This window comes from Streptomyces albicerus (genome assembly GCF_008905045.1).
Lineage (GTDB): Bacteria > Actinomycetota > Actinomycetes > Streptomycetales > Streptomycetaceae > Streptomyces > Streptomyces albicerus.
On the sequence record NZ_VWMY01000005.1, the window covers coordinates 1 to 226,354 of the forward strand.

Consider the following 226,354-nt stretch of genomic DNA (forward strand, 5'->3'; position numbering starts at 1 on the left):
GTGACGGTGCCGTGGAAAATGAAGGCGCGTTTGTCGAACCTCGTGACCACGGCCCGGAAGTTCTTGAGGGTGTTGATCGTTCGCTGGCAGGTAGCGGCAGTTGCGACGCAAGGAGTACGCCCTGTCACCGCCGAGATGGTCCGGCCGGGTGCGGGGCTGTCCACCACTGAGGCGGCCGACGCGGATGCGTTCCAGGACGAGGATGAGCTGTGGGGCGTCGCACGCCCTCTCCAGCGAGATGGATCTTGCAGGTGAGACCGCCCCGGGAGCGACCGAGCCTCTCGTCGGGGCGGTGCTGATGAGGCGTTGCTCTTTTCCCGGCGCCCGCAGAGGCCTCATCCGCCCTCAGGCGCCGTGCTGGTGGGCCCGGCATCTCTCCCACGTGCCGTCCGCCGACCATCGTCCGTGCCACTCGTACGCGCTCTTCCACTTGCCGAAACGCGCAGACAAATCCCGCCACGGCACCCCCGTGCGGTGCCGGAAGGGAATCCCCTTGGCATGCGTCAAGTCTCCTCGTCCCATGGCCATGCCAACGAGCTGAACCCGAGAGGGTCCGGTGACTTCGGTGGGCCGTCCAAGCCGTCGAGCCATCAACCCATCGGCGGAATGTCCAAAGATCGTACGAGATGGGCGATTCCTCCCGAAGGGGCTGGCTGACCTCCCGCCCGGTGGAGGCGTTCACCGCCGAGCGGGTCGTAGCGTGTGAGAGGCGGTGAACGTCCGCAAGGGCCCCCGTCACACTGACCGTTTCACGGAGATGCCTGACACCGCGAGCGCGGTGCAGACGGCCGCCACCGCGGCCGTCGCCGCGCAGGCGCTCAGTGCCGTGGCTCCGCCGGGTGAGGTCGCCCAGAGTGCGGCTCCCAGGGCGGAGCCCGCTGCGGCGCCCAGTTGGCGGACGAGGCTGGTCGTGCCGGAGATCATGCCCAGGCGGTCCTGCGGAGCGTTCGACATCACCCGGGCCTGATTCTGCGCGTTGAAGAGTCCGAATCCCACGCCGATCAGGAGGAGCCGCGAGGCCACGTCGGGCGCGCCCCAGGTCATGCTCGCCGGGACCAGGGATGCCGTACCGGCGAACAGGAGTACCGCGCCGGACAGTGCCACCCGCTGTGGTCCCACCCGGTCGGCCAGGCGCCCGCCCAGCACACTCCCGCACCCGGTTCCCAGGGCGAGTCCCCCCATGACCCAGCCGTTGGTGCCCGGCGGGACCCCGAGGGAGAGCTGGAGGAAGAAGGGGGCCACGAACAGCACGCCGAACACCGCGAAGTAGGCGCATCCGATGGCCAGATGGGGGCCCAGTAATCCTGGCGCCGTCACCAGTGACCACAGCGACCGGGCCGATGTGCTTCTGCCCCACACGAGCAGCAGCGGCACCGCGGCCAGCGCGAGCAGCCCCCACTCCACGCCAGAGTCCATCGCGAATGACAGCGCGAACAGCACCGCCACCGCCGCCCCGCCGAAGGTCACCGCCTCCGTGGCCCAGGCGGCCTTGGGCCACGGCAGCCGCGGTCCGAGCGGGAGTTGCCGGGTGACGACGGCCAGTACCACGGCGACGACGGGCACGTTGACGTAGAAGACGGCCGGCCATCCGTACGCCTCGACGAGCAGTCCACCGGCCGGGGGGCCGGTGACCCCGCCGAGCGTGCCGAGCAGCAGCACCGTGCCGAAGGCCCGGCCGCGCACCTCGGGGCGTACCGCGATGGTGGGCAGTACGGGCGCCGGCGCCAGCATGACCACTGCGAAGCAGCCCTGGACCACCCGCGCGCCGATCAGCCAGCCCACGCCGGGCGCGAGCCCGCAGGCCACGCTCGCCACCGCGAAGCCGGTGCATCCCAGGACCATCACCCGGCGCGGATCGGCGGTGTCCGCCCAGCGGCCGGTGCCGAGTGCCAGGGCGATCAGCGGCATGAGGTAGCCGAGGCCCACCCACTGCACGACCGTCGTACTCGTGTGCAGGTCGGCCTCGATGCGCGGCAGCGCCACACCGACGATCGACGCGTCCAACTGGGCGATGAAGATGGCGAGTCCGGCGGCGACGATCAGCCACCACCGGTCGCGCACCGGGGCGTGGTCGCCCCGGCTCTCAGCGGTGTCCGTTCCCAAGGAAGGCCTCCCCCACTCCCGGTTCAGGCAAGCGGAGAGCTCTCCGCTTGCCAGCACCGGAAGCCTAAGCGGAAAACTCTCCGCTTAACAAGGAAATAACCGGAGAGCGCTCCGCTACGCTGCGCCCATGACCGAACGTGCCGACGCCGCCCGCAACCGCCGCCGGATCCTCGACGCAGCCGTCCGGGTGCTGCGGACGCAGGGAGCGTCGGCGCTCACCGCGGACACGGTGGCGAAGGAGGCCGGAGTCGGCGTCGGCACGGTCTACCGCCGGTTCGAGAACCGGGCACGGCTCGTCTACGAACTGATCGAGGAAAACGAGACCCGCTTCCAGGAGGAGCTCGCCGGGCACGCGAGCGAACCGCCGCGGGAGCGGCTGCGCGCCTTTCTGCACGGCATGGCAGACCTACTCGAGGAACAGCGGGCACTGTTGCTGATCGCGGAGGCCAGCGCCCCGGCTGCCCGCTACCTCAGCCGCCCCTACCGCACGCACCATGAACAACTCACCTCCCTGGTAGCGGAGTTGACCCCCACCGTCGACGCGGCCTATCTCGCGGACCTGCTGCTGATGGCGTACACCCCGGGCCTCTTCGACCACCAGCGCGGCGAACGCGACTGGCCGCTGGAGCGCATCAAGAGCGGGCTGGACACACTGGTCGACGGCATCGCACGCACCACTGAGCGGCCGTCATAGTCGGTCGTCGTAGCGGGCAGGGGTGATCGAATGTTCAGCCATCTTGAGGTGAGGGTATTGCCGTCGGGGTCCCCCACGAGATGATCGTCCTGTGGCAGATGTGATCTTCTTCGACCTGGACGGCACCCTGGTCGATCACCGAAGCGCGGTCTTGGAAACGATCGGCCAGATCGTCCAGGCCGCGCCGAACGCGACGGCTCCACCGGAGGAGCTGGTGACGTTGTGGTGGACGCTGGAGGCGCGACACATGCGGGAATACCTGGCCGGTCAGTGCTCCTTCGCCGAGCACCACCGACGCAGGCTCCGCGCCTTCCTGCCGAGGCTCGGCGAGCCGGTTCCCGAGAGCCCCGGCCTTCTGGACGCCTGGATCGCCGAGCGCTACCTCACCGTGTTCGAGGAGTCCTGGCGGTGCTATCCCGATGTCCAGCCATGTCTGGACACCCTGAAACGGCTTCCCCGAGGGCCGCGTCTGGCTGTTCTCACCAACGGCGACCCCGAGCAGCAGCGCGCCAAGCTCGCCCGCTTCGGCCTCCTCGAATACTTCGAAGCCGTCCTGACCCCGACCGAGCTCGGCGCGGCCAAGCCCGTCGCCTACGCCACCGCCTGCCGCCGGATGCGGACGGACCCCGCGCAGGCGGTCAACGTGGGCGACATGCTGGAAAGTGACGTGAACGCAGCCGCCCTCGCCGGGCTCACCGGCATCTGGCTGGACCGCGGCATCGACTTCGTCACCGGTGGGCCATCGCCGACGGCAGACGAGACGGTGCTCCGCATCGAACGGCTCACCGACCTCCCCGATCACCTATCACGCACGAGCGCGTGACCGGCTCTCTCGGGACCGTCGTAAGTGAGTGGCCAACTGAAGCACTCAATGGCCAACTGCAGGGTTGTGACCGCGCTTCCGTGAATGGTCGCCCCGATGATGTACAGCCTGACAGGCATTGGTCGTAGTCGTCACGGAAGCGCGGTCACAACCAACTAAGCTGCTCAGTCACATGGGCCTGATCAAGAGCATGTTGGGCGTGTGGACGCACATGAAGTGAACCGTATGCGGGCGACGTTGGCGTTATACGTGGCGGATGTGTTCGCCTCGGTGCCGCGCAAGGACCAGCGGGCCAAGGGCGACTGCTACCTGCGGGGACTGATGCTGGACGGCCGCCGCAAGTCCATCCAGGCGATCGCGGAGCGGCTGCCGGACGGCAACGAGCAGAACCTGCAGCAGTTCGTGAACGAGTCGACGTGGGATCCGGTGCCGGTGCAGCGGCGGATCGCCCAGCGGATGGTGCCGCTGATCGGCCCGGATGCCTGGGCGGTCGACGACGTGTCGTTCCCCAAGGACGGCCGGATGTCGGTCGCCGTCGCGCACCAGTACTGCTGCGCGTTGGGCAAGCAGGCCAACTGCCAGGTCGCCGTGAGCGTGCACGCGGTCACCGACGCCGCCTCCGTCCCGCTGCACTGGCGGCTGTTCCTGCCCCAGGAGTGGGCGGACGATGCAGAACGCCGGCGCCGGTGCGGGGTGCCCGATGAGGTCGGGCACCGGGAGAAGTGGCGCCTGGCCCTGGATCAGCTGGCCAGGTGGGGTCTGGTGCCGCCGGTGGTGGTGGCCGACGCCGGTTACGGGCAGAACGCCGACTTCCGCCACGCGCTGGCCGGCCGGGGTGTCCCATACGTGGCCGGCATCCAGGCCGATCTGAGCGTGCGGCCGCACGACGCGGCCCCCGCGGCGCCCTGGTCCGGCCACGGCCGCCCGCCCATGCCCCGCTACCGGCAGCAGCCGGTATCGGTCGCACAACTGGCCCTGGCAGCCGGACGCCAGGCGTTCAGCGAGGTGACCTGGCGGGAAGGCTCCCGCGGCCCGATGCGCTCGCACTTTTGGGCGGTGCGGGTGAGCCCGGCCGGGGTGCGCGCCCGCCGCCTGGCCCAGGCCGCCGCGGTGGCCGAGCATGGCCGGTGGGACGGTGTCCTTCCCGACGTGTGGCTGCTGGCCGAGTGGTTGGACGGTGACAGCAAGCCGTCCCGGTTCTGGCTGTCCGACCTGCCCGACGTGTTGGCCTGGCTGGTCGGCTGGTGCAGCGGCGGGCGGCAGCCCCAGCCGCAGGTGCACCAGCGTGACGCGGAGCCGGTCGACGAAGACCAGGCGTTGCTTGGGCCCGGCACCAACAGCCCGCCAGCGGTCCCCGCCCCGCCGCTCACGCAAGGCCGACTCACGGGCGGCCTGTCACTTGGGGGACGAGTCCTTCGAGCAACTCGCCGAAATGTGCGCAGGGGACCCCGGATAGGGGCAGGGTGGGAACAGACCGCACGAGCCCTACTTGCTGTCACAACTTGCCCAACCCGTGCGGACCCTCGCCTGCAACGGCCAGGGCGCCTGCCATGATCGTCATCATGGGGATACACATCGCACCGGCCACGGTGGCCGACTTCCACCAGGTCCTGACTGATCACCCCCGTTACTGGGGCGAACGCGACCTTCGGTCGCTGCACCTTCTCGCCCTGGTGCAGGAGTTCGGTTCCACCTGCTTGGTTGCCCGGGCCCAGGACGGAATCCGCGGGTACGTCTTCGGGTTCGTCACCCCAGACGGCACCGGGTACGTGCATCTGATCGCCACGCGGGACGACACCCGCGGCACCGGCCTCGGGCGTCGTCTGTACACGGCGTTCGCCGAAGCAGCGCAACGCCACGGCGCACAGCAGTTGAAGGCGATCACGTCAGTCGAGAACACCGGCTCCATCGCCTTCCACCGCAGCCTCGGCTTCGACACGAAGATCGTCGACGACTACAACGGCCCCGGCAGGGCCATGGCCGTCTTCCACCGAGATCTGCCGCTCAACGTCTCGTCGCCCTGACCAACCAACCGTCACCGGCAGTCGCTCCCCAGGCCGTTAGCGCGTGTCTCTTTGATGGGTTGGTCAGTTGATCGGATGTGTCCGTCCGATTAGTGATCACTGATGCGATGTGGCGCCGGATCGAACCGCTGATGCCGGCCGATCCGGTCCGCGGCAGGCGGTGGGCCGATCACCGCCGCACCCTTGAGGCCATCGCGTGGAAGTACCGCACCAACTCGCCCTGGCGGGACCTGCCCCGATGAGCTCGGCCCGTTCCAGACCGCTCACAAGCGGCTGATCAGGTGGGCACTCGACGGCACCTGGGAGATGATCCTCGCCTCTGTCCTGGCAGCGGCCGACGACGACATCGACTGGACGGTGTCGGTGGATTCCACGGTCGTTCGGGCCCACCAGCACGCCGCCGGAGCACGCAAAAAGGGGCGGCCCCGGAAGGCCACGCACCCGGCCCATCGCCGTGCTGGCCGACCGGGCTTACTCCTCCCCGCGCCATCCGCAGCTACCTGCGGCGCCGGGGAATCCGAGCGGTCATCCCGCAGCCGTCGGACAACTCCCCAGCGGGTGTGGTCAGTTCGAAGACCCCGCTCGGCGACCGCCGCAGACCGGTGACGGACACTCCCTCCACCAGCGGGAGCCGGAAGAAGGCGACGTACTCCTCCAGGTACCGGACGATCTCGTCGCGGACCATGAAGTCGTCGGGATCGTCCCCACGATAGGGGTAACCGGGCAGCCTGCACTGCCAGTTGGGGGTCACCAGGCAGAAGGTGTCCCAGCGGCGCGTACGCCACTCGTGCCCCATGCGGTGGGCCTCGATCACGACATGCTCGATGCCTCGCTCGCGAAGGCAGTAACTTACGGACAGGCCCGCCTGGCCGCCGCCGACGACCGCGACCGGGTAATGGGCATACAGCTCAGGCATGAAGTCCTCCATGCGAGAGGCCGAGGTTGACACCTTGCCGCTGCTTGTGAGGACCACTTCAGCCACGGGGAATTTCCGAACGAAGTCATCCGGCACAAAGAGGAGTTATGGAGTTCTCGCTGAGGGTGACGAATCGGTCCTGAAGTCCGACGCCTCGCCACCGCTCCCACGTGGGGGCGGCGGTCAGCCGACTTCGGTCACGGCGGCGTCGAGGAGGGGGCCGAGTTCCCGGGACACGGTCGTCAGGGCGCGCACGTCGCGCTCGGCCCGGGCGACGAGGATCGCTCCCTCCAGGGTGCTGATCATGAGCGTGGCGAGCGCTTCGGCCCGCCCCTTCGGCACGCCCATGTCCACCAGAGCCCGGGCAACCGAGCCGTTCCAGGTGGAGAAAGCGGCGGACGCGGCCTCCCGTGTGGAGGCGGTCGACTCCGCGCAGTCGACCGTGGCGGCGGCGACCGGGCAGCCGCCCGCGAAGCCGGCAGCCTCGTACTCGTCGCTCCACTGGCGCACCATCTCGGCGAACAAGCCGCTGGGCGTCGGCTCGGGCAGCGCGGCGAGGAAGCGGGCGACACGCTTGCCCGCGTACCGGCCCGCCCAGCCCACCGCCTCGTTGACGAGCTGCTCCTTGCCGTCGGGGAAGTAGTGCTGGAGCGATCCGCGCGGCGCCTCGGCGTGGGCGGCGACCTCGCGCATCCCCGTGGAGGCGACCCCGTCGCGCCGGATGAGCTGAGCCGCGCTGAAGACCATCCGCTCGCGTGGCCCCCGTTCGGACACCGCCATGCTCGACCTCCCACCACTGTTCTGCGAGTCTTCCGACTCCTCCCACCCTATGACCGTCGTCATAGCGCCGACTACTATGACCGCTGTCATAGTCACAGTGACGGCGACGGCCCGACCTCGGAATGGGCCGGAAACGGCGGTGCATCGTGTACGTGGGTTTCGTCGGCCTCGGACTCATGGGTCAGCCCATGGCGCTCAACCTCGCCCGAGCGGGGACGCCTCTCGTCGTCTGGAACCGCACCCCGGCCAGGTGCGCGCCTCTGCGCGCGGCCGGAGCCGAGGTCGCGGCGAGCCCCGCCGAGGTCTTCGACCGGGCCGACGCCGTGATCCTCATGCTGGCCGACGAGACGGCGATCGACGTGGTCCTCAGCCGCGGCACCCCGGACTTCGCCGCACGCGTCGCCGGACACACCGTTGTCCACATGGGCACGACCTCGCCGGAGTACTCGGGCAGTTTGGAGGCCGACATCCGTGCCGCGGGCGGGCGGTACGCCGAGGCTCCGGTCTCCGGCTCCCGGGTCCCGGCGGAACAGGGGCAGTTGGTGGCAATGCTGGCGGGTGACGACCACGCCGTGGAGACCGTGCGGCCCCTGCTCGCCCCCATGTGCGCGGAGACGTTCGACTGCGGCCCCGTCCCGAACGCCCTGTTGATGAAGCTCTCGGTGAACCTGTTCCTGATCACCCTGGTGACCGGGCTGACCGAGGCGTTCCACTTCGCCGACCGGTACGGGCTCGACCAACGCCTGCTCCAGAACGTCCTGGACGCGGGCCCGATGGCCAGCTCGGTCTCCCGTATGAAGGCGCCCAAGCTGCTGGCCCGTGACTTCGCCGCACAGGCGGCCGCCGAGGACGTCCTGAAGAACAACCGGCTGATCGCGGAAGCCGCCCGGAAGGCCGACCTGGCCTCGCCCCTCCTGGATGTCTGCCACGCACTCTTCGGCGAGACCGTGGCGCAGGGCCACGGCGGCGAGGACATGGTGGCCGTGCTGCGCGCTCTGGAGGCCCGGACCGACGGCACACGCCGATCGAGTGCCCCGTCGTGCTGACCGGCACCGGCCCGCGGTCCGCGTACGGACCGCGCGGCCGCGCCTGCCGAAGGACTAACCGGTGGGGCAGGTGTTCCGGTACTCGCTGATCTGGGTGTTCGGTGTGGGTGCCGGGCACAGGAACTGCTCGTAGCGCACGTCCTCGTCGACGAACCGCTTGAGCCAGGCGATGCTGTACTTGGCGATCGTCGTGTTGGAGCCGAGGGCCACGTTGTGGTCGGCGCCCCGGAGCTCCAGGTACGCCTTCTCCGGCGCGGCGCTGAGGCTTCCGTAGAAGACCTCCGCGTGCGAGGCCGGTGAGGCGATGGCGTCGTTCTCGGCGCCGATGATCATCGTGGGCACCCGGTCGGTCTCCCACGTCTTGTCGTTGTTCCACGGCATGAGCGGTACCGCGGCCTTGAGCGAGGGGCGCAGCTCGGATGCCTTGAGCGAGCCGCCGCCGCCCATCGAATGACCCATCACCGCAAGGCGGCCCGGGTCGATGCGGTTTCTCACCGAGCTGGACTGGACGAGGAAGTCGAGCGCGTTCAGCATCTGCGTTGCCCGGTCGTCGGGCTGGTCGAAGCCCGAGTTGGTGTCCAGCGTCAGGACGACGAAGCCTTGGGACGCGAGGCGGGGGCCGTACCAGCTGATCAGCGCCTCCGGAGTGATGAAGCCGGGGCTGACGACGACGGCTCCGAAGGTGCCCTGGCTGGTGTCGGTGGGGTAGTAGGCGGTGCCCCTGTTGAAGGTGGGCCCGTCGACCGTGGTCTGGGCCGTGGCGAAGGGGCCGCGCTCGGCGGTGATGGACTGCTCGGTCGGATCGGGGCCTCGTTGGAAGTCCCCGGGCCCGGCCTGAGCCTCCTGGGGAAGAAGGCTCGCGCCGACCGCCAGAGCGGCCGCGGCGGAGAGGAGTCCGACTCGTTTCGCGGTGCGGGTGCTCGCATGTCTCATGCGGCCAGAGCATGCTGACGAAAAGTCAGCGGCGCTTCTGGCTCAACTGCTGAATTCCGTACGGAAGTTTGTCAGGGCAGCAAGGAGCGCCGCACTGACCTGCTGCGCAGCGCCAGTTGCGCGTCGAACCGGAAGGCCGGGTCGTCGAGCCGTTCGCCGTACAGGGCCGCGAGTTGGCGCAGTCGGTTGCGGGCGGTCTGCGGATGGATGCCCAGCGCGGCGGCGACCTCGGGGGCCGTGCGTCCGCCGGAGGCGAGCAGCGCTTCGAGTGTGTCCGTGAGCCGCTCCGCCTTGCCCGGCGGCAGGGCGCGCAACGGCTCGAGTACCTGGTCGGTGAGGAGAGCTCCGATCGGCGATCCGTGCAGGAGATGCAGCTCCGAGAGATGGTCCTCGGGCCTGAGCCGGCCGAGCCGCCGCCCCAGCCGGGCGCAGTGCAGCGAGACCCACGCCTCGTGGAGCAGGACGCTCGGGCCCACCGCCGCTCCGGTCCCTTCGAAGACGGTCAGCAGCCTCTCGTCGGGCACCACCAGGTGCAGCTCACCGCCCCGGCTCACCCGCAGCACGTCCTCGTCGACCGCGCTCACGTCGGCGGAGGCGGGCAGGACCGCGCACCGGACCCGTTCCGGCAGCGGCCAGGCGGCCCTGCGGGCGAGGTCGGGGAGCGGTTCCGCGAGCGGATCCCCGTGGCGTTCCAGCAGCCGTGCGGCAAGCAGCCGGCGGGTACGCAGCACCTCGTCGGCCGCCCCGGCCCGCGCCTCCTCGAAGCCCGCCACCGACTCCTCGGCCAGCGCGTGGATGTGCGTGAGCACGGCCTCGCTCAGCGGGACGGCTATCTCACCGGAGAACCGGGCGTCCCGCGCCACGTCCGTATATCGGCGGCAGGCCACCCTGGCGCCGATCCGGTACGCGGCCTGCAGCCCGTCCATGCCGCGCCCGTTCAGATACTCCAGTCTGCCCAGCCGTTTGAAGCGCGGCACGTAGTGCTGCTGCGGCCCGTCCGGCTCCTCGACCAGCTCGGTGAACTGCGTGGCCGCGAGCCGGACCGCCTCGGCGAGGTCACGCGCCACGGCGGAGCCCATGGGCTGCCGGTAGCCGCGTATCTCTCTGCGGATGGCCTGCACCATCTCCGTGGTGAGCTCCGGAAGCCGGGCCCGGAGCAGCGGGCCGAGCGCCGGAGGCAGGTCATGCCACGGGCGCCTGGATAAGAGCGGATCGACACCTGACACGTCCAACTCCCTTGCTCTGCAGGTCCGGCGAAGTCCGGTGCGGTTCGCCAGCGCCCGGAAGGGGCGCGGGGCTGTGACATTTGCGGCTCCGCCGCGGGGCGCGACAAGCCACGACGGACCCGCGGATGAAGCACCGCACTTCCAGCGGAGCGCTTAGCACCCGACGGTGAGTCGTCGTGGGCTGGAGTGTAAGCCGGGTGACACTTTCGCCGCCGGTGTGCGCGAGGAATCTGGCGTACGTCACAGGGGTCCCGCAGGCTTGCCCCGCCCCACGGGAATCCACGGGAGGCACCTTGACCCCCACGCACACGCACATGCAGGCCATGCACATGCAGGCGATGCACACCCAGGACGCCGCGCCGCTTCCTGGTGAGATGCGCCGGATGCTGCTGCGGCACATGCCGGCCGCCATCGACGAGATGGAGGAGGCCGTCCGCACCGGCCTGCCGCACTACACGCACATCGTCGACGGCACGTACGGCTACTCGGTGCGCCAGATCATCGACCGCACGGTCAGCTGCTTCGTCTCGATCCACGACGCCACCCGGCCCAGCCTGGCCGCCACCGCCGAGATCATCGCCCTGTACGAACGCATCGGCGCCCGGCACGGCCGCCTGGGCTGCCCGCTCGACGTACTGCGGGACGCCCTCGACCTGGCGGGGCGGGTGGCATGCCGCCGGCTCATCAAGGACGCGTACCGTCTGCACTGGCCTGCGCCCCTGCTGGCGACGCTCACCGAGGACACCTTCACGCTGATCGGGACGGCCATCGCGGCCGCGTCGCGCGGCTACGCCGAGGAGTGCCACCGCGCCCCGCTCGACGTACAACGCGACCGGCTGCGTGACGCCCTGATCGCCGAGCCCGACGACAGGCCCCGGCCGCTCACCGAGCTGGCCGAGGCAGCCGACTGGCGACTGCCCGGCACGATCGCCGTGCTCGCCCTGCCGCCGGGCGACCATCCGCAGACCCGTGTCCTGCCGCCCGAGGTACTCGCCGACCGGAGCCCCGCCGCGCCCTACCTCATCCTGCCCAACCCCCGTACACCAGGCCCGCGTTGGCTTCCGAAGACCAGGGGTGCCGCACTTGGGCCCGTGGTGCCCGCCGACCGGGGAGCGGTGTCGCTGCGCTGGGCGCGACGCTGCCTCGACCTGGTCGAGCACGGCATGCTGCCCGCGGGCACGCCCGTGCGCTGCGTCGACCACGTGGCCGTCCTCACCGCGTTCCAGTCGGGTGACCTCCTCGATGCCGCCGCGGCCGAACTCCTCGGGCCGCTCCTCGAACTTCCGCCGCGCCGCCGCGAACCCCTCCTCGAAACCCTGCTGGTCTACCTCCGCTGCGGCGACAACGCCGTGCTCACCGCGGACCGCCTGCACGTCCACGAACAGACGGTCCGCTACCGCCTCCGCCAGATCACCCAGCTCACCGACGGCACCTGCCCGGACCCCGAACGTCACCTGGAGACGATGCTCGTACTGACGTGGCTGCTGTCCCCGGGCGCCCCGGACGCGGGCACGGCCAGATGGCGGACGAGGGCGAGCGCGGCGAGCGACGCGACCAGCGCGCACACGCCGGGCCAGCCGAAGCAGGCATAGGCGCGGGCGCCGAGCCAGGAACCCAGACCGCCGCCGAGGTACGCGCAGGTCATATAGGCGGTGTTGAGCCGGCTGCGAACCTCGGCGCGCAACGCGTAGATCCGCACCTGGTTGGCGATCATGCCGGACTGCATGCCGACGTCGAGCAGCAGCGTGCCCAGCACCAAAGCCGTCAGCCCCGGCGCACCGCCGAGGCCCCCGAACGCGAGGACGACGGCCGACACCATGACCCCGAGCAGGCAGACGAGGTTGACCGCGTCGGGTCCACGGCGGTCCACCTGGCGTCCCGCGGCCGGCGCGCAGACCATGGTCCCCGCGTTGACCAGGGCCAGCACCCCGACCGCTTGGGCACTCATGCCGTACGTCGAACTCGTCAGCAGGAGTGCGACGTTGGCCCAGACGGCCGAGAAACCGGCGAACACCGCGGCCTGGCAGAAGCAGGAGCGGCGCAGCTCGGGCTCGGTGCGCAACAGACGTAGCGACTCGGCGAGAAGTGCCGGATAACGCTGCGGCGAGGGCGAGGGCGAGGGCGAGGGCGAGGACGGGGACGAGGTCGAGGTCGGGGGCGTCCTCGGAAGCGCGCGGGCGAGGAGCACCGCGACGATCAGGGAGAGCACCCCGGCCAGCAGGTACGGGGCCCGCCAGCCGAGCCACTCGCCGACGGTTCCGCCCAGGGCCCGGGACAGCAGCATGCCCGCGATGGCCCCGCTCAGCAGCGTGCCGCCGACCACCCCTCGGCGGTCGGCGGCCACCAGCCCGGCCGCCATCGGGCCGGCGAGGGGAGCGACCACGGTCGCCATGCCGACGAACGCGCTCGCGCCGACGAGGGGCACAAGCGTCGGCGCGGCGCTCGCGGCGAGCAGGCCCACTCCGGTCAGGCCGAGCAGCGTGACGATCAGCGGGCGATATGCGAACCGGTCGCCGAGCGGCACCAGCAGGAAGATCCCAGCCGCATAACCGAATTGGGCAGCGGTCACGACCGAGGCGGCCGAGTCCGGCGACACGTGCAGGCCGTCGGCGATCAACGGGCCGACCGCCTGCGGGAAGTAGACGTTGCCCACGGCCACCCCGCAGGCGAGGGCGAGCAGCGGGATCACCCGGGAGCCCGCCTTCGCCTGCGTCGGGCATTTCCGGGCCACGTCACCCCACCGGTCCGCCGGCCACGTAGACGACCTGGCCGGAGACGAACCCCGCGTCGGGGCTCACCAGGAACGACGCGGTGTGGGCGATGTCCTCGGGGCGACCGACCCGGCCGACCGGAATGGACCCCGCCGCGTTCCGCTGGAACTCGTCGAAGCCGAGGCCGAGCCGCCGGGCGGACGCCCTGGTCATGTCGCTCACCACGAAGCCCGGCGCGATGGCGTTGACCGTGACGCCACGCGGCCCCAGTTCGAGGGCGAGCGTCTTGGTGAAGCCGAGCAGACCGGCCTTCGCGCTGGCATAGCCGACGCGACCGGCGTCACCGACCGCGGAGATGCTGGAGACGTTGACGATGCGCCCCCACCCGGCGTCGGTCATGTGCCGGGCGACGGCCCTGGTGGCGAAGAACGCCCCGTACAGATTGACGCCCAGGACCGCGTCCCACTGCTCCGTCGTCATGTCGACAATATCGGCACTGCGGGCGAACCCGGCGTTGTTGACCAGGACCGTCGGCGGCCCCAGCTCGGTGGCGATCCGGGCGACGGCGGCAGTCGTGGCCGCCTCGTCGGCGACGTCGGCGGCCACCGCCAGCGCCGACCCGCCGCCCGCCGTGATGGCGTCCACGGTGCCGACGCAGTCCGCCTCGCTCAGGTCGATGACTCCGACGGCGAGACCGTCCCGGGCCAGCCGCTTGGCCACCGCGGCGCCGATACCCCGTGCCGCACCCGTGACGATCGCAGTACGCTGCCGATCGATGTGAATCTCCGTACGCTGCCCACCGATGTCGTCTGTCATGTGCCGAAGTCCACGGCATACGGGCGCCGTTGCCAAAGGATGTAGCCCCCCGCTTAATGATCAGCTTCCTGCTCGATGTCGAGGACCTCGCCGACACCCGGTTCGCGATCTCTCCGCTGCGCGAGATCATGGGCAGCCTGCGGGCCCTGCGCGACCCCGGCCTCTACCCGCTGCACATCCCGTGGCGCAGATCCGTACTGGGCAGGCTCGACCCTGCCGACACCCGGCTGCTGATGTCCCTGGTGGGGGAGAGCCGTGCCCTTCCCGACTTCCTGACACCACGGCCGACGACCTTCGCGCCCACCCTCGACGAGCAGTTGGCCGCCGTGCGCACCACCCCGCCCGACCTCGTGCGCCGCGACCTGCTGGCGACCCACGCGCCGGGTCCGCTGCCCGACGTCCTGCACGCGGCCGTCGTTCCCGCCGACAAGCCCGTCCTGCGGTTTCTGGACACGCTGTGCGAACTCCTGCGCCGTTACTGGGAGGTGGCCCTGAGCCCGGCCTGGCCGCAGATGCGGCTCGTGCTGGAAGCCGACATCACCTACCGCGCACGGCAGTTGGCCACAGGGGGCGCGCGCCTGCTGTTCTCCGACATGCACCCGAACCTGCGCTGGCGGGACGGGGAGCTGCGCATCGACAAGATGATCGGCAGGCACACCGTCGCCGCGTCCGGCCAGGGACTGAGACTGGTGCCGTCCCTGTTCGCGTACAAGCCCGCGCCTCCGCTCAGCGCGGCGGAACCGCCGATGCTGGCCTATCCCAGCCGGGGCACCGCGACCCTGTGGACCCAGACTCCGACGCCCGAGGCCTCGGCGCTCACCTCGCTGCTCGGCGCGCCCCGGGCGACCCTGCTCCACCTGCTCGCCGAGCCGCTGCCGACGGTCGAGATCGCCCGCCGCCTCGACGTCACCCCGAGCGCCGTGTCGCAGCATCTGCGCGTGCTGCACGGCACGGGCCTGGTCACCCGGGCCCGCGACGGACGGCATGTGCTGTACCGCCGCAGCCCGCTCGGCGACCGACTCGTCGACCAGCCACCGTCGTGACCGGTCACGGCAGTTCGGCGCGGCTCTTCGCCCCGCGTTCCCGCAGCCACCGCACCACTCCGTCCGCGTCGGCGGTCCTGGCGATGTCGAGCGGGGTCTTGTCGTCGTAGCCGATCCAGTCGAGATCGGCGCCGTGTGCCAGGAGGTAGTCGGCGGTGGCCAGTTGGCCCCCGTGGCAGGCACCCCAGAACGCCCGGGTGACGGCGTCGTGGTCCGGCGGTTCGGGTCTCTCGACGAAGTCCTTCACCCGGTCCAGCAGGCCGAGTGTCGCCGCGTCCGGCAGCGTCGTACGCGCGCCCAGCTCGACCAGGCGGTACGCCGCCCGCCACTGGCCGAAGGCGCGGGCGTCGGCGAGCGGTGTGCCGCCGCCGATCACGGCACCGGGCGCCTCGATGTCGGCGCCCGCCTCGACGAGAGCGTCCAGCACGGGGACGTCGTTGCTGCTGGCCGCCCAGTGCAGCGGTGTCTCCGCGTGTGAGCCCTCGAAGCGGGCGTTGGGGTCGGCGCCTGCCGCCACGAGCGTGGCGACGACCGCGGGACCGTTGGGGAAGTGGCCCGGCCAGTCGGCGGCGATGTGCAGCAGGCTGCGCGTGCCGGCTCCGGGGCCCCGCCGCACGATCCGTGCGTCGGCCAGGCCGGGGTGTTCGGCGAGGCACTGCCGGAGCGCCGGCAGGTCACCGCCGCGGATCGCCTCGGTCGCCGCGACCGCGAGGGCATCCTGTGAGTCGAGCGTCTCCATCTCACGCCTCCTGCTCGGCATCGGAACGAACGATGCGCCTGGGGTGAGCCTGCCAGAGATCGAGGTCCGGGGGCGCCGGGCTCCCGGAAGAGCCCGGCGCCACCGCGTCAGGAGCCGTCGACGCCGTTGGTGCAGGCAGCGCCCGGCTCAGGCGTCTGCGCGCCCTGCACATACTTCGTGAGGAACTGCTGGACCCGCGGATCGGACGCCTTCTCCACGGTCAGCTGCTTGCCCCAGGCCGACAGCATGATGGCCCCGGCCTGGTCCTCGACCGGGCTCATCAGGGTGTAGGGGGTCTTGGAGACCTTGCCGGCGAGGGTCTTCACATCGGCGTCCGCCGCCTTGTCGTTGTACGTCACCCAGACCGCGCCGTGCTCCAGCGAGTGCACCGCGTTCTCGTTCGGTATCGCCTTCGTGTAGACCGAGCCGTCGCAGGTCATCCACGCTTGGCTGTGGTCGCCGCCGACCGGCGGGTTCATCGGGTACGACACGGCCTTCGTGACATGGTTCTGGGTCAGCTTCTTCGCGTTCCAGGACTTCTCGCCCTTGACGGGCTTCTTCGCGGCCGCCTGCTGCTGCTCGTCCTTGTCGTTGGCGCTGTCCAGGTAGTACGCGCCGAAGCCGACCAGTCCGGCGACGATGACGGTGCTGATCGTGATGGTCAGGATGCGGATTCTGCGCTCGCGGGCCCGCTCGGCGCGGCGCATCTCCTCGATGCGTGCCTTGCGCGCCGTGGAGGCCGCCTTCTTGCTGGTCTTGCTCATGGGAATGCGTTCCTTGTCCCCGCCGCGCCGGATCGTTCGGGCGGCGGTGAGTGCGGGGTCGGACGGACGTCTCGTACGGACGCCGGCCTAGATCCGCTGCACCTGGAGGACATGGAGATCGGGAGCGCCACGGGCGGGCGGCAGGACGCGGATGTGCGCATACGCGACAGGCCGCGCCGCGGCCGGCATACGCGGCAGCACCGCGGGCAGCGGCTGCGCACCCACGGGCAGTACGGCCCGCGCCTCGCGGGTGGGCATGCCGCAGCAATGGTCGTGTTCGGCGGGGGAGCCCAGCCGCTCCTGGGCGACGGAGACGGTGACCACGGGAGCGGCGGACCGCTCTCCTCGGTCGGGCGGCGCCAGGTACCCCAGACACATCACCAGCGTCGCGAACAGCACGGCCAGGGCAGGGCACAGCGTCGCGCCCCGTCCCCATGGGGCGCGACGCCCGTGCTGCTGCGTCCGGCTGCTCATCACCGGTGATGTTATGCGGTGCCTGTGACAGCGCTTCGAGGACCCCGGGGATCAACGAGAGGCGCAGGCCCATGCATTGGTAGACACTGTCTACTCGCCACTGGTAGACAGTGTCTATGAGTGAACAGGAGGCGGGACTCCGATCCCGTCTGGTGGCCGTCGGCGTGGACCTGGTGACCCAGGAGGGGGCGCAGGCACTGTCGTTGCGGGAGATCGCCCGCAGGGCCGGCGTCTCGCACGGCGCCCCGCGCCGATACTTCCCGACCCACCTGGAGTTGCTGTCGGCGATCGCGCGGGAGGGCTTCGCCGAGCTGGGTGCCGAGGTCGCCGAGGAACTGAGCGGCGGCGAGGAGAGCCCACGCGCCCGACTCGCGGCGCTGGCACGGATCTACGTCGGCTTCGCACTGTCCCACCGCGGTATGTACCAGCTGATGTTCCGTCACGACCTGCTGGAGAGCAACAGCCTGGGCCTGCGCGAGACCAGCCTCCCGCTCTTCAACTCCCTTGTGGAGCTGGTGAGTCGGGTACGCCCGGACGTGCGGGCACCCGAAGTCGCGGGCGCGCTCTGGGCGAACCTGCACGGCATCGCACAGCTGTGGGGCTGGGGCAGCCTCCAGCTCGCCACAGGAGTCGACGGCGTCGAACCCCTCGTGCAGGCCGCCCTGGACGCGCACCTCGGGCCGGAACCCCGGTGAACCCGACACGCCACCAGCGCCTCACCCTCGCCGCCGGCGTCACGGGGGCCGCGGTCGTCGCCCTCGACGGGACCGTGCTGACCGTCGCGCAGCCCACGCTTCAGCGCGACCTCGACGCCTCGTTCGGCCAGGTCCAGTGGACCAGCACGGGCTATCTCATCGCCGTCGCGAGCCTGCTCGTCTTCGCCGGCCGCCTCGGTGACCGATACGGGCACCGGCGGGTCTTCGCCGTGGGAGTGCTCGGCTTCGCCGTCACCTCGGCGGCCATCGGCCTGGCCTCCGGGATCGGCTGGGTCATCGGTCTGCGTGTCGCGCAGGGCGTCTTCGGCGCGTTGCTGCAACCGGCCACCCTGGGGATGCTGCGCGCCGCGTATCCGCCCGACCGGCTCGGCATGCCGATCGCCTTGCGCACCAGTGCCATTGGCGCGGCCGCCGCGCTCGGCCCGCTCATCGGCGGTGCGCTGGTCGCCCACTTCGGCTGGCGGTCGGTGTTCTTCCTGAGCGTGGGCCCGGCGCTCGTGGCGGGCGCGCTGGCTCTCGTCGTACGCGTACCGGTCGCCGGCGTATCGGCGAGCGGTACGGCCGTACGCCTCGGCCTGCCCGGCGCCGGTCTCCTGGCCGTGACCCTGATGTGCCTGGTCCACACCCTCGTCGGACTGCCGGAATCCGGCTGGACGACTGCCACCGGGCTCGGATTCCTGGGCACGGCGGTCGTTTGCGCCGCCTTCGTCCGTAACGAGCGGCGTACGACAGGGCCGCTGATCCCGCCCGACGTGTTCCGCTCGACCGCGGTCACCTCGGCGCTCGGTGTGCTGGTGACGGTGTCGGCGGCGATGTTCGGCGCGCTGTTCCTCGGCACGTACTACCTCCAGGACGTCCTCGCCCTGGACCCGCTACGGAGCAGTCTGCACGCGCTGCCGCTCGCCGTGATGATGGTGGCCGGTGCACCGGTCTCCGCCGTACTGCTCCGGAGGTACGGCCCCCGGCGAACGACCGTGACGGGCATGCTCCTTGTCGCCCTCGCCACCCTTCTGATGTCCCGCCTCGACCGGGCGTCGGGCTCCCTGGTGATCGGCGGCTGCTTCGTGCTGCTGGGCGCCGGGTTCGTCTCCGTGATGGTCACCGCGACGGCGGTCGTCGTGCGCGAGGCGTCCGTGGCGTCGGCGGGCGTCTCCGGCGGACTCCAGCAGACCGCGATGAACGTCGGTCCGGCCCTCGGAGTGGCCGTGGCCGCGACGGTCGTCGAGACCGCCGCGGCCTTCAGCTCCGCGATGGGCTTCGCGCTGGTCGTGCTTGCGGCCGTGGCCGCGCTCGGCGCGGTGCTGGGCGCCGGGCTGCCGACCCGCGCATGCGCTACTCCTACGCGTAGAACGGCCCCGGCGTGCTCCAGGTGGTCGTCCCGAAGACATTCGCGTCATCGATGCTGATGTTGACGTTGGTGACCTTGAGCCCGTACTGGGTCGCGGTCATGCCGGCCGGGCAATTCACTTCCACGGGAGGGAAGTTGACGTAGAAGTGCGGCCCGTACTCGCCGCCGTAGTTCCGGTGCGCGGACAGGATGTAGTTGCTGTCCGGCTCGTAGTACGTCGAGCCCAGGCGCTGCTGCTGGGTGCGCACGACGAAGCTCGTGCCATGGTCGAAACTGCCGTCAGGGCGAAGGCATCCGAAGGTGCGCGCGGTGTCGGCGTGGGCCTGGAAGTAGCCGCCGGTGCTGTTGAGACCGGCCAGATATCCGGGCTGGTTGCGGACGTTGTGCAGGATGACGCCGAGTTTGAAGCCCCCGCAGCCCGCCGTCGGGTCGTAGTCGTGGTAGATGAGCTGGCACTTGCGGTCGCCGAAGTAAGCGGTCGGATCCGGGTTGTAGGGCTGCGGCACCACAGCCCCGTAGAACTTCACGGTCGCCGAGATGCCGCCCTCGGCGGCCGCCGGGATCTCCACGGTGGTCGTGGCGTGGGCGGCGCCCGGGCCGGTCAGGACGAGGACGAACCCGGCGAGTAACGCGCCGATCAGCCGCGCCGGATGTCTCAGCACACGCATGCTCCCCATACGAAACTTCCCCCCTGTGCATGTCATGCACATTCACGTGAACGGTGACCAGCGCACGCTATCGGCACCAGCGCCTCACGAGGGGACAAACGGCCCAGTCCTCACAACCGGAACGGTCAGACCCTGGCCTGGATCAGGGCATGCGTCCCGCTCGTACGCCAGGTCTCCGCGCCCGCGTCCAGCTCCTCCACGGTCCTCGGTGCCAGTCCCGTCACGACGTCCGACTTGAGCGTCCGCAGGGCCGCCACCGGGCCCGGGAAGTACGCGACGACCTCGGCGAAGGGCGTGGTGGCCGGCCAGTGGCGGTCGCCCACCAGGCGGCGGTAGTTGAGGTCGCCCTTCATGACGGTGAGCGTGGCCGACGCGAAGTCCTCCCGCAGATCGGCCGGCATCAGCGCGTAGGGGTGCGGAGCGCAGGAGAACGGGTGGGTACGCAGGATCAGCCGGCCGGCGCTGACGGCCTGCCGCAGCCGCTCGCCGGTCTCCGCCGCGCGTCCGGACGCCCCGGTCATGCGGTCGAGACAGGCGAGGACGTCCGTGGTGGTGGCGTCGGAGACGTAGTACGGATACGGCTTGAGGTGCAGGACGACGGAGGCCGCCCGGCGCGTCGTGAGCAGGTGATCCGCGAGGACGAGGTCGGGGAGCAGTTCGGGGCCGGCGTTGTCCGCGACGAGGCAGACCTTGCCTGGGTCATGGGCGTCGAGAGTCTCCCAGAGCGCGGGGGAGTCGTCGACGACGAGTCCTGTCACACGTTCGCCCAACCCCTCGGCGCCCGCGGACAGTTGGAAGCCCAGATCGGCCCGGTTGCCCCAGAGCGAGGAGAGCAGGAGGGTGAGGTCCTGCTCCACCACCGGGAGTTCGGGCAGGCGGTCGAGCGCCGACAGCTCCTCGTCGACCTTGGAGTTCGTGAGCTCCGCGCTCTTGAAGGGCGCGAACGGGTCGATGCCCTGCCAAGGGCCCGGCGTGAAGTGGCGCAGGGCGGCCAGCAGTTTGCGGTAGAAGAAGCTCTCCGCCCACAGGAACGGCACGTCCGTCCAGCGCTGCCCGTAGTAGGGCTCGTCCTGCCATCGGCCGGCACCCGGTTCGCCGTCGTCCAGCCGCTCGATGGCTCCTTTGGTGATCTCCTCAACGAGGGCGTCCAGCGCACGCTGCTGCTCGGGGGGATACGGCGTGGCCCGTCGCACGCGCTCGATGAGGGCGGGATGCCGCTCGTCCAGCACGCTCCGGGCGAAGGAGCCGGGGGTGCTGACGATGACGGGGGCACGGTCGTGGGCTTCGGAGGTCTCACCGGGGCTGGGGCTGGGGCACATCATTCCCCCAGTAAACCGTCCCAGGTCCCTCAGCAGCCGCGCGACCGTATGGAACGCACACGATCGAACCGTAGTTCGCGGCAGTAGGCGTCAGCCGTCAGCCCCAGCTCTGCGAGTACTCGTTGCGGTAGCGCCTGCGCCCTCGCTCCGAGCGGATCTTGAGGGCCACCAGGGCGACCAGGCTGCCCGCGATGAGGAACAGGCCGGGGCCGACGTTCCGGATGTCCGCGACCCGCTCCAGCGCGGAGGCCACGCTGCCGGTCTGACCCTCGGGCACGGAGTCCACCGGTCCCGAGGCACCCGGCAGGACCGCTCCACCGGGGGCGGTCGAGGATGTGCCGGGAGGTACCGCCGCGCCCGCGCCGTTGTCGGTGTTTCCGTTGCTTCCGGTGTTCCCGGAAGAGGGCGTCGCCTGACCGGCCGACCCGGGATCGCTCGCCAGCTTCACCCCGAGCGAGTCCAGCGCCTTGGTGACCGGCTGGAAGAACGTCGTACCGCCGCTGTCGCAGTCCCCGTTGCCGCCCGAGGTGACGCCCAGGGCCAGGCCGTCGGCGAACATCGGGCCGCCGCTGTCGCCCGGTTCGGCGCACACCGTGGTCTCGATGAGCCCGGTGACCGTGCCCTGCGGGTAGTTCACCGTGGCGTTCATTCCGGTCACCTCGCCGGACTGGAGCCCGGTCGTGCTGCCGCTGCGGAAGACCTTCTGCCCGACGGACGGATCGGCCGCCCCCGTGATCCGTACGCCCTGGCCGTCGCCGACGGCCACGATGTCGGCTCCGCTGAGCAGGGTGCCGGGGCTGTACTGCACGAGCGAGAAGTCACCGCCGGGGAACGATCCGTTGACGGTCGACCCGACCAGCTGGTTTCCCTGCTGGTCCGAGAACCATGTCGTGCCCGTCGGGCCGCAGTGTCCGGCCGTCAGAATGAAGTTAGCCTGCCCGTTGGTCACGTTGAAGCCCGCCGAACACCGGCCGCTGCCGCCGAAGAGCGGGGCGGCGCCGTTCAGCCGCGGGGTGAACGTTCCCTCGGTCCGCTCCATGCGCACGGACTTGCCGATGCTCTCGGCGACCTCGGTCAGTCGGTCCCACTCGGCGGCGGAGACGGTGCTGTCGGCGCGCACCACCACCTGGTTGGACGCGTAGTCCATCGCCCAGGAGGTACCGGCCACCTTCGGCGCGTCCTTCAAGGCGTCGGTGGCCGAGCGGAGATCCCGCATGGTGTAGCGCACGGACTTCGGGACGGCACCCGCGCTGCGTACGTCGGCGGCCGCCTTCTCGTCGGTGACCGCGACGACCGGGCGCCCCTCGGCGTCGATCCAGCTGCCCGCCGTACGCGACGTGCCCAGTTCGGAGACCAGCTCCCGCCCCGTCTCGGCGGCCCGGGTCTCGGCGTTCGGGGCCTTCGGTTCGCCCGACGTCTCGCTCGCCACGGCATGCGAGACCATCAGCCCTCCGCACACCAGCCCGCCGATGGCGGCGAATCGTGCGATCCGCTGAACGTTCCGTCGTGCATGCCTCATCCACGGCTCCCGTGCGACTGTCCTGACACAGCGTCACTTCTGCGAGCGCTCACGCGAGGTGAGCGCCCTCCTTCAGTACGTGCCGCCGCTCGGTCCGGTTCACCGGACCCGCACGCTCTTCCGAGTCGGCCAGAACCTGCCTGTAATCCGGACCGCCCCGCCGGACATAGGGAGGCGCGACGGGCAGTCGGCAAGACTGCGGGGGATGAAGGGAGACGGGTGTGCCGGGAGACGGAGACCCATCCGAGGAGACGAACGAAGCGAGGCTCAGAGCCTTGTTCGAGGCGCACTACCGGCAGGTGCTGAGGTTCGCCGAACGACGGGCGGACGACGGGGAGATGGCCAAGGACGTCGCGGCCGAGACCTTCGTCGTCGCCTGGCGGCGCCTGGACAAGGTCCCGAGCGGGCCGGAGGAGTCGCTGCCCTGGCTGTACGGCGTGGCGCGCAACGTCCTGGCCAACGAGCAGCGCGGCAGGCGGCGCGGCGGCAGGCTGAGCGCCCGCCTCCGGCGTACGACATCGGTGGCGCCGACCGCTCCCGACCATGCCGAGGGAGTGGTCACCGGAATCCACCTGCGCGAGGCCCTCGCCACCCTGTCGGCCCGCGACCGGGAGACGCTGCAACTCATCGGCTGGGACGGCCTCGACGCACAGCAGGCGGCACGCGTCGTCGGCTGCTCGACTCGGGCCTTCGCCGTACGGCTGCACCGGGCGCGCCGCCGGCTGGAGAGCGCGCTGGCACACACGGAGAACGAGGAGCAGCACGGGACGCTCGGCGAACTGGAGCGTGAGCTGGGGGAGTTGGGCGCCGGAGTACGGCTGAAGGGGAGGCGGACATGAGGGCGCGTGAGGATACGACGGAGACGGAGGCCCGGGTGCGTCAACTGATGGGCCCCGCCGACCCGTTGGACGACCGGGTCGAAGAGGGCGAGGCGGACCGGGACGTCCTGGCGCGGGTTCTCGCCACGGATCCGCGCCCGCGGAAGGGGCGCAAGCCCGCGTACCGGCCGCGCCGTCGTCGCGGCTGGGTGGTCGCTGTCACCGCTCTCACGGCCCTGACGGGGGCGGGACTCGCCGCGGAGGCGACGGGGATCATCCCCGACGATGTCATCTGGGGGCTGAACCGCGCCGGCCATGGCCTCGGCGCCGAGGGCCTGGAGGCCGACACCGACAACGCCCGCAAACTGTTCGAGGGCAAGGCACCGAACGGTGACCGGCTCGAGTACTGGCAGGCCCCCAACCCGTCCGGCGGCGAGTGCACGTACCTGCGCGTCATTGAAAGCGAGGGAGGCAAAGCCAACAGCGAGTCGAGCTGCGGCCGGGGCGGTGAATACGCCGATACGCCCGAGGTCTGGGCCGAGACCAACATGAACGCCTTGGACGACTGGACCGCGCTCTACGGCAAGGTGCCCGACTCGGCGGTCAGCGTCCGGGTGACCTTCGAGGACGGCGGGGTCGAGGGGCCGATCAAAGCCGACGCGCACCACTACTTCCTGACCTTCCTGCCCCTCCACGACCGGAGCAACTGGGACTGGGCGGCGTACAAGGTGGAGGCACTGGATGCGAACGGCCGGGTCGTCGCGGTCGAGCACGCCTACCGCTGACCTCTGAGGGGGCACGCCTGGCCTCTGAGGGGGCGCGCCCACGGGCGTGCCCCCTCAGCGAGCTGTTGCCGAAACAGCAACTTCGCTCGATACCACCGCGGACGCGTCGCGATGATCGGGTTTAGTGGAAGCCCCGCCCAAGGAGGACATATGACGCAGCCCGCCAGTCCGTTCACACCGGCGGACGCCCGGCATCGAATGGTCGACGTTCCCGATGGCCGTATCCACCTGGTGGAGCAGGGCACCGGGCCTCTTGTCCTGCTGGTCCACGGCTTTCCCGAACTCTGGTACTCGTGGCGCCACCAGCTTCCCGCGCTCGCCGCGGCCGGCTACCGCGCGGTCGCCGTCGACGTTCGCGGGTACGGACGTTCCTCGACACCCCACGCCGTGGACGCGTACCGCATGCGGACGCATGTCGAGGACAACGTCGCGGTCGTGCGCGCCCTCGGCGAGGAGACCGCCGTGATCGTCGGCCACGACTGGGGCTCGACCATCGCCGCCGACTCCGCCCTGCTCGAGCCCGACGTCTTCTCCGCCGTGGGGCTGCTCGGCGTGCCGTACTCGCCGCGGGGCGGCATCCGGCCGACCGACGCCTTCGCCATGATCGGCGGGGACGAGGAGTTCTATGTCCGCCACTTCCAGGAGCCGGGCCGGGCGGAGGCGGAGATCGAGCGGGATGTACGGGGATGGCTGACGGGGTTCTACGCCACGCTGTCGGGCGACACGATGCCGCCGTCGGGAGAGAGCAGCGTCTTCTTCGTTCCGGCGGGCGGCAGGCTCTCCGACCGGTTCGTGAAGGACAGGCCGTCCTGGCTCACGGACCAGGAACTCGACTTCTACGTCGGCGAGTTCGAGCGCACGGGACTCACGGGAGCACTCAACCGCTACCGCAATGTCGACCGCGACTGGGAGGACCTCGCCGAGTGGGACGGAGCCCCGATCACCCAGCCGTCACTCTTCGTCGCGGGCGAACTCGACGCGTCCATCGCCTGGTTGGCGGACGCGATCAAGGCGTTCCCCACCACACTCCCGGGCCTGGTCTCCTCGCACCTGATCGCGGACTGCGGCCACTGGGTACAGCAGGAACGCCCCGACGAGGTCAACCGGCTGCTGACCACCTGGCTGGAAACCCTCAACGAGCCGACGCCACAAGGCCGGTCTTCGCGGCGGCGACGCTGATGGACAGCCGCGCGACGACCTCGTCGGGGGTCAGTAGTCGAGGCTCGGGTACCAGTCGCCGCGGCCCTGCGGGGTCAGGTCGAGGAGGTGCCAGACGGGGGCCAGGAGGTCGATGCCGCGCTCATCGATGTCATCGGCCATGCGTGGGTGGGCGGAGTAGGCATGGCGGATCGTGCCGGCGCCGTCGCGGGTGAAGACGGAGACGGTGGAGTCCTGTTCGCCTTCCTTGTCCTCGCTGCCCAGGTCGTACTTGAACGTGCTGTCGCCGCAGCTCAGGAGCCGTAGCCGGTGCCAGCCGCGGTTGCGGGCGTGCTGCCGCAGGGTGGGTGTGTCGGCGGCCGCGGCGATGGCGAAGTCGGCGTTGCGTGCAATGTGGTGGGCGATGCCGTTGAAACCGTCGATCCAAAGGGTGCACATCGGGCAGGGGTCGGTCTGCAGCTTGCCGTACATGAAGTGATAGACGATCAGCGGGCGGTCCGGGGCGGTGAACAGCTCACTCAAAGCGACCTCGTGGACCGGTGCGTCGCCGGCGTCGAGGTCGGCGGGGCCCTCGATGAAGACGTAGTCGTCAACGGGTGGTCCCTGAGGGAGCGCCCGTCGCTGGGCCGCGACCTTCTCGCGGTGGCGCATGAGGTCGATCTCGGCCAGGCGCAGCTCTTCGCGAGCATCGAGATAGTCCGCCGACTCGCCGGCCAGTCTGGTCTGCCGCACCATCGCGTCCTCCTGGGGTGGCCGTCCTCCGGTCCCCGGTCCGGTTCACGAGCTCCCCGCTCCTGCGTTCCCGAACCGGTCCTTCGAGTCTATGGCGACTCCGCGGTCACCGACAGTTGAGCCGAAGTCCGGCTCTGTGCTGAGCCTCGAGTGGGCTGAGGAAGGTCGAGTGGGCCGAGGAAGGTACGGAATGTTGCCGTCGTCCCGCCCGCTGGGCTGCGACGGGTGAGCGCTGCACCGGCGCCGACCGTGAGCGGGGCGAGGGTCGTCAGGCGTCGTATTCGTCGGGGAGGCGCAGGGCGGGGCCGCCGACCTGCAGGCCGAGGGGAACCGCTCGGCCCTTCGGCTCCTCCCACGCCTCCTGGCGGCCGAGCGCGGTGAGGTCGAGGTGCGGGTAGCCGTTGTGGAACTCCTCGATGCCACGGCCGAACGTGGAGTAGGTGTGGAACACCTCGTCCCCGACGCGCAGGAACGCGCTGATGCCCGGCCAGTCGCCGCGCATGCTCTCCGACCACGGCATCCCGGCCTCGGCCAGCTCGGCCTCGGTGCGGTGGAAGATCTGCACCGGCGCGATCCGGTCGTCGACGGTCGCGTGGAAGTCGTAGTTGAAGTCGCTTCCGTACGAGGAGTACCAGGGGAAGGTCCAGCCCATCCGCTCGCGGAACCCGGCGAGCTTCTCGTACGGCGCCCGGGTCACCGCGACCAGAGTCGTGTTGCGGACATGCAGCTGCCGCAGGTTGCCGATCTGGTCGGCTGCGGAGGAGCAGCTGGAGCAGCCCGTGTCGCAGGGGTGCTCGACGCCGTCGGCATCGATGTCGAAGATCCACATGAAGTGGTGCATGACCAGCTGGGGCCGCCCCTCGAACAGGTCGAGCAGGCCCACCGTCCCGTTCGGGCCGTCGAAGGTGTACGGCTTGTCGACGCGCACCATCGGCAGCCGCCGCCGCTCGGCGTTGACCCGGTCGCGCGCCCGGGTGAGCTCCTTCTCCTTGGCCAGCAGCTCCTTGCGGGCGGCGAGCCACTCCTCGCGCGACACCACCTCGGGCAGGTTCGCCATCATCGTCATCTCGATCCTCCCAGCTGTTCTCGTCTTGGCGTCAGACGAAGCAGACCACCACTCCAGCTTGCCCCGGCTCAGGCCCTTTTGTGTGGACGCACTCAGGTGGAACGTAGGCTGTGCCGCCACGGTCCGGGGCTTTGGGTGAGCAAGGAGTGGGGAACGTGAACGGGACACGGAACGTGGTCAAGGCCGGTGTGGCGGTCGCCGTGTGCGTGCTCTTGGTTCTCGCCGCCGTGGCGTTACGCCCCGTGATCGGGTACGACTCTCCCTACTCCTCGCCGGCCCCTGCGCCCCCACCTCCGATGGACCTGGACCCGGTGACCACACCGTCGGCGTCCGCCCCCGTGCCGCGCGGCAGCGGCAGCCGGGCCACCGACGACGTGAACGGGGACGATTACCCGGACCTGGTCTTCGCGGCGCCTGCCATCGGGGCGCCGAGTACCGACCCGGACGGCAAGCAGCCCGTCTACCTCGGCGTGGTCTACGGCTCCGCGCGGGGACTCGACCCGACCACCCGCACCGTCATCAAGCCCGACGACACCCGACTTCCCCCGCACCTGACCCCGGGAGGAGTCCCCACCGCCGACCTCGACGGCGACGGCTACGCGGACATCCTGGCCGGCGGGCACGTCGTCTGGGGCGGCCCCGCCGGTCCACGCGACGGGGTGCCTGCCGCCGAACTGGGAGGCGTGCCGGGCGACTTCGACGGGGACGGTCGGCAGGATCTCGCCGTGACCGAGGCCGTAGGAAAGGAATTCGCCGAGACTTATCAACTCCGTGTGCTGTATGGGCCATTCACCCGCGAGGGGAAGCCGCGCCGCATGGGTGCGGCCCGCCCGAGCCCCGTAGCCGAGGCCGGGCTCGGCTATGAGGACGCCGACTTCTCCCTTACCGTGGGTGACGCGGACGGCGACCGTGCCACCGATCTCGTCGCCTCCGCTCACGGGGACGACGAGCAGGAACCGGCCGTGCTGCTGCACGGTGGGGACGGGCCGGGTGGATTCGCGGCGCGGGCACCTTATCTGCGGGCCGGTAGCGCAGTGGCGTTCGGTGACTTCGACGGCGACGGCAAGGGCGACCTCGCCATCGGCGACAACGGCACCCGCAACGGGGAGCCGGGAGCCGACGCCCAGGACCCCACGGTCCACGACACCGTCACCGTCTACTACGGCGGCAACCGCCCGGACAAGCGCCTCAAGCCCGGCGCGACGGGCGAATACGCCACGGAAGACCTCGACAGCGACGGTCGCGACGAGCTGCTGATCTCCTTCGGGGGCGGCGTAAAGATCCTGCGCGGGAACGCCGACGGGCTGACGACGGACGGGTCCGCCACCCTGCGCCGCGCCGGCGCCGGCAAGGAGGTGCCCGCCTCCGAACGACCGGCCCACTTCACGGCTGTGCGGGACTTCGACCGGGACGGGCGCGCCGAGGTCGTGTTCAGCTGGTCCCCTTACGGCGATCGGGGAGGCAGCACGGGACCGTCACGGTGGTGGGTACTCGAAGGCGGCACCGACAAGGTCGCGGCCTTCACGGACGCGAAGTTCTTCGACTGAGACGACAGCCGCTTCGGCGCCACATCTGGCGCTCCGGAGACGTTGCCGCGGCCAGGTCACAGCGCACCCGCTGACTCGCGTTCGCCCTGCGGGGCGGGTGGCGGGGCTGTGGTTCCTCGTGGGATCAGGTGGGTGGGCAGGACGACATGCCGACCGGGGTCCGCCTCGGAGTCGTTGATGAGTTCCAGGGCCAGTTCGGCGGCGATGCGGCCCATGTCGGAGGGGGACTGGGCCACGGTGGACAGGTCGAGCCATTCGGCCATCAGCTGGTCGTCGAAGCCGAGGACGGAGATCCGTTCGGGCACGTCGATCTGTACGGTGCGCAGGGTCGCGATGATGGAGGCGGCGAGTTCGTCCTGCTCGGCGAAGATCGCTGTGGGTGGTTCGCGCAGGCTCAGCAGGTTGCCGACCGCCTGCGTGGTGCCGCGCTTGTCGCGGGGCGGCGTGGTGACGACCAGGTCGTCGTCCAGGGGGATGCCCGCATCGGTGAGCGCCTGTCGGTAGCCGAGGAGGCGATCGCGTGAGCTGAAGCTGAAACCGCGGGCGTTGACAGTGTGCGCGAAGGCGATCCGGCGGTGTCCGAGGTTGATCAGGTGGCGGGTGGCCCTGCAGGCACCGGCGACGTCGTCGACGTAGACGCTGGGGCGGCCCTCGACGTGCTGGCTGATGTAGATGACCGGCATGCCCAGCTCGTCGAGGCGGGCGGTCTCTTCCTTGTTGAGGTCGAAGCAGAACACCAGCAGCGCGTCCGCGTTGCGCCGGGCGGGGAGTCGCTCGAAGAACGCGGCCCGCTCGGCCAGATCCGGCACCACGTAGACGGTCATCTCCATGCCCGCGCCACGCAGCAGCGGGCCCAGGCTGGACAGCGCCGCTCCCATGAACCACGAGTCGAGCGTGGGCACGAGCACCGCCATGACGCCGGTCCTGCCGGTGACCAGGCTCGACGCCTGCCGCGAGATCGCGAAGTTCAGCTCACGGGCAGCTTGCTCGACCCGGGCACGGACCTCGGGTGAGACCGATGACAGGCCGCGCATGGTGCGCGAGACAGTGGACGGGGAGACGCCCGCCCGTTCGGCGACGTCGGCCAACGTGGGGTGCCGCTGAGCTGGTGACATGAGCGGAAGTTAACACAGATTGAGCCCTCAGTGGGACCGGTCGTGACAGCGCTGTCACGACCAACTGTGAGGACTGAATGCCTGTTACATCCCTTATCGGGATGGCGCCCATCGCCTAAATCATCAGTGCTACCGGGAAGTTACGCATTGACTTCCGCTGAGTGCACTCTTACGGTGCAAGCGTTGTCTCAGTGGAGTCGAAGCCGTCGCCGTGAAGCCATCCTTCATGGCTTTGACCTGCTCTTTGGATCTTCAGAGCGCCATGACAGCACAGTCTCGTACCAGAGTCATCCCAGAGTCATCTCGGTAGCTGCTCCCTACAGGGCGACCACGCCGAGACTTCGGTTCCTCCGCACGTCCAGGAGAGACAGTGAACGCCAGAATCCCCAGAGCCCTTCCGTGCTCGGCCGTGCTCGTCGCCGCCGGGCTCGTCCTGACCGCCTGCGGTTCCTCCGATGACAGCAGTTCGTCGGGGGAGTCGAAGAGCCCGTCGTTCTCGGGCCGCGGCCCGATCACGTATGCGGCCGCCAAGGACAGCTCCGGCGTCGTCCAGAAGGTGATCGACAGCTGGAACAAGCAGCATCCCAAGGAGAAGGTCACCTTCGTCCAGCTGCCGGCTGACGTGAACCAGCAGCGCCAGCAGATGATCCAGAACGCCGAGACGAAGTCCGACGCCTACACGGTGCTTTCCCTGGACGTCGTGTGGACCTCGGAGTTCGCCGCCCACCAGTGGATCGACCAACTGCCCGCCGCGCAGTTCCCGCTGGACAAGATGCTCAAGCCGACCGTGGAGACGGGCAAGTACCGCGACAATCTGTACGCGGTCCCGCAGGCCTCCGACGGCGGCGTCCTGTACTACCGCTCCGACCTGCTGAAGAAGGCCGGCGTCAGCGCCGCGCCGACGACGTGGGCGCAGATGCAGGCCGCCTGTACCAAGGTGAAGAAGCTGCCCGAGGCCAAGGACATGGACTGTTATGCCGGCCAGTTCCAGAAGTACGAGGGCCTCACGGTCAACTTCGCCGAGGCCGTGAACTCCGCCGGCGGCGTCATCACCAACGCCGACGGCAAACCGAACGTCGACACACCCGAGGCGAAAAAGGGCCTGGACTTCCTCGTCGACTCCTTCAAGGACGGCACCATCCCCAAGGAAGCCATCACCTACCAGGAGGAGGAAGGCCGTCAGGCGTTCCAGTCCGGCAAGCTGGTCTTCCTGCGCAACTGGCCGTACGTGTACTCGCTGGCAGAGAAGAGCAAGGTGGCGGGCAAGTTCGCGGCCGCGCCGCTGCCCGGTCTGACCGGGGCCGGCTCCTCCAGCCTGGGCGGCCACAACGTGGCCCTGTCCTCCTTCGCCAAGAACAAGGCCACGGCGCTGGACTTCATGAAGTTCTTCACCAACGAGGCCAGCGCGACCACGTTCCTCAAGGACGCCTCGCTCGCCCCGCCGTACGAGGCCCTCTATGACGACCAGGCGCTGGTCAAGCAGTACCCGTACCTGCCGGTGCTGAAGAAGTCGATCCTGAACGCCGTGCCCCGCCCCCGGGTGGTCCAGTACGGCGACGCGTCCTCCGCGATCCAGCAGGAGGCGTACGCGGCCCTGAACGGTGACAAGAGCAGCGCGCAGGCGCTGAAGGACCTGCAGAGCGAGCTGCAGAAGTCCGCCGCACAGTGAGGAGGAAAGCCGTGGTCGACACCAAGATCCCACCCGGTACCGCCGCGGACGGCCCCACCGGCACGGCGGGCGGCGGCGGAGCGGCCCCCGCACCGGTGAAGGCAAGCAAGCGGGCCTGGGCGACCGCGGCTTCGGGGCGGACGGCGGCACTGCTCGTGTCGCCGACGCTCCTGGTCCTCACCGTCGTCGTCCTCTACCCGACGATCATGGCGTTCAAGGAGTCGCTGTACGGGGCCAAGGGGCTGGATCCGGAGACCGGTTTCATCAGCGATACAGAGCCGTTCGTCGGGCTGCAGAACTACGCCGACATCTTCGGCGAGGCCGGCGACCGGTTCTGGAACGCCTTTTGGAACACCACCTTCTTCACCGTCACCACGGTGGGCCTGGAGACCCTGATCGGCGTGGCCATGGCGCTGATCATGCACAGGGCGTTCAGCGGCCGGGCCCTGATCCGCGCCAGCATCCTCATCCCCTGGGCCGTGCCCACGGCCATCTCCGGCCTGCTGTGGCGGTGGATCTTCAACAGCGACGGCATCGCCAACGCCCTGATCGGCAACCAGGTCCTGTGGACCACCGAGGGTTTCCACGCCAAGGTCGCCGTCATCATCGCCGAGGTGTGGAAGACGTCCCCCTTCATCGGACTGCTGGTCCTGGCCGGCCTCCAGGTCATCCCGAAGGAGGTCTACGAGGCGGCCCGGCTCGACGGGGCCGGCCCGCTCGCCCAGTTCTGGCGGATCACCCTGCCGCTGGTGAAACCCGCCCTGCTGGTCGCGGTGCTCTTCCGCTGCCTCGACGCGCTGCGGATGTTCGACCTGCCCTACCTCCTCATCGGCGCACAGAAGAACTCGGTGGAAACCCTGTCCATGCTCGCGCAGAACGAGGCGTCCAACGTCCGCTTCGGACCGGCCGCCGCCTACGCGGTGCTCCTCTTCCTCTACGTCTTCCTCATCGCGCTGGGCTTCGTCCGGCTGCTGGGCGCAGACCTCGTCGGTGACGTGGGCGGCCCGGCCAGGCCCAAGGGCAAGAGCAGGCTCCGGCGCGGCTCGATTCGGAACAGTGCGGAGGTGTCGGCATGACCGCGTCCGTGAAATGGCGAACATGGCTGCTCTACTTGGGCGTTGCCGCGGTGGTGGCCTACTGCCTGGCCCCCTTCTACTGGATGCTGGTCTCCAGCCTGCGCCGCAGCTCCGACATCTTCGACACCTCTCTGCTGCCCACCTCGGTGTCGTTCGAGAACTACCGGGCGGTCTTCAGCCCCTCCCAGGGATTCGGCCGTGCCCTGCTCAACAGCCTGATCGTCTCCGGCACCACGACCGTCCTGGCACTGCTGCTGGCCACGTTCACCGCCTACGCCATGGCCCGACTGCAGTTCCGGTTCAAGCGGCTGATCCTCACCCTGATCATCGCCACCTCGATGTTCCCGGTGGTCTCGATCGTGGTGCCGCTGCTGAAGCTGTTCACCGACATCGGCTGGATCAACACCTACCAGGCGATGATCGTGCCGAGCATGTCGTTCGTGCTGCCGCTGGCGGTGTGGAACCTGACCACGTTCTTCAAGCAGATGCCCGACGAGCTCGAAGAGGCCGCGATGATCGACGGCTGCACTCGGGGCCAGGCGTTCCGCAAGGTCATCATTCCGCTCGCCGCGCCGGGCATCTTCACCACGGCGATCATCTGCTTCATCGCCGCCTGGAACGAGTTCCTCATCGCCCTGTCGATGACGAACCGGCCCAGCATCCAGACCGCGCCGGTCGCCATCTCCAAGTTCGCCGGGGCCACCCAGTTCGACGTCCCGTTCGGCAGCCAGATGGCAGCGGGCGTCCTGGTCACCGTCCCCCTGGTGATCATGGTGCTCCTCTTCCAGCGCCGCATCGTCGCCGGACTCACCGCGGGCGCGGCCAAGTAGCCGTCCCTTCTTGCGGCCGGTTCCCCCACAGTCCCCTTCTCAAAGGATCCTTCAGCACCATGTCCCCCACCACGCCCTGGTGGCGCAGCGCCGTCATCTACCAGGTCTACATCCGAAGCTTCGCCGACGGGAACGGCGACGGCGTCGGCGACATCGCCGGCATCCGCTCCCGCCTGCCCTACCTCAAGTCGCTCGGCGTGGACGCCCTGTGGATCAACCCCTGGTACAAGTCCCCGATGGCGGACGGCGGCTACGACGTGGCCGACTTCCGCGCCATTGACCCGCTGTTCGGCACGGTCGCCGACGCCGAGCAGCTCATCGAGGAAGCACACGAGCACGGGATCCGCGTCATCCCCGACATCGTGCCCAATCACACCTCGGACCAGCACGCCTGGTTCCAGGCGGCGCTGGCCGCAGGGCCCGGCAGCCCGGAACGCGAGCGGTACGTCTTCCGTCCCGGCCGCGGCCCCGACGGCGCCGAGCCGCCCAACAACTGGGTCTCCTGCTTCGGCGGCCCGGCCTGGACGCGCCTGCCCGACGGCGAGTGGTACCTCCACCTGTACGCCCCCGAACAGCCCGACCTCAACTGGCAACACCCCGACGTCCACGCCGAGTTCGAGTCCATCCTGCGGTTCTGGTTCAGCCGCGGCGTCGACGGCTTCCGCATCGACGTGGCGCACGGCCTCGTCAAGGACCCCGAACTGCCCGACCTGACGCCCGAGTCGGCGGGCGAGAAGGCCCGGGAGTATGTCGAGCACCCGCACTGGGACCGCGACGAGGTCCACGACATCTACCGCGCCTGGCGCAAGGTCGCCGACGAGTTCGACGGCGACCGGGCCTTCGTCGCCGAAGCCTGGGCCGACACCCCCGAACGCCTCGCCGCCTACGTCCGTCCCGGCGGCCTGCACACCGCGTTCAACTTCGACTTCCTCATGGCCAGCTGGGACGCCAAGGACCTCCGCACGGTCATCGACGACTCCCTCGCCATGCTCAGCGGCGTGGGCGCACCGGCCACCTGGGTGCTGTCGAACCACGACGTCATGCGCCACACCAGCCGCTACGCCCGCCAGACCGTCGCACGGTGGGTGCCCAACGAGCGTTACCAGCCCGAAGGCCCCGTCGACCTGGAACTCGGCACCCGCCGTGCACGCGCCGCGGCCCTGCTGATGCTCGCTCTCCCCGGCGGCGCCTACATCTACCAGGGCGACGAACTCGGCCTGCCCGAAGTGGAGGACCTGCCCGAGTCCGTCCTCCAGGATCCCATCTGGGACCGCTCAGGCCACACCGACCGAGGCCGCGACGGCTGCCGCGTCCCGATCCCCTGGTCCGGACAGACCGCACCCTTCGGCTTCAGCACCGACGATGAGGCTGCCGCCCCCTGGCTGCCACAGCCCGCCAACTGGAGCGAGCGCAGTGTGGAGGCACAGACCGGCGACGAGACCTCGATGCTGGAGCTGTACCGCACGGCCCTGCGCCTACGCCGCGACGACCCCGCCCTCGGCGACGGCAGCATGACCTGGCTCGATGCCCCCGCAGGAGTCCTCGCCTTCCTCCGCGACCCAGGCTTCGCCTGCGTCGTCAACCTCTCCACCCAGGCACAGCGGCTGCCCGAGCACACCTCGATCCTGCTGGCCAGCGGTTCCATGGAGAACGGACTGCTGGCACCCGATCAGGCGGTCTGGCTCAAGGTATAGCGGCTCGCTCCAGGGTGTAACGGCCCCTCAAACAGCCAGGGTCTGTCCGGTGTCACTCCCCGCTGGCCGGACAGGCCCTGGCCATCGTTGGCGAGGCCGACGGACCGGTCGCTCAAGGATGGTTGGCAGACGCGGCGTCGATGCGTGAGGCGAGGTCGCGCGCGCATTCCTCGCCGCCGACCAGCTCCGCCGCGCGCCTGCCCGCCGGACCACCTCAAGGTCGCCGACGACGGCTTTGAAGCAGCTGCGACTGCCGTAGCCGCAGGACGTTCGGACGCTCTTCGGCGAGTTGCGCGCAGAACGGTGTGTCGACGGCTTCGACTGAAGGGACCACGCTCAGCGGTTGGGCCCGGGATCGCGAGCCCAACCGCGTCGCTCAGCAAGAACCCGCTTCGACTTCGACTTCGGCTTCGACATCGGCAGAGGACCGCACACCATGACATCCGACTCACCCGCCTACGCCCCCGCCGACTCCGACCGCGTCACCCGGCGTCCGAACGTCCTCGTCTTCTTCACCGATCAACAGCGCTGGGACACCACCGGGCTGCACGGAAACCCGCTCGGGCTGACCCCCGTCCTGGACGGCCTCGCCGAGGACGGGGTGATCGTCGACCGCTCCTTCACCTGCCAGCCTGTCTGCGCGCCCTCGCGCGCCAGTCTGCAGACAGGGCAGTACCCCACGACCACCGGGGTGTTCCGCAACGGCCTCTCCCTGCCCCGGGAGGCCCCCACAATGGCTCGCACCTTCCGGGACGCCGGGAACGCCACCGGTTACATCGGCAAGTGGCATCTCGCCGGCGACCACACGGCGGGCCCGGTGCCGGAGAAGGACCGGGCCGGGTACGAGTACTGGCTCGCCGCCAACCTGCTGGAGTTCACCTCGGACGCGTACGAGACCACGCTGTACGACAATGACGGCGCCCCGCACCGCTTCGGCGGTTACCGGGCCGATGCGCTCGGCGCCGCCGCGATCGACTTCATCGGCCGTGACCGGGGCGAGGAACTGGACCAGGAGCGCCCCTTCTTCCTCTTCCTGTCGTTCCTGGAGCCGCACCACCAGAACTCCCGCGACGACTACCCCGCGCCGACCGGTTACAGCGAGCGGTACGCGGACCCCTGGGTGCCCTCGGACCTCTCCGCGCTCGGCGGCGGCAACTGGGCGGAGCATCTGCCGGGCTATTACGGCATGGTGCGCCGCCTGGACGAGGTACTCGGCCGGATCGTCAACGTCCTTGGAGAAAGAGGGGAGTTGGACAACACGATCATCCTCTTCACGTCCGACCACGGCTGTCACTTCAAGACCCGCAACGACGAGTACAAACGCAGCGTCCACGACGCTTCCCTCCGGGTTCCCACCGTGTTGCGAGGAGCTGGGCTGCGCGGCGGCGTACGGGTGCCGGAGCCGGTGAGCCATGTCGACCTGCCACCCACGTTGCTGGACGCCGCGGGCATCGAGGTGCCGGACTTCATGCAGGGCCGCTCCCTGCTGCCGCTGCTGCGCGGCGAGGACGCCCACTGGCCGCAGGACGTACTCGTCCAGATCAGCGAGTCGGAAGTGGGTCGGGCGCTGCGCACCGACCGCTGGAAGTACGGCGTCACGGCGCCCGGCGCGGACGCCTGGAACGACGCGCGCGCCGAGACGTACGAGGACGCCTACCTCTACGACCTGGAATCCGACCCCGACGAACTGACCAACCTCGTCGACGACCCCGCTCACGCGAGCCTTCGTCAGGAGCTGCGGGAGCGGCTCACCCAGCGCATCGTCGCCTCCGGCGAACCGCAGCCCACGATCACGGCCAAGAAGCCGGCCGCTGCGGAACAGTCGTGAGCGGCGCGTCCGCGTCCGCTTCCGGGGCTCGCCGCAGAGATCAACCGACCCAGGTTCGGACGGGCCAGGCAAACGCCGGGCCCGGGAGGGGCGAGGGCGAAGAGTTATTACCGTTACCACGACGTCTTAAGGGTCCTCAGCCGGTGACGCGGTGGAAGGTCCATCGCTGGTTGGAGCTGCCGACGTCGCGGTACTGGATCAGCGCGACACCGTCGGCCGTGCTGCCTCCGCTGACGTCGAGCACCTTGCCGCTGTTGCGGTTGACCAGGAGGAACACGCCCCCGGTCTGCGGGCGCAGCTGCCACTGCTGGCTCGTCCGGCCGTCGGCGGTCGCCTGCACGACCCGCGCGCCGTCCGCTGTCGAGGACCCCGCCACGTCGAGCACCTTGCCGCTGCCGACGCATGTGATGGTGTGGTAGCCGTCCCCGGTGGACTGGAAGGCCCAGTGCTGGTTCGGTTTGCCGTTGTCGGGCCACTGGATCACGGCGGCGCCGTCCGCGTTCGACGCATCGGAGACGTCGGCGACCTTGCCGCTGCGCGCGCTGACGCACTTATAGGCCCTGGTGGGTGCGATGGTGTACTGCACCGAGTCCACGTCGACGTGGCCGGTGCCGTTCGGGTTGTAGGTGTAGATGCCGACCCGGTCACCGCGGTAGCCGCCCCAGGTGAGCTGGTAGGTGCCGCCGAACGCGGTGAACGTGCTCCCGTCGAGGCTGTAGGAGAACCGGCTGACTCCGTTGACGTCCCATGCGGTGCGCAGCCACACGGAGTTCTGGGTGATCACCGGACCGTTGGTCAGGCTGCCGCCGACGTTGTGCGCGATCGTGGTGGTGGTGCCGGAGCGCCGGACACCCAGCCCTGCGTAGGTTGCCGCGTAGTGGCACAGCCCGGCGTGCTGGCCGTCGGCGAGGCCGGCCAGTTCGAGGCGGACTGTCACCGTCGCGCCGCCCGCCGTGCGCAGCACCCGTTGGGTGAGGGTGTTCCCGGCCTTGGTCAGGTTGTCGCCCGCCAGCGGTGCGAATGCCTTCAGCCGCAGGAAGCCGGGGCGTTCGGTCAACGACCACCGGTCCGCGCGCGGTTGGTAGTGCCACTCCCACTGCGGCTTGAGGCGGGTGTCGGTGAACAAGTCGCTGGTCACCACGGGGGGCAGCGCGTCGACCGGCAGACCGGGCGTGCCGCCGGCGGGCACCTGGCCCGTCCACACCAAGTTGCCGATGCCGTCCGCGCCCACCGAGCCCAGGACCGGCCAGCCGTCCACCCAGGTCACCGGCAGCAGGGACAGCACGCGCCCCTCTCAGCGGCCCTGGCCGTGGTGGGTCACGAAGTGCCATGCGCCGTTCGGAGCCTGCACCAGCCCGCCCTGGTTGGGCTCTCGGTCCACCGAACCGTTGACGTGCTGCAGCTGCCGGGTCTCGAACGGGCCGGTCAGGCTGGTGCCGCGGTTCATCATGAGCACCCGGCCCTCCGGCTTCACCTCACTGAAGAGGTGGTAGTAGGTACCGTCGATCTTGTACAGCTTGTTGGCCTCGCTGCCCCGTGACTGGTGGATGACCGTGGACGGGCCGACCAGCGACTTCCCGTCCGTGGACAGCTTGTACAGGTGCACCTTGTAGGCGTCCGCGTAGTGCGTGGTGACCAGGTAGCCCTGGCCGTCGTCGTCCCAGAACGGGCACACGTCGTTCCAGCCGGAGGTCCTCCACAGCGCGTGCAACGGCTCCCAGGGCCCGGTCGGCGACGGGGCCGACGTCATGAAGAAGCCTTCGTCGGGCGTGTTGAAGTACACCCAGAACCGGCCCGCGTGGTGGCGGATGGACCCGGCCCACACGCCACGGCCGTAGCGGTTCATCCGGTCCCAGTTCAGCTCCGGTCCGATGCGGGTGACATCGTCGACCGCGCCGCCGAGCGTCCGCCAGTTGACCAGGTCCTTCGAGTGCAGCACGGCCATGCCGGGCGAGTACCCGAACGTGCTGGTGATGCCGTAGTAGTCGGCGCCGACCCGGATGCAGTCCCAGTCACTGAGGTCGGCCGGGATGATCGGGTTGACTTAGGTGCCGTCGCCCTGGTCACCCCACGTGCCGGCCGGAGGAGTGGCTGCCGCCGCCCTGCTCGGCGGCAGCAGGCCCGGCAGCAGGAGGGCCCCGGTGCCGACCGCGGCGAACCGGCCGAGCTGTCTTCTGGTGATGTCCACGATTCCGTCCTTGGGACTGGGGTGGTTGGGGTTGGTGACGGGCCGCCGACAGGCAACCGTCGAAAGTGACGTCTGGTCGTCTACGGCCTTCGTGGGCTGGACAGCCTCAGGCCCGGACACGTTCTCAGCAGTCATCGATCGAACGTGTTCCACGAGGCCCAGCCCATCGGTGCCGGGGGCACCGCGATCTGGTTGGACTTCACCGCGACCGGTTCCGCCCGGTCCGGTTCGGTGGCCTGCTGGTGCTGGAGGCCGACCAGGGCACCGGCGGCCATCGCGAGCACCGCGGTACGACCCGCGTCCGTCGCGTCAGCTCGGCTCGAGGATGATCGCCTGGCCGCCGGCGGGAGCCATCGCCACGTTCAACGTGGTGGCCGAGGTGACCGACCGGGTGCTGACCACGACCGGCGTCTGGTACGGGCTGGTGCCCGGGGTGCCGTCGGCGTAGACGGTCGCCGTGTATGTTCCGCCGCCCAGGAACGTCAGCGGGAGCGACAGGGTCCGGGACGTCTCGTTGGTCATCGCCCCGACGTACCAGGTGTCCCTGTGGCGGCGGGCGACGGCGACGTACTGGCCGATCGATCCGGCGAGGGTGCGGCTCTGGTCCCAGGTGGTGGGGATGGCGTCGAACCATGGCAGCCCCGGCCAGTTGGCCGTGTTGGCGTACTTGGACGGCGAGTCGTACCAGTACAGGAAGTTCAGCGGCTGGTAGAAGACCGCCGCCATGGCCATCTGGTGGACGTTGGTGGTCCGGTCCCGCGACTGGCCGTAGCAGATGGTGTAGTCCATCGGCCCGCCGATGTTGCGGGCGAACGGCAGGGTCACGTTGTGGCTCGCGGTCGGGAAGCGCTCGTTGCCGCGCACGCCCTCCATGGTGACCCAGTTCGGGTACGTCCGTTCGTAGCCGAACGGCCGCACGTTGTCGTGCATGTCCATCAGCAGGTTGTACTTGGCTGCCGTCCTGACCCAGTTCGTGATCTGGTTCGTCATCGCCTGGGTGCCGTCGTTGATGAATCCGAGCTTGACCCCTTTGACGCCCCAGCTCTTGTAGAGGCTGAACAGGCTGTCGGGGGTGTGGGCCGCTACGCGGTCGACGTAGAGGATGACGCCGATGCCCTTGCTCGTGGCGTAGGAGATCACCGAGGGCAGGTCGATCTCCGCTATCGCCTTTGTCGCGTCGGTGCCTCTTACGTCGCCGTACCAGCCACCGTCGTACTCGATGAACTGCAGGCCGCGAGCCACGGCGAAGTCGACGCCCGCCATCCCGGCGGCGGTGGTCAGCTGTACACGGAAGGCCTTGCCGGGCTTGATCCACGAGGTGTCGGCCAACGTGCTCGCGGGAGCCAGGTTGAGCACCAGCTCGGCGTTGTCGACCAGTTCGGCGTGGGTGGAGCCGGTCACCACCGCCCGCCAGGGCGTGGCGAACGGCGTGGTGACCGTCGAGGTCGTCTGGACCCTGTCCGAACCGCGGCCGGTGCGCTCCATCAGGTGGGCGGCGAGGGTGCCCGGCTGCCCGGACACGGAGCTGAGCATCAGCCGCGGGAAGTTGAGGCGGGAGGATTCGCAGATGCAGGCGATCAGGCCGCCGCCGGCGTAGGTGGCGGTCAGCGGCAGGTCGGTCAGCGGGCCGGTGTCCGTGGTCGAGGTGCCCGTGGAGGGGATCGAGCCGGGCGCGACCGGGTTGTAGGGGTCCTCGTCACGCGCGCTGTAGACCAGGGTGCTGTCGGGGAGGACGAACGTGGTCAGCTCGTCGGCGATGGTGGCGGTTCCCTTGCCGAGCAGCACGTACCGGAAGGCGACGCCAGTCGGGTAGGCGCGGATCTGGACGCTGAAGTTGATCAGCGAGGCGGTGTCCTGGAGGTTCCAGCGCATCTCCTGGTACCGGTCGCGGACCGTCGCGTTGCGGCCGTACACCGGAGTCCAGGTCTTGTCGATGGTCCAGTGCTGGTAGTTGGTGATCACCGTGCCGGCGGCGCCGAGCACCGTCCCGTCGCTCAGCTCGAGGCCGAGAGCCGAAGTGTCGACCACCGTCACGCCTCTTCGCTTTGCCGACCAGCTGAGCGCGCCCGAAGTCAGCGACATCGTGATGGTGTTGCTGCCGTCGGGGGCCGTCGCGGTGACCGAGGCGTCGGCCGCCGCGGCCGTCCCGGCCGCGCCGGCACCGAGCGCCGCGGTTCCCACGGTGACGGCGGCGCCCTTGAGGAGCCCACGTCGCGAGAGCCCTCCCGGGGCGTCGGCCGACGGCTGTTCAGGTATGGCGTGGCTCGCTGAATCTGCCATGACTCGTGCACCTCTCCGTTGCATGCATTTCGATTTGGGCACAAACAAACAAGGCCAAAGTTCCTGATTTCAGGCGCAGTTGGGCGCGCCCGGGAGTTCCGTCCTCAAGCTGGAGCCGCTCACAGCAGGAGTGTCAGGACAGGAACCCTTCGAGGACGAGGGTCGCCGCGCCGAGGCTGACCGGGTTGCGGTCGATGGGGCAGAGGCTGATCTCGGTGCCTTCCCAGGGTTCGGCGAGTGCGTAGCGGGCGGCGGTGGCGCGCACATGCGGCAGGACGGCGCTTCCCAGACTGTCGGCGACCCAGCCGGTGAGCACGATGATCTGCGGGTTGCACAGGTTGATCAGGTTGGCGATGGCGATGCCGAGGTAGCGGCCGGTCGTGGCGATCACCTGCTGTGCGGCGGGGTCGCCGGCCGCGTGTGCGGTGGCCAGGGCGTTGATGGTCGCCATCTGGTCGTCGGGGTGCAGGAGTGGGCTGTGCGGGTCGGTTTCCGCGAGGTGCTGCATGATGCCGGGTGCGCCCACGTAGGTCTCCACGCACCCGACGCATCCGCGGCGGCAGTTGCGGCCGTCGATGACCAGGTTGGTGTGGCCCCATTCGCCGGCCGTGTTCGTGGCTCCGCGGTAGAGCGCCCCCTGGATGACCAAGCCCGCGCCGACGCCGGTTCCCAGGGTGAGTACGGCGACGTTGTCGCGGCCGCGGGCGGCACCGAACCACAGTTCGGCGATGGTGCTCGCACGCAGCGGATTGTCGAGGATGACCGGCACATCGGGGAGCCGGTCGGTGAGCAGGGCCAGCAGTGGCACGTCGCTCCAGTTCCAGTTCGGGGCGAAGACGGAGGCTGTGCCGTCCGGCCGTACCTGGCCGGGAATGCTGACGCCGACCCCGAGAATCCTGCCGCGCTCCACCTGGGCCTGCGCGATCGCGTCGTCGATGCCGCGGACGATTCGGTCCACGACGTAGTCCGGCGAGTTGGTGTGCGGGTGCAGTTCGTACTCGGCTCTGGCCAGAACCCGCAGAGCGGGATCGAAGACCTCGACGTGGACGTAGGTCTCGGCGATGTCGACGCCGATGAGCCGGGGACCCTCGAGGGCGGGCGCGAGGAGGTTCCGTGGGCGTCCACCCCCCGAAGCCTGCTGTCCGATCTCGGCCAGAAGCCCCAGCTCGTGCAACTCGTTGACGATGTCGGAGGCGGTGGCCACCGACAGGCCCGTGGCTGCGGCGATGTCGCGCCTGACGACGGGCGCCGAGGCGATGAGATGCCGCATCACCGCGAAACGATTGGTCCGGCGAATGTCCTGGTACGTCCGCTTCAACGAGGTTGTCCTGTGCTCGATGGGGCTGGGGCGCCTGATCGTATCCACGGGGAGCGCGTCGTCGGAACTGCCGTGCACAGACTTTTTCTGGCTTGTTGACGAAGGGGTGTAGCGCGCATAACCTGCGTCTCGATCTGCTCGCTGCAACCCCCGTCAGCGGCAGGGATTCCCTCTCCGATTGCGTGCCCCCACCCCGCGGGCTTCGCGTCGCGCTCCTGCCGGCCGCACTCCGCGGCCGTCCACAGCGTCATCACCCGCCGTCGCGGCCTCGTCCCCAAGGCCCGGTCCCACACCCGTACTTCACAGCAGAGGTAGCCATGTCCCCTGAGCAGAACCCCAGCAGATCGTTCGGCCGCAGATCCTTCCTGCGCGCCTCCGGCACCGTGGCGGCGGCGGGATTCCTCGCCGCGTGCGGCGGGAACACGGGTCGCGGCGGCGGCTCCGGTGGTAAGGCGGCGATCAGCCAGTGGTACCACCAGTACGGCGAGGCGGGCACCCAGCAGGCGGCGCTGCGGTACGCGAAGGCGTACACCAAGGCCGACGTGTCGGTGCAGTGGATCCCCGGTGACTACGCCTCCAAGCTCTCCAGCGGCCTGGTCTCCAGCAACGGTCCCGACGTCTTCGAGTTCCACCCCGATGTGCAGATGGCCAAGTCCGGGCAGATCGTGCCCCTCGACGACATCATCGCGGACGTCAAGTCGGACTTCACGGACAAGGACCTGGCCGCCAACTCGGTGGACGGCAAGGTCTACGGCATCCGCATGATCGACGACCCGCAGTTCCTGTACTACCGCAAGAGCCTGCTGGAGAAGGCGGGCGTCCAGCCCCCGACCACCTTCGACGAGTTGATAGACGTCTCCCGCAAGCTCGACAAGGGCGGGGTCAAGGGCCTGTACCTAGGCCTGAAGGGCGGCAGCGACATCCTGGCCAGTCCACTGGTCTGGGCCACCGGCAGTGAACTGCTGACCGCCGACCACAAGGTCGCCTTCGACACCCCGGCGACAGTCGAGGGCCTGAAGAAGATGCGCGAGCTGTACACGAGCAAGACGCTGCTGCTCGGCGCGCCCACCGACTGGTTCGACCCGTCGGCGTTCACCCAGGGCCTGACGGCGATGCAGTGGTGCGGCATGTGGGCGATGCCCGGCATCCAGAAGGCACTGGGCGACGACTTCGGCATCGTCCCCCTGCCCGGCATCGGCAGCGCCGGCCGCCCGGTGGTCTACAACGGCGGCTGGTCCACCTACGTAAGCGCCAAGGCCAAGGACGTCGACGCGGCCAAGGCGTTCGTGAAGTGGCTGTGGATCGAACAGACGAAGCTCCAGGAGGACTGGTGCACCTCCTACGGCTTCCACATCCCCCCGCGCAAGAGCCTGGCGGCGAAGGCCACCAAGCTGCAGAGCGGCACCGCCGCCGAGGCGGTGAAGCTCTTCGACACCAACGGCCACTACGACGACCCGTACTGGACCCAGGGCATGATCACGATTTCCCAGGACATGGTGAACAACGTCGTGGTCAGCGGAAAGAACCCCGAGTCCGAGGTGGCCAAGGCCCGCACCCGGGTCGAGGCCGAACTCAAGAAGATCGTCTGAGGGGCCCCGACAGGCATGGCAACCACCACCACAGGTGGCGCCCGTCCGGGCGCCGCCGCGCCACCCGGCCCCGCGGTGAAGGCGAGACGTGACAGGCACGGGGTGCGAGGCAGCACCCGCACCTTCTGGCTCTTCGCGGGTCCCTTCCTGGCCGGTCTCCTGCTGTTCGTCTACGTGCCGGTCGGCTGGAGCTTCTACCTGAGCCTCTTCCAGGCCCAGAACACCGTCACCCCGACGAAGTTCGTCGGCCTGGACAACTACGCGGACATCCTCAGCGAAGGGCCGTTCACCGACAGCCTGTGGACCTTCACCCTCTTCGCGCTGATCGTCGTCCCTCTCACCTACGTCCTGGCTCTGGCGCTCGCGCTGCTCGTCCACCGCATCCGCGTCGCCCGTGCCTTCTTCCGTTCGGTGTTCTTCATACCCACCGCGTGTTCCTACGTCGTGGCCTCGATGGTGTGGAAGCTGTCTATCTTCAACGGGGTGCGCTTCGGTCTCGCCAACACCGTCCTGGGCTGGTTCGGGATCGAACCCATCGCCTGGATCGGCACCGCCTCCCCGCCCTGGTACTGGCTGGTGCTGGTCACCCTACGGCTCTGGCTCCAGCTGGGCTTCTACATGATCCTCTTCCTGGCCGCCCTCCAGCAGATCCCCAAGGAACTGTACGAAGCGGCCTGGACGGACGGCGCCCGGCCAGGCTGGCAGACCTTCCGGCACATCACCCTGCCGCAGCTGCGCACCACCTCGGTCGCCGTGGTGCTCCTCATGCTGATCGCGGCCTACCAGGCGTTCGACGAGTTCTACAACCTGCTGCCCAACACCCCTTACGCACGGCCGCCGTTGGTCTACCTCTACTACACGGCCCTCGGGCAGGGTCAGGACTTCGGCCACGGCAGCGCCGGGGCGCTGGTGCTGTCGGCACTCATCACGATGGTGACGCTGCTGCAGGGCAGGATCTTCGGCTTCGGAAAGGCGGACAGCTGATGGCCACCTCCTCCACCACCCATGTCCGCAGCCGTCCACGCGCAGGGAGCGGACGGGCCGGCAGCGTCGCCGTCTACACCGTCGCCGTCGTCGCGGCGCTGCTGTTCCTGGTCCCGTTCTATCTGCTGATCCGCAACAGCCTGGCCACCGACGCCGACATCACCGGGGCGAACTGGAAGTTCTTCCCGACCGAGCTGCACTGGGAGAACATCCCCGAGCTGTTCAACGACCCCGCGGTTCCCATGGCGCGCAGCATGTGGAACTCCCTCGTCGTCGGAGTGCTCGGCACCGCCGGGCAGCTGCTGGTCTGCTCCCTGGCCGGCTACGCGCTGGCCCGCGTCCCGTACCGCCACGCCAACAAGATCTTCTACGCGGTGCTGGCCACTCTCATGATCCCCAGCGCGGTCACCTTCGTGCCCAGCTTCGTCCTGGTGTCATCACTGGGCTGGGTCTCCAGCCTGCAAGGTCTGATCGTGCCCGGCCTGTTCAGCGGCTTCACCGCCTTCCTCTTCCGGCAGTACTTCCTCGGCTTCCCCAAGGAGCTGGAGGAGGCCGCCCGGATCGACGGTCTCGGCAGCTGGGGCACGTACTGGCGGATCGTCGTCCCCAACTCCCGTGGCTTCTTCTCGGCGATCGCGGTGATCACCTTCATCACCAACTGGAACGCCTTCCTGTGGCCGCTGGTCATCGGCCAGGACCAGTCCAGCTGGACGGTGCAGGTGGCCCTGTCGACCTTCACCACCGCGCAGACCGTCAACATCCACGAGCTGTTCCTCGCCGCCACCGTGTCGATCCTGCCGCTGGTGCTCGTCTTCCTCTTCCTGCAGCGATACCTGGTCGAAGGCGTCGCGCACACCGGCATCAAGGGTTGACCGCAGAGCCAGCCCGGCAACCGCACAGAACGCCACTCTTCGCACCGATCCATCCCGATCCATCTCGGAGTGACCCATGCCCAACCCCGCCGGCCGCCCGCCGCTCGCAGGGGCCATACATCTGGACCCCAACTTCACCGTCGGCGAGGTGAATCCGCGGCTGTTCGGATCCTTCGTCGAGCACCTCGGCCGCTGCGTCTACACCGGCGTCTTCGAACCGGACCACCCGAGCGCCGACGAGGACGGACTGCGCACCGATGTCCTGGCCCTGATCCGGGAACTGGGTGTCACCATGGTCCGCTATCCCGGGGGCAACTTCGTCTCCGGCTACCGCTGGGAAGACGGAGTCGGCCCGGTGGAGCAGCGGCCCCGCCGGCTCGACGGCGCCTGGCGGACCGTCGAGACGAACCGGTTCGGGCTGAACGAGTTCATGCGCTTCGCCGCCAAGGCCGACGTCGAGCCGATGCAGGCCGTCAACCTCGGCACCCGCGGCCTGCAGGAGGCACTCGACCTCCTGGAGTACACCAACCACCCCGTCGGCACGGCCTTCTCCGAGCTGCGCCGCTCGCACGGCGTGGACAAGCCGCACGGCATCCGGCTGTGGTGCCTGGGCAACGAGATGGACGGCCCTTGGCAGCTCGGTCACAAGAGCGCCGACGAGTACGGCCGCCTCGCCGCCGTCACCGCCAAGGCCATGCGCGACGTCGACCCCGGCTTGGAACTGGTCGCCTGCGGAAGCTCCAACCGCTCCATGCCGACCTTCGGCAGCTGGGAGGCGACGGTCCTGGAGCACACGTACGACCTCGTCGACTTCATCTCCTGCCACGCCTACTACGAGGAAAGCGACGGCGACGTCGACAGCTTCCTCGCCTCGGCCGCCGACATGGAGGCCTTCATCGACGGGGTGGTCGCCACCGCCGACCACATCGGGGCCAAGCGGCACTCCGGCAAGCGGATCAACCTCTCCTTCGACGAGTGGAACGTCTGGTACCAGAGCCGACCGGTCAACAACACCGACACCCCGGACTGGAGCGTGGCCCCGCGCCAGCTCGAGGACGTCTACACCGTCACCGACGCCGTCGTGGTCGGCAGCCTGCTGATCACCCTGCTGCGCCACTGCGACCGTGTCACGGCGGCCTGCCTCGCCCAGCTGGTGAACGTCATCGCCCCCATCATGACCGAGCCCGGCGGCCCGGCCTGGCGGCAGACCATCTTCCACCCCTTCGCCGACGCGGCCCGCCACGGCCACGGCCAAGTACTCCGGCTCGCCCTGGACAGCCCCGTCCACGACACCGCCCGCTACGGCGAGGTGCCCCTGCTGCACGCGACCGCCGTCCAGCAGGAGGACGGGATGCTCACCGTCTTCGCCGTCAACCGGGACACCACGAGGCCGCTCGAACTCACCGCCGACCTGCGGGCGTTCAAGCCGGTGGCCGGGGAGGTGACGCATACCGTCCTGGCCGACCCCGACCGCCACGCGGCCAACACGCTCCAGCATCAGGACCGCGTGACGCCGAAGCCGGTGACCGGCACCGTCACGGACGGCGGACGGCTGAGCGCCCTGCTGCCGCCGATGTCCTGGAACACCATCACCATCCCGCTCGCCCCCTGAGCGGCCCCAGGATCCCACCGCTCGACCCGCACTTCCCCTGCACTTCCCCAGCACTATCCCCGGACCTCAACGGAGAGGTGACACCATGCCCGACACCACATCACACCGCACACCGCCACCGCGCGCCCGATGGCGGACCACCATGGCCGCCTTCCTGACCCTGCTGGGCAGCCTCGCCGCCCTGCTCGTGCCCGCCACGCAGGCACACGCGGACACGGTGACCTTCACGACGGGCGCCGCACGAACCGACCAGAACGGCAACACACTGCAGTTGCACGGGCTCGGCATCGTCAAGGTCGGCGACACCTGGTTCGGCTTCGGCGAGGACAAGACCGGCAAGACGTCGGCGGACACGTCGTTCCAGAACATCACCTGCTACTCCTCGACCGACCTGGCGAACTGGACCTACGAGCGTCAGGCCCTGAGCCGGCAGGCCGGCGGTGACCTGGGCCCCAGCCGCATCGTGGAGCGGCCGAAGGTCATCTACAACAAGTCGACCAGCACGTACGTGATGTACATGCACATCGACAGCACCAACTACGCCGAGGCCAAGGTCGGTGTGGCCACGAGCAGCACGCCGTGCGGCCCGTACACCTACCGGGGCAGCTTCCGGCCGATGGGCAACCTCAGCCGGGACATCGGCCTGTTCCAGGAAACCGACGGCACCGCCTACCTGATGAGCGAGGACCGCAACAACGGCCTGCGCATCTACAAGCTCTCCGCCGACTACCTCTCAGTCGACAGCGCGGTGGCGGTCCTGGGCAGCGGCGGCAGCAGCGGCAGCGTCGAGTCGCCCGCCATGGTGAAGACCGGCGGGATGTACTACGTCTTCGGCTCCCGCCTGACGGGCTGGAGCCTGAACGACAACGTCTACGCCACCGCCACGTCACTGAGCGGCCCCTGGTCGGCGTTCCGGAACTTCGCCGCCCCCGGCACCAAGACCTACGGCAGCCAGACGGCGAACGTCATCACGGTCCAGGGCACCTCCGGCACCACGTACATCTACGCCGGTGACCGCTGGGACACCGCCAACCTGGGCGCTTCGAAGCTGATCTGGCTGCCACTGACCATCCGGGGCACGACGGTGAACCTCGGTCAGTACCCGACCTGGTCCCTCGACGTGGACGCGGGCACGTGGACGGCCGACAGCGGGATCCCGGCGGAGGGGGTCCACACGCTGAAGAACCTCAGCAGCTCGATGCTGATGGACGTCTCCAGCGGCTCCACCGCGACCGGCGCCAAGATCATCCAGTGGCCGTCCACCGGCGGTACGAACCAGCAGTGGACCCTCAAGCGGGTGGCGGACAACATCTTCACGCTCAAGAGCGTCAAGAGCGGCCTGTGCCTGGACGTCCCCGACAAGTCGACCACCGCCGGCGTCCAGTTGCACCAGTGGACCTGCAACGGCGGGACGAACCAGCAGTGGGCCCTCGACCTGACCGGCAGTTACACCGGCAGCAACTACATGCTGGTGGGCATCGGCAGCGGTCTGCACATCGGCGTCGCGGGCTCGACCACCCAGGGAGCGGCGGTGGACCAGGAGCTCGGCGGTAGCGCGAGCCCCAACAGCGAGACCTGGACTCTCTCCTGACCGCGTGCCCCGGCGGCCCCGCCATCGAGTTGGCCGCCGGGGCACGTCCCATACGGGGGATCACCTCACGGGCCGGTGCGGACCGGGACGTTGTCCGCTCGTCTGCCGATGACTTCCCACACATCCCAACTCCCGCATTCCGCACAGCCCTCAAGCAGACAAAGGAGTTTGCGTGATGGACCACTCCATGGATCGCATCCCGCCCCGGCGTCCTGGAGATCCTGCCGGCCCTGCCCGACCAACTGGCGAAGGGCTCCATCACCGGCGTACGGGCACGCGGCCGCATCCGTGTCCACACCTTCAGCTGGGACTTGTCCGCCCGCACCGCCACCCTGTCCGTCACCTCCGCCGTCAACCAGGACGTCACCCTCATCAGCCGCCGCGGCATGACATCGGTGACCACGTCGGCGACCGTGGCCTCCTCTCCCCTGGGCACCCACGCGCGCAAGGTCACGCTGGCCGCCGGGCAGCGCACGGACATCACCGTCTCCCTGCTCAGCGGTTCGTTCCGGCTGGTCAACCGGCGCAGCGGCAAGGCCCTGGACGTCTCCGGCGCCGGCACTGCCGACGGCGGGAAGATCATCCAGTACACCTCGTCGGGCGCCACCAGCCAGCAGTGGCGGTTCCTGCCCAACGCCGACGGCTCCTTCCGCCTCGCCGCCCGGCACAGCGGCAAGGTCCTCGACAGCCCCGGCGGCTCCGCCCAGGGCACCCAGCTCGTCCAGTGGCAGGACACGGGCGGCGACAACCAGCGGTGGAAGCTCGTCGACACGGGCGGCGCCTACTACCGGCTCGTCAACGTCCGCAACGGCTGGTGCGCGGACGTCGCAAACGGCTCCACGACCGACAACGCCCGCGTCATCCAGTGGCCCGCCGGTACCGGCACCAACCAGCAGTGGCAGCTCGTCGCTGTGTGACGGAACGGTGCGGTGCGGCATTCCCCGCCCGCACCGAGGCCCATCGCACGTACCTGAGCCGCATGACCGTCCGTGCCGTTCTGTGAACAGTCAGGAGAGAACCTTGTCCGAACCGATCAGTCGCCGCAGAGTGCTGTCCGGCATGGCTGCCATGACGGTTGCCGCCGCGGTCTCACCGACGCTGGCGACACCCGCACACGCCGCCACCTCCCCCCAGCCGCTGCCCCTTCTCCCGCTGCGGATCCCCAAGTCGGAGCTGGGCATCGAGCAGCAGTCCGACGAGAAGCTCCAGTGGCTGCAGGACGCCAAGCTGGGCATGTTCATCCACTGGGGTGTGTACTCGGGCCCGGCCAAGGGCGAGTGGTACATGGAGAACTCCGCCGTCACGCCGGAGAACTACAAGAAGTACTTCACCGACGCGACCAGCGAGCAGTTCACGGCGAGCGCCTACAAGCCTGCCGACTGGGCCCAGTTGGCCAAAGACATGGGCGCGAAGTACACCGTTCTGACGACCCGTCACCACGACGGCTTCGCCCTGTGGCCGTCCACCCACCCGAACGCCTTCCATGCCGGACAGGCCCCGATGCAGCGGGACCTGGTCGGCGAGTACGTCACCGCCGTACGCGACGCCGGGCTCAGGGTGGGCCTGTACTTCTCCCCGATGAGCTGGCGTTACCCCGGCTACTACGACGTCACCGGCACCAACTGCCTGCCGAACAAGTGGGGTTACACCACCGATCCCGCGCACAAGGAGAACGCGCGGGTCATGAAGAACGAGGTGTACCAGCAGGTCAAGGAGCTGATGACCAAGTACGGCAAGATCGACGACATCTACTTCGACGGCGGCTGGCTGGGCCAGCAAGGCAGGGACGCGGACGCTGCCTTCTTCTGGGAGCCCGGAAAGGTCCGCGACAGCGCCAATCAGTGGCCGGTGGACGCCGCCTACAGCGATACCGACTCCGCCACCGGCAGCCCCCTCGGTGTGATGGGCCTGGTGCGCAAGCACCAACCCGACGTCGTGGTCAACCCGCGCTCCGGCTGGATGGGCGACTACCTCAGCGAGGAAGGCAGTTCGATCCCCTCCGGCGCCATGCGCACCGGGCATCTGGCGGAGAAGAACTTCACCATCTGCGGTACCTGGGGCTACAAGGCCGGCGCACCCGTGATGAGCTTCGGCACCATCATGGCCATCCTGGTCAACTCCTGGGTGCGCAACATGGTCTGCCTGCTCAACGTCGGTCCCGACCGGACCGGGGCGATCCCCGCCGACCAGGCCGCAGTGGTGCGCCGGGTCGGTTCCTTCCTGACCTCCTGCGGCCAGGCCGTCTACGGCACCCGCGGCGGACCCTGGCAACCGGTGGACGGCAAGTACGGCTTCACGTCCAAGGGCAACACCTTCTACATCCACCTGCTGTCCGGCTACAGCGGAACCTCCTTCACCACCCCGTCGATCGGGGACGCCCAGGTCACCCGTGTCTTCGACGTCGCCGCGGGCACCGACCTCCCGTACACCGTCGGCACGGACGGCGGGGTGACGATCACCGGCATCAACCGCACCCGCATCCCCGAGGACAGCGTCGTCGGGGTCGCACTGGACCGCTCCGTGCAGCCGGCCGACATCGCCGCCGGCAAGACCGCGACCGCCGACAGCGAGCAGACGTCCAAGGGCAACACCGCGGCCAAGGCGGTCGACGGAGCCACCGCCACCCGCTGGTGCGCGAACGACGGCAACGCCGGCCACTGGCTCAAGGTCGACCTCGGCTCGACCCGCTCGCTGACCGGCACCCGGATCGCCTGGGAACTGGACAAGACCAACTACCGGTACAAGATCGAGGGCTCCACCGACAACAGCACGTGGACCACGCTCGTCGACAACACCGCCACCACCGGCACGCGCCAAATCCAGACGGCCGTGTTCCAGGCCCAGGCACGGTACGTCCGCGTCACCGTCACCGGGCTGCCCGCCGGGGTGTACGCATCGATCCGCAACCTGGAGGTCCACGACCGTCCCTTCACCGCGGACCTGGGCACCTACAAGGTGATCAACCGCAAGAGCGGCAAGGCGCTGGACGTCTCCAACGCCTCGACCGCCGACGGCGCCACGCTCATCCAGTGGCCCTACGGCGGCGGGACCAACCAGCAGTGGAGCCTCCTGCCGAACATTGACGGATCGTTCCGGCTGGTCAACGCCAAGAGCAGCAAGCTCCTGCAGAGCCCCAACAGCACCCAGGGCGCCACCCTGACCCAGTTGTCCGACAACGGCGACGACAACCAGTGGTGGAAGCTGGTCCCCTCGGCCACCAGCGGCTACTACCGGCTCGTCAACGTCCGCACCGGCTGGTGCGCCGACGTCGCCAACGCCTCCACCGCCGACGGCGCCAACGTCATCCAGTGGCCCTCCACCGGCGGGTCCAACCAGGACTGGCAGGTCGTCGCACTGTGACGGCGCATGGCAGGGGCGCGCCGCTGGACGGCGCGCCCCTGCCATGCCCCCTCTCCCTGAAACGCAACTGGAGTCAGCACCATGGGCTGTCCGACCAGTTCTTACCCACGTGTCCCGTGCAGGGCACCGCGAGCGACGTCGACGAAGTTCACGACCGACTCCCAGAACGGGCGGTAGCAGTCGTCGAAGCGCTGGGCGGCGTCCGCCTCGCCGGCGATCATCGCCCCCAGCGCGCGATAGTTTTCGCTGGTCGAGCGGCGCAGCCGGTCCGCGGCCGCGGCGACCTGCGGTGGGCCCTCCAGGTCCGCCACCCAGACCCGCTGGCGCAGTACGGCGTACTCGCCGCGGAGCCGTACCCGCAGATCCTTCAGCGTGGCGAGGCGCTCGTCGGCATCGCTGATCTCATGCGCGTCGGTGACCTTCCAGTAGAGGTCGCCCATGCGCTGAGCCTGCTCGATGACGTCGACGTACGCCGAGCGCCGGGCCGCCCGGAGCCGGTCCGCCTGCACGGTCGTGGCGGCCGCGTCCGCCTGGATGCGTGCGGCCCGGGCAGTGCCGCGGCTGGTCACCCAACTCGCGAGCACCGCGGTCCCCGCCGTCAGCGCGGCCACCCACAGAGTGCTGTCACCCATACCGGAGAAGTCCCCAACCGTCAGGCGAGCCGGGCGAGTTCATCGTCCGACAGCCGGATCGCGCCCGCTGCCACGTTCTCCACGAGATGATCCGGATCGCCGGTACCCGGGATCGCCAGGATGTGCGGGCCGCGGTGCAGCGTCCAGGCCAGCCGGATCTGCGCGGACGTCACGCCGTGGGCGCGGGCGATGGCGAGGATCTCGGCATCGTCGGCGTCGGCCGCGCCCCTCGCACCGCCTTCGCCGGCGATCGCGAAGAACGGCACGAAGGCGATGCCCTGGTCACCGCAGATCCGCAGGACGTCGTCGCCGTCATCGGTACGCGTGTCGAGGGAGTACCGGTTCTGGACGCAGACCACCGGCGCGATGGCCTGCGCCTCCGCGAGCTGCTCGGGGTCGACGTCCGAAACACCGAGGTGGCGGACGAGCCCGGCCTCACGCAGTTCGGCCAGTGCGCCGAAGTGCTCGGCGATCGAATGACGGCCGTGCGTCCGCAGGTTGACCACGTCGAGGTGGTCCCGGCCGAGCTGGCGCAGATTCTCCTCCACCTGGCCGCGCAGCTGCTCGGGCCTGGCCCAGGGCAGCCATGCGCCCGACGGATCGCGGCCAGGACCGACCTTGGTGACGATGACCAGGTCGTCCGGATACGGGGCCAGCGCCGAGTTGATCAGTTCGTTGGCGGAGCGCAGGGACGAGAAGTAGAAGGCGGCGGTGTCCACGTGGTTGACGCCCAGTTCCAGCGCGCGCCGGAGCACACCGATCGACCGCTCGCGGTCGCTCGGTGTGCCCAGGTCGAAGGGGCGGCTTCCGGTCAGCCGCATGGCGCCGAATCCGAGCCGGTTGACCGTGAGGTCCCCGAGCCGCCAGGTCCCCGCTGCCGCCGCGTTGATCGTCTCTGAGGTCACCGTCGGAGTCTGGCACGGCGGCTCGGACCGTGGGGGCGTACAACGAAAAGTGATCTTCGTCGGACCTGGGACCCGGGGCTTCGATCCGGGTGACCTAGGCGTGGCGAGCCGGCTCCCGCGTCTGCGTCAGATGCGCGAAGACGACGACGTTGCTCCGGTAGCCGGTCTTCCGGTCGTACACCCCGCCGCAGGTGATCAGCCGCAGCTCCGGGCGCTTTCTGGCGCCGTACACCTCCTGACTGGGGAAGCGCGCCTTGTCGTACGTGCGGACGGCGTCCACGGTGTAGACCGCGGTGCGGCCGTCGGCGCGCCGGGCCTCGACGTGCCGGCCGGGGCGCAGGTCGCCCAGGCCGGCGAAGACGGCGGGCCCGGTGGCGGTGTCCAGGTGGCCGACCACCACGGCGGTGCCCGCCTCTCCGGGTGAGGGGCCGGCCTCGTACCAGCCGACCAGTTCGGGGTTGTCCACCGGCGGGGTGGTGAGCTGCCGCTTGCGGTCCAGGCGCAGTCCCATGACCGGGGCCTCCAGGCCGAGATACGGGATGCTCAGGACCGTGGCCCTGGACCGCGGGAGCGGCCGGGGCAGCGGGCTGGGGCGGGGGACTGGAGGCCGTGCGCGGACGGGAGGCTGTACGTGGACTGGAGGCCGTACGCGTACGGGACTGCGCAGGGGCTTCGGTGTCGCGGCGGCGGGGGGACCCGGGGACGCTTTCGCGTCCCCGGGCTCCGACATCGGGGCGGCGGTCGGTTCTGCCGGCCGGCCGTCGTCCTCGGCCCACCAGATGCCGCCCAACACCAGGGAGAAGGCCAGCACGGCCGTTCTCGTCAGGCGGTAGGCGCGCGTCCGGTACCAGGGCCTGGGCGCACGTCTACGCGGCGCCATCGGGCCGGCGGCGCAGCATCCGGAAGTAGACGAAGCCCGAGACACCGACCAGGCCCACCGCGGCCGCGGCGCCGGCCGCCGACACGCTCGGCGTCTCGGCGAGACCGCCGCCACCGGCCGGCACTGCGCCGTTGGGTCCGGCCACGGGCGGCGCCTGCTTGCAGTCGACCTGGAACACCTTGTGCTTGCCCGCCCCCAGGCCACCCGTGATCTTCCAGGTGAGCTTGTACTGACCGTCGGGCAGTGCCAGCGTGTCGGTGCGGCCCATGCCGGTCGGGAGCGTGAGGGCGCCGTTGAGTGTGGCGCTTCCTCGGGTCGCGGGCTGCGGCTCGATGAGCCAGGTGATCCCCTCTACGTCGTCGAAGTTGAAGGCGGCCAGGTAGAACTTGCAGACCTTCGGCTCGTTGCGCGGGTCGGTGGGAGACGTTGTCTCCGCGTGGATCTTGACGTCGCCGTTGTCGCCGGGGGCGGCGAAGGCGGCCGGTGCCCCGAGGAGGGCGGTTCCGGCGAGCGTGAGCGCGGTGAGGGCGGCGGCTCCGGTGCGGGCACGGGCCGTGCGGGGGAGTGGTGACGCGGGCATGCAGATTCCTCCGAGCGGAATGATTGTCGTATAAATCGGTCCTGCGTCTGACTCCCTTTCACATCCCGGATCCGAATGCCCGGAGCATCGCTGATGAACCGTCAGAGATCGCTCGTCCGGCCCACACCCCCTGGGCCCCTTGTGCCGCTTAGACTCCCGGCGTGGACAAGACAGCGCTGGAGCGGCTCGGGGCCGGCAAGTACCTGCTGGTCACCAGCTATCGGAAGAACGGCACACCCGTCTCGACCCCGGTGTGGGTGGTCCGCGACGGTGACACGCTCGGTGTCTGGACCGTCGCGGACTCCTGGAAGGTGAAGCGGATCCGCAACCGCGCCGATGTCCTCGTCGGCCCGTGCGACGCCCGCGGCAACCCGACCGGCGAGCAGTTCCCCGCCACCGCCGAGATCTGCGACCAGGACGTCACCGAGCACTACCGCGAGCTCCTGGCACGCAAATACGGCGTCATCGGCCGGCTCAGTCTGCTCGGCAGCCGGTTGCGCCGCGGGAAGAAGGGGACGGTCGGCATCCGCGTGTCGCTGGAGCCGTAGGGGCAGGTCCGGACGTCAGCGCGGCGGTAGGCCGCCGTGATGGCGCCCCGGCCCGACCGGTGGAGCGCCCGTCTCATCGCCGACGCCTGAGGTCCGCCTTCCTGAGGTGACCGAATCAGCTGACCGAATCCACCCTGCCGATTCCTCGCCCGGGACGTCAGGATGCGCCCCGGGACGAATCGATCGAGACGGGAGAGCATGGCGATGAGATGGATGACCAGAGCGCGCCGAGCTGTTGTGGGCATGGTGGTGTTGTGCGGGGGATTACTGCTCACGGGCGTGCACCCGGTGGCCGCCGCCGAGCCCGCCCCGGACCTGAGTGTGGAGCGGACAAGGGAACTCGACGACGGCGCCATCGTCACCTTCCGCATCAGCGGCGGCCCGCCGAGGCAGTACGTGTGGGTCAAGCAGTGCGGCCCCTCACCCTCCGCCGAGACCTGCGACGACGCCACACGGCGGCAGTTCCGGGTACTGCCCGACGGCACGTACCGCCTGTCTCCGAAGAAGCTGTACGCGCTGCTGGAGCCCGACTCGGGCCAGGTCGACTGCCGCACCGCCACGTGCTCGCTGGCGCTGACCGACAACTCGGGTGCGCTGCTCACCACGGTGCCCCTGCACTTCCGCCCGGACGGGCCGCTGGAGGCCCCGCCCACTTTCCGTGCCACCCCTGACCGGGATCTGCTCGACGGCCAGACGGTCCGGGTGACGGGTGAGGGTTACGAGGTTCAGTACCACGTCTCCGTACTCCTGTGTGCCACGGGTTCGGCCAACACGCTCGGCTGCCGCCCGGGAACCCGCCCGCCCGCGACGAACGATTCGGGCCTGATGGACCGTCAGGTCACGCTGTCGGCCGCCTTCACGTCCATCGGCGGCGACACCGTCGACTGCCGTCCCGAGGGCAGCTGCGAGCTCGTCGCCTTCGGCTCGCGGGTCCGCGGGCCGAAGACCGTACGGACCTCACTGCACTTCGATCCCGCTCAACCCGTGCCGTAGCCAGACGTAGTCGACGGGCTGTACGGCGTTCCAGGCCTCCGCCAGCTCGGGACCGACCGGGACGAACCCGACTCCCCGATAGCAGCGCAGGGCTCGGTCGTTGTCCGGATGGACCCGCATGAACACGTCCGAGTGCCCCGCCCGCAACGCCTCGGCGAGCAATCCCTCGACGAGCACGCGCCCGAGGCCCCGTCCGCGGGCCTCGGGCGCCACGATGATCCGTGCCAGTTCGACCTCGTCCTCCTCGGCGTCGAACCACAACTCGCCGTATCCGACGAGCCGTTCACCGTCGACGAGCACGCGAGCGGCCACGTCCGCGTCCTGCTGCCACGCCTCGACGGTCTGTCCGGCCACGGGGAACTCCCGCCGTCCGCACCACATCGCGACCTCCGCGGCGGAGACGGGCCAGTTCGCCACGGTGGTCGACTGGGTGGTGCTGAAGGGGAGCAGGTTCATGGTGTGAGTCCATCCGTGCCGGTCGGTGTCGTCAGGGTCAGTTCCATGGCCCGCCGTCGTCGACGAGCACGGCCGCGCCGTCGAAGCGGCCCGCCTTGAGGTCCTGGAGGGCTTGCGGGGCCTGGGCCATCGGGTAGGGGTGGGTGGTGGCGTGGACATGGTGGCGGGCCGCGAGGGTCAGGAAGTCGCGGCCGTCCTCCCGGGTGTTCGAGGTGACACTGCGTACCTCCTTCTCGTAGAAGAGTTCGCGCTCGTAGGTGAGCGGCGGGATCTCGCTGAGGTGGATGCCCGCGATCGAGAGGATGCCACTGCGGTCGAGGGCCCTCAGGGCGACCGGCACGAGGTCGCCGATCGGGGCGAACAGGATGGCGCTGTCCAGCGGTTCCGGGGGCGGGTCGTACACGCCTGCCGCCGAGGCCGCCCCGAGGTCCAGGGCGAGACGCCGCGCGGCCGGGTCGCGGGTCAGTACGTGGACGGTCGCGCCCTGGGCGAGCGCCACCTGGGCGCAGAGGTGGGCGCTGCCGCCGAAGCCGTACAGGCCGAGGCGCCCGCCAGGGGGCAGGGCGGCGCGGCGCAGCGCGCGGTAGCCGATGATGCCCGCGCACAGCAGCGGGGCCAGCGAGACGTCGTCGAGGTCGCCGGGCAGCGGGTAGGCGAAGGCCGCCGGCACGGTCGTGTAGTGCGCGTAGCCGCCGTCGGCGTCCCAGCCGGTGTAGCGCGAGGCCGGGCAGAGGTTCTCCGATCCGCGCACGCAGTACGCGCACGTGCCGTCGGTACGGCGCAGCCAGGCCACGCCGACCCGGTCCCCGACGGTGTATCCAGTCGCTGCCGCCCCCATTCCCGCCACCCGCCCGACGACCTCGTGGCCGGGTGTCACCCGCGGCCGGTGCACGGGCAGATCACCCTCGCTGACGTGCAGGTCGGTGCGGCAGACGCCGCAGGCGGTCACCCGGACGAGGAGCTCGTCGGGCCCGGGCGTGGGGACCGGTTTCTCGACGAGCCGCAAGGGCCCCTGATCGATCGGTCCCGGCTCGGCCACTTCCCAGGCGTACATCGTCGTCATGTCGTCTCCGTCCCTCCGCGCCGCTTCTTGAGCCGCCGTCAGCCGTCGCCGTCTCCGACGCCGGGCGGAAATCCCCGACTTTGTATTTGATTTGAACGAACCGCATACACGCATCAAATGCGGGGCGGTGCACGAGCGGTTCGCGCAGTGTGGCGCATTTCCACCTTGGGGGCGGATCCGCCGCGCATTAGCTTCACCTCCTGCGTGCAGAGCATTTCAGTCCACGAGGAGGATATATGAAGGCGAGACAATTGAATTCGAGAATTCGGGCCGTGGTCGTGGGGGTGGCCGTGGCCGCCGCAACCGCCCTGGCCGCTCCGACCGGTGCTCAGGCCAGTGAGGCCGCACCGCCCGTGAGCGAGGCCGACCTCACCCGCGCGGCGGTGAGCTGCCCCAGCGAGTACGTATGCTTCTGGACCGGTGCGAACTTCACCGGCTCCAAATGCCAGTGGGACGTCGCCGACCCCGACTGGCAGGGCGGATCCATCCGCTGTTCCTGGTCGGCGACCCACAACGTCAAGTCGGTGTTCAACGCCGGGACCTCCAGTGCCACCGGAGTGGCCTATTACGGCGGCGCCGACTACGTGAACCGCAGGGGCTGCACCCGCCAGCAGCACGGCGGCAACCTCGCCGGTACCTACAAAGTCCGTTCCCACCGCTGGATTTCCGGGTCCTGCGGCTGAGTATCGCGTCCGGGAGCGTCGGGGCCCCGTGACAGCGGACCCGACGCTCCCACCACGCCGGCGCCGACCGCCGTAAGAGTTCCGTCATCTTCTGGCCGGGCCGATACCGCCGCCGATTGAGTTGAATGTGTGCCGACGGAGTTCGAGCGAGCAGGGGATGGGCGCGTGCGCAAGGTGTTGAGCAGGCCGGTGGTCGTGGGGTTCTTGGCGGTGGCTGTCGTCGCCGTCGGCGCGGGACTGTACTGGTTCCAGCCGTGGAAGCTGTGGCAGGACGAGACCGTGCAGGAGGCTCTGCCCGCGGTGACGGGTACGCCGACGGTGACGGGTACACCGACCCCCACGGCCGCACCCTCGGAAGCCGCCGCCGCGTCACCCGAACCGGCCGGACCGAAGACGCTCGCGCGCGGTGACCTGATCAGTCACGAGCACGCGACCTCGGGCGCGGTGAGCCTGCTTCGGCTGGCGGACGGCTCGCACGTCCTGCGGCTGGAGGACCTCGACACCAGCAATGGCCCCGACCTGCGCGTCTGGTTGACCGACGCGCCGGTGAAGGAGGGCCAGGCCGGCTGGGGCGTCTTCGACGACGGGAAGTACGTCAGCCTCGGCAAGCTGAAGGGGAACAAGGGCGACCAGAACTACGTCCTGCCCGCCGACGTCGACCCGGCCGCCTACACGAGCGTGAGCATCTGGTGCGACCGCTTCGACGTCTCGTTCGGCGCGGCGGAACTGGCGCAGCGAGCGTGAGCGCTCAGCTGTGCGAGCGGGTTTGAACCTGCGGGCCGGTGGGGGCTGGTCGCGCAGTTCCCCGCGCCCCTACGGGGCGCTGTACGGCGGGATGTTGTGGTTGAAGCGGAACATGTTCCCCGGGTCGTAGGCGGACTTGAGCGCGACGAGCCGTGCGTACGTCTCCGCCGTGAACGCCTGCCGCACGTCCTCCGGGTCAGTGTGGGCGACGCCGGCCATGAAGTTGAGGGCGCGCATGCCGCTGTTCCACGGGCTGAGGGTGTCGACCACCAGGTCGTGACCGGCGTGGACGGCCTCGTCGTCGCCGATGCCGAGGACGCCCGCCGAGTACAGCTGGAACCGGGCGGTGGGGCGCGCGACCGCGTTCGGCACCCGCGGCGGGCGGGCGAGCGCGCCGCCGAGATGGCGGATCTCGATACCGACCGCACCGTCCGCCTCCGGCCCCGCCAGCTTGAGGATGGCCTCCACCGCGTCATGGTCGAGGTGGGTGAGCTGGAAGTTGTTGATGTGGTACGAGCCCGGGATGGGCGGATCGTTGTGGATGGTGCCGACCTCGGTGTACGGGATGTCGGTGACCGTGTCGAGCAGCGGGGTGGCGATCTCCCGCAGGGGCCTGATGAGCCGGGCGCCCTCGTCCGGCGGGCCGAGGTAGCACAACCGCACGTGCAGGGCGAAGCGGCCGCGTAGTTCCTCGGGCACCCCGGGGGCGTCGGGCCACGGCATCATGAAGAACGAGGAGCTGAGTTCGTCGGGCACCTCGGTGACCCAGGTGCGGTAGCGGTGCAGCACCTCGCGGATGGACTCGGCGGGGAAGAACAGGCCGCCGCCGTAGAGCCTGGAGACCTCGAAGAGGTCCGCCTCCAGCGCCGTCACGACTCCGAAGTTGCCCTTGCCGCCGCGCAGCGCCCAGAAGAGGTCGGGGTTCTCCTCCTCGGTGGCGGTGCGCGGTTCGCCGTCGGCGGTGACGACCTCGATGCGGCGGACATGGTCGGCGGCGTAGCCGTGGCGGCGGCTCATGACGCCGATGCCACCGCCGAGGGTGTACGAGACGGCGCCTATGAACGGCGCCGAGCCGTTCAGCGGGGCGAGGCCGTGGCGGGCGGCTGTCGGGATCACATCCTGCCAAAGGGCGCCCGCTTCCAGCCGCACGGTGCGCCGCTCGGGGTCGACGCTGTGTCCGTTCATCCTCCGCGTCGAGACGAGCAGCGCGGTGTCGTCGGCCGGGAGCGCCACGCCGTGGCCGGTGGCCTGAACAGCGACGCCCAGGCCGTGGTCGCGGGCGAAGCGCACGGCCGTCACCACGTCGGTGGCGTTCGCGGCGCCGACGATCAGCGCGGGCCGGTGCCGCACGGACCGGTCGAAGGCCTCCGCCTCCTCGGCGTAGCCGGGATCTCCGGGGACGAAGACAGGCCCGGCGAGCCTCTCGCCCAGGCGCCTGACGGATCCCGGCGACACGGCGGCGTCGTACTCGGTCATTGCGTACTGAGTCACTGGAGTTCCTTTCTCGCCTCGTTCAGGTCGTGGGCGCCGAGTCCGCGGTGAACTCGAAGGTCGGGGCGCGCCGGGCGCCCACCCGCTCCAGGGCCTCGGCCAGCAGACGCACCTGGTCCAGGGAACTGCTTGCCGGATACAGCACCAGGTCGTCGACTCCCGCCCGGGACAAGGCGGTCAACTCGTCGCGCAGGCGCTCGTCCGAGTCGAGGCAGTCGGCGCGGACGGGCCCGTAGTACGGCGATTCCTTTGAGCCGTAGTAGTGCGCCACGTACTCCGAGGTGACGTCCTTCGCGTCCGGGCCGCAGCAGAAGTAGCGCGCGGTGAGAATCTGCGGCCGGCCGGGGCGATCGGCCCTGGCCCACTCCTCGCTGACGGCCTTCACCCCGTTCGCCAGGAGATCCCGGCCCAGCACCGGAGCCACCCAGCCCTCGCCGAAGCGGGCCGCCCGGGCGAAGCCGGCCTGGGCGAGGCCGCCGATGAGCAGCCGGGGCCGGCCCGCGCCGGGCAGCGGGGTGGGCCCGGAGTCGCCCTTGACCTCGCCGTTCCAGACCCGGCGCAGCTCGGTGAGGGTGTCGTCGAAGATCTTGCCGTGCCCCTTCGCCGGCGCACCGCTGGCCGTGAAGTCGTCGGGCCAGCCGCCGATGCCGAGGCCCGCGGTCAGCCGCCCGCCGGAGATCAGGTCGACCGTGGCCAGCTGCTTGGCGAACAGCACCGGATTGCCCCGCCAGCCGACGTTCAGCACGCTCGTGAACAGCTGGACACGCTCGGTCACCGCGGCCGCGACACCCAGGGAGACCAGCGGATCGAGGATGTCGTAGACCAGGCGGTCGATCGACCCCAGGGAATGGAAGCCGAGGCGCTCACTGTCCTGTGCCCACTGCCCCACCTCCCGGGGAGGACGTCCGGGAACGGCGATCGGCAGACCGATTCCGATCTTCATGCTGCCTCCGTCTCGACCTGGGCGGCGAAGACCCGCCCGTTTCCGTTTGCGCGTCCTGGGGGCGCGCTGACATCACGTTCATCACGCTATTCAGGGAGCGGCGCCACGGTCTTGAACGGATCGGACGCCTTCCCGGCGGTGCGCGGGAGGCGGAGCGGGCACGGGGCGAGCAGGCGGGTTGCGAGCAGACGGTTGCGAGCGCGCGCGTGGCACCCGGGGCAGCCCTCCCGCGACGGCCGTGACGGAATTCGTCCGCGGTGAATCCCTGAATCCCCAGTGAATTGCCGAAACGAATTCCGTCGTATTTCTGCGGGACAACGGAAAGGATCGTTGACGCGGCGAGAGCGTGGTGCCAACGTGCTCGCACCAGTCCTCCCGGCCGGCCGGGACCCGGGGTGGCGTCGACCCGACGCCACCCGCTGAACGGCGCATTGAGGCGAACGGAGGACTTGTCGCCATGTCAACAGCCAGTGGAGACCCGACAACGGGGACTGCCGACTTCTCGGCGGCGCCCTTGGCCGACGCATCCGCCCCCGACGAGTGGGAGCACGGCCAGGACGCGATCTCGGGTCAGAGCACCACCGAAGTGAGCGGTACCGAGCAACAGTCGACGGCCTGGGAAACGGCGGAGCACGCCGAGCCGGGCGCCGCCGTCCCCGCCTACCGCCCCACCCGCGGCCGCTACCGCGGCAGCAGCGGAGGCTACGAACTGGATCTGCGCGTGGACGTCGACAGCGTGCCCGGCGGCCCGAAGGTCTTGAGGAAGGTCAGCGGAGACTTCTTCAGCACGGGTGGCGGCACGAAGGCGTACTTCGGCTCGTTCATCGTGGACGCGCCGACCGTCTCCTGGACCGCGACCAAGGTCGTCATCAGGGGAGTCGCCGAGTACACCTGGAAGACCGCCTACGAGCTCGTGCGGGTCACCATCCCGCGCAGCAGGGCGAACCAGCGTCCCGGAGCGGCGACCGTGGAGTTCCTCCGCCCGCCGGGCCAGCTGGGCGCCACCTACGTCTGCCCGTTCGTCTCCCCGTATTTCCGCACCGTCGAGTGGGAGCAGGACTCCGTGACCGGGGCCGTGCCCTTCCTCTCGTACGACACCGGTTCGCTCCCGCAGCCCGCCAACAGCCCGGCCCGGATCCTCACCGTGCCCCGGGCCTACGCCGAGGCCGGCATCGAACTCCTCGTCTCCGGCACCGCGAACGTTATCGCGAACAGCCAGAACGGCTGGACCAACACCGAACTGCACGCCGCGATGGAGACCAACTTCAGCCTGTGGCGCAACGCCCCGCAGTGGAAACTGTGGCTGCTGGTGGCCAGCAGCTATGAAGGCATGGCAGGCGTGCGCGGCATCATGTTCGACGCCGCCGACGCCTTCCAGCGGCAGGGCTGCGCGGTCTTCTACGACATGGTCCAGGGCAACGACCCCGAGTCACAGCGCGCCATGCTGCGTACGTACGTCCATGAACTCGGCCACTCCTTCAACCTGTTGCACTCCTGGCAGAAGAACCTGGCCCAGCCCCCGGCTCCGCTCGGTGGCAACAACGGCTTCGCCGACCTGTCCTGGATGAACTACGCGCAGAACTACCAGCCGTTGAACGGGAACGGCGGGGCGGCCGCCTACTGGGGTGCCTTCCCCTTCCAGTTCACCGACAACGAGCAGATCCATCTGCGGCACGGTTTCTACCGGAACGTCATCATGGGCGCCAACGCCTTCGCCACCGGCGCCGCCGACATCGAACCCGAACTCTTCGACGAGCCGCTCACCGACGAGTCCGGGCTCCGGCTGGATCTGCGCGCGGACAAGAACGGCTTCTCCTTCGGTGAACCCGTCGTCGTGGAGCTGAAGCTGGAGACGACCGACCTGCGCGGCCGCTCGACGCACAACCACCTCCACCCGGACGACGAACTCGTCAACATCGCCATCCGGCAGCCCTCCGGCCACACGGTCCTCTACCGGCCGCTGCTGCGCCGCTGCGTCGACCAGGACCAGACCGTCCGGCTGGACGCCGGCAGGCCCGCGATCTACAGCAGTGCCTACATCGGCTACGGCCGCGACGGGCACTACTTCCAGCAGCCGGGCACCTACCAGCTGCGCGCCGCCTATCTGGCCTCCGACGGTTCCCGGATCGTCTCGCCGGTGCTGCGGCTGGGCGTCAGGCACCCCGTCAGCCAGACCGACACCCAGCTCGCCGAGCTGATGATGGGGGAGGAGCAGGGGAAGATCCTCGCCCTGCGCGGCTCCGACTCGCCGTCTCTGCGATCCGGCAACGACGCGCTCCAGGAGATCATCGAACGGCACGGCACGCACCCGTTCGCCGTGTACGCCCGGCTGGCCAAGGGGCTCAACTTCGAGCATGAGTTCAAGAGCCTGAGCCCGGACAAGACCGAGCTGACCGTACGGCCCCCGGACCCCAAGTCCGGGATCGAACAGCTCGCCCAGGTCGTCAAGGTCTCCGAACAGGGCAAGGGCGTCGACAACCTGACGCTCAACCTGGCCACGCGCCGCCTCGCCCGCGCCTACGCACGCCAGGGCGACCTCGAAGAGGCCAACTCCACGCTCGACCGGCTGATGCGGCACTTCGACACACCCGCGTTCAAGCCGTACGTCGTGGACGCCGTACGCAACCAGGTCGACACCACGAAGGCGCGACTCACCGCCGAATTCGGCGGCTGACCGCGCGGAGGAGGGCACTCACGGGGGACCCCTCCGCCCGTGAGCGCCCTCCCTGTGACTGTGTGCCGGTGCCGGTGCCGGTGCCTGTTCCTGTGAGCCTGTGACTTGCCGGGCGGCTGTGGCAGCATCGTCAGGCCCCGGACAAGGGGAAACAGGAAGGCGCCTGGAGGGAGCCGCCGCATGCTCGACCTCGTCCTGTACGGGCCGAGCGGTACCCAGCCCCTCGGGCGCCCGGCTCCCGTCCGGGTGGAGATCCGCAATACGAGCGGTCGCGAAATCTGGATCGCGGGCGTCCTCGACGGCTCCGAGAGCGGACTGCGCTTCCCGCGCTACCTGCCCGCCGTGACGCGTACCGAGGACGGCGTCGTCGTCGCGCGCCCCGCTCCGGCCGAGGACCCTCTCGTGGGCCCGCTCCGACGGGGCGACCTGCGCCGACTGGCGCCGGGCGAGTCATTCGACCCGACCACCGGCCCCGGCTGCCTCCCGCTCATGACCTTCGCCCACTTCGTCCCCGAGCGCTCCGGCCGCTGCCGCTACACCCTCACGCTCAACACCGAAGCCGCCCGGCCAGAGGACTGGCTGGGCGGCTTCGGCCTGCCGAACGGCATCGAGCGGGAGGAGCTTCTGGCGCTCGTCGCGCGGGTGCCCCGTACGACGGTCACGGCCGCTCCACTGGACGTGGACTTCCGCTGAGGAACGGTCATACCAGGAAGAGCAGTTCTACGGCGACCAGTACGTCCACGACTCCGCACCACTCGGCGAACGACCGGGCGACAACCTTGTCGAGCTTCAGATGGACGAAGTCCCAGACGCCGTGGAAGAACCAGCCGGCCGCCACGAGGTAGCGGCCCAGGTCCGGATCGACCGCGAGCCCCACCAGTGCGAGCGCACCGAAGACGACCGCCCCGGCCGCCTGGACCCCGAAGGTGGCCGGTCCGTGCGGTGTCCCGCGTACGGCTCCCCAGACCAGGAGAACCAGGGCGAGGGCGACGAAGACGGTGGACGGGGCGACCGCGTCCTGCATACGGAGGGCGACCATGACCGCCAGCCCCGCCCCGAGCACGGGCCAGGTCGCCCGAGGCCTTCCTGTCTGATTGACGATCAGGTACAGCAGGGGCAGCAGGGGCAGGGCTTCCCCGAATCCGCCGACTGTGTCGGCCAGGTCCTCCGAGCCGCCTCCGATCATGCCGGGGACCGAGAGCGCGATCGCCAGCGCCGTCGGCCAGCGTTGCTTGAGCACCTCGCCAAGGGATCGCCCTTCCGGCGTCGTATGCGGTGTCGGTGTCGGGACAGTCATGACATTCCTCCGGATCTCCGTCTCGTGAGGTCGTACGGGATGGTCGCGAGGTCGTACAGGGCGTACGGGGGTACGGGGCGTTCGGGGCGTACGGGAAAGGGGCGCGGATTCAGCCCCCGTACTCGGCGCGTCGGCGGAGCATGACGAGGAGCATCAGCGGAAGCATCACCAGGTGTTCGAGGGTGATCATCGAGTCGGGGGCGATGACGTCCAGCCAGAGCAGCGGGAACAGCGCGAGCGCGGGCACGAACATCGCACCGCACATCTCGAGGGTGCTCGCCCAGCCGTGGCCGCGCCGGCGCATCCACACGGCCATGCCGACGGACATGTCGAACGCCATCTCCAGGGAGGCCAGTTCGGGATGCCGGGTCGCGGAGAGCTCCGTACCGGCGAGCGCCAGGATGCCCCGTGTCGCCGCGCCGAGGACCAGCATCCCGACGACCATCGCGACCAGCATCTCCAGGTAGTGGCGGGCGAAGTGCCACCTGCTGCCGTGCCGCTCGCCCGGCGCCCGCCCGGAGCGGGCCGGTGCGACGTCCTGAGTCTGCTGAATGTGCCGTGTCTGCATGACGGGCTCTCTTTCGATACCGGGGTGGGGTATTTCCGATGCGTTCAGACTGCGCCGTGGCCGGGACCGCGAGTAGTGCCGAACCCGCATGCGGGCGCGTGGAGTTGTCACGTCCGCGCATGACATCTGTCATGCCGGGACGGACCGCACGGCACACCGCCCGATCGGTCGGCTTCGGAGACAATGGCCGGATGCGGGACGGGGTGAACGATCGCGGGACGGGGCTCACGGGCTTCCGGCGCTACACGTGGTGGGCCGTGCCGGGCACGGCCGCGTGCTTGCTGCTCCTCTTCGTCGGCGCATGGGTCCTCGACGAGGACGTCGAGATCTGGGCCCGCGGTCCGGCCGCCGCCGCTCTGGCGGTCGAGGTGGCGGCGAGCGTGGTGCTGCTCAGCAGGCGGCTGGCGCTGCTGCCGGTGGCCGACGCGCGCCCTGCCGGGCCGCCCGCGGGCTGGCTGACCGCCGCATGCGCGGCCGGGGTCGTGCTCGCGGTCTTCCCGTTGGCCGTGCGCGACTACGGGCTCTGGGCGGTCGCACCCGCCATGGTCGTGGCGATCGTCGCGACGTACCTCCCACCGCGCCGCAGGCGACTGCTGATCGTCTGCGCCGTGGTTCTCGCCCTGGTGCCCGGCGGCGTCGTCAGCCTGGTCGAGGGTGACGGGGAACTGCTGTACGCCGCACTGTTCCCGGCCGGTCTTGTCGCGTTCACCGTCTGGGTGATGCTCGGCCCCTTGTGGGCCTGGGACACCGCGCGGCGGCTGAACGAGGCGCGGCGGCTCGAGGCGGAGGTGGCGGTCAAGGACGAGCGCCTGCGGTTCGCCGCCGACCTGCACGACATCCAGGGCCACCACCTCCAAGTCATCGCGCTGAAGAGCGAGTTGGCGGCCAGGCTCGTCGAGGTGGACCCGGCGCGCGCCGCCGCGGAGATGAAGGAGGTGCGGCGGCTGGCCGCCGACGCACTCAGCGACACCCGTGCCGTGGTGCAGGGCTACCGCCGGACGACTCTGGACGACGAGATCGCCAACGCGACCCGGGTGCTGGCAGCGGCCGAGATCGACGCCAGGATGACCGTCGAACCCGCGACGGCCACCACCGACCTCGCCGAGTCCGCCCGCCACCTACTGGGCCTTGTGATGCGGGAGGCCACCACCAACGTGCTCCGGCACAGCAGGGCACGGCACGCCGAGGTCGACTACCGCGTCGCCGGCGGCTTCGCCCGGCTGCGGGTGAGCAACGACGGCGCCGACGAGCACCCGGCCGCCACCAATGGCACCGGACTGAGCGCGCTCAGGGAGCGACTGCGGGTGGTCGGCGGCGAGTTGACCTGGGACCACGGCGGAGCTCGCTTCGTGGTCGAGGCCGCGCTGCCGGCGAACCCGGCCACCCTGGCCGGCCCCGTTCACCCGGCCGGCCCCGCCAACCCCCTCGACCCGGCCGGCCCGGCGAACTCTGGGAACGGAGCGGCGCGTTGATCCGACTGCTGATCGCCGACGACGAGGACCTTCTCAGAAGCGCGCTGGCCGCCCTGCTCGGGCTGGAGCAGGACCTCACCGTGGTCGCGGAGGCGTCCACCTCGACCGACGCGGTACGGCTGGCCCGCGAACACCGCCCCGACATCGCCGTCCTCGACCTGGAGATGCCGCCCACCGACGGACTGCGCGCCGCCGAGGAGATCCGGGCCGAGCTCCCGACCCAGATCGTCCTGGTCACCCGGCACGCCCGGCCCGCGGTGCTGCGCCGCGCCCTCGCCGCCGGAGTCCGCGGCTTCGTCCCCAAGACCACCGCCGCGGCCAGACTGGCGGAGATCATCCGCGACATCGCCGCCGGCCGCCGCTATGTCGACCCCGACATCGCCGCCTCGGCGCTGACCGAGGACGACTGCCCCCTCACCGACCGCGAACTGGAGGTCCTGCGCGCCGCCCGCACCGGAGCCTCGGTCGTCGAGATCGCCGCCGTGGTCCACCTCGCCCCGGGCACGGTCCGCAACTACCTCTCCGCCGCCATGTCCAAACTGGGAGCACCCACCAGGCACGCCGCCGCGCATCACGCCTGGCAGCAGGGCTGGATCTGACCCGGGGCCACAGTGATCGGTCCACCGGTCGTCGACGGCCATTCTCATCCCCGCCTGATTGCCCAGCCCTGTCGCCGCCGCGGTTAAACCGTTGGACAGGGCCTGACGAGTGGTCCTAACCTCGGCCGCTCCGAGTGTTGGTGTCTATCGAGTGGGGTGCAGGAGATGACGGTCCAGACGATCGCGGCCGCGTACGACGGGTCGCGTACTCCAGCCATCATGACCTCCTCGGACCTAAGGAATCCCAGAAGTGGATCTGCCACGTAGCTTCACCATCCGCGAGAGCGGACACCGCATTCACAACCCGTTCACCAGCGAGAAGCTGGCCACCCTGGGCCGGGCCCTCGACCCGGCCCCCGGGACGCGGGTGCTCGACCTCGCCTGCGGCAGCGGCGAGATGCTGTGCACCTGGGCACGCGACCACCAGGTGACCGGCACCGGCGTGGACATCAGCACCGAGTTCCTCGCCAAGGCGGGCGCCCGGGCGGCGGAACTCGGCGTCGCCGACCGGGTCGCCTTCCAGCACGGCGACGCGACCGGCCATGTAGCCGACGTGCCCGTCGGCATCGCCGCATGCCTCGGCGCCACCTGGATCGGCGGTGGAGCGGCCGGCACCGTCGAGCTCCTCCGTCGCAGCCTCGCACCGGGCGGGATCATGCTGATCGGCGAGCCCTACTGGCGCCGCGACCCTCCGGACCAGGCCACCATCGAGGGCTGCTACGCCACCAAGAAGGACGACTTCCGCCCGCTTCCCGAACTGATCGAACTCTTCGGTCGACTCGGCTGCGACGTGGTGGAGATGGTCCTCGCCGACCAGGACAGCTGGGATCGGTACGTGGCCCCGCAGTGGCTCAACACCCGACGCTGGCTGGATGCCCATCCCGACGACGAGATGGCGGAGGAGATGCGCGCGGATCTCACCGCCGGGCCCCTGCGTCACGTCCGGTATCAGCGTGAGTATCTGGGCTGGGGTGTCTTCGCACTGATGAACCGCTGAGGCGCACCGGGTGGACCCCGCTGACGCACAACAGGGGCGGGGTTCACCCGGCACCTCGGCACACGGTCGATCCCGACGGCGCTCAACTCGGCGTCCCCGAAGGTGAACTTCCGGGCGGGGGCACCCGTATCTCTCCTCAGTACCGCCCGGAGGGAGAGCAGGTTGTCGACATCGTCCGACCCCGAACTGCCGCCGAGCCGGTCGGCGCTGGAACCGACCCACGTCATGCGCCGCCGCCGGCCAGGAGCTCTGTCGGAGCTGGTGCGGCAGGTGCAGGAGAGAGAACGCGACCTGGACGACGGCTTCGAAGTCGTCGCCGTACCGGCAGCCGTTGCCACCGCTCTGCCACGGACGGCGGAGGACGACACCCAGGAACTGCCGCCCGTCGTCGTGGACTTCGAGAGCGACCGGGACTACCGACAGGTCTTCCGGGACGACACACGCGACCGCCCGGTCGTCCGCTCTTCGGGGCACAGGCATCCGACGTTGTTCCGCCGAACGGCGCTCGCCGTCGCCGCGGTGGCCGCCGCCCTGGCGGGGTTCAGCGCGGCACTGCTGCTCACCTGGGACCGGAACGACGCCGATGCCGCGCAGGCGCCGCCCCCACCCCCGGCCGCCTCGTCCGCGCCTGCCCCGTCGGCCGCCGACCCGGACGGCGCCGGCACCCTCCGCGAGGGCGACAGCGGCCCGGAGGTGAGCGACCTGCAGGAACGACTGCTGCGCATCCCGAACGTGTACGACGGCGGCACGGCCAGCGGCGTGTACGACGCCACGCTGACCGCCGCGGTGGCCCGTTTCCAGCTCTGGTACGGCATCCGGGGCGACGAGACGGGCGTGTACGGCAACGACACCCGCACCGACCTCGAATCCCGCACCACGTCCTGACGCGCTACCTGTTGCCCTCCAGGAGCTCGAGGAACCTGCGGGCGAAGAGGTACGCGTCGCCCGGCCAGCGCGCCGGAGGGCCGGGCTTCAGGTGGTGCCCGATGCCGTAGTGCGGCGACGTGTCGAAGTTTCGGATCCCGCTGTCCGAGGCCTCCGTCAGCGCCCGTGCCGCGGTCGTGTCGTCGAGCGGTTCGAAGAGCCCGCCGAGCGGCCCGCCGCCGAAACCGAGCTCGGTGATCTCCACAGCGGTACGCCCGAGTTGGTTCGTCCTCATCCCGCAGGCCCGCCCCATGAGACACGGCGCCGTCACGACATGGTGTCCTGACGGCGCCGCAACTCCAACTGCTTTTGCGGGACGGGCGGACAGCGAGACGGTGAGCGGAAGTCGCGCCCTGCGAGCGGAGCCGGCCTCGTCCATTGAAATCCGAAATCCCTCAGATCCATCCGTCGAGTGATCGCATGAACCCGTCGAAGTCGTCCCGGTGGATGGTGTGCCCGGCTCCGGAGACCGTACGGACCTCGAAGTGGGTCCTTCGTAGATGCGCGGCGTCCTCGGCACCGATGAGGAAGCTCGGATCGGCGAGCTGCACCAGCGAGGGCACCACCGGCTGCGCGGGAAGAAACCCGAGCAGGGGCTGTCCGCCGAGGAAGTAGGCGGTGTCGGGGTCCCAGTCCGCGAGCGTGGCGAGTTCGATGTCGACGTCGGCCTCGTCCCAGCGCGGATTGAGCTGGGTGATGTGCTCCCGGGTCGCTTTCTTGCCCGCGACGAACGCGGCCGCGTCCACGCTCCGGTCGGGCGAGGTCGTGGCCCACACCGGGTCGCAGTACACCGCCCGGCGCGGCCGCAGCCGGTCGACCGCGAGCGAGAGGGCGAGTCCGCCCAGCGAGTGCCCGATGGCCACGTTGGCCCCGGCGGGAAGGGTGTCCACGAGGTCACGGGCGAAGAGGGCGGGGCTGTACTCGCCCCGCGGCGACGCCCCGTGACCGCGCAGATCCGCGGCGATCACCCGGTAGCCCCGCCCGGCGAGCGCCGGCCCGACCCGGTGCCAGGTGCGGGAGTCGGACATGATGCCGTGAACGAGCACGGCGGTCTTGTCGCCGGAGCCCCATGTGCGGGTGTTGAGCTGCACGTTGCTGCCTTTCTCGCTGTCGCTGGAACGCCGCCGATACGTTCCCGGCCCACCTGAACCGCGCTGCCGGCCCAGCCTCTCCCGGAGCCCACACCCTGGTCCACACCGTCCGCGGCGCCCGTGTCAGAGGGAGGCGGTGGCGACCTCCCCGGCAGCGCCCCGCCGCTTCCGCCGCCACGCGTACACCGCGAGCGCCACCAGCGTCATCGCGTACGGGATCGTCGACACCAGCTGCGGCGGCACGTCCAGCGTGCCGAGCTGGACGGCCAGCGCCTCCGCCGCACCGAAGCCGAGCGCGGCGAGGAAGACGCCCCACGGGCGCAGGCCGCCGAGGAAGACCGCCGCCAGGGCGATGAAACCGCGGCCGGCCGTCATGTCCCGTACGAAGAAGGACACGTACCCCATGCTCAGGAAGACCCCGGCGAGGCCGGCGAGCGCGCCGCTGAGGGCGAGACCCGCGTACTGGACACGGCGTACCGGGATCCCGACCGACGCGGCGGCGTCCGGCGTCTCGCCGACCGCCCGCAGATGGAAGCCGAAGCGGGTGCGGAAGAACAGCCAGGCGACGAACGGCGCGGCCAGGAAGGCCAGCCAGGTGACCAGGTTCTGGCCGCTCACGACGTCGCCCAGCACAGGCACGTGCTCGATGCCCGGCAGCGTGACCGTCGGCACGGTGCCGCTCTTCAGGCCGGACGTGCCGCCCTTGTCGTCGAGGAGGGTGTAGACGGCGTAGGCGGTGGCGCCCGAGGCGAGCAGGTTGATACCGATGCCCGCGATGATCGCGTCGGCGCCCAACTCCAGCCGGAGCGCCGCCAGTAGCACGCCCAGCAGTGTCGCCACCGCGACCCCGCACACCGCGCCCAGGGCGACCGAGTGGCTGTACCCGGCGACGAGCGCGCCCGTGCAGGCCGCGCCGAGCATCTGCCCTTCCAGGGCGATGTTGCCGATGCCGGCGCGTTCGGCGACCAGTCCGCCGAACGCGGCGAGCAGGTACGGCGTGGCGACTCGCAGCACGGCCGCCAGGAAGGCGCTGCTGAGGACGACGTCGAGTACGGAACTCATCGGACGCCCACCTGCTTCCGTGCGATCCGGCGCTTGAGGAGGTCCGGCGGCGCCTGGGCGGTGACCAGCAGCACGATGACCGCCTGGATCACGACCACGATCTCCGTGCCGACGTCCGTCTGCTGTTCCATGATGTCGCCCCCGGCGCGCAGGTAGGAGTAGCAGAGCCCGGCCACCACGACGACCAGCGGGTTGTTGCGCGCCAGCAGGGCGACCACGATCCCCTCGAAGGCGAGGCTTCCGGCCAGGCCCGGTTCCAGGCGGCCGTACACGCCCTGGACGAGATGCGCTCCGGCGAGGCCGGCGACCGCGCCGCCGATGACGAAGCTCCACTCGATGATCCGGGGCACCTTGATGCCTCCGTACGCCGCGAAGTCGGGGTTGGCGCCGGTCATCCGGATCCGGTAGCCGAGCGGGGTACGGGTGATGAGCAGCCACAGCGCGACGGCGGTGAGCAGCATCAGCCCGAGGCCGACGTTGGCCCGGCCCATGGGGATGCCGAACCAGTCGCTCAGCGGGGTGAGCGCGGAGTCCCGCTGGATGGGCTTCGAGTGCACGGCACTGCTGCCCGGCTCCTTCAGCGGGCCGTTGACCAGGTAGTCGTAGACGCGTACGGCGATGGCGTTGAGCATCAGCGTGGCCACGATCTCGTTGGCGCCGAGCCGTGCCTTCATCGAGCCCGGCACCAGACCCATTCCGGCACCCGCCATGGCCGCCGCCACCATGGGCACGATCACGGCGGCCACCGCCGGCAGCGGCAGGAAGACCGCGACGGCAGCGGCCGCCAGCGCACCCGCGTAGAGCTGGCTCTCGGCGCCGAGGCTGAGCTGCCGGGCGCGGAAGGGGATCGCGACCGACAGCCCGAGCAGGGTGAGCGTGGTGGCGTCCTCCAGCCAGCGGCCGACGCGGAAGGAGCGTTCCAGCGGGCCGGTGAGCATCACCTCGTAGGCCCGTACCGGGTCGTTGCCGGTGGCGAGCATGACCAGGAAGCCGATGGTCAGAGCGGCCAGAACCGTGGCGAGGGCCATGCCGAGGTCGACGGCGAGGTCGCGGCGCCGGGTCGCACGGTACTGGCGTCGGTCCTCGGCCTCGATCAGGGTCATGGGGGTGGTGGTCACGAGGCTTCCCCCAGGTCTTCCAGACCGGCCGTGAGGTGATCCTGCTCGTGCTGCTCGACGCCGAGCATGTAGAGGCCGACCCGCTTCTCGGTGAGGCCGGTGGTGTCGTCGAACCGGGCGACCGGGCGGCCGTCCTTGAGGACGAGCAACCGGTCGGAGAGGGCGAGGAGTTCGGTGAGGTCGGCGGAGATCAGCAGGACGGCGGCACCCGCGTCGCGAGCGGCGACCAGCTGCTCGTACACGAACCGCATCGCGCCGACGTCCACCCCGCGTGTGACCTGAGAGGCGATCAACAGCCGTGGCCCCGCGGAGAGTTCGCGGGCGACGATCACTTTCTGCACGTTGCCGCCGGACAGCGCTCGTACCGGGACCGACGGGTCGGGGGTGCGGATCGCGTACTCCTCGATCAGCCGCTCGGCGTGGGCGCGCACGGCACCGGGGTGCAGTGTGCCGCGGCGGGCGAGGGGTGGTCGGTCGTGGCGGTCGACGACGAGGTTGTCGGCGATCGACCCGTCGAGCGCGGCGCCGTTGCGCAGCCGGTCCTCCGGTACGTAGCCGACACCGGCCCTGCGATGGCCCGCGACGTCGAGGCCGGCCGTGTCGATGCCGCCGACGTGGACCGTGCCCGCGGTGGGGCGGCGCAACCCGGCCAGGATCTCGGCGAGTTCGCTCTGGCCGTTGCCCTCGATGCCGGCCACGCCGACGATCTCCCCGCCGGCCACGTCGAAGTCCAGGCCGTGCAGGGACCGGCCGACCGGTGCCTCGTACCGGAGCCCGCGGACCCGCAGCGTGACCCCTGTGGGGCGGGCGGGGGCGCGGTCCACGTCCAGAGACAGGTCGCGGCCGACCATCATGGAGGCGAGGGACCGCTCGGTGGCGTCGGCGGTGGTGACCGTCCCCACCAGGGAACCGGCGCGCATCACGCTGACCCGGTCGCTGATCTCCCGTACCTCGCGCAGCTTGTGCGAGATGAACAGCACCGTCATCCCGCCGTCGCGCAGTCTGCGTACGGCGGCGAACAGGTCCTCGGTCTCCTGCGGGGTGAGCACGGCGGTCGGCTCGTCCAGGATCAGCACCTTCGCCCGCCGGTGGAGCGCCTTGAGGATCTCGGCGCGCTGCCGCATCCCGACCGACACCTCGTCGACGCGAGCCCGGGGATCGACGGCGAGCCCGGCCCCCGCCGCGAGCCGGGCGGTCGTCTCGACGGCCGCCTTCGGGTCGACCAGACCGCGACGGCCCGGCTCGACGCCGAGGACGACGTTCTGGGCGATGGTGAACGAGGGCACCAGCATGAAGTTCTGGTGCACCATGCCCACGCCCAGTGCGATGGCCGAGGCCGGCCCGCGCAGCGTTCGGGGCTGCCCGCCGATCAGGATCTCGCCCGAAGAGGGCTGTTCGAGACCGTAGAACAGCTTCATCAGCGTCGACTTGCCCGCTCCGTTCTCGCCCACGACCGCCCGGATCTCGCCCGGCGGGACCTCCAGGTGCACGCCGCGTACCGCGCGCACGCCGTTGGCGTACGTCTTGGTGACCGCACGGGCGGCGACGGCCGGACCGTCCTTGCGCCATGACTCGTTCATCATCAGGCCGTTCGGTCAGAAGGCGCTGGGGACCGTGACCGAGCCCGACTTGACCTTGTCGGCGGCTTCCTGGACCTCGGTACGGATCTTCTCGGGCACCAACTCCCGGAAGTGGTCGTCGTTCACATAGCCGACGGCGTCCTCGGCGAGACCGACGGTGTCGACGGCGCCGTACTTCAGAGAGTCCTTCTGGTCCGCCTGCGCGGCCTTGTACAGGGTGGTGCCGACGTTCTTGAGGATGGACGTGACGACGGTGTCCTTCTGCGCCTGGTCGGTGAGCGTCCGGTACTGGTCGGAGTCCACGCCGAAGGTGTAGCGCTTGGCGGTGACCGCCGACTCGAAGGTGCCGAGTCCGGAGAGTCCGGCGACCGGCCACACGAGCGCGGCGCCCTGTCCGTACATGGCGGTGGAGATCTCCTTGCCCTTCGCGGGGTCACTGAACGGCTTGTCGCCGCCCACGTACTGCACGAGCACGTCGGAGTTCTTTCCGCCCGCGTCCTTGAATCCCGCCCTGAAACCGACGACGAAGTCCTCGATGACCGGGATCTTCACCCCGGGCATGACGCCGACCTTCTTCAGGGATTCGGCTCCCTCGAGGGATTTCCCGGCCACCAGCTTCTCGGCGAGGAATCCGGCGAGATAACCGCCCTCGTTCTGCTTGAAGGTCACCGAGTAGACGTTCTCGCACTTGTTGGAACAGGTGCCGTTCTTGCCGCTGTAGTCCACCGGGGCGTCGAAGAGCCAGAACTTCTTGTCCGGGAATTGCGGGGCGAGTTCGCCGATGTAGTCGGTGACCTCGAAGGTGCCGGCCGCCAGGATGTCGTAGTCGTCGGCCGAGGCGGCGTCCTCGAATCCGGGTTCCCACTTGGTGCGGTCGGCACCCAGCTCGACCACCTTGAGCTCGTAGCCGAGGTCCTTCTCGGCCTTCTTCAGCCCCTCGTGGGCGGAGTCGAAGAACGACTTGTCGCCCAGCCCGCCATTGATCACTAATTTGATGCGCGGCTTGTCGGAGGAGGCCGCTCCGGAATCATCCCCGCCGGATCCTCCGCACGCGGTCAGCGCGAGCATCCCCGTCACCGCGATGGCGGCGCTTCTTCCGTATCGCATCATTGACCTCCTGATCATTTTGTTGCCGAGTGACGGCTGCGTTGACAGTAGGAAGTGCAAAACGTTTTGGCTACGTAGTCCGGTTTCTGTTTGATTTTCGGTGTGGGAATTCAGACATCGGCGAGCAGCGCGGTGGCGGCGATGCGCAGCGCCCGGTCGAAGCCCGTCTCGCGTTGCCCGGCGGTGAGGGCCTCGCCGGTGCGGAGGTGGTCGGAGACGGTCAGCACGGCGAGTGCCTCGCCGCCCTCCGCGGAGGCCACGGCATACAGTCCGGCCGCCTCCATCTCGGCCGCCAGCGTGCCCCGGCGCTGCAGCGCGTCGAAGAGAGCGGGGCGGTCCAGGTAGAAGTGGTCGCTGGTGAACACCGGCCCGATGTGCACGGCTCCACGGTCGGCCGGTTTCTCCGACTCGGCGGCGTCTGCCGCCGCCCGCAGCAGTCGGTACGAGGGGGCGAGGGAGAGGGTCACGCCGTCGACCAGGATCCGGCTGAGGCTGGAGTCGGTGTGCGCCGCGGAGGCGATCACTACGTCCCGCACCGCGACCGACTCCGGGAGCGCGCCGGCCGTACCGACCCGGACGATCCTGCGCACGCCGTAGTACCGGAACAGCTCCGTCGCGTAGATAGACACCGAGGGAATGCCCATACCGGAGGCGAGGACGGACATTGGCACGCCCCGGTGGCTGCCGGTGTAGCCGAGGATGCCGCGTACGTCGGTGACCTGCCGCGCGTCCGCCAGGAACGTCTCGGCGATCCGCCGGGCCCGGCGCGGGTCCCCCGGCATCAACACGAGTGGCGCGAAGTCGCCGGGCGCGGCCGCGAGGTGGGGTGTGCCGGTGAAGGGAGCACTCTCGTGATCGGACATCACAGCTCCGATCCGGCGAGCCAAGGCACCAGTCGGTCCCACAACTCGGCGTACCCCTCCCCGGCCAGGAACGGCGGTGGTGCCCAGTGCGGTGCCACATCGGAAGTGAACGCCGCGGTGTGGAAGGCGTCGAAGCCTTTCTGACGGACCTGTTGGACCGTGTACGTGAACCAGGATTCGCCCACAACGAGCACGCTGGGCATGGCGAACCGCCTTTCCAAGGCTGAGCAGAGCAGGGGGTGATGCGGCACGGCAAATCAACTCCGTACCGTGCGGCGGCAGTTGGGGCAAGTGGGGGTCAGCGGGTGGCAGGCCCCGTGGTGCCCCGCACCTTGAGCTCGACGGGCAGGGTGCGCCGGGAGGCCGGCGGGACTTCGCCCCGGGTGACGCAACGGAGCAATTGGGCGGTGGCGGTGCGGCCCACGTCGTAGGGCCGCTGGTGACCGAGCCGCGTTTTGTACAACCATCGACATCTTTGCGGGCCCGCCCGCCCGCACACGTGCCAGAATCGCACCGTGGATTGGGGGATCCTCGAACGCGACCACGAGCTGGACCGACTGGCCGCCGCCGCGCGGGACGCGGCAGACGGAGCCGGTTCGGTGGTGCTCGTCTTCGGGGAAGCGGGAATCGGCAAGTCGAGCCTGGTGAAGGCCATGCCCGGCGTGCTGCCCGCCGACGCGCGCGTCCTGATGGGGGAGTGCGACGACCTCGCGACCCGGCGACCGCTCGGCCCCTTCCGCGACCTCGTCGGCAGCGTCGGCGCGGAACTGGCGCGAGCGCTCACGGCGGGCGGCGACCGGCCCCGGGTGTACGACGCCCTGCGGGCCGAGCTGATCGCGGCCCCGCACCCGGCGGTCCTCGTCGTCGAGGACGTGCACTGGGCCGACGAGGCCTCGCTCGACGCCCTGCGGTTCCTGGTGCACCGGGTGGAACGCCTCCCGGCCGTACTGGTCCTGACCTACCGGGACGACGAACTGGACCGCCGCCACCCCCTGCACCACCTCCTCGGCCAGGTGTCCCGCGCCGAACGCGTGCACCGCCTCCCGCTGTCCCGGCTCTCCCCGGGCGCCGTCCGCACACTGAGCGCGGTGAGCCGGCTCGATCCGGCGGAGGTGTACACGGTGACCTCGGGCAATCCGTTCTTCGTCGCCGAGGTGGTGGCGGCCGGCGGCACCGGTGGCGTACCCCCGACGGTGGTCGACGCGGTCCTCGCCCGGCTGCGCGGCCTGGACGACCGCACCCGGGACGCCCTGGAACAGCTCGCCGTGGTGCCCTCCGCGGTCGAACGCCCCCTTGCCGACGCGCTGCTCACGGACGGCGTGGCCGAACTGGCGGCGGCCGAACAGCGAGGCCTGCTGACCGTGACACCTGAACGGGCGGGATTCCGGCACGAGTTGATCCGCCGGGCCGTCGCCGACTCACTGCCCGCCGCACGGCGCATCGAACTCAACCGACGTGTCCTCGCCGCGCTGGTCGCGAAGCCCGGCTCCGACCCGTCCCGCGTCGTCCACCACGCGGCGGAGGCGGGCGACCAGGAAGCGATCGCGCGGTACGGCCCCGATGCCGCCCGTGACGCCTCCAGCGCGGGCGCACATCGTGAGGCCGCGGCCCACCTGCGGCTCGTCCTCAGGCAGCGCGACCGCTTCGGCGCGGCCGAACTGGCCGGTCTGCTGGAGCGGTACGCCGTCGAGAGCTACACCATCGCCGACTCCGCGGCCGCCGTCGACGCCGAGCAGGACGCGGTCGCGCTGCGCCGGTACCTCGGCGACACCCGGGCACTCGGCGCCGACCTGCGCTGGCTGTCCCGGATCCACTGGTGGGCGGGCGACGCCGACGAGGCACAACGCGCCGCGCGCGAGGCCATCGCGGTCCTGGAGGAGGCGGGCGACGACCGGCTGCTCGCGCTGGCCCTCAGCAACACGTCCCAGCTTCACATGCTGTCCGAACGCACCGCCCAGGCGGTCGACTTCGGCGAGCGCGCCATCGCCCTGGCCCGCCGCACGGGCGACATGGCGATCCTCGCGCACGCCCTCAACAACGTCGGCAGCGCCCGCTGGCGCGCCGGTGACCCGCTGGGCCGCGCCCAGTTGGAGGAGAGCCTGAAGGTCGCACTGGCGGCCGGCGAGGTCGAGCACGCCTGCCGGTCGTACGCCAACCTGATCTGGACGCTGCTCGAACGCCTCGAGTACACCGAGGCCGACCGCTTCCTCGGGCCCGGGATGGAGCTGGCGGACCGGGCGGAGCACGTCGGCTTCCTCAGCTATCTCCATGTCTCGATGGCGCTGCGCCGGTTCGCCGCCGGAGCCTGGGACGACGCGGAGCGGCATGCCGAGGTGGGCGCCCACGAGTTCGTGCCCGCCCGCTGTCCCGCCCTGACCGTCCTGGCCCGGGTGCGCGTCCGCCGCGGCAGGAGCGGCGCCGACGAACTGCTCGACGAGGCCTGGGAGATCGCCGTACGCACCCGCGAACTCCAGCGCACCGGGCCGGTCGCGGCGGCCCGGGCCGAGGCGGCCTGGCTCCGGAGCGATCACGCCGCGGTGGTCGCGGCCGCCGCCGAGGTCTTCGAGCAGGCGCGCCGCCTGTCCGCCGTGTCGCACCGGACCGAGCTCGGCTACTGGCTCACCAAGGCGGGGCACCCCGTACCGGTAGACGGGTCGGACCATCCGTACGCGCTCCAGACCGCGGGACGGTGGCGTGAGGCGGCGCAGGCGTGGCTCGCGGTCGGCTGCCCGTACGAGCATGCCGCCGCGCTCGCCGAGAGCCCGGACCCTGACGACAAGCTCGCCGCCCTCGCCGGTCTGGACGCGCTCGGCGCGGAACCCCTGGCGCGCCTGGTCCGCGGCGAGTTGCGGCGGCTCGGCGTGCGCCGCATCCCGCGCGGGCCGCTCGCCGCGACACGGGAGAACCCCGCGGGACTCACCGAGCGCCAGCTCCAGGTCATGCGGCTGCTGGCCCAGGGTCTGACCAATCCCGAGATCGCCGAGCGGCTCGTGGTCTCGGTCCGTACGGTCGACAACCACGTCTCCGCCGTACTGGACAAGCTCGGCGCCCACACCCGCCGCCAGGCCACCGTCCGCGCCACGGAACTCGGCCTGCTGTCCGGACGTGAGACCTAGGCCCTGTCGTCAGACTCCCGCCTGCCCCGCGACGCCATGCACGCTCCCCCACTGCCTTAAAGGGCGTGGGAGGTGCCCCCACTCGCCGCACCGGGCACAGACCCAAGTACGTCCAGTACGAGGGCCTGCGCCCGGCACTCCCCCCAGCCTTCGGCCGGGGGGACCCCCAGAGCACGCACCTGACGCCGCGGGGCCCGCCCTCCGGGCGGACGACGGGAGTCTGACGACAGGACCTAGGTAGCCACCGCGCCGAGCTGAGTGACGGGCACGGATATCTGCGCCCGGGGGACGGGACTAGAAACAGGCGCATCGGAGGGGCCCGGAGGCAGGGTCCCGGATCGGGGGATGCGCATGTCCATCACACCGGCACAGGCAGCACGCCAGGAACTCACCGGATTCAAGGGCCAGTTGATCGGTCCGGACGATCCCGGTTACGAGGAGGCCGGCGCGGTCTACAACGCGATGATCAACCGGCGGCCCGCCCTGGTGGCGCGCTGTACGAGCGCCGAGGACGTGACGCACGCCGTCGGCTTCGCCCGCGACCACGGCCTGCCGCTGGCGGTCCGCGGCGGCGGGCACCACGGGGCGGGCCTGGGGACCTGCGACGACGGGGTGGTCGTAGACCTGTCCCCGCTCAAGGACATCGAGGTCGACCCGAAGGCCAGGACGGTCCGCGTCGGCGGGGGTTGCGTCTGGGGCGAAGTGGACCAGGCCACCAACGCACACGGTCTGGCCACCCCGAGCGGCATCATCTCCACGACCGGCGTCGGCGGCCTCACCCTGGGCGGCGGCCTCGGTCATCTCACCCGCAAGTGCGGTCTGGCCATCGACAACCTGCTGGAGGCCGAACTGGTCCTGGCGAACGGCGAGCACGTGCGCGCGAGCGCCGACGAGAACACCGACCTGTACTGGGCGATCCGCGGCGGAGGCGGCAACTTCGGAGTCGTCACCTCGTTCCTGTTCCGGCTGCACGAGGTGAGCACGGTCATCGCCGGGCCCACGTTCTGGCCCGTCGAACAGTGTGCCGAGGTCCTCGCCGCCTACCGCGACTTCATCCCGCACGCGCCCCGCGACCTCAACGGCTTCTTCCTGATCGGCGCCGTCCCGCCGGGCCCGCCGTTCCCCGAGGAGATCCATGGGCGCAAGGCCTGCGGTGTCGTGTGGTGTTACGCCGGGGACGACGAGGAGGCCGCGTCGCGCGCGATGGCGCCGCTGCTCGACGCCCTGCCGCAGCCGATGCTGCACGGCCCGGCACCGATGCCGCACCCCGCGATCCAGTCGGCCTTCGACGGCCTCTACCCGCCCGGCGACCAGTGGTACTGGCGGGCCGACTTCGTCAACGAGATCCCCGGCGACGCGATCGACCTGCACGCCAAGTTCGGTGCCGAACTGCCGACCATGAAGTCGACGATGCACCTGTACCCGATCGACGGCGCCGTCCACGACCACGCGCCGACGGACACCGCCTGGAGCTACCGCGACGCACGCTGGGCGTCCGTGTACGCGGGCGTGGACCCCGACCCGGCCAACGCCGGCCTGATCAAGCAGTGGACCGTCGACTACTTCGAGGCCCTTCACCCGTACTCGGCGGGCGGCGCCTACGTGAACATGATGATGGACGAGGGCCAGGAGCGCGTACGGGCGAGCTACCGCGACAACTACGCCCGGCTGGCCCGGATCAAGGCCGACCACGACCCGGGCAACCTGTTCCGGCTCAACCAGAACATCCAGCCGGCCGAGCGACCCTGACCTGCCCAAAGCCTGACCGGCCTCAAGATCGGCCCTGGCGCCAACGGGGGGCGCCAGGGCTTTCGGGGGCGCGGGTCAGGGCTTGCGGGCGATGCCCCCGTACACGTCCGTCGGCTCCGGGGTCGTGCCCGGCTCGGGGCGCCACAGCGGGCAGGAGACGATGCCGGGCTCCAGCAGCTCCAGGCCCTCGTAGTAGGCGGCGACCTGTCGCGGACTGCGCAGCACGTACGGGACGGCGCCCGTGTCGTCGTAGCCCTCCTGGGCCCGCTTGAGCTCGGCGTCGGTGTCGGTGCTGTCGTAGTGCACGAAGTAGCTGCCCGACGGCAGGGCGGCCTGCAGGCGGCGCACGATCGACTTGGCCTCTTCGTAGTCCTGGATGTGACCCAGGATGCCCATCAGCATCAGTGCGACGGGCTTGCTGAAGTCCAGGATCTTGTCCGCGGCTTCGATGATCTTCTCGGGCTCGTGCAGGTTGGCGTCGATGTAGTCGGTGACGCCCTCGGGGGTGCTGGTGAGCAGGGCCTGGGCGTGCCGCAGTACCAGCGGGTCGTTGTCCACGTAGACGATCCGGGACTCCGGCGCCACGCGCTGGGCGACCTGGTGGGTGTTGTCGTACGTGGGAAGGCCCGTGCCGATGTCCAGGAACTGGCGGATGCCCAGTTCGCCGGCGACGAACGTCACGGTGCGGATCAGATAGCCGCGGGAGGCGCGGGCCATCGTCTCGATGTTCGGGGCGATCTCACGGTAGGCATCGCCCGCGACCCGGTCGACCTCGTAGTTGTCCTTCCCGCCCATCCAGTAGTTCCAGATGCGGGCCGAGTGCGGCACCGTGGTGTCGATCTTGGACAAGGCTTCTTGGTCGGGGGTGCTCTGGCCGTCTGCCATGGGATATCTCCTGCCGTGCGTCACGCGGTCAGTCACTAACCTACCGTCAACTTCCTTTTGCATCGCCCCAGTTGAGGAGCCGGAGCAGGTGCACGGATGGGAGGGCCGGGGCCGCCGACGTCGAGAGTGACGACGGTGACGTGCTGGGCGAGGGTGCGGAACGCGCGGTCGAAGGCGTCGGCCGCCTCGGCGCTCTCGGCGTCCGGCTCGCGCCCGGAGTCCGTCAGATGGAGAAGGGCGCCGTCCCGTTCGGCCACGGACTCGGCGAAGTCGAGCGCCTGGATCCAGGTCACCCGGGAGTGTCCGCGGCGCAACGGCCCGTAGACGAGTTCGTGGATGATGCCGCCGTCGACGGCCAGCCGGCCGGGCGCGGCGAGGAGTTCGCGGTACGGGCGGGTCGGGTCCACGTGGTGCAGATGGCCCCGCGAGCGGCGGATCATGAATCCGTTGCGGACCAGTTCGGCGAGCAGTCCGCTTCTGCCGATTCCGTCGGGGCCCTCGACGACCAGTGTCCGGCACTGGCTGACGGCCTCATGGAGCGTGCGCATACCACTCCCTCCCGGACGACCGACTTTCCCAGTGTGGCCGGACGACCCGCACGGCGGGAGTGCGCGTGCGGGTTTTCCGGTTGTGCGGGCGTAGTGGTTGATGGTTGTGCGGGCGTAGTGGTGCTGCCCGGTACGGGCGAGTGGTGGCGTCCGAGCGCGGGCTCGCGACGCGCGGTCCTCGGTGCGACGTCGGGCGACGAGGCGGCGTCAGGCGACGAGGAAGTCGGCCTGGCCGGACTTCGCGCCTTCCAGGAACGAGACCATCTCGTCCCGGGTGTAGATCAGCGCGGGCCCGTCCGGGTCCTTGGACTGGCGGAACGCGACGCTGCCGTCGGGCAGCCGCTTGGCCTCGACGCAGCTTCCGCCGTTGGTGCCGCTCCAGGGCTTGTGCCAGCCCTCGGTTCCCAGATCGATGGCGGGCATCCCGCTGTAGATGGAACCCATGGCTCACAACTCCTTACGCAGTTCTCCCAGGATGGCCCTGGTTCGAGCGACCGGTTCCGCCTGCACGGACATCCGGTCCATTACTTCGAGGTACGTCACGACGTCGGTGGGCTGGTCGACATAGACCGCGCCGACGAGGCTCTCGGTGTAGACGACGTCGGGAAGTTCGGAGAAGCCGAAACGGAAGTAGTGGAAGGGGCCGAACGCGCCCGGGTGTGCGCCCACTTTGAAGCGCAGGATCTGGATCCGGACCTTGGGCATCTCCAGGGCCTCGGTCAGCCGGTCGAGCTGGGCCCGCATCACCTCGGCCCCGCCCACCGGGCGGCGCAGCACCGTCTCGTCGAGGATGGCCCAGACTGCCGGTGCGTCGGGCTTGGCCAGCAGGTCCTGGCGCTTCAGGCGCAGGGCGACCCGGCGGTCGATGTCCTCCTTCGTCTCGTTGGGAAAGCCGATGCGCATGAGCGCGGCGGCATAGTCGTGCGTCTGCAACAGGCCCGGGACGTAGTGGGGTTCGTAGAGACGGATGACGCTGGCTTCGCTCTCCAGGCTCACGTAGGCGCTGAACCACTCGGGCAGTACGTCGCGGTACGAGTACCACCAGCCGGGCTCGTTGGCCTCCCTGGCCAGAGCGAGGAAGTCGTCGATCTCCGCGGCGGGAACTCCGTAGGTGTGCAGCAACTCCCTCACGTAGGGGATACGGAAGCCGACCTCGGCCTTTTCGATCCGGCGGACCGTCAGAGGGGTGACCTCGATGGCCCGCGCCGCGTCCTCGAACGAGACTCCGGCCTGCTCGCGCAGCTGCCGGAGCCGCTTGCCGAGGACCATCCGCAGGACGGTCGGTGCACTGCCGCCCGAGCGGTTGTCGCTCACGTGCTACCTCCCGGAACGGCCGTCACAGCGTGCAGTGTGCCACGCCGTCGCTGACACAGACAGGGCGATGCGGATCGTTCTGAAATTATCAGAACGCTTGTTGCGGGTTGAGTCTGTCGGCCATCATAGTGATCGAGTGACCTGCCGCACAGCCCGGCGGCGACGACGCACAACAGCGCACAGCCGCACTGGAATTGACGCCCCGGCAGGTAGGGCGGAACCGCAGCACCGCGATGCGAGACCTGGATGGCCACCGTGAGCGACGGACAATCGAGGAGCCCGGGCAAGGGCCCTGCCGGGGCCAACAAGGCGCTGGCCGCCGCCCTCAGAGACGCCGGCTGCTCCTATGCCTCACTCGCCCTGCGGGTCAATGAACTGGGGCGCTGCCAGGGCACGGACTCCAACTACGACAAGGCGTCGGTCACCCGCTGGCTGAGCGGCCAGCAACCCCGGGGGAACACACCGGAGTTGATCGCCGCCGTGCTGTCCGAGCGACTCGGCCACGCCGTCTCGCCCACGGACCTCGGCTTCCTGCCCGACCAGCAACGCCCGGTAGCGGGCAGGGCACTCGTGTACCGCGAAGACCTGGCAGAAACCTTGCACACCTTGGCCGAACTGGGCTCCACCGACATCTCCCGCCGCAGCCTCCTCGGTGCGGTCCCCTTCGTCGCCGGTGCCCTGACGAATCCTCAGCGCGAATGGCTGCTCTGGCTGGTGGAGAACCCCGACGTCACCCGCCTCGCCCCGGTGACCGACGGCGGGCCCGTCGAGCAGGTCCACGCCATGATCAGCATGTTCGACCAGATGGACAACCACTTCGGCGGCGGCGGAGTGCGCACCAGCATCGTGCACTACCTGTCCACCGAGGTCGTCCCCATGCTGCAGCGCCGCGGCACACCCCCGCACCAGCAGCGGCTGCTGTACGCCGCCGCGGCCCGCCTCGCCGCGATGGCCGGCTGGAGCTCGTACGACGCGGGGGAGTACGGGCTCGCGCAGCGCTACATGACCCAGGCGCTGAGACTGTGCGCCGAAGGCCGCGACCGCGTCCTGGGCGGGCAGATCCTCGCCGGCCTCTCGCACCTGGCCACCAGCCTCGGCCGGCCCGACGAGGGAGTGGCGCTGGCCAGGGCCGGTATCGCCACCGCGAGGGACTCGGGCAGCCCGCTCGGCCTGATGCGTCTGTACGCCATGTCGGCGCGCGGACACGCGGCGCGGGGCAGCTCCGGCGAGACGGCCGAGGCGCTGCGGCTCGCGGAGCAGCAGCTGGACGTGAGCCGCGGCGCCGCCCAGGAGTCCGTCTGGGTCCGCTTCCTCGACCACCACTATCTGCAGGCCGAGTCCGCCCTGTGCTTCCGTGACCTCGGCCTCGCCGCGCAGGCGGAGCGCACGGCGGGTGAGTCCATCGGCGCCAACGCCGACCGGCGCAGGCGCCAGGCCATCAGCCGTTCCGTACTGGCGACCGCGCACCTCCAGCAGAACCGTCTCGACGAGGCCATCGGCACGGCGACCGAGGCGCTCGAGACCCTCGGTACGGTGCACAGCGAGCGTTCCATCCAGGCCCTGCGCGACTTCCGCAGGAGGCTGGAGAGCCGCCGGCACGAGCCGCTGGTCCAGGAGTTCGAGCGCAGGTCCCGCCCGGTGCTGGGGGCCGCGGCATGACGGCCGGCCCGGGCACGACCGGCCCGCCCGGCGGTTCAGTAGCCGTCGGGGGAGGGGGCGTTCTGCGCGCGGTCGACGGGCAGGTTGGCCCCGGAGACGCCGCTCGACCAGTCGGACAGCAGGAACGCCACTACGTGCGCCACCTCCTGCGGCGCGACCGGCTCCCCGCCCGGCAGCTCCGCCGCCGCGAACGCGGCGAAGGCCTCGGGATCCTCCCGGCGCATCCGGTCCCAGCGCCGGCCCGGGATGAGCATCGACCCCGGCGAGACGGCGTTCACCCGGATTCCGTCCGGGCCGAGCTCGCGGGCCAGCGAGGCGGCCAGATGGATCTGGGCGGACTTCGCCGTCCCGTACTGCGCGTTCGGACCCGGCTTCCAGCCGGAGATCGACGAGATCACCACGACCGAACCGCCACCGGCCGTACGCAGATACGGAACCGCGGCCCGCACCAGCCGCGCGGTGTGTCCGACGTTCAGCTCCCAGGTCGCGGCCCAGTCCCCGGCGTCCGTCTGTTCGAGGCCGCGCCCGCGAGATCCGCCCGCACAGGCCACTACCCCGTCCAGGCCGCCAAAACGTTTCGCCGAGGCCGTGACGAAGGCCTCCAGTCGCTCGGGCTCGGTGACGTCGAGTGCCCGTGCGAACAACCGGCCGGGCCCCGTGGCGTCCAGCGACGCCTTCAGAGCCTCCAGGTCCGGTGCGGTGCGCGCGCACGTCGCCACCCGGGCCCCCTCGGCCGTCAGCAGCCGCACGATCTGTTCGCCGAGCCCCCGCGTGCCACCGGTGACCAGCACCCTTTTGCCGCTCACACCCGGCCAGCCGCGGACACCCTGCCCGCTGTCGACAGCCTGGCCTTCGCTCACGTTGCTCACGCGATCGAACATACATGCCACACCACTACGCACCTGCAACCGGACAACCCCCGCACTCCCTGGCCGAGCCACCGGTCCGACGGGTTGGCTGCACGTGCAGCCACCGAGAACGTCCCCCACCCGTGCTGCACACGAAAAGGAGGCACGATGACGGCATCCAGTGCGCACAGCCGCCGGCCGTCGCCCTCACTGACGCATGGCGCGGACCGCGACGCACCCGGCGGTCGGGCATGGGCCGATGAGACCGCCCGGACCGTCCCGGTCGTGCCTGCCGCTCCGGTCGCGCCCGTCGCTGTGAGTTCGCCCCGTGTCCTTCGCACCGTGTTCGCAGCCCAGCCGTCGCGCGCCTCCGCCGTGCGGCGCATGGTCGCCGAACGGCTGTCGCACCTGCGGCTGCCGGCCGAGCAACTCGACAACGCCGTCCTGGTCACGGACGAACTGTTCGCCAACGCCGTCAGACACGGAAGCTCCGACATCGGCGACACGGTCACCGTCGGCATCGAGTGCACGGATCACGACGTACGCGTGACGGTCGCCGACCGTTCGCCCGACCTTCCGCGTCACCGCACGGCGGATCTGGCCGAGGAGTCCGGACGCGGACTCGCCATCGTGGCCGCGCTGGCCGACGACTGGGGCATCGCACCGCCCGATCCCGGCGAGACGGGGAAGCGGGTGTGGTTCTCATTGGACATTCGGGGGACGTCATGAGCAGTTCCGGCATCTCGGGCCACCTCGCGCACGACACGGCGCGGGACGGGCGTACGGCGCTTGGGCGCGATGCGGGACGGGACGGTCATGCGGGTCGCGCACCGGACGCGGCGGGGGAGGACCGCATGGGACGGGCGCACGAAGAGATACGGGAGGGGCGGCCGACCGTGGTCCCGGCGCTCGCGGCCGCCCTCGCTCGCGAACTGGTCCGCAGGGCGGAGGAGGACCAGCGCGCGATGCGGGACGCGCATCGCAGTCCCACGCAGGCCGCGCACCGGCGTATCGCCGAGTGCCGCAAGGACAACGCCGAGGCGCTGAAGACCATCGTCCGGCGCCATGCGTGGCCGACCGCCGACCTGGTCGGCGCGCCGGCTTCCACGGCGGCCCTGATGATCCTGCTGCACGCCCCGGACCTCGACTTCCAGCTCGCCTGCCGCGACCTGATCGCCCAGGCCACCGCGGACGGACGCTGCCCCGCGCCGCATCACGCGTACATCGCCGATCACTGCGCCGTCGAACTCGGCCAGCCGCAGTTCTACGGCACCCGTGTCGACCCCGCGACCCTCCGCCCGTATCCCGTCCGCCGGCCCCAGACGCTCGACGAGCGCCGCCGGGACGTGGGTCTCGGCCCGCTCGACGAGCAGATGCGGGCGCTACGGCTCGGTGGTTGAGACGGGTGGCCCTACGGGACCAGGCACAGCTGCCACTCCTGCTCCTGGTCGCCGGCGGCCATCCCCTCCTCGCGGACGTTGAAGACCGCGGTGAGGGTCTCGTCGGCCCGTCGCACGGCCTCGGGGGTGCCCTGCAGGGTGACGGTCACGGGAGCGGAGAGCCGCGGCGCGGTCTGCGGTGTCTCGCCGCCACCGGTCGGTACGTCGTTGTCGAACGCCGCCGTGTAGACCGTGGCGCCTCCGTCCCCGGGCATGTCGTCCGCCGCTCCGAAGGTGGATTCGAGGGTGTGGACGACCGCCCGCGCGTCGGCGGCCGTGCCGCCGCTGAGGGTGAGCGTCAGAGCGAGATGCGTGCCAGGCGTCATGACCAGCCACCTTTTCCTGTACGGATGCGCGCCATGCCGTTCGTGTAACCGGTCCCCCATGCCACAAACGGCGGCGCGGCCCTCCTTGAGCCTGTTCCCATGACACCGCCTTCCGCCGGACCGCGCAGCCGCGCCGCGGAGGTCTCTTCCCGTGGCGCGGGGTTGTGGCCGATCCCGCCGGGTCATATGTTTGGGCTCAAATGAAATTGCTGCCTCCGCGTTGGCCTGGGGCACCCGGGAACGAAGGATGCCGACGATGACCAAGACTCCCCGCATGCTGCTGGTCCTGAGTGAGAACTGGACCCTGACCGGCGGCCGCGCCGACCTCCCCGCCGCCGTTCGCTGGGCCCGCGAGGCCGAGGACGCGGGCTTCGACTCCGTGATGGTGAGCGAACACATCGTGCTGGGCCCCGACGCGGTCGCCGACGGCATCATGGGCAACCCACGCGACTACGCGCTGCCGGGCAACCAGGATCCGTACACCCCCTGGCCCAACTCCCTGATCCTGCTGGGCGCGATCGCCTCGGTGACGGAGAGGCTGCGGCTGGCCGCAGCGGCCGTCCTCGCGCCGCTGCGCCATCCCCTGCTGCTCGCCCGGGAGTTGGGCACCCTCGACCTGATCAGCGAGGGACGGCTGCTGGTGCAGCCCACGGTGAGCTGGAGCAGGGACGAGTACGACGCGATGGGGGTGCCGTTCGGCAAGCGGGGGCGCCTGCTCGACGAGCACTTGGAGGTCTGGGCGAAGGCCTGGGGACCCTCCCCGATCTCCCACGAGAGTGAGAACTACCCGTTCCGGGACGTCTACTTCGAGCCCAAGGCGTACCGACGGGAAGGACCCCGGCTCTGGTTCGGCGGGCAGCGCCTGCACGGTCCGGTGCTCAGGCGGCTGGTCCAGTACGGGCACGGCTTCCATCCGCTGGGCCGTCCGACGCCGGAGGACCTGCGGAAGCTCGAGGAGGCCATGGGTGCGGCCGGACGCGACATCGCTGAGCTGGAGATGATCGGCGGCACCCAGGCCGTGTTCCCCGACGACCACTCCCCGGCGGATCTCGGCGCGGCCCTCGCCGCCATCCCGGAACAGCTGGAGCAGGGCTTCACCACCTTCTGCGTCAAGCCGAACCAGTTCATCGACGACCCGAAGGGCGTCGGGGCGTTCTGCCGCGAGGTGATGCGGCGTGTGGAGGCGCTGACCGCGGGCGGACACGCGGTCCTGCCACGCGGCTGAGTTCGCGGCCTAAGCGCTCCGCTGGAAGAACGGTGATGAACCTGCGGGCCGGTGGGGGCTGGTCGCGCAGTTCCCCGCGCCCCTTACGGGGCGCGGTACCGCACCGGACTTCGCCAAGCCCCCTGGTCAGGACGTCCGCAGCGGCGTGGTGTCCAGGAGTTGGGCGGCCATCCGGCGGGTGGGACCCTCGGTCTGCCGCGCGATGCGGTGGAAGGTCTCGTGGGCAGAGCGGGCCGGCCAGTCGGCGGGGAGGTGCCGGGCGGGCAGCCGCGGGTCCGTGCGGAGGATCCCGAGCCATTCGCTGACCAGGTGCAGACGCGTTCCGATCGGGTCGCCGTTGCCCGTGCCGAGCCAGGCCGTCCAGCGCTTGTCGAAGTCGGCGTACCGGGCGCCGACGCCGTCCAGGTCCCAGGTGTCGCGGATCATCAGACCGATGTCGGTGGCGTCGTCGGCCGTGGCGTGGAAGATCTTGACGTGGGCCGCGAGCCCGAGTTCGGAGACGAGTTCGGAGACGTCGATCTCACCGGGTGCGATCCACAGTCCGCTGTAGAGGGCGCCGAAGCCCGACCAGGTGAGCCGGGAGCGCAGGTCGTGCCGCTGGCGCTGCCAGGACTCGGGCAGCGAGAAGCCGAGCAGTGTCCAGGTGCCGTCCCAGTCGTCGTTGACGGCGCCGGTGTCCCAGAGGCGCTTCTTTCCGTCCCAGAGGATCTCCGTCGCCTGCGCGGTCAGGCCGAAGTACATCCTGCGCCCCTCGCGCTGACGTCGCAGCAGACCGCGGTTGACCATGCGGGTCAGGGTGGACCGCACGGCCTGCTCGCCGACTCCGGCACGGGCCAGCACCTCGATGATGCTGCCCGAGTACACGCACAGGGGCCCCTCCTCCAGAACATGGCCGCCGAAGAAGGCGAACATGAGCGACTGGGGGCGCAGCTGCGGTCCGCTCGGGAAGTCCATGGCCGCCTGTGGAGTCTCGTCGTGCACGTCGGAAAGGGTACGGCCGCCCATCGGAAGCCTGGGGTCGGCGGGCTGTGAGTGGTGCCCGTCGGTCCGCTCGACGGGTTCTGCGGCGGGTCGGGAAGGAGGCGGCGAAGCCATCGCAACCTCCACTGTCCGGAGTACTGACAGCGCGAAGATAGATGTGTAGATTGCGGCCGTCAAGAAAGTGCACAACGTTTGGACGTGGTGACGAGTCGCGACGAGGCAGCGGTGCCCACTCCCCTCTCCGCTGCCTCACCGTCGGGACTCCGCACGTCCGGCGGCCGCGGCCCCGGGGGCGCCCGACGCAGAGACCGGTCCCGAAGCCGGCTCGGTGTCGGTTGCCGACGCGTCCCCGGGGTCAGCGGGTTTCAGCTCGACCCGCTCGACCCGTTCGGTCACCGCGGGTTGTTCACACCATTCACAGATGTCTTCCGTCAGGAGAAGCCCATGCACAGGCGCATACTCGGGCTAGCCACAGTCGTGATCACGGTCGTAGGCGCGGCCGGATGCGGGTCCTCGTCCTCCTCGAGCGGCGCTTCGTCGTCCTCCGGCGGAGGCAAGACCACGGAGGTCAAGGTCGGCATCATCCCGATCGTCGATGTGGCACCGCTCTATCTGGGTGAGAAGAAGGGCTTCTTCAGCAGCCGCGGCATCAAGCTGAAGATGGAGAGCGCCCAGGGCGGCGCGGCGATCATTCCCGGCGTGGTGAGCGGCCAGTTCCAGTTCGGCTTCAGCAACACCACCTCGCTGATGATCGCCCAGACCAAGGGCGTCCCCATCAAGTCGGTGGTCAACGGCGTGGCCAGCAACGGCAAGGTCGGGGCCGACGTCAGTGGTGTGGGCGTCAAGAAGGACAGTTCGATCAAGTCGGCCAAGGACCTCGTCGGCAAGACCGTGGCGGTGAACACCCTGCAGAACATCGGGGACACCACTGTGCGCCAGACGGTTCGCGCGGACGGCGGTGACCCGTCCAAGGTCAAGTTCCTCGAGATGCCCTTCGACCAGATGCCGGCCGCACTGGATGGCGGGCAGGTGGACGCCGCCTGGATGGGCGAGCCCGCGCTGACGATCGCCAAGTCGCAGGGTGCCCGCGTCGTGGCGTCGCCGTTCGCCGAGACCGACCCGAAGCTCACCCTGGCGACGTACTTCACCTCGGCCAAGGTCGTGCAGGAGAACCCGGACCTGGTCAAGAAGTTCACCGAGGCGGTGACCGAGTCCTTGAAGTACGCCTCCGAACACCCCGACGAGGCACGCCAGATGCTCACCACGTACACCAAGATCAGCGGTGAGGTGCTCAAGAACCTCGCCCTGCCCAGCTGGCCGGCGGAGGTCGACATGGCCTCGCTGGAGAAGCTGGCCTCCCTCGGTGAGAAGGACGGCATCTTCGGCGGCAAGAAGCCCGACCTGAACACGCTGTTCTCATGACCAGCCCCGGAATCACCCCTGTGATGGAGAAGACCGCCGGGACCGACACCGGTCCCGGCGGTCCCGGCGGGGCGCCTGCCCGGCGCGGTCCCGTCCCGGTGGCCCTGCTGCGCGGCCTCGCCGGTGTTGCCGGACTGGTCGCGGTGCTCGAAGTGCTCCCGCACACCGGCCTGGTGTCGGCCGACTATCTGCCGCCCGCCTCGGAAACCGTCCGCGCCCTGTGGCAGATGCTCGCCGAGCAGACGTTCTGGACCGCGCTCGGCGACACCCTCACCGGCTGGGGTCTGGGCCTGGCGATCGCCGTCGTGGCGGGCGTCGTGGCGGGAGTGATCATCGGCTCCGTACCCGTACTGCGCGCGGTGACCGCCTCAACGATCGAGTTCCTGCGCCCCATCCCGTCCGTGGCCCTGATCCCCGTCGCGGTCCTGCTCTACGGCACCGACCTCAGGTCCAAGCTGCTGCTCGTGGTGTACGCCTCCTTCTGGCAGGTGCTCGTCCAGGTCCTGGCCGGCATGCAGGACGTCGACCCGGTCGCCGACGACACCGCCCGCAGCTATCTGCTCGGCACCCGGGGCCGGGTGCGCCACGTCATGTGGCCCACCGCGCTGCCGTACGTGATGACCGGCGTGCGGCTGGCCGCCACCGTCGCGCTGATCCTCACGATCACCGCCGAACTCGTCATCGGCGCCCCCGGTCTCGGCCGCGAGATCGCCGTGGCGCAGGTGTCCGGAGCCGTGCCGCAGGTCTACGCCCTGGTGCTGGTCACAGGGCTGCTCGGGGTCGCCGTCAACCTGCTGGCGCGGGCGGTCGAACGACGGGCACTGCACTGGCACCAGTCCGTACGCGTGGAGGTGACCGCATGACCGTCGTCGCCGTGGTCCGACGGACCCTGCTGGTGCTGGGTCTGCCCGTGGTCCTGTTCGCCCTGTGGTGGTTCGCCACCGCGGACAGCACCGACTTCTACTTCCCGCCGCTGGCCACCATCCTGGAGAGCTTCGGGAAGGTCTGGACGGGGGAGCGGCTGCTGTCGGACGTCGTACCGAGCCTGCTGCGTCTTACGGCCGGTTATCTGCTCGCCGTGGTCGTCGGCGTGGGACTCGGCCTGGTGGTCGGCATGCGGCGGACCGTACGGGACTACCTGGAGCCGGTCCTCGAACTCTTCCGGGCCATCCCGCCACCCGTCCTCGTCCCGGTGATCATGCTGTTCGCGGGCATCGGCGACACCATGAAGGTGCTCGTCATCGTCAGCGGCTGCATGTGGCCGATCCTGCTCAACACTGTCGAGGGCGTCCGCGCCGTCGACGAGGTGCTCAGCGACACCTGCCGCTCCTACGGCATCACCGGCACCGCACGCCTGCGGCATCTGGTGCTGCGCGGGGCGAGCCCGCAGATCGTCACGGGCATGCGGCAGGCCCTGTCGATCGGCATCATCCTCATGGTCATCAGCGAGATGTTCGCCGCCAGCAACGGCCTGGGCTTCACGATCGTGCAGTTCCAGCGCTCCTTCGCCATCCCCGAGATGTGGAGCGGTGTCCTGCTGCTCGGCGTCCTCGGCTTCCTGCTGTCCCTGCTCTTCCGATTCGCCGAGAACCGCGCCATGGCCTGGTACCACGGGCTGCGCCGCGCCCAGCGCAATCCCTGACGCACCCCCTGACAAGGAGACGTCGATGCTCGACGTACAAGACCTGCAGAAGATCTACACCGGTCGGCACCGCAACGTCGAGGCGCTGCGCAACCTCACCTTTCACATAGCCGAAGGCGAACTGGTGTGTCTGGTCGGGCCGTCGGGCTGCGGCAAGACCACCCTGCTCAAGTGCATGGCCGGCCTGCTCGCCCCCACGCGGGGCGAAGTGCGCCTGGACGGCCGTCCGGTCGACGGGCCCCCGCCCGGCATGGCGGTCGTCTTCCAGGAGTACGGCCGCTCCCTGTTCGCCTGGATGAACGTGCGTGACAACGTCGCCCTGCCGCTGCGCCGCAAGAAGCTCGGCAAGGCGCGCGAGCGGGAGCTGGTGGACCACGCGCTGGAGGTGGTCGGCCTGGCCGACGCCCACCAGGCGTATCCCTGGCAGCTGTCCGGCGGGATGCAGCAGCGCGTCGCCATCGCCCGCGCCGTCGCGTACGAGCCGAAGGTGCTGCTCATGGACGAGCCCTTCGCGGCGGTCGACGCGCAGACGCGGGCCGAACTGGAGGACCTCATCCGGCGGTTGTGGCGCGAACTCGGCGTCACCGTCCTGTTCGTGACCCATGACATCGACGAGGCGGTCTACCTCGGCCAGCGCACCATCATCCTGTCCAAGTCCCCGACCGTCGTGCAGGAGGACCTCACGATCGATCTCCCGGACGAGCGCGACCAGTTGCACACCCGCTCCAGCACCCGCTTCGCCGAACTGCGCGCCCACGTCTACGAGCAGATCCAGCGGGCCAAGCACCACAGTGGCGACACGGAAGCGCATACAGAAGCGCATACGGCGGCGGAGGACCGGATTCCCGAGCCGGCCCTGCAGAAGATCGAGCCCTGACGCGACGGCCGCCGCACGGGGTGACCGTGCTCAGGGACTGACTCTCCCGGCGCCGGTCACAGCTCTCGTTCGAAGCGCGTCAGCCACCAGGGCGTCTTCGGTGGACCGGAACGGGACGCCTTCCTGCGCCGGTGCCGGATGACAAGGAGCGCCGAGCCGGCGAGGGCCGCGATTCCGGTGCCGAGGGCCCAGCCGCCGACGCCGCCTTCACTCTTGGGCACGTCGACGCTGCCGTCACTCTTGGACACAGCGCAGGAGAACGTGCCGTTCTCGGCCACCTGGACGGGAGCCTTGTCGTTGCTTCGCACGGTGTCCGTGACACGGGCGCCGACCGTTGCCGAGTCGCCCTCCCAGGCCGAGACGGCCACGCAGCCGGAACGGGTGTCCTTGCTCGTGACGCGCAACGTGAACTCGTAGGTGACCTCCTGGCCGACTTCTCCGTGCTGGTCGCAGGTGTAGCTGCGGCCGTGGTCCTTGGTCTCGCAGGCCTGGTCGGCCATCTCCTCCTCGGCCTCGGGGTCGTAGGGCGCCTGGGTCACCTCGGTGCCGGGCGGGACGACGAACACGGTCCTGATCTCGCCCGTCTGGGCGGGGCCGTTGTTGCGGTAGCCGACCAGGATGCGGTGACTGCTGCCGACGTCGCCGAGCAGCGATGAGCCGATCGCCTCGATATCGGCGGTGTTGCGGACCGGCACGTCCACCCCCGCAGGCTCCGGGTCCGTGGTGAAGGTTGTCCCCTTGCCGCCGGCCGGGTCCGGGGTGAGGGAGAGGGGTGCCGCGTTCCCCGGTGTGAGCCCGGGGGAGGGGTCGTCCACGCAGCATGGCGGGCCCGGATGCCGTCCGGAGGAGTGGAAGGGCCACGCCCCGTAGGACAAATTTTCCCTCAGCGCGCTCTTGCCCGGCTTCATCCGCAGTACGGGGGTCAGCCGCATCGTTTCACCGGGAGCTATGACGGCGTCGGGCAGCAGGCACTTGATGACGGCGGCGCCCCTGGCGTAGTCGGCGTCCCCGGGGTAGCGGCAGTTGCTGTGCCGGGTGGTCGCGGACAGATCCCGGAAGCCGTCGATGAGCAGGACGACGCCGCGGGCGGGAACATCGCCGGTGTTACGGATGACGACGGGCACGCCGAAGGTTTCGCCCACGGCCATCTTCTTGAGAGTGCGGCCCTCGTTCACCCGCAGTTCGGGCCGCCCCGCGATCACCGTCAGGCTGCCACGGACGGCGGGCAGACCCTCCGGCTTGAGGGTGTACCGGAGGATGCCGGAGTCCCCGGCCCGGACGCCGGCCGCGGGGCGGAGCTTCAGCTCCTGCAGGTTCCAGCCCTCGGAGTCGGGGTGCAGCGGCTTCGAACAGGTGAAGGACGGCATCCGCGGCCTGCAGCCGTCGGCTCCCGAGGAGATGACGGCGACGCCCTCGAGCCCGGACGCGTCCACGGCGAGTTCGGCATCCCGTGCCGGCCCGTCGTACGCGAACTCCAGGCCGAGCCGATCGGAGGTGTACGGCTCCTGCTTGTGCAGCGGCACGTAGAAAACGTTCTGCGTGATGTCGCGAGGGCCGGACTCCGCTGCCGTGGCCTGCCCCGGGCCCGTGAGCACGGCCGTCATGGCCAGGATGGCGGCCAGTAGACAGCGGACCACCGCTGTGCGCCGGCCGTCCCATATCTGGCCGTCCCGTATGCCGAACATTGCCGCAGTATGGCGCACCGCCTCTCTTGCGGAGCGGGTGACGCTTGATGCGCGCCCGCTCCCCGTGGCGTACACCGTCACCTGAGATCCGGTGGGTAGCTCATCACCAGCAGCGCTCGTCCGCCGCCCGGTCCGGCGGCGTAGATGTGCGGGACGCCGCCGTCGAAGTGCGCCGTGTCGCCGGCCTTGAGGTCGAGCAGGTGGTCGGCCGGGCCGCAGACCACGGCGCCGTCGGTGCAGTGGACCAGCTCCCGGGTGCCGGCGTCGTGCGGGTCGCCCTCGAACCGCGAGCCCGGTGGCAGGTCGAGTTCGAAGACCTCGGTGCGGTGGCGGCTGTGGTCGGTCTGCAGCAGTCGGCCCCGCATCCCGCGCGCGGACTCCACGACGGTGCCCTCGCCTGCTCGTTGGACCCGTGCCGGAGCCGGCCCCGCGTGCTCGATGAGCTGTCCGATACTCAGTCCCAGCGCATGCCCCAGGCGCCACAAGGTCTCCAGCGACGGGTTGCCCTCACCCGCCTCGATCCTGGCCAGGCTGGTCTTGGACAGACCCGTGAGCCGGCTGAGTTCGCCGAGCGACTGGTTGCGCGCCTCGCGGTGGCGGCGGACCGTCTCGGCCAGGTGCCGGGCGGCGGGGAGGGCCATTGACTGAGAATCCATCGTTCCCTACGTTGAACGCATCGTCACTTTTATATGACGATTCCGGCTGTCAGCCACTGTAGCTGTGCCGAGGAGAGGCGAAGCTCATGAGGAATGATGCCGCAGCGGTACGGGCCTGGCTCGAGCCGAGGGCCGACGAGATGGCCGAACTGCTGGCACGACTCGTGGCCGTGGAATCGGAGAACCCGCCCGGACGCAACCTCGGACGTTGTGCGCGGGTCCTGCGCGACGCCATGGAGCGGCTGGGACTCGGCCCCGAGATCATCGAACTCGCGCCCGGCGGCGAGCTGGAGGAGCCGGCCGTCGTGCGCGGCACCGTCGGCGACGGCGGCAAACTCCTCTACTTCCACGGGCACTTCGACGTCGTCCCGGTGCAGGACCGCAAACAGTTCACGGTCGAGCGGCGTGACGGGAAGCTCATCGGCCGGGGCACCGCGGACATGAAGGGCGGCATCGTCAGCATGCTCTACGGCGCCGCGGCCGCCAAGGAGCTCGGACTGCTCGGCGACGGCCGGATCGTCCTGCACCTGGTGTGCGACGAGGAGACCGGCAGCGTAGCGGGGTCCGGTCATCTGCGTGAGGCGGAGCTGATCGACCCACGCGCCGTCGCCATGGTCACCGGCGAACCCAGCGGCGCCGGCATCTGGCACGCGGCCCGCGGCGCGGTCTCCCTGCGCGTCGACATCCGGGGGCGCGAGGCGCACGTCGGCCAGGCGCACCGGGGCGTGAACGCCTTCCAGCACATGCTGCATGTGGCCCGCCCGGTCGAGGCGTACGCCGCGGAGATGGCCACCCGGCACACGAACTTCCCGATGAACGGCGACGACGCGCCGGGCACCATGCTCGTGGTCGGCGGTCTGTCCGGCGGCGGCTCGAACTTCAACGTCGTACCGGGCTCGGTCCACTTCACCGTCGACGGCCGCTTCAACCCCGAGGAGGACCTGGACGGCGAGCTCAAGCGGCTGACGGCCCTCATCGACGACGCCGCCGCCGAGATCGGTGCCGATGTGTCCGTCGAGGTGACCCAGTTGCAGCCCTCCGCGAGCACCGACGAGTCCCATCCGGCGGCCGTCACCCTGGCCCGGTGCGTCGACGAAGTCGAGGGCGCCCGGCCGCAGTTCGAGATGTGCGCGGGCATCCTCGACATCCGCTGGTACGCCCAGCTCGGCATCCCCGCGTTCGCCTACGGGGCGGGGCGGCTCGACGTCTCCCACGGCCCCGAGGAGTACGTCGACGAGGCGGCGATGCGTCGCGTCGCGGCCGTGTACGCGCTCTACGCCCGGGAGATGCTGGCGTGATCCGTGGGGCGCCTCACGGCAGGCGGTAATTCGATGGCACCTGCGAAGAATCCGTCGTTACCGTCGCGCCCATGACGTACGAGCATCCGCTGGCCTATGTGCTCGGCCTCGAAGGCATCGCCCTGATGCGAACGTTCGCCGGGGAGTACGACCGTGAGTTCGTCGATGCGCGGATCGCCGAGATCCGGCGACTGCTCGACGACGAGTCGCTGGCGGACACCGCAGTGGACGTGGCGAGCGTGGACACGGTCGAGGGTTACGGGATCTGGTCGAGTACGTACGACGGCCCCAACACGGCGTTCGACTTCGACGGGCCTCTGGTCGGTGAAGTCGCCGACTCACTGCCGGCGGGCGTCGTCCTGGACGCCGCGTGCGGCACCGGCCGGATCGCGGCGTCGCTGGCCGCAAGAGGACATCGGGTCATCGGCGTGGACAGCTCGCCCGACATGCCCGCCCGGGCACGCCGACGGGTGCCGCGGGGCGACTTCCACCTCGGCGACCTGCACGAGTTGCCGGTGGACGACAGCGCCGTGGACCTGGTCGTCTGCTCCCTGGCAATGACGCATCTTCCCGAACTCAGGCCCGTCATGGCCGAGTTCGCCAGGGTGCTTCGCCCGAGCGGACATCTCCTGATCGCCGACATCCACCCCGAGCAGGTGGCGCGAGGCGTGATTCCCCGCCTACGCCGACCGGACGGGCAACCGGGACGCCTGATCTCCTACCGCCACAGTCCCGGGGAGTATCTGCGCGCCGCCCTGCAGGCGGGGCTGCACGTGCGACGCTGCGAGGAACCCGAGCGACCGGCCGTGGCACGGCCCCGTGACCAGGCCACCGCGAGTGCGCCGGACGCCGAACAGCCCGGGTCCCGGGACACACCGCGTGCCACCGAAGCGGGACCGTGGGAGCTCTGGCCATGGTCCCTGGCCGGCCTGGCTCCCGAGGCGGCGCAAGCGGCCGGCACCGGAGTCCCGGCCATGATCCTCTGGCATTTCCAGCTGCTCGGGGACCCTGCCGAGCGAGCATGACCGTCGCCGGTCGACATCGCCTCGACGCGCCGGCGGACGGGCACGGCATCCACCGGCCATCACCCGGAAGCGGACCGCTCCGCTTCGATCAGTCCCTCGCGGTACGCGATCGCCACGGCTTCCGTGCGGCTGGCGGCGCCCAGCTTGGCGAGGATGTTGGAGACGTGGACGCTCGCCGTCTTGCCGGTGATGAAGAGTTCCTCGCCGATCTGGCGGTTGGTGCGGCCGCGGGCGAGGAGCAGCAGGACGTCGTTCTCACGGGCGGTCAGCACGGGAACCCGGTCCGCCGTGGGCGAGGTCTCCGCGAGGCGGCCCCGGCGGATCAGTCGCTCCACGTCCTCGCGCAGGGGCACGGCGCCCAGCCGGACGGCCGTGTCGCGCACGGCGCGCGCGTGCTCGACGGCCTCGGCGCGTCGTTCCGTCGCCAAGAGGGCCTCCGCGAGCCGCAGTTGACAGCGGGCCTGCTCGTAGACGTCTCCATAGCCGAACGCGGCGACGGCCTTCTCCCAGGCCTCGACATCCGGTCCGGTGCCGGCCCGTGCCCACTCCGCCTCGGCGCGCGCCAGCCACGCCAGCCCTTCGGGCCCCTGCGGCGAACCGTCCTCGCCCTTGGCGGCCGTGACCCGGGCAAGCTCCACCAGCTCCGTCCCGGTCTCCGCCCAGCGGCGGGTCCCCTCTTCGTCGCCGGCCCGGCGGAGCTCCACGGCCGCGTCCGCGACGGCGGCCAGAGCGAGCGCCGCGAGCCGCACCACCACGTCGGGCGTGCTGCCGGAGTCGTCGACGAGAGCCGCGACCGACGTACGGAACTGCTCGACGGCCGCCTCGGGGTCGCGCCGCAGTACCGCGGCGTCGGTCAGGAGGATGCTCGCGACGAGCGTGGCCATCCAGTCGAACGGCCCGTCGAGCAGGGCCAGGGCCCGCTCGGCGGCACCCTGGTCGCCACGCGCCAGGGCCACGGACAGCGCGGGCGCGATCGCGTACCTGCCGGCCGCCGGAAGCCGCTCGGCATCGGTCTCCGCCACCCGCACACACTCGTCCCACTGGCCCAGGGTGTAGAGCACCAGGGAGTGCAGATAGCGCATTTCCAACGGGTACGGAGACGAGAGGAGCCCGGCGCGGCCCGCGCGCTCCAGGCCTTCGGAGAGCCAGTTCAGACACTCGTCCAGGTCGCCGGACTCGTACGAGCCGATGGCGAGGTTGAAGAGGGCGCGCATCTCGATGGTGACGTTGGCGGCGCGCCGGGCCAGCTCGCGCGCCTCCCGCAGCCGGGCCCGCCCCTCCGGAGTGCGCCGGTTGTCTCCTTCGAGGCCGACGAGGGAAATCATCAAGTCGGCCCGGGCGTCGGGCACTTCGAGTTCCTCGGCGATCCGCAGGGCCTGGTGGGCCACACGGTGGGCGGCGTCGTCGTCGCCCACGTACCTCGCCGCCATGACGTGGGTGGCCGCGGCCCACACCCACGTACGCGACGGAGGGTCGGCGGGGATCATCGCGAGCGCCTCGCTGCTGTACGCGAACGCGGCCGTCAGGCTGTCGATGCGCATCAGATTGCCCGCGAGCGTGTAGCGGACGCGGGCGGCCAGTTCGTAGTCCTCCTCCGAACCGACCCTCGCGAGCGCGGACCGGGTGAGCGAGACCGCCCGGTGGGTCTCGCCGGCGTGCGCGGCGGCCGCCGAGGCGCGCAGCGTCAAGGTGACCGTGTCGAAGCCTTCCGGCCGTGCGGCAGCGGGTACCGCGGACCACAGGTCGAGGGCGGCCTCCAGGTGGCGCAGTTCTTCGGCGGGTGCGCGGACCCGGCCCGCGTGGTCGGCGGCCTCCAGCGAGGCCGCCAGCGCGTCGGCCAGATCGTGGCTCTCCCGCGAGTGGTGGGCGCGCTCCGCCGCGCTCTCGGCCGGGTGGCCCCGCCCGGCCAGCACTCTGGCGAACGCCCGGTGCAGCCGCACCCGTTCACCCGGCAGCAGGTCGGCGTAGACGGCCTCGCGGATCAGGGCGTGCCGGAAGGAGTAGGTGTCGTCCTCGCCAGGGACGAGCAGCTGCCGGCCGACGGCCTCGCGCAGTGCCGACTCCAGCTCCTCCTCGGGCAGTTCGACGGCGTCGCGCAGCAGATCGTGCTCGACGCGGCGCCCCGCGACCGCCGCGGTACGCAGCACCTGCTGGGCGGTGGGCGGAAGTTGCTCGAAGCGGATGAGGAGCACGTCGGCCAGTCCGCTGGGCACGGCGGACGCCGCACCGGGCATGGTCTCTGAGGTGGCGGCGAGCAACTCCTCCGCGTAGAACGCGTTGCCCTCGGCGCGCTCGACGATTCGGCGGACGGTGGCATCGGGCAGCGGGCCGGCCCGCTGGGCGCGGACGAGGCGCGCCACCTCGCCGTCGGGCATCGGCCGCAGCTCGAGACGCTCGACTGCGGGCAGCCGCACGAGCTCGGCGAGCAGGGGGCGCAGCGGGTGCCGGCGGTGCAGATCGTCGGCGCGGTACGAGGCGAAGACCGCCAGGCGCTGGTGGGACGCGCCACCCGCGACCGGCGTTCCCGCACTCGAACGAAGCCGGGACTGGGGGAGTTGGAGGATGCCCCGACTGAGCAGGAAGCGCAGCAGGTCACGGGAGGACTGGTCCGCCCAGTGCAGGTCCTCCAGGACCACCAGCAGCGGAGCGGTCTCGGCGAGCTCGGCCAGCAGTCCGGCCATGCCCTCGAACAACTGCAGCCGCCCGCCCGCGTCCCCCGCGCCGCCGCTGCCGTCGCCGAGCAGGCGGTCGACCACGGGATGTGCGGCCAGGGCGGCGGAGAACCGCTCGTCGCCGGCCAGCACGCCGAGGATCTCGGTGAACGGCAGATAGGGCAGACCCACGTCGCCGAGGTCGACACAGTGCCCCGTGACGACGGTCATGCCGGCCTCCGTGGCATGCCCCGCGGCCTCGGCCAGCACCCGGGTCTTGCCGACTCCCGCGTCCCCCGCGACCAGCACGGCACGCGCCTCACCGGCCCGGGTCCGGTCCAGGACGCGGGTCAAACGGGCGAGCTCGTCCTCACGACCGATGAACGGCGTGGTGAATGCGGTGGTCGGCACCCGTCCATCCTGGCACGCGCCACTGACACAGCCACCGCCCGACGGCCGGCGACAGGCGGCGGCCGGTCCGCCCACGAGGTCGCTTCCCACTCGCTACGTCGCCGCACGTGTCGGCAGCCTCAGCGGAGATGAGGCGCGCGGTCATGGAGGCAGTGGCCGCGAGGTCCGACCGCACCTCAGCCCAGTGTCTCCGCCCAGTTCGCCGGAACCCGCCCCGCGGGGCCGGGTGCGGGCTGATCGGCGGGATGGCTGAGTGGCGGAGCGAGGTCAAGACCGGACTCGTACATCTCGGAGGTCTCGAAGTTCCAGAACCAGGCCTCACCCGGCTCGAAGCTGCGGACGAAGGGGTGACCGGTGGCCTGGTGATGGGCGGTGGCGTGCTTGGCGGGAGAGGAGTCGCAGCAGCCGACATGTCCGCACTGGGTGCACCGGCGCAGATGGAACCACCAGCCGCCGTCGGCTTCGCACTCGACGCACCCGGTGCCGCTCGGCGGGACGCTGGTGTCGATTCCGTCCGGAAGGGTCATGACGTCTCCTGAGGGGTGTCGGGTTCGGCGGCGGTGAGCGGGAGGAAGACCTGGAAACGGGTGTCGCCGGGCTCGGAGTGCACCTCCAGATGGCCGTGGTGTTTGTTCACGACGATGCGCCAGGAGATGTCGAGACCGAGACCGGTGCCTTCGCCCACGGGCTTGGTGGTGAAGAAGGGGTCGAAGATCCGGCCGCGGATCTCGTCCGGCACGCCGGGCCCGGTGTCACGGAACTCGACGAGCAACTGCTCCCGTTCGAGCGCCGTGCGCACGGTCAGCACGCCCTCGCCGCCCATCGCGGAGACGGCGTTGTCTATGAGGTTCGTCCACACCTGGTTCAACTCGCCCGGGTAGGCGGGGATCTTCGGCACCGTACGGTCGTACTCCTTGACGACCCTGACGCCCGAGCCCATCTTCCCGGCGAGCATCATCAGCGTGCTGTCCAGCAGTTCGTGCACGTCGGCGACCTGGTAGGGCGCCCGGTCGAGCTGGGAGTACTGCTTGGCCGCGTTGACGAGATTCGAGACACGGGTCGTGGAGTCCTCGATCTCGTTCATGAGGAGCTCGGTCTCGACGGTGTAGTTCAGCCAGCGCACGGCCCCTTCGAGCGTCTGCTCGTCGACGGCCGCCGCGACCTGGTCCAGCCAGTCGGTGTCCAGCCCGGCCTGCACGAACGTCGGCGCGAGCTGCCAGCCGCCCGAGATGTCGTGGTCGTCGAACCAGTCGGCGAGCGCGTCCTCCCGGTCGGAGGCCTCGAGCGGGCTCAGGGGCGTGGCCTTGGCGACCTGATCGGCGGTGCGCTCCTGGATCTCGACGAGCGTCTCCAGGGCGTCACGCGCGTACGGGCCTGTCGCGATCATGCCGAGTTTGTGCCGCATCCCGGCCACCCGGTCCCGCAGCGCGGACGTGGCCCGCACGGCCGCCGCGGCCGGGTTGTTGAGCTCATGCGTCAGCCCGGCGGACAGCGAGCCGAGCGCCAGCAGCCGCTCGCGCTGCCCGATGGTCCGCTGGGCGTTCTGGCTGCCGAAGAACATCCCTTCAAGGAGGTGCACGGCCATGGGGAACCAGTCCCGCAGGACCGCGGCGAACGTCTCGGCGGGCAGGATGAAGAACCGCGAGGGCTCGGTGACCCGTAGCGAGCCCTTGTAGTGCGCCTGATCCCCCGGCGCGGTCAGATAGGCCTGCATGGCCCCCGCGTACACCCCGCGCTGGGAGCTACGGGTGGTCTCCACGTCGTCGTTGCCGACGCGGCGCGACATCACGAGCGTGCCTTCCAGGAGCACGAAGAAGCAGGTGGCGGGCTCGCCCTCCTGATAGACGTAACCGGGCTCGAACTTCTCCACGCGCCCCTCGCGGCACAGCCGCCCCAGCTGTTCGGCGTCCAGCTTCTCGAACAGGAACAGCGTGCTGAGCTCCGCCGCGTCGCACGGCATCGGCTGCCCGCTCACGACTGCTCCAGATACCGGTGGACGAGCATCACGGCCATGGCTCCCTCTCCGACGGCGGAGGCGACGCGCTTGGCGGACTCGGCGCGCGCGTCGCCCGCCACGAACACTCCGGGCACATTCGTCTCCAGGTGGTACGGCGACCGGTCCAGCTCCCAGTCCGGCGGCGGCTGTCCGCCGACGGCCAGGTCGGGTCCGGCGATGATGAACCCGCGCTCGTCCCTGAGCACGGTGCCGTCCAGCCAGTCGGTGAGCGGTGCCGCGCCGATGAACACGAACAGCCACTGCGCGTCGACGAGTTCGGTGTGCCCGCTCTCGACGTCGCGCAGGGTGAGCTGCTCCAGGTGGTCGGAGCCGTGCACCGACTCGACGACCGTCCCCGTACGGACGTTGATGTTCGGGGCGCCCTCGATCTGCTCGATGAGGTAGTGCGACATCGACGCGGACAGGGAGGAGCCGCGCACGAGGAGGGTGACCGACTTCGCGCCCCGGGCCAGATACATGGCGGCCTGTCCGGCGGAGTTCGCGCCGCCGACGATGTACACGTCGTGCCCCTGGCAGGCGGCGGCCTCGGTCAGCGCCGACCCGTAGAACACTCCGCACCCGGTCAGGTCCTCCGTGCCGGGCGCCTCCAGCTGCCGGTACGACACGCCGGTCGCCAGGATCACGCAGTGCGCGGCGATCTTGGAGCCGTCCGCGAAGCGCACGGTGCGCGCGGCGCCGTTGACCTCGAGACCGGTCACCTCGCGCGCGGTGAGGATCTCGGCGCCGAACTTGGCCGCCTGGCGCCGCGCCCGGTCGGTGAGCTGCCCCCCGGACACGCCGTCGGGGAAGCCGAGGTAGTTCTCGATCCGTGAGCTCTGGCCGGCCTGCCCGCCGGTGGCCGAGCGCTCCACGAGCACGGTCCGCAGCCCCTCCGAGGCGCCGTACACGGCCGCGCCGAGCCCGGCGGGTCCGCCGCCGATGACGACGAGGTCGTAGAAGTCGGCCGCCGGTGTCGTGGCCAGCCCCACCTGGGCGGCCAGGTCCGGGTCATCGGGCTCGACGAGCGCCGTCCCGTCCGCGGTCACCACGAGGGGCAGCCGGTTCCCGTCCTGCCCCGCGCAGGCCAGCAGCCGTCGGCCCTCCGGCTCGTCCGAGGAGTACCAGCGGTACGGCACCTGGTTGCGGGCCAGGAACTCCCGTACGTCCGAGGAGCGCGCCGACCAGCGGTGCCCGACGACCTTCGTGATCGGCACCGCACGGTGATCGGAGGCCCGCCAGGCCTCCAGGAGGTCGTCCAGGACGGGGTAGAGCTTCTCCTCGGGCGGGTCCCAGGGCTTGAGGAGGTAGTGGTCGAGGTCGACCACGTTGATCGCGTCGATGGCCGCGTTCGTGTCCGCGTACGCGGTCAGCAGCACCCGGCGCGCGCCCGGGTACACGTCCAGGGCCTGCTCCAGGAACTCGATCCCGTTCATCTGGGGCATCCGGTAGTCCGCGAGGATCACCGCCACGAGATCACCGCGCAGCTTCAGCTCGCGCAGGGCGTCGAGAGCGCTCTGACCGGACTCGGCGCGCACGATCCGATACGTCTCGCCGTAGCGACGCCGCAGGTCGCGGGCCACGGCACGCGACACCCCGGGGTCGTCGTCCACAGTCAGGATGACGGTCCGTGCTGTGTCGGTGCCTTGTGCCATACGTCTCCCACCCCGAGCGGTCGGCGTCCTGGGGCGGCTTGTCTGCGGTGCCACCCCGGCGCACGCCCATCGTATGTTCGATCGTCCTGCTTCGCTCCGGAACCGGGAGGTACCGCCTGGTACGGCCGGCCCGAGTGTCGTACGGCCGAGCAGGGGCACCTGGACGGGGGAGGCCACGATGGACGTGAGCACGTTGACGCGAGGCAGGTGGGCCGGGAAACGCCGGGCGCGCCCGGCGCTCGAGAGCGCCGCCAGGGCGGGCTTCATCGCGCGCGGTGTCATCTACCTGCTGGTCGGCATGCTGGCGCTCCAGTTCACCCTCGGCGACAGCGAGCGGCAGGCGGATCAGGGCGGCGCGCTCGCGGAGGTCTCAGAAAAGCCCTTCGGGTCCGTCCTGCTCTGGGCCCTGGGCACCGGACTCGTCGGCATGGCGCTCTGGCGGCTGTCCGAAGCGGTCTTCGGCGCGGCGGGCCCGGACGGACACAAGGGGAAGAAGAGGGCGTCGTCGGCCGCACGCGCGGTCTTCTACGGCTTCGTCGCCTACTCCGCGCTCTCCTTCGCCGCGGGCGCCCGCGGCAGCGGGGGCGGTTCGAGCGACGGGCGGTCGCGGGACGTGACGGCGAAGATCCTTGAGACGCCCGGCGGGCAGTGGATCATGGGCGTGGCGGGCGGCGCGGTCGTGTGCGCCGGCGTCTGGATGGCCGTGCGGGCCATGGCGCTCACGTATCGCAAGCACCTGAGGCGCGGGGAGATGCCGCGGCGGATGCGCCGGCTGGTCGACATCGCGGGCGTCGTGGGCGGAGCGTCCCGCGGTCTGGTGTTCGCGGCCGCCGGAGTCTTCGCGCTCCGGGCGGCCGTCGACTACGAGGCGGACGAGGCCAAGGGCATGGACGACACCCTGCGCTCGTTCACCGAGACGCCGATGGGGCCGTGGCTGCTGGCGGGCGTCGCCGTCGGACTCGTGCTGTTCGGGCTGTTCTCGTTCGCGATGGCCCGGTGGCGCAGGCTCTGATGCGCGAAGTCCCGGATCCGGTCGGACCCGGGGCGACAAGTGCGTCAGCGGGGCAGCCCGGCGGGCGCGGTGGCCCAGTCGGTGTCCGGCTGTCGGGCCAGGCTGAATGCCGGCGTGCCTCCGGTGCGCAGGAAGCGGGCATCCGTCCAGGAACGGTCGTACGGACGGCCGTTGAGCCGGACACCGCTGACGTACGGGTGGTCGACGTCGGCGGCGGGCGGGAAGGGCTCCGCCACCTGTCCGGTGACGGAGCCCGTCGGGCGGTGGTGCCGGTGGCGCCGAGGATCAGGCCGTGTGGAGCGTGAGGCCGTACCGGTTGAGGATCTCGCTCACCGGCTGGTACCAGGTCTCGCCCCCGCCGGAGCAGTTGCCCCAGCCGCCGGAGGTCACGCCCTGCGCCTGGTCACCGCTGATGAAGGAGCCGCCCGAGTCGCCCGGTTCCGCGCAGACGCTGGTCTTGGTCATCTGATGCACCGCGCCCTGGCTGTAGTTGACGGTCTCGTTCTTGGCGAGCACGGTGCCGCAGTGCCAGTGCGTGGTCGATCCGGACCGGCAGATGGAGGCTCCGACGGGCGCCTCGGCGGACCCGCGCACGAGCCGGTCGGGGACGGTGCCCCAGCCGAGCACGACGGGCACTGTCCACCAGCCGCTGCCGACGTTGACCCAGGCGTAGTCGTTGTCCGGGAACGACGAGCCCTGGAAGTTGCCTATGTAGGACCGGTCCCATCCGCTGACGCCTGCTCCCGCCCGGCCGCAGTGCCCTGCGGTGACGAAGCCGCCGTGCACCGAGAACCCGATCGAGCAGCGGACGTTGCCGGTGTAGTACGGGTCGCCGCCGACCGTCCCGGCGGCGAAGGTCTGGGGTGCCTCGGGGGCTTCTTCGACGGTGACGGGGCCCGCCGCCCGGGCCTGCGCGAGGAACTTCCGGACATCGTTGTCAGCGCGCTCCGCGCCGACGACGGCCACGACGACGGAACTCGCCTTGGCGTCGACATGCCAGCTGCTGACGCCCTTCGGCGCGGCCAGCTTGTCGATGCGCGCCTTGGCCGCGTCGAGCTGCCGTGCGCTGTGCTTGACGGTACGGACGGTCGCGCCGGTCTCGCGTACGGAGTCCACGGTGGCGGCGGAGGCAGCGGCCGTGACGGCGACGGTCAACTTCCCGCTCCCGGCGTCGAACCAGGAGCCCCCGTACGCGGCTCCCGCCGCACGCCGGGCCTTCGACTCGACGGCCGTCGCCGCCTTCTCGGCGGCGAGACGGGCTTCGGCCTGGGTCTTCGTCAGTCCGAAGTCCCGTTGCATGGCGTCGATGAGGCCCGCGGAGGCCGGAGCATCGGAGGAAGAGGGCGCGGTGGGCTCGGGGGCGCCGGCGGCCGAGGCGGGCCCGGTACCGGCGGTTGCCCAGGCGCCGAGCAGAAGGAGTGCGGACAGGCCGGTGCGCATGGCTGTGGTGCGTCTCAAGGCAGTAGCCCTTCGTTGTTCCAGCATGGTGGGGGTGGAACAGCAGAACGGTGAGAGCGCTCTCATTGCATGGCCGGGCTGAGCCTAGCGGCTGATCATGGTCAGGTACATACCAACCGCGTTGCTTTGTATGCGGGTTGGCCGAGTATGCGGGTTGGCCGAGCTTCGCGCCGGATCAGCGGGCGAGAGGAATGCCGTAGGCGCGCTCCACGCGGAGGCGCAGGACGAGGCGGCCGTCGCGGACCATGGCGGCGCGGTAGTCGTCCCAGTCGGGATGTTCGCCCCGCACGTCACGGTAGAGCCGGATCAGCTCCTCCACGGTCTCGTCGTGCGGGTCACGGGCCACGGGGGTGAGGTCGGCGACGCCCTCGGCGACCGTGTAGGCCCAGCGGTCTCGACTGGTCACGTGGTACGACGCCCGCGGATCCCGGCGCAGGTTGCGGGTCTTGGCGCGGCCGTCGGTGAGCGAGACCCGCACGATCCGCTCGTCGGGGTAGTAAGCGTGGTTGACGTTCGACAGCTGCGGGCGTCCGTCGCGCTTGAGCGTGGTCAGCACTCCGCCGTCGTACTCGGAGAGGAGGTTGAGCAGTGCGTCCTGGCTTGTGTCCTCAGTGGTCATGGGCTGATCAACGCCCGGGACGGCTCGGGGCATTCCGATCCCGCCCCGGAGTGATGCACCGGCGGGGCCATGGACGTGGCGCGGCAACCGGAACCGCCGCGCCACGCATGCCCTGCCGTCGAAGCCCCGGGACCTGCAGGACCCATCCTGGCCACCGGCCCGGACGTCATCCACGGCAACCACGTCACCGATCGCACCGACCTGACGAGTTCCTCATATGTATCGGTCAAGGTCAACGCATGATCACACCCACACACGGTGCCCTACGCCGCCCCGTCGCCGTTCTGGCCGCCTCGCTCCTCCTCGCCGGTTGCGGAGGCGGAGCGGTGACGGCGACGGATCACGAACCCGGCGCGATCTCGATGAAGGGCGGCACGGCCACGCAGCCCGCCCCCACACCCCACGTTTCCCTGGAGGTGGCACCTCAGCAACTGCCGGGCCTGGGACCGAAGACCCTGGCCAAGGTCCCGCCGAAGACGCGCCAGGCCGTAGTGGTGACGGGCCGGGACAGGAACTCTTCGATATCCACCGTGGTGTTGTACGAGCGCACCGCGGCCGGCTGGCAGGCCGGCGCCAGTTGGCCCGCGCACAACGCCCTCAAGGGCTGGACCGACCACCACCGGGCCGGTGATCTCCGCTCGCCCATCGGCGTCTACGCGCTCACGGACGCCGGCGGCCTGCTCCCCGATCCGGGTACCCGCCTTCCGTACGACCGCTCCGGGGGTTTCACCATCCGCGGTACGGGCTTCGAGGGCGAGCCCCTGACCGGCTCGTTCGACTACGTGATCGCCATCAACTACAACCGCAAGCCCGGCACCACGCCACTGGACTGGACCCGTCCCCTGGGCGCGGGCCGGGGCGGCGGCATCTGGCTCCACGTCGACCACAGCGGCCCCACACAGGGCTGCGTCAGCCTCCGGAGGAACGACATGAAGTCCCTGCTGCGTGCCCTGGATCCCGACCGTGACCCCGTGGTCGTCATGGGCGACGCGGCCGCGCTCAGACGCTGAACCGCCCGCCGGACCAGCCCGCTACCAGGCGGTTGTGAGAAAGGTGTCAGGACGTGGGAAGCCCCTCACGCACGACCCCACCGCGGTCCCCGGCGCTTAGCATCGGCCCCGTGTGCGCACATGTGATGGTTGCCGAGGACGACGAGAAACAGGCGGAGTTGATACGCCGCTCGCTGCTGAGCGAGGGCCACACCGCCACCGTGGTCCACGACGGCGGGGCCGCGCTCGCGGAGGCCCGGCGGCGACGGCCCGACCTCGTCGTCCTGGACCTGATGCTCCCGGTGATCGACGGCTTCGGCGTGTGCCGGGCGCTGCGCCGGGACGACGACATTCCCATCCTCATGCTCACCGCCCGCAACACGGAAGAGGACCTCCTGCTCGGTCTCGAACTCGGCGCGGACGACTACATGACCAAGCCGTACAGCCCGCGCGAACTGATGGCCCGCATCCGCACGGTGCTGCGCCGCGGCGGACGTCCGGCTGCCGAGAGACGCGACGATCCGGTCGTACGGGCCGCGGGGATCGCAGTGGACCCCCTACGCCACGAGGTGGCGTGCGACGGCTCGCCCGTCGACTGCACCCCGGCCGAGTACGAGATCCTGCTGGCCATGGTCGCCGAGCCGGAACGGGTCTTCTCCCGGCAGCAGTTGCTGCGCTGCACCCGGGGCATCGACCGGGCCTCGACCGAGCGGGCCGTCGACGTGCACATCATGAACCTGCGCAAGAAGATCGAGGCGGATCCGCGCCGGCCGGTCCGGCTGCTGACCGTGTTCGGCGTGGGGTACAAGCTGCGCGGGGACCGCGGGTGAAGCGCGCCATACCGCTGCGCAAGCGTCTGCTGGTACGCCTGTTGATCACGTCGGTGCTGATCGCCATGTGCTCCGTGGCGGCGACGGCCTGGCTCGCGGTGGAGACCACGACCCGGGCGATCCAGGAGGAACAGGGGCAGGTACTGGCCGAGGACATGGACATCCTCCGGCAGTTGAGCGGATACGCGGCCACCCATCGCGACTGGTCGGGCGTCGAGCGGACCGTACGAACCCTTTCGGAGAAGACCGGCAGGCGCATTGCCCTGACGAGCCCGGACGGCACTGCGATCGCGGATTCCGCGACGCGCAGGACGGCTCTCCCGCCGCGCGCCGCCGCCACACTGGACCCGCTGCACACCGACACCTTCACCGAGCCGGGCGCCCAGCTCAGCGGCATCGACCCACGGGCGGTGGGGCCGTATCGACTGCCGCTCGCCGAGCGCAGACGAGTGGCCAAGCTGGCGATGGTGCGGCAGCAGTGCTTCGAGCGCAACGGAATCGAGACAGCCGTCGCGCAGACGCCCAGCGGGCGTTCCGTGCTCACGGACGCGGACGGGACGGTCGCCGCCGGCTACGTGCCGATGGAGTGCGCCGACGGGAAACTCAACACCCCCACCCCCACCGAGAAGAAGGCCCTGACCGAAGTGGAGACCCGCGCCAAGACATGCCTGGAGCGCGCCGACGCGGATCTCGTTGCGCCCCCGCGGGTGAAGTTCGAGTTCACGGAATCGGCCGTGCGGCCCGACTTCGGCCCGGGAAGGACCACCAAGGGCGGACGCGACGCGGCCGATCGGCAGATGGAGGAGTGCATCGACGAGGCCCGTCGCCAGCAGCTCGCGCCGTACGTGGCCCCGGCCGCCGAGCTCTTCCTCGGCCACGGCGACAGTGCCGTACCGCGCTTCGACATGTCGGCTGCCAACAAAGCCAAGGTCACAGGCGTCGCCGGTCTCGTCCTCGCACTCACGGTGGCCGTGACCGCACTGGTCGCCACCCGCCTCGTACGGCCCCTGCGCGCGCTGACCCACGCCGCTCAGCAGCCGCCTGAGCAGCACGTACGGGTTCCCGTGACCACCCAGGACGAGACGGGCATCCTGGCCGTGGCGTTCAACGAACTGACGGAGCGCCGCGAACGCATGGAGGCGCAGCGCAAGGCGATGGTCAGCGACATCGCCCATGAACTGCGCACCCCGCTCACCAACATCCGCGGCTGGCTCGAGGTGACCCGCGACGGCATCGTCGACCCGGACCCGGACCTGCTCGCCTCCCTGCACGAGGAGGCCATGGTCCTCCAGCGGGTCATCGACGACCTCCAGGACCTCGCGGCCGCCGACGCGGGCACGCTCAGACTGCACCGCGAGCCGGTCCGCGCCGACGAACTGCTCGAACAGGTGGTGGCCGCGCACCGCGTCGGCGCCGAGGCGGCGGGAGTTCACCTGGTCACGGCGGTGGACGGCACCCCGTGGCTCGACGCGGATCCGGTCCGCATGCGGCAGGCGCTCGGCAATCTGGTGTCCAACGCGATCCGCCACACCCCTGCCGACGGCACGATCACCCTCTCCGCCCGGGGCGAGGAGGGTCAGGTCCTCTTCGAGGTGGCCGACACCGGCAGCGGCATCGCCGCGGAGGACCTGCCCAGCGTCTTCGACCGGTTCTGGCGGGCGGAGAAGTCCCGCAGCCGGCGCACCGGCGGCAGCGGTCTCGGCCTGGCCATCGTGCGCCAACTCGTCACGGCCCACGGCGGCACCGTTACGGTGACCAGCGAACCCGGCGTCGGCTCGGTCTTCACCCTGCGCCTCCCTGACGCGCCGTCACCTGTTCCGCCGCATTCCCGCTGAGAGTGGTGGCACCGGTACCAGGACCCCCAGTCCTGCACACGGGAGGGATCTGGTTGCTTCGCCACCGTTGGCGCACTGTTGGCTCATGGACACCACCAAGCAGCCGGAGGCCAGGATCCGCGTGACGCCACTGCGTCGCCTCAGGGGAGGCACGTACGTCCCGCGCAGCAGCCAAGCAGTTACCGCACAGGCCGACGACACCCTGTGCACCCGGAGTCGGGAGAGGCCCGCGCGAACGGACGGCCGGCGCACCACGCGTGGCTGAACCCCGAAGAACCGGCCGCCGTCGACTCACGTCTGGCCACCCCCGGGGAGTGGCCGGGCACAGCGCCGTCCTCGCGGGTCAGTCCGGCGCCTGGTGTGAGCCGGCCATCTGCCGTATCTCGGGGGGCGGTCCGAGCTTGTCCGAGGACAGGAACGCGAGCAGGGCCGTCAGGGCCGCCAGCGCGGCGAGTACGGCCGCGAGACCGGCCAGCCAGGGCGGCGCGGCGGCGATGTCCAGGGCCCGGGACAGACCGGGCGAGTGGAAGCGGCCTTCCACCAGCTGGGCGACGGTCAGCGCCGCCGACACCACGACGCTCAGGACGAGCACCGGCAGCCTGCTCCTGCGGAACAGCGCCAGACCCAGCAGGACGCACATGCCCGAGGCGCCGAGGGCGCATGCGTAGGCGTTGAGCGACGCGCCGTCGCGGTGCGGCGGGAAGTGGGCCAGACCGCACACGACGAGCGCCACAGCCGCGATCAGGCGTGGCCAGGCCGGGGCACTGCCGCCCCTCGCGGCCCGGTCGCGCCGCGCCCGGGCCGAACGGTCGTAGGCGACCACACGATCGTTCTTGACCGCGCCGCCCTCGGCGAGGGTTCCGACCTCGGGCGAAAGGTCGCCCGGTCCGTCAGCGGTCGGCCGCGCCGCTTCCGCCTGCTGCCGCTCCACCCGTACGCCCTGCTCCTGGGCCATGCGGCCGATCAGCTGCACGAGCTCCTCGACGGGCCGGCTGGTGGCGGCCGCCCGCACCGCGGCTTCCCCGCAGTGGGGCTCCAGCGGGTGCCGGTGCAGCAGTTCCATCAGCCGGGTGACCTCCTCCACGGGCCGGGCCTCGGCCGCCGCGCGGATCGCCTCGTCGGCGCTGTCGGGGTTCCGCGGCGGCTGGGTCAACAGGGTCACCAGCCGGGTCACGTCCTCCACGGACCGGTCCGTGCCGACCGCTCGCAGCGCGTCGACCGTGGCCCTCGCGTACTCCGGTGACTGCTCCAGCAGCTGGATGAGCTGGATGACCTCGTCCAGCGGCCGGTCGGCGACGGCCGCGTGCACCAGTCCGTCGACCGGATCCGCGTACAGGCTGTAGCTTTCGTCCGCTGCCTCGTCCGCCGCCTCAACCGGCGGCTCGACCGGCGCAGGGGGCCGGTCGGTGACGGCCGCGTGCACCTGTCGGTCGACCGGATCCGCGTACGGGCCGTAGCTTTCGTCCGGCGCCTCGGCCGGCGCAGGGGGCCGGTCGGTGACGGCCGCGTGCGCCAGTTCATCGACCGGATCCGGGTACAGGCTGTAGCTGTCGTCCACCGCCTCGACCGGCGCAGCGGCCCAGGGGTCGAATGCGGGTGGTGGCGGCATGGATGCGTCGACCGTGCTCTCGGGGGATATACCAGGTCGATCGGGCTCGAAAGGCGAACGGGTTGTCATACTCGGCTCCCATACGAAGGGTGCAGACGCTGTCGTGGCCCTGACGTGCGGCACGAGACGTGATGTGGACCTTTCTAAGCCCCGGCTCCGGCCTCCGCCTCCTGGACGAGGCACACGTGTGACGCCGAGGGCGCGAGCGGGCCGTGGCGTCAGCTGCCGGGCGTGCCGTACAGCCACAGCCGCAGCAGGCGACTGAGCCGGGGCATGATCACGTACGTCAGCAGGGGCAGCAGCACGACCGGGAACACGGCGGCGCGCAGCGGCAGGGGCCAGGCGGTCGTAGCGGGCGTCACCAGCCACTGGATCAGGAAGGTCAGCGGGTACGCGCCCAGGAACGTGGCCAGGACCATCTTCCAGCGCGGCGGGGCCTGCACGGTGGTGCCGGGGAGGCGGAACCAGCTCTCCAGGCCGGTGGTCGACTGCCGTTCGTCACGGATCTCGGTGGCGATGCCCTCGATGCGCGCATGCCACTCCGCCCGCTCGCGCGAGGTCAGCCACGCGGTGAGCCGCTGGGGATCGGCGAAGCGGAGAACCGCGTGGAACCGGTGCCCGGGCTCCGGGCGCAGCCAGGACACACCTTGGCTGCCGGGGAACCGTGAGACACAGTCGGTGACGCCCCGGGTCCACTCCTCGAATTCGGCTTCCCGGCCGGGGCGTACCTGCCAGGTGAAGACCGTGGTGACGGGTTCGGTGCATGGGGCTTGAGTGGTGCTCATGACCACCACGAGTGCCATGCGTGCCGCCGGTCATGCGGGGCCCGGTCAACAGGGTCCTCAACAGGGTTCGTCATGCACCGCCCTCGGCGGCGGTCCGGCCCTGCCCAGGGCGCGTTCCCTGAGCCTCGGGGTGTGTGCCCTGAGCCTCGGGATGTGTTCCCTGAGCCAGGCTCGCTCGGGCCATCGGCACGCGTGGGCCCGCGGCCCTCGCGCCCGGACTTTGTCCGTCACCGGGCGAGGGCCGGTTCGCCCGGCTCCTTCAGCCGTCCTCGTCGTGTGCGCCCGGGGTCAGGATCTCGTCCAGCACGTTGCGTATGGCCTCATAGGCGTGCCCCCGCACGTCGGCATCGTGCGAGAGGTCCGGATCGCCGCGCTTGAGGTCATCGCTCCGCGCCTTCCACTCCTCTTCCTCCTGCTCGGCCCAGGCCCGGGCGCGCTGGATGCGGCGCAAGATTTCGTCGGAGTCCACGACATCGGTCATGACCTACACGTACCCGCTGGTGCGCTTCCGATGAGTGGATCTCCTAAGCGGGATCGGCCACCAACAGTTCCACGTTGCGATCTCCGGCGCCGCCCGCCCAGCCCTCGTGGACGCCGGCTGTCATGCCCCCGGCCAGGCCGGGAGCGTTGTACGACAGCTCGCGGTACAGGGAGGCGAGGCCCACCGCCGACAGGTCGGCGAAGTCCGGGTCGGTTCGGTGCGGGGCGGCGGACTCGACGAGGGTGGCGAACAGGGACAGCGTCCCGTCCTCGTTGTCGGCCAGCTCGATCAGGCGGGCGTGGTGGGGATAGTCCAGGTGGGAGGCGGTGTTGACCTCCCAGAAGGAGCGGGCGGGCGTCGCGTGCGGGTGGGGTGTGATCCGGTTGACGTGGCTGTGGCCGTTGATCCAGGCGACCACGTTCGGGAACCGGCTGAGCAGGGCGAGGACCTCCGCGCCGTCGTGGCGCGGCTCCTCCGTGCGGGCGGCGTCGGGGCGGCGGGTCATGCCGGCGCTGTGGTGATGGCTGAAGACCAGGACATGGGCGTCGTCGGCCCCGGAATTGCGCACCGGGCGGCCGTCGGCGTCGTAGAACCGGGAACTGTGCGCGGCCAGCGTCCGCTCCAGCCAGCGGAGCTGATCGGTGCCGAGCGAGCCTTCGTAGTGGCCGCTGCGGTACGTCGTGTCGATGCTGATGCCGACGACGTTCTCGGCCACCCGGAAGGTGTAGTACATCCGCTCGCCGTCCAGATTGTTCTCCGTGTAGCCGTGGCCGACCGGTCCGGCACCGGCATGGGCGGGATCGAGATGCGCGGCCAGATAGTCGTGCGGGGTGCACAGCCGGCGCCGCTCGTCGGCCGTCACGGTCCGCGCCGAAGACAAGTGTCTGCTCAGGATCGCCTTGAGCACCTCGCTCTTGGGGTCGTCACCGGACTGCAGGGCCCTCGCGTAGGCGGCCGCGTCCGCGTCCGGGACCGACAGCAGTTTGCGCGAGCCGACGGCGAAGTCGCCCAGCGCGGGCGACAGACAACCGCCGGGCAGATCGTCGTGGTTGCCGACCGTGGAGTACCACGGGACACCGAGCCCCGGACTTGTCACGGGCCGTGTCGCGGCGTCGAGGAAGCCGGGTATACGGGGCAGCCCGCGCCGCTTGTCGAGGTCCCGCAGGGCGGCGTCGTCCGGGTGCCAGTAGAGGGGGAGACCGGAGCTCTGGACGCCTTCGTACGCTGTCGGGTCCCCGGTGTTGGGCGTGATCCGGCCGCCGCTCATCAGCGTGAGGAACCACTCCAGCTCGATCGCGGAGTTGTTGTCGATGTTGTCGCCCGTCGTCATCACGAACGCGGGCGGCAGACCGGTGTACGGGCCTCCGCCGAGCGCGTTCACCTACTCCACGAGCGCGACCGCCCCCGCCACCGTCAGCGCCTCCTGCGCCCGCCACGCGGTGGGCGTGCGCGACCGCAGGAACTCCGTGCGCAGCGGGTTCTGCACGTCGGTGAGGTGGAGGTCGGTGAACTGTACGAAGCACGCCAGCGGGGTACGCCGGTCCTCGCGGCCGGTGGTGGCAGGCGCGAGCTCTCCTCGTACGACCAGGGGCCAGCCGGGTCCCGAGACCAGCCGCCGATAGCCGCCGGCGTGCGCGCCGCCGCCGAGACGGGCCGTCGTCTCCAGCGTGGTCGTCGCGTACGGCGCCGGCCGCGGGGTGGTGCGGGCCGGCTGCAGGGCGACGTCCCTTACGGCGGGTGGCGCGGCGGGGTGTCGGCGCTGCCGTGGCAGGAGCGCCCCCGCCGTTCCGGCCGCCCCCGCCGCGACAGCGCTCGAGGCGAGCAGAAAGCGACGACGGTTGATCGCAGATGCGGGTACGGTCGCGGCCATGGCTGGCCCTCCGGTGCCTTCGAGTGACTCACTGGGCGGAATCACTCATTCAGGCCCCGGGGGCATGGCCATGGCGTCGCCGTGAACGCCGTCTAGCGCTCCGCTGGCAGTGTGGTGCTTCAACCGCGGGTCCGTCGTGGCTGGTCGCGCAGTTCCCCGCGCCCCTTCGGGGCGCGGACGAGGCCGGCGACGTGGTCGGTGACCGTGTCGAGAATGTCCAGGCAGGCCGCGTCGTCGCCGAGAACGAGGAAGTTCAGCGTCAGCCCGTCGGTCATCGCGGCCAGGTAGCGTGCCAGGACGGGAACGGGTACGCGGAGTTCGAAGTCCATGCTGCGGCTGAGCTGTTCGATGAGTTCGCCGTAGGTGTCGCGGTACAGCTCGTACTGGCGTCGTGCCAGATGCTCGAACCCCGGCTGGCGCAGGGCGTATTGCGTCAGTTCGTATGTGAGCTTGTGCTCGCCGGGATGGGTCGTCACGTGGTCCCAGTAGGCCTGGAAGCCGGCTCCGATGGTCTCCTGCAGGGTGGTCTTCGGCCGGATCGCCTCCTTCACCACCTGGACGTAGTGATCGGTGATCGTTTCGATGACGGACTCGATCAAGGCCTGCTTGGAGTCGAAGCAGTAGTGGAAGACGCTCAGTGACACGCCCGCCTCGGCGGCGATGGACCGGGTCGTCGTCCTGGCGACACCGTCTCGGGTCATCGCCCGGATCGCCGCTTCGGTCAGCTGCCGGCGCCGCTCGGCCAACGGCATCCGCGCCATGTGGGTTCCCTCTGCTCTCGTGTCTCGCCGGGAAGGCGGCCGGGGCCCGCCGGATCACGAGAGCTGATCCGGCAGGCCCCGGCCTTCGCCACCATTGTCCCGGTGCCGTCAGCTGCCGTACACGCCGACTTCGCGAAGGGAGTATCCCCATTCGGTGCCCCGGTCCAGCCCTTGGATCCGCACGTAGCGGGCCGGTACGCCGGAGAACAGTGCCGTGTCCAGGCCGCCGTCGCCGGCGGTCGTGGACCATACGGACTGCCAGTTCGTGCCGTCGGTGGAGAGCTCGACGCGGTACGCCTTCCCGTAGGCGCGCTCCCAGTCGAGGGTGACCCGCTTGACCGTGCTCGTGGAGCCGAGGTCGAGCCGGAGCCACTGGTCGTCGCTCCAGTCGCTTGCCCAGCGGGTGCCCGTGTCGCCGTCCACGGCCCGGCCGGGGGCGTAGCTCGTGAACGGGTTCGACTCGGACGAACTGGCCGACACGGACGAGCCCTTGGCGAGGTTCACCCCGGCCTTGTGCTTCTCGGAGGCGCCCCAGGTGTCGAGATAGGACTCGGCGCCTCGGAAGAGATCGTCCACGACGTCCTGGCCGCCGACGAGCCGGATGTCCTCGATCCAGTCCGGGACGAGGCCGTAGTGGGCGGCGCCGTCGGTGTTCAGGTTCCAGGTGCGTTCCCCGGTCGTCTGCTTGTCGATGACCGAGCCGCCGTCGGTACTGCGGAAGGGGTACTTCACGGGGTTCGAGGTGTCCGCGCCGCGAGGGGCCGGCCAGCCGCCGACACCGTTCATGTCGGTGCCATAGCCGTAACCGACGCCGTACTTGTCGCGCAGCGCTTCGGTACGCTCCGCCTCCGCGCCGAACTCCTCGGATCCGTGCATGTACTGGGCGATGAAGCCGCCGAGTTTGTAGACCCGCTCGGTCCAGTTCAGGTCCATCCAGCTGTGCGAGGAGAGCACACCGGGGTATGACTCGGACTCGAAGATGTCGAGGACTCGGCCGGTGGCCTTGACGCTCATGTGGTCGATCTCGAGCATCATCTTGCGCTGCATCATGCCGCGCACGGCGTACTCGCCGAGCTCCGTGAGACCGCGCTTGTTGCACTGCGCGTCCGCGTTGTACGACGGGACCTCGACCCCCGCCGGCAGTTCCTCCTCCGCGCCAGGCGCCGACGCGCCCCCGATGGGGTTGTCGTGCTGCGGGCCGGTGCACTTCTCCGTCTGCCAGAAGGTGCCGGTCGACAGGAACTGGCCGACGTTGATCGCCGTACCGAGGCCGCCCTCGTCGAACCGGACCCCGCACAGCGCGTTGTCGAACTTGTGGCACAGGAACATGCTGCGCACACCCAGGTCGTACAACTCGTCCAGGCCGGCGTCGATGTCGTCCTTGTCGCACTGCGCGATGTCCAGGACCTGCTTGCAGCCGAACGGCTCGGACGTCTCGACGCCCAGCACGACGGCGAGCTTGCCCTGCTCGACGACCTGGCGGGCCTGGGCGCTGTCGGTGACGATCCTGAACCAGCCCTTGCCGGGGCCGCCGTACATCTCGTCGATGTAGTCCTGCATGTCGTACGTCAGCTTCGCCTGCAGACGGATGGAGGTCATCTCGTCGCAGCCGCGGTCCTTGAAGGGGTAGACCGAGCAGATCACGCCGTTGGTGACCAGGTCGTTGACGAGTACGCGCTGGCCGCCGCGCCAGGCCCGCTCCACCCAGGCGTAGTAGTTCTGCTGGTGGGTCATCGAGTCGTACGCGGGCCAGTCCTTGAACGTCGGCCAGCCGACCGGGTCGTGCTTGCCGTCACCGCCGTTGGTGATGAAGTCGAAGATCGCCAGCGAGCCGTCGGGATAGTGCTCGGGGCAGTCCTTGAGGGCATCGGCGATTCCGGCCTCGGAGAACGGCTTTCCGCAGATGAGCCGCCCGCCGAAGGCCTCATTGGCCATCAGATGGTTGTGCGCGTCGACGAATCCGCGCACTTCTCCCTGGGCGTTGGTCCCCTTGAACGGCTCGCCCGTGACATTGATCCGGGAGTCTGGCGCGGGCCGCGCGACCGGGTTCCACCAGTCCGTCCCGGCCGCGGAACTGGGCGTGGGACCGAGCGTCACGGCCATCACGAGGAGGAGCAACGACAGAACCGTGACGGGCCTGCGCCTGCGGTGCGGCGTTCGAGCCATGGTCATCACCCACGTCTTCGGTTGGCGGACGGCGCAGTGGATGAGCCAGACAGCCAGGGGGCGTGACGGACGTGCCCGGACCCCAAATGGTTGTCATGACTCGCACAAGCAGTGGGACGAGAATCGCGACTGCCGCATACAGAGTCAAGAGTCCGGGACAGATGACCTGATCGCCGGCACGGGGGCGGGGGCGGTGTCCGGCCGGTGGGTGACGGCGGCGACGGGGGCGTCGGTGTGGGTGAGCAGCCGCCAGGCCGGCCGAAGTCCTTGCATCACCAACTGCTCATCAAGCTCAGGGAGTTCTTCCCTTCGGCCCTTAGCGGTCGGTCCTGGTGTCGAGGCCGCCCACGATCAGGTCCGTCAGCGCGGTGACCGCGTCCTCGGCGGTTGCCCGCTCTCGGTTCAGCTCGGCGGCGATCGCCTCGGCCGCACCCAGCACGCCGACGCAGTGCAGCCGCAGGGCTTCGGGTGTGAGGCCGGAGTGCGGCAGCAGTGCGGCGGCCATCAGGTCCGTGTAGCTGTCGATCATCTCGTGCTGGATCGCCTCCATGTCGGGATTTCCCTTCAAGGCGGCGGAAACGGCGCTGAGTTCCGGCATGTCGGTTGCGCAGGCGAAGTATGCGGTGCTCATGACGCGGGCGACCTCGGCAGGGGCGGGTGCGGCATCCTGCACCGCCTGTGCGATCGCGACCCGGTGACGTTCGTCGAGTCGTCGGTAGAGCGCGAGCAGCAGGCCGGGGCGAGTGCCGAAGTGGTCGTAGACGATCGGCCTGCTCACGCCGGCCGCCTCCGCGAGGGTGACCAGGGTCAGACCGTCGGCGCCTTGGGCGCGCACGATCGCCACGGCGGTGTCGAGCAACTGCTCCCGCCTTGCCTGCTTGGACAGGCGGGTCGATGTGGTGGCCATTGTCCTCCCTTGCGCCGCTCCCCAGTCTAAGCTACAAAATGTAGGCTACAAAATGTAGCTTGGTGAACTTGGGAGGAACCCGCAGTGGAACAGTCGAAATCCGTACTGATCTTGGGTGGTTCGGGCCAGGCGGGCGCGGGGGCCGCCGCCGTCCTGCGCCGATGGCACCCGGCGCTGCCGCTGACGATCGCGGGCCGTGACATCGACCGCGCACAGCGGGTGGCCGACGAACTCGGCGCCGCGACGGCCGTGACCATCGATCTTCGGCGCGGCGATCTCGGTCTCCCGGCCGATCACGGCCACTCGGCGGTGGTCGCCGCGCTGTGGGACGACCGCCTGAACGGGCTGCGCTACGCGCAGCACCTCGGGGTGCCCTACCTCAGCATCTCCAGCGGCCTGGTGGATCTCGCACCGGAGCTCGTCGCGGGCGCCCAGCAGGCAGGCGCCGCGCCGATTTTGGAGGCGAGCCACTTCTGCGCCGGTGTCGCCGTCCTCGCGGCACTGCACTGGGCCCGGGAGTTCGACCGGATCGACACCATCCGGATCGGTGCCGTACTGGACGAACTGGACATCGGTGGCCCCGCGGGAATCGCGGATCTGGAGCGGTGGGCCACCGTCACCTCGGCGGGATTGGTGCGCCGTGACGGCGTCTTCACCTGGATCAGCGGCCCTGACGCGCAGACAGAGGTGACCAGTTCCGACGGCACTGTCCTGCCGGGGCGGAGCATCCCCATCCTCGACATACCGAGCCTCGCCCTCGGGACGGGCGCGCCGAACGTCCGCTTCGACTTGGCCGTCGGTGAATCCGCGGGCCGACGCCGCGGCGAGCCCGCGTCCGTCGAGCTCCGGATCGACCTCGAAGGAGCGGATCCAGCGGGCGCACCGCTCAGCACCAGTCGTTACCTCGTCCACCCGGCCGGGCAACGCCCGTTGACCGCACTCGGCATCGCCCTCGGTGTCGAACGGCTGCTCGGTCTGCGCGGCGAGGCCGTCTCGCCGGGCCTCCACACCCCTGAGTCAGTGCTCGACCCGGCCTACGCGGTCGAGCGGATGGCGGAGATCGGCGCCGCCTTCGTCGGCGCCCCCGGCGACAGCTGAACGCCCTGCCGAGACGCCCTGCCGAGCCGACCGTAATGCCCTGTTCCCCAGATTGAGCCGCCTGATCCGGGCCACGAGCGGCCGTGGCGCGCGACCGCAGCCGATGGCGCGCGGGTCGTGTCGTGTCGTGTGCTCCCTGGTCCCTCGACCGTCCCTGAGGACGCCGCAGTCAGCGGGGCCTGCGGGCCGGTCGCGGCGCGGTCCGGCGGTGGATGGATCCTCCCGGTGCGTACCAGCCGGCCTTCTTCCGGACAGCCGGTGACGGGTCGTTGTCACGGGCCCGGACCAGGGCGTCGGCGGCCTCCTCGTGCGTGTGCACCGAGAGTCCGACGAGTTCGGCGGCGAAGTTCCGCACATGGGCATCGGGGTCCTGGCTCAGCAACCGGATCCCCCGGGGCAGCACCACGGCCTGGTCGGGACGGCAGGAGTCGCTCTTGCACCGGTCGCAGGCCAGAGCGTGGATGGCGGCCACCCGCACGCGTGGGCTGGGATCGTCGAGCATGGCGATCAGATCGCCCAGCGCCTCCGTCACGAGCAGGTGGTCCAGCAGCTTGCAGCACTGCTCCCGTACGAGATCCTGGGGGTGCGCCAGGCCTCGCCGGATGGCGGGCACGGCGTCGGATCCGAGCCGCAGCAGCTCACGAAAGGCCGCGGGCCGCCGCGGCTCACTGCCCAGCGCGTGCACCAGAGCCTCTTCGCGCGTCTCCGTAGCCGGCATGACGCCTCCTCGTCTGCGTTCCTCGACGAGTCTGCGCGCGCCTTTTCAGCGCCTGCAACGCATTTTGTCCCCGGCCGATCACTTGCCGCTGTCCTCCGCGAGCGTGTGCGCGACGAGGGCGTTGGCATGGCCGTGCCCGAGGCCGTGCTCGGCCTTGAGCCAGGACACGAGCTCCATGTGCCTGGTGAGGGGCGAGGAGCGGATGAGGTCCTTCCACTCGGCTATGGGACGGCCGTACTTCTTCTCGATCGAGGGAAAGTAGCTCGCGGGCCCCTTCACGGTCTCACTCATGGCGGCATCCCATCTTCTGGTCTTCTGCTCCGGGCGGTGTCGCGGTCTTTGACCGGCGGAGGAGCGGAACATCATCGACGTACGAAAGTGAACTGCGTCACTTGTCTCGTCGCATTCGCCGCGCGCGTCGGCCGACGGCTGGCTAGCGTGAAAGGCCAGAGCCTTCAAAGACGAGGGAGTCAGAGCCATGGCCGTACAACCTGAGGGAACGCCGTGCTGGGCCGACGCGATGTTCAGCGATCTCGAAGGTGCGAAGAGCTTCTACGGTGACGTGCTGGGGTGGACATTCGCCGAGGCGTCGACGGAGTTCGGGAACTACACGGAGGCGTACGCGAACGGCAAGGCGGTGGCCGCCGTCGTACCGCCGATGCCCGGTGCGGAGGACCAGTCGGCCTGGTGCCTGTACTTCGCGTCGCCGGACGCCGCCGCCACCGCCAAGAAGATCCGTGACAACGGCGGCGAAGTCCTGATGGAGCCGATGAAGATCGGCGACTTCGGCACCATGCTGCTGGCCCGCGAACCCAGCGGCGCCGTCTTCGGCGTGTGGCAGGCGGGCGGCCACGAGGGCTTCGAGGTGACGGCCGTGCCCGGGGCGTACTGCTGGGCGGAGGTCTTCACCAGGGAGCCGGAGAAGGCCGATACGTTCTTCTCGGCCGTCTTCCCCTACCGGATGCAGCAAATGCAGGACGACGCAATCGACTTCAGGCTCTTCAACCTCGGCGAGGAGACGGTCCTGGGTCGCATGAAGATGACGGACGAGTTCCCGCCCGAAGTGCCGTCCTACATCAACGTCTACTTCACGGTCGACGACTGCGACGCGGCCGTGGCGAAGGCGACCGAACGCGGCGCGATCCTTCGGTTCGGCCCGATGACCAGCCCCTTCGGCCGGTTCGCGGCCCTCAGCGACCCCCAGGGCGCGTTGTTCTCCCTGATCGACGTCACCACGACCGAGGGCGAGATGCCGAAGGCGCTCGACGTGACCTGAGTACGGACAGCAGCCGTCGGAGCGCGCGGAGCGGACGGAACGCCGGCCCCGCGCGGCTGACGGCCTGCCGAGTTACGGCTTGCGGCCCACTGCGCCGTAGGCGTCGACCACCGAACCGGCGGAGTCCGGACGCCACTGGGTGACCTGCACGACGCCCGGATCGACCAGATCCAGCCCCTCGAAGAACCCGGCGATCTCCTCGATGCCGCGTACGTAGTACGGGACGGCACCACTGGAGTTGTACGCCTCCGAGGCCGCGATCATGCCCTCGCTGGTGGCGGTGCTGTCGCTGATCACCAGGTAACTGCCGGACGGCAGACCGGACATGAGGCGCGAGACCAGGTCGCGGGCCTGGTCGTAGTCGGCGACATGACCGAGCGTGTTGAGGATCATCAGGGCGACGGGCCGGGAGAGGTCCAACGTGTGCCCGGCGGCCTTGAGGACGGCCTCGGGTTCGTACAGGTTGGCGTCGAGGTACGCCGTCTCGCCCTCGGGCGTGCTGGTGAGCAGGGCGCGGGCGTGCGCGAGGACCAGCGGGTCGTTGTCGACGTACACGATGCGGGCGTCCGGTGCCACGCGCTGGGCGACCTCGTGCGTGTTGTCGGCGGTCGGCAGGCCGGTGCCGATGTCGAGGAACTGCCGGATGCCCTGTTCGCCCGCAAGGTGCCGGACCGCGCGTCCGAGGAAGTGACGGCTCGTGCGCGCCACATCGACCAGGCCGGGGAAGATCTCCTTGATGTGGTCCCCGATCTCGCGGTCCACCTCGTAGTGGTCCTTGCCGCCCACGAAGTAGTTCCAGAAACGCGCGGAGTGCGGCTTGTCCGTGTCGATCCGGGCCCGTATCTCGGCAGCAGCGGCGAGTTGGGATTCCTGGTCTGTCACGAGAGCGCCTCCTGCGGATCGTTGTTCGGCAATCGAACGCCAACCTAGTCGAACGATCTGCCCGCGCGCCCGTGACCTGAGGGGCAAGTCGGGCGCACGGTACGGGTTCTGGCCACGGCGGGATAGTCTCGTGCCCGGCTCAGCGGGATGGCGTCCAGGAGGAGACATGGCGATCGAGGTGAGCGACGCACCCGAGGCGCGCCGCTACGAGGCGCGGATCGACGGAGCGTCCACGGTCGCCGGTTTCGCGGACTACATCCGCACGGCGGAACTGATCGCGTTCGTCCACACCGAGGTGAGCCCGGAGTTCGAGGGCAAGGGCGTCGGGTCCGCGCTGGTCCGCGTCTCCCTGGACGAGGCGCGCGAGGCGGGACTGCGGGTGCTCCCTACGTGCTCCTTCTACGCAGGCTGGATCGCCCGCCATCCCGAGTACGGAGACCTGCTGTACCAGGCGCGCAGCCAGGTCAGCGACTGAACCCGCCGGGCGGGGCAGCCGGCCGACGGGCCCGCTGTCCGTGGTGGGTTGACTCAAGGCCTGCGGTGGTGTTCGGCAGAAGACGCTCGCGGGGCGTCCTCAGCCCAGGATGTGCCGGAGGTAGGCGTGCGGGTCGGCGAGGTAGCGGCGCCAGTGGTCGACCAGGGCCAGCTCCTGCCAGGCCACCCGGCGCAGGCCGTGGTCGCCGACCTCGATGATGTCCGCGCCCGGCAGCGCGGTCAGCAGGGGAGAGTGGGTGGCGCAGATGACCTGGGCGCCCTGCTTCGCCAACTGGTCGAGATGGCCGAGCAGTTCGAGACAGGAGGCGAACGAGAGTGCCGCCTCCGGCTCGTCCAGCACATACAGCCCGGGCTGGAGGAACTTCCCTCGGAACGCGGCGAGAAAGCCCTCGCCATGACTGACCGAATGAGGCGCGAGCCCTTCCCGGTCCAGCGCGTCGAACGCCGTCTCCGCCCGCAGGAAGAACCCCTTGCGGGCCGACCAACTGCCGAGCATGCGCCGCCCGCGCTCCGCCGCGTCGAAACGGATCCGCTCGCCAAGCACCGACTTGGCGCGGGGGCTCGCGTACCGCCAGTCGTGCGAGCCGCCCCAGGAGTCGAGACCGAACCCCTCCGCGAGCGCCTCGACCAGTGTCGACTTGCCCGAACCGTTCTCACCGACGATGAAGGTCACCGGTGCGGAGAACCGCACCCCGTCCGCCAACAGCCCGCGCACACAGGGCACGGACCAGGGCCACTCACTCTCGTCGTACGAAGCCACGTGTGCGTACGCGCGTTCGATGATCACGGGTCGAGTCTTCCACAGGGTGGCTTCGACGCCGGGGCCGTTGTCGCTTCGTGGAGCTCAGGAACGCGGGCCGCGGGCCTGCTCAGGCACGTTCTGTATTCTTTTCCTTGATGCGTGCCGCTTCCTTGCGGACCTCGGCCTGGGTGGCGCGTTCCTTCCGCAGCCACGCGGGAAGCTCCTGCTTCAACGCCTCGATCTGCTCCGTGGTGAGCGGGTCCGTGACTCCGCCGCGCGCGAGCCCCGCGATGGAGACGCCCAGCTTCGCCGCGACCACCGGCCGGGGGTGCGGGCCGTTGAGTCGCAGCTCCCGCAGCCACTCCGGCGGGTCGGCCTGCAGCGCGTTCAGCTCGGCGCGTGAGACGACGCCCTCCTGGAACTCGGCGGGGGTGGCCTCGAGGTACACACCCAGCTTCTTCGCCGCGGTGGCGGGCTTCATTGTCTGGGTGTTCTGGTGCGACGTCATGCTGTCAAGGGTATCGAGCATGTGAACTACCGCTGACCACGACCGCTGACCACGACCGCTGAGCACCGCCGTCGACCACGACCGGTAACCTGGCCAGGTGACAGGCTCGGAAGATTCCCCTTCGTTCCGGCTCGCGTATGTCCCGGGAGTGACGCCCAGCAAGTGGGTGCGGATCTGGAACGAGCGGCTGCCCGACGTCCCCCTGACCCTCCATGCGGTGTCCGCCGCCGAGGCCTTCGACGTGCTGCGGGGCGGCGACGCCGACGCCGGTTTCGTACGGCTGCCGGTCGACCGTACGGACCTCAGCGCGATCCCCCTCTACACCGAGACGACCGTGGTCGTGGTCCCGAACGACCACGTCGTGGCGGCGGTCGACGAGGTGACCGCCGAAGATCTGGCGGACGACATCGTGCTGCACCCCCTCGACGACACCCTCGACTGGGAGCTCCTGCCGGGCCGCCCCGCGATCGAGCGGCCCGCGACGACGGCCGACGCGATCGAGCTGGTGGCGGCGGGGGTGGGGCTGCTCGTCGTCCCCCAGTCACTCGCGCGCCTCCACCACCGCAAGGACCTCACGTACCGGACGGTCACCGACGCCCCCGAGTCGCGCGTCGCCCTGTCCTGGCCGGAGGACAGGACGACGGATCTGGTGGAGGACTTAATCGGTATCGTCCGCGGCCGGACCGTCAACAGCTCACGGGGCCGCTCTCCGTCCCCGGCCCAGCCGAAGAGCAAACGCCCCGACAAAGGCACCACGCCTCGGAAGCCCGCCACCGGAAAGGCAACCGGCAAGAGCCCCCGGGGCGGCTCCGGCGGCCCCAAGGGAGCCAAGCGCGGCAAACCTCGCCGCCGCTCGTAGCCGCCTGCGCCGACCTGGTGGTGGGTGTGGCGGCTGAGCAGTGCGGCCGGGCGGGCCCAGGACGGTGCAGGCAGCGGGCCGCCCCCGTCACGAGCCGGCGGCGGCCTCCGGGCGGGGGAGCCGATAGGGCTTCACCGCCCGGCGCGCGATCGCGAACCGATGCGTCTCCGACGGACCGTCGTAGATCCGGAACGGCCGCACCTCCCTGAGCAGGCGCGCCAGTGGCGCGTCGGTGGCTGAAATGCCGAGGGCTCCGCAGATCTGCACCGCCCGGTCGACCACCCGGTTCACCGCCTCCGCCACGAAGGTCTTGGACACCGACGTGAGCTGCGAGGCGGCGGCCGAGCCGGTGTCCAGTTCCCAGGCGGTGCGCAGGATCAGGGCGCGGCTCGCCTCGATGTCGATCTCGGAGTCGGCCAGCATCTGCTGCACCATGCCGAGGTCTCCCAGGACCGAGCCGAACGCCCTCCGGCTGCCCGCCCGCTCCAGTGCGACGTCCTGGGCGCGACGGGCGGCCCCCAGCCAGCGCATGCAGTGGGTCATCCGGGCGGGGCCCAGCCGGACCTGGGCGTTCTCGAAGCCGCGGTCCACGGCACCGAGCACCCGGTCCTCGCCCACCACGCACTCCTCGAAGGCGAGTTCGCTGTGTCCGGCGAAGAGCCCCTCGTCCAGGGTCTCGATGTCCCGGACGACACGCATGCCCGGGGTGCCGGCGTCGACCAGGAACATGGTCGCGCCGCCAGGGTCGCCGGGGCTGCCGGAAGTGCGGGCCATGACGATCGCGAAGGCGGCGCCATGGGCTCCGCTGATGAACCACTTGCGCCCGTCGATGCGCCATCCGCCGGGGACCCGGGTCGCGGTGGTCCGCAGGGAGCGGGGGTCGGCGCCTGCTCCCGGAGCCGGTTCGGTCATCGCGAAGCAGGACCGCACCTCGCCGGCGGCGAGCGGCCCAAGGAAGCGGGCCTGCTGCTCCTCCGTGGCCACCTTCTCCAGCAGATGCATGTTGCCCTCGTCCGGGGCGGCGCAGTTCAGCGCAAGCGGGCCCAGCAGCGAGTACCCGGCGGCCTCGAACACCACCGCCTGACCGCGCAGGTCGAGCCCGTGCCCGCCCCACCGCGTCGGCACATGCGGCGCGAACACACCTGCCTCACGGGCACCTTTCTGCAGAGTTTCGCGCAGGCTCTCCGGAGCGTCGTGCACGGACCCGCCGCACTCGCGCTCGGCCGGGATGACCACCTCGCGTACGAACTCCGCGGTGGCCGCGGCGAGTCGGGCGACAGGCGGATCGACATCGAACTGGATGGGCACGGTTCCTCCCGCCGAAGGGCTCCGGGCATCGGCGCCCGTCGCGTCCTAGAAACTGTACAACGTCTTCAGTATCTTGCTGAGTGGCGCTTCACGCTGAAGGGCGCTTGAACCGAGGAGCACTCGACACCGAGCGGCCCTCGGCGACGGAAGAAGATCCCTATGAGCACCCAGCCGGTCCGAGTCGTCCGCCACCCCGACGGAGTCGTCGAGTTGCGGCTGGAGGATCCCGGACGGAGCAACGCCCTGGACCTCCCGACGGCCGAGGCGCTGCGCGACGCGACCGCCGAGGTGGCCGCCGATCCGGGCGGCGGGGTCCTGCTCCGGGCGGCCGGCGCCAACTTCTGCGTGGGCGGTGATCTGCGCGCTTTCGCCGGCCGAGGTGAGGAGACAAGCGCCTATGTGCACGCCGTGGCAACCGCGGCGCACGCGGCGGTGCTGGCCCTGTACGGGCTGCCCGTGCCCGTGGTGACCGCCGTGCGCGGCGCGGCAGCGGGCGGCGGGATCGGGCTCGCGCTGGTCGGCGACATCGTCCTGGCCGCACGGTCGGCGCGTTTTCGCCTGGCCTACACGGCGATGGGGCTCACCCCGGACTGCGGGGCCACCTGGCTCCTGCCACGCCTGGTGGGCCCCCGTCTGGCGACGGACCTGGTGCTCACCAACCGGGTCCTCACGGGCGACGACGCCGAGCGGTTCGGCCTGGTCTCCCGGACTGTCGAGGACGACGAAGTGGACGAGGCCGCGTACCGGACCTCCGCCGAACTGGCAGGCGGGGCAGGCGAGGCGCTGCGCGCCGCGAAGCGCCTGCTGCGTGACGGCGCCGGGGCGGGGCTGAGCCGTCACCTCGCCGAGGAGGCGCGGCTGATCGCCGGCCTGGCGGGGAGCGGCGAGGCGCAGGCGCGGATGACGTCGTTCCTGGCCCCACGGGTGCGTGCCGGGGTGGGCGGCGGCGCATCCACGCCAAGCAGTCCGGAAAGTGTTTCTTGATTACCTCTTCACTAACCAAGCCGCCTGAGCGTAACCTCCGGGCAACACAGAACTGATGAACCGGGCGACAGCACCGGGGAAAAGGTGTGGCGATGCAATCTGCTGCCGTGGGCCGTACGGACGCTCTCGACGAGACCCTCACCGAAGCGGTTGTCGACCTCGTTCTGCGTGGGATGTGGCGCGGCAGGCCCGAGGCCGACCACCGGCCCCTGGTCGACGCCGGGCTGGCCATGGTGAAGGGCCCGATGGTGCTGCCGACCGAGCGCGCCAAGGCGGCCGCCGCGCAGCTCCTGCGGATCTCCGCGGGTTCTGAGCAGGAGCAGCGGATCACCGCGGCCTACGAGGCCTTCCTGCCGGTCAACAGGAAGATCCGTGAGGTGTGCACGGCGTGGCAGTGCCGCCCCGACGGCACCGCCAACGACCACACCGACAGCGTCTACGACGCCGAGGTGCGCGAGTCGCTGGAGGACGTGCACGAGGCCATCCAGCCCGTGCTGCGCAGGCTCGAACCAGTGCTCGCGGGCAGTGGGCGATACATCACGGCCCTGGACGAGGCCCTCGACCGCTTTGACGACGGCGCGGTGCAGTGGCTGGCCTCGCCGCTGTGCGACTCGTACCACACGGTGTGGATGCGGCTGCACCAGGAGCTGCTGCTCGTGCTGGGCATCAGCCGGGCGCAGGACGAGGCACTCGAAGAGGAACTGGTCCGAAGGAGCCGGGGTTGAGCATCACCGACCGCCACTCCGGCATACCCGCACAGACGCACGCCCCCAGCCACGCCCTGGTGCCCTACGGCCAGGGACGGATCCGGGGGCTGGACGCCGGTGAACTGGGCACGCACGGCATCGCCATGGACCGGCTGGTGGCCCTCGGGCTCCCGGTGGTGCCCGGACTGACGGTGCCGGCAGGCTCGGCCGCGTCGCTGTGCGAGCCGGGTACCGCCCGCACCGCCCTGGAACTCGTGGAGCAGCTGTCGGGACGGCGGATCGGTGACCGGAGCAGGCCGCTGCTGCTGCGTCTGTCGGCGAGCGCGTCGACCGAGGTCGCCGGGCTGCCGCCGGAACTCGCCTGCATCGGTATCACCCCGGCCGACGCCGATGGCCTCCGTGCCGTCATCGGCCGCGACGAGGTGCTGTACGAGGTATGGGCGGCCACCGTCCGCATGATCGCCGAGTACGCCCTTGACGTGCCCGCACCGGAGCTCGACGACGCATCGCTCGACGCCCCTGATGCCAGGGCTCGCGTCGACGCACTGCTGTCGACGGTCGCCCGGCACGCCGAGCGGCCGTACCCGGACGACCCGGCCGAGCAGCTCGCGCTGGCTGCTCGGGCGGTGCTGGGGCGGTGGGCCTCACCCCGGGCCAGGCGATCCCGCAAAGCCCAGCGGCTCCCCGCGGAGCTGGGCATCGCACTGCATGTCCAGGCCGTGCGCATCGGGCCATGGGACCACTCCGGCTTCGGCACGGCGGTCAGCCGGCACCCCGACAGCGGCCGCTTCTCGCCGCAGGGCTCCTTCTTCCGGGGCGTACGCCGCAGCGCGCCGCCCCCGCGCACGGGCGAGCCGCTGGAGAAGCTGGGCGGGAGTACCGCGCTGCTCGAGCACTCGCTGCTCACCCTCGAACGTCATCTGCACGCCCCGGTCACCGTCGACTTCGAGGTGCGCGACGGCGAGATCTCGCTGCTGGCCGCCTCGGCGCAGAGCCGCCCGCCGCTCCGTGCGGCGGTGTGCCTCGCCGCGGACCTGGCCGGGGACGGCGCGCTCGACCGGGATGAGGCCGTACGCCGGATCAGCCCCGCTCAGGTGCAGGAACTGCTGCACCCCCAGCTCCGGCTGACCGGCGGCGAGCAGCTCCTGGTGAAAGGGCTGCCCGCCTCCCCGGGGGCGGCGACCGGCGCGATCGTCCTGTCCAGCGAACGGGCCCTCGAACTGGCCGCGGACGGCACGGATGTCGTGCTCGTGGCGCATGAGACGACTCCGGGTGACGTCCCCGGCATGCTGGCCGCCGTCGCCGTACTGACCGGCAGCGGCGGCATCGCCTCACACGCCGCGGTGGTGGCGCGCGGTGCGGGCAAACCCGCCGTGTGCGGCGCCGAAGGACTGCGTGCCGACCGGGCCGCCGGCACCGTACGGATCGGCGACCGGGTGCTGCGCGAGGGCGATCCCGTCTCGCTGGACGGCCGTACCGGAGCCGTCTACGCGGGGACGCTGAGCGTCAGCGTCGCCGGACCGCCACCCGAACTGTCCACCCTGCTGGAGTGGGCGGACGGCATGCGCCGGCTGGGCGTGCGGGCCAACGCCGACACCGCCGCCGAGGTGAGCACCGCCATTGCCCTGGGCGCGGCGGGTGTCGGGCTGTGCCGTACGGAGCACCAGTTCCTCGGCGACCGGCTGCCGCTGATCCGCCGGGTGATCCTGGCCGCCGACGCCGCGGCCCGGGACGAGGCGCTGCTGGCACTGGAACAGGCCCAGCACGAGGACTTCAAGGCCCTGCTGACCGCGGTCGGCAACCGGCCGGTGACCGTACGCCTGCTGGACGCCCCGCTGCACGAGTTCCTGCCCGCCGCCGGGGAGGCGCAGGACGCCGCCGAGGAGCAGCGGGCCGCCGCACTGCGCGAGGCGAATCCGATGCTCGGTCTGCGCGGCGTGCGCCTGGCCCTGCTGCACGAGCGGCTCTACCCGGCGCAGGCCGAGGCGCTCTTCACCGCCTGGGCCGATGTCGCCGCCACCGGAGTCCGGCCCGAGCTCGAGGTGATGATCCCGCTCGTCAGCCTGCCGGAGGAACTGGCCGCCGCGGCCGCGTACGTACGGGGCGCCGCCGAGGCGGTCGCCGCCCGCACCGGCGTGGAGGTCCCGTACCGGCTCGGCACGATGATCGAGACACCGCGGGCCGCGCTGCTGGCCGGCGAACTCGCCGAACACGCCGAGTTCTTCTCCTTCGGCACCAACGACCTCACCCAGCTCACCTACGGATTCTCCCGGGACGACGTCGAGCGCCAGGTCCTCGCCTCGTACCAGGAACGCGGGTTCCTCACGGCCAGCCCGTTCGCCCGGCTCGATCCGCACGGGGTGGGCGCGCTGATCGCCCTGGCGGTGGAGCGGGCACGGAGCGTACGCCCCGACATCAAGCTGGGCGTGTGCGGTGAGCACGGCGGGGATCCGGAGTCGATCGCCTTCTGCGACGGCCTGGGCCTCGACTACGTCTCCTGCTCCGCGCACCGCGTGCCGGTCGCCCGGATGGCGGCCGCGCACAGTGCCCTGAGCGAGCGGCGTCACGACAGCGGGAGCGCACGATGACGAGCACTGCGACCGACGGCACGGCGCTGTCCGACGCCGAACTGGACGACCTCCGCGAGACCGTACGGTCGGTGTGCGCCGATGCCGGCGGCACCGCCGCGGTGCGGCGGCTGGCCGAGCAATCGCCGGGTATCGACGCCGAGTTGTGGGACACCCTCGGCCGGCAGGTCGGCCTCGCGGCCCTCGGGCTGCCCGAGGCGGCCGGAGGCATCGGCGGCCTCGCCGAGATCGCCGCGGTCTGCGAGGAACTGGGCCGGACGCTGTCGCCCGTACCGCTCCTGTCCTCCACTGTGCTGGCCGGGCAGGTACTGGCCGGCTGCGGCACGGCCGACGAGGCCCTGGCGGAGCTGGCCGAGGGCAGGGTGCACGCCCTGGCGGTGGCGGCGCCCGACGGAGCGTGGCGGCCGGACGCCGTGCCGGTGGCCGTGACCTGGCGGGGCGGCGTCCCGCACCTCGACGGCACCGCTCCCTTCGTACTGGACGGCGCCGACGCCGAAGGCCTGGTCGTCGCCGCTGCCGGGGCCGACGGCCTGGACCTCTTCCTCGCCGACCCGCGCGAGCCGGGGGTGACCGTCCGCCGGGTGCCCACCCTGGACCTCAGCCGCGGACAGGCGGTCGTCTCCTTCTCCGGCGCCCGTGCCCGGCCCCTGACCGCCGGGGGCGAGGGGGCGGACATCGTGAGCCGCGCCCTGGACGTGGCCCTGGTCGCCCTGGCAGCCGAGCAACTCGGCGGCGCACAGGCCGCGTTGGACATGACGGTGGCCCATGTACGGGACCGCACGCAGTTCGGCAGGGCCATCGGGGGCTTCCAGGCGGTCAAACACACCTGTGCCGAGATGCTGCTCCAGGTCGAGGCCGCGCGGTCGGCGGTGGTGCGCGCGGTCCGGGCGGCCGATTCGCCCGAGACGCTGGCCGAAGCGGCGGCGGTGGCCCAGGCGTGGTGCGGCGAGGCGTTCGTGTTCGTGGCCGCCGAGTGCGTTCAATTGCACGGCGGCATGGGCTTCACGTGGGAGCACGACGCACACCTCTACTTCCGGCGTGCCCAGTCCGACGCCGTCCTGCTGGGCGGCGCCGCGCACCACCGGGAACGGCTGGCCGGGCTGCTCGGCTGGTGACTTCGCCCGCGGTCACAGCACCGCGGGACGACCGTGCAGAAGAGGGCAGGACGGCATGATCACCAGACTCATCGACGAGGGCCTGTTCGAGAGCGTGGTTCCACCGCGCCTCACCGGCGCGCGCTGCTCCGGGTGCGCCACCGTGGTCTTCCCCCGGCAGGACTCGTGCCCCAAGTGCTCGGACGGAGCCATGTCCGCGCATGTGCTGCCGGTGAGCGGACGCGTGTGGTCGTGGACGCTGCAGGCGTTCGCGCCCAAGCCGCCGTACCGGCCGCCGAACGGTGGCTACCGGCCCTACCACGTGGGCTATGTCGACCTCGGCGAGGTGCTGGTCGAGGCACGGCTGGAGGTTCCCCGCGCCGAGATACGGATCGGGCTTCCGGTCCGGCTCACCACGGTGCCCGCGTACCACGACGAGGACGGAACCGAGGTGCTGACCTTCGCGTTCCGCCCGGACGGGGAAGGGGAGCGATGAGCCGCAGCGACGAGGTCTATGTCGTCGGCTGCGGCATGCATCCCTTCGGCCGCGACGACACCGTCACCGGAATGGACATGGCCGCGCGGGCCGTGCGCGAGGCACTGGCCGACGCCGGTGTCGCCTGGGAGGACATCGGTTACGCGGCGGGCGGCTCCGACGTGTCCGGCAAGCCCGACACGCTGGTGGGCCGGCTGGGCCTGACCGGTGTGCCGTTCGTCAACTTGCAGAACGGCTGCGCGACCGGCGCTTCGACGGTGCTCGCGGTGGCCAACGCACTGCGTGCGGGCGAGGCCTCGCTCGGGCTGGCCGTGGGCTTCGACAAGCACGAGCGGGGCGCTTTCCACGTCTCCGCGGCCCGCTACGGACTGCCCGACTGGTACGCCGAGACCGGCATGATGCTGACCACCCAGTTCTTCGCGCTGAAGACCCAGCGGTACCTGTACGAGCACGGGATCTCCGAGCGGGCACTGGCGAGGGTGGCCGCGCGGGCCTTCCGCAACGGTTCCCAACACCCCCTGGCATGGCGGCGCAAGGAGCTGACGGAACAGGAGATCCTCGACTCCGCCGAGGTCAGCCCGCCCCTCACCCAGTACATGTTCTGCTCGCCGGGGCAGGGAGCGGTGGCGCTGGTCCTTGCGCTCGGCGACCGTGCCTTCGACCTGTGCGAACGGCCGGTCAAGCTGGCCGCGCTGGCCTTCCGGACCCGAGGGTTCGGCTCGTTCGAGGTGTTCTCGCCCTGGCTGCCGCCCGGACCCCACCGCAGCCCGAGTGTCGACGCCGCGCAGGCGGCCTTCCGCACCGCGGGTCTGCGGCCCGCGGACGTACAGGTCGCCCAGTTGCAGGACACCGACAGCGGCTCGGAACTGATCCATCTGGCGGAGACCGGACTGTGCGGCGACGGCGAGCAGGAGGAACTGCTGGCCGGTGGGGACACCGACCCCACGGGCCGGATCCCGGTCAACACCGACGGCGGCTGCCTGGCCGGCGGCGAGCCCGTCGGCGCCTCGGGACTGCGCCAGTTCCACGAGGTCGTACGGCAGTTGCAGGGCCGGGCACCGGGAGCGCAGGTGCCGGGCGCTCCCCGGGTCGGCTTCACCCATGTGTACGGAGCACCCGGGATCAGCGCCTGCTCGGTGCTGACGGTCTGACATCGGTGCCGACGGTCTGAAAGGCGGCGGGCACACCATGCAGCACAGCGACAGAACCGCACTCGTCACCGGCGGTGCGCGCGGAATCGGCCTGGAGATATGCCGACAGCTCGCGGACCAGGGGCTGCGGGTCCTGGTCGGGGCACGAAGACTCGAGGCGGCCGAGGAGGCCTGCCGCGCCATCGGTCCGGCGGCGCTGCCGCTGGCCCTGGACGTGGCCTCCGCGAAGAGCGTCACCGAAGCGGTCCGGGAGGCCGGGCAGCTGACCGGCGGGATCGACGTCCTGGTGAACAACGCGGGAGTGTCCCTGGACGGCGAGCTACGGCCCCCGTACTTCGACGAGGAGACCCTGCGCACGACCCTGGACACGAACCTCACGGGTGCCTGGCGCCTGGCGGAAGCCGTCGTGCCGGGCATGGTGGAGGCCGGCTACGGACGGGTGGTCAACGTCACCAGCTCGTACGGTTCGTTCGCGCTGATGGACTCCGGCCGCCACCCGGCCTACCGGATCTCCAAGACCGCCCTCAACGCCCTGACCCGTATGCTCGCGGCCGAACTGGCGGGCACCGGCGTCCTGGTCAACGCCGCCGACCCGGGCTGGACGCGCAGCGGCATGGGCGGCCCGTCCGCGCCGCGGGGTCCGGAGGCCGGCGCGGACACCACGGTCTGGCTGGCGACCCTTCCCGAGGGCGACGGGACGACGGGCGGGCTGTTCGCCGAACGCAAGCCACTGCCCTGGTGAACCGCCTCAGGCGGATGCGGTGGTCGGCTTCTGTTCAGCGGCGACGATACGCAGCGACAGGGCCCTGACCGCTTCCTGTACGGACCGGGAGGGCAGCTGGGACAGCGGCCCGCCCTCCGCCCGCAACGCGGTGACGAGGATGGTCGTACTGATCAGCGTGCGGACCGCGAGCGCCTGCGCCGCATGCCGTGACTTGGCCGCCCGGGGACTGCGGGTGCTGCCCTCCGGCAGATAGTCGTAGGCCCGCTGGATGTGCCGCTGCTCGAACTCGTCCCGCAGCGCCTTGACATTGCCGTTGGCCGAGGCGATCTGTACCTGGTACAGCCGGGCCTCTTCCGGGTTCTTCTCCACCCAGTCCCACACCGCGTCGATGACCCGCAGCAGACCCTCCGGGCTACCCGGCTCGGACTCCGGCCGGGCCGCCTCCACCACCGCGTTCAGCTGGTCGAAGACCCGTCGCATGGCGAGTTCGAGCAGCTCCTCTTTGCCGTCGAAGTGGTAGTAGACGGCCGTGGGCACCACCTGGGCCTCGTCCGCGATGTCCTGGATGCTGGTCTCAGCGAATCCGTTGCGCCCGAACACGCGCACGGCGGCGGTGATGATGTGCTGCCGTCGCGAGGGTCGGTGGGCGGGCTGCTTGCCGTTCTGCGCTGTGGCCATCATGCTCCCCTGGCGGCTGGCGTGAACCCGCTTCTGTGGGCCCTGTCACTGACCATGCTATCCAGTAACTCTGCCAGGTCGACGCCGTAATTCCTGCTACGTGTGTGCAGTCGGAGCACGTGGGTCCCGGCATACTTGACACCATGACGACATCCGGAGCCCGCGCCGCGCACCGTCCTTCGCGCAAGCAGTGGGTGATCGAAGCGGCCACGGAGCTGTTCGCCACCCAGTCGCCGGACGAGGTGACGGTGGCCGACATCGCCGCTCGTGCGGAGATGACCTCGGCAGCGGTGTACTACCACTTCTCCTCCAAGGACCAGGTCCTGGTGGAGGGCATGCGGGTGTTCGCCGCCGCGCTGCGCGAACACCTGCAGGCGCTCACGGAGGCCCACCCGTCCGGTGCGGAGATCGGTCCTGCCATCACCACGCTGGTGGCCTGGCTGGGCGAGCAGCGGTCCGCCGCCACCGTGTTCTTCGTGTCCTCGGCCGGCATGAGCCAGGAGGCGGAGGCGCTGCGCCAGGAGAGCCGGACGCAGTTGCTGGAGGAACTGGTGCGGCTGATCCGCAAGGCCCGTGAGCCGCTCTCCGACGCGGAGGCGGCGGTGATCGCTCTGGGTCTGCTGGCGCTGCTGGAGACCGCGGCGATCTCGCAGGTCCGCGGGGACGACGTCTACCGCTCGCTCGGACACCGCTCCTTCGTCCGCGAGGTCGGCCGCCTCGCCGAGCAGATCGCCGACCCGGCGACGGCCGAATAGTCCTGCCACCGAGAGATCAGACCAGCAGCCGTAGTGGCTTGCGCAGCAGGTCACCGACCGTGCGCAGATACTCGGCCGCGGGTGCCCCGTCGACGGCACGGTGGTCGAAGGTGAGGCTCAGGGTGAGCACCTGCGTCCGCAGCGGCCGGTCATCCACCCACTCGACACCGTCCCTGAGCCGGCCCACGCCGAGGATGGCGACATTGCCGGGGTTGATCACGGGGGTGAAGAAGTCGACGCCGTATCCGCCCAGTGAGGTGACGGTGAAGGTGGCCCCTTCCAGCTGGGCCGGGGAGATCCGCCCCTCGCGCGCGGACTCGGCCAGGGCCCTCGAACGGCGGGCGATCTCGGGCAGCGGCAGCACCACCGCGTCCTCGATCACCGGGACCATCAGGCCGCCCGGAACGGCCACCGCGAATCCGAGGTGGATGTCGCCGAGCAGGTGGATGCCGTCCTCGCGCACCGTCGCGTTGAGCAGCGGGTGCTCGCGCAGGGCCAGCGCGGCGGCCTTCAACAGGAAGTCGTTGAGGCTGGGCACCGGCAGGTCGCTGTCTGCCCATTCCTCCTTGAGCTTGGACCGCAAGGACACCACGGCGTCCATCCGCACCTCGTAACCGTGCGTCAGCTGCGCCATCTCCTGGAGGCTGGCGTGCATCCGGCGGGCGATGGTGCCGCGCATCCCGGTGAGCGGGATGACATCCCCCGCCTGAGGAACGGTGCCCGGGCGGCGAGCCGGGCGGGCGGCTGCCGGTTCGGGCGTCCCGTTGACGGCGTCGAGGTCGGATCTGCGGATCCGGCCGCCCGCACCGGTGGCCCGTACCTCGGAGAGGTCGATGCCCCGCTCCTTCGCCAGCCGGCGGACCAGCGGTGAGACGGGGACGACGGAGTCGACGGGCAGGACAGAGGGGGCCGGTGCCACTGGGGAGGGCTCCGGTGCCTGCGGCGAGGCGGCAGCGGCGGCGAGGAAGTCCTCCACGTCCTCCGAGACGATCCGGCCGCCGGGTCCGGTGCCGCGTACGACGGTGAGATCGACACCGGCCTCGGCCGCCACGCGTCGGGCGTTGGGGGAGGCCAGGAGTCGGCCACCGCGACCGACGGAGCCCGCGCTGCCATTGAGGGCGGGCGCCGCGGAGCCGGCGCCGCCGTTACCGGACGGTGCCGTGCCCGCGCCGTTGCCCTTGGCTGTCGGGGCTGCGGAAGTCCCGGTGCCGTCGAATGCCGACGCCAGGGAGACGGCGGCCACGGCCACGGGCTCCGCGGCCGTACCACTGGACCCGGACCCGGACCCGGACCCGGACCCGGATCTGGACCCGGCCCCGGATTCGGCAGGCTTCGGCGCACCCCCCGGCTCCGGCGGCCGCTCTCCCTCCGCCAGCAGCCAGCCGATGAGCGCCCCGGCGGGGACCGTGGTCCCGGCCTGGACCACGGGGTGGAACAATCCACCGGCCTCCGCCTCGACGTCCACGTCGACCTTGTCGGTGGCCAGCCGGAGCAGGGCGTCGCCCTCGGAGACAGCGGTGCCGGTGGGCACGAGCCACTCGTCGATCGTGCCTTCCTGCATGGTCAGGCCGATCTTCGGCAGCAGAACCTCGACCGCCACGGCGTCACGACCTTTCGAGGAGACGGCGGCACCCTTGCGCGATGCGGGCGCCATCGGGGACGTACGCCTTCTCCAGCACAGGGGAGAACGGCACGGGGGAGAAGGGGGCGCCGATGCGCAGGACCGGCGCGTCCAGGTAGTCGAAGGCCGCGTCCTGGATCTGGGCGGCGATCTCCCCGCCGAGCCCGCCGAAGGTGACGGCCTCGTGCACCACGAGGACCCGGTTGGTACGGCGGACGGAGGCGATCATGGTCTCGGTGTCCAGGGGCTGGACGGTGCGGGGGTCGATCACCTCGATCTCGATGCCCTCCGCAGCGAGTTCCTCGGCCGCCGCCAGTGCCTCGCCCACCATGCGGCCGAGCGCGATGACGGTGACGTCGGAGCCCTGGCGCGCGGTGTGGGCCTGGCCGAGCGGGATGCCGTAGATCGGCTCGGGCACCTGGCTCTTGCTGCCCAGCAGGACCTTGTTGAGCATGACGACGACCGGGTTGTCGTCCCTGATCGCCGAGACGGTCAGGCCCTTGGCGGTGTACGCGTCGCACGGCATGACGACCTTGAGGCCGGGCACATGCGCGAGCCAGGCCTCCAGGCTCTGGCTGTGCTGGGCGGCGGCTCCGAGCCCCGCGCCGGAGGCGGTGGTGATGGTGAGCGGCACCGAGAGGGCGCCGCCGAACATGTACTTCATCTTGGCGGCCTGGTTGACGATCTGGTCCAGGCAGACGCCGATGAAGTCCATGAACATCAGGTCGACGACGGGACGCAGACCCCGGGCCGCGGCGCCCACGCCGAGGCCGACCAGGGCGGCCTCGGAGATCGGGGTGTCGATCATCCGTCGGGGGCCGAACTCGTCGAGCAGGTTGTCGAACATCCGGAACACGCCGCCGTATCCGGCGACGTCCTCGCCGGCGACGAAGACGTTCTCGTCTTCCCGCATGGCCTGCGCGAGTCCTTCGTTGAACGCTTTGACGTAGGTCAGTTTCCGCGCCGTGGCGTCCGGGGCGGCGGCGGGTGCTTCGGTGATGGTGGTCATGGCGGTCACCCCGAGTAGACGTTGAGCAGCAGGTCGGCGGTATCGGGCAGCGGGCTGGCCTCGGCGTATGCGATGGCGTCGGCGATCTCGTCCCGGGTGCGCTGCCAGGTGTCGTCCAGCTCCGCGCGGGTGGCGGTGCCGTCGGCGAGGGCGCGGGCTTCCAGCAGGTCGATCGGGTCGCGGGTCTTCCACTCGGCGACCTCCTCGTCCGAGCGGTAGGGGTGGCGCAGTCCCTTGACGCCCTGATGGTCGTAGAAGCGGTAGGTCTTCGCCTCGATCATCATCGGGCCCTCGCCTGCCCGGGCGCGGGCGACGGCCTCGGTGGCGGCCCGGTGGACGGCGGCCGCGTCCATGCCGTCGACGATCACGCTGGGCATGCCGTAGGCCGCGGCCCGGTCGGCGACGTCGGTGATCAGCATGTGCTTCGACTGGGGGGTGAACTCGGCGTAGCCGTTGTTCTCGCAGATGAACAGGACCGGCAGGCGCAGTACGGCGGCCATGTTGGCGGCCTCGTGGAAGGTGCCGATGTTCGTGGCACCGTCGCCGAAGAAGGAGACGGCGACGCTGTCCTCGCCTTTGTACTGGGCGGCGAACGCGGCGCCGACGGCGATCGGGATGCCGGCGCCGACGATGCCGTTGGCGCCGAGCATGCCGAGGCTGAGGTCGTTGATGTGCATGCTGCCGCCGCGTCCGAGGCAGGCTCCGGTGACCCGGCCGTACAGCTCGGCGTACATGTGCCGGAAGCTGACGCCCTTGGCCACGGCATGCCCGTGTCCGCGGTGGGTGGAGGTGATCTGGTCGTCGTCGCGCAGTGCCGCCATCACCCCCGCGGCCACGGCTTCCTGGCCGACGTACAGGTGCAGGAAACCCGGCAGTTTGCCGGCCTCCATGAGCTTGCCCGCCTCGGTCTCGAACAGCCGGATGCGGACCATGCGCTCGTGCAGGTCCCTGACGACCTGCGCGGATGTCTGGTTCGCGGCCGGATCGGCCGACTTCTTCGATGCCCTGGATGTGCTTGATGTGCGTGAGGCCCGTTGAGCCATCGTCCGCCCCTTCGCCCGAGGGAGGTGTGCTGGTGTGCCACGCAATCGGACTTTGTAGTGTCGGTCTACAGTAAGTAGCAGAGGGCACCTTACTGAACAGGCTCTCTAATTACTACGCCTCTGTCCGATCCGGCTCCGGATCGCCGCCGCGGCCTTCGACCAACTCCACGGCATTGCCTTCCGGGTCCGCCCAGAAGCTGATCCGCCGGCCCCGCGCCCGGACGACGACCGGGTCCGACAGGGGTCGGGCGCCCGCGGCCGTCAGCGCCGCTACCACCGGGTCCAGGTCGTCCAGATGGAAGGTGAGGTACGACAGCCCCCGGCGCACGGTCAGTGGCACGGCCGACTGTGCGGGCGCCGGGGGTGTCCGAGGCAGGATCAGCTTGACGCGCCCGCCGGAGGGCACCTGCAGCCAGACGACCAAGAGCTCGCCACCCAACCCGGCCGGAGTCCCGATGGACTCCGGTATGTGCGAGCGGTGTACCGCGAAGCAGCCGAGCACCTCGCGGTAGAAGTGCTCCATCAGCTCCAGGTCGCGTACGACCACTCCCGCCTCGAACGGCTCGGTCATGTGTGTCGGCGCCCGATGCGCCGGGATTGTCGTGTCCTCGCTCACCCGTCGCCGCCCTTCGTCGAATGTCCGGCTGCCGTGTTCTTATGACTGGAGTCGTTTCACAGAAAGATCGGGGCCCGTCGGGCCCGTGGCCACCGGGGAAGGCGAGGTGGCCTGCGCGGCGCCGTATGGCAACTTCACCACTTTCTATTGACAGACAACACTAAGTCCTGTTGTCGTTTGCGGCACAGCCCAGCTGTCGCAACCGAAGCCCTTCGCCGGCTCGCGGCTGGGAGGATTGTGAGGACATCGTGGTCCAGACCAGTTCGCCGGAGATTCAGGAGACGGACGCCGAGCGTCAGCCGCCCCCGGCCCCCGAGTACTCCTCGTGGATCAGCCAGGACCGGTCCACCGACGCCGCATCCGTGACGATGCGGCGGGAGGCCGCCGAACTCGTCGAGCGCGTGATGACGCACTACCGCGACAACACGACGCACGAGGCCGAAGGCCAGTGGACGGAACCAGTCGCCCACTACCACGACGCCGACCGCTGGCAGCGTGAGATGGATTCCGTCCACCGGAGCGTGCCACTGCCGCTCGCCATGTCCGCCGAGCTTCCCCGGCCGAACACCTACAAGGCCTTGGACGTGCTAGGCGTTCCGGTGCTGATCACCCGGGACCGCCAGGGCGCCGTACACGCGATGATCAACGCCTGCCGGCACCGGGGCGCGAAGATCATCGAGCCGGGCTGCGGGGTGTCCAAGCGCCTCACCTGCCCGTACCACTCCTGGTCGTACGATCTGGCCGGGGAACTGCGGGGCGTGTACGCGGAGAAGACCTTCGGCGAGGTGCCGCGGGAGGGACGCAGCCTGATCAGGCTGCCGGCCGGGGAGCGCGCCGGGATCGTCTTCGTCTCGCTCGACCCGGCGGCCGAGCACGACCTCGACGCCTGGCTGGGCGATCTGCAGCCGTTGCTGGAGGGGCTGCGGCTGGCGGAGTGCCACCATTACGGGACCAAGGAGCTGACCAGTCCCAACTGGAAGGTCACCCTCGACGGGTACCTGGAGACGTACCACTTCGCCTCGCTGCACCCGAAGACGGTGTTCGAGACGAACCTCTCCAACATGATGGCCCACGACACGTGGGGCCCTCACCAGCGCATCGCGCCGGCCCTGCGCCCCATCGCGCAGGCGGTCGAGCTGTCCCCGGACAAGCGCGATCCCGGCGAGTGCGTCGGCCCCATCTACTGGCTGTACCCAGGACTGGCGATCGCCGGTGGCTGGCGCCAGAAGATCGCCGTCTCCCTCGTGCTTCCCCGGACGGCCACCGAGTCGGTGACCCAGCAGATCATCCTGCTGCGGGAACCGGCGGTCACCGAGGAGGAACGCCAGGCCGCCGACCGGTTCGGCGAATGGTTCTACGAGGTGGTCCGCGACGAGGACTACGCGACCACCTACGGAGTCCAGCAGGGCCTGCAGGCCCTCAGCGGCACCGACTTCGTCTTCGGGCGCAACGAGCCCGGACTGCAGCACTTCCACCGCACCATTCACCAACACCTGGAAAACACAGCAAGAGCCGCCAGGTGACGAACCGACAAGACTCGCGGGAGAACACCATGGTGGCTACGGGCAGCCTCGACGGACGTGTCGCGGTGATCACGGGCAGCACGCGCAGCATCGGCCGCGCCATCGCCGAAGCCTTTCTGGCCGACGGCGCGACGGTCGTGATCAGCGGCCGTTCGGAGCTCAAGGGCAAGCAGGCCCTGGACGAGATGGACGCCGGGGACCGGGCCGCCTTCCACCCCTGCGACGCCAACAGCCAGGAGGACATCGAGGCCCTCGCGGACTTCGCCGCCGAGCGCTTCGGCCGGCTCGACATCTGGGTCAACAACGTCGGCGGCACCTCGGGCTTCGCCCCCGTCCACCAGCTCAGCGACGAGGCCTGGCACAACGCCCTCAACCTGAACCTCAACGCCTACTTCTACGGCACCCGCCGGGCACTGCCCAAGATGCTGGACAACGGCTGGGGACGCATCATCAACATCTCCTCCGTAGAGGGCAAGCAGGCCAACAAGCCGGCGATCAGCCACTACATCACCAACAAGCACGCCATCCACGGACTGACCAAGGCGACCGCCTTCGAATACGGCACCCAGGGCATCACCTGCAACGCCATCTGCCCCGGCGCCGTCGACACCGACCTGATGCGCGCCGCGGGCCCGGCCGCGGCCGAGGCCGAGGGCATCTCGTACGAGGAGTGGCTGGGCCGCTTCGCGGAGCACGCCGCCACCAAGAAGATCACCACCGTGGAGCAGATCGCCGGTGTCGCCTCGCTGCTCGCGAGCGACGCGGGCGCGGGCATCACGGGCACGCTGATCAGCGTCGACGGCGGCACGGCGCAGTGGTAGGCACCGGGACGGACGGCGGGAGACCCACGGTCATGAAGAGCTGGATCACGGACTGGCAGCGCAGTGAGCGGCTGCCGCACTACACCCGGGCCAACGCGGGGGAGACCCTTCCGGAGCCGGCCAGCCCGCTGGGCTGGACCCTGGTGTGGGGGCGCGGACTGCAGGGCTGGCGTCGCGGTTTCGTCGGCTTCGGCATCTACCGCGAGGAGGAGGTGGCCGGGCCGCGCCCGCCGTTCGTCGGCATGTTCGGCGGCTACTTCTACCTCAACCTGTCGCACATGCGGCTGTTCGGCATCCGTATGGGCCAGACCGCGGACCAGATCGACACGGCCTTCGTCGGCCAGCGCTCCGACACTCCGGCATACGCGGCGCACCCCGAGGACCAGGACGGCGAGCTGACGGCCAAGGCCGGCGGCACGCTCCAGCGGATGCTCGGCCAGACCTCCTTCCCGGAAGCCGACGCCGACCGGGTGCGGCTGCGCCGGATCCGCCGCGAGCGGCCCGACCTGACGCGGCTGTCGGGCGCCGAACTGGTGGCGCACGCCCGCTCGCTCCTCGACGAGGTGGAGACGACGTTCCAACGGCATGTCGAGTCGTCGCTGCCCGCGTCCGTCGGACCGGCGATCCTCGGCCCGCTGTGCGCGAGCGTGGACCGTTCCGGTGCCCTGCTCGACCTCATCGGCGGGCTGGGAGACGTCGACTCGGCCTCGCCCTCGACCGGACTGTGGACGCTGTCCCGCCAGGTGGCGGCCTCGGCCGAGCTGACCGCGCTGTTCGACGAGAGTCCGGCCGCGGTGGAGCGGGCGCTCGACGGGGCGACCGTGGACGTGAAGGCGTTCCGTGACGCGTTCGAGGAGTTCCTGGCCGAGTCCGGCGACCGCGGCCCCAACGAGTGGGACATCCACGCACTGTCCTGGGAGGCGGCGCCCCTCCAGGCGCTGGCCCTGGTCGACCGGATCCGGCACAGCTCCGACGACGACTCCCCGGCCGTCCGCCACCAGCGACTGACCGAGCGGCGCGAACAGGCGGCGCAGGAGATCCGGGCCGTGCTGCCCGAGGACGTACAGCCGATGTTCGACGCCGGAATGCACGCCGCCCAGGTGTGGATCCCGGCCCGCGAGCGCACCAAGGCGAACTGTGTGACCGTCGTCAACGAGATCCGTATGGCGGTGCGCGAGCTGGGCCGCCGCGGGGTCGAGGCGGGGCGCCTCGCCAAGCCCGAGGACCTCATGATGCTGCTGGACACCGAGCTCGACGACTACGTCGCCGACCCGGAGCCCTTCGGCCCCGTCATCGCGCAGCGGCTGGGGGAGTACGCCGGCCTGCACGAGCTGGAACCGCCGTTCTTCGTCGCCGAGGACGCACAGACCGAGATCGACACCTGGCCGCGGCGCACCGAGGAACGCACCGAGGCCGCAGTCGAGGGCGATGTGCTCAGTGGCGTCGGCGGCAGCCACGGCACCTACACCGGCAGGGTGCGGGTGGTCACCGACCCGGCCTCGTGCGAGGCGCTGGAGCCGGGCGAGGTGCTGGTGGCGCCGATCACGGACGCGGCCTGGACCCCGCTGTTCCTCGTCGCCGGAGCCGCCGTCGTGGATGTGGGCGCGCTCAACAGCCACGCCGTCGTGGTCTGCCGCGAGCTCGGCATTCCGGCCGTCATCTCCGTCGAGGGCGGTACGCGGCGGCTGCGGGACGGCATGGTGATCACGGTCGACGGCGACAAGGGAACGGTCACCGTGGACAGCGTCCCGGCGGCGCTCGTCATCTGAAACCGCCGCGGGCCCGTCGCTCCCCCTGACAGGGGCGACGGGCCCGCGTGCTTGACCCGAGGAGAGGAACACCGTGTCAGAGGAAGTCATCGTCGCCGGCTGGATGGACTACGAGCCGGGCGACCGCGACGCGATGCTGGGGCATCTGGTCGAACTGGGGCGCCGGACGCTCGAGGAGGAGCCTGGCTGTCTGGACTACGCCATGACCGCGGACCCGAGCGACGAACGACGGATCCGCGTGTACGAGCGCTGGGCCTCCCAGCAGGCCCTCGACGACCACTTCACCACCCCGCACATCAAGGACTTCCGGGCGGCCGTGTCGGGGCTGACCCGAGTGGGGGTCTCCTTGCAGGCCCACGTGGTCGCCGTGTCCCACCCCATGCGCTGACGGCGAAGCCCCTGCGGCCTACGCGGAATCGCCCAGCCGGACCAGCATCTTGCCGACGTTGCCACCGTCCAGCAGGGACAGCAGCGCCCCGGAAGCGTTCTCCAGGCCGTCAACCACCGTCTCGCGCGCGGTGATCCGGCCCGAACCGAGCCAACCCGCGACCCGCTCCTCGAACTCCGGCCGCAGGTCCTCATGGTCGCGCACGATGAAGCCGCGCAGGGTCAGCCGCTTGAGGACCGCCTGGATCAGCTGGTTGATGTCGGCCGACCGCTGGTTGGTGCCGGTCGACCCCCGCTCCCCGCCGAACTGCGACATCATGCCGCACAGGGCGACCCGGCCACCCGTCCGCAACGCGTGCAGGGCGGCGACGAGTTGCTCCCCGCCGACGTTGTCGAAGTAGACGTCGATGCCGTCGGGCGCCATCCGGGCGAGCGCCCCACGCACCGGCTCGGCGCGGTAGTCCGCGGCGTCGTCGTAGCCGAACTCCTTCACCAGCAGGGCGCACTTGTCCGGCCCTCCGGCGGTTCCGACGACCCGCTCCGCGCCCAGCAGCCGGGCGAACTGGCCGACGGCGCTGCCCACGGCCCCGGCCGCCGCCGACACGAAGACGGTGTCGCCCGGGCGCACCGCCGCGATCCGGATCAGGCCGACGTACGCGGTGAAGCCGGTCTGCCCGAGCAGCCCCAACCAAGTGGGCAGCGGGGCGAGTTCGGGGTCGATGCGCCCGGCGCCGTCGGTGGCTGAGGCGTCGACCACGGCCCATTCCCGCCAGCCGAGTTGGTGCCGTACATACGAGCCCGGCGGCACGTCGGAACAGCGGCTCTCCTGCACGACGCCCAGCGCCCGGCCGTCGAGCGGCGACCCGGGCGTGAAGTTGTGCGTGTAGTGCTTCTCGGTGCTCTCCAGCCGCCCGCGCATGGAGGGGTCGACGCTCATGTAGAGGTTGCGGACGAGCAGTTGGCCCTCACCCAGGGACGGGAGCGGGCGCTCCTCGACCGCGAAGTCACCGGGAACCGGTTCTCCGTCGGGTCGGCGCACGAGGCAGACCGCCCGGGTCGTGCGGGGTGTCATCGGTTCACTCCTCCGGCTGCCGGGCGACGCGCCGCTGGGCGAGGCGGCCCACCCAGCCGGCCATCTGGAGGTCGGCGTGGCGCAGCTCGCCCGACTGCCAGCGGGCCTGGAAGTCGAAGATGCCCTGCGCGCCGGACCGCGGGTCGGTCACCTCGACCAGACCGTCCTCGGTGAGCCGGTACACATGCCCGGTCAGCGGATGGATCACTTGCTTGGACATAGGGGCTCACTCCTGCACTCGGCGGCGTACGCCGCGCTTGGTCACGGTCACCGGGCCCTCGACCCGGAGCCGGCAGGCGAGCCGGGTCAGGCCGTCCACCGGTCTGCGCAGGGCTTCGATGCCCTCGCGTTCCAGCGGGTCCACGGGTGAGCAGTTCTCGGTGCCCTCGTCGATCTGCACGAAGCAGGTACGGCAGGTGCCCTTGCCGCCGCAGACGGTGGGCCAGCGGAACCCGAGGCGCCCGGCGGCGCTGAACAGGTCCTCGCCGTCGAGTACTTCGAGCTCGACGCCGGAGGGCCTGACCGACACACGATGGCCCGCCGCACGGTGGGTCACTTGTCCATCCACCGGTCGAGTGTCTGGTTGAAGTGGCGGATGCGGCTCTCCTGGTAGTTGGCCAGGGTGATGCCCGGCTTCCGCATCGCCTTCAGCCCTTGCTGGACATAGGGGAGGTTCTCGCAGTCCTGGTCGAAGACGGGCCCGAGCACACCGAGTTCGGGGATGTCCGCGAAGAGCATGTCCTCCGGCACCCAGCGGATCTTGGCCGGGGGCGGCATCTCGCCGGGCTTCTTCGGGGCCGACATGAAGATGATCTCGGCGGTGCAGGAGTCGGGGTCGAGACCGTTGGGCCGGAACCGGTAGATGATGTTGGACTTGGCGCCGCCCCAGGGGTTGAAGTTGGGGAACAGCAAGTAGTTGATGGCGTCCAGCAGTTCGGTGTCGGCGGCATGTGAGAAGTCCTGGGTCGAGGTGGCCGCCAGCTGTGCGCGCATCCGCTCGGCGAGGACCTGGCGGGCGGTGCCGCCGGCCGGGATCGCGGGCAGTTCGTCCCCCTCCTGCATCACCAGGTCGCGGCCCTGCGCCGCCGCGTAGAACGCACGCGAGTCGTAGAACGTCTCCAGTACGTCCTCCTCCGTGACGGAGTCCGCCACGTGGGGGCTGGGGGCGCCCTGGATGTTGATCATCCGGTTCCAGTTCGGCTGGTCCGCCATGACGTCGTACTGCGAGTTGGCGTCGGCGAGCCACGGCAGCATCTGCGGGTGCGTCGCGATCACATGGAAGGACTCGATGAACGCGTCCTGGGCGACCTTCCAGTTGCAGGGCAGCACCTTCGCGATGTGCAGCGACTTGTAGCGGTCCTCCAGCGGCCAGATGTAGTACTCGTCGAACGTGCCGCGATAGCTCTCGAAGGACTCCGCGTACGGGTCCATGTTGATGAAGACGAAGCCGCGCCAGGTGGCCACCTGGGCCTCGGGGAGTGCGAACTTCTCCGGGGTGACATGCGGGAAGTCCCAGGCGCAGGGCGGGGTCTGCATGGTGCCGTCGAGGTTCCAGGCGAAACCGTGGAACGAGCAGCGGAACTCGCCGACGTTGCCGCCACTGGTGCGCAGTTTGCGGCCGCGGTGCAGGCACACGTTGACGTACGCGCGGATCTCGTCGGGGGCCGTCCGTACGACGATCAGCGAGTCGTCGCCGATCTCGTAGACCTCATGGTCGCCGACCTCGGGAATCTCGCTCTCCAGGCAGGCGAACTGCCACACGCGCCGCCACACCTGGCGCATCTCGCGCTCCGCCCATTCGCGGGAGACGAAGCGCGCGGAGTCGATGTCCTCGCTGCCGATGTAGTCGTTCCTGTCATGCCTCAGCGCGGCGGGAACGGGGCGGCTGTCCTGGTCGAGGTAGTCCTGGACGGTGGGCCCGGGGCACCGGGCGGTGACCGACTCCGACGTTTCGTCCATCATCTCTCCTCTGGCAGAAACTTTAGAGTGAGTGTAGTTAGCAGATGCGGCCTGGAGCAACACTCGCGACGGCACCCGGCTGCCCGGGTCGGCCGAGGTTCTCGAGGAAATGTGCCGTAGAACGTGGAATTTGTTGCGGCGGACCTCTCCCCAAGCCCGCCGGGGCGTGTCACACTCCGACGCACTCGAGGCTGTAGTGCCTCAAAAGTTTCTTGGCTCGGGACGGAGTCTTCCCGCCCCCGGCCGCAGCGCCGCACGGTCACCCCGGCGGCCCGCGCCGTACCCCACGACGGCGGTTCACGCAGCCTTCTCGACCCTCCATGCGTGGGAGTACTCAACGATGAGTTCCAGACCCGCTCGCGCGGTGCGCCGCGCGCTCACCGCGATCATCCTCGTCACCGCCCTGCTCGCCCTGACGGCGTGCGGCACCGACGCGACCCCGGCCGCCGATGCCTCGCAGGCGGCGGCGGCCGACAGCCCCGGCCTGGCGGCGGCCCGCGCGGCCGCGGAGAAGTACTCCGAGCGCCCGGCCCGGATCCCCGTCACCGATCCGGTGGGCAAGAAGATCCCCAAGGGCAAGAAGATCGACTTCATCCTCTGCGGCGTCCAGTCCTGCAAGGACCTCGCGGACTTCTTCACGGCCGCCGCCGAGGAACTCGGCTGGACGGTGAAACAGATCGCCACGCAGGGCACGCCCGAGTCCGTCCAGGCCGCCTACGAGCAGGCCGTACGCGACAAGCCGGACGCCGTCGTCGCCTCGGGCTTCCCGCGCGCGGTCTACGCCAAGCAGCTGGCGCAGCTGAAGGCGGCCGACATCCCCGTCATCCAGTCGAACGCCGACGACGTGGTGGGCGACGGCATCTCCCTGCTGAAGAACGGGCCGAAGGACGTCGGCGTCCAGGGCGAGATGATCGCCTCATGGGTGGTTTCGGACAGCGGCGCCAAGGCCGACACCGTGTACTTCGATCTTCCGGCCTACACGATCCTCAAACCCGTCAAGGAGGGTTTCGCGGCCAAGTACAAGGAATGGTGCGAGGGTTGTGCGCTGGACAGCGTCGACGTGCCGATCACGTCGGTCGGCAAGGACATGCCGGACCGCGTGGTCTCGTACCTCAGGTCGCACCCGAAGGTGACCCACGTCGTCTTCTCCCTGGGCCTGCTCAACGTGGGCGTCCCGGCCGCGCTGAAGTCCGCCGGCATCACCGGCAAGCACATCGTCGTCAACGTCGGTGACGCGCAGAGCTACCAGTACATCCAGGGCGGCCTCACCGACGGCGCCATGGCGCTGAACTCCCACGAGACGGCGTGGATCCAGGTCGACGCGCTGGCCCGCCACTTCACCGGCCAGCCCATGGACGTGGACCAGCAGGCGGTGCTGCCCAACATGCTGGTCACCAAGGACAACCTCCCCTCCGCCGACGGCGACTTCGCGCTCGTCGAGGACTACCAGGCGCAGTTCAGGGCGCTCTGGGGCCTGAGCTGACATGCCGGGCGGAGGAGCGGTGCACGCCGGCAGGCCGGTCGGGCCGGCCGGGACGGACGAGGCGGACCGGCCGGTGCTGCGGTTGTCCGGGCTGTCGAAGCGATTCGGCGGAACCCAGGCGCTCGACGATGTGGACCTCGAGGTCGCGCCCGGTGAGATCCACGCGCTGATCGGGCCCAATGGCTCCGGCAAGTCCACCCTCATCAAGATCCTCGCGGGATACCACCACGCCGAGCCGGGAGCGGTCGCCGAACTCGACGGCGAGCCGTTCGACCTGGGCCATGTCGCCGCCTCCCGGCACGACCGGCTCCGCTTCGTCCACCAAGAGCTGGGACTGGTGGGCCAGTTGAGCGCCACGGACAATCTCGCGCTCAGCCGTGGCTTCGCCCGTACGGCCTTCGGCAACATCCGCTGGCCGGAGATGGAGCGGCGGACGACCGCGCTGGTGGAACGGTTCGGCCTCGGCATCGACGTACGCCGGCCACTTGCCCTGGCCTCTCCCGTCCAGCGCGCGGTGGTGGCCATCGCCGCCGCACTGCAGGGCTGGGAGGGCCGGCGCGGTGTCCTGGTACTCGACGAACCGACCGCCGTGCTGCCGCCCGGCGAGGTGGCCCGGCTCTTCGACATCGTGCGGGAGATCCGCGACGCAGGTGCCGGCGTCCTGTACGTCTCGCACCGGATGGACGAGATCTTCGCGCTCGCCGACCGGGTCACCGTGATCCGCGGCGGGCGACGGATCGCCACCCTTCCCGTCGCCGGCCTCACTCCGCGCTCGCTGGCGGAGTTGATGGCGGGCGAGGAGATGGAGACCGACCACCGGCCGGCGTCTCCTTCCGGTCCCGCCGAGGCCGTACTGGAGGTTCGCGACCTCTGGGCGGGCCCGCTGCGCGGAGTCGGTTTCGACCTGGCCAGGGGCGAGCGCCTGGGCATCACCGGCCTCGTCGGCTCCGGCCACGAGATCGTGCCGTACGCGGTGTGCGGGGCCCACACCGGACCCGTGCGCGGCAAAGTGCGGCTGCCCGAGCGCTCCGAGCGGTGGGTCGACGTACACGGCGCGGGCGCACTGGGCCTTCCCCTGGTCCCCGCGGACCGGGCGGGCGAGGGAGTGATCGGCGACTTCTCGGTGGGGGAGAACCTCACCCTTCCCCTCCTCGATCGCCTCCGCGCCCGCCTCGGCCGGCTGCACCGAGGACGGGAGGGTGCGCTCGCCGAGGACTGGATCGAGCGGGTCGGGGTCCGCACGGTCGGCCGCGGGGCCCGGATCACCACGCTGAGCGGCGGCAACCAGCAGAAGGTCGTGATGGCCCGCTGTCTGGCCCAGCGCCCGCCGGTGCTGGTGCTGTGCGAACCCACGGCCGGCGTCGACATCGGCACCCGCCTGCAGCTGTACGACCTGATCGAGCGTCAGGCCGACGAGGGCATGGGCGTCATCGTGTCCTCGTCCGACACCCAGGATTTGCTCGCGCTGTGCACCCGCGTCCTGGTGGTCAGGGACGGCCGGATCGTACGGGAGATACGCGGCCGGGACATCACCGAGCCCGCACTCGTCCATGCCATGGAAGGAACGGAGTGACATGACATCCACCCCGACCCGGGCCGTCGGACTCCGGCCGGCCGAACCACCACCGGAACCGGACAGAACCGCGCTCGCCCTGGGCGCGTGGGGCCGAAGGGCAGTGGCGGCCCTGTCCTTCCGGAACATCGGCGCCGTCTACGTATGGCTGGTCATCGTCCTGCTCTTCTCCGTCTGGGTGCCGGAGACGTTCCCGACGGCCATCACGGTCAAGCAGGTCCTGAACGGCAACGCCGTGGCAGGCCTGGTCGCCCTCAGCGTCGTACTGCCGCTGGCCGCGCGGGTATTCGACCTGTCGGTCGCCTACACCATGTCGCTCACCAGCGTGCTGACCGCCTACTTCATGGTCACCGCGGGCCTGGGCCCCGGCACGGCGATCGCCCTGGCGATGACGGCCGCGCTGCTGATCGGGGTGATCAACGGCATCGTGGTGGTGCTGCTGCGGGTCGACTCGTTCATCGCCACCCTGGCCACCGGGGCGCTGATCCAGTCGCTGATCACCATGGTCGCCAACGACAGCTCCATCACCGGGGTGCAACTGCTCGCCAAGCCGTTCGCGAGCATCGCCCAGCTGGACGCGGGCGGCATCACGCTGCCGGTGCTGTATCTGTTGCTTGCCGCGACGGCCATCTGGTTCCTGCTGGAACACACGGCCAGCGGACGCCGGTTGTACGCGACCGGCTTCAACACCGACGCGGCACGCCTGCAGGGGGTGCGCACCGACCGGCTGCGGTTCCTGACCCTGGTGGCGTCCGCGCTGCTCTCCGGTTTCGCCGGGATCGTCTTCGCGTCCTCGGTGGGATCCGGATCGCCGACCGCCGGCACGCCGTATCTCCTCTCCGCCTACGCGGCGGCCTTCGTCGGGGCGACCCAGCTGCGCGCGGGCCGGTTCAACGCGTGGGGCACCGTGCTCGCGGTGCTGCTGCTCGGCACCGGCATCACCGGTCTCGGACTCGCCACCAGCGCGCAGTGGGCCGCGAGCCTGTTCACCGGCTCGGTCCTGATCGTCGCGCTGGTCCTCACGGGTGGGCGGATCGCGCTACCGGCGGTTCTGCGCCGCCGGAAGTCGCCGCCCGCCGACCCTGGAGCCACCCCTGACAAGGAGGTCGGATGATGAAAGCGGTTCAGTACCGGACGGTGGGCAGCGCGCCCGAGGCGGTCGAGGTTCCGGTGCCCGAACCGGGCCCGGGCCAGGTGCTGCTGAAGGTGACGGCCGCGGGGCTGTGCCACTCCGACCTGGCCGTCATGAGCTGGCCCGCGGAACAGTTCCCCTATCCACTGCCGCTGACGCTCGGTCACGAGGGCGTCGGGACCGTTGCCGCGCTGGGCAGCGGTGTCACCGAGGTGGCGGAGGGCGACGAGGTGGCGGTGTACGGCCCGTGGGGCTGCGGCCGCTGCCGTATCTGCGCCGAGGGCAGGGAGAACTACTGCCCGCACGCCGCCGGGCTCGGCATCATGCCGCCCGGTCTTGGCTCTCCCGGCGCCCTCGCCGAGTACATGCTGGTGGACTCCCCCCGCCACCTGGTGCCGCTGAACGGCCTGGACCCGGTGCAGGCGGCACCGCTCACCGACGCCGGCCTGACGCCGTATCACGCGATCAGGACGTCGCTGCCCAAGCTCGTGCCCGGCAGCACGGCGGTGGTGATCGGCGTCGGCGGCCTGGGGCATCTCGCCGTACAGCTGCTGCGGGCCCTGACGTCGGCCCGGGTGGTCGCTCTCGACGTGAGCAAGGAGAAACTGGAGCTGGCCCGCTCCGTCGGCGCCCACGAGACGCTGCTCTCCAACGGCGAGGCGGCGGCACGGGTACGGGAACTCACCGGCGGCACCGGGGCGGAGGTGGTGCTGGACTTCGTGGGGGCCGAGGCGACACTGGCGGTGGCCGCCGCGTCGGTGGCGGTGGCGGGGGATGTGACCGTGGTCGGCATCGGGGGTGGCACCCTGGCGATCGGCTTCGGCGGTGGTGTGCCGTTCGGGGTGTCCGCGTCGGCGCCCTACTGGGGGAGCCGGGTGGAGCTCATCGACGTTGTCGGGCTCGCGCGGGAGGGGCTGGTCTCCTCCCACGTCGAGACGTTCTCGATCGTGGAGGCCCCGTTGGCGTACGAACGCCTGCACGCCGGGGAGATCAATGGCCGGGCGGTGGTGCTGCCGCACGGGTGAGCCGAGTCGGCCGCGGGGTGGGTTTTCGCCCCCGCCGCCCCTACCCGTCCCATCCTTCTGGGGCTCCGCCCCAGACCCCGCTCCTCAAACGCCGGAGGGGCTGAATTTTCGCGGCCCGGGCTGACATCTTCAGCCCGTCCGGCGTTTGAGGACGAGGCCGTTCAGGCCGATCAGCGGGGGTCTGGGGGCGGCAGCCCCCAGGGGACGGGAATGGGTAGGGGCGGCGGGGGCGAAAACCCTCGCGCGGCCCCCGCGTTCGCTCAGCCGCCCACCGAGCTCCTCATACCCACGGCCCTCTCCACACACCTCCGCAGCACCGTCAGGAACTCCGGCGTCTCCCAGGGCCCGCGGTCCACGCGCCCGGTGTCATCCACGCCGAGGTCCTGCACGTCGTAGCGCCCCCGGCAGTGGCCGAGGGTGAAGCAGCACACCTCGCCGAAACCGTGCCGCTTGAGATACAGCACAGGCCGGGGCGCATCGTCGAGCGCCACCGTGTCGCCCTCGGCGAAACCGCGGCACGGTCCGGTGTACTCGGCGTGCAGCAGCACCTCCAACTCCCCGTGCAGCTCACACACGTACAGCTCGTCGGTGACGGTGAACGGCTCGATTCCGGCGACCAGCGGATGGTCGGGCCGGGTGACCCGTACCTCGTACGGCGCGATCGGCGGGTGGGCGAGGAACTGGCTGCCGAGCACGTCGGCGAGCTCCCCGAGAAGCCGCGGGGTGGTGAACACCCGCGGCCCACCGGGAGCCGGCGCCTCGATCACCGCGTTGGTGCCGTGCAGGGCGAGCCAGCGCCCGCCCCGCTCGACGAACCGGGCCAGCGCGGCCCGCTCGGCCGGGCGGGGCCGGAGATCGCAGGTGTAGGTGACGAGCAGGTCGGCCTTGTCCAACGCGGCGACACAGTCGTAGTCCTGATAGACGGTGGTGCGCACCCGAGGGTGGTCGCCCAGCATGTCCAGCAGCCGCAGCCGCGCGTAGTCGAAGTCGTGCCATCTGCCGCCGCAGACCAGCACGGCGTCCAGGCGGCCGGCCGGGCCCGCCACGGCTCAGTACTGGACGCGGGTCAGCAGCCCGCCGTCCACCACGAGGTTGACGCCGACGCAGAAGGAGCCGGTCCGGCCGAGCAGGAACGCGACCGCCGCGGCCACGTCCTCCGCGGTGCCGTAGCGGCCGATCGGCAGCTTGGCGAGCACTTCCTCGTAGACCTCCGGGCGGCTCGTGCGGATGGTCTCCCAGGCGCCGCCGGGGAAGTCGATCGGTCCGGGGGAGACCGTGTTGACGCGGATGCCCTTCGGAGCGAGGGCGTGTGCGAGGGCGGAGGCGTGCTGGACGACCGCGGCCTTCATGGCGGAGTAGGAGTTGGCTCCGGCCGGGCGGGCCGTGTCGGAGGCGTTGGTGGTGCCGATGGCGACCACGGCGGCCCGGTCGGAGGCCTCCAGGTAGGGCATGGCCGCCTCGACCAGTCCGGCGAACGGGATCAGGTCGCCGCGCAGGCTGGCCTCCCACGACTCGGGGCCCTTGACGTTGCCCGCCGAGACATTGGACACCAGCAGGTCCAGGCCGCCGAGTTCGCCGGCCGCCCGCTCCACGAAGCCCGCGAGCGCGGCCGGGTCGGTGACGTCGACCGGCTCGGCGAACACCGTCGCCCCCTCGCCACGCAACTCGGCCGCGGCCTTGGCCAGCGCCTCCTCGCCGCGGGCGCACAGCGCCAGCGCGCAGCCCTCCGCGGCCAGGGTGCCCGCGATCGACCGGCCGATACCCCGGCTCGCACCGGTCACCAGCGCCTTCGCACCTGTCAGTCCCAGATCCATCGATGTCGCTCCTTTGTGTTCGCCGGAACGGAGAACGGTCCCGGCACTGGCGTGTTGTCTCAGTTGCCGGAGAGCTCCGAGAACGGCACCCGGTCCACCCGTGGTTCGCCCGGCAGCTTCAGCACGCGTTCGCCGATCAGGTTGCGCTGGATCTGATCGGTGCCGCCGGCCAGCCGGTAGCCGGGGGCGCCGAGGAGGTGCTGGGTCCAGGCGAACGTGCCGGGCTCTCCGGTGTCGGCGCTGATCCGGGCGCCCATCAGCTCGGCGGCGGTCTGCCCGGTGCGGGTGAGCAGGTCGGAGGCCATCAGTTTGGTGAGCGACGCCTCCGGGCCCGGCCGGTCGCCGGCGGCGCTCGCTCTGGCGACCCGGTCCACGGTGGCCGTGCGCAGCGCGGCGCGGATGTACAGATCGGCGAGGCGCTGACGGACCAGCGGATCCCCGGTGCGGCCGAGCGAGCGCGCGAGGGCGAGCACGTCCGAGAAGGTGCCGCCCTTGCGCCGGTTGCCGGTGCCGGAGGCGGTCCGCTCGAAGGCGAGGGTGGTGGTGGCGACCTCCCACCCCTGCCCCGGGCGCCCGATGCGCAGCCGGTCCGGAACGCGTACGCCGCTGAGGAACACCTCGTTGAACGAGGTACCGCCGCTCATCTGGCGGATGGGGCGCACCTCCACGCCCGGTGCGTCCATCGGGACCAGGAACGCGGTGATGCCGGCCTGTTTGACGACGTCCGGATCGGTGCGGGCGAGCAGCAGCCCGTAGTGGGCGAACTGGGCTCCCGAGGTCCACACCTTCTGACCGTCGATCACCCAGTCCTCGCCTTCCTGCCGGGCGCGCGTGCGCAGGGCGGCGAGGTCGGATCCGGCGCCGGGCTCGCTGAAGAGCTGGCAGGCCAGCAGGTCCGTACGGAGGAACGCCCGTGCGTACACGTCGCGTTGCTCGGCCGTCCCGAAGAGGGCGACGGACATGCCGACGAGCCGCACCGTGACACTGATCAGCTCGGTCGACGGCGGTACCCGGTACGCCGCCTCCTTCTGGGCGAAGGCCGCCGCGTGGGCGGCGCTCAGGCCCGCGCCGCCGTTCTCCCGGGGGAGCGTCAGCGCCTGGTATCCGGCGTCGAAGCGGGCGCGCTGGTAGGCGCGGCAGCGCTCCAGCAGCAGCCGCTCCTCCTCGTCGGGGAGGTTGTGGAACACGGCGAGATCCGGGGTGTCACCGGTGGAGTCCGGCTCCCGGGCCGGTTCGAGCACGGTGGCCAGCCACTGTCCGACCTGCGTGCGCCACGTGTCCAGATCCGGCTGGGACATGGGTCCTCCTCAGGACGCTGACCGACACTTACCAGACGGAAGATTCAGTAACGGGGGAGAGGGAATGGCTGCTCCACCTGGCATTCCAACCCGGCGAGCACCTGGAAAAGCCTCCGTCTTGGGTCAGAGTGTTCCGTACTTTCTTGATAAACGCTACAGTCTCGGCATTGACTCTCCCGTGAAGGCAGGGGAGGACCGAGGAGCCGCCGGAGGAGCCATGTCCCTGCTACCACTCGACCGTCGCGCCCAAGAGACACCCGACGAGCCCGCCCTGGTGGACGATCGGGAGGTGCTGTCCTGGTCCGGGCTCGCCGACCAGGTCGCGCGGGCGGCGGCACGTCTGCTGGAGATCGCGCCCGGCCCCGACGACCGGGTCGCCGTCCTCGGCGACAACGTGATACCGACCCTGGTGGCCCATCTGGCCGGACTGCGCGCCGGCGTGGGGACCGTGGCCACCTCGCGGAACCTGATGGTGGGCGAACTCGTCGACCAGATCATCGACGCGGGCGCGACGGGGATCATCGCCGGCCCGGCCGGCGCGGTCGCCGCCCTGGAGGCGGCCCGCGAACTGGGCCTGCCCGTTGTGATGCACGGAACCCCGGCGATCGGGCACGCCTTCGACTGGGACCTGTGGCTGGCGGCGGCGCCCACCGGACGGACCCTGCCCACGGGCCGGGCCGCCCGGCCGCCCCTCGTCTACACCTCGGGCACCACCGGCCGGGCGCGCGGCACCGAGGTGCGCTGGGTGAGCGGTCCGGTTGCCGACAACTCCGCGTACCTGGCGGCGATGGCCGCCCGGCCCGGCTTCCCGCCGGGACCGCACCTCGTGTGCGGCCCGCTGCAGCACAACGCGCCGCTGACGTCGCTGCGGCACCTGGCGGCCGGTCAGCAGGTGGTCGTACTCGGCGGATACGACGCGGAGGCGTTCCTGCGCCGCGTCGAGGAGTGGCGGGTCACCTCCACGGTCATGGTGCCCACCCACTTCCAACGCCTGCTCGCCCTGCCCGAAGAGGTCCGTGGCCGGTACGACGTCTCCAGCCTCCTCCAGGTCTCCCACACCGGGTCCGCCTGCCCGCCGGACGTGAAACGGACCATGATCGAGTGGTTCGGCCCGGTGCTGACCGAGTCGTACGGCGCCAGCGAGGCGGGCACCGTGGCTCGCATCAGCAGCACCGAGTGGCTGGCGCATCCCGGTTCGGTGGGGCGCGTCCACCCCCCGTTCGAGGTCCTGGTGACCGATGACGACGGCCGTCCGCTGCCGTCCGGCGAGCTCGGACTGCTGGCGTTCCAGGCGCCCGAGGGCAGGGGAGTGCGCTACCACGCGGACCCGGACAAGACCAAGGCCGCCTATGTCGCGCCGGGTGTGTTCACACTCGGCGACATCGGATACGTCGACGCGGACGGCTACATCTTCATCACCGACCGGGCCGCCGACGTCGTGGTCTCCGGCGGAGTCAACCTTTACCCGGCCGAGAGCGAGGCGGTACTGCGCCGGCACCCGGCGGTCGCCGAGATCGCGGTCATCGGAGTGCCGCACCCGGACTTCGGCGAGTCGCTGCGCGCGCTCGTCGTGCCCGCCGGAGACGAGCCGTCGGCCGAGGAACTGGACCGGTTCTGCCGCGACCGGCTGGCCGCCTACAAGTGCCCCAAGTCGTACGAGTTCGTCCCACACCTCCTGCGCAACGCGATGGGCAAGCTCGACAAACGCGCGATGCGCCGCCCCTACTGGCGCTCCGAGCGGACCATCGCCGGCTGACCAGGCAAGAACCCGCGCCCGCCACCCGTACGTACGAAGGATCGTCCATGACCGAACTCCTCCTCATCCGGCACGGCCTTCCCCTGGCGGGCGTCTACGACCCGGGGCTGTCGCCGGAGGGCACCGCCCAGGCCGAACGCCTCGCGGCCTGGCTCGTGCACGAGGATGTCGACGCCCTCTACACCAGCCCGTTCCAGCGGGCCCGCGAGACGGTGGCGCCGCTGGAGCGGCTCACCGGCATGACCGCCACCGTCCTCGATGACCTGCGCGAGTGGGACACCGACGTCTCGCACCCCTACACGCCGCCGGAGCAGATCCGCGCCGACGACCCCCGCTCGGTGGCGCTCTCCGAGGGCCGGTACGAGGACTTCGTGCCCGACCTGGACTGGGACGCCTTCCGGGAGCGGGCGGCGCGGGGCATGGACACCATCCTGGACGCCCATCCCGGCGGGCGGGTCGCGGTCGTGTGCCACGGCGGCATCACCAACACCTACCTGGCGACGGTGCTCGGCCTTTCCCGCATGTTCTGGTTCCACCCTGGCTACACCTCGGTCAGCCGGGTGCGACGGCTGCCGGGCGGACGCATCGTTCTGCACTCGGTGAACGAGACGGCCCACATGGTCGCCGAGCGCGCCGTCGACGCCGTCGCCTGACCTGCCCACATCCCCTCAGGAGGTCCCGGCCGTGCCCGGATCCGTCATCGTCGTCGGCGCCAGAACACCCATCGGCAAGCTGATGGGCGCCCTGAGCCCGCTGTCCGCCGCCGACCTCGGCGCACACGCCATCAGCGCCGCGCTGGCCGCGGTGCACCTGGACCCGGCCGCCGTGGAAGCCGTCGTCATGGGCCATGTCGTCCAGGCCGGGGCCGGTCCCAATCCGGCACGGCAGGCCGCCGTCGGCGCCGGCATTCCGTTCGGCGTACCGGCGAGCACCGTCAACAAGCTGTGCCTGTCCGGTCTGCACGCCATCGCGCTCGCCGACCTCATGATCGCCTCCGGTCGCCACGAGGTGGTCGTCGCGGGCGGCATGGAGTCCATGTCGGGCGCGCCGCACCTGCTGCGCGGAGCCCGCACCGGCTGGAAGTACGGCCCTGCCGCGGTCGAGGACGCCCTCGACCGCGATGCCCTGATCTGCGCCTTCGACGGGGTCTCCATGGGCGCGGCCACCGAGCGGTACCAGCAGCCGTTCGCGTTCACCCGCGAGGAGCAGGACGAGTACAGCGCACGGTCGCACCAACTCGCCCTGCGCGCCCGGGAGTCCGGCGTGCTGGCCGCGGAGATCGCCCCGGTTGCGGTGGCCGGGCGCCGGGGCGAGGAGACGGCAGTGGCGGCCGACGAGGGGATACGGCCGGGGAGTACGGCGGAGAGCCTGGGGCGCCTGAGACCCGCCTTCTCGGCCGGGGGGACCGTCACCGCGGGCAACTCCTCACAGCTCTCCGACGGTGCCGCTGCAGTCGTCGTGATGAGCGCGGAACGCGCCCGCCGGGAGGGCCTGACCCCGCTCGCGGAGATCGGCGCCTACGGCACCGTCGCGGGCCCGGACCCCTCCCTGCTCGTCCAGCCGGCCGGCGCGGTCCGCGATGCCCTGTCCCGGGACGGCCGGCTGAAGGCCGCAGACCTCGACCTGTTCGAGATCAACGAGGCGTTCGCCGGTGTGGCCCTGGCCTCCGTACGGGAGTTGGACATCCCGCTGGAGAAGGTGAACGTCAACGGCGGCGCGATCGCCCTCGGACACCCGGTCGGCATGACCGGCGCCCGGCTGGTGCTGACCCTCGCGGCGGAACTGCGGCGGCGCGGAGGCGGTACCGGAGCGGCCGCCCTGTGCGGGGGCGGAGGCCAGGGCGACGCACTGCTGCTGCACGTACCACCGCGAGCCTGATCACCGACCCATCGGATCTCCCACCCGTATCCATCCCCGCCCCGTATCCATCCGCGCCCCGTACGAGACCAGGTTGACCACCATGACCGACCAGCTGCCTCTGGACGAGGAGACCCTCGTCGTGGCGACCCGTACCCGCGTCGCCGACGGTGTCGTCTCCCTCACCCTGCGCCGCCCGGACGGCCGACCGCTCCCGTCCTGGACTCCGGGAGCGCACATAGATCTGCTCCTGGACGGCAGCCTGATCCGCCAGTACTCGCTCTGCGGGGACCCTGCCGAAGGGGACGCCTGGCGGATCGCCGTCCTGCGTGAGCCGCAGGGCCGCGGCGGCTCCGCGTACGTCCACGACTACCTGCCGGAAGGCACGGCCGTGCGCGTGCGCGGGCCGCGGAACAACTTTCCGCTGCGGCCGGCCACCCGCCATCTGTTCATCGCCGGTGGCGTCGGCATCACGCCGATCCTGCCGATGGTCGAGGCCGCCGAGGCGGCGGGGGCCGACTGGCTTCTGCTGTACGGCGGCCGCACCCGCACCTCCATGGCGTTCCTGGAACGCCTCACGCCCTACGGGGACCGGGTGCACGTCCGGCCGCAGGACGAGTTCGGCCTGCTCGACCTCGCCGCCTTCCTCGGCCCGCCCAAGGACGACACCCTGGTGCACGCCTGCGGCCCCGAACCCCTGTTGCGGGCGGTGCAGGAACAGTGTGCCGACTGGCCGGCCGGCACGCTGGGCCTCGAGCGGTTCGCCCCGGTGCGGCCGGCCGAAGCCCGCTCCGCCGGGGCCTTCGAGGTGGTGCTCGCCCGCGCCGGGGTGACGCTCACCGTGCCGTCCGACCGCTCGGTGCTCGAAACCGTGGAAGCGGCCGGCGTCGAGGTGGACTTCTCCTGCCGCGAAGGCACCTGCGGCACCTGCGAGACCGACGTACTCGACGGCACGCCCGACCACCGGGACTCCCTGCTCAGCGAGGACGAGCGGGCCACCGGCGACACCATGCTCATCTGCGTCTCCCGCTCGTGCGGGCCCCGCCTCGTCCTCGACCTGTGACTGGTGTTTCGACGGGCGTGGCGCCCCGGCTCCCGGTGGTTGCGGGCTCCCGGTGGTCGGGGACGTACTACGGAAGTCCCCAGGGCTCCCCCGGCTCGCTCGGAGCCACCGGGGCGATGACGAGGTCGGGCCTATTGCCTGCGTACAGCAGCACCTCGCGCCCCTCGGCCAGTTCGATCGCGAGGGTGCTGTCGTCCTCCGCGTGAGTGCGGGCCGGAGTGCCGTCGTCCAGGACCGCGCTCACCGGACCGCCGCTCAGACCGTGCCGGAGTCGCAGCGGCTCGCCCGCCAGGCTCCGCACCCGCACGAAGCGTGTGACACCACCGGTGCGGACCGCGCTGACCAGGAAGGCTCCCTGGGTACGGAAGTCGTGCAGGGCGACATCGGCCCAGGAATCCGGAACGGCGGGGAAGACCCGCACGACGCCGCCCCAGCTCTGGCAGAGCATGTCGTGCAGGGACTGCGACGCCGACAGTGGTGTCTCGATGACCGGTCCGGCCTCGGTGTAGTGGGTGTTGGCCCGGCACGGGTAGCGCGTGCTGGGGTCGAAGAACTTCTTCAGATACGTGAGGGCCACCTCGCCGCGGCCCGCCATCGCGTACAGCGACGCGGCGCCCGTATAGCTGTAGCCGCGATGCGAACCGGTCAGCGCATGCCAGTGGACGACCGACTTCTCGATCAGCTCACGCTGCTCCGGCTGGTCCCAGTTCACGAGGTACAGCGGATAGACCATCAGCAGGTGGGAGTAGTGGCGGTGGGACTGGGCGTAGGGCGTGTCGGCACCGATCATGAAGCCGTTGTCGTCCACGGGGTACGGCGTCAGCTTGGCCAGCACCTCCTGCCAGCGCGGCTTCAGCGGATCGTCGACCCCGAGCCGCTCGGCCGCCTCCAGGAGTGCGGTGCAGCCCCAACGGATCAGCGCCAGGTCGTAGTTGGTGTCCTTGGGAGGCACGACGGGATACTCCGGGGACAGTGTCGACGGCAGGTGCAGCTTGCCGTCGCTGTCCGGCTGGAGGAAGTGCAGGTAGTAGTTGATCGCGCGGCGCAGCAGCGGGTACACCGTGTCGCGCAGCAGTGCCTCGTCCATGGAGTGGCGGTAGCTCAGCCATACGTTGTGCAGGGCCCACGTCAGGTTGCCGGCCTCGCCCCCGCTGCCCGGGACGGGGGCGCTACGGGTGGCGAACATGTCTGAGCTGCGGCCGACTCCGGCGCTGTCGGACCGGTAGGCGGCGGGCACGTTCGCGATCAGCTGCTCCTGGTTCTGTCGGAGTGTGCTGGCGAGCGAGTCGAGTTCCAGGTGGTTGGAGCCGTGGATGAGCCAGTACTCGAGCTGCACGTTGAGGTTCCACCACACGGCGGGCCAGGGAGTGGGTTCCAGCCAGGGCCCACAGGTGGCCATCACGGGGCCGCCTTCACGGCTGGCCGATGCGATCTTGTAGAGCTGGATCCAGTGGAAGCTCTGCAGCCGTTCGTCGGGGATCGAGACGAAGCTCTTGCGGTAGAAGGCGTGCCACCAGTGGGTGTGCTGCCGACGGAGCACTCCGTGCGGTGCGGCGCGCTGGATCTTCTTGAGCGAGGCTTCTCCGGCCCGGGTGTCGGAGGGATGGCTGTGGGCGACGTTGAGCAGCAGGGTGTCGCCCGAGCGGCGGTAGGCCGTCGCGGTCTGGCCGCCGCCGATGAGCGGCTGGAGGACCTGTTCGACGTCGCCGGTGGTCCGAGTCGTCCAGGGCGGGTTGGCGACGTAACCGGTCGGTGGCGCCTCGCTGATCTTCCGGGGGCTGATGGCCTCCTCGGGGTGGAACGTCCAGCGGACCTCCTCGTCGCCGTCCGCCGTCACGTGTGCGGCGAGGATCCCGTCGTGAATGAAGGCGGAGAGTGTCAGGGTGCCCTTGTCCGTGGTGACGGTGCCGGTGAGTTCGGCGTTCCACAGGCTCAGTCGCCAGTCGACCGCGCCGATGGTGCCGACGGGGTCGAGGGTCAGATGTCCCACGGGCAGCCGGCAGGTGCCCCAGCCGCTGCCGAACTCGGGGCGGTGGTCCTGTACTTCGCCGTGCTGGACGGTGAAGCGGATGCTGTTCGCACCCGGCTCCTTGTACACCATGCTGCCCAGTCGCCCGTCCCCCAGGAACGGCCCTTCGTGCCAAAGGGTGGGCAACTTCCGCCACAGCAGGTCCTGTTGGCGCAGGAAGCCGGCCCAAGCGCCGTCCGAGTCCATGTGGTTGCGGAGCTTCCAGCGGCCGCCGGCAGAACCGGCGGCGAGGCCTTCGCTCTCGGCGGTGTCGACGGCAGGGGTGGGGGCGGCTTCGGCCGCTCCGGGCAGGGCGGCGACCGCTGTGCCGCCCAGCACTGATCCGAGCACAGCTCTTCTAGAGGTCATGTGGGGGTGCCTCCAAGGTGTGACAGTTCCTCAAGGTCCTCGAACGACATGTGCGTCAAGCCCAGTTGGCCGGTTCGGCAAGGGCGTAGGCCGAGGCGATCCGGTGGTTGTCGTGCAGGATCGTCAGCGTGCGCGGGCCGCTTGGCGTGCCGTCGCGCCAGGCGGTGCAGTAGATCCCGTTGGACCAGCGGATCGTCCGTGAGGTGGACGGCAGTACGGTGATGCCGGTCCGGCTCACGGTCTTCGTGCCGTTCAGCCACACCTCGAAGGCGCCCTGGCCGTCGCCGGCGAGCTTCAGCCGGGTGACGATCCTGATCCAGGTGCCCCGCAGGCTGCTGATCGACCCGGCCGTTCCCTTGATGCCGCCGGAGCCGCCGAACTGGATCGTGGACCCGATGACGAACATCAACAGCCAGGGTCCTTCGGGGTCTTCGGGCGACCACTGCTGGAAGGTGACGTTCTGGTCGTGGAACGTCCAGTCGGACGCGAGACGGATCGCCTGGCCGTAGTACCGGTCCTCACCGACGCTCTGCGCGCCGCGTTGGATCACCTCGGAGTGGTAACCGCCGTTCTCGTCGATGTACGTCTGGGTCGCCGCGAGGGCGTGCGCGCCTTTGTACGTGGGCGAGTTGACGGTCTCGATCACGCCGTCCTTCTGCGTGTAGGCATGATCCCAGCCCTCGACGCTGCCACGGTTCTGGAAGTAGACCTCGTCGGCGGCGTCGGCCCGTCCCGGCAGTAGTGCGGCGCCGGCACCGGCGAGGCCGAGTCCGCCGAGCGCGGTGATTACCCTTCGTCTCCGCACGGTTCACCGCGTCCAGTACGTGATGTTGCGGAAGCGCGCCTCGGCGCGGCCGCTGCCGTGGTGGTAGACGCCGTTCTTGAAGTGGCGGGTGGCCGGGCCGCGGTCCTCGGTCGTCAGCACCAGCTCGTCGTCGAAATAGACCTTGACGCTGCGGCTGGAGGCGTTGTGCTCCAGCTTGACGTTGAACCAGGTGTTGTATGCGTTGGTCTTCAGGACCGTACGGTCGTACGCCCGTACCGTGCCGCCGCTCGCGCTGTAGGCGTTGAGCATGAAGTCCGTGGCGGGGGTGCCCTCGGGGTGGATCACCCGGAGGATCTGCACGAAGGTCGCGCCGTTCGTACCGGACGGGAGATACACGTCGGCGTCCCACATGTGCTGCCCGGACGTGTACTCCTGCCTCCAGCGCATCTCGGTGCGCGGGTCGGTGGAACTGCCCTGCGACATGGGCTCGTCGGTGCTGTACACCCACATTCGGTGGACGCCGCCGCTGTTGCTGTAACGGTCGCTCAGGTCCAGGTTCCACGGCTTCTGCATGCCGTACGTGAAGGCGGTCTTGTTCCAGCCGTCCGTGGGTGAGGCGGCTGCGGCGGAGGACGTCGACGGGGTCATGGCCCAGGCGGCGCCTCCGGCGAGTAAGCCGCCGGCTGCCAGAACGGTACGTCTTGTGGGGTACATGTCAACCTTTCCCAGTTGGCGTCATGCGTGTCGGGGGCTGAGCGGGCGAATCGCAGGAACGTTGCGTATTCATCGGATCTATCGCCTTGTGCAGCGTAGAACTGGCCGCAAAGGACGTCAATATTCACGGTGAGCCGAAGATAGATCCGATGTGCGGGGGTGGTGTGCAGGGTGGGTGGCAGGGGCAAGGGTGCCCGCATGCTGGCCGGTTGACGGCGTACCCGGCTCACATCCAGGGGTCGGGCCCCGGATCGCCGCCCGACGCCACTGTCGCGAGCCGGTCCATGTAGTGGGCCCAGCCCTCCTCGTGCGCGGCACACGCCTCCGGGGAAGGCAGGCCGCGGTGGACCAGGCGCAGCCGGGTGCCTTCGGCGACCGGTTCGAGGGTGATTTCGACTGTTGTCGAGCCGGGCGGCAGGGGCATCCCGTCCTCGGCCCAGCCCCAGGTGAAGACCAGCCGCTTGGGCGGGTCGACCTCGATGAAGCGGCCCTCCACGACGTCCTCGGCCCGGACGGTCGTCCGATATGCGCCGCCGGGCTGGAAGCTGAACTCGCCGTCCTTGCCCATCCAGGACAGCCACTTGTCCCGGTCGGTGAAGAAGGAGAACACCGTCTCGGGCCGGGCGGCGATGAGCCGTTCCACGGTGACCACGCCTGCTGCGTTCACGAGCTCTCCCCTTCAGGGTCCCCGGGCCGTTCGGCCTGTTCGGTCCGCTCGGCCGCTTCCGCCAGCTCGGTCAGCGTGTCGAGCTTCGCGGCCCACATCGACTGCAGGTAGTCGGCCAGCGGGCCCATGGCTTCACGGTCGGCCCGGTAGAAGCGTCTCTTGCCGTCCTGGCGCAGCGTAACCAGGCCGGAGTCCCTGAGCACTTTGAGGTGCTGGGACACCGCTCCGAAGGTGACGTCGAACCGCTCGGCGATCTCGCCCGCGGACAGCTCCGCGTCCCAGACCAGGCGCAGGATCTCGCGCCGTCTGGGCTCGGCGACCGCTTGAACCGCATCCATAGACGTCATTTTAGCCGCCACTTGAACTTGCCATCGGAAGGGAAGTCATTTTAGTCTTCCCTAAAGTGATACTGCGACTGAAGTAGTGAGCGAAGTGAGGAGCGCACGTCATGGCGGACATCGCGATGCAGCTGCTCATCGACGCCGACGACACCTACCGGGACTGCGGGACTACTCGTACGGCTGGGCGACGAAGTCCGGCCGGCTCAAGGCCTACGCCGAGACACGCAAGCCGACGGCCTTCTGCGCCGGCTGAACCACACCGATACCGAGCCCCGGTCGCGTACCGACCCCGCCGGTCCCACCGGCGCATCCGAGGAAGAGAACCCATGAACACCCAGCACAGCACCCTGCACCGCGCCATCCGCGAGTGCGCCGACGCCGTCGCGGCGACGGCTTCCGGCATCCGTGCCGAACAGCTCGGAAACCGCACCCCGTGCGAGAAGTTCACCGTCGCCGAACTCCTCGACCACTTGGGCGGAACGCTGTCCTCCTCCGCGCGAGCCGCCCGGAAGGAGCCGGAGTCCGGCGAGGGCGCCTCGTTGGCGTTGTCGCCGACGGCCGTCGCCGAGTCCGCCGACCGGGCCGCGGTGGCCTGGGCCGACTCCGCGGCCTACGAGGGCACCACCGAGTTCGGCCCGGGAGAGATGCCGGCCGCCTTCGCGGCCACGATCACCCTGGAGGAACTGGCCCTGCACGGCTGGGACCTGGCCCGCGCCACCGGCCGGCCGTTCTCCGTCAGCGAGGAGACCGCGCAGATCACGCTCGCCGCTGTCGAGCAGATCGCCGAGCAGGCCCGCGCCACGGCGGGCTTCGGCCCGCCCGTGCCCGTAGCCGCCGACGCCCCCGTCTTCCACCGTGCGCTCGGTGCCAGCGGGCGGAATCCTGCGTGGAGCGACTGACTGCCCGGGGAATGACGTCCGGCAAGTGAGCAAGTGAGCAAGTGAGCAAGTGGGCAAGTGGGCAGCTTGTCGGCGAGGCCAGGAGACGCCATGACGATCGACGAGACGGCGGAGCGCGTGATCCGGCTTCCGCCCGAGCGCGTGGCCGCGTACGCGATGGACTGGCGCAATGATCCCGAGTGGACCCAGGGCATCCGTACGGCGGAGCTGACCCGGACGGCGGACGGTGGTGGCTTCGGCGTCGGCGCGGAGGTCACCCGCACCGCGTACTTCCTCGGCAAGCGCATCGACTACGTGCTGCGGGTCGCCGCGTACGACCCTCCGGAACTGCTGGACATGGTGTCCGTGGCGGGCCCTATGCCCATGCACGTCACCTACACCTTCACCCCGCACCCGCAGGGCACTCTCGCCCGCATCCGTGTTCGGGGCGACGCTGGGCGCTACTACCGCCTGGCCGCGCCCATCATGGCGCGGAAGGTCCGCTCATCCATCGGCAAGGACCTGAACGACCTGGAGAGCAAGCTGCAGGAGCCGCCACCATCCGCCGACGCCTGATCGCTACCCCGCACCCCAGCGGATCGGTCGGGTACTGCCGGAGGTGGGGCCGCGGCGTGAGCCGGATGAGTCGCGTCGTGTGCTCGACGCCGTCGGAGCCGTTGCCCTTGAGGACACTCGGCCGTAAACGGGACGTGTGACCCTGCGGCAATGGACATGACGTCACTGGCCCGCACACTGCTGGAACCCATACCGGCGCATCGGACTGCCGGCATCGAGGTGCTCCGGGCCGCCGACGGGGTGGCCGAGGTCGCGTCGGACACCCCTGTGGGACTGACGAATGTCATCGGCTCACTGCATTCCAGCGGCCTCGTCGCCCTCATCGACGCGGCCGGGCTGGGAGCGATCATCGCCGCAAGCATGCGCGCCGATGAGTTTCAGGGGGTCGTGCCGCTGGGGTCGGCCGCCTCCCTGGAGTTCCTCGCTCCGGCGCGCGGACGACTGGTGGCCACCTGCAGGCTCACCGACGAGGCCCACGGTCTCCTGCGTGCGCTGCTCGCGGGAGAGACCGACCGGGCTCGGCTCTCCACGCGTGCCGAAGTCGCCGACGCCGAGGGAACCTTGGTGTGCCGAGGCACCTTCGACTGGAGCGTCCGGCGGATGGCGCCCCCGGCGGAGCTGCATCACGCCGAGTGAGGAACCGAGACGCTCCACGTTCACCGGAACGACGCTGATCAACTAGGCGAGAACGGCGGTTGCCCGACGCTGCCTACGTGCCGGTGTCCTCGTCGGTCCGTTTTGGGTCCACGATGTTCTGAATTCAGGAGTCTATGTATCATCAAGCCTGTGCTGACTCTCGCTACGGAGGTCGAGGTGCTGGCCCGCTTCGGCCGCGCGCTCGCCGACCCCATCCGCTGCCGCCTGCTGCTCGCCCTGCGCGAGGCCCCGGCCCATCCGGCCGACCTGGCCGATCTGTTGGGCATCTCCCGCACGCGCCTCTCCAACCATCTGGCCTGCCTGCGTGACTGCGGACTGGTCGTCGCCGTCCCCGTGGGCCGCCGTAGCCGCTACGAGCTGGCCGACCCCCGCCTCGCTCACGCCCTGGGAGACCTGCGCACCGCCGTGCTGGCGGTGGAGGCCGACCGCACGTGCCCCGACGCGGACGAGAAGGGCTGTTGCTGACCATGACGGTGCTGTCCCTCGGCCCCTCACCCGCCCGGCGTGATGCGCTCGCGAGCCGAATACGCGTCCTGGTGGCCGCCACCATCGCTTACAACGCCGTCGAGGCGATCGTGGCGCTCACCGCCGGCACGCTCGCCTCCTCCACGGCGTTGATCGGCTTCGGGCTCGACTCGGTTGTCGAGGTGTCCTCGGCCGCCGCGGTCGCCTGGCAGTTCTCGGCCCGCGACCACGCCGTGCGCGAAGCCCGCGAGAAAGCCACGCTGCGGATCATCGCGATCTCCTTCTTCGTGCTCGCCGCCTACATCACGACGGACGCCGTGCGCGCTCTCACCGGCGCCGGTGAGGCAGACCGTTCCCTACCCGGCATCGTCCTCGCGGCCCTCTCCCTCGCCGTGATGCCGTTCCTGTCCGCCGCCCAGCGCCGCGCCGGTCGTGAACTCGGCTCCGCCTCGGCGGTCGCGGACTCCAGGCAGACCCTGCTGTGCACGTACCTCTCGGCCGTCCTGCTCCTCGGTCTCGTCGCGAACGCCACGCTCGGCTGGTCATGGGCCGACCCCGTCGCGGCGTTGGTCATCGCCGCGGTGGCGGTGAAGGAGGGGCGGGACGCCTGGCGGGGCGACGGGTGCTGTGCGGCGCCGGGCGTGACCGTCAAGGACGCGGCGCCAGGCGTGACCCTTAAGGACGCGGCGCCAGGCGTGACCGTCAAGGAGGACGTCGAGGACGCGTGCGGCTGCGAGTCGGGGTGTGCCTGCTGCTGACGTTCAGTCGATGATCGCGGTGGCTTCGATCTCGACCAGATGATCCGGTATGTCCAGTGCCGCCACGCCGATCAGTGTGGCCGGTGCCAGCGGGGTGACCCCCAGCTTCGCGGCCGCCCGGGAGATCCCCTCCAGGAGCAGCGGCATCTTGTCAGGGGTCCAGTCGACGGCGTAGACGGTCAGTTTCGCCACGTCGTCGAAGGAAGCGCCGACCTCGGCCAGGGCGGTGCCGATGTTGAGGTAGGACTGCTCGACCTGGGTGGCGAGGTCGCCTTCGCCGACGGTGACCCCGTCGGTGTTCCAGGAGACCTGCCCGGCGATGAAGATCATCTTCGATCCGGTCGCGATCGACACCTGCCGGTAGACATCGATTTCCGGCAGTCCGCCGGGATTTACGAGGGTGATGGCCATGCCGTCTGTCTCCTTGTCGCGAGAGTCCTGGGGCTCGCTTCCACGGAACCAAGTCCCCAGGTGCTCTCTTCTGGTTACTCAGAAACCGTAGGAGAGTGGTCGCTGACATGGAAGAACGCACTTTTCCGTGACTGGGGAACCGTATGGTGACCAAGCAGCTCAGGGGCGCAGTCGTGCGGTCCTCCGTTACCACTTTCCGGCCAAGGAAGAACTGCTCTCGGCTCTGGTGGTCCAGCGGTGGAAGCACTGGACCGGTTCGTCGAGCAGGCCGAGCGCACCATGACCTTGGCGGATATTTGAGGATCGCCGGCCTGAGTCAGCCGCTGACCGCGCCGTCCGCCGTGCCCGGCGGGGGTGCGGGAGCCGGCGCGGGCCGGGGTGTGGGGCGGCGCGGAGGGGGAGTCACCGGGGGCGGGGGCGATGGAGGGGTGTGTTCGGCGAGTGCGTCGAGGATGCGCGTGCGGATCTCCGCGATCCTGGGATCGCGGCGGTATCCGTTGTGTCGCTCCAGCGGCCAGAAGACGGGCTGGGCGGTGGTGCGGGCGTGCGACCGCTCGTCGTCGGGAGCCGCCATCGGGTCCACTCCGTCCTTCCATTCCTCGTCCACGCCGTCCACGTAGGTCGGGCCGGCCAGCAGGTCGGTCTCGCGGTGAACGTTGACCCACGTCGCGAGCAGACGTGTCCTGTCCGGGTCGTCGCGGACTTCGTTGTGGACCAGGGCTTTGAGGGACTCGGCCGGGACATATCCGGGGTAGTGGCGCCCGAACACCGCGTTGATCGGGCTTCCGGTGGTCAACAGGGCGATACGCGGCCGCAGTTCGGCCGGGATCTGCCATAACGCGGCCACGGCGATCACCGACCCCATGGACTGCGCGTGCAGCAGTATCCGCGTACGGCTGTCGGAGGTGAGCAGGTACTCGATGCGGTGCACGAGCTCGGGCACGGTCCGTATGGTCCAGGCCGCCGGCGCGAAGGGGTGCGCCGCGCGCGGCCAGAAGACACCGAAGGCCCAGGCGATGCCCGTGTTCCGGCGCATCTCGGGGCGGAGTACGACGGCCCGTACGGCGAACAGCGCGACTGCCACGAGGGCGATCAGGGCGAGGGCACCGAGAGTGGTGAGCTGCTTGAGCGCGTCGGTCGTGGTCTCGTGGACGTCCGTCGCCAAGGGGCCGTCGCCCACCCAGTTGACCAGGTACAGGGTGAGGACCAGGGCCACGATGAGGGAGGCCAGCGCGGCGAGGCCCTGGTCGTACGCCTCCAGACCGTCGTTCCCCGCGGTCTTCGCCCAGCTGATCTCGCCTCGGTGCTTCCTGTCTTCCTTCTCCTCCCACGCGTGTGCGGGGATGGTCTGACTCCTGCGCGTCCACAACTTCCACAGGGCGTTGACCACGGCTGCGAGCCCGCCCAGCACCACCGCCAGCGGGAACGCCGCAGCGATCACCCCGATCGCCCTCGGGACATCGGTGGCGTACGGGTCTCCGTCCGGGGTGAGCCAGCCCTGCGCCCACAGGGAGAACGCCGCCGTGTAGAGCCATCCGATGAAGCAGGCCAGCACCGCGACGACGGGCCCCAGCAGCCCGTACAGCGACATCTTCTTGGCGCGGTCGAAGTCCCTGAAGGCCATCACCAGACAGGCGATGACCATCAGCAGCACCCCGACGCCCTGGGCGATCACGACGGCGTTGGCCTCTGCGCCCATTCCCGGCAGCATGCGGGACCTTTCGCGCGCGGCGTGCCAGTCCCGCTCGGGTAGAGCGCAGTAGAGCATGGCGCAAGCCGTCACCACGAGGCACACGGCGAGGCTCGTGCGTCGATGATTGAGCGGCCACCGCTTTTCCCACCTCGCGCTTCGGAACCAGGGTCCGTCGACGACGACCAGCGCCGCCAACACCAGGATCAGTACGAACAGCACCAGGCCGACGACCGTTCCGCCCCGGCGCAAGTCGTACTGGAGCGAGGGGACGATCACCTGCATCGCGACGGTGAGCAGCCCGGCGCACCGATGCTGCGAAGTGAGCCCCTCCGCCCGCCCGTTGTGCTCCCAGAAGCCGCGCACCTCGAGCGGCCGCCGCCGCGCGTCGGCGGATCCTTTGACCCGATCGTTGTCCTCCTGGTCGAAGCGCCTGTAGCCATCGCCGTCCACGGTTTTGAGGACCGGCCGGTATTCCTTCTTGGCGTCGCGCGCACTGAACGCCATCACCGCTCCGACGAGCAGCGGCACCACGGCCGCAAGGGTCAGCCCGAGTCCCGTGTCCACGGCGCGTGCGGCCTCGACCAACGGGTTCTCCGCGCCGCAGGGGGACTGCGTGGGCGCCCCGCACTGCCACACGACCTGGTCCATGGCCGCCTGCCCGAACACCCCTACCAGCATCACCGTCAGCGACAGTCCGAGGAGCCGGGCCCCGAAGTCGTACAGCCGGCCCGAGACCCTGCTGTGCGGCGGCAGTCGGGGCTGCATCCACGTCACCAGGTTGATCAGCAGAAAGGGCAGCAGGAACAGCCACATCGCCCGGCCCGCGCCGCCGATCGTCAGCCGGTTCCAGTCGTACACCTGCCGTTCGACCGAGTACTCGGAGCCGTCCTCCTCGGCCGCTCCGTACCAGCCGGCGCCCTGATCCCCGCTGATCCGGCGGACGGCGGGCGGTTGCAGCGCCTCTGTGCGGTCCACCAGACCGATGCCGGGCACGACCAGTTCGACCAGGCGGGTCTCCCTGGCCTGTGATCCGTTGTCCATGGCAGATCACAGTGAGGGGCAACGCCGCCGTTCACAATGCGTAAAAAGTACGAGACTGAGAGTGGTCACCGGCATTCCGTTTCGGCGCAGGCCGGGGCGCAGGGCGACCGGCGGGCCGCTGCCCTGCGCGGCGTCGGGAAGCCAGAGATGCGCCGGTACGCCGCCGGCAGGAGTACGCCGAGCAGGGCGGCGGCGATCACGGCTCCGAACATGGTGGCCCGGACAAGTCCTAGCCGATGAGGGTCTTCTTCGGGCGGACCACGCAGAACTCGTTCCCCTCCGGATCGGCCAGTACGGTCCACGACTCGTTGCCGCTCTGGCCGACATCCGCCCGGCGGGCGCCGAGGGCGAGGAGACGCTCGATCTCGGCCTCCCGGTCCTCCGCGGCGGTCGTCAGATCGAGGTGCAGGCGGTTCTTGACGACCTTACGGTCCGTCACCGGCATGAAGCAGATGCCCACCGGCGCGGTCTCGTCCGGCCCGATCACGACCTCCCGCTCCCGCTCGGACAGGATCCGCCAGCCCAGCACCTCGGTCCAGAACCGTGCCAGGGCGGGCAGGTCGTGAGCGTCGATGACGATGTGGTGCAGCGAGACAGGCATGTCGGCCAGTGTGCCCGGTGTCCGGCCGGACAGGGTCTGGTCGGCCGGGATGGGCGCCTGGCAGGGCGGCGACTCCACCGCCGCCGGGGATGCCTGGGCTCATGCCGCGGACGACGTGGTCGCCTGGCTCTGGCGGAACTCGGGGGTACGACCGACCGGGCCGCGTCCCGAGCGCTCGACGTGGGTACCGGATCCGGTCCGGCGGCGCTCGCCGTGGCGCGGGCCGGGCTCCAGGCCGTGGGACTGGATCGGGATCCCGGCCTGCTGCGGGTCGCCTCAACCCGGGTGCGAGGCCGGGCTCACGGACACGGCGCGGTTCGTCGTGGGGGACGCCATGGCGCTGCCGTTCCCGACAGACGCCTTCGACGTCGTCCTGTCCACCTTCGGCGTGATGTTCGCGCCCGACCCCGGCCGGGCCGCCGCCGAACCGGTCCGGGTCTGCCGCTCCGGGGGAGTGTTGAGGTACGTCCAGGTCCCTAACCCTCGGGGGAACACGCCGTCCGTGTCTTCGAGAACAAGCCCGGCCCGCTGTGTGCGCACCGTGCGGCTCTCGAGGCCGCCGGGCGCTGGGCTGTGCCCGAGCCGCTCTGGCCGAACTGTTCCACGCCGCCGACCAGGCCACCGATGGAAGCCTTCAGCTCGACGTTCCCCACCTGCTGGTCCTCGGAGGGTGGCCCGGGCAGGCGGGGAACTCCGACCTACGCGGCAAGGCCCAGCGGGAGGGGCGCCCCGTCCGCGAAGCCGACCGTGACCCGTAGGGGCCCCGCGGTGCCGGGCACGGTGTGCAGGCCGTTGGGCTTTCCTCCGCACCAGCCTTCGATGACGTCGGCCGGGCCGGCCACGTCGATGCCGGTGATGCCAACGGGTTGACGGCGATGCGCGGCGCTGAGGACAGGAGGGCCTTCCGGCCAGTGGATGAGGCAGGGCAGGAAGCGCCGGTCGAAGTTCGAGCCGAAGCCGGCCAGCGTGTACGGCGGATAGCCGGGGCCGTCCGCGGGCGCCTCGACCACGGGCATCTCGTGGGTGACGGCGAGCTTGCGCAGCCGTTGTTCGTCCTCGACCGCCACCAGCCACGCCATCGGAACCAGCGGCTGCGAGGGGTGCGCGGCGAGTGCCTCCGTGTCGAACTCCAGCAGTGGCGGGGCGTCGGGCGCGGGGGCCTCACCGTTCGGATAGTGGATCTCCAGCGACTGACCATGCCGCAGCGGTACGACGAGGTTGGACAGCCCGAGACCCGGAATGGTCCGGCCGCGGGCGACCCCCAGACCGGCCCGACCGAGTACCTCCTCGGCGTCGGCCCTGGTCCGGGCGGCCAGCACGACGTGATCGATCTCCATCGGCACTCACCTTTCACCGGATCCTGCCTGCACCGCGAGCGACACCAAAGCGAGTGACACCAAATTTATCCTTAATGAAGTTCGTTTTCAATAATCAGTCTGCGTCGCACTCGGCGGCCGACGGTCACCAGCGTTGCCCCATATACCCCTCCTGGGTATTCTGCCCGGTTGAGAACACGAGCCGAAGTCACGGAGGGAGCGGGCACGATGGACGTCGAAGGATTCGCCGCGGACGGATACGACGCCGTGCGCAAGGTCTTCCAGAGGCTGGTGGACGACGGTCAGGAAACGGGGGCGGGCCTGTCGGTCTGGCGGGAGGGCCGCGAGGTCGTCCGACTGAACGCGGGGTGGGCCGACGCCGGGCAGAGCCGGCCCTGGCGTGATGACACCCTGGTCCAGCCCTACTCGCTGTCGAAGGCGTTCGTCACGCTCGCCGCCCTGGTGGCGGTCCGCCAGGGCGCACTGGCACTGGACGAGCCGATCGCCAAGTACTGGCGCGAGTACGGGGTCCGGGGCAAGGAGCGGACCACCCTCCGTCAGGTGCTCACACACCGTGCCGGGCAGCCGCGTTTCGCGCCCGAAGCCGCGGACCTCGACCTGCTGGACGACAGCGGGCTGCGGGCGAGCCTGGTACAGGCGGCGCCGGAGTACGTTCCCGGGACGTCACTCGGGGAACACGCCCTGACTTACGGCCACTTGGTCGACGGCGTGCTGCGCGCGGGCGCCGGGACGACGCTGGGAGAGATGTTCAACGACGTGGTGCGTCCCGCTCTGGGGCTCGACGCCTGGTTCGGCGTGCCGGATCAGGAACTGGACCGGGTCGCCGACCTGGAGTACGCGGATCCGGACTGGCCCAGGCAGCTGCACGCGGCACCGTGGCTCCAGATCCCCGCCGGCGTGCTGGACACGGAGCACGCCAACTCCCGGGCCTGGCGGCAGTCGGTCTTCGGAGCGGTCAACCTGCACACCACCGCGACCGCCATGGCTGCGTTCTTCTCCCGCCTCACCAGCGAGGACGGGCCGGTACGCGAACTCCTGGGGCCGCACCTGCACACCGAGCTCCTCACTTCCCAAGTCACCGACTACGACGAGGTCTTCGGCACCAGGATCACCTGGACGCTGGGCTTCGTACGCGACAAGGGCAAGATCGCCAAGGGCGGGATCGGCGGCTCGGCCGCGTGGTGGTCGCTCCGACATCACCACGCCTGCGCCTATCTGACGCGTCGCTTGGCCGACCATTCCAGGGCTGCCGAGATCGCCGCGGCCCTGGGCGACGACCTGACCGTGGTGGGCGAGGACTGAGCGCCTGAGCCCGGCCCGCACAGCCCCCGAGCGGACCGGAGCCGGGGCGGACCGGTCGGTCCGCCCCGGCGGGGGCGAGGCAGCTGGTTGGTTCACGGGGATGAGGCATCTGGTGGGTTCAGTCGGCGGCCCGGAAGGAGCGCAGACGCAGGGAGTTGCCGACGACGAAGACCGAGGAGAAGGCCATGGCCGCTCCGGCGATCATCGGGTTGAGCAGACCGGCCGCGGCGAGCGGCAGGGCGGCCACGTTGTAGGCGAAGGCCCAGAAGAGGTTGGACCGGATGGTGCCGAGGGTGCGCCGGGAGAGACGGATCGCGTCGGCCGCGGCGCGCAGGTCGCCCCGTACGAGGGTCAGGTCGCCGGCCTCGATCGCGGCGTCCGTGCCGGTGCCCATGGCCAGACCCAGGTCGGCCTGCGCGAGGGCAGCCGCGTCGTTGACGCCGTCGCCGACCATGGCGACCGAACGGCCTTCGCCCTGGAGCCGCTTGACGACGTCGACCTTGTCCTGCGGCAGGACCTCGGCGATGACGTGCGCGGCGTCGATGCCGACCTCGCGGGCGACGGACTCGGCCACGGCCCGGTTGTCGCCGGTCAGCAGGATCGGGGTCAGGCCGAGGGCGCGCAGCCGCGCGATCGCCTCCGGGCTGGTCTCCTTCACCGCGTCGGCGACCTCGAGGACCGCCCGTGCCTCGCCGTCCCAGGCGACCGCGATGGCGGTGCGCCCGACGGCCTCGGCTTCGTCCTTGGCCCGCTTCAGTCCCTCCGGCAGTTCCATGGCCCAGTCCGAGAGCAGCCGCTCGCGGCCCACGAGGACCGCGTGGCCGTCGACGATGCCCTGCACACCGAGTCCGGGGACGTTCGCGAAGTCCTCGGGTGTGGGCAGGGAGCCCAGCTTCTCCAGGGCGCCGTCGGCGACGGCGCGGGCGATCGGGTGCTCGGAGGAGTGCTCCAACGCACCCGCCAGGCGCAGGACTTCGGCCTCGTCGGTGTGGTCGGCGGTGTGCACGGCCAACAGGGTCATACGGCCGGTGGTGACGGTGCCCGTCTTGTCGAGGACGATGGTGTCGACCTTGCGGGTGGACTCCAGGACCTCCGGGCCCTTGATCAGGATGCCGAGCTGGGCGCCGCGTCCGGTGCCGACCATCAGCGCGGTCGGCGTGGCCAGACCCAGGGCGCACGGGCAGGCGATGATCAGCACGGCGACGGCGGCGGTGAAGGCGGCCGTCAGCCCGGCGCCGTTGCCCAGCCAGAAGCCGAGGGTGCCCAGCGCGAGCCCGATCACCACCGGCACGAAGACGGCGGAGATCCTGTCCGCGAGGCGCTGCGCGGCCGCCTTGCCGTTCTGGGCGTCCTCCACCAGCTTGGCCATCCGGGCGAGTTGGGTGTCGGCGCCGACCCGGGTGGCCTCGACGACGAGGCGACCGCCGGCGTTGATCGTGGCGCCGGTGACGGAGTCCCCCGTGGAGACCTCCACCGGTACCGACTCGCCGGTGAGCATCGAGGCGTCCACCGCGGAGGAGCCCTCGACGACCGTCCCGTCGGTGGCGATCTTCTCTCCGGGGCGCACGAGGAAGCGGTCGCCGACCTTCAACTCGGCTGTGGGGATGGTCTGTTCGCTGCCGTCGGCGCGCAGCACGGTGACGTCCTTCGCGCCCAGCTCCAGCAGCGCCTTGAGCGCGGCGCCCGCCTTCCGCTTGGAGCGGGCCTCGAAGTACCGCCCGGCCAGGATGAAGGCGGTCACACCGGCCGCGGCCTCCAGGTAGATGTTGCCGGCGCCGTCGCCGCGGGCGATGGTCAGCTCGAAGGGGTGTGTCATACCGGGCGTGCCCGCGGTGCCGAAGAACAGCGCCCACAGCGACCACAGGAAAGCGGCCGAGGTACCCACCGAGATCAGCGTGTCCATCGTGGCCGCGCCGTGCCGGGCGTTGGTGAACGCCGCCTTGTGGAACGGCCAGGCGGCGTACGTCACGACCGGCGCCGCCAGCGTCAGGGACAGCCACTGCCAGTACTCGAACTGCAGGGCCGGGATCATGGCCATCGCGACGACGGGGACGGCCAGCACCACGGCGGTGATCAACCGCTCGCGCAGCGGCCGCAGTTCGTCGTCCGCTTCCGTTGCCTCGCCGCCGTCCTCGGGCTGGGCCCGTACGGGGGCGGGCTCGTGCGCGGTGTACCCGGTCTTCTCGACGGTGGCTATCAGGTCCTGGACCAGGACGTCACCGGCGTAGCTGACCTTGGCCTTCTCGGTGGCGTAGTTGACGGTGGCGGTGACCCCGTCCATGCGGTTGAGCTTCTTCTCGATACGCGCCGCGCACGAGGCGCAGGTCATGCCGCCGATGGCGAGCTCTACCTCGGCGCCGGTCGTCGTGGTGGTCATGGCTGCTCCTCGTACGGGGGTGGGTGGCCGGGACCCCGCGTTGTCCCGGCCTCGGCGGATGCGGGGGAGTGCGGGGTCAGGCCCGGCCGGTCAGCTCGTAGCCGGCGTCGTCCACGACCTCGGCGATCAGGGTGTCGTCCGGCTCGGCGGCGCTGACGACGGTGACCCGACCTGTTTCCAGGTCGACGTCGACCTCGGTCACGCCGTCCAGCTCGCCGATGACCTTGGTGAGTGTGGCCTTGCAGTGGCCACAGGTCATCCCGGAGACGGCGTACGTGGTCGTGACGCCCTCGGTGGTTGTCGCCTGGCCGGAGGTGCCGGTCGAGCAGGTGCCGTCGGTGGAGCAGCAGGACGAGGACATGGGTTCCTCCTGATGGATAAGGTTGCTGGTCGGATACGGGGCGGGGGTATCCGCACCGAGGTCATTTATACCCCCAGTGGGTATCTGGTGCAAGCGTCTGACGGCCTTGACTTTATACCCCCTAGGGGTATGTTGAAGTGCGTGGAGGGCCACGTACCCAAGCCACCGCCCCCACTCGACCCCACAGGAGACGGCCATGCACACCGGAGTGAAGATCACCGCGTTCGCCGCCGCACTCGCCGCGACCTTCGGCACTGCCTACGGCGTGGGCCAGGGCATCGACCCCGTCGTCGGGGACGGCGAATCCGCGACCCACGACACCCACACCGAGGCGTCACCGACACCGGAGGGAGGCGGCGGCCACGCGGAGCACGAGTCGGCGGCGGGGGGCGAGTCGAGGCCGGCCGGCGGACTGCAGATCTCCGAAGGCGGCTACACCCTCGATCTCGAGACTCCGCGCGTCGAGGCCCGGCAGCGCGCCGACCTGCGCTTCGCCATCCGGGACGAGAGCGGTCGCGCGGTGACCTCGTACCAGCGCGAACACGACAAGGAACTCCACCTCATCGTGGCCTCACGCGACCTGGTCACCTATCGCCACCTGCACCCCACCCGCGCCGCCGACGGAACCTGGAGCATCCCCGTCGAGCTGCCCCGGGCGGGCGGCTACCGCGTCTTCGCCGACTTCACCCCGGCGAAGAAGGGGGTCGAGAACCTCACCCTCGGCGCCGACCTCGCGGCCTCGGGCCCCTACGAGCCGCAGGAACTGCCGACGCCGAGCACCACGGCCAAGACCGGCGGATACGAGGTCAAGCTGGCCGGTGGCCTGCGCCCGGGCGCGGCAGGCGAACTGGAGCTGAACGTCTCCCGCAACGGCAAGCCCGTCACCGACCTCCAGCCCTACCTCGGTGCGTACGGCCACCTCGTGGCCCTGCGCTCCGGCGACCTCGCCTATCTCCACGTCCACCCCAACGGCGAACCCGGCGACGGCAGGACGAAGTCGGGCCCCGGCATCTCCTTCACCGCCACCGCGCCCAGCACCGGCACCTACCGCCTCTTCCTCGACTTCAAGCACCAGGGCGTGGTCCGGACCGCCGCGTTCACCGTCCACGCCGGAACGGCGGCGGCGAGCGGAGACGGCGACCAGAGCGAGGCCACCGAAGAGGCTTCGGGCGGCCACCAGCACTGATCGGGCGGCCACCAGACGGAGTTGACCTTGCGTCACTCCGCTCCCACTCGTCCTGAGTCGGATCGCCGTCCGCTACGTACTAAGGGTGTACGTAGTAGGCGATCGGCGAGCCGGGCAACGGGCCGGCTCCCGCGAGGGGTGGCGACATGACGGGTCCGCTTCTGGGCTGGACGTTGGTGGTGTTGGGAGTCGGTGTGGCCATCGGCAACCTGCTCCGAATGGCCCTGGTCAGAGGCTGGGCACGGTACGAAGCGGCGGCCGAGGTCGCGATGGGCGCGGGGATGGCGATGATGGCCGCACCTCCGACGGCGGGCGCCTACGGCACGTACGGCGCGTGGTGGGCCGCGGTCTTCGGCGCGCTCTGTCTCGGCGGAGTGGCGCTGTCCGTACGGCATGCGTCCCGAGGCGGTCTGCGGCACCTGCGCCACGGGGCCCACCTCGTCATCGGCAGCGCCGCCATGGTGCTCATGACGCTGGCCATGCCGGGAAGCACGTCCTCACCCGCGCTCGCACTGGTCGGTTCCGCCGGGCACGGAGCCATGCCGGGAATGGAGGGCATGGCCGGAATGGAGGGTATGGGCGCTCACGGCCACGGCGGCACGGCGGATGCCGCCGCCTCCACGGAAGGTGCGCTCGTATGGCGTGCGGCCTTCTGGGCGTTGGCCCTGTACTTCCTGATCTTCATGGCCCTGGCCGTACGCGCCCGGGTACGCGGTACCGACGGGATGCCGCGGGCCGTGGTGGGCGAAGGACGGGCTCGCCACCGTCGCGCGCCCCGGGATCCCTCGGTGCTCTCCGTGCCGAACGCACGCCTCGCCGGTCATGTCGGCATGGGCGGATCGATGGCGACGATGCTGTTGATGATGGCTGCCTGACGGTGGCCGAGGGCCTGGTCAGCGCAGCGCGCTGCCTTCCTTCCAGGTGTCCCAGTCGACGTTCCAGTCGCCGTAGCCGTTGTTGGCCGCCACGGTGTCGACGGAGTTGACTACGGTGACCGGGTCGCCGAGGTGGACCTGGTCGTAGAACCACTTGGCGTCACTCGTGCTCATGCCGATGCAGCCGTGGCTGCCGTTGACCACGCCGAACTTGCCCTCGTTCCACGGCGCCGCGTGGGCGTAGGTTCCGGACGGGGTCAGCTGGACGTCCCACTTGACCTCGCCGAGGTCGTACGCCTCGGGGCCGAAGATGCCGACGGTGTCCGAGTTCATGCGCAGGGTCGGCACCTTGCCGAGTACGACCATCGTGCCGTTCCACGTCTCGAAGCCCTTTTTGCCGGCGGAGATCTTCAGGGTCCGGAGCGTCTTGCCGTTCCTGGCGACCGTCATCGTCTTCTTCCTGGCGTCGACGGTGCTGGTCACGGCGTCGCCTATCCGGAAGTTCACGACGCGCTGCTGCGTGCCGTAGACCCCGCCGCCCGCGTTGACGCCCGCGAGATCCATGCGCAGGGTGACCTCGGTGCCGGTCTTCCAGTACGTCTCGGGGCGGTAGTCGACGCGGTCCTTGCCGTCGCGGTCCTTCATCCAGCTCCAGGAGCCTTCGACCGCCGGAGAAGCGGTGACCTTCAGCTTCCGCTCGACCGCCGCCTTGTCGCGAATCGGCTTGTTGAACGTGATCGAGACCGGCATCGCCACGCCGACCTTCGTGCCCTTGTCGGGGAAGTAGGTGCCGACGAAGGCGTTCCGCGCGGCCTCGGTGGTGAACGAAGTGGTCTTGTCGAGCGCCGATCCGCCGGACGCGGTGCCCCGCGCTTTCACGGTGTAAGTGGCGCCCGGGGCCAGGGGCGTGCTGGACGTCCACACGCTCTTGTCCTCGGACCAGGTGCCGGAGAGCTTGCCGGGGCCGGGAGAGCCGACCTCGACCGACGACAGGGATCCGCCCTGAGCGCGTACGGTCACTTTTCGGTTCACCGGCACCTTCCCCGTGCCGCTGCCGGGCTTCACGACGATCGCTGCCGGGCCGTTCTTGCCGTCGTTGTCCCCCGAGCCGCTGTCGTTCCCGCCGCCTCCGCTGCACGCGGCAAGAACGACGGCGGCGGCCGAGGCGAGTGCGAGCGGCTGCGCGGTCCGGCGGTTGAACCGTGGTGTCAGGCGCTTTCGCATGAGGTCGTCCCTCGTAGCTGAATATCTAAGTTACTTCGTAGACGGGAGGTGGGAGCTCCCGGTTCTCGGTCGGCGGACCGTGTACCCCCCGTTCCACCGTGTATGAATCCGGTCGTCTAGGCATACACCGTGACGGTGGCGATACGCACTGCATTGACAGAGACAGTGTGTATCGATAAGGCTGGAGGTGTCAGTGAGGGGCCCGGACAGAGACCCCGAACACCGGATACGACGGCAGGGACACCGGCATGGCCGGCTCGAGATGCCCGAAGGGAACGCCATGCTGATCGCCGAAGCCCGCGTCGAGACCGAACGCGCGAGCCGCTACCTCGTCCAACTCTGCGGCCACGCCCAGCAGATGGGACGGCGCCCGCACCATCGGCCACGCGTTCACGGCGGCGGTGACACGCACCGGCCCCCCGAGGTGCACGATGTCGACTGGTCCGACACCCATGGAACCGTTCGCCTGAGCCTGGGGCAGTGGACCATGCGGGCCACTCCGGAGGCCCTGGTGCTGCGCGCCGAGGCCCTCGACGAGGAAGACCTGCAGAGGATGCAGGACCTCATCGCCGCACGCCTCGAGAAGATCGGCAGACGCGATCACCTGACGGTGGCCTGGCAACGACCTGAAGCATCCCGTACGCACCACGGCGCGGATGACCGGACCGACGGCCCGCCCTCGCCGCAGGAGCCGGGGCGGACCGGCCGTGCCGCACGCCCATGGACCCTCAAGGCAGTCGTCGGCATCGCGGCGCTGATGGTCGCCGCGCATCTGGTGCTGGGCGGCTCCGCGTTGGCGGCCTCGCGGTGGCTGGGCTGGGGCGTCGGTGCCATCGGCCTGGCGCTCGTCCTGGTGAAGGTCATCGGGATGGGCGGCTTCGCCCTCCGCCACCGCCTCAGGCGCACGCGATGACACTGCCGGCCGGCACGGCTGCGGCCTGGGCGAGTACCTGTTGGGTCGTGGAAGGGAACGATCGCGCTGTTCGTCCCCCTCGGCTGCGCCGTCATCTGCCGGCGACGAGTCCGCACCGCAGTTGGCCGGGAGTAGGGGCAGGCTGTGCGCCCCAGGAGAGGGCCTGCTCGATGCGTCAGAACGCCCTCATGGCAGGCGGGCCCGTGCAGCCTCACATCCGGGATCTCAGCACGTCGACCTCACAGCCCGGCGTGAACGGGTCGAAGCCGTGCTCGATAAGCCAGCGAACAATCAGCAGGCTTCGCAACGACCACCACGCGTGGATCACGTCGAGGGCGATGTCGGTGCCATAGCCGGCGATGACGTCGTCGAGGTGCTCCTCGTGTCCGAGCGTGAAGGTGGCGAGGTCGTACAGGGCATCACCGTGGCCCGCCTCGGACCAGTCGATGATGCCCGTGACCTCGTCGCCGTCGACGAAGACGTGCGCGATCTGCAGGTCGCCGTGCGTGAACGCCGGAGTCCACGGCCGGAGCGCCGCCTCGGCGACCCGGCGGTTGCGGGTGACCAGGTCGGCGGGCAGGACGCCGTTCGTCACGAGCCACTCGCACTCGTCGTCGAGTTCCGCCGCCAGCGCGACGATGCTCCGGCCGGCCCGGCCGGGCCGGGGCGGCAGCGGCGCGTCGTGCAGCTTCCGGATGGCGGCGCCCGCCGCGGCCCACGCCGCCGGCGACCCGGTCGACGGCCCGCCGAGGCGCCCGAGCGTCGTCCCCGGGAGTGCGGCGATCGCGAGCACGGGCGGCTTGCGCCACAGGACCTCCGGGGTCGGGACCGGCGCGAGGGCCATCGCCTCGACCTCGGCGTCGATGCGCGCCTGATCGGCGTCCACCTTCAGGAACACGTCGCCGACGCGCAGGGTCGCGCGCTCGGAATGGGCGACGACGACTTTGACCTCATCCATGGGCGACCAGTATCCCGGGGATGATCGCCGACGTCGCCGGGTTTATCGCGTGTGATGGAGGTGGGGTGCGTTTCCGCGCCCGCCGCGATGGGGGCGCCTCCCGCTCGAGCGAAGTCGAGAGTGGGGGAGGCCGATGTACCGTCCGCGTCAGCTCCCGGTATCCCGGACCGGAAGTCGCAGACGGAGTTCGTAACCGCCGTCGGCCGTGGGGCCGGACGTGACGGTGCCGCCGAGGAGTTCGGCCCGCTGGCGCAGGCCGACGAGGCCGTGATGGGCGCCGGGCAGGGGGAGGGCGGGCCGGGTCGGGACGGTGTTGGTGACGGTGGCGTGAACGGTGTCGTCCTCGTGGTGGACATGGATGGTGGCCGTGGCGCCGGGGGCGTGCTTGCGTACGTTGGTCAGTGCTTCCTGGACGGTGCGGTAGACGGCGCGCTGGACGGCCGGTGGGAGGTCGTCGGGCAGGGTCGTGCGCAGGTCGGCCTCGATGCCGCTGGTGCTGACCAGCCGCTGGAGGTCGGCCAGGGACGGCTGGGGAGTCAGCTCGGTGGGGCGGCTTCCGGAGGCGCGCAGCACGCTGACCATGTGCCGCAGTTCGTCGAGTGTCTGCACACTGAGCCGCCGGATGGTGGCCGCGGCCTCCTTGGCCTCCGGGTCGCGGGTGCCCACCTGGAGCACTCCGGCTCGCACCGCGATGAGGCTGACCTGGTGGGAGACCACGTCGTGCATCTCCCGGGCGAGCTGCGCGCGTTCCTTCGCCAGCACACCCTGGGCCAGCAGCCGGCGCTCGTGCTCGCGTGCTTCGGATATCTCGGCGAGCCGTAGCGACAGCTCACGTCCGGCCTGGACGAGCTGGCCGAGGAAGACGGGAGCTGCTGCCGTCGCCAGGCTGTAGGTGACGGTGATCAGATCGGCGGGCTCCGACAGGTCGGCGAACTCCGGTGACGGCCACGACCACTCGGTGATGTCGCAGGCCGCGACCGACATGGCGCAGACGGCGAGCAGAACGCGATGGCGTGTGAGGGAAGCGAGTGTGTACAGCGCGACCAGAGTGGCGAACACCGCGTCGCTGACCAGGGCGGTCGGCAGCGCCAGCAGGAAGGTCAGCAACGGCAGACGGCGACGGAGCGCGAGAGAGAAGGCGGCGAGCAGGGCGCAGACCATGCGCAGTGGCTCATCGGTGGGGACATGGATCCAGACGTCCAGCAGGGAGACCGCGACGAGCGCGGCGTCCAGCAGGGGGGCGGGCACGCGCCGGGGCTTCATCAGCCCTCCATGTCCCGCGGCGGCCTGAGCAGGCCCGCGCGTTCGGCGAGCAGGGCCGCCTGGACGCGGCTGCCCACCTCCAACTTGGAGAGCACGGCACTCACATGGTCCTTGACCGTGCTGATGCTCAGATGCATCCGGGCACCGATACCGGTATTGGACAGTCCCTCCGCGATGAGAACGAGCACGGCACGCTCGCGGTCGGTCAGCCGGGCGACACAACGAGCGGCGGCTTCCCGTGGACCGTTGTCCAGGTATCCGTCCACGACAGTGCGGGTGACCCGGGACGACAGGACGACCCCGCCGTCGGCCAAGGTGCGTACCAGATGCGGCAGTTGCTCGGGATCCGTGTCCTTGAGCAGAAACCCGGCGGCCCCCGAGCGCAGTGCGGTCGCCACATACTCGTCCATGTCGAACGTCGTGAGCATGGCCACCACGGGCGGCTGTGGCAGCCGGCGCAGGTCGGCCAGGACGGTGAGCCCGTCCACGTCCGGCATCCGGATGTCGAGCAGCACGACCTCGGGACACAACTCCCGCACGGTGCGGACCGCCTGGCCGCCGGGGACCGCCGCCACGACCTCGATGTCGTCCGCGGAGTCGAGGATGTGCTTGAAGCCCGTACGGATCAGGGCCTCGTCGTCGACCACCAGTACCCGGATCACCTGCGCCCCCCTCGCCATGGGACCGCCGTCGGATCGCTACGACGCCAGGGGGGCGCCCGCCGGTTCCTCGGCGCCGGCGCTCGCCACGCGGCGGGGGCGGCTCCGGCCGGTCGGCGGGGCAACTCCGGTCACCCGCCGGATGGGCGGACGCCCATGCCCACCCCGACCCTGGAACCCATGACACACGACGCGCCATCGGCCTCACCGTCGATGTCCCTCACACCCGCCCTGGAGATGGGCCGCCCTCCCACTCCCGCCCGTACGCCGTCGACAGGGCGGCTCATCGGCATCGATCTGGCCCGCGGACTCGCGGTCTTCGGCATGTACGCCGCCCATGTCGGCCCGGACCCGGCGGTGGGCGGGCCGCTGGGCTTCTTCCTGGAGCTGGCGCGCGGCCGCTCCTCCGCGCTCTTCGCCCTGCTCGCCGGTTTCTCGCTCGTGCTCATCACCGGCCGCCCGCACCCCCGCACCGGTCGTGCCGGACGGCAGGCAGTGGGCAGGATCGTCATCCGCTCCCTCGTCCTGATCGCGCTGGGCTTCGCCCTGACCGCCCTGGACACCGACGTCGACGTGATCCTCGCCTTCTACGGGCTGATCTTCCTCGCCGTCCTCCCGCTGTACCGGCTGCGAGCCCGGACGCTGGCGGTCGTCGCCGCCGCGAGCGCGCTGGTCATGCCCCAACTGCTGTATGTGATACGCCAGTCGATCGACAACGGGGACTGGGCCGACACCGTCATCGGCCGGGACCCGCTGGCCCGGCTCAGCGACACGGACGGTCTCGTCGAGCTGCTGTTCACCGGCGAGTACCCGGTACTCACCTGGATGCCGTTCATGATCGCGGGCATGGCGGTGGCCCGGCTCGACCTCACCCGAGCCAGGATCCGCACCCGGCTCGCCCTGACCGGAGGCGGGCTGGCCGTGCTCGGCTACGGCGGCTCATGGCTGGCCCTGCGCCTCGTCCCGCGCGCGCAGACCACCATCGCCGCCGCTACGGACGGGGATGCGGGAGCCTCGGCGTGGTGGTCCGACACCGTCGGCTACCTCATCGACGGCACCCCGGCCGTCTGGCTGCTGGTGGCCGCGCCGCACAGCCAGACGACCTTCTCCATCCTCGGCAACACGGGTGTCGCGCTCGTCGTCGTGGCCGTGTGCGTCGCCGCCACCGCCCGGATGCCGCGCTTCACACGCATGGCCACCCCCGTGTCCGCGGTCGGCATGGTCTCGCTGACCGCCTACACCTTGCACATCCTCGCCATCCGGGCCGTCGGCATGGAGGAGGAGACCGTCCCGGCCCTGGTCGCGCTGCTCGCCTTCATCGCGACCGCCATGCTGCTGGCGAGCATCTGGACACGACACTTCCGCCGCGGCCCCCTGGAGTACCTGCTCCACACCAGCACTCGACCCACCCGCCACATCAAGTGACGCCGGGCGCGAGCCGTCGACGCGGAGGCGCGAGACGAGCGGTGAGCGCTCAGTGATCGGAGCGTTCTGCGCGATGGTGGGAATGTTCGTGCCGACTCGTCCTCGGTTTCCGGTCGTCCGGCACGGCATGCGTGTCACGCAGTCCGGACAACGTGACCGTGACAAGACGATGCGCCGCTGCCTCCGAGGGCAGGGCGGCAGCGGCCGTAAGGGCGTGGAGGCAGTACGTGGCGAGCTCGTCTGGTGCGACATCGTCACGGAAGTCACCGCTCCGCACGCCCTCGGCCAGCAGGTCCCGGACCATGCCGTGGAGCTGCTCCTGCGCCCGGAGGACCCGCTCGTCGCGATGGAGGAACGCCGCGAGTTCGGTGCCGTGGTGCGCTCGGGACTCGCGTGAGATGTGGGCGAACGCCCTCAGGACCGCCTCGAGCCGCTCGCCGGCTTCATCGGCTTCATCTCGCACCTCCGCCAGATGGGCGAGGTGCTCGGTGACCTGACGGTCGTGCCAGGCGAGCAGGATCGCCTCGACGTCCGGGAAGTACTTGTACAGCGTGGCCCGTCCGATGCCGGCCTTCTCCGCGATCTGCGACATCGTCACCGACCGCACGCCGTGCTCGGCGGCCAGCTCGGCGGTGGACTCCAGAATCGCGTCGCGCACCGCACGGCGGTGCGCCTCGATCGTCTCGTTCCACAGCTTAGGCATCGCATCAGTGTACGGCGCGGCGGTCTCAATACACTCTGTTGAATATCGTAGACAGAGCGTCTTGCAAAACAAGGTGCGGGCGTTGGGTCCAGGGCCGGCCGGCCGCGTGGGTCAGGGTCGGCTGGCGGCGAAGAACGGCATGCTGTCGAGGGGGACGATCTCGATGTTCTTGCCGGTGCGGGGCGCGTGGATGGCCTTGCCGTTGCCGACGTACATCCCGTTGTGCTGGTTGTCGTTGTACCAGTAGATGATGTCGCCGGGCTGCAGATCCGACCTGGCGACCTTGCGGCCGGCGTCGTACTGCTGCTTGACCGTGCGGGGGAGCGAGACGCCCGCCGCACGCCACGAGGCGCCGGTCAGCCCGGAGCAGTCGAAGGAGTTGGGGCCGGTCGAACCCCACTCGTAAGGCTTGCCGAGCTGGGCGTACGCGAAGTCGAGCGCGGCCTTGGCGCGGCCGCTCGCCGGTCCGTTGTACGTCGCCGCACTGTCGCTGGCGCCCGAGGCGGCGTCCGCGCGCTCCTGGTCGGCCTCCATCTTGGCGCGCTGCTGGGCCGTCAGGCTGTTCAGGAGCCGGCGGGCCTTGGCGAGTTTGCCCTGGATCTCGTCCTTGGTCTCGGCGGCCTTGGTCCGCGTCTCTTCCAGGGATTCGAGGCGCTTCGTGACGGCCGCGCGTTCCTGCGTGAGCTCGCGTTGCTTGCTCTGCATGGCCCGTAGGGCGTCGGCCTGCCGGTCGCTGGTACGGCCCATCATCTGGGCCTTGTCGAGGTAGTCGTCGGGATCGCCGGACAGGAAGAGCTGCACGCTGGGGTCGATGCCGCCGCTGCGGTACTGCGCGGTGGCCAACGGGCCTATCTTCGCGCGCAGTTCGTTGATCTCCTCCTGCTTGCGGGCTATCCGGTCCTGTCCGCGGTCGGCCTCGCGCTGGAGCTTCTTCTGCTCCTCGCGGATGCGGTTGTACTCCTCGGTGGGGGCCTCCGCCTCCTCGTAGAGCTTCTCCACCTGCCCCCGCACCTCGTCCACCGTCGGCTTGGGAGCGGCCTGGCTCTGCGTCGGCAGGAGGCTGACGGCGCCGGCGGCAACGCCGAGGGTGGCGATCCGGGCCCGGCTGGGCGGCTTCGGCCGACGGTGCGTTCCCATCGTGAGGTGACTCCTCTGCGCGTCATGTGGATCGAGCGACGGCTCCGCCGGACGCCGGACCGGCGGCCGAAGGCATCGAGCACTCAAGTGCGTCAGAACTTAGTTCCTTAGTAGTTCACATCGCAAGTGAGTGCGAGTCGCGGGCGTCTCGCGCGGACCGGTCAGCCGAGGCCGGGCGGGCACGCGACCAGCAACGGCAGCAGCGGAACCACCACGGCCGCCGCGGCCACGGAACCCCACAGGGCGGGATGCGGCGCCCGGCGCGGGCCCAGGATCCGCTGCACGCGGATCAGGGCGCCGTGGCCGCCCGCCGCGAACGCACCCTTGGGGGCGCGGGACGCCACCATCTCGTACATCGCGGTGGCCAGCGCGTCATGGGAGTGACTGCGCAGCGCACGGTCGTCCGCGATCATCTCCAGCAGGAGCGCCGTCTGCTCCCGGGCGTGGCGTGCCAGCGGCAGCCGAGGGAACACCGAGTGGAACGCCTCCGCGGCGGCCAGGGCCAGATGATGACGGCCCGCGATATGGGCCCGCTCGTGTTCCAGCACGGCGCCGAGCTGCTCCCGCGTCAACTGACGGACGGCGGCGTCACTGACCACGATCCGTGGCCGACGGCCGGGCAGACAGTAGGCGGCAGGGGTGTCGTACGGCAGGACGGTCGCGCGCAGCCTCGCCGAGCGGCGGCCCACCAGGTCCACGGCCTGCCGGTGACGGCCCCGCGCCCGACGGGCCCGTACGACATGGAAGGCGAAGCTCGCGAGCAACGCGGCCCCGATGGCGACGGGCAGCGCGACGGCGAGCTGGTGTGCCGTGTCGGGATCGGGCCGGCCGGTGTCCACATGCAGTCCGCAGGAGTGCAGCAGACCGACCAGCCCCGCGTGCAGGTGCTCGGTCGGCATGGCCAGGTTGTACGCGGCGAGCGCGGCCCCGATCGCGAACGAGACCGCCAAGGCGTGCCACACCGCTGCCGCCAGGGCGGGCGCCCGGTGCGGCCAGCGGCTGCGCAGCAGCAGGTACGGGGCCGCGAAGCCGATGGCTGCCGTGTAACCGACCAGGACCGGGGCCGCGTTCACGACTTCGCCTGTCGTCCCACGTTCCGCAGGGCCTTGCGGAGAGCCGCGACCTCCTCGTCCGACATGTTCTCGACGAAGTGGATCAGCGCCGCCGGCCGGTCCTTGCTGGCTCCGAGGCCGTCCTCCATGAGCGCGGCGGCGTACGCCTCGCGGCTGCGAACCGGGCTGTACAGCCAGGCGCGGCCCTGCTTGCCGCGCAGCAACCAGCCCTTGTTGTACAGGATGTTGGTCACGGTCATCACCGTGGTGTAGGCGACGGGACGGTGTTTGTTGATGTCGTCGACGACCTCGCGCACCGTCGCCGGACGGTCCCACGTCCAGAAGCGGTCCATGATCTCCGCCTCGAGGTCCCCCAGCCGTCGCATTTCCCTGACTTCCCTTCGCCGCCGAGTACGCAGGGCCATAGTAGACGGCAGGACTGTCGGGCTTCCTGGGCGGAGGTGGAGGGTCACAGCCGCCCGGTGAGTTCGTAGCCCGCCTCGTCGACGGCGTCGCGCACCTGAGCATCGTCGAGCGGGGTGGTGGAGGTCACGGTGACGTGGCCCGTGGGGATGTCGACCTGTACGTCGACGACGGTCTCGAGCGCCGAGACCTCTTCCTTCACGGCACTCTCGCAGTGGCTGCACGTCATGCCGGACACGTGGTATTCGGTCTTGAGTATGTCGGACATCGGGTCCTCCCCTGGAGAAGATGTGATACCCCGGGTAGGTATCATCGCTCCGTGTCTACTCCGGTGGCACCTGAGAAGCAAGGGACCAATGGCCTGTGCCTACGATGAGGTTGTGACCCGCCTCGGACAGCTCGCACGACCGCAATCGCCATTGCGGTTCGGTGGGCTGCTCGTGTGCGCCCTGCTGCTGGGCCTCCTCGGTATGCACGGTCTCGGGCCCGTCCCTGAGGCCGACGCCGGACATGACCGGACGGCGACGGCCGCTCCCATGCGGGTCATGGCTTCGATGCCGCACCAGTGCGATCACGGCGAGGGCGGCTGTACGGGGCACGCCGAGCACGCGGATCCGACGTGCGCGTCGGCATCCGTCGCCGGGTCGCCTGCGGTGGTGCCGGTCCTGCTGCCCGATGTGGTGGCCTGTGCCGGGGCGCCGACCGCGAGTACGCCCCCGACTGACAGCGGTCCCGACGGCGGCCGGGCGCCACCGTCACTCTCCGAACTCCAACTCCTGCGGATCTAGAGCGTCCCGCGCGACGCCGCACGCCCGAGAGGCGCGGCGGCGCGTTCCGGAATGCCCTTCACCGATCCGATCTGATCCAGGAGTTCAACGATGACTGCGCACCGCACGCTCATCCGCCGTACCGCTCTCGCCGCCACCGCGGGAGTCGCCGCCCTCGTCCTCGCCGCCTGTGGCGGTGACAGTGACAGCGGCGGGCACGACATGGGGTCCATGGAGTCCGACTCCAGCAAGACCGCGACCGCCTCGGCCGAGGCCGGTGCTCACAACGACGCGGACGTCGAGTTCGCCACGGAGATGATCCAGCACCACCGTCAGGCCGTCGATATGGCCGAGATGGCCGACAGCCGGGCCTCCTCGCAGGAGGTCAAGGACCTGGCCACGAAGATCAAGGGGGCCCAGGACCCGGAGATCAAGACCATGTCCGGCTGGCTCACGTCATGGGGCGAGGAGATCCCCGAGGACATGTCCGGCATGGAGGGCCACGACATGTCCTCCGGGATGCCCGGCATGATGAGCAGCGAGGACATGGACAAGCTGGACAAGGCCTCCGGCGCGGAGTTCGACACGATGTTCCTCGAGATGATGGTCGAGCACCACGAGGGAGCCATCGAGATGGCCAACACCGAGAAGGCCGACGGCAAATACGGTGCCGCCACGAAGCTCGCGGACGATGTCATCACGGCCCAGACCGCCGAAATCAAGCAGATGAACCAGATGCTCGGCAAGAGCTGACGCATCGTCGGAAGGTGGTGGACCGGCGGGGCGGGACCCCGTCGGTTCACCTGCCACTGTGCGGCTGAGGCCGGGCCCGTCGTGGCCTGACCGGATCCGTCCACGGGCGGGCGGGCCAGGGTTGACGGTCCGCTCGCCCGTGAACACTTGACGGGTCATGCCCCTGGGTTGTGGGCTGGTCGGATCAACTCGGGGAGCCCTCATGCCAATTGAAGCGTCACTCATCAACCACAACGTGCCGCATTCCGCCCGGATCTGGAACTACTGGCTGGGCGGCAAGGACTGCTACGAGATCGACCGACAGGTCGGTGACCAGATCGTCGAGGCCAACCCGGAGATCCTCGACATCGCCCGCGCCCAGCGGGCTTTCCTGGTGCGCACCGTGGAGTTCCTCGCCCGGGAGGCGGGCATCCGCCAGTTCCTTGACGTCGGCACGGGCCTGCCCACCGCCGACAACACCCACGAAGTCGCGCAGCGTATCGCCCCCGAGACGCGGATCGTCTACGTCGACAACGACCCCATCGTGCTGGCCCACGCCGAGGCACTACTCGTCAGCACCCCTGACGGGGCCACGGACTACATCGACGCCGACGTCCGCGACCCCGAGACGATCCTGCGAAGTGCCGCCAAGACGCTGGACTTCACCCGGCCCATCGCCCTCGTGATGCTGGGCATCACCGCCCACATGACCGACGACAGCGCGTACGAGATCGTGGGACGCCTGGTGAACGCCCTGCCGTCCGGGAGCTACCTCGTGCTCTGCGACGACACCGAGGTGATCAATCCAGAGGCCATGCGCGAAATGATCAGGCAGTGGAACGAGGCGGGCGACAATCCGCGCATCAACCGCAGCCCGGAGCAGCTCGCCCGGTTCTTCGACGGCCTGGAGCTGCTCGACCCCGGTCTGGTGTCGGTGTCCCGGTGGCGTCCCACAACGGCAGACCTCCCGGAGGTCGACGACTTCGGGGGCGTGGGCCGCAAGGGCTAAGCGCGGTCGTCGCTTCCCGTCAGGCTCCGGGACGGTAGTACGACGCGACGGCCGGCTGGCCGGTGTAGTTGGGGCCGGCGTGCGGGTCGGCGCCGAGGTAGGTGAAGGGCAGGGTGACGGAGCGGCCGCCCCGCAGGCTCAGGCGGTGGTGGCGGGCCGAGTACTGGAAGCCGGCGGCGCGCAGGGCCGCCAGGACCGGGCGGGAGGCGTCGCTGCCGTCGGGCCGGCGCAGCGTCGAGGGGTCGAGATGGGCGACCAGCAGGCCGGTGCCGGTGAGCCAGGAGGCGGCCCGCTCCAGCAGGGCGAGCCGGTCGCCGATGTAGTGCAGCCCGTGCACGCAGGTGATGAGGTCGTAGCGGCGTCCTGGAGACCACAGGCCGAGGTCCGCGGTGATGAGTTCGAGGCCGTCGGGCAGTGCTGTCCGCAGCATGGGGCCGACCAGGTCCACACCGGTGATCGCTGCGTGTGGGAGTCGCTGTGCCGCCGCGCGGAGGGCGAGCCCTTCGCCGCTGCACAGGTCCAGCCAGGACGGGGCGGGGCCGTGCTCGTGCAGGAAATCGGCGGGAGCGAAGCCGAGTTCGCGGGTGTAGCTGTTGACGCCCGTCAGGACCCGTTCGCGGTTCATGGTGCTGTTGGCCACCACGGAATGGCCGGACAGCTCCTCGTCCTTGATCAACTGGGGCGGCGGTTGGGTCGCTGTCGGCGAAGTACCGTCGATCATCGCCCCATTGTGCGGCACCGCGGCACCGCGGACGGGGCGAGGCGGACGCGTGCATGGTCGAGCAGCTCTGTGCGGTGGCATGCGGTTCGGAGTTTCCGTCGCGGAGACGTGTGCGGCAACCTTTGGCCGAGCGGTGGCGACCAGTGGGTGAGGAGTTCCACGAACTGCCGAACGAAGGTCACCGCGTGAGTCCAAGAGCAGCCCTGCACCGCCGGCCACGGAGCAGGAGAACCAACCGTCGCACCGTTCTGACCGGTGTGGCGGCCACCGCCCTGGTCGGGGGCGCGATCACCGGCGGAATACTGATGACGGCATCGGCCTCCGGGCCGAGCGAGGGCACGTACCACCTGGTGAACGCCGCCGACGGGCAATGCCTCGCCGTGCCGTCCGCCGACACGGCGAGCGGCGTACAGCTGAACCAGGCGGCATGCGGCGGCGCCGCCGACCGGACCTGGCAACTGGTCGCAGCCGACGGCGGGTTCACCGTGCGGGCAGCGCACAGCGGACTGTGCGCCGGGGTCAAGGACGCGTCGAGGTCGGCGGGCCAGGCAGTACAACAGCAGAACTGCGACGGCGGAACCTCGCAGGTCTGGAAGCTGAGGCACGTGAAGAACGCGTACCACTTGGTCAACGGCGAGAGCAGCAGGTGCCTGGACGTCAAGGCCCGTCGGGCGCAGCAGAACTCCTGCGACAAGATGGCCAGCAAGAGCTGGGAGCTCAAGGCGGTCAAGGGTTGGTCCTCGCCGTCCGCTTCGGCGTTGCCCTCAGCCTCGCGCTCGACGTCCTCTCCATCCTCGTCGCCCCCTCCCTCGGCGTCGGTGTCGGCGAGCAAGACCGCAGCCGCTTCCAAGTCCCCGAAGGCCACCGCCACGCCTTCGCCCCCGAGCGCTGCCCTCGGTTCCTGGCCCACCGCCACCGCGGGGAAGCCGGTGACCTCCACCATCACAGTCTCCGGGAGCTACGACGGCGGCCTGAAGCGTTTCTACGGCTCGGGCGCGCTCGGCGGCGACAGCCAGGACGAGGACCAGGACCCGGTCTTCGAACTCGCCGACGGAGCCACGCTGAAGAACGTCATCCTCGGCGCGCCGGCCGCCGACGGCGTGCACTGCCTGGGCAGCTGCACCCTGCAGAACGTGTGGTGGGAGGACGTGGGCGAGGACGCGGCCACCTTCAAGGGCACATCGCCCTCGGCCACGTACGTCGTCGCCGGTGGCGGCGCGAAGAAGGCGGACGACAAGGTCTTCCAGCACAACGGTGCCGGAACGCTGACCATCAAGAACTTCCAGGTCGCCGAGTTCGGCAAGCTCTACCGCTCGTGCGGCAACTGCGACACGCAGTACAAGCGCCACGTCGTGATCAACAACATCAGGGTGACCAGCCCCGGGAAGGTCCTGGTCGGCGTCAACGCCAACTACGGGGACACCGCCACCCTCTCCGGTGTGACGGTCGTCGGGGACGGCGGCAGGGAGATCACCATCTGCGAGCGCTTCCAGGGCAACACCACCGGCGCGGAGCCGGACAAGGTCGGCAGCGGCCCGGACGGCACGCACTGCCGCTACAGCGCATCGGGCATCGCCTACAGGTGACCCGACGACATCGTGATGCGTGTCCTCGCTCGGAAGCGGTGCCGGGCCGGGACACGCGGTCACGGTGTCGCGTCACGAGCTGTCGACTCCGCCGTGCGTCGACTGAGCCCTGCGTGCGTCGACAGATCCCTGCGTGCGTTGACTCAGTCTTGCGATGACGGCCGGTACCGGTGACTCAGACGAGGCGGACGGGGATGCGGTGATCCGGCTGGCCGTCCTTGGCGAGGATGGAGTGGTCTTCAGCCACCGCGCGGTACAAGCGCAGGCCGGAGCCGTCTTGTACGTCGCCGACTGTCCATACCCTGCCTCCGTGCGCCACCGAGCGGCGGGAGAAGACCTCGATCGCGTTCTCCGCCTCCGGGCCGTCCACCGGCTCGGCGACGGCGGACATGTACACGCCTTGTCCGGTGCCGATCGGTACCGACGAGTCGAAGACCGCGATGCCCACCTGGGGTCGCACCGCGATGTTGCGTGAATGGGTGGCCTGCGGCGAGGAGAGCCAGAAGAACTCGCGGCATTCCCGGTGAGCGAAGTACACCGGCGAGCTCCACGGCAGCCCCGCGCGGTCGGCGGTGGCGAGCACCAGGTACCTGTTCGTGTCGATGATGCCGCGTGCGATCTCGGCCGGCGTTCCACTGAACTGCATGTCAACGGCTCCTGCGGTAGGTGAGCGTGAAGTCCTGCTTCCATGTGGTCGAGTCGTCGGTCGACGTCTCCCAGGCGCCACGGATGGTGTCGCCGTCGTCGCCGAGATGCCCGGTGAACCGCTGCCGGAACGCCAGCGGCGAAAAGTCCGGCGTCTCACGCAGGAGTCGCCACACCCCGTCGGCGAAGCTCATCGTCGATCGTCGACGCTCGTCGGAAGTAGTGACGACAGCGGGGAGAGAAACTCATCGATCCTGCCACGAGGGACGCCGATCCGGCGGACCTTTACACGGTGGCCGGTCCGTCGTGGATCCCGGAGGAGGTGACGGGGCGCAGGCCGGTGACTCCGTTGACTCCGCGGCGACCCGCAGCTGGGCCTCCCCTGGGGGGGGCGCCCGCGCCCTGCCGCAACCGCGGGACGCCCTACGGCTTTTTCGCCACGCCGCAGAACTGTGTCACGTCCACGATCTCGGCCTCTGTCGCGACCGGGCGCCAGCGCGAGCAGGAGACGACACCTGGCTCGAGCAGCTCCACACCGTCGAAGAACCCCAGCAGCTCCTCGCTGGTGCGCAGGGTCATCTGCGCCGAGCCCTGGCTGTTCCAGTAGCGCACCGCCTCCGTCATCGCCGCGCCGTCCACGTCGGTGGTGGGATGGGAGATCACCAGATAACTGCCGGACGGCACGGCGTCCAGGAGCCGGCGGACGACGGCCTGGGCCTGCTCGGTGTCGATGATGAAGTTCAGGACGCCGAGCAGATTGAGGGCGACCGCTCTGCTGAAGTCCAGGGTCTGGGCCGCGCGTTCCAGGATGGTGTCCGGGTCGTGCACGTCGGCGTCGATGTAGTCCGTGACCCCCTCGGGGGTACTGGTGAGCAGCGCATGGGCGTGGCTGAGAACGATGGGGTCGTTGTCCACGTAGACGATCCGGCAGGTCGGGTCGACCCGTTGTGCGACCTCGTGAGTGTTGTCGACGGTCGGCAGGCCTGTGCCGATGTCGAGGAACTGCCGAATGCCCACCTCACCGGCGAGGAGTTCCACGGCCCGTGTGAGGAACTGCCGGTCGGCCACGGCAGAGCGGGGCAGCCCCGGTACGAAACCCAGGATCTGGTCCCCGACTTCCTGGTCGACGGGGTAGTTGTCCTTGCCGCCCAGCCAGTAGTTCCAGATCCGGGCAGAGTGCGACACATCAGTGCGGAGCCGGGTCATCCGCGCGGAGCCTTCGTCGTGGGGCAGTGAAATATCTGACATGCCTGGGGTCTCCTTTTGGCCACCACTGATCAGTACGGTGCCCAACCTAGACGCCCACTGTCCTGCTTACATCCGCTTCGCCAACTACTGGGAGCAGACGCGTGGTTCACCCGGTGATGGCGTGGTGTACGGGCCGTGTGATGCCTGCCGCGCCCACGGATACCGGCCGCTCGGAACCTCACCGGCACCGTCAGGGCGCCGCGGCCCAGTCGGCCACCATCGTGACATCGGCCTGCTGGGGGAACAACAGCACGACGCCACTCGTGGCGATACCGGTGAGGACCAGGTGATCGATGTCGCCGGCCCGCAGGACCATGTCGAGGTGCGGCGCCGATCGCCTCGCGCAGGCGCGGCAGGGAGGCGGGACCGGGGTAACAGCATGCCCCTTTGACACTCAGGCCAAAGGGGCACGCTGCCTCACGAATCTCAACCCCGCTGCGGCTCAGCCTGCTGAATCACCTCGAAGGTCCACAGAGTCGAATCCGTCGCCGCCGGCTTCGGGCGCTGGCCTTCTCCGGTTCCGCCGCCGTGCGACGCCTGCGCGCGGCCGGACATCCAGTTCTGGAAATCCTCCTCGCTCCGCCAGCGGGTGTAGACGAGGTAGGTGTCGGTTCCTTCCACCGGACGGAGGAGTTCGAACCACTCGAAGCCGTCCGAGCCTTCCACCGCGCCCGCCCGAGCGGCGAACCGCTTCTCCAGGGTTTCGCGCTGGTCCTCAGGAACCGTAAGCACATTGATCTTTACGACGCTCATGGTGCTCATTTTCCATGAGCGCTTGCTAAGCGCGCAGTAAGGGATGGCGGAAGTTCCGGCATGAACCACGGTCAGGGGAGGCTTTCACCGCTTGCCGGACGACCGCCGGGATCTTTTGGGCGGGGCCCGCTGTCCGCGTGCCGGATGGCCGCCTCGTGTGCCGGTTCTCCCGGAGCCTGGCCATGGTCGTCGTCGGACGGGTCCGCCGGAGGCTGCCGTGTGAGTGGCCCGGTTCACATGGCGCGACGCGGGCGTCGCCGACACCATGGTGTTCCTCACCGGCAGGCTGAAGGGATCGTTCATGTTCCGCAAGGTGCTCGTCGCCAACCGCGGGGAGATCGCGATTCGCGCGTTCCGCGCCGGCTATGAACTGGGCGCGAGAACGATCGCCGTCTTCCCGCACGAGGACCGCAACTCACTGCACCGGCTGAAGGCCGACGAGGCGTACGAGATCGGCGAACCCGGGCATCCGGTGCGGGCCTACCTCTCCGTCGAGGAGATCATCCGCGCGGCCCGCCTGTCCGGCGCCGACGCCGTCTACCCGGGCTACGGGTTCTTGTCCGAGAACCCCGAGTTGGCCCGCGCCTGCGAGGAAGCGGGCATCACGTTCGTCGGTCCGAACGCGCAGACCCTCGAGCTGACCGGGAACAAGGCGCGCGCGGTGGCCGCCGCCCGCGCGGCCGGCGTACCCGTGCTCGGTTCCTCGGCGCCCTCCACCGACCTGGACGAACTCGTCCGCGCCGCCGACGACGTCGGCTTCCCGGTGTTCGTCAAGGCGGTCGCGGGCGGCGGCGGGCGCGGGATGCGGCGGGTCGAGGATCCCGCCGCGCTGCGCGAGTCCATCGAGGCGGCGTCCCGCGAGGCCGCGTCCGCGTTCGGCGACCCCACCGTCTTCCTGGAGAAGGCCGTCGTCGACCCCCGGCACATCGAGGTGCAGATCCTCGCCGACGGGCACGGCAACGTCATCCACCTCTTCGAGCGCGACTGCTCGGTGCAGCGCCGCCACCAGAAGGTGATCGAACTCGCCCCCGCCCCGAATCTCGACCCGGAGCTGCGGGAGCGGATCTGCGCCGACGCGGTGGAGTTCGCCCGGCAGATCGGCTACCGCAACGCGGGCACCGTGGAGTTCCTCCTCGACCGCGACGGCAACCACGTCTTCATCGAGATGAACCCGCGCATCCAGGTCGAGCACACGGTGACCGAGGAGGTCACCGACGTCGACCTCGTACAGGCGCAGCTGCGGATCGCCGCCGGCGAGACGCTGGCCGACCTCGGGCTGTCGCAGGAGACCGTCGTCCTGCGCGGCGCCGCCCTGCAGTGCCGGATCACCACCGAGGACCCGGCCAACGGCTTCCGCCCGGACACCGGCAGGATCAGCGCCTACCGTTCGCCGGGCGGCTCCGGCATCCGCCTCGACGGCGGCACCACCCACGCCGGCACGGAGATCAGCGCGCACTTCGACTCGATGCTGGTCAAACTGACCTGCCGGGGCCGGGACTTCACGACCGCCGTCAACCGTGCCCGGCGTGCCGTGGCCGAGTTCCGCATCCGCGGCGTGTCCACGAACATCCCGTTCCTGCAAGCCGTTCTGGACGACCCGGACTTCCAGGCCGGACGGGTCACGACCTCGTTCATCGAGCAACGACCGCACCTGCTCACCTCGCGCCACTCCGCCGACCGCGGCACCAAGCTGCTCACCTACCTCGCCGATGTCACGGTGAACAGGCCGCACGGCGAGCGCCCCGAACTGATCGACCCCACGACCAAGCTGCCGCGCGTCACCGACACCGAGCCGCCCGCCGGGTCGAAGCAGCGGCTCACCCACCTCGGCCCGGAGGGCTTCGCACGGTGGCTGCGCGAGTCACCGGCCATCGGTGTCACCGACACCACGTTCCGCGACGCCCACCAGTCGCTGCTCGCCACCCGCGTCCGTACGAAGGACATGCTCGCCGTCGCCCCGGTGGTGGCGCAGAGCCTGCCGCAGCTGCTGTCCCTGGAGTGCTGGGGCGGCGCCACGTACGACGTCGCCCTGCGTTTCCTCGCCGAGGATCCCTGGGAGCGCCTGGCCGCCCTGCGCGAGGCCGTACCGAACATCTGCCTGCAGATGCTGCTGCGCGGCCGCAACACCGTGGGCTACACGCCGTACCCGACCGAGGTGACCGACGCCTTCGTCCAGGAGGCCGCTGCCACCGGCATCGACATCTTCCGGATCTTCGACGCGCTGAACGACGTCGGGCAGATGCGGCCCGCCATCGAGGCCGTACGGGAGACCGGAACGGCCGTCGCCGAGGTCGCCCTGTGCTACACCTCGGACCTCTCCGATCCGTCGGAGCGGCTGTACACCCTGGACTACTACCTGCGCCTGGCCGAGCAGATCGTGGACGCGGGCGCCCACGTCCTGGCCGTCAAGGACATGGCGGGTCTGCTCCGCGCTCCGGCCGCCGCGACGCTCGTCTCCGCGCTGCGCAGGGAATTCGACCTCCCCGTCCACATCCACACCCACGACACCGCGGGCGGGCAGCTCGCCACCTACCTCGCGGCGGTGCAGGCCGGCGCGGACGCGGTGGACGGCGCGGTGGCGTCCATGGCGGGTACCACCTCCCAGCCGTCACTGACGGCGATCGTGGCCGCGACCGACCACTCCGAACGGCCGACCGGGCTCGACCTGAGGGCGGTCGGGGACCTGGAGCCGTACTGGGAGAGCGTCCGGAAGGTGTACGCGCCGTTCGAGGCGGGCCTGAGCTCGCCGACCGGGCGCGTCTACCACCACGAGATCCCCGGCGGACAGCTCTCCAACCTGCGGACCCAGGCGATCGCGCTCGGTCTCGGCGACCGTTTCGAGGAGATCGAGGCGATGTACGCCGCCGCGGACGGCATCCTGGGCCACCTGGTGAAGGTCACCCCGTCGTCGAAGGTGGTCGGCGATCTCGCTCTGCACCTGGTCGGCGCCGGGGTCGCACCCGAGGACTTCGAGGCGACGCCCGGCAGGTTCGACATCCCCGACTCCGTCATCGGCTTCCTGCGCGGCGAACTGGGCAACCCGCCCGGCGGCTGGCCGGAACCCTTCCGCACCAAGGCGCTGGAAGGCCGAGCCGACCCGAAGCCCATGCAGGAACTGACCGCCGAGGACCGTGCGGGACTGGAGAAGGACCGGCGCGGCACGCTCAACCGGCTGCTGTTTCCGGGGCCGACGCGGGACTACGAGACCCACCGTCAGACCTACGGCGACACCAGCGTCCTGGACAGCAAGGACTTCTTCTTCGGGCTGCGTCCCGGGAAGGAGTACGCGGTCGACCTCGAACCCGGCGTACGGCTCCTCATCGAGCTGGAGGCCATCGGCGAGGCCGACGAGCGCGGCATGCGCACCGTGATGTCCACCCTCAACGGCCAGCTGCGGCCCATCCCGGTACGCGACACCGCGGTCGCGTCCGACATCCCGGCGACCGAGAAGGCCGACCGGGCCAACCCCGGTCATGTCGCCGCGCCCTTCGCCGGAGTGGTGACGCTCGCGGTCGCCGAGGGCGACGAGGTGGCGGCCGGTACCACGGTGGCCACCATCGAGGCGATGAAGATGGAAGCCGCGATCACCGCCGCGAAGACCGGGAAGGTGTCCCGGCTGGCCATCAACCGGATCCAGCAGGTGGAAGGCGGCGATCTCCTCGTCGAGATTGCGTGAACCGACGTCGTGACGCATGTCGGCTCTCTTGACGGCCAGTTGGTCTAGTCCTACCGTCCAGGCAGCCGTTCAAAAAGGCAGTCATCGTTCATGTCCGTGAATGATGGCGATCCCCCCACACCCAGGGAGCCGACATGCTCACGCGCCTCAGAGCGCTCACCGTGACCGGTGCCGTATGCGCTTCAACGTTCCTGGCCGCTCCGAACGCCCTCGCCGAAGTCGAACCCGGCGGCTGGACGTCCGTCTCGCCCACCTACAACGTGCAGGAGCGCGGCTGCGGACAGGTCGACGGCCTGACCTTCCGGCTCACCTGCTCCACGGCCGGCGGAGACCAGCGGGCCGAGCGACGGTACGCCACCTACACCGGAGGCACCCGGCAGTTCGAGGGCTACTTCCGGATCAGCAGCCTCAGCGGCACCAGGATCAGCCTCAAGCAGACGTTCAACGAGTCCGCGGCGGGCCCGTACTTCATGCTCGCGGTCGAACGCGGCGGACGGCTGTACGCGGTCCACGGCGGGGACACGCTGTCGAACGCGGGCACGGTCGGAGCCACCGTCCGCGTCAACACCGTTCACCAGGTGGGCAGTTCGCACCGCACCTACATCAACGGCTCACTGCAGCACACGTATGCCAGCCCCGGCGGCAGCTTCTACGACAAGTTCGGCGCCTACCGGACCAACAGCGGCAACGGTCCGGCCACCGTGGTGTGGAGCAACGTCCGCTTCTGGCGCAAGTAGCCAAGAACGCATGAGTGTTCCCGTGCGCATCGCGGTGCCGACAGCGCTTGTCCTCGCCTTCGTGACGGCGCTGTCGGCCTGCTCCGCGACGCAGACGACAGACGAGGACGGCACCTCGAGTGCTGTGCTGCGTGCCGAGCGCGTCTCGCCGACCGACATCGAACTGCGCTGGCAGGGCGGCGAGTCGGGCACCTCCGGTCACCTCCTCGAATTCGCGACGGAGGAGTCGGGTCCGTACACCGTCCTGCAGTACCTGTCACCGCAGGTGACGAACTACCGGCACCCTGACCTGATCCCCCGCACCACGTTCTTCTACCGGCTGCGCGCCTTTCGCGGTCCCGCCTCGGAGCCGGTGAGCGTCACCCTGCCCGAGGGGGAGCTCACGGCAGCGGACGAGGAAGCCGGCCACGACTGGCTGCCCGCCCGCAAGGATCCGAAGCGGGCCGTCCCGGGTCGGCCCCTCCGGCTCACCGGTGCCGGAGCGCCCACCGATCTCAAGGCCGCGGTCAAGCATGCGAACGGCATCCTCTTCACCTGGACGGACCACGCCTCCGACGAGGCCGGCTTCCTGCTGGAGGCTCGCAGCCCGAACAGCTCCGGGTACGAACCCCTCGTGGTCCTCGATCCCGACATCAACTCCACCGGGCTGATCACCCTGCCCACCGAGAAGGAGGCGTCGTACCGGATCCGCGCCTTCACCTACGGCGTGCGGTCGAACGTGGTCCATCTGACCACGGGCGAGTCCACCGATGAATGACATGCCTGACACGGGCGGGAGCAGGATGGTAGAAGCAGGGCATGACCATATGTTCCACCTCCACCGCCCCCTGCGCCCCCTGCACCTCTTCTCCGGCCGGCGCACGATGACCGCGGGCATCGACACCCCCGACGGCAGGGGCCGAACCGGACTCGACCGGGTCGGCCTGGACCTGACGGGAAACCCCCGCGTCAAGGTCCGGGACGTGAAACTGCTGTCCTGCCACTGGTACGTGGAGCGCACCACGACCTTCGACTTCCAGCACGCCGACGGCACCTGGTCCACCCAGGAGCGCGAGACGCACGACCGCGGCAACGGCGCCACCATCCTGCTGTACGACGCCGAACGCGAAACCGTGCTGCTCACCCGGCAGTTCCGCTATCCCGTGTACGTGAACGGACACCCGGACGGGATGCTCGTCGAGACCCCCGGCGGACTGCTCGACGAAGATGACGAACATCCGGAGGTCGCCGTACGGCGCGAGGTCATCGAGGAGACCGGGCACACGGTCGGCGAGGTCCAGCGCGTCTTCGACGTCTACATGAGCCCGGGATCGGTCACAGAGCGCGTCACCTTCTACGCCGCCTCGTACGGACCGGCCACCCGCACCCACGAAGGCGGGGGCCTCGACGAGGAAGGCGAGGACATCGAGATCGTCGAACTGCCCTTCCGCCAGGCCCTCTCCATGATCCGCACCGGCGAGATCGCCGACGCGAAGACCATCATGCTGTTGCAGTGGGCGGCACTGGAAGGGCCGTTCAGCGGGCCGGGGGGACCGTCACCTCGGGGTTAGGACGTCCCATCGCGAACGTCGCCGCGCGGACGGCGCCGGGCCGGCTGACGAGGTCGGTGCAGTCTGCCCATTGGTCCACGCTGCCCACCAGGGGCAGCTCACGAAGTTCCGGGTCCGTGACGGTCTGCGCCAGGGCTTGGGCGAAGCGTTCGGCGTGCAGGACCAGGAAGGGACGTGCGTGGTAGAGCCGGCGCTTCGGGTCCACAGGGTTGGTCAGTCCCGATGCGTTCTGCAGCGAGGCAACAGTCTCGTAGGCATCGCCCAGATGCCCTTCCCGAGTGCGGTAGTCCGTCGCCGCCAGCACCCCGCGCAGTGACGGAGCGAGTGACTCGGCCGCCGCCAGTTGTCGGAACGCGCTGCCGAGCCACTTGCTGTAAGGGGCATAGCGGCGCTCCATCAATGAAAAGTGCGTTGAACTGGGGAATCTCCTCTTCGTAGTTCTCACCGATCGACTCCATTTCCCAGCTCATGTGCCCTGGATGTGCCTTGGGGCTCTCGCTCGTGGGCTGGACGGGTCCCGCTGCGCGATCGACTCCGTCAGCGTCCGCGCCCTCAAAGGGGGCATCTGACGGGACCGAATCCGATCGTGGCAAGAACGGATCGCAGATCCACCTCGACCGCCACGGGTTGCCCCTGTCGATCGGCATCTCCGCAGCGAACCCCTACGACAGCCAGGCCCTCTTCCCCCTGGTCCGGGGCATACCGCCCATCCGCTCACGTCGCGCCCCCGGCGCCGACGACCCGGCAAGCTACACGGAGACAAGGGCTACGACTACCGGCACCTGCGGCTCTGGCTGTTCTCCCGCGGCATCCCGCACCGGCACATAACTCATAAATCCCTGCACACCCCCCACCTCCAACTCCGCTCCCTGATGCATGAGAGGGAATCCCTCGGCATCGAACAACTGACGAAGACCACTCACTCCCGCTTCCGAGCGACCACCGACATAGCCCCGGCCTCCACACTCCACCACCACTGGGTCATCGCAGCCGCCCGAGCCGTGCCTCACCGACGTGGACACACCCCCGTCTGCCCCCAGGCAGCACTCCACACCTTCCTGGAATGCGAGTACCCGTTCCCGAGCCGCTCCGAGTCAACACCGAACAAGCAGGCCACGATCGGCCCGCGCCTGGCTGCGGAGCGGATTACGAGTTGACCGTTCGTGGCGCTCCGCCATGAAGCACCAGCGGCCTCTGTGGCGTTCTTCTTGTCAAATTGACAAGAACCGAAGTACCGTAAGTGGCATGCAAGTTGACGAGTGGTCACCCCCGCCCGTGCTACTGACGGTCGATCTCGTGATCCTGACGCTGCGTGAGGGGCGACTGTGTGTCCTGCTCGTGGAGCGGGGCGAAGATCCTTTTCAGGGCATGCCGGCTCTGCCCGGCGGATTCCTCAATCACGCTGGTGAGGAGATCCTGGACGCTGCCCACCGTGAATTGAGTGAGGAAACCGCTCTGGTTGCCGGGTCGGTGCATCTTGAACAGTTGGCCACCTACGGGGACGCAGGCCGTGATCCACGGGGACGGGTCGTTTCCGTGGCCCACTTGGCGATCGCGCCGGGACTCCCCGAACCGGTCGCGGGAACGGATGCCATGGATGCTGCGTGGGTTCCCGCGGACTCCGTCCTGTCCGGTGAGGTGGAACTGGCCTTCGATCACCGCCGGATCGTGACGGACGGAATCGAGCGTGCGCGAACCAAGCTCGAATTCTCGGCACTGGCCACGGCATTCTGCGGAGAAATCTTCACCATAGTCGAGTTGCAGCGGGTGTACGAGGCGGTTTGGGGCACCGAACTCGACACCCGTAATTTCTACCGGAAAGTCCAGGCCGTAAAGGGATTCATCGTCCCCGCCGGCTCGGGACGTAGGAGCACAGGAGGACGGCCCGCGCGGCTGTACCGGGCCGGGCCGAAGACGGTGTTGCTCCCGCCACTGATCCGACCTGTGCCGTCCACGACGGAAGAGGACACGAGAGAGGAAGGGGATTAGATGTCGAAAGACCTGGTGGTGATTCTCACCGCCCTCAATCTCGAGTACCAGGCTGTGCGCCGGAAACTGGCCAGTCCGCAGGTGCACCGTCATGAGCGTGGGACGCGGTTCGAAGTGGGAACCGTGCAGGGCACTTCATGTCGTGTCGCGCTCGCTCTGACGAACAAAGGGAATCATTCCGCCGCGGTGATCGCTGAGCGCGCGATACAGGAGTTTTCGCCGGTGGCCGTGTTGTTCGTCGGCGTCGCCGGTGCCCTGTGGGACACCGCCAGGCTGGGCGACGTGGTGATGGCGACACACGTGTACGCCTATCACGGCGGGACCAGCGAAGACGACGGACTCAAGGCCCGTCCCCGGGTGTGGGAGGCGGCGCACGGCATCAGCCAGATCGGCTCGCATCTTGCTCGCGTGAACGACTGGGCCGACGACACGGCTGGTCATGGGGGCGCGCCGCAGGTGCACTTCGGCGCGATCGCCGCCGGCGAGGTCGTACAGAACTCGACGATCTCGGCCGAGGCGCGGTGGATCCGGCAGCACTACAACGACGCGCTCGCGATTGAGATGGAGGCCGCCGGTGTGGCGCAGGCCGGTCATCTCAACGGGGCGCCGGTGGCCGTCATCCGGGGAATCAGCGACCGGGCGGACGGTACGAAGAGCAGCGCGAAGGACCGTAACTCGCAACCACGGGCCGCGGTGAACGCGGCGGCGTTCGCCGCACGGCTGGCCGTGGAACTGGTGGGAGAACAGGAGCAGATCGCAATGTCCCAGGCAGACAGGGCCCATACGGCCGACAGGCATAAAGGGCACGTCAGCAACACCGCCCATAACAGCACCGTTGGCATTATGGCCGGATCGGTCAACGAGAGCAGCGTCTACTTGCACGCGGACCCGAAGGTGACCAGTCCGGCGGACCTTGTCGCGGAACTGGACGGTTTCCGTGAGCACCTGAAGCGTCACCACGCCGAGGGCACCCTCGACGAGGACACCTACCGAGAGGCACTGGCCGAGCTGGGCTTTGCCCGCCGGGCGGCAAGGGAGAAGACTCCCGAATCGTCCAAGAGGGCGACCATGGCATTAAAGAGGTTACGCGGTCTGACCGCAGAGTTTCCCGAGCTGGTGGCCAGACTGGCACCACTGGTTGTTGCGGCGGGTGACTTGTCATGAACGACGGCAGCAGTGGCACGCACAATTCGGCCGCATACGGCTCCACCGTCGGAATCCAGGCCGAGACCGTACACAACTCCACCGTCAACATCGTTCATCCGGATGCATCGCCTCAGGAAAAGTACAAGGTCGGTGTGCGGTTCCTGGAGGATGGCGTCCCCAGCCGTGCTCGCGACATGATCAGTGACGCGATCGCCCACGGGCACGACAACGCGGAGGTCCGTTTCCACTGGGTGCTTGCCATGCTCAGTGCACGCGCCTACCACGACCTCGGCACCGAAGAACGCCAGCGGCTGCACCATGCCTCCGGGCTCATAGGGAGCTACGCCGAGGGAGAGTGGAAGGACGCTCTGCGCGTCGTTTTCGAGCTGCTGGCGATGCTCAGCACTGCGGACGGCGAAACAGGACGCGTACTGGAGCGGTTGCGAGCCCTGTCACCGCGCCAGCGTGACGAGATCCTCCACCACCTCGACCTCGTACTCACCGGAGGGCTGAAGGACAGCCTGTGGGCCGAGTACCGCGAGCGGGCCGAGGCAACTCGCTTCGGCAACGACCGGGTCCAACGGGTCTGGGCCTATTTCGAACCCGACCCCATCGGGCCACGGGCCCTGCCGCCCCGTCCGAGCACCGCTGCTGCCGCCCGGACAGCCCTCCCCGTCCGCGCCGGCCTGTTCGTCGTCGCCGCCGCATTCCTCTGGATCTTGGCGCTGGTCGCGGATCCGGCTGCGGCAGTCATCGAGTTACTGGTGGCGCTCGGTGCGGGCCTGACTGCGGCTCACTTCGGCCCCCGATGGTGGTACCAGGAACATCATCTGAAGGCCAAGAAGCGTGAGTCCCACATCTCGCACACGGGCGCCCCTGCCTCTACTGGGGACGGGTTCACCAACCGCGTCCGTCATTCGTTCGACCACTACTTCAGTACCCGCGTGCCACACGGATTCGCCCCGCACGAATGGCTCGGCCATACCGTCCACATCCGCAACAGCCTCGTCGCCGAGATCGCGCTTCTCTACCGCGAGAGCCGAATCAGCGTGGACCGGGTCAACTGGCTGATCCGCTATCTCGCTGAGGACGCCCGAGACCGCCACAGCAACGGCACTCTGTTCGATCACCGCCACCAGAACCAGACGTCGGCGGTGGCGGTGGCGAAGGCGCTGTGCGTGGTCGCCCTCACCACTCTCGGCATCATGACTCTGGCCCTGCTCGGAGCAGTGGCCTCAGGTGCCGGCGCGTCGCAGATGCTGCTGGCCATCCTGGCCGTAGGCGTTGCGGTCTGGTCCGGACGCGCGGCTGCGTCCTCGTGGCTGGAGGCTCGGGGTGAAGAGCGCCGAATGGCCGAGGAAACCCAGGAATATCAAGAGCGGCTGACCGCGCGGCAAGGCGCGTACCAGAACTGGAAGTCGTTCCTGGACACCACGCGACCCAGTGAGCTGGAAATGGAGACCTGGCTCACCTGCGACAAGACGCTGTTCGTTGACGAAGCACTCCGCCACTACCAGCTCACCTGGCGCGACCTGATCACCCACACCATCCTGATGACACCCGCACGCCCCTACAAGCGAGGGCGTGTGAAGGGCGGTCCTTGGCGATACTCGCGCTACAGCTTCCGTCTTTTCCTGGTCACACAGGATGGCGTTCGTGAAATCAGCACGGAATTCGATTTTACCGACGCAAAACGCGGGAACGAGCAGCGAAGCAACTACAGGTTCGACGCGTTGTCCTCGGTACAGGTCACAGAACGCGCCCATGTCGGATACGACCTGGAGCTCGTCCTCACCAACGGGCCGGCCAGGAATATTCGTGTCAAAGACGCCGACACCCATCAACTGGCGCCGGACGAAAACGCGGAGGAAATCGCCGAAATCAACCTCAATTCGGCTGGTTTCATCCACACCTTCCGTCTCCTGGAAGGAATCGCGGCGGACGGAAAGGGTTGGATCGAACGAAACAACCCGAACAACCTGCCGCCCTTCCGTGCTGCCGACTGAGTCTTCCGGGCCCTCAGGGCGGGCAGGGGCCGAAGCGCCGGAGCCTGCCCGCCCACTCATCAGCCCAGCCGGAACCCGAGCTTAGGAATGGCCGTGGCCGCCACTGAGGACGTCACCGAGAGCAGACTGCTGCTGGCCGAGTACGACCGCATCAAGGAGGAGCAGAGAACCCGGATTGGCTTCCGTGACAACCTGCTCTACTTCACGCTCGCCGCGTCCACCGCGGTCCTGGCGGTCACTGTCCAGAGCAGGCAGGCTCAACTGCTGCTCGCCGTCCCTGTGATCTGCCTGGTCCTGGGCTGGACCTACCTGGTCAACGACCAGAAGATCTCGGCGGTCGGCTGCTACATCCGCGACCAGCTGGGACCGCGGCTGGCCGAGCTCAGCGGCGCCCACGGCGCAGTGTTCGGCTGGGAGATCTACCACCGCGACGATGCGAGCCGCACCACACGTAAGCGACTACAGACCGCTGTGGATTTGTTCACGTACTTGGCCTTGCCGATGATCTGCGTGACCGCATTCTGGTGCTCTCCCGCCGTCGAGCCTTTACTCGTGATCGTCTCCCTCGCACAGACACTTGCCCTGGCCGTACTGGGCTGGCAGTTCCTGCGCTATGCGGAGCGGTAGTGCTGCTCTACCGCCCCGCTTCACGTTCAATTCGCCGTCCCGGCCGGCACGGCCGAGTAACCGCCTCCGCGGCGCTGGGCTGCCCGCCGTGTAGCTCGGACCGTGCACCGGCTGCCGCCGGCTGAGGCGGCGCAACTACGTACGCCGAAGGGCCACACCGCTAACGGTGGGCCCTTCGGCATCGTGCCCGGTCAGGCACTGGCGGAGATACGAGACCCGAACTAATGAGGGAGCGCACCGTCCGTCATGTCCGACGGATACCGTCGCACCCGATCGGGATGGTGTCGCCGCCGAGCAGGAAGTGCCAGCGGATGTGTATGGCGCTTACGAGCGACTTGCGCGGGCCGGGTTCGACAGCCGTCTCGTCACTGGCTGACGGCGACTCAGTCCCGAAGGCCTTTGACCATGACCGCGTACACCGGGGGGTCGGCGAACGGCTGCTGTTTGCCGACCTTGGCGTACCCCCATGACTCGTAGAGCGCCTGCACCTTGGGGTGGGTCAGGGCAACCAGGAGTACGGCGAGGTCTTCAGTGCGCTCCTTCAGCAGGGCTTTGTGGAGGCGTTCGGAGATGCCCTGCTTGCGCCGACTCGGGCGCACCATCACCTCGGACACGGCGTAGGTGGAGGAGTAGCCGTTGTTCGGCTCGCGGGCCCCACTCGTGATCCGCGGACCGTGGTGTGTCGAAGCCCAGTACCTCCGAACCGCTGCCCACACGGGCGGCCGCGTACGGCAGTCCCGGGTATCCGTCCCGAAGAACCGGCCGCACTGCTTCCTCGTACAGGATCTTGGACAGCTCGATGCCGGGCAGGAACTCGGCGTCGGAGATCGTCATGACTCAACTGTGCTGGACGCTCTCCCATCGAGACCAGCGGTTATTGTGCGCCGCCCTGGCGAAGCAGCAATTGGGCGAGAGCGACGGCTCCGATGGTGACGATGAGGGTCCGTAGGACCGCGGCGCTGACGCGGCGGCCCACGGCGGCCCCTAGCTGGGCCCCGAGCGCGGAACCGGACGCGATCAGTGCGACGGCTGTCCAGTCGAAGTCCGCGACGAAGAGGAAGAAGACCGCGGCGACCGTGTTGACGACAGCGACGAGGACGTTCTTGATGGCATTCAGGCGTTGCAGGGTCTCGTCCAGGAGCATCCCCATCAGGGATATGTAGATGATTCCCTGCGCGGCGGCGAAGTAGCCGCCGTAGACGCTGGCGAGGGTCAGACCGGTGAACAGCAGCGGGCCGCCGTCACGGCGGGCGGGCCCGCCCGCCGACGCGCGGCGGCCGCGCAGGATCTTGCTGATCAGCGGCTGGAAGGCGACCAGTACGAGGGCGAGCCCCACCATGACCGGCACGATCGTCTCGAACGCCGTCGCGGGCAGGGCCACCAGGAGCGACGCGCCCGTGAGGCCGCCCAGCAGCGCGCCGACGCTCAGTTTCAGGATGCGCGGGCCCTGACCGCTGAGCTCCTTGCGGTAGCCGAAGGCCCCGCTGACGGCGCCGGGGATCAGGCCGAGCGTGTTGGAGACCGTGGCGGTGACGGGTGGCATACCGGTGGCGAGCAGCACGGGAAAAGTGATCAGCGTCCCCGAGCCGACGACGGCATTGACGGCACCGGCGCTCACACCGGCGGCGAATACGGCGAGAGCCTCCACCGGCGTCACGCGATGACACCCGCCGCGGCCGGCATCCGCCCTGCCTGCTGTCCTCCGACGCCCGATGACGTGTTCATGGAGCCGACGCTAGACGGTGCACGCTTCGGCGCCCACCGAACCGTGCGCCCGGTCGGCCGTCCTGGAGGGCGGGGAACACAGATCCGCTCCGGGACCGCGATCCATGAGGCCGTCGAGGGTGGCGTCATTCGAACCGTGATGTGTCGCCCGCTCCCTTGCGTACGATCTCGGCCTCGCCGCTGGAGAAGTCGATGACCGTCGTCGGCTCGGTGCCGCAGTCGCCGGAGTCGATCACCGCGTCGACGGCGTGATCGAGCCGCTCCTTGATCTCCCAGCCCTGGGTCATCGGTTCCTCCTCGTCGGGGAGGAGCAGGGTGCTGGACAGGAGCGGCTCGCCGAGTTCGGCGAGCAGGGCCTGGGCGACCACGTGGTCGGGGATGCGCACACCGACCGTCTTCTTCTTGGGATGGAGCAGCTTGCGCGGCACCTCCCTGGTCGCAGGAAGGATGAAGGTGTAGCTGCCGGGCGTCGACGCCTTGATGGCGCGGAACACATCCTTGTCGATGTGGACGAACTGGCCGAGCTGCGCGAAGTTCTGGCACACGAGGGTGAAGTGGTGACGGTCGTCGAGATCCCGGATCGCACGGATCCGGTCGATACCGTCACGACTGCCCAGCTGGCACCCCAGCGCGAAACAGGAGTCCGTGGGGTACACGACGAGCGCACCCGCGCGGATGGAGTCGGCGACCTGACTGATGGTCCGCTGCTGAGGATTTTCGGGATGAACGTCGAGGTACTTTGCCACCCGTTGAGCTTATGCCCTTGACCGGTGGCGCCGACGCAGGCCTGACGTCGAGTCCGGTTATCCCGCTTCCGGCGATCCTGCTGATGAAGTGATCCTGCCGAGGAGTCCGTCGCGGGGCCCGGGCGCCGGGCCCCACGGTCGGATGCGGTGGCTCGGTCAGTCCCTGAGCCGGTCGATCTGCCGGATCTTGTTGGTCGCGTCCAGGGCGGCGACCTTGTAGGACTCCGCGAGCGTCGGGTAGTTGAACACCGCGTCGACGAGGTAGTCGACAGTCCCGCCGCAGCCCATCACGGACTGCCCGATGTGGATCAGCTCGGTGGCGCCCGTGCCGAAGCAGTGCACGCCGAGCAGCTTCCGGTCGTCGGGGGAGACCAGCAGCTTGAGCATGCCGTGCGAGTCGCCGATGATCTGGCCCCGGGCCAGTTCGCGGTAGCGGGAGATACCGACCTCGAACGGCACGCAGTCCTCGGTGAGTTGGTCCTCGGTCTTCCCGATGAAGCTGATCTCCGGGATGGTGTAGATGCCGATCGGCTGGAGGTCGTGCATCCGGTTCACCGGCTCGCCGAACGCGTGGTACGTCGCCGTGCGGCCCTGCTCCATCGAGGTCGCGGCCAGTGCCGGGAAGCCGATGACGTCGCCGACGGCGTAGATGTGCGGCACTTCGGTGCGGTAGTGCTCGTCGACCTTGATCCGGCCGCGCTTGTCGGCGGACAGGCCCGCCTTGTCCAGGTCGAGGTCGTCGGTGAGGCCCTGTCGGCCCGCCGAGTACATGACGGCGTCGGCGGGGATCTTCTTGCCGCTCTCCAGGATGGTGAGGGTGCCCCGGGAGTGACGTTCGACCGCGGCGACGGTCTCCCCGAAGCGGAAGGTGACGGCCAGGTCCCGCAGGTGGTACTTGAGTGACTCGATCACCTCGACATCGCAGAAGTCGAGCATCCCCGGCCGCTGTTCGACCACCGTGATCTTGCTGCCGAGGGCGGCGAACATGGAGGCGTACTCCATGCCGATCACGCCGGCGCCGACGATGACCATGGAGCGCGGCACCCGCTCCAGGTTGAGAACGTTGTCGGAGTCCAGGATCGTGTGCTCGTCGAACTCGACGGTCGCGGGCCTGGCGGGGCGGGTGCCGGTGGCGATGATGATGTTGTCGGCGGTCAACAGTCGTTCGTGGCCGGTCACTTCACGCAGCGCGACGGTGTGGTCGTCGATGAAGCGGCCGGTGCCGGCGAAGAGGGAGACGTGGTTGCGGGAGAGCTGGTTGCGGATGACGTCGACCTCGCGGCCGACCACGTGCTGGGTGCGCGCGGTCAGGTCGCTGACGGTGATGTCCTCCTTGAGGCGGTAGCTCTGGCCGTACAGATCGCGCTGCGTGAGGCCGGTGAGATAGAGGACCGCCTCGCGCAGGGTCTTGGAGGGGATGGTCCCGGTGTGGATGGACACCCCACCGACCATGTCGGGACGGTCGATGACGGCGACCCGGCGGCCCAGCTTGGCCGCGGCGATGGCAGCCTTCTGGCCGCCCGGACCCGATCCGATGACGAGCATGTCGAAGTCTGGCACCCTCCGAAGTCTGTCAGCCCGAGGCTCTCGCCCGAAAGGGTGAACGGGCCTCAGTTGGTGCCGCTCACTGGAAATCGACCAGCTCCTGCCGGGTGCGCAGCGTCCAGGGATGCTCCTCGCCCAGATACCGGAGGCGGTCCTGGAGGATCGTCCGCAGCAGCCGGACGGCACGCGCCCGGTCGCCGGCCTCGCCGACGCACCGGGCATGGGCGTTGCGGCTGCCCAAGGTGGCGGGATGGTCGTCACCGAGGACGCGGGCCCGGTCCTGTACGAGGATTTCCAGCAGGTCGGCCGCTTCGGCGGCGCGGCCGGTGCTTCCCAGACAGCGCGCGTGGCCGCTGCGGGCGGCCAGCGTGTGCGGGTGATCGTCGCCGAGGACCGGCCGGCAGTCGTCGACCAGTTGCGCGTACAGCTCGACGGCCTCCTGGACCTGGCCGCGGCGGCCCGTGCTCCGGGCATGGGCGGCCCGGATGGCGAACAGATGCGGATGGCCTTCGTCGAGCACGGAACGGCTGTCGGTGAGGAGTTCGTCGAGCAGCCGGGCGGCCTGGTCGGGATCACCGGCCTCACCGGTGAAGAAGGCCCGGTAGCGCCGCCACACCAGGGCAACTGGCGTGCGGGAGCCGTGCGTTCCGCCGTCCCGCGCGCCGTCCCCGTTCGCGTCGGCGAGCAGTTCGGTGAGAAGAACGGCCGCCCTGGCGGGGTCCCCGGACTCACCGAGGAAGCGCGCGTGCCCGTGCCGAGCGGCGACGGTGTCGGGATGGTCCGCGTCGAGGACCTGGAGACAGTCCTGGATCAGCTCCTCGAACAACGCGGCGGCCTGCGCGGCATGTCCGGACTCACCCAGGAAGTGGGCATGGTGGCGGCGGTTGTTGAGCGTGTAGGGGTGGTACGGGCCCTGCGTACGGGTGCGGTCGGCGACCAGGCTCTCGAAGAGCCGGGCGGCATGCGCAGGGCGGCCCGCGTCGCCCAGCAGATAGGCATGGCCGTACCGCGTGCTGAGGGTGTGCGGATGGTCGGCGCCCAGCAACCGGGTGCGGTCGGCGAGCACGGCCTCGAACTCGGCGAGCGCCGGGCCGATCCGGCCGGATTCGCCGAGGAACAGGGCAAGGTTGTTACGGCTGTTCAGGGTGTGGGAGTGGTCGGCGCCCAGGACGCGCACCCGGTCGGCGACGACGCCGCGCAGCAGATCCACCGCCTCCGCGGGGCGGCCGGCCATGCCCACATACCGGGCGTAGGCGTTCCGGTTCTCCAGCGTCTCGCGGGCGTCCGGGCCCAGCTCGCTCGTCGACTCGGACACCAACTCCTCGTACAGGGCTGCGGCCCGCGCGGGGTTGCCCGCCTCGCCCACACAGGTCGCGTACCACTGCCGGGGCAGCCGTCCGCGGTCCAGGCCCGCCTTCTCGAACGCGGCCATGGCGTGCGAGAGGTCTCCGCGCTGATAGGCGGTGGTGCCGATGTTGAGCGCTTCCGTGGCGCCCGCGTGCTCGATGAGGGTCTCCCAGATCGCGGCCGGGATGCGCGGCGGAGGGACCTGCTCGTCGAGCGTGTGGTGAAGGTAGTCGAAGGCCTGGTGGTGGTCTCCGTCGTGGGGCAGCAGCAGGCTGGAGGTGGCGTGCAGCGGCTCGGTCGCCCAGGTCAGCGCGTCCTCCCAGGACTCCGGCCGCAGCGCCGTCCCGCCGCGCCGCTCCAGATACCCCTCGTGCATCCGGCGCAGGACCTCTGCCGGCAGCGGCTGGTGGTAGCCCACGCGACGGGCGTCCGCGGCGGCCGCCACCAGCGCGGCGGCCCGCGGATGGGTGCCGGTCGACCAGGCGTTGTGCCACTCGTCGAGCAACTGCGGTGCGGCGGCCAGGTATTCGGCCACCCCGTGCCCGTCCCGGCCGGCCCCGTTGACCGCCGCCCTGATCCGGGGATCGTCGGCGTGCCACTCGGCGCGGGCGATCTCGGCCGGGCTCCACCTACGGTCGATACGGACGGTCGTGGCCAGCCGGATCACCTCGCGGCCGCCGCGCAGGACATCGCGCCCCGGCTCGTCGTCGGCTCCGGACCGGGCCCCGAACTTGCCGTGCTGCTGGGCGCTCATCGTCGCCAGGATCACCACCCGGGCGCCCTCGGCGCCGAGCATCCGCTGCACCTGACCGGCCGTCAGTCCGCCGACGCCCAGGTAGACGTCCAGTTCGTCCAGCCACACCACCGCACGACGCATCCGTACGACGAGATCGACCAGCGAAACCATCGACTCCCGGCTGTCGGGGACGACGAGGCGGTACTTGGGAAAGTGCGCCCGCATCACCTCGTACGCGAGCCGCGACTTGCCCGCCGTCGACTCGCCGACCAGCAGCACGACCCCCTCACCCGCACTGAGGGCGGCCTCCACCTGCGGCATCATGTCCCGGTCGATGAACGCGGGAACCCGGCCGAGGCCCGCCGTGCCACCGCCGTTGGGTGCGGCCGGGTGCACGCCGAGCCAGACCGGGTCCCGCGCGTCGGCCACGGTCGGCACGCGACCGCGCCGCGACAACCGCAGCAGACCGGGCAGCGCCTGCTGCCGCGCCGCGACCCGGTCCAGCGCCTGGCCGCCCGAGGCCGCGGCAGCCCCCGCCGGTCCGGCGACGGCCGCGCCGGGCGTGCCGAGAAACGCGACGAGCACCGGCCGCGCCACGGCCGACAGCAACCGCACCAGCCCCGCCCCCATCGCCGCGAGCCGCCCTGCCCGCCATGCCATGTCACCACCCCCGTGCGGCTGTTGACCCTCCTGTTCCCGCTCGAAGGGCCGGTGTACCCACACGAGCGGTCGCCAGGACGGTCAACATCTCGCACGCCACCGTGTCCGGCGGGGAGGAGCAACCGGATGCCCTTCCTCCCCGCGGACGGTCAAAAGCCTTACTGGTTGGGGAACTTCCAGATGTAGGGCTCGCCGTCCTCCTCCGACCAGTGGACCTCGAGGGACTTCGCGTTCGCGGGCACCAGGTACGACTCGCAGAAGGTGTGGCTCTCGCCCGTCTTCCAGCTTTCGACGTCGTACGGGTCCTCGCAGCCCGGTGCGTCGTCGGCGGAGCCGAGAAGCAGCGTGCCGCGCTGTCCGTCGGCCCAGATGGTGGTGCCGTCGCCCGCGTCGGAGTCGGTCGAGAGTGCGGGGCCGGCCTTGTGCGTGTACTTCACGTGGGCGACCGCGAGTGCCATGCCCTTGGCGTCCGCCTTGTCCTGGACCAGCTTCGCGGCCTCGGCCTCGGTGCCGAGATCCACCTTCTGCGCGGTGATCTCGTAGGTCACCGTGCCGTCCTCTTCCTCGACCTTCCCCGTGGCGCTCTCGCCGGTGGCCAGCTCGCCCCCGGAAGCCGCCTTGGCCTGTGATGCGGTGGCCTTGGGCTCGGGGGACTTCTTCGCGTCCGCGTCGGCGTCGTCCCCGCCTCCGCACGCGCTGAGGGTGAGCGCGAGGACGGCGGCGGGTGCGACGGCGCGCAGCGCGGTTTTGTGGCGCAGCAAGACAGGCTCCTTGGAGTGAAGGGTGTGAGGGTGGGACCCCCGGATGCCGGTGGGGGCGCGGCCTCGCGGGCTGCGGTCAACACCTTCCGGGCATGGGCGAGTTCGCACTCTTTGCAGGAGCGCGGTCGCTGATCCGCCTGCGATCTTGGTGCACCACAATGCATAGTGTCAACAAACGTGAACATTGTGTGATGTGCGCAGACATGAATGACCGGCCGGTGGCCGCGCGAGGTAAAGGTCGCGGGGCAGCCACCGGCCGGTACGGGTGCAGGTGCTGTTACACCATGGGGCGAGGGTCTCCGGTGCCCGGGCCGCCCTGCTGCTCGATCTGCTCCTTGAGTCGACGGGCCTTGTCCTTCAGCCGCTGACGCTCATCCGGGTCGGTGGCACGCTCCGCGGCCTGTTCCATCTCCTGCGCCTTCTGGCGCATCTGCTGGGCACGGCCGCCGGACTCGCCTGCAACGCTCATGATCACTCCTTGGGTGATGGGGGAGAGCGGGCCACATCAGCGAAACAGCGCTGCCGCACTCTCGCATCTCGAACGATCACCCAGCGTTATCCGCGCAGCTCCTGGAGGGCAGCGGGCGTCCCGGAAAGCGGATGCCGCCGCCCGCCGGTTCACGGGTCAAGCGCGCGCCTCGCCGCCTGACGTTCGGGCGGTGAACAACAGGTACTCCCACTCCATGGCCGTGCTGCCCGCCCCCTGGTCGTAACGCCGGGCGAGCTCGGCGAGGTCGCGGTCCAGCGCGGCCGTGCGGGCGGGGTCATCGGCGACGGCTCGGTAGGCGGCGATGGTCGGGCCGTAACGCGCCTTGAAGTAGTCGCGGAACTCCTCAGGGCTCTTGAACCGATCGATGAGCACGGTCTGCTTACGTGCCTCGATGTCCGTGACCCGGTCACGGAGCAGGGCGCGGACGTGGTCCGCGTCTCCCCACAGGGGAGGGGGCTGAGCGCCCGGCGGGGGCGGCGGCGCGTAGGGCTTCATCGTGGCGAGCATCTGGCCGAGGAAGCCCTCGGGCGTCCAGCTGATCAGGCCGATCGTGCCACCCGGGCGGCAGACGCGTACCAGTTCGTCGGCGGCGGCCTGGTGATGCGGGGCGAACATGACCCCGACGCAGGACAGCACCGTGTCGAACTCGCCATCCGTGAACGGCAACGCCTCGGCGTCGGCCTGGCGCCAGTCCACTTCGACGCCGCGCTGCGCGGCGATGCGCCGCCCGGCCTCGAACAGCTCCGGAGTCAGGTCACTGGCCACCACGCGCGCCCCGGCCATCGCGGCGGGAATCGCGGCGTTGCCCGAGCCGGCCGCGACGTCCAGCACCCGGTCACCGGACTGCACGTCACACGCCTCGACCAGCACCGCACCCAGCTCGGGGATGATCTCGGCGGCCACGGCAGGGTAGTCACCTTGTGCCCACATCGTCCGGTGCCTGGCCTTCAGGGCACGGTCAACCTCGATCGCGTCGGTCAGTTCGCTCACGACAGCACTCCTTCCAGACACTTGTGAGGCACTCGCAGGCAGCACGATGAGGGTGTGAGAACGACGAACTCGGTCTGCCACGGAGCAGAGCCTAGGAACGCGGTAGGCCGCCTCCTAGTCCCAGATCTGTACCGGAGCGTCGGCATTCGACACCGTCAGTTCGCCACTGGGCTGGTTTGTCCGGCGGTGGGGACATACTCTGCGCGGCATGGGGTCCTCGTATCGCCAGTTCTGCCCTGTCGCCAAGGCGATGGAGCTGCTCGACGAGCGCTGGACGCTGCTCATCGTCCGTGAACTCGTCCTCGGCAGCCGACGTTTCAACGAGCTGCGCCGCGGCGTGCCGCGCATGTCTCCCACGCTGCTGTCCAAGCGGCTGCACCAACTCGTGCGGGCCGGCGTCGTGGAGAAGCAGACCGACGGCCGAGAGGTGCAGTACGTCCTGACCGCGGCCGGACTCGAGCTGCGACCGGTGATCGAGGCACTCGGCGTCTGGGGCACCCGCTGGATCGGAGAGATCGGCGACCAGGACCTCGATCCGAAACTGCTGCTGTGGGACCTGCACCGAAACGTCGTCCGTGACGCCGTCCCCGACGGGCGGACGGTGGTCCGGTTCAGCTTCCCGGACGTGCCCACGGGCACTCGGGACTGGTGGCTGGTGATCACACCCGACGACACCGACGTCTGCGACGTGGACCCCGGCTACGCGGTGACGGTAACGGTGACCGCCGGCCTGCGCCGCATGATCGAAGTCTGGCGCGGGGACCTCAGCTGGTCCGAGGCCATGCGCGTGGGCGCGCTCAAGGTGGACGGCCCGGAGGCGCTGCGCCGCGCGGTGCCGGGATGGTTCACGCTGTCGGCGTTCGCCGCGGTGCCCCGACCCGCCGCGATCACGACGGACTCGTAGCGAACGCGCCGACGGGCGGTAGCTCATAGGCGCATCCCTCATCGGCCATGACTTGCAACCTGGAGCGGGGCCACGACCGGGCGATGGGCGGGCCGGTGGCGGCGGACGGCGGACAGCAGGCAGCGGGTGATGTGGTGTCGCGGCCGTGAGGCGTCACCGTTCGGCATGGCATCGCGATACGGCGTATCGTACGATGACTCTCATGCCGCGGCACTCTCCTTCCCTCGACCGTGCGACCCCTGAGCGCATCGCCGAGACCGCCCTCCTCCTGGTCGACGAGGGCGGTCCCGAAGCGTTGACCTTTCGTGCTCTGGCCGCCCGGCTGGACATCTCCCTGGCATCCGTCCAGCGCCGCTGCACCGACCTGGCCGGGCTGCTGGACCTGTGCACCGATCACCTGGCCGCCCGCCTGCCCGAGATCGAGCCGGGCACCGACTGGGCCACCGCCACCGAGACGCGGTTCACCGTCCTCTACCGCGTGCTGGCGGCCCACCCGGGCCTGGTCGCGCTGCGCGGCGCCCGCCCCTGGCTCGGCCCGAATCTGCTGGCACGCCTGGTCGAGCCGCAGCTCGCCGACAGCCTCGCGGCCGGCATGACCCCCGAAGAGGCGATCACCGCCTACCGGCGGATGTACCTGCTCACGCTCGGCAGCGCGAGCTTCGTCGACCATCGCGACCCCAAGGCCGCCCAGGCGGTCACCCGCACCGCGGTGGCCTCGCTCGACCCGGAGGAGTTCCCGGTGCTGACCGGCAGCCTGGCCGCGATCGTGCCCGCCGTGGTCGACCACGAGGTCTACTACGGCGCACTGCGCCAGCTCATCCACGCCGCCGACCCGGCACGGTCGGGTGCCGGGAGGAACCAGCAGTGATCGCGGCCCCCGTAGGACGGGGCGCCGACTCCCGCCCCGGTCGCGGCGGCAGCAGAGCGCCGCCGGAGTGCGCGATTCGCGCGCCGGCCCCGAAGACGGCCCGCTGCGGCCGTCCGCCTCACCCGTATCGCGGCGACACCGCTCCGGCGGACGTCACCGCCGCCATCGCCTCACCTGCCGCCATCGCCTCTCCCGCCGCCATCGCCTCACCGGCCGTCAACCGAAAGCCAGGATCCTCAACATGAGCACCACCATCCCTGCGGCTCGCATCTTCAGCAGCGACAACGTCGCCGGTGCCTCCCCGGAGATCATCGACGCCGTGGCCCGCGCCGCCTCCGGCCAGGCCCGGCCGTACGGCGCGGACAGCATCACCGCCGATGTCCGGCGCCGGCTGTGTGAGATCTTCGAGCACGACGTCGACCTGCTGTTGGTCTCCACGGGTTCCGCCGCGAACGCCTTGAGCCTGGCTGCGCTGACCCCGCCCTGGGGCAGCGTGCTGTGCCACCGGGACAGCCACATCAACAACGACGAGTGCGGGGCGCCCGAGTTCTACACTGCGGGCGCGAAGCTGGTTCCGCTCGGCGGCGACGATGCCAAGATCGACCCCGACGAACTGCGTCCGGCCGTGCGGCACAAGGCCGGGGACGTGCACAGCGTGGAACCCTCCGTCGTGAGCATCACCCAGGCCACCGAGACCGGTGCCGTCTACACCCTCGACGAGATCCACACCCTCGGTTCCATCGCCAAGGACGCGGGCCTGCGTCTGCACATGGACGGCGCCCGTTTCGCCGGGGCCGTCGCCGCCCTGGGCTGCACTCCCGCCGAGATGACCTGGCAGGCCGGCGTCGACCTGCTGTCCTTCGGGGCTACCAAGAACGGCACGATGACCGCCGACGCGATCGTCGTCTTCGACCGCACCCTCACCGCCGAACTCGCCTTCCGGGCCAAGCGCGCAGGACAGCTCGCCTCCAAGATGCGTTTCCACGCCGCCCAGTTCGACGCGTACCTGACCGATGACCTGTGGCTGCGCAACGCGACCCACGCCAACGCCATGGCCGCCCGCCTCCAGGAGGGACTCAAGGCCATACCCGAGGTCGGCCTCCTGGGCGCCGCCGAAGCCAACGTCCTGTTCTGCCGTCTGCCCCAACAGGTCACCGAGGGACTCCTGGCAGACGGCTACGCGTTCTACCACGACCGCTGGGAGGCGGGCGTCGTCCGCTTCGTCACCTCCTTCGCGACCACTTCGCAGGACGTCGACGACCTGCTCCACGCCGTCCGCCGTTACACCGCCTGATCAGTCGGACATCGGGTGCGGGGCGAGATCCTTCTCCGGTACCGCGTAGCCCGGTACGGACGGCCACCGGACGGTCAGCACGATCGACTCCTCCTCCGCGAACCAGGAGTGGTCGACTCCGCGCCCCCACACGACGTAGTCACCCTGCTGTTCCAGGAGCACGCTGCGGCCGGGGAGTTCGACGCGGAAGCGGCCGCTGACAAGGACAAGGAGAGCGGTGCGTTCCTCGCCCTCCACCCACTGCGATCGCTCGTCGCCACGGGGATGGACGCCCCACTTGATTTCTACGGCCTCGCTGTGGCGCGGATCGCCGGCGTCCTTGAAGTGTCCGAGAAGCCATCCCCGGTCCAGCGCCGCGTCTTTGCCCGCGTTGCCCACGTACACACTGTCGTTCACGTGGCCGGACGCTATCAGCAACCTTCCAGCAGCTTTTTTCCAGCAGCTTTCGTGAGCGCGATCGGCGCTTCCGCAACAGGCTGTAGTCCTCGGGCGCGCGTCCGCCCACCGCTCACGCCGGGCTCGCCCACGCTCGGCTCTCGGCGGAGCGGGCCATCGCGTCCAGGGCGGCCGCGCTGTGGACGGCGTCGTCCACCGTGGCGCCGTACGCGGTGCCCTCGGCGACGGAGCGCAGGAAGTTGTACGCCTCGATGACCTTGAGGTCGTCGTAGCCCATCGCGTTGGCGGAGCCCGGCTGGAAGGCGGCGTACTCGCCGTGGCCGGGGCCGACGTACAGCGTGCTGACGGGCTGGTCCTGGTACGACGTGCCGCGGCTGATGCCCAGTTCGCCCATGCGGCGGAAGTCCCAGGAGACCGCGCCCTTGGTGCCGTGGATCTCGAAGCCGTAGTTGTTCTGCTCGCCGACCGAGACGCGGCAGGCCTCCAGGACACCGCGGGCGCCGGAGGCGAAGCGCAGCAGGCAGGACACGTAGTCCTCGTTCTCCACCGGGCCCAGTTCGCCGCCCGTGGAGCGGCTGTGGCCCGCGGTGGCGCCGGTGGGGCGGGCGCGTTCGGGGACGAAGACGGCCGTGTCGGCGGCCAGTGACGTGATCTCGCCGAGCAGGAAGCGGGCCAGGTCCACACCGTGCGAGGCGAGGTCGCCCAGCACTCCGCTGCCGCCGCGCTCGCGCTCGTAGCGCCAGGTCAGGGCGCCCTCGGGATGGGCGGCGTAGTCGCTGAAGAGGCGGATGCGGACGTGCGTAACGGTGCCGATCTCGCCGGACGCGATCAGCTCGCGGGCCGCCGCGACGGCGGGCGCATTGCGGTAGTTGAAGCCGACCGTGCCCTGGACGCCCGCCTTGGCG

215 protein-coding genes and 10 pseudogenes (1 of these 225 cut by a window edge) are annotated in these 226,354 nt (G+C 70.2%); 105 read left to right on the forward strand and 120 right to left on the reverse strand.

The features are described 5' to 3' along the window. Both GAS53_RS58245 and GAS53_RS05160 read right to left on the reverse strand, forming a co-directional pair. A pseudogene (locus tag GAS53_RS58245) lies at positions 1-522 on the reverse strand (transposase); the annotation flags it as partial. 213 nt (positions 523-735) lie between these two features. Next, positions 736-2,103, reverse strand: a complete 1,368-nt coding sequence (locus GAS53_RS05160; RefSeq protein WP_192582964.1) for an MFS transporter — start codon at positions 2,101-2,103, stop codon at positions 736-738. Between the two features lie 127 nt (positions 2,104-2,230). On the opposite strand from GAS53_RS05160, the gene GAS53_RS05165 reads away from it, so the two are divergent. The 5 genes and pseudogenes from GAS53_RS05165 to GAS53_RS05185 form a co-directional block, all read left to right on the forward strand. Next, complete coding sequence (locus GAS53_RS05165) at positions 2,231-2,797, forward strand: TetR/AcrR family transcriptional regulator (RefSeq protein ID WP_151476229.1); 567 nt, start codon at positions 2,231-2,233, stop codon at positions 2,795-2,797. 91 nt (positions 2,798-2,888) lie between these two features. After that, positions 2,889-3,620 carry an HAD family hydrolase gene (locus GAS53_RS05170; RefSeq protein WP_151476230.1) on the forward strand — a complete coding sequence of 244 codons (732 nt, stop codon included), beginning with the start codon at positions 2,889-2,891 and terminating at the stop codon, positions 3,618-3,620. Positions 3,621-3,821: 201 nt separating this feature from the next. Beyond that, positions 3,822-4,850, forward strand: a pseudogene (locus tag GAS53_RS05175) (IS701 family transposase); the annotation flags it as partial. Between the two features lie 320 nt (positions 4,851-5,170). After that, entirely contained in the window at positions 5,171-5,644 is a 474-nt protein-coding gene (locus GAS53_RS05180; RefSeq protein WP_151476231.1) for a GNAT family N-acetyltransferase, read from the forward strand. A gap of 77 nt (positions 5,645-5,721) precedes the next feature. Then, positions 5,722-6,189, forward strand: a pseudogene (locus tag GAS53_RS05185) (IS5 family transposase); the annotation flags it as partial. On the opposite strand, the gene GAS53_RS05190 reads toward GAS53_RS05185, so the two are convergent. Next, a complete protein-coding gene (locus GAS53_RS05190) occupies positions 6,141-6,572 on the reverse strand; it encodes an NAD(P)-binding domain-containing protein (RefSeq protein WP_318721356.1) in 432 nt (143 codons plus the stop codon). The pseudogene GAS53_RS05185 and the gene GAS53_RS05190 sit on opposite strands and share 49 nt — an antisense overlap. 171 nt (positions 6,573-6,743) lie before the next feature. Further along, the gene (locus GAS53_RS05195; RefSeq protein WP_151476232.1) at positions 6,744-7,340 is read right to left on the reverse strand and encodes a TetR/AcrR family transcriptional regulator; all 597 of its coding nucleotides are present in this window, start codon (positions 7,338-7,340) and stop codon (positions 6,744-6,746) included. Positions 7,341-7,486: 146 nt separating this feature from the next. Between GAS53_RS05195 and GAS53_RS05200 the strand changes: the two genes are divergently transcribed. Then, positions 7,487-8,386, forward strand: a complete 900-nt coding sequence (locus GAS53_RS05200; RefSeq protein ID WP_151476233.1) for an NAD(P)-dependent oxidoreductase — start codon at positions 7,487-7,489, stop codon at positions 8,384-8,386. A 54-nt stretch (positions 8,387-8,440) separates the two neighbouring features. Here GAS53_RS05200 and GAS53_RS05205 read toward each other — a convergent pair whose 3' ends face one another. Beyond that, a complete protein-coding gene (locus GAS53_RS05205) occupies positions 8,441-9,319 on the reverse strand; it encodes a poly(ethylene terephthalate) hydrolase family protein (RefSeq protein WP_151476234.1) in 879 nt (292 codons plus the stop codon). A 71-nt stretch (positions 9,320-9,390) separates the two neighbouring features. After that, positions 9,391-10,443 (reverse strand): helix-turn-helix domain-containing protein, encoded by a 1,053-nt coding sequence (locus tag GAS53_RS05210; RefSeq protein WP_151476235.1) that lies wholly within the window; start codon positions 10,441-10,443, stop codon positions 9,391-9,393. 1,265 nt (positions 10,444-11,708) lie between these two features. On the opposite strand from GAS53_RS05210, the pseudogene GAS53_RS56060 reads away from it, so the two are divergent. Next, positions 11,709-11,960 (forward strand): annotated as a pseudogene (locus GAS53_RS56060) (helix-turn-helix domain-containing protein); the annotation flags it as partial. Positions 11,961-11,995: 35 nt separating this feature from the next. On the opposite strand, the gene GAS53_RS05220 reads toward GAS53_RS56060, so the two are convergent. Next, positions 11,996-13,276 carry an MFS transporter gene (locus tag GAS53_RS05220; protein WP_225858750.1) on the reverse strand — a complete coding sequence of 427 codons (1,281 nt, stop codon included), beginning with the start codon at positions 13,274-13,276 and terminating at the stop codon, positions 11,996-11,998. Between the two features lies 1 nt (position 13,277). Further along, complete coding sequence (fabG, locus tag GAS53_RS05225) at positions 13,278-14,039, reverse strand: 3-oxoacyl-ACP reductase FabG (RefSeq protein WP_404829177.1); 762 nt, start codon at positions 14,037-14,039, stop codon at positions 13,278-13,280. An 89-nt stretch (positions 14,040-14,128) separates the two neighbouring features. Here fabG and GAS53_RS05230 point away from each other — a divergent pair, with 89 nt between their 5' ends. Then, positions 14,129-15,115 carry an ArsR/SmtB family transcription factor gene (locus GAS53_RS05230; RefSeq protein ID WP_151476238.1) on the forward strand — a complete coding sequence of 329 codons (987 nt, stop codon included), beginning with the start codon at positions 14,129-14,131 and terminating at the stop codon, positions 15,113-15,115. A gap of 4 nt (positions 15,116-15,119) precedes the next feature. On the opposite strand, the gene GAS53_RS05235 is transcribed toward GAS53_RS05230, so the two are convergent. From GAS53_RS05235 to GAS53_RS05245, 3 genes are all read right to left on the reverse strand, one after another. Further along, entirely contained in the window at positions 15,120-15,854 is a 735-nt protein-coding gene (locus GAS53_RS05235) for an ankyrin repeat domain-containing protein (protein ID WP_151476239.1), read from the reverse strand. 107 nt (positions 15,855-15,961) lie between these two features. Then, positions 15,962-16,618, reverse strand: coding sequence for a DUF3105 domain-containing protein (locus tag GAS53_RS05240; protein ID WP_151476240.1), 657 nt, complete (start codon positions 16,616-16,618; stop codon positions 15,962-15,964). Between the two features lie 87 nt (positions 16,619-16,705). Further along, positions 16,706-17,092, reverse strand: a complete 387-nt coding sequence (locus tag GAS53_RS05245) for a hypothetical protein (protein ID WP_151476241.1) — start codon at positions 17,090-17,092, stop codon at positions 16,706-16,708. A 116-nt stretch (positions 17,093-17,208) separates the two neighbouring features. On the opposite strand from GAS53_RS05245, the gene GAS53_RS05250 reads away from it, so the two are divergent. Then, positions 17,209-17,787 carry a TetR/AcrR family transcriptional regulator gene (locus GAS53_RS05250; protein ID WP_151476242.1) on the forward strand — a complete coding sequence of 193 codons (579 nt, stop codon included), beginning with the start codon at positions 17,209-17,211 and terminating at the stop codon, positions 17,785-17,787. Beyond that, a complete protein-coding gene (locus tag GAS53_RS05255) occupies positions 17,784-19,214 on the forward strand; it encodes an MFS transporter (RefSeq protein ID WP_151476243.1) in 1,431 nt (476 codons plus the stop codon). Before GAS53_RS05250 ends, GAS53_RS05255 begins: the two co-directional genes overlap by 4 nt. On the opposite strand, the gene GAS53_RS05260 is transcribed toward GAS53_RS05255, so the two are convergent. From GAS53_RS05260 to GAS53_RS05270, 3 genes are all read right to left on the reverse strand, one after another. Continuing rightward, entirely contained in the window at positions 19,147-19,824 is a 678-nt protein-coding gene (locus GAS53_RS05260; protein WP_151476244.1) for a hypothetical protein, read from the reverse strand. The two genes, GAS53_RS05255 and GAS53_RS05260, sit on opposite strands and share 68 nt — an antisense overlap. A 125-nt stretch (positions 19,825-19,949) precedes the next feature. Continuing rightward, entirely contained in the window at positions 19,950-21,146 is a 1,197-nt protein-coding gene (locus GAS53_RS05265; RefSeq protein WP_225858751.1) for a damage-control phosphatase ARMT1 family protein, read from the reverse strand. 94 nt (positions 21,147-21,240) lie between these two features. Further along, complete coding sequence (locus GAS53_RS05270) at positions 21,241-22,662, reverse strand: S1 family peptidase (protein ID WP_151476245.1); 1,422 nt, start codon at positions 22,660-22,662, stop codon at positions 21,241-21,243. Between the two features lie 221 nt (positions 22,663-22,883). Between GAS53_RS05270 and GAS53_RS05275 the strand changes: the two genes are divergently transcribed. The 3 genes from GAS53_RS05275 (at position 22,884) to GAS53_RS05285 (ending at position 25,444) form a co-directional block, all read left to right on the forward strand. Then, on the forward strand, positions 22,884-23,501 hold the full coding sequence (locus tag GAS53_RS05275; protein WP_225858752.1) for an RNA polymerase sigma factor: 618 nt from the start codon (positions 22,884-22,886) through the stop codon (positions 23,499-23,501). Next, positions 23,498-24,265: a hypothetical protein gene (locus GAS53_RS05280; RefSeq protein ID WP_151476246.1), complete on the forward strand. Its 768-nt coding sequence runs from the start codon at positions 23,498-23,500 to the stop codon at positions 24,263-24,265. The genes GAS53_RS05275 and GAS53_RS05280 overlap by 4 nt, the downstream gene beginning before the upstream one ends. A 150-nt stretch (positions 24,266-24,415) precedes the next feature. Next, positions 24,416-25,444: an alpha/beta fold hydrolase gene (locus GAS53_RS05285; protein ID WP_151476247.1), complete on the forward strand. Its 1,029-nt coding sequence runs from the start codon at positions 24,416-24,418 to the stop codon at positions 25,442-25,444. A 30-nt stretch (positions 25,445-25,474) separates the two neighbouring features. On the opposite strand, the gene GAS53_RS05290 is transcribed toward GAS53_RS05285, so the two are convergent. Both GAS53_RS05290 and GAS53_RS05295 read right to left on the reverse strand, forming a co-directional pair. Beyond that, a complete protein-coding gene (locus tag GAS53_RS05290; protein WP_192582965.1) occupies positions 25,475-26,158 on the reverse strand; it encodes a DUF899 family protein in 684 nt (227 codons plus the stop codon). A gap of 265 nt (positions 26,159-26,423) precedes the next feature. Beyond that, positions 26,424-27,221 carry a DUF899 domain-containing protein gene (locus GAS53_RS05295; protein ID WP_151476248.1) on the reverse strand — a complete coding sequence of 266 codons (798 nt, stop codon included), beginning with the start codon at positions 27,219-27,221 and terminating at the stop codon, positions 26,424-26,426. A 155-nt stretch (positions 27,222-27,376) separates the two neighbouring features. On the opposite strand from GAS53_RS05295, the gene GAS53_RS05300 reads away from it, so the two are divergent. Continuing rightward, positions 27,377-28,768 carry an FG-GAP repeat domain-containing protein gene (locus GAS53_RS05300; protein WP_151476249.1) on the forward strand — a complete coding sequence of 464 codons (1,392 nt, stop codon included), beginning with the start codon at positions 27,377-27,379 and terminating at the stop codon, positions 28,766-28,768. A 56-nt stretch (positions 28,769-28,824) separates the two neighbouring features. On the opposite strand, the gene GAS53_RS05305 is transcribed toward GAS53_RS05300, so the two are convergent. Continuing rightward, the gene (locus GAS53_RS05305) at positions 28,825-29,883 is read right to left on the reverse strand and encodes a LacI family DNA-binding transcriptional regulator (protein ID WP_318721243.1); all 1,059 of its coding nucleotides are present in this window, start codon (positions 29,881-29,883) and stop codon (positions 28,825-28,827) included. 370 nt (positions 29,884-30,253) lie between these two features. On the opposite strand from GAS53_RS05305, the gene GAS53_RS05310 reads away from it, so the two are divergent. From GAS53_RS05310 to GAS53_RS05330, 5 genes are all read left to right on the forward strand, one after another. After that, complete coding sequence (locus tag GAS53_RS05310) at positions 30,254-31,552, forward strand: ABC transporter substrate-binding protein (protein ID WP_225858753.1); 1,299 nt, start codon at positions 30,254-30,256, stop codon at positions 31,550-31,552. Between the two features lie 11 nt (positions 31,553-31,563). Beyond that, positions 31,564-32,628, forward strand: coding sequence for a carbohydrate ABC transporter permease (locus tag GAS53_RS05315; protein WP_225858754.1), 1,065 nt, complete (start codon positions 31,564-31,566; stop codon positions 32,626-32,628). Then, positions 32,625-33,458 (forward strand): carbohydrate ABC transporter permease, encoded by an 834-nt coding sequence (locus tag GAS53_RS05320; protein WP_151476250.1) that lies wholly within the window; start codon positions 32,625-32,627, stop codon positions 33,456-33,458. The genes GAS53_RS05315 and GAS53_RS05320 overlap by 4 nt, the downstream gene beginning before the upstream one ends. A gap of 59 nt (positions 33,459-33,517) precedes the next feature. Then, a complete protein-coding gene (locus GAS53_RS05325) occupies positions 33,518-35,152 on the forward strand; it encodes a glycoside hydrolase family 13 protein (protein ID WP_151476251.1) in 1,635 nt (544 codons plus the stop codon). Positions 35,153-35,588: 436 nt separating this feature from the next. Next, complete coding sequence (locus tag GAS53_RS05330; RefSeq protein WP_192582966.1) at positions 35,589-36,980, forward strand: sulfatase-like hydrolase/transferase; 1,392 nt, start codon at positions 35,589-35,591, stop codon at positions 36,978-36,980. A gap of 136 nt (positions 36,981-37,116) precedes the next feature. On the opposite strand, the gene GAS53_RS56065 is transcribed toward GAS53_RS05330, so the two are convergent. The 6 genes from GAS53_RS56065 to GAS53_RS05345 all read right to left on the reverse strand — a co-directional run bounded on the left by GAS53_RS56065 (position 37,117) and on the right by GAS53_RS05345 (position 42,766). After that, the gene (locus GAS53_RS56065) at positions 37,117-38,265 is read right to left on the reverse strand and encodes an RICIN domain-containing protein (protein ID WP_225858755.1); all 1,149 of its coding nucleotides are present in this window, start codon (positions 38,263-38,265) and stop codon (positions 37,117-37,119) included. Between the two features lie 9 nt (positions 38,266-38,274). Beyond that, entirely contained in the window at positions 38,275-39,015 is a 741-nt protein-coding gene (locus GAS53_RS56070; protein ID WP_225858772.1) for a glycoside hydrolase 43 family protein, read from the reverse strand. Positions 39,016-39,024: 9 nt separating this feature from the next. Continuing rightward, entirely contained in the window at positions 39,025-39,303 is a 279-nt protein-coding gene (locus tag GAS53_RS56075) for a hypothetical protein (RefSeq protein ID WP_225858756.1), read from the reverse strand. Beyond that, positions 39,300-39,443 (reverse strand): hypothetical protein, encoded by a 144-nt coding sequence (locus tag GAS53_RS55005; protein WP_192582990.1) that lies wholly within the window; start codon positions 39,441-39,443, stop codon positions 39,300-39,302. The genes GAS53_RS56075 and GAS53_RS55005 overlap by 4 nt, the downstream gene beginning before the upstream one ends. Before the next feature lie 34 nt (positions 39,444-39,477). After that, the gene (locus GAS53_RS05340; protein ID WP_151476252.1) at positions 39,478-41,448 is read right to left on the reverse strand and encodes a glycoside hydrolase family 97 protein; all 1,971 of its coding nucleotides are present in this window, start codon (positions 41,446-41,448) and stop codon (positions 39,478-39,480) included. Positions 41,449-41,581: 133 nt separating this feature from the next. Further along, positions 41,582-42,766 (reverse strand): ROK family transcriptional regulator, encoded by a 1,185-nt coding sequence (locus GAS53_RS05345; RefSeq protein ID WP_151476253.1) that lies wholly within the window; start codon positions 42,764-42,766, stop codon positions 41,582-41,584. A gap of 317 nt (positions 42,767-43,083) precedes the next feature. Here GAS53_RS05345 and GAS53_RS05350 point away from each other — a divergent pair, with 317 nt between their 5' ends. From GAS53_RS05350 to GAS53_RS05380, 7 genes are all read left to right on the forward strand, one after another. After that, complete coding sequence (locus GAS53_RS05350) at positions 43,084-44,355, forward strand: ABC transporter substrate-binding protein (protein WP_151476254.1); 1,272 nt, start codon at positions 43,084-43,086, stop codon at positions 44,353-44,355. Between the two features lie 15 nt (positions 44,356-44,370). Next, complete coding sequence (locus GAS53_RS05355) at positions 44,371-45,339, forward strand: carbohydrate ABC transporter permease (protein WP_151476255.1); 969 nt, start codon at positions 44,371-44,373, stop codon at positions 45,337-45,339. After that, entirely contained in the window at positions 45,339-46,211 is an 873-nt protein-coding gene (locus GAS53_RS05360) for a carbohydrate ABC transporter permease (protein WP_151476256.1), read from the forward strand. The genes GAS53_RS05355 and GAS53_RS05360 overlap by 1 nt, the downstream gene beginning before the upstream one ends. 76 nt (positions 46,212-46,287) lie before the next feature. Then, on the forward strand, positions 46,288-47,823 hold the full coding sequence (arfA, locus tag GAS53_RS05365; RefSeq protein ID WP_151476257.1) for an arabinosylfuranosidase ArfA: 1,536 nt from the start codon (positions 46,288-46,290) through the stop codon (positions 47,821-47,823). Positions 47,824-47,908: 85 nt separating this feature from the next. Continuing rightward, on the forward strand, positions 47,909-49,414 hold the full coding sequence (locus tag GAS53_RS05370; RefSeq protein ID WP_225858757.1) for an RICIN domain-containing protein: 1,506 nt from the start codon (positions 47,909-47,911) through the stop codon (positions 49,412-49,414). Between the two features lie 191 nt (positions 49,415-49,605). Next, the gene (locus GAS53_RS05375; protein ID WP_151476258.1) at positions 49,606-50,331 is read left to right on the forward strand and encodes an RICIN domain-containing protein; all 726 of its coding nucleotides are present in this window, start codon (positions 49,606-49,608) and stop codon (positions 50,329-50,331) included. A gap of 103 nt (positions 50,332-50,434) precedes the next feature. Beyond that, complete coding sequence (locus GAS53_RS05380) at positions 50,435-52,774, forward strand: alpha-L-fucosidase (RefSeq protein WP_192582967.1); 2,340 nt, start codon at positions 50,435-50,437, stop codon at positions 52,772-52,774. A gap of 101 nt (positions 52,775-52,875) precedes the next feature. Here GAS53_RS05380 and GAS53_RS05385 read toward each other — a convergent pair whose 3' ends face one another. From GAS53_RS05385 to GAS53_RS05400, 4 genes are all read right to left on the reverse strand, one after another. Then, positions 52,876-53,406 (reverse strand): hypothetical protein, encoded by a 531-nt coding sequence (locus tag GAS53_RS05385; protein WP_151476259.1) that lies wholly within the window; start codon positions 53,404-53,406, stop codon positions 52,876-52,878. A gap of 20 nt (positions 53,407-53,426) precedes the next feature. Continuing rightward, the gene (locus GAS53_RS05390; protein WP_151476260.1) at positions 53,427-54,311 is read right to left on the reverse strand and encodes an oxidoreductase; all 885 of its coding nucleotides are present in this window, start codon (positions 54,309-54,311) and stop codon (positions 53,427-53,429) included. A gap of 94 nt (positions 54,312-54,405) precedes the next feature. After that, positions 54,406-55,191: a class F sortase gene (locus GAS53_RS05395; RefSeq protein WP_151476261.1), complete on the reverse strand. Its 786-nt coding sequence runs from the start codon at positions 55,189-55,191 to the stop codon at positions 54,406-54,408. Further along, positions 55,178-55,771, reverse strand: coding sequence for a hypothetical protein (locus GAS53_RS05400; protein WP_151476262.1), 594 nt, complete (start codon positions 55,769-55,771; stop codon positions 55,178-55,180). The genes GAS53_RS05395 and GAS53_RS05400 overlap by 14 nt, the downstream gene beginning before the upstream one ends. A 161-nt stretch (positions 55,772-55,932) precedes the next feature. Here GAS53_RS05400 and GAS53_RS05405 point away from each other — a divergent pair, with 161 nt between their 5' ends. Both GAS53_RS05405 and GAS53_RS05410 read left to right on the forward strand, forming a co-directional pair. Then, a complete protein-coding gene (locus GAS53_RS05405; protein ID WP_151476263.1) occupies positions 55,933-56,319 on the forward strand; it encodes a PPOX class F420-dependent oxidoreductase in 387 nt (128 codons plus the stop codon). Positions 56,320-56,532: 213 nt separating this feature from the next. After that, positions 56,533-57,312, forward strand: coding sequence for a neocarzinostatin apoprotein domain-containing protein (locus GAS53_RS05410; RefSeq protein ID WP_192582968.1), 780 nt, complete (start codon positions 56,533-56,535; stop codon positions 57,310-57,312). On the opposite strand, the gene GAS53_RS05415 is transcribed toward GAS53_RS05410, so the two are convergent. Continuing rightward, the gene (locus tag GAS53_RS05415) at positions 57,277-57,768 is read right to left on the reverse strand and encodes a GNAT family N-acetyltransferase (protein ID WP_151476265.1); all 492 of its coding nucleotides are present in this window, start codon (positions 57,766-57,768) and stop codon (positions 57,277-57,279) included. The genes GAS53_RS05410 and GAS53_RS05415 overlap by 36 nt on opposite strands. A gap of 37 nt (positions 57,769-57,805) precedes the next feature. Beyond that, positions 57,806-58,822, reverse strand: coding sequence for a zinc-binding alcohol dehydrogenase family protein (locus tag GAS53_RS05420; protein WP_192582981.1), 1,017 nt, complete (start codon positions 58,820-58,822; stop codon positions 57,806-57,808). A 260-nt stretch (positions 58,823-59,082) separates the two neighbouring features. Here GAS53_RS05420 and GAS53_RS05425 point away from each other — a divergent pair, with 260 nt between their 5' ends. Together GAS53_RS05425 and GAS53_RS05430 are read left to right on the forward strand one after the other, a co-directional pair. Next, positions 59,083-59,514, forward strand: a complete 432-nt coding sequence (locus GAS53_RS05425) for a peptidase inhibitor family I36 protein (RefSeq protein WP_225858759.1) — start codon at positions 59,083-59,085, stop codon at positions 59,512-59,514. 165 nt (positions 59,515-59,679) lie between these two features. Beyond that, positions 59,680-60,258, forward strand: a complete 579-nt coding sequence (locus tag GAS53_RS05430) for a DM13 domain-containing protein (protein ID WP_192582969.1) — start codon at positions 59,680-59,682, stop codon at positions 60,256-60,258. Between the two features lie 69 nt (positions 60,259-60,327). Here GAS53_RS05430 and GAS53_RS05435 read toward each other — a convergent pair whose 3' ends face one another. Together GAS53_RS05435 and GAS53_RS05440 are read right to left on the reverse strand one after the other, a co-directional pair. Next, on the reverse strand, positions 60,328-61,749 hold the full coding sequence (locus tag GAS53_RS05435) for an FAD-binding oxidoreductase (RefSeq protein ID WP_225858760.1): 1,422 nt from the start codon (positions 61,747-61,749) through the stop codon (positions 60,328-60,330). 22 nt (positions 61,750-61,771) lie between these two features. Continuing rightward, on the reverse strand, positions 61,772-62,692 hold the full coding sequence (locus GAS53_RS05440) for an LLM class flavin-dependent oxidoreductase (RefSeq protein ID WP_151476269.1): 921 nt from the start codon (positions 62,690-62,692) through the stop codon (positions 61,772-61,774). A 457-nt stretch (positions 62,693-63,149) separates the two neighbouring features. Here GAS53_RS05440 and GAS53_RS05445 point away from each other — a divergent pair, with 457 nt between their 5' ends. Continuing rightward, on the forward strand, positions 63,150-65,366 hold the full coding sequence (locus GAS53_RS05445) for a tetratricopeptide repeat protein (RefSeq protein ID WP_151476270.1): 2,217 nt from the start codon (positions 63,150-63,152) through the stop codon (positions 65,364-65,366). 180 nt (positions 65,367-65,546) lie between these two features. Next, positions 65,547-66,059 carry a hypothetical protein gene (locus GAS53_RS05450; protein WP_151476271.1) on the forward strand — a complete coding sequence of 171 codons (513 nt, stop codon included), beginning with the start codon at positions 65,547-65,549 and terminating at the stop codon, positions 66,057-66,059. 7 nt (positions 66,060-66,066) lie between these two features. Here GAS53_RS05450 and GAS53_RS05455 read toward each other — a convergent pair whose 3' ends face one another. After that, on the reverse strand, positions 66,067-66,663 hold the full coding sequence (locus tag GAS53_RS05455; protein ID WP_151476272.1) for a hypothetical protein: 597 nt from the start codon (positions 66,661-66,663) through the stop codon (positions 66,067-66,069). A 109-nt stretch (positions 66,664-66,772) separates the two neighbouring features. Continuing rightward, entirely contained in the window at positions 66,773-67,231 is a 459-nt protein-coding gene (locus tag GAS53_RS05460) for a hypothetical protein (RefSeq protein ID WP_151476273.1), read from the reverse strand. A 119-nt stretch (positions 67,232-67,350) separates the two neighbouring features. Here GAS53_RS05460 and GAS53_RS05465 point away from each other — a divergent pair, with 119 nt between their 5' ends. The 4 genes from GAS53_RS05465 to GAS53_RS05480 all read left to right on the forward strand — a co-directional run bounded on the left by GAS53_RS05465 (position 67,351) and on the right by GAS53_RS05480 (position 71,184). Further along, on the forward strand, positions 67,351-68,703 hold the full coding sequence (locus GAS53_RS05465) for a sensor histidine kinase (RefSeq protein ID WP_225858761.1): 1,353 nt from the start codon (positions 67,351-67,353) through the stop codon (positions 68,701-68,703). Next, positions 68,700-69,302, forward strand: a complete 603-nt coding sequence (locus GAS53_RS05470) for a response regulator transcription factor (protein ID WP_151476274.1) — start codon at positions 68,700-68,702, stop codon at positions 69,300-69,302. Before GAS53_RS05465 ends, GAS53_RS05470 begins: the two co-directional genes overlap by 4 nt. A 250-nt stretch (positions 69,303-69,552) precedes the next feature. Then, positions 69,553-70,299: an SAM-dependent methyltransferase gene (locus GAS53_RS05475; RefSeq protein WP_151476275.1), complete on the forward strand. Its 747-nt coding sequence runs from the start codon at positions 69,553-69,555 to the stop codon at positions 70,297-70,299. 162 nt (positions 70,300-70,461) lie between these two features. Continuing rightward, positions 70,462-71,184 carry a peptidoglycan-binding domain-containing protein gene (locus GAS53_RS05480; RefSeq protein ID WP_151476276.1) on the forward strand — a complete coding sequence of 241 codons (723 nt, stop codon included), beginning with the start codon at positions 70,462-70,464 and terminating at the stop codon, positions 71,182-71,184. A 4-nt stretch (positions 71,185-71,188) separates the two neighbouring features. Here GAS53_RS05480 and GAS53_RS05485 read toward each other — a convergent pair whose 3' ends face one another. From GAS53_RS05485 to GAS53_RS05520, 8 genes are all read right to left on the reverse strand, one after another. Then, the gene (locus GAS53_RS05485) at positions 71,189-71,458 is read right to left on the reverse strand and encodes an aldo/keto reductase (protein WP_151476277.1); all 270 of its coding nucleotides are present in this window, start codon (positions 71,456-71,458) and stop codon (positions 71,189-71,191) included. Between the two features lie 160 nt (positions 71,459-71,618). After that, complete coding sequence (locus GAS53_RS05490) at positions 71,619-72,314, reverse strand: alpha/beta fold hydrolase (RefSeq protein WP_151476278.1); 696 nt, start codon at positions 72,312-72,314, stop codon at positions 71,619-71,621. Between the two features lie 123 nt (positions 72,315-72,437). Next, on the reverse strand, positions 72,438-73,376 hold the full coding sequence (locus GAS53_RS05495; protein ID WP_151476279.1) for an ABC transporter permease: 939 nt from the start codon (positions 73,374-73,376) through the stop codon (positions 72,438-72,440). Further along, the gene (locus GAS53_RS05500) at positions 73,373-74,494 is read right to left on the reverse strand and encodes an ABC transporter permease (protein WP_151476280.1); all 1,122 of its coding nucleotides are present in this window, start codon (positions 74,492-74,494) and stop codon (positions 73,373-73,375) included. Before GAS53_RS05500 ends, GAS53_RS05495 begins: the two co-directional genes overlap by 4 nt. Beyond that, a complete protein-coding gene (locus GAS53_RS05505; protein WP_151476281.1) occupies positions 74,491-76,077 on the reverse strand; it encodes an ABC transporter ATP-binding protein in 1,587 nt (528 codons plus the stop codon). Before GAS53_RS05505 ends, GAS53_RS05500 begins: the two co-directional genes overlap by 4 nt. A gap of 12 nt (positions 76,078-76,089) precedes the next feature. Then, positions 76,090-77,184 carry a BMP family lipoprotein gene (locus GAS53_RS05510; RefSeq protein WP_151476282.1) on the reverse strand — a complete coding sequence of 365 codons (1,095 nt, stop codon included), beginning with the start codon at positions 77,182-77,184 and terminating at the stop codon, positions 76,090-76,092. 107 nt (positions 77,185-77,291) lie between these two features. Further along, positions 77,292-78,044 (reverse strand): purine-nucleoside phosphorylase, encoded by a 753-nt coding sequence (gene deoD / locus GAS53_RS05515; RefSeq protein ID WP_151476283.1) that lies wholly within the window; start codon positions 78,042-78,044, stop codon positions 77,292-77,294. Further along, positions 78,044-78,247 (reverse strand): glutamine amidotransferase, encoded by a 204-nt coding sequence (locus GAS53_RS05520; RefSeq protein ID WP_151476284.1) that lies wholly within the window; start codon positions 78,245-78,247, stop codon positions 78,044-78,046. The genes deoD and GAS53_RS05520 overlap by 1 nt, the downstream gene beginning before the upstream one ends. Before the next feature lie 312 nt (positions 78,248-78,559). On the opposite strand from GAS53_RS05520, the gene GAS53_RS05530 reads away from it, so the two are divergent. Both GAS53_RS05530 and GAS53_RS05535 read left to right on the forward strand, forming a co-directional pair. Beyond that, complete coding sequence (locus GAS53_RS05530) at positions 78,560-81,160, forward strand: ATP-binding protein (protein ID WP_151476285.1); 2,601 nt, start codon at positions 78,560-78,562, stop codon at positions 81,158-81,160. A gap of 351 nt (positions 81,161-81,511) precedes the next feature. Then, positions 81,512-82,909, forward strand: a complete 1,398-nt coding sequence (locus GAS53_RS05535; RefSeq protein WP_151476286.1) for an FAD-binding oxidoreductase — start codon at positions 81,512-81,514, stop codon at positions 82,907-82,909. Positions 82,910-82,984: 75 nt separating this feature from the next. Here GAS53_RS05535 and GAS53_RS05540 read toward each other — a convergent pair whose 3' ends face one another. The 4 genes from GAS53_RS05540 to GAS53_RS05555 form a co-directional block, all read right to left on the reverse strand. Beyond that, complete coding sequence (locus GAS53_RS05540; RefSeq protein ID WP_151476287.1) at positions 82,985-83,794, reverse strand: SAM-dependent methyltransferase; 810 nt, start codon at positions 83,792-83,794, stop codon at positions 82,985-82,987. Between the two features lie 35 nt (positions 83,795-83,829). Continuing rightward, positions 83,830-84,342 (reverse strand): hypothetical protein, encoded by a 513-nt coding sequence (locus tag GAS53_RS05545; RefSeq protein ID WP_151476288.1) that lies wholly within the window; start codon positions 84,340-84,342, stop codon positions 83,830-83,832. 207 nt (positions 84,343-84,549) lie between these two features. Continuing rightward, on the reverse strand, positions 84,550-84,786 hold the full coding sequence (locus GAS53_RS05550) for a DUF397 domain-containing protein (RefSeq protein WP_151476289.1): 237 nt from the start codon (positions 84,784-84,786) through the stop codon (positions 84,550-84,552). Between the two features lie 3 nt (positions 84,787-84,789). Next, positions 84,790-85,611, reverse strand: a complete 822-nt coding sequence (locus tag GAS53_RS05555) for a helix-turn-helix domain-containing protein (protein WP_151476423.1) — start codon at positions 85,609-85,611, stop codon at positions 84,790-84,792. A gap of 291 nt (positions 85,612-85,902) precedes the next feature. Between GAS53_RS05555 and GAS53_RS05560 the strand changes: the two genes are divergently transcribed. Beyond that, a complete protein-coding gene (locus GAS53_RS05560; protein WP_151476290.1) occupies positions 85,903-87,315 on the forward strand; it encodes a hypothetical protein in 1,413 nt (470 codons plus the stop codon). 35 nt (positions 87,316-87,350) lie between these two features. Here GAS53_RS05560 and GAS53_RS05565 read toward each other — a convergent pair whose 3' ends face one another. Continuing rightward, positions 87,351-88,184 (reverse strand): SDR family NAD(P)-dependent oxidoreductase, encoded by an 834-nt coding sequence (locus GAS53_RS05565; RefSeq protein ID WP_318721278.1) that lies wholly within the window; start codon positions 88,182-88,184, stop codon positions 87,351-87,353. A 147-nt stretch (positions 88,185-88,331) separates the two neighbouring features. Here GAS53_RS05565 and GAS53_RS05570 point away from each other — a divergent pair, with 147 nt between their 5' ends. Further along, positions 88,332-88,892 (forward strand): ATP-binding protein, encoded by a 561-nt coding sequence (locus GAS53_RS05570; protein ID WP_151476292.1) that lies wholly within the window; start codon positions 88,332-88,334, stop codon positions 88,890-88,892. After that, complete coding sequence (locus GAS53_RS57960) at positions 88,889-89,563, forward strand: DUF6624 domain-containing protein (RefSeq protein WP_318721281.1); 675 nt, start codon at positions 88,889-88,891, stop codon at positions 89,561-89,563. The genes GAS53_RS05570 and GAS53_RS57960 overlap by 4 nt, the downstream gene beginning before the upstream one ends. A gap of 11 nt (positions 89,564-89,574) precedes the next feature. On the opposite strand, the gene GAS53_RS05580 is transcribed toward GAS53_RS57960, so the two are convergent. Then, positions 89,575-89,928 (reverse strand): hypothetical protein, encoded by a 354-nt coding sequence (locus tag GAS53_RS05580; RefSeq protein ID WP_151476293.1) that lies wholly within the window; start codon positions 89,926-89,928, stop codon positions 89,575-89,577. Between the two features lie 256 nt (positions 89,929-90,184). Here GAS53_RS05580 and GAS53_RS05585 point away from each other — a divergent pair, with 256 nt between their 5' ends. Beyond that, complete coding sequence (locus tag GAS53_RS05585; RefSeq protein ID WP_151476294.1) at positions 90,185-91,153, forward strand: LLM class flavin-dependent oxidoreductase; 969 nt, start codon at positions 90,185-90,187, stop codon at positions 91,151-91,153. 126 nt (positions 91,154-91,279) lie between these two features. On the opposite strand, the gene GAS53_RS05590 is transcribed toward GAS53_RS05585, so the two are convergent. Beyond that, a complete protein-coding gene (locus GAS53_RS05590; protein WP_192582983.1) occupies positions 91,280-92,107 on the reverse strand; it encodes a PaaX family transcriptional regulator in 828 nt (275 codons plus the stop codon). A 471-nt stretch (positions 92,108-92,578) separates the two neighbouring features. On the opposite strand from GAS53_RS05590, the gene GAS53_RS05595 reads away from it, so the two are divergent. The 4 genes from GAS53_RS05595 to GAS53_RS05610 are packed head-to-tail and all read left to right on the forward strand — an operon-like array spanning position 92,579 to position 96,075. Continuing rightward, the gene (locus tag GAS53_RS05595) at positions 92,579-93,556 is read left to right on the forward strand and encodes an ABC transporter substrate-binding protein (RefSeq protein ID WP_151476295.1); all 978 of its coding nucleotides are present in this window, start codon (positions 92,579-92,581) and stop codon (positions 93,554-93,556) included. Next, positions 93,553-94,419 carry an ABC transporter permease gene (locus tag GAS53_RS05600; RefSeq protein ID WP_225858763.1) on the forward strand — a complete coding sequence of 289 codons (867 nt, stop codon included), beginning with the start codon at positions 93,553-93,555 and terminating at the stop codon, positions 94,417-94,419. The genes GAS53_RS05595 and GAS53_RS05600 overlap by 4 nt, the downstream gene beginning before the upstream one ends. Further along, positions 94,416-95,198, forward strand: coding sequence for an ABC transporter permease (locus tag GAS53_RS05605; protein ID WP_151476296.1), 783 nt, complete (start codon positions 94,416-94,418; stop codon positions 95,196-95,198). Before GAS53_RS05600 ends, GAS53_RS05605 begins: the two co-directional genes overlap by 4 nt. A 25-nt stretch (positions 95,199-95,223) precedes the next feature. Next, the gene (locus GAS53_RS05610; RefSeq protein WP_151476297.1) at positions 95,224-96,075 is read left to right on the forward strand and encodes an ABC transporter ATP-binding protein; all 852 of its coding nucleotides are present in this window, start codon (positions 95,224-95,226) and stop codon (positions 96,073-96,075) included. 56 nt (positions 96,076-96,131) lie between these two features. Here GAS53_RS05610 and GAS53_RS05615 read toward each other — a convergent pair whose 3' ends face one another. Further along, a complete protein-coding gene (locus GAS53_RS05615; RefSeq protein ID WP_192582970.1) occupies positions 96,132-97,760 on the reverse strand; it encodes a COG1361 family protein in 1,629 nt (542 codons plus the stop codon). Positions 97,761-97,837: 77 nt separating this feature from the next. Beyond that, the gene (locus tag GAS53_RS05620) at positions 97,838-98,416 is read right to left on the reverse strand and encodes a helix-turn-helix domain-containing protein (RefSeq protein ID WP_151476298.1); all 579 of its coding nucleotides are present in this window, start codon (positions 98,414-98,416) and stop codon (positions 97,838-97,840) included. Positions 98,417-98,502: 86 nt separating this feature from the next. On the opposite strand from GAS53_RS05620, the gene GAS53_RS05625 reads away from it, so the two are divergent. Both GAS53_RS05625 and GAS53_RS05630 read left to right on the forward strand, forming a co-directional pair. Then, positions 98,503-99,714 carry a M20/M25/M40 family metallo-hydrolase gene (locus tag GAS53_RS05625; protein WP_151476299.1) on the forward strand — a complete coding sequence of 404 codons (1,212 nt, stop codon included), beginning with the start codon at positions 98,503-98,505 and terminating at the stop codon, positions 99,712-99,714. Positions 99,715-99,785: 71 nt separating this feature from the next. Continuing rightward, positions 99,786-100,739, forward strand: a complete 954-nt coding sequence (locus GAS53_RS05630) for a class I SAM-dependent methyltransferase (protein ID WP_151476300.1) — start codon at positions 99,786-99,788, stop codon at positions 100,737-100,739. Positions 100,740-100,798: 59 nt separating this feature from the next. Here the strand turns inward: GAS53_RS05630 and GAS53_RS05635 are convergent, their stop codons facing one another. The 4 genes from GAS53_RS05635 to GAS53_RS05650 form a co-directional block, all read right to left on the reverse strand. After that, complete coding sequence (locus GAS53_RS05635; protein ID WP_151476301.1) at positions 100,799-103,801, reverse strand: helix-turn-helix transcriptional regulator; 3,003 nt, start codon at positions 103,799-103,801, stop codon at positions 100,799-100,801. 176 nt (positions 103,802-103,977) lie between these two features. Further along, the gene (locus GAS53_RS05640) at positions 103,978-104,328 is read right to left on the reverse strand and encodes a UBP-type zinc finger domain-containing protein (RefSeq protein ID WP_151476302.1); all 351 of its coding nucleotides are present in this window, start codon (positions 104,326-104,328) and stop codon (positions 103,978-103,980) included. Beyond that, positions 104,325-105,776 carry an ATP-binding protein gene (locus GAS53_RS05645; protein WP_151476303.1) on the reverse strand — a complete coding sequence of 484 codons (1,452 nt, stop codon included), beginning with the start codon at positions 105,774-105,776 and terminating at the stop codon, positions 104,325-104,327. The genes GAS53_RS05640 and GAS53_RS05645 overlap by 4 nt, the downstream gene beginning before the upstream one ends. After that, on the reverse strand, positions 105,773-107,449 hold the full coding sequence (locus GAS53_RS05650; protein ID WP_151476304.1) for an FAD-dependent oxidoreductase: 1,677 nt from the start codon (positions 107,447-107,449) through the stop codon (positions 105,773-105,775). The genes GAS53_RS05645 and GAS53_RS05650 overlap by 4 nt, the downstream gene beginning before the upstream one ends. A gap of 178 nt (positions 107,450-107,627) precedes the next feature. Here GAS53_RS05650 and GAS53_RS05655 point away from each other — a divergent pair, with 178 nt between their 5' ends. After that, positions 107,628-108,461 carry a DUF1206 domain-containing protein gene (locus GAS53_RS05655; protein ID WP_151476305.1) on the forward strand — a complete coding sequence of 278 codons (834 nt, stop codon included), beginning with the start codon at positions 107,628-107,630 and terminating at the stop codon, positions 108,459-108,461. 44 nt (positions 108,462-108,505) lie between these two features. Here GAS53_RS05655 and GAS53_RS05660 read toward each other — a convergent pair whose 3' ends face one another. The 3 genes from GAS53_RS05660 to GAS53_RS05670 form a co-directional block, all read right to left on the reverse strand. Next, complete coding sequence (locus tag GAS53_RS05660) at positions 108,506-108,697, reverse strand: hypothetical protein (protein WP_151476306.1); 192 nt, start codon at positions 108,695-108,697, stop codon at positions 108,506-108,508. Positions 108,698-108,746: 49 nt separating this feature from the next. After that, entirely contained in the window at positions 108,747-109,901 is a 1,155-nt protein-coding gene (locus GAS53_RS05665; protein WP_151476427.1) for a S1 family peptidase, read from the reverse strand. A 193-nt stretch (positions 109,902-110,094) separates the two neighbouring features. Further along, the gene (locus GAS53_RS05670; protein WP_151476307.1) at positions 110,095-110,538 is read right to left on the reverse strand and encodes a PPOX class F420-dependent oxidoreductase; all 444 of its coding nucleotides are present in this window, start codon (positions 110,536-110,538) and stop codon (positions 110,095-110,097) included. Positions 110,539-110,777: 239 nt separating this feature from the next. Between GAS53_RS05670 and GAS53_RS05675 the strand changes: the two genes are divergently transcribed. From GAS53_RS05675 to GAS53_RS05685, 3 genes are all read left to right on the forward strand, one after another. After that, positions 110,778-111,548, forward strand: coding sequence for a L,D-transpeptidase family protein (locus GAS53_RS05675; RefSeq protein ID WP_151476308.1), 771 nt, complete (start codon positions 110,778-110,780; stop codon positions 111,546-111,548). 110 nt (positions 111,549-111,658) lie between these two features. Beyond that, positions 111,659-112,357 (forward strand): response regulator transcription factor, encoded by a 699-nt coding sequence (locus tag GAS53_RS05680; RefSeq protein WP_151476309.1) that lies wholly within the window; start codon positions 111,659-111,661, stop codon positions 112,355-112,357. After that, the gene (locus GAS53_RS05685) at positions 112,354-114,192 is read left to right on the forward strand and encodes a sensor histidine kinase (protein ID WP_151476310.1); all 1,839 of its coding nucleotides are present in this window, start codon (positions 112,354-112,356) and stop codon (positions 114,190-114,192) included. Before GAS53_RS05680 ends, GAS53_RS05685 begins: the two co-directional genes overlap by 4 nt. Positions 114,193-114,535: 343 nt before the next feature. Here the strand turns inward: GAS53_RS05685 and GAS53_RS05690 are convergent, their stop codons facing one another. The 7 genes and pseudogenes from GAS53_RS05690 to GAS53_RS05720 all read right to left on the reverse strand — a co-directional run bounded on the left by GAS53_RS05690 (position 114,536) and on the right by GAS53_RS05720 (position 122,771). Next, positions 114,536-115,801 carry a hypothetical protein gene (locus GAS53_RS05690; RefSeq protein WP_225858764.1) on the reverse strand — a complete coding sequence of 422 codons (1,266 nt, stop codon included), beginning with the start codon at positions 115,799-115,801 and terminating at the stop codon, positions 114,536-114,538. Between the two features lie 218 nt (positions 115,802-116,019). Then, positions 116,020-116,586 (reverse strand): antibiotic biosynthesis monooxygenase, encoded by a 567-nt coding sequence (locus GAS53_RS05695; RefSeq protein WP_151476311.1) that lies wholly within the window; start codon positions 116,584-116,586, stop codon positions 116,020-116,022. A gap of 259 nt (positions 116,587-116,845) precedes the next feature. Further along, positions 116,846-117,067, reverse strand: a complete 222-nt coding sequence (locus GAS53_RS05700; protein WP_151476312.1) for a hypothetical protein — start codon at positions 117,065-117,067, stop codon at positions 116,846-116,848. A 43-nt stretch (positions 117,068-117,110) separates the two neighbouring features. Continuing rightward, a pseudogene (locus GAS53_RS05705) lies at positions 117,111-118,937 on the reverse strand (TIGR03767 family metallophosphoesterase). A gap of 119 nt (positions 118,938-119,056) precedes the next feature. Beyond that, a complete protein-coding gene (locus GAS53_RS05710) occupies positions 119,057-119,698 on the reverse strand; it encodes a TetR/AcrR family transcriptional regulator (RefSeq protein WP_151476313.1) in 642 nt (213 codons plus the stop codon). Positions 119,699-119,806: 108 nt separating this feature from the next. Then, a complete protein-coding gene (locus GAS53_RS05715; protein ID WP_151476314.1) occupies positions 119,807-121,870 on the reverse strand; it encodes a galactose-binding domain-containing protein in 2,064 nt (687 codons plus the stop codon). Positions 121,871-122,180: 310 nt separating this feature from the next. After that, positions 122,181-122,771: a TetR/AcrR family transcriptional regulator gene (locus GAS53_RS05720; protein WP_151476315.1), complete on the reverse strand. Its 591-nt coding sequence runs from the start codon at positions 122,769-122,771 to the stop codon at positions 122,181-122,183. 84 nt (positions 122,772-122,855) lie between these two features. Here GAS53_RS05720 and GAS53_RS05725 point away from each other — a divergent pair, with 84 nt between their 5' ends. Then, positions 122,856-123,869, forward strand: a complete 1,014-nt coding sequence (locus tag GAS53_RS05725) for a saccharopine dehydrogenase family protein (RefSeq protein WP_151476316.1) — start codon at positions 122,856-122,858, stop codon at positions 123,867-123,869. 169 nt (positions 123,870-124,038) lie between these two features. Here GAS53_RS05725 and GAS53_RS05730 read toward each other — a convergent pair whose 3' ends face one another. Together GAS53_RS05730 and GAS53_RS05735 are read right to left on the reverse strand one after the other, a co-directional pair. Further along, on the reverse strand, positions 124,039-124,587 hold the full coding sequence (locus GAS53_RS05730) for a HEAT repeat domain-containing protein (protein WP_151476317.1): 549 nt from the start codon (positions 124,585-124,587) through the stop codon (positions 124,039-124,041). Positions 124,588-124,665: 78 nt separating this feature from the next. Further along, positions 124,666-124,878, reverse strand: a complete 213-nt coding sequence (locus tag GAS53_RS05735; RefSeq protein WP_151476318.1) for a DUF4287 domain-containing protein — start codon at positions 124,876-124,878, stop codon at positions 124,666-124,668. Positions 124,879-125,065: 187 nt separating this feature from the next. Between GAS53_RS05735 and GAS53_RS05740 the strand changes: the two genes are divergently transcribed. Continuing rightward, the gene (locus tag GAS53_RS05740) at positions 125,066-125,863 is read left to right on the forward strand and encodes a VOC family protein (protein ID WP_151476319.1); all 798 of its coding nucleotides are present in this window, start codon (positions 125,066-125,068) and stop codon (positions 125,861-125,863) included. A gap of 72 nt (positions 125,864-125,935) precedes the next feature. Here GAS53_RS05740 and GAS53_RS05745 read toward each other — a convergent pair whose 3' ends face one another. Further along, entirely contained in the window at positions 125,936-126,745 is an 810-nt protein-coding gene (locus GAS53_RS05745; protein ID WP_151476320.1) for an SAM-dependent methyltransferase, read from the reverse strand. 166 nt (positions 126,746-126,911) lie between these two features. Between GAS53_RS05745 and GAS53_RS05750 the strand changes: the two genes are divergently transcribed. Continuing rightward, a complete protein-coding gene (locus GAS53_RS05750; protein WP_151476321.1) occupies positions 126,912-127,220 on the forward strand; it encodes a GNAT family N-acetyltransferase in 309 nt (102 codons plus the stop codon). Between the two features lie 99 nt (positions 127,221-127,319). Here GAS53_RS05750 and GAS53_RS05755 read toward each other — a convergent pair whose 3' ends face one another. Together GAS53_RS05755 and GAS53_RS05760 are read right to left on the reverse strand one after the other, a co-directional pair. Beyond that, positions 127,320-128,027 (reverse strand): AAA family ATPase, encoded by a 708-nt coding sequence (locus GAS53_RS05755; protein ID WP_151476322.1) that lies wholly within the window; start codon positions 128,025-128,027, stop codon positions 127,320-127,322. 82 nt (positions 128,028-128,109) lie between these two features. After that, the gene (locus GAS53_RS05760) at positions 128,110-128,490 is read right to left on the reverse strand and encodes a DUF5997 family protein (protein WP_192582971.1); all 381 of its coding nucleotides are present in this window, start codon (positions 128,488-128,490) and stop codon (positions 128,110-128,112) included. A gap of 97 nt (positions 128,491-128,587) precedes the next feature. Here GAS53_RS05760 and GAS53_RS05765 point away from each other — a divergent pair, with 97 nt between their 5' ends. Continuing rightward, the gene (locus tag GAS53_RS05765) at positions 128,588-129,349 is read left to right on the forward strand and encodes a LysR substrate-binding domain-containing protein (RefSeq protein WP_151476324.1); all 762 of its coding nucleotides are present in this window, start codon (positions 128,588-128,590) and stop codon (positions 129,347-129,349) included. Between the two features lie 87 nt (positions 129,350-129,436). On the opposite strand, the gene GAS53_RS05770 is transcribed toward GAS53_RS05765, so the two are convergent. Beyond that, positions 129,437-130,657 (reverse strand): acyl-CoA dehydrogenase family protein, encoded by a 1,221-nt coding sequence (locus GAS53_RS05770; RefSeq protein WP_151476325.1) that lies wholly within the window; start codon positions 130,655-130,657, stop codon positions 129,437-129,439. Positions 130,658-130,816: 159 nt separating this feature from the next. Between GAS53_RS05770 and GAS53_RS05775 the strand changes: the two genes are divergently transcribed. The 7 genes from GAS53_RS05775 (at position 130,817) to GAS53_RS05805 (ending at position 138,419) form a co-directional block, all read left to right on the forward strand. Continuing rightward, positions 130,817-131,641, forward strand: coding sequence for an enoyl-CoA hydratase/isomerase family protein (locus GAS53_RS05775; RefSeq protein ID WP_151476326.1), 825 nt, complete (start codon positions 130,817-130,819; stop codon positions 131,639-131,641). A gap of 92 nt (positions 131,642-131,733) precedes the next feature. Beyond that, complete coding sequence (locus GAS53_RS05780; RefSeq protein ID WP_225858765.1) at positions 131,734-132,366, forward strand: hypothetical protein; 633 nt, start codon at positions 131,734-131,736, stop codon at positions 132,364-132,366. Then, entirely contained in the window at positions 132,363-134,936 is a 2,574-nt protein-coding gene (locus tag GAS53_RS05785) for a putative PEP-binding protein (protein WP_151476327.1), read from the forward strand. The genes GAS53_RS05780 and GAS53_RS05785 overlap by 4 nt, the downstream gene beginning before the upstream one ends. Continuing rightward, entirely contained in the window at positions 134,933-136,051 is a 1,119-nt protein-coding gene (locus GAS53_RS05790; RefSeq protein ID WP_151476328.1) for an acyl-CoA dehydrogenase family protein, read from the forward strand. Before GAS53_RS05785 ends, GAS53_RS05790 begins: the two co-directional genes overlap by 4 nt. 55 nt (positions 136,052-136,106) lie before the next feature. After that, entirely contained in the window at positions 136,107-136,526 is a 420-nt protein-coding gene (locus GAS53_RS05795; RefSeq protein ID WP_151476329.1) for a Zn-ribbon domain-containing OB-fold protein, read from the forward strand. Then, entirely contained in the window at positions 136,523-137,677 is a 1,155-nt protein-coding gene (locus GAS53_RS05800; protein ID WP_151476330.1) for a thiolase family protein, read from the forward strand. The genes GAS53_RS05795 and GAS53_RS05800 overlap by 4 nt, the downstream gene beginning before the upstream one ends. 37 nt (positions 137,678-137,714) lie before the next feature. After that, the gene (locus tag GAS53_RS05805) at positions 137,715-138,419 is read left to right on the forward strand and encodes an SDR family NAD(P)-dependent oxidoreductase (protein ID WP_151476331.1); all 705 of its coding nucleotides are present in this window, start codon (positions 137,715-137,717) and stop codon (positions 138,417-138,419) included. A gap of 6 nt (positions 138,420-138,425) precedes the next feature. On the opposite strand, the gene GAS53_RS05810 is transcribed toward GAS53_RS05805, so the two are convergent. After that, entirely contained in the window at positions 138,426-139,082 is a 657-nt protein-coding gene (locus GAS53_RS05810) for a TetR/AcrR family transcriptional regulator (RefSeq protein ID WP_151476332.1), read from the reverse strand. 140 nt (positions 139,083-139,222) lie between these two features. On the opposite strand from GAS53_RS05810, the gene GAS53_RS05815 reads away from it, so the two are divergent. After that, entirely contained in the window at positions 139,223-139,834 is a 612-nt protein-coding gene (locus tag GAS53_RS05815) for a TetR/AcrR family transcriptional regulator (protein ID WP_151476333.1), read from the forward strand. 16 nt (positions 139,835-139,850) lie between these two features. Here GAS53_RS05815 and GAS53_RS05820 read toward each other — a convergent pair whose 3' ends face one another. The 4 genes from GAS53_RS05820 to GAS53_RS05835 all read right to left on the reverse strand — a co-directional run bounded on the left by GAS53_RS05820 (position 139,851) and on the right by GAS53_RS05835 (position 144,078). Further along, on the reverse strand, positions 139,851-141,488 hold the full coding sequence (locus GAS53_RS05820; protein ID WP_151476334.1) for a 2-oxo acid dehydrogenase subunit E2: 1,638 nt from the start codon (positions 141,486-141,488) through the stop codon (positions 139,851-139,853). Continuing rightward, entirely contained in the window at positions 141,439-142,464 is a 1,026-nt protein-coding gene (locus tag GAS53_RS05825; protein WP_151476335.1) for an alpha-ketoacid dehydrogenase subunit beta, read from the reverse strand. The genes GAS53_RS05820 and GAS53_RS05825 overlap by 50 nt, the downstream gene beginning before the upstream one ends. Before the next feature lie 5 nt (positions 142,465-142,469). Beyond that, entirely contained in the window at positions 142,470-143,507 is a 1,038-nt protein-coding gene (locus GAS53_RS05830) for a thiamine pyrophosphate-dependent dehydrogenase E1 component subunit alpha (protein WP_225858766.1), read from the reverse strand. Between the two features lie 112 nt (positions 143,508-143,619). Next, positions 143,620-144,078 carry a VOC family protein gene (locus tag GAS53_RS05835; RefSeq protein WP_151476336.1) on the reverse strand — a complete coding sequence of 153 codons (459 nt, stop codon included), beginning with the start codon at positions 144,076-144,078 and terminating at the stop codon, positions 143,620-143,622. Between the two features lie 293 nt (positions 144,079-144,371). Between GAS53_RS05835 and GAS53_RS05840 the strand changes: the two genes are divergently transcribed. The 4 genes from GAS53_RS05840 to GAS53_RS05855 all read left to right on the forward strand — a co-directional run bounded on the left by GAS53_RS05840 (position 144,372) and on the right by GAS53_RS05855 (position 148,624). Then, the gene (locus tag GAS53_RS05840; RefSeq protein ID WP_151476337.1) at positions 144,372-145,646 is read left to right on the forward strand and encodes an aromatic ring-hydroxylating oxygenase subunit alpha; all 1,275 of its coding nucleotides are present in this window, start codon (positions 144,372-144,374) and stop codon (positions 145,644-145,646) included. After that, on the forward strand, positions 145,643-146,467 hold the full coding sequence (locus GAS53_RS05845; RefSeq protein ID WP_225858767.1) for an SDR family NAD(P)-dependent oxidoreductase: 825 nt from the start codon (positions 145,643-145,645) through the stop codon (positions 146,465-146,467). Before GAS53_RS05840 ends, GAS53_RS05845 begins: the two co-directional genes overlap by 4 nt. Before the next feature lie 32 nt (positions 146,468-146,499). Then, complete coding sequence (locus GAS53_RS05850) at positions 146,500-148,236, forward strand: PEP-utilizing enzyme (protein WP_151476338.1); 1,737 nt, start codon at positions 146,500-146,502, stop codon at positions 148,234-148,236. Between the two features lie 73 nt (positions 148,237-148,309). Beyond that, positions 148,310-148,624, forward strand: coding sequence for a putative quinol monooxygenase (locus GAS53_RS05855; protein ID WP_151476339.1), 315 nt, complete (start codon positions 148,310-148,312; stop codon positions 148,622-148,624). 18 nt (positions 148,625-148,642) lie between these two features. Here GAS53_RS05855 and GAS53_RS05860 read toward each other — a convergent pair whose 3' ends face one another. From GAS53_RS05860 to GAS53_RS05875, 4 genes are read right to left on the reverse strand one after another with little or no spacing between them, the layout of a single operon-like run. Continuing rightward, positions 148,643-149,695, reverse strand: a complete 1,053-nt coding sequence (locus tag GAS53_RS05860) for an NADP-dependent oxidoreductase (protein WP_151476340.1) — start codon at positions 149,693-149,695, stop codon at positions 148,643-148,645. 4 nt (positions 149,696-149,699) lie between these two features. Beyond that, a complete protein-coding gene (locus tag GAS53_RS05865; protein WP_151476341.1) occupies positions 149,700-149,915 on the reverse strand; it encodes a transposase in 216 nt (71 codons plus the stop codon). Between the two features lie 6 nt (positions 149,916-149,921). Further along, entirely contained in the window at positions 149,922-150,263 is a 342-nt protein-coding gene (locus tag GAS53_RS05870; RefSeq protein ID WP_225858768.1) for a 2Fe-2S iron-sulfur cluster-binding protein, read from the reverse strand. Next, on the reverse strand, positions 150,248-151,657 hold the full coding sequence (locus GAS53_RS05875; protein ID WP_151476342.1) for an aromatic ring-hydroxylating oxygenase subunit alpha: 1,410 nt from the start codon (positions 151,655-151,657) through the stop codon (positions 150,248-150,250). The genes GAS53_RS05870 and GAS53_RS05875 overlap by 16 nt, the downstream gene beginning before the upstream one ends. Positions 151,658-151,994: 337 nt before the next feature. On the opposite strand from GAS53_RS05875, the gene GAS53_RS05880 reads away from it, so the two are divergent. From GAS53_RS05880 to GAS53_RS05895, 4 genes are read left to right on the forward strand one after another with little or no spacing between them, the layout of a single operon-like run. Continuing rightward, on the forward strand, positions 151,995-153,137 hold the full coding sequence (locus tag GAS53_RS05880) for a substrate-binding domain-containing protein (RefSeq protein WP_192582972.1): 1,143 nt from the start codon (positions 151,995-151,997) through the stop codon (positions 153,135-153,137). 19 nt (positions 153,138-153,156) lie between these two features. Next, positions 153,157-154,710, forward strand: a complete 1,554-nt coding sequence (locus tag GAS53_RS05885; protein WP_192582973.1) for a sugar ABC transporter ATP-binding protein — start codon at positions 153,157-153,159, stop codon at positions 154,708-154,710. A 1-nt stretch (position 154,711) separates the two neighbouring features. Further along, positions 154,712-155,824, forward strand: coding sequence for an ABC transporter permease (locus GAS53_RS05890; protein WP_192582974.1), 1,113 nt, complete (start codon positions 154,712-154,714; stop codon positions 155,822-155,824). Further along, positions 155,824-156,867, forward strand: a complete 1,044-nt coding sequence (locus GAS53_RS05895; protein WP_151476433.1) for an NAD(P)-dependent alcohol dehydrogenase — start codon at positions 155,824-155,826, stop codon at positions 156,865-156,867. Before GAS53_RS05890 ends, GAS53_RS05895 begins: the two co-directional genes overlap by 1 nt. Positions 156,868-157,127: 260 nt before the next feature. Here GAS53_RS05895 and GAS53_RS05900 read toward each other — a convergent pair whose 3' ends face one another. The 3 genes from GAS53_RS05900 to GAS53_RS05910 are packed head-to-tail and all read right to left on the reverse strand — an operon-like array spanning position 157,128 to position 159,979. Next, complete coding sequence (locus GAS53_RS05900; RefSeq protein WP_151476346.1) at positions 157,128-157,913, reverse strand: ThuA domain-containing protein; 786 nt, start codon at positions 157,911-157,913, stop codon at positions 157,128-157,130. A 3-nt stretch (positions 157,914-157,916) separates the two neighbouring features. Beyond that, a complete protein-coding gene (locus GAS53_RS05905) occupies positions 157,917-158,681 on the reverse strand; it encodes an SDR family NAD(P)-dependent oxidoreductase (RefSeq protein WP_151476347.1) in 765 nt (254 codons plus the stop codon). A 59-nt stretch (positions 158,682-158,740) separates the two neighbouring features. Then, positions 158,741-159,979 (reverse strand): acyl-CoA dehydrogenase family protein, encoded by a 1,239-nt coding sequence (locus tag GAS53_RS05910; RefSeq protein ID WP_151476348.1) that lies wholly within the window; start codon positions 159,977-159,979, stop codon positions 158,741-158,743. A gap of 217 nt (positions 159,980-160,196) precedes the next feature. Here GAS53_RS05910 and GAS53_RS05915 point away from each other — a divergent pair, with 217 nt between their 5' ends. From GAS53_RS05915 to GAS53_RS05930, 4 genes are all read left to right on the forward strand, one after another. Then, on the forward strand, positions 160,197-161,735 hold the full coding sequence (locus GAS53_RS05915) for an AMP-binding protein (protein ID WP_151476349.1): 1,539 nt from the start codon (positions 160,197-160,199) through the stop codon (positions 161,733-161,735). Positions 161,736-161,782: 47 nt separating this feature from the next. Then, on the forward strand, positions 161,783-162,388 hold the full coding sequence (locus GAS53_RS05920; RefSeq protein ID WP_151476350.1) for a histidine phosphatase family protein: 606 nt from the start codon (positions 161,783-161,785) through the stop codon (positions 162,386-162,388). Between the two features lie 31 nt (positions 162,389-162,419). Continuing rightward, positions 162,420-163,613 carry an acetyl-CoA C-acyltransferase gene (locus GAS53_RS05925; RefSeq protein WP_151476351.1) on the forward strand — a complete coding sequence of 398 codons (1,194 nt, stop codon included), beginning with the start codon at positions 162,420-162,422 and terminating at the stop codon, positions 163,611-163,613. Between the two features lie 82 nt (positions 163,614-163,695). Beyond that, the gene (locus tag GAS53_RS05930; protein WP_151476352.1) at positions 163,696-164,655 is read left to right on the forward strand and encodes a PDR/VanB family oxidoreductase; all 960 of its coding nucleotides are present in this window, start codon (positions 163,696-163,698) and stop codon (positions 164,653-164,655) included. 67 nt (positions 164,656-164,722) lie between these two features. Here the strand turns inward: GAS53_RS05930 and GAS53_RS05935 are convergent, their stop codons facing one another. The 5 genes from GAS53_RS05935 to GAS53_RS05955 all read right to left on the reverse strand — a co-directional run bounded on the left by GAS53_RS05935 (position 164,723) and on the right by GAS53_RS05955 (position 169,517). Further along, on the reverse strand, positions 164,723-167,032 hold the full coding sequence (locus GAS53_RS05935) for a glycosyl hydrolase family 95 catalytic domain-containing protein (protein ID WP_192582975.1): 2,310 nt from the start codon (positions 167,030-167,032) through the stop codon (positions 164,723-164,725). A 55-nt stretch (positions 167,033-167,087) separates the two neighbouring features. After that, positions 167,088-167,837, reverse strand: a complete 750-nt coding sequence (locus GAS53_RS05940; RefSeq protein WP_151476353.1) for a polysaccharide lyase — start codon at positions 167,835-167,837, stop codon at positions 167,088-167,090. A gap of 3 nt (positions 167,838-167,840) precedes the next feature. Next, positions 167,841-168,446 carry a cinnamyl alcohol dehydrogenase gene (locus GAS53_RS05945; RefSeq protein ID WP_192582976.1) on the reverse strand — a complete coding sequence of 202 codons (606 nt, stop codon included), beginning with the start codon at positions 168,444-168,446 and terminating at the stop codon, positions 167,841-167,843. 292 nt (positions 168,447-168,738) lie between these two features. After that, positions 168,739-169,179, reverse strand: a complete 441-nt coding sequence (locus GAS53_RS05950) for an SRPBCC family protein (RefSeq protein WP_151476355.1) — start codon at positions 169,177-169,179, stop codon at positions 168,739-168,741. Then, complete coding sequence (locus GAS53_RS05955; protein ID WP_151476356.1) at positions 169,176-169,517, reverse strand: ArsR/SmtB family transcription factor; 342 nt, start codon at positions 169,515-169,517, stop codon at positions 169,176-169,178. Before GAS53_RS05955 ends, GAS53_RS05950 begins: the two co-directional genes overlap by 4 nt. A 329-nt stretch (positions 169,518-169,846) precedes the next feature. Between GAS53_RS05955 and GAS53_RS05960 the strand changes: the two genes are divergently transcribed. From GAS53_RS05960 to GAS53_RS05980, 5 genes are all read left to right on the forward strand, one after another. After that, positions 169,847-170,419, forward strand: coding sequence for a TIGR03086 family metal-binding protein (locus GAS53_RS05960; RefSeq protein ID WP_192582977.1), 573 nt, complete (start codon positions 169,847-169,849; stop codon positions 170,417-170,419). A gap of 90 nt (positions 170,420-170,509) precedes the next feature. Continuing rightward, positions 170,510-170,974 carry an SRPBCC family protein gene (locus GAS53_RS05965; protein ID WP_151476358.1) on the forward strand — a complete coding sequence of 155 codons (465 nt, stop codon included), beginning with the start codon at positions 170,510-170,512 and terminating at the stop codon, positions 170,972-170,974. Positions 170,975-171,124: 150 nt separating this feature from the next. Next, positions 171,125-171,610 (forward strand): PaaI family thioesterase, encoded by a 486-nt coding sequence (locus GAS53_RS05970; RefSeq protein WP_151476359.1) that lies wholly within the window; start codon positions 171,125-171,127, stop codon positions 171,608-171,610. Between the two features lie 150 nt (positions 171,611-171,760). Beyond that, the gene (locus tag GAS53_RS05975) at positions 171,761-172,096 is read left to right on the forward strand and encodes an ArsR/SmtB family transcription factor (RefSeq protein WP_151476360.1); all 336 of its coding nucleotides are present in this window, start codon (positions 171,761-171,763) and stop codon (positions 172,094-172,096) included. Between the two features lie 2 nt (positions 172,097-172,098). Next, positions 172,099-172,854 (forward strand): cation transporter, encoded by a 756-nt coding sequence (locus tag GAS53_RS05980; RefSeq protein ID WP_151476435.1) that lies wholly within the window; start codon positions 172,099-172,101, stop codon positions 172,852-172,854. A 3-nt stretch (positions 172,855-172,857) separates the two neighbouring features. On the opposite strand, the gene GAS53_RS05985 is transcribed toward GAS53_RS05980, so the two are convergent. The 3 genes from GAS53_RS05985 to GAS53_RS05995 form a co-directional block, all read right to left on the reverse strand. Next, positions 172,858-173,265: a RidA family protein gene (locus GAS53_RS05985; protein WP_151476361.1), complete on the reverse strand. Its 408-nt coding sequence runs from the start codon at positions 173,263-173,265 to the stop codon at positions 172,858-172,860. Positions 173,266-173,581: 316 nt separating this feature from the next. After that, positions 173,582-175,999 (reverse strand): hypothetical protein, encoded by a 2,418-nt coding sequence (locus GAS53_RS05990; protein ID WP_151476362.1) that lies wholly within the window; start codon positions 175,997-175,999, stop codon positions 173,582-173,584. Positions 176,000-176,228: 229 nt separating this feature from the next. After that, a complete protein-coding gene (locus GAS53_RS05995) occupies positions 176,229-176,600 on the reverse strand; it encodes a VOC family protein (protein WP_151476363.1) in 372 nt (123 codons plus the stop codon). Between the two features lie 49 nt (positions 176,601-176,649). Between GAS53_RS05995 and GAS53_RS58250 the strand changes: the two genes are divergently transcribed. Further along, positions 176,650-177,351 (forward strand): class I SAM-dependent methyltransferase, encoded by a 702-nt coding sequence (locus GAS53_RS58250; RefSeq protein WP_225858775.1) that lies wholly within the window; start codon positions 176,650-176,652, stop codon positions 177,349-177,351. Here the strand turns inward: GAS53_RS58250 and GAS53_RS06005 are convergent. Beyond that, positions 177,299-177,937, reverse strand: a complete 639-nt coding sequence (locus tag GAS53_RS06005) for a VOC family protein (protein WP_151476365.1) — start codon at positions 177,935-177,937, stop codon at positions 177,299-177,301. The genes GAS53_RS58250 and GAS53_RS06005 overlap by 53 nt on opposite strands. A gap of 207 nt (positions 177,938-178,144) precedes the next feature. Between GAS53_RS06005 and GAS53_RS06010 the strand changes: the two genes are divergently transcribed. After that, the gene (locus GAS53_RS06010; protein WP_151476366.1) at positions 178,145-179,239 is read left to right on the forward strand and encodes a serine hydrolase domain-containing protein; all 1,095 of its coding nucleotides are present in this window, start codon (positions 178,145-178,147) and stop codon (positions 179,237-179,239) included. A 118-nt stretch (positions 179,240-179,357) separates the two neighbouring features. Here GAS53_RS06010 and GAS53_RS06015 read toward each other — a convergent pair whose 3' ends face one another. Together GAS53_RS06015 and GAS53_RS06020 are read right to left on the reverse strand one after the other, a co-directional pair. Further along, on the reverse strand, positions 179,358-181,616 hold the full coding sequence (locus tag GAS53_RS06015; RefSeq protein ID WP_151476367.1) for a heavy metal translocating P-type ATPase: 2,259 nt from the start codon (positions 181,614-181,616) through the stop codon (positions 179,358-179,360). A 76-nt stretch (positions 181,617-181,692) separates the two neighbouring features. Beyond that, positions 181,693-181,977: a heavy-metal-associated domain-containing protein gene (locus tag GAS53_RS06020; protein WP_151476368.1), complete on the reverse strand. Its 285-nt coding sequence runs from the start codon at positions 181,975-181,977 to the stop codon at positions 181,693-181,695. A 196-nt stretch (positions 181,978-182,173) separates the two neighbouring features. On the opposite strand from GAS53_RS06020, the gene GAS53_RS06025 reads away from it, so the two are divergent. Continuing rightward, positions 182,174-183,163: a hypothetical protein gene (locus GAS53_RS06025; RefSeq protein WP_151476369.1), complete on the forward strand. Its 990-nt coding sequence runs from the start codon at positions 182,174-182,176 to the stop codon at positions 183,161-183,163. 146 nt (positions 183,164-183,309) lie between these two features. Further along, positions 183,310-184,038 (forward strand): DUF5134 domain-containing protein, encoded by a 729-nt coding sequence (locus tag GAS53_RS06030; protein ID WP_151476370.1) that lies wholly within the window; start codon positions 183,310-183,312, stop codon positions 184,036-184,038. A gap of 18 nt (positions 184,039-184,056) precedes the next feature. On the opposite strand, the gene GAS53_RS06035 is transcribed toward GAS53_RS06030, so the two are convergent. Then, positions 184,057-185,262 carry a L,D-transpeptidase gene (locus GAS53_RS06035; RefSeq protein WP_151476371.1) on the reverse strand — a complete coding sequence of 402 codons (1,206 nt, stop codon included), beginning with the start codon at positions 185,260-185,262 and terminating at the stop codon, positions 184,057-184,059. Between the two features lie 280 nt (positions 185,263-185,542). Between GAS53_RS06035 and GAS53_RS06040 the strand changes: the two genes are divergently transcribed. Further along, positions 185,543-186,175, forward strand: coding sequence for a DUF2218 domain-containing protein (locus GAS53_RS06040; protein ID WP_192582978.1), 633 nt, complete (start codon positions 185,543-185,545; stop codon positions 186,173-186,175). A gap of 211 nt (positions 186,176-186,386) precedes the next feature. Here GAS53_RS06040 and GAS53_RS06045 read toward each other — a convergent pair whose 3' ends face one another. The 3 genes from GAS53_RS06045 to GAS53_RS06055 all read right to left on the reverse strand — a co-directional run bounded on the left by GAS53_RS06045 (position 186,387) and on the right by GAS53_RS06055 (position 189,058). Then, entirely contained in the window at positions 186,387-187,133 is a 747-nt protein-coding gene (locus GAS53_RS06045) for a phosphotransferase family protein (RefSeq protein ID WP_151476373.1), read from the reverse strand. Between the two features lie 147 nt (positions 187,134-187,280). Continuing rightward, positions 187,281-188,396, reverse strand: a complete 1,116-nt coding sequence (locus GAS53_RS06050; RefSeq protein WP_151476374.1) for a sensor histidine kinase — start codon at positions 188,394-188,396, stop codon at positions 187,281-187,283. Continuing rightward, positions 188,396-189,058 (reverse strand): response regulator, encoded by a 663-nt coding sequence (locus tag GAS53_RS06055; RefSeq protein ID WP_151476375.1) that lies wholly within the window; start codon positions 189,056-189,058, stop codon positions 188,396-188,398. The genes GAS53_RS06050 and GAS53_RS06055 overlap by 1 nt, the downstream gene beginning before the upstream one ends. Positions 189,059-189,235: 177 nt before the next feature. Here GAS53_RS06055 and GAS53_RS06060 point away from each other — a divergent pair, with 177 nt between their 5' ends. Beyond that, positions 189,236-190,480 (forward strand): DUF418 domain-containing protein, encoded by a 1,245-nt coding sequence (locus tag GAS53_RS06060; protein WP_151476376.1) that lies wholly within the window; start codon positions 189,236-189,238, stop codon positions 190,478-190,480. A 49-nt stretch (positions 190,481-190,529) separates the two neighbouring features. Here GAS53_RS06060 and GAS53_RS06065 read toward each other — a convergent pair whose 3' ends face one another. From GAS53_RS06065 to GAS53_RS06085, 5 genes are all read right to left on the reverse strand, one after another. Continuing rightward, positions 190,530-191,183 carry a TetR/AcrR family transcriptional regulator gene (locus GAS53_RS06065; protein WP_151476377.1) on the reverse strand — a complete coding sequence of 218 codons (654 nt, stop codon included), beginning with the start codon at positions 191,181-191,183 and terminating at the stop codon, positions 190,530-190,532. A 111-nt stretch (positions 191,184-191,294) separates the two neighbouring features. Further along, a complete protein-coding gene (locus GAS53_RS06070) occupies positions 191,295-192,320 on the reverse strand; it encodes a C40 family peptidase (protein WP_151476378.1) in 1,026 nt (341 codons plus the stop codon). 161 nt (positions 192,321-192,481) lie between these two features. Continuing rightward, positions 192,482-193,393 carry a M56 family metallopeptidase gene (locus GAS53_RS06075; RefSeq protein ID WP_151476379.1) on the reverse strand — a complete coding sequence of 304 codons (912 nt, stop codon included), beginning with the start codon at positions 193,391-193,393 and terminating at the stop codon, positions 192,482-192,484. Then, positions 193,390-193,758, reverse strand: a complete 369-nt coding sequence (locus tag GAS53_RS06080; RefSeq protein WP_151476380.1) for a BlaI/MecI/CopY family transcriptional regulator — start codon at positions 193,756-193,758, stop codon at positions 193,390-193,392. The genes GAS53_RS06075 and GAS53_RS06080 overlap by 4 nt, the downstream gene beginning before the upstream one ends. Positions 193,759-193,841: 83 nt before the next feature. Next, the gene (locus GAS53_RS06085; protein WP_151476381.1) at positions 193,842-194,063 is read right to left on the reverse strand and encodes a heavy-metal-associated domain-containing protein; all 222 of its coding nucleotides are present in this window, start codon (positions 194,061-194,063) and stop codon (positions 193,842-193,844) included. A gap of 112 nt (positions 194,064-194,175) precedes the next feature. Here GAS53_RS06085 and GAS53_RS06090 point away from each other — a divergent pair, with 112 nt between their 5' ends. The 3 genes from GAS53_RS06090 to GAS53_RS06100 all read left to right on the forward strand — a co-directional run bounded on the left by GAS53_RS06090 (position 194,176) and on the right by GAS53_RS06100 (position 196,303). After that, positions 194,176-194,583: a DUF6153 family protein gene (locus tag GAS53_RS06090; RefSeq protein ID WP_225858769.1), complete on the forward strand. Its 408-nt coding sequence runs from the start codon at positions 194,176-194,178 to the stop codon at positions 194,581-194,583. A gap of 90 nt (positions 194,584-194,673) precedes the next feature. Next, the gene (locus tag GAS53_RS06095) at positions 194,674-195,315 is read left to right on the forward strand and encodes a DUF305 domain-containing protein (RefSeq protein WP_151476383.1); all 642 of its coding nucleotides are present in this window, start codon (positions 194,674-194,676) and stop codon (positions 195,313-195,315) included. Between the two features lie 202 nt (positions 195,316-195,517). Then, positions 195,518-196,303: an SAM-dependent methyltransferase gene (locus tag GAS53_RS06100; protein WP_151476384.1), complete on the forward strand. Its 786-nt coding sequence runs from the start codon at positions 195,518-195,520 to the stop codon at positions 196,301-196,303. Between the two features lie 19 nt (positions 196,304-196,322). Here the strand turns inward: GAS53_RS06100 and GAS53_RS06105 are convergent, their stop codons facing one another. Beyond that, positions 196,323-197,024: a class I SAM-dependent methyltransferase gene (locus GAS53_RS06105; protein WP_151476385.1), complete on the reverse strand. Its 702-nt coding sequence runs from the start codon at positions 197,022-197,024 to the stop codon at positions 196,323-196,325. Between the two features lie 305 nt (positions 197,025-197,329). Here GAS53_RS06105 and GAS53_RS56080 point away from each other — a divergent pair. Beyond that, a pseudogene (locus GAS53_RS56080) lies at positions 197,330-197,704 on the forward strand (RICIN domain-containing protein); the annotation flags it as partial. Between the two features lie 138 nt (positions 197,705-197,842). Further along, positions 197,843-198,610, forward strand: coding sequence for a pectate lyase (locus tag GAS53_RS56085; protein ID WP_225858776.1), 768 nt, complete (start codon positions 197,843-197,845; stop codon positions 198,608-198,610). 175 nt (positions 198,611-198,785) lie between these two features. Here GAS53_RS56085 and GAS53_RS06115 read toward each other — a convergent pair whose 3' ends face one another. The 5 genes and pseudogenes from GAS53_RS06115 to GAS53_RS06135 all read right to left on the reverse strand — a co-directional run bounded on the left by GAS53_RS06115 (position 198,786) and on the right by GAS53_RS06135 (position 201,256). After that, positions 198,786-199,256, reverse strand: a complete 471-nt coding sequence (locus GAS53_RS06115) for a pyridoxamine 5'-phosphate oxidase family protein (protein WP_151476386.1) — start codon at positions 199,254-199,256, stop codon at positions 198,786-198,788. 1 nt (position 199,257) lies between these two features. Beyond that, positions 199,258-199,449: a hypothetical protein gene (locus GAS53_RS06120; protein ID WP_151476387.1), complete on the reverse strand. Its 192-nt coding sequence runs from the start codon at positions 199,447-199,449 to the stop codon at positions 199,258-199,260. Positions 199,450-199,678: 229 nt separating this feature from the next. Further along, entirely contained in the window at positions 199,679-200,503 is an 825-nt protein-coding gene (locus GAS53_RS06125; protein WP_151476388.1) for an SAM-dependent methyltransferase, read from the reverse strand. Positions 200,504-200,693: 190 nt separating this feature from the next. Beyond that, positions 200,694-200,837 (reverse strand): annotated as a pseudogene (locus GAS53_RS06130) (cysteine hydrolase); the annotation flags it as partial. Positions 200,838-200,929: 92 nt separating this feature from the next. Beyond that, positions 200,930-201,256, reverse strand: a complete 327-nt coding sequence (locus GAS53_RS06135; RefSeq protein ID WP_151476437.1) for an antibiotic biosynthesis monooxygenase family protein — start codon at positions 201,254-201,256, stop codon at positions 200,930-200,932. A 301-nt stretch (positions 201,257-201,557) separates the two neighbouring features. Here GAS53_RS06135 and GAS53_RS06140 point away from each other — a divergent pair, with 301 nt between their 5' ends. The 4 genes from GAS53_RS06140 (at position 201,558) to GAS53_RS06155 (ending at position 207,219) form a co-directional block, all read left to right on the forward strand. Next, positions 201,558-204,932: a pyruvate carboxylase gene (locus tag GAS53_RS06140; RefSeq protein ID WP_192582987.1), complete on the forward strand. Its 3,375-nt coding sequence runs from the start codon at positions 201,558-201,560 to the stop codon at positions 204,930-204,932. A 134-nt stretch (positions 204,933-205,066) separates the two neighbouring features. After that, positions 205,067-205,669 carry a LamG domain-containing protein gene (locus GAS53_RS06145; RefSeq protein ID WP_151476389.1) on the forward strand — a complete coding sequence of 201 codons (603 nt, stop codon included), beginning with the start codon at positions 205,067-205,069 and terminating at the stop codon, positions 205,667-205,669. A 10-nt stretch (positions 205,670-205,679) separates the two neighbouring features. After that, complete coding sequence (locus tag GAS53_RS06150) at positions 205,680-206,426, forward strand: fibronectin type III domain-containing protein (RefSeq protein ID WP_192582979.1); 747 nt, start codon at positions 205,680-205,682, stop codon at positions 206,424-206,426. A 106-nt stretch (positions 206,427-206,532) separates the two neighbouring features. Further along, entirely contained in the window at positions 206,533-207,219 is a 687-nt protein-coding gene (locus GAS53_RS06155) for an NUDIX domain-containing protein (RefSeq protein ID WP_151476440.1), read from the forward strand. On the opposite strand, the pseudogene GAS53_RS06160 reads toward GAS53_RS06155, so the two are convergent. After that, positions 207,185-207,619, reverse strand: a pseudogene (locus GAS53_RS06160) (DUF4037 domain-containing protein); the annotation flags it as partial. The gene GAS53_RS06155 and the pseudogene GAS53_RS06160 sit on opposite strands and share 35 nt — an antisense overlap. A 106-nt stretch (positions 207,620-207,725) precedes the next feature. Here GAS53_RS06160 and GAS53_RS06165 point away from each other — a divergent pair. The 6 genes and pseudogenes from GAS53_RS06165 to GAS53_RS06190 form a co-directional block, all read left to right on the forward strand. Further along, positions 207,726-208,040: pseudogene (locus tag GAS53_RS06165) on the forward strand (transposase); the annotation flags it as partial. Between the two features lie 18 nt (positions 208,041-208,058). Then, a complete protein-coding gene (locus GAS53_RS06170; RefSeq protein WP_225858777.1) occupies positions 208,059-208,376 on the forward strand; it encodes a stealth conserved region 3 domain-containing protein in 318 nt (105 codons plus the stop codon). A gap of 88 nt (positions 208,377-208,464) precedes the next feature. After that, on the forward strand, positions 208,465-209,208 hold the full coding sequence (locus tag GAS53_RS06175) for an NUDIX hydrolase (protein WP_151476391.1): 744 nt from the start codon (positions 208,465-208,467) through the stop codon (positions 209,206-209,208). Then, positions 209,209-210,372, forward strand: coding sequence for a 5'-methylthioadenosine/S-adenosylhomocysteine nucleosidase family protein (locus tag GAS53_RS06180; RefSeq protein ID WP_151476392.1), 1,164 nt, complete (start codon positions 209,209-209,211; stop codon positions 210,370-210,372). Beyond that, positions 210,369-212,360, forward strand: coding sequence for a hypothetical protein (locus GAS53_RS06185; RefSeq protein WP_192582980.1), 1,992 nt, complete (start codon positions 210,369-210,371; stop codon positions 212,358-212,360). Before GAS53_RS06180 ends, GAS53_RS06185 begins: the two co-directional genes overlap by 4 nt. 87 nt (positions 212,361-212,447) lie before the next feature. After that, the gene (locus GAS53_RS06190; protein WP_151476393.1) at positions 212,448-212,987 is read left to right on the forward strand and encodes a hypothetical protein; all 540 of its coding nucleotides are present in this window, start codon (positions 212,448-212,450) and stop codon (positions 212,985-212,987) included. Positions 212,988-213,370: 383 nt separating this feature from the next. Here the strand turns inward: GAS53_RS06190 and GAS53_RS06200 are convergent, their stop codons facing one another. The 9 genes and pseudogenes from GAS53_RS06200 to GAS53_RS06240 form a co-directional block, all read right to left on the reverse strand. Continuing rightward, positions 213,371-213,601, reverse strand: coding sequence for a GNAT family N-acetyltransferase (locus tag GAS53_RS06200; protein WP_404829176.1), 231 nt, complete (start codon positions 213,599-213,601; stop codon positions 213,371-213,373). A gap of 25 nt (positions 213,602-213,626) precedes the next feature. Then, positions 213,627-213,821: pseudogene (locus tag GAS53_RS56090) on the reverse strand (DUF4037 domain-containing protein); the annotation flags it as partial. A gap of 40 nt (positions 213,822-213,861) precedes the next feature. Next, positions 213,862-214,644 (reverse strand): sulfite exporter TauE/SafE family protein, encoded by a 783-nt coding sequence (locus GAS53_RS06210; RefSeq protein ID WP_151476395.1) that lies wholly within the window; start codon positions 214,642-214,644, stop codon positions 213,862-213,864. A gap of 193 nt (positions 214,645-214,837) precedes the next feature. Then, positions 214,838-215,458 (reverse strand): L-threonylcarbamoyladenylate synthase, encoded by a 621-nt coding sequence (locus GAS53_RS06215; protein ID WP_151476396.1) that lies wholly within the window; start codon positions 215,456-215,458, stop codon positions 214,838-214,840. A gap of 156 nt (positions 215,459-215,614) precedes the next feature. Beyond that, a complete protein-coding gene (gene sthA, locus GAS53_RS06220; RefSeq protein WP_151476397.1) occupies positions 215,615-217,018 on the reverse strand; it encodes a Si-specific NAD(P)(+) transhydrogenase in 1,404 nt (467 codons plus the stop codon). 64 nt (positions 217,019-217,082) lie between these two features. Continuing rightward, positions 217,083-219,746: a tetratricopeptide repeat protein gene (locus tag GAS53_RS06225; protein WP_151476398.1), complete on the reverse strand. Its 2,664-nt coding sequence runs from the start codon at positions 219,744-219,746 to the stop codon at positions 217,083-217,085. Positions 219,747-219,904: 158 nt separating this feature from the next. Further along, positions 219,905-220,504, reverse strand: coding sequence for a hypothetical protein (locus tag GAS53_RS06230; RefSeq protein ID WP_151476444.1), 600 nt, complete (start codon positions 220,502-220,504; stop codon positions 219,905-219,907). Positions 220,505-220,784: 280 nt separating this feature from the next. After that, complete coding sequence (locus tag GAS53_RS06235; protein ID WP_151476399.1) at positions 220,785-220,976, reverse strand: DUF6381 family protein; 192 nt, start codon at positions 220,974-220,976, stop codon at positions 220,785-220,787. 156 nt (positions 220,977-221,132) lie between these two features. Further along, positions 221,133-221,987 (reverse strand): class I SAM-dependent methyltransferase, encoded by an 855-nt coding sequence (locus tag GAS53_RS06240; protein ID WP_151476400.1) that lies wholly within the window; start codon positions 221,985-221,987, stop codon positions 221,133-221,135. A 208-nt stretch (positions 221,988-222,195) separates the two neighbouring features. On the opposite strand from GAS53_RS06240, the gene GAS53_RS06245 reads away from it, so the two are divergent. From GAS53_RS06245 to GAS53_RS06255, 3 genes are all read left to right on the forward strand, one after another. Beyond that, a complete protein-coding gene (locus GAS53_RS06245) occupies positions 222,196-222,891 on the forward strand; it encodes a winged helix-turn-helix transcriptional regulator (protein ID WP_151476401.1) in 696 nt (231 codons plus the stop codon). A 202-nt stretch (positions 222,892-223,093) separates the two neighbouring features. Next, positions 223,094-223,759 carry a TetR/AcrR family transcriptional regulator gene (locus tag GAS53_RS06250; protein WP_151476402.1) on the forward strand — a complete coding sequence of 222 codons (666 nt, stop codon included), beginning with the start codon at positions 223,094-223,096 and terminating at the stop codon, positions 223,757-223,759. A 241-nt stretch (positions 223,760-224,000) separates the two neighbouring features. Next, a complete protein-coding gene (locus GAS53_RS06255; protein WP_151476403.1) occupies positions 224,001-225,053 on the forward strand; it encodes a threonine aldolase family protein in 1,053 nt (350 codons plus the stop codon). On the opposite strand, the gene GAS53_RS06260 is transcribed toward GAS53_RS06255, so the two are convergent. Together GAS53_RS06260 and GAS53_RS06265 are read right to left on the reverse strand one after the other, a co-directional pair. Continuing rightward, on the reverse strand, positions 225,054-225,449 hold the full coding sequence (locus GAS53_RS06260) for a cupin domain-containing protein (protein ID WP_151476404.1): 396 nt from the start codon (positions 225,447-225,449) through the stop codon (positions 225,054-225,056). Between the two features lie 112 nt (positions 225,450-225,561). Then, positions 225,562-226,354, reverse strand: partial view of a Gfo/Idh/MocA family protein gene (locus GAS53_RS06265; RefSeq protein ID WP_151476405.1) — the 3' portion only. 362 nt of this gene lie beyond the right edge of the window; the window shows 793 of its 1,155 coding nt (coding positions 363-1,155); its start codon lies off the right edge, out of view — the gene reads right to left on this strand; the stop codon is at positions 225,562-225,564.

Coding starts and splice junctions, on each gene's coding strand:
- GAS53_RS05165 (WP_151476229.1), top strand. CDS start 2,231: ATGACCGAACGTGCCGACGCCGCCCGCAACCGCCGCCGGATCCTCGAC.
- GAS53_RS05180 (WP_151476231.1), top strand. CDS start 5,171: ATGATCGTCATCATGGGGATACACATCGCACCGGCCACGGTGGCCGAC.
- GAS53_RS05190 (WP_318721356.1), bottom strand. CDS start 6,572: ATGGAGGACTTCATGCCTGAGCTGTATGCCCATTACCCGGTCGCGGTC.
- GAS53_RS05195 (WP_151476232.1), bottom strand. CDS start 7,340: ATGGCGGTGTCCGAACGGGGGCCACGCGAGCGGATGGTCTTCAGCGCG.
- GAS53_RS05205 (WP_151476234.1), bottom strand. CDS start 9,319: ATGAGACATGCGAGCACCCGCACCGCGAAACGAGTCGGACTCCTCTCC.
- GAS53_RS05210 (WP_151476235.1), bottom strand. CDS start 10,443: ATGGTGCAGGCCATCCGCAGAGAGATACGCGGCTACCGGCAGCCCATG.
- GAS53_RS05230 (WP_151476238.1), top strand. CDS start 14,129: ATGATCAGCTTCCTGCTCGATGTCGAGGACCTCGCCGACACCCGGTTC.
- GAS53_RS05235 (WP_151476239.1), bottom strand. CDS start 15,854: ATGGAGACGCTCGACTCACAGGATGCCCTCGCGGTCGCGGCGACCGAG.
- GAS53_RS05240 (WP_151476240.1), bottom strand. CDS start 16,618: ATGAGCAAGACCAGCAAGAAGGCGGCCTCCACGGCGCGCAAGGCACGC.
- GAS53_RS05245 (WP_151476241.1), bottom strand. CDS start 17,092: ATGAGCAGCCGGACGCAGCAGCACGGGCGTCGCGCCCCATGGGGACGG.
- GAS53_RS05250 (WP_151476242.1), top strand. CDS start 17,209: ATGAGTGAACAGGAGGCGGGACTCCGATCCCGTCTGGTGGCCGTCGGC.
- GAS53_RS05260 (WP_151476244.1), bottom strand. CDS start 19,824: ATGCGTGTGCTGAGACATCCGGCGCGGCTGATCGGCGCGTTACTCGCC.
- GAS53_RS05265 (WP_225858751.1), bottom strand. CDS start 21,146: ATGATGTGCCCCAGCCCCAGCCCCGGTGAGACCTCCGAAGCCCACGAC.
- GAS53_RS05270 (WP_151476245.1), bottom strand. CDS start 22,662: ATGAGGCATGCACGACGGAACGTTCAGCGGATCGCACGATTCGCCGCC.
- GAS53_RS05280 (WP_151476246.1), top strand. CDS start 23,498: ATGAGGGCGCGTGAGGATACGACGGAGACGGAGGCCCGGGTGCGTCAA.
- GAS53_RS05285 (WP_151476247.1), top strand. CDS start 24,416: ATGACGCAGCCCGCCAGTCCGTTCACACCGGCGGACGCCCGGCATCGA.
- GAS53_RS05290 (WP_192582965.1), bottom strand. CDS start 26,158: ATGGTGCGGCAGACCAGACTGGCCGGCGAGTCGGCGGACTATCTCGAT.
- GAS53_RS05295 (WP_151476248.1), bottom strand. CDS start 27,221: ATGACGATGATGGCGAACCTGCCCGAGGTGGTGTCGCGCGAGGAGTGG.
- GAS53_RS05305 (WP_318721243.1), bottom strand. CDS start 29,883: ATGTCACCAGCTCAGCGGCACCCCACGTTGGCCGACGTCGCCGAACGG.
- GAS53_RS05320 (WP_151476250.1), top strand. CDS start 32,625: ATGACCGCGTCCGTGAAATGGCGAACATGGCTGCTCTACTTGGGCGTT.
- GAS53_RS05325 (WP_151476251.1), top strand. CDS start 33,518: ATGTCCCCCACCACGCCCTGGTGGCGCAGCGCCGTCATCTACCAGGTC.
- GAS53_RS05330 (WP_192582966.1), top strand. CDS start 35,589: ATGACATCCGACTCACCCGCCTACGCCCCCGCCGACTCCGACCGCGTC.
- GAS53_RS56075 (WP_225858756.1), bottom strand. CDS start 39,303: ATGACTGCTGAGAACGTGTCCGGGCCTGAGGCTGTCCAGCCCACGAAG.
- GAS53_RS55005 (WP_192582990.1), bottom strand. CDS start 39,443: ATGGCCGCCGGTGCCCTGGTCGGCCTCCAGCACCAGCAGGCCACCGAA.
- GAS53_RS05340 (WP_151476252.1), bottom strand. CDS start 41,448: ATGGCAGATTCAGCGAGCCACGCCATACCTGAACAGCCGTCGGCCGAC.
- GAS53_RS05350 (WP_151476254.1), top strand. CDS start 43,084: ATGTCCCCTGAGCAGAACCCCAGCAGATCGTTCGGCCGCAGATCCTTC.
- GAS53_RS05355 (WP_151476255.1), top strand. CDS start 44,371: ATGGCAACCACCACCACAGGTGGCGCCCGTCCGGGCGCCGCCGCGCCA.
- GAS53_RS05360 (WP_151476256.1), top strand. CDS start 45,339: ATGGCCACCTCCTCCACCACCCATGTCCGCAGCCGTCCACGCGCAGGG.
- arfA (WP_151476257.1), top strand. CDS start 46,288: ATGCCCAACCCCGCCGGCCGCCCGCCGCTCGCAGGGGCCATACATCTG.
- GAS53_RS05370 (WP_225858757.1), top strand. CDS start 47,909: ATGCCCGACACCACATCACACCGCACACCGCCACCGCGCGCCCGATGG.
- GAS53_RS05385 (WP_151476259.1), bottom strand. CDS start 53,406: ATGGGTGACAGCACTCTGTGGGTGGCCGCGCTGACGGCGGGGACCGCG.
- GAS53_RS05395 (WP_151476261.1), bottom strand. CDS start 55,191: ATGGCGCCGCGTAGACGTGCGCCCAGGCCCTGGTACCGGACGCGCGCC.
- GAS53_RS05400 (WP_151476262.1), bottom strand. CDS start 55,771: ATGCCCGCGTCACCACTCCCCCGCACGGCCCGTGCCCGCACCGGAGCC.
- GAS53_RS05410 (WP_192582968.1), top strand. CDS start 56,533: ATGACCAGAGCGCGCCGAGCTGTTGTGGGCATGGTGGTGTTGTGCGGG.
- GAS53_RS05415 (WP_151476265.1), bottom strand. CDS start 57,768: ATGAACCTGCTCCCCTTCAGCACCACCCAGTCGACCACCGTGGCGAAC.
- GAS53_RS05420 (WP_192582981.1), bottom strand. CDS start 58,822: ATGTACGCCTGGGAAGTGGCCGAGCCGGGACCGATCGATCAGGGGCCC.
- GAS53_RS05440 (WP_151476269.1), bottom strand. CDS start 62,692: ATGAAGATCGGAATCGGTCTGCCGATCGCCGTTCCCGGACGTCCTCCC.
- GAS53_RS05445 (WP_151476270.1), top strand. CDS start 63,150: ATGTCAACAGCCAGTGGAGACCCGACAACGGGGACTGCCGACTTCTCG.
- GAS53_RS05450 (WP_151476271.1), top strand. CDS start 65,547: ATGCTCGACCTCGTCCTGTACGGGCCGAGCGGTACCCAGCCCCTCGGG.
- GAS53_RS05455 (WP_151476272.1), bottom strand. CDS start 66,663: ATGACTGTCCCGACACCGACACCGCATACGACGCCGGAAGGGCGATCC.
- GAS53_RS05460 (WP_151476273.1), bottom strand. CDS start 67,231: ATGCAGACACGGCACATTCAGCAGACTCAGGACGTCGCACCGGCCCGC.
- GAS53_RS05465 (WP_225858761.1), top strand. CDS start 67,351: ATGACATCTGTCATGCCGGGACGGACCGCACGGCACACCGCCCGATCG.
- GAS53_RS05485 (WP_151476277.1), bottom strand. CDS start 71,458: ATGAGGACGAACCAACTCGGGCGTACCGCTGTGGAGATCACCGAGCTC.
- GAS53_RS05495 (WP_151476279.1), bottom strand. CDS start 73,376: ATGAGTTCCGTACTCGACGTCGTCCTCAGCAGCGCCTTCCTGGCGGCC.
- GAS53_RS05505 (WP_151476281.1), bottom strand. CDS start 76,077: ATGATGAACGAGTCATGGCGCAAGGACGGTCCGGCCGTCGCCGCCCGT.
- GAS53_RS05510 (WP_151476282.1), bottom strand. CDS start 77,184: ATGATGCGATACGGAAGAAGCGCCGCCATCGCGGTGACGGGGATGCTC.
- deoD (WP_151476283.1), bottom strand. CDS start 78,044: ATGTCCGATCACGAGAGTGCTCCCTTCACCGGCACACCCCACCTCGCG.
- GAS53_RS05520 (WP_151476284.1), bottom strand. CDS start 78,247: ATGCCCAGCGTGCTCGTTGTGGGCGAATCCTGGTTCACGTACACGGTC.
- GAS53_RS05535 (WP_151476286.1), top strand. CDS start 81,512: ATGTCCATCACACCGGCACAGGCAGCACGCCAGGAACTCACCGGATTC.
- GAS53_RS05540 (WP_151476287.1), bottom strand. CDS start 83,794: ATGGCAGACGGCCAGAGCACCCCCGACCAAGAAGCCTTGTCCAAGATC.
- GAS53_RS05545 (WP_151476288.1), bottom strand. CDS start 84,342: ATGCGCACGCTCCATGAGGCCGTCAGCCAGTGCCGGACACTGGTCGTC.
- GAS53_RS05550 (WP_151476289.1), bottom strand. CDS start 84,786: ATGGGTTCCATCTACAGCGGGATGCCCGCCATCGATCTGGGAACCGAG.
- GAS53_RS05555 (WP_151476423.1), bottom strand. CDS start 85,611: ATGGTCCTCGGCAAGCGGCTCCGGCAGCTGCGCGAGCAGGCCGGAGTC.
- GAS53_RS05560 (WP_151476290.1), top strand. CDS start 85,903: ATGGCCACCGTGAGCGACGGACAATCGAGGAGCCCGGGCAAGGGCCCT.
- GAS53_RS05570 (WP_151476292.1), top strand. CDS start 88,332: ATGACGGCATCCAGTGCGCACAGCCGCCGGCCGTCGCCCTCACTGACG.
- GAS53_RS57960 (WP_318721281.1), top strand. CDS start 88,889: ATGAGCAGTTCCGGCATCTCGGGCCACCTCGCGCACGACACGGCGCGG.
- GAS53_RS05580 (WP_151476293.1), bottom strand. CDS start 89,928: ATGACGCCTGGCACGCATCTCGCTCTGACGCTCACCCTCAGCGGCGGC.
- GAS53_RS05585 (WP_151476294.1), top strand. CDS start 90,185: ATGACCAAGACTCCCCGCATGCTGCTGGTCCTGAGTGAGAACTGGACC.
- GAS53_RS05590 (WP_192582983.1), bottom strand. CDS start 92,107: ATGGACTTCCCGAGCGGACCGCAGCTGCGCCCCCAGTCGCTCATGTTC.
- GAS53_RS05595 (WP_151476295.1), top strand. CDS start 92,579: ATGCACAGGCGCATACTCGGGCTAGCCACAGTCGTGATCACGGTCGTA.
- GAS53_RS05600 (WP_225858763.1), top strand. CDS start 93,553: ATGACCAGCCCCGGAATCACCCCTGTGATGGAGAAGACCGCCGGGACC.
- GAS53_RS05605 (WP_151476296.1), top strand. CDS start 94,416: ATGACCGTCGTCGCCGTGGTCCGACGGACCCTGCTGGTGCTGGGTCTG.
- GAS53_RS05610 (WP_151476297.1), top strand. CDS start 95,224: ATGCTCGACGTACAAGACCTGCAGAAGATCTACACCGGTCGGCACCGC.
- GAS53_RS05615 (WP_192582970.1), bottom strand. CDS start 97,760: ATGTTCGGCATACGGGACGGCCAGATATGGGACGGCCGGCGCACAGCG.
- GAS53_RS05620 (WP_151476298.1), bottom strand. CDS start 98,416: ATGGATTCTCAGTCAATGGCCCTCCCCGCCGCCCGGCACCTGGCCGAG.
- GAS53_RS05625 (WP_151476299.1), top strand. CDS start 98,503: ATGAGGAATGATGCCGCAGCGGTACGGGCCTGGCTCGAGCCGAGGGCC.
- GAS53_RS05630 (WP_151476300.1), top strand. CDS start 99,786: ATGACGTACGAGCATCCGCTGGCCTATGTGCTCGGCCTCGAAGGCATC.
- GAS53_RS05640 (WP_151476302.1), bottom strand. CDS start 104,328: ATGACCCTTCCGGACGGAATCGACACCAGCGTCCCGCCGAGCGGCACC.
- GAS53_RS05650 (WP_151476304.1), bottom strand. CDS start 107,449: ATGGCACAAGGCACCGACACAGCACGGACCGTCATCCTGACTGTGGAC.
- GAS53_RS05655 (WP_151476305.1), top strand. CDS start 107,628: ATGGACGTGAGCACGTTGACGCGAGGCAGGTGGGCCGGGAAACGCCGG.
- GAS53_RS05665 (WP_151476427.1), bottom strand. CDS start 109,901: ATGCGCACCGGCCTGTCCGCACTCCTTCTGCTCGGCGCCTGGGCAACC.
- GAS53_RS05670 (WP_151476307.1), bottom strand. CDS start 110,538: ATGACCACTGAGGACACAAGCCAGGACGCACTGCTCAACCTCCTCTCC.
- GAS53_RS05675 (WP_151476308.1), top strand. CDS start 110,778: ATGATCACACCCACACACGGTGCCCTACGCCGCCCCGTCGCCGTTCTG.
- GAS53_RS05690 (WP_225858764.1), bottom strand. CDS start 115,801: ATGCCGCCACCACCCGCATTCGACCCCTGGGCCGCTGCGCCGGTCGAG.
- GAS53_RS05695 (WP_151476311.1), bottom strand. CDS start 116,586: ATGAGCACCACTCAAGCCCCATGCACCGAACCCGTCACCACGGTCTTC.
- GAS53_RS05700 (WP_151476312.1), bottom strand. CDS start 117,067: ATGACCGATGTCGTGGACTCCGACGAAATCTTGCGCCGCATCCAGCGC.
- GAS53_RS05710 (WP_151476313.1), bottom strand. CDS start 119,698: ATGGCGCGGATGCCGTTGGCCGAGCGGCGCCGGCAGCTGACCGAAGCG.
- GAS53_RS05715 (WP_151476314.1), bottom strand. CDS start 121,870: ATGACCATGGCTCGAACGCCGCACCGCAGGCGCAGGCCCGTCACGGTT.
- GAS53_RS05720 (WP_151476315.1), bottom strand. CDS start 122,771: ATGGCCACCACATCGACCCGCCTGTCCAAGCAGGCAAGGCGGGAGCAG.
- GAS53_RS05730 (WP_151476317.1), bottom strand. CDS start 124,587: ATGCCGGCTACGGAGACGCGCGAAGAGGCTCTGGTGCACGCGCTGGGC.
- GAS53_RS05735 (WP_151476318.1), bottom strand. CDS start 124,878: ATGAGTGAGACCGTGAAGGGGCCCGCGAGCTACTTTCCCTCGATCGAG.
- GAS53_RS05740 (WP_151476319.1), top strand. CDS start 125,066: ATGGCCGTACAACCTGAGGGAACGCCGTGCTGGGCCGACGCGATGTTC.
- GAS53_RS05750 (WP_151476321.1), top strand. CDS start 126,912: ATGGCGATCGAGGTGAGCGACGCACCCGAGGCGCGCCGCTACGAGGCG.
- GAS53_RS05760 (WP_192582971.1), bottom strand. CDS start 128,490: ATGACGTCGCACCAGAACACCCAGACAATGAAGCCCGCCACCGCGGCG.
- GAS53_RS05775 (WP_151476326.1), top strand. CDS start 130,817: ATGAGCACCCAGCCGGTCCGAGTCGTCCGCCACCCCGACGGAGTCGTC.
- GAS53_RS05780 (WP_225858765.1), top strand. CDS start 131,734: ATGCAATCTGCTGCCGTGGGCCGTACGGACGCTCTCGACGAGACCCTC.
- GAS53_RS05790 (WP_151476328.1), top strand. CDS start 134,933: ATGACGAGCACTGCGACCGACGGCACGGCGCTGTCCGACGCCGAACTG.
- GAS53_RS05795 (WP_151476329.1), top strand. CDS start 136,107: ATGATCACCAGACTCATCGACGAGGGCCTGTTCGAGAGCGTGGTTCCA.
- GAS53_RS05800 (WP_151476330.1), top strand. CDS start 136,523: ATGAGCCGCAGCGACGAGGTCTATGTCGTCGGCTGCGGCATGCATCCC.
- GAS53_RS05805 (WP_151476331.1), top strand. CDS start 137,715: ATGCAGCACAGCGACAGAACCGCACTCGTCACCGGCGGTGCGCGCGGA.
- GAS53_RS05810 (WP_151476332.1), bottom strand. CDS start 139,082: ATGATGGCCACAGCGCAGAACGGCAAGCAGCCCGCCCACCGACCCTCG.
- GAS53_RS05815 (WP_151476333.1), top strand. CDS start 139,223: ATGACGACATCCGGAGCCCGCGCCGCGCACCGTCCTTCGCGCAAGCAG.
- GAS53_RS05820 (WP_151476334.1), bottom strand. CDS start 141,488: ATGGCGCCCGCATCGCGCAAGGGTGCCGCCGTCTCCTCGAAAGGTCGT.
- GAS53_RS05825 (WP_151476335.1), bottom strand. CDS start 142,464: ATGACCACCATCACCGAAGCACCCGCCGCCGCCCCGGACGCCACGGCG.
- GAS53_RS05830 (WP_225858766.1), bottom strand. CDS start 143,507: ATGGCTCAACGGGCCTCACGCACATCAAGCACATCCAGGGCATCGAAG.
- GAS53_RS05835 (WP_151476336.1), bottom strand. CDS start 144,078: ATGACCGAGCCGTTCGAGGCGGGAGTGGTCGTACGCGACCTGGAGCTG.
- GAS53_RS05850 (WP_151476338.1), top strand. CDS start 146,500: ATGAAGAGCTGGATCACGGACTGGCAGCGCAGTGAGCGGCTGCCGCAC.
- GAS53_RS05860 (WP_151476340.1), bottom strand. CDS start 149,695: ATGACACCCCGCACGACCCGGGCGGTCTGCCTCGTGCGCCGACCCGAC.
- GAS53_RS05865 (WP_151476341.1), bottom strand. CDS start 149,915: ATGTCCAAGCAAGTGATCCATCCGCTGACCGGGCATGTGTACCGGCTC.
- GAS53_RS05875 (WP_151476342.1), bottom strand. CDS start 151,657: ATGATGGACGAAACGTCGGAGTCGGTCACCGCCCGGTGCCCCGGGCCC.
- GAS53_RS05880 (WP_192582972.1), top strand. CDS start 151,995: ATGAGTTCCAGACCCGCTCGCGCGGTGCGCCGCGCGCTCACCGCGATC.
- GAS53_RS05890 (WP_192582974.1), top strand. CDS start 154,712: ATGACATCCACCCCGACCCGGGCCGTCGGACTCCGGCCGGCCGAACCA.
- GAS53_RS05895 (WP_151476433.1), top strand. CDS start 155,824: ATGAAAGCGGTTCAGTACCGGACGGTGGGCAGCGCGCCCGAGGCGGTC.
- GAS53_RS05905 (WP_151476347.1), bottom strand. CDS start 158,681: ATGGATCTGGGACTGACAGGTGCGAAGGCGCTGGTGACCGGTGCGAGC.
- GAS53_RS05910 (WP_151476348.1), bottom strand. CDS start 159,979: ATGTCCCAGCCGGATCTGGACACGTGGCGCACGCAGGTCGGACAGTGG.
- GAS53_RS05915 (WP_151476349.1), top strand. CDS start 160,197: ATGTCCCTGCTACCACTCGACCGTCGCGCCCAAGAGACACCCGACGAG.
- GAS53_RS05920 (WP_151476350.1), top strand. CDS start 161,783: ATGACCGAACTCCTCCTCATCCGGCACGGCCTTCCCCTGGCGGGCGTC.
- GAS53_RS05930 (WP_151476352.1), top strand. CDS start 163,696: ATGACCGACCAGCTGCCTCTGGACGAGGAGACCCTCGTCGTGGCGACC.
- GAS53_RS05935 (WP_192582975.1), bottom strand. CDS start 167,032: ATGACCTCTAGAAGAGCTGTGCTCGGATCAGTGCTGGGCGGCACAGCG.
- GAS53_RS05945 (WP_192582976.1), bottom strand. CDS start 168,446: ATGACCCCGTCGACGTCCTCCGCCGCAGCCGCCTCACCCACGGACGGC.
- GAS53_RS05955 (WP_151476356.1), bottom strand. CDS start 169,517: ATGGATGCGGTTCAAGCGGTCGCCGAGCCCAGACGGCGCGAGATCCTG.
- GAS53_RS05960 (WP_192582977.1), top strand. CDS start 169,847: ATGAACACCCAGCACAGCACCCTGCACCGCGCCATCCGCGAGTGCGCC.
- GAS53_RS05965 (WP_151476358.1), top strand. CDS start 170,510: ATGACGATCGACGAGACGGCGGAGCGCGTGATCCGGCTTCCGCCCGAG.
- GAS53_RS05970 (WP_151476359.1), top strand. CDS start 171,125: ATGGACATGACGTCACTGGCCCGCACACTGCTGGAACCCATACCGGCG.
- GAS53_RS05980 (WP_151476435.1), top strand. CDS start 172,099: ATGACGGTGCTGTCCCTCGGCCCCTCACCCGCCCGGCGTGATGCGCTC.
- GAS53_RS05985 (WP_151476361.1), bottom strand. CDS start 173,265: ATGGCCATCACCCTCGTAAATCCCGGCGGACTGCCGGAAATCGATGTC.
- GAS53_RS05990 (WP_151476362.1), bottom strand. CDS start 175,999: ATGGACAACGGATCACAGGCCAGGGAGACCCGCCTGGTCGAACTGGTC.
- GAS53_RS05995 (WP_151476363.1), bottom strand. CDS start 176,600: ATGCCTGTCTCGCTGCACCACATCGTCATCGACGCTCACGACCTGCCC.
- GAS53_RS58250 (WP_225858775.1), top strand. CDS start 176,650: ATGGGCGCCTGGCAGGGCGGCGACTCCACCGCCGCCGGGGATGCCTGG.
- GAS53_RS06005 (WP_151476365.1), bottom strand. CDS start 177,937: ATGGAGATCGATCACGTCGTGCTGGCCGCCCGGACCAGGGCCGACGCC.
- GAS53_RS06010 (WP_151476366.1), top strand. CDS start 178,145: ATGGACGTCGAAGGATTCGCCGCGGACGGATACGACGCCGTGCGCAAG.
- GAS53_RS06015 (WP_151476367.1), bottom strand. CDS start 181,616: ATGACCACCACGACGACCGGCGCCGAGGTAGAGCTCGCCATCGGCGGC.
- GAS53_RS06020 (WP_151476368.1), bottom strand. CDS start 181,977: ATGTCCTCGTCCTGCTGCTCCACCGACGGCACCTGCTCGACCGGCACC.
- GAS53_RS06025 (WP_151476369.1), top strand. CDS start 182,174: ATGCACACCGGAGTGAAGATCACCGCGTTCGCCGCCGCACTCGCCGCG.
- GAS53_RS06030 (WP_151476370.1), top strand. CDS start 183,310: ATGACGGGTCCGCTTCTGGGCTGGACGTTGGTGGTGTTGGGAGTCGGT.
- GAS53_RS06035 (WP_151476371.1), bottom strand. CDS start 185,262: ATGCGAAAGCGCCTGACACCACGGTTCAACCGCCGGACCGCGCAGCCG.
- GAS53_RS06040 (WP_192582978.1), top strand. CDS start 185,543: ATGCTGATCGCCGAAGCCCGCGTCGAGACCGAACGCGCGAGCCGCTAC.
- GAS53_RS06045 (WP_151476373.1), bottom strand. CDS start 187,133: ATGGATGAGGTCAAAGTCGTCGTCGCCCATTCCGAGCGCGCGACCCTG.
- GAS53_RS06050 (WP_151476374.1), bottom strand. CDS start 188,396: ATGAAGCCCCGGCGCGTGCCCGCCCCCCTGCTGGACGCCGCGCTCGTC.
- GAS53_RS06060 (WP_151476376.1), top strand. CDS start 189,236: ATGACACACGACGCGCCATCGGCCTCACCGTCGATGTCCCTCACACCC.
- GAS53_RS06065 (WP_151476377.1), bottom strand. CDS start 191,183: ATGCCTAAGCTGTGGAACGAGACGATCGAGGCGCACCGCCGTGCGGTG.
- GAS53_RS06070 (WP_151476378.1), bottom strand. CDS start 192,320: ATGGGAACGCACCGTCGGCCGAAGCCGCCCAGCCGGGCCCGGATCGCC.
- GAS53_RS06080 (WP_151476380.1), bottom strand. CDS start 193,758: ATGCGACGGCTGGGGGACCTCGAGGCGGAGATCATGGACCGCTTCTGG.
- GAS53_RS06085 (WP_151476381.1), bottom strand. CDS start 194,063: ATGTCCGACATACTCAAGACCGAATACCACGTGTCCGGCATGACGTGC.
- GAS53_RS06095 (WP_151476383.1), top strand. CDS start 194,674: ATGACTGCGCACCGCACGCTCATCCGCCGTACCGCTCTCGCCGCCACC.
- GAS53_RS06100 (WP_151476384.1), top strand. CDS start 195,518: ATGCCAATTGAAGCGTCACTCATCAACCACAACGTGCCGCATTCCGCC.
- GAS53_RS06105 (WP_151476385.1), bottom strand. CDS start 197,024: ATGATCGACGGTACTTCGCCGACAGCGACCCAACCGCCGCCCCAGTTG.
- GAS53_RS06115 (WP_151476386.1), bottom strand. CDS start 199,256: ATGCAGTTCAGTGGAACGCCGGCCGAGATCGCACGCGGCATCATCGAC.
- GAS53_RS06120 (WP_151476387.1), bottom strand. CDS start 199,449: ATGAGCTTCGCCGACGGGGTGTGGCGACTCCTGCGTGAGACGCCGGAC.
- GAS53_RS06125 (WP_151476388.1), bottom strand. CDS start 200,503: ATGTCAGATATTTCACTGCCCCACGACGAAGGCTCCGCGCGGATGACC.
- GAS53_RS06135 (WP_151476437.1), bottom strand. CDS start 201,256: ATGAGCGTCGTAAAGATCAATGTGCTTACGGTTCCTGAGGACCAGCGC.
- GAS53_RS06140 (WP_192582987.1), top strand. CDS start 201,558: ATGTTCCGCAAGGTGCTCGTCGCCAACCGCGGGGAGATCGCGATTCGC.
- GAS53_RS06145 (WP_151476389.1), top strand. CDS start 205,067: ATGCTCACGCGCCTCAGAGCGCTCACCGTGACCGGTGCCGTATGCGCT.
- GAS53_RS06150 (WP_192582979.1), top strand. CDS start 205,680: ATGAGTGTTCCCGTGCGCATCGCGGTGCCGACAGCGCTTGTCCTCGCC.
- GAS53_RS06155 (WP_151476440.1), top strand. CDS start 206,533: ATGACCGCGGGCATCGACACCCCCGACGGCAGGGGCCGAACCGGACTC.
- GAS53_RS06175 (WP_151476391.1), top strand. CDS start 208,465: ATGCAAGTTGACGAGTGGTCACCCCCGCCCGTGCTACTGACGGTCGAT.
- GAS53_RS06180 (WP_151476392.1), top strand. CDS start 209,209: ATGTCGAAAGACCTGGTGGTGATTCTCACCGCCCTCAATCTCGAGTAC.
- GAS53_RS06185 (WP_192582980.1), top strand. CDS start 210,369: ATGAACGACGGCAGCAGTGGCACGCACAATTCGGCCGCATACGGCTCC.
- GAS53_RS06190 (WP_151476393.1), top strand. CDS start 212,448: ATGGCCGTGGCCGCCACTGAGGACGTCACCGAGAGCAGACTGCTGCTG.
- GAS53_RS06225 (WP_151476398.1), bottom strand. CDS start 219,746: ATGGCATGGCGGGCAGGGCGGCTCGCGGCGATGGGGGCGGGGCTGGTG.
- GAS53_RS06235 (WP_151476399.1), bottom strand. CDS start 220,976: ATGAGCGTTGCAGGCGAGTCCGGCGGCCGTGCCCAGCAGATGCGCCAG.
- GAS53_RS06245 (WP_151476401.1), top strand. CDS start 222,196: ATGGGGTCCTCGTATCGCCAGTTCTGCCCTGTCGCCAAGGCGATGGAG.
- GAS53_RS06250 (WP_151476402.1), top strand. CDS start 223,094: ATGCCGCGGCACTCTCCTTCCCTCGACCGTGCGACCCCTGAGCGCATC.
- GAS53_RS06255 (WP_151476403.1), top strand. CDS start 224,001: ATGAGCACCACCATCCCTGCGGCTCGCATCTTCAGCAGCGACAACGTC.